The sequence below is a fragment of the Actinomyces sp. oral taxon 169 genome, assembly GCF_013394715.1.
In the GTDB taxonomy this organism is placed as follows: Bacteria; Actinomycetota; Actinomycetes; order Actinomycetales; family Actinomycetaceae; genus Actinomyces.
On sequence record NZ_CP058259.1, the window covers coordinates 748,679 to 979,364 of the forward strand.

At 67.7% G+C, this 230,686-nt stretch carries 194 protein-coding genes, 3 rRNA genes, 1 pseudogene and 1 riboswitch (1 of these 199 only partly in view); of the genes and pseudogenes, 122 read left to right on the forward strand and 76 right to left on the reverse strand.

Annotated features, from left to right (window positions below; genetic code table 11):
- Positions 1-81: 81 nt before the first annotated feature.
- Both HW274_RS03205 and HW274_RS03210 read left to right on the forward strand, forming a co-directional pair.
- Positions 82-648: a ribonuclease H gene (locus tag HW274_RS03205; protein ID WP_060958104.1), complete on the forward strand. Its 567-nt coding sequence runs from the start codon at positions 82-84 to the stop codon at positions 646-648.
- A 121-nt stretch (positions 649-769) separates the two neighbouring features.
- A complete protein-coding gene (locus tag HW274_RS03210) occupies positions 770-1,252 on the forward strand; it encodes a GtrA family protein (protein ID WP_185989157.1) in 483 nt (160 codons plus the stop codon).
- Positions 1,253-1,269: 17 nt separating this feature from the next.
- Here the strand turns inward: HW274_RS03210 and HW274_RS03215 are convergent, their stop codons facing one another.
- From HW274_RS03215 to HW274_RS03280, 14 genes are all read right to left on the reverse strand, one after another.
- Positions 1,270-1,995 (reverse strand): response regulator transcription factor, encoded by a 726-nt coding sequence (locus HW274_RS03215; RefSeq protein ID WP_185989158.1) that lies wholly within the window; start codon positions 1,993-1,995, stop codon positions 1,270-1,272.
- Positions 1,992-3,317, reverse strand: coding sequence for a sensor histidine kinase (locus HW274_RS03220; RefSeq protein WP_060956628.1), 1,326 nt, complete (start codon positions 3,315-3,317; stop codon positions 1,992-1,994). The genes HW274_RS03215 and HW274_RS03220 overlap by 4 nt, the downstream gene beginning before the upstream one ends.
- Entirely contained in the window at positions 3,314-4,207 is an 894-nt protein-coding gene (locus tag HW274_RS03225; RefSeq protein WP_060956627.1) for an ABC transporter permease, read from the reverse strand. Before HW274_RS03225 ends, HW274_RS03220 begins: the two co-directional genes overlap by 4 nt.
- Positions 4,204-5,115 carry an ABC transporter permease gene (locus HW274_RS03230; protein WP_185989159.1) on the reverse strand — a complete coding sequence of 304 codons (912 nt, stop codon included), beginning with the start codon at positions 5,113-5,115 and terminating at the stop codon, positions 4,204-4,206. The genes HW274_RS03225 and HW274_RS03230 overlap by 4 nt, the downstream gene beginning before the upstream one ends.
- Positions 5,112-6,188 (reverse strand): ABC transporter ATP-binding protein, encoded by a 1,077-nt coding sequence (locus tag HW274_RS03235; protein WP_260679167.1) that lies wholly within the window; start codon positions 6,186-6,188, stop codon positions 5,112-5,114. Before HW274_RS03235 ends, HW274_RS03230 begins: the two co-directional genes overlap by 4 nt.
- A 250-nt stretch (positions 6,189-6,438) precedes the next feature.
- Positions 6,439-7,623 (reverse strand): acetate/propionate family kinase, encoded by a 1,185-nt coding sequence (locus HW274_RS03240; protein ID WP_141407332.1) that lies wholly within the window; start codon positions 7,621-7,623, stop codon positions 6,439-6,441.
- A gap of 117 nt (positions 7,624-7,740) precedes the next feature.
- The gene (gene pta / locus HW274_RS03245) at positions 7,741-9,795 is read right to left on the reverse strand and encodes a phosphate acetyltransferase (protein WP_003789431.1); all 2,055 of its coding nucleotides are present in this window, start codon (positions 9,793-9,795) and stop codon (positions 7,741-7,743) included.
- A gap of 173 nt (positions 9,796-9,968) precedes the next feature.
- On the reverse strand, positions 9,969-11,015 hold the full coding sequence (locus HW274_RS03250; protein ID WP_185989160.1) for a PepSY domain-containing protein: 1,047 nt from the start codon (positions 11,013-11,015) through the stop codon (positions 9,969-9,971).
- Between the two features lie 21 nt (positions 11,016-11,036).
- Positions 11,037-11,438, reverse strand: a complete 402-nt coding sequence (locus HW274_RS03255; protein WP_185989161.1) for a hypothetical protein — start codon at positions 11,436-11,438, stop codon at positions 11,037-11,039.
- 178 nt (positions 11,439-11,616) lie between these two features.
- Positions 11,617-12,390: a sulfite exporter TauE/SafE family protein gene (locus HW274_RS03260; RefSeq protein WP_185989162.1), complete on the reverse strand. Its 774-nt coding sequence runs from the start codon at positions 12,388-12,390 to the stop codon at positions 11,617-11,619.
- 133 nt (positions 12,391-12,523) lie between these two features.
- Complete coding sequence (locus HW274_RS03265) at positions 12,524-12,997, reverse strand: pre-mRNA-splicing factor (RefSeq protein ID WP_185989163.1); 474 nt, start codon at positions 12,995-12,997, stop codon at positions 12,524-12,526.
- A 244-nt stretch (positions 12,998-13,241) separates the two neighbouring features.
- Positions 13,242-14,168: a myo-inosose-2 dehydratase gene (gene iolE / locus HW274_RS03270; RefSeq protein WP_185989164.1), complete on the reverse strand. Its 927-nt coding sequence runs from the start codon at positions 14,166-14,168 to the stop codon at positions 13,242-13,244.
- A gap of 242 nt (positions 14,169-14,410) precedes the next feature.
- Positions 14,411-16,066 carry an MFS transporter gene (locus HW274_RS03275; protein WP_075404601.1) on the reverse strand — a complete coding sequence of 552 codons (1,656 nt, stop codon included), beginning with the start codon at positions 16,064-16,066 and terminating at the stop codon, positions 14,411-14,413.
- Between the two features lie 95 nt (positions 16,067-16,161).
- Positions 16,162-17,358, reverse strand: a complete 1,197-nt coding sequence (locus tag HW274_RS03280) for a Gfo/Idh/MocA family protein (protein ID WP_075254212.1) — start codon at positions 17,356-17,358, stop codon at positions 16,162-16,164.
- Positions 17,359-17,637: 279 nt separating this feature from the next.
- Here HW274_RS03280 and HW274_RS03285 point away from each other — a divergent pair, with 279 nt between their 5' ends.
- Positions 17,638-18,717, forward strand: coding sequence for a LacI family DNA-binding transcriptional regulator (locus HW274_RS03285; protein ID WP_075254237.1), 1,080 nt, complete (start codon positions 17,638-17,640; stop codon positions 18,715-18,717).
- 79 nt (positions 18,718-18,796) lie between these two features.
- The gene (locus HW274_RS03290; protein ID WP_075254211.1) at positions 18,797-19,759 is read left to right on the forward strand and encodes an aldose 1-epimerase family protein; all 963 of its coding nucleotides are present in this window, start codon (positions 18,797-18,799) and stop codon (positions 19,757-19,759) included.
- Between the two features lie 117 nt (positions 19,760-19,876).
- Here HW274_RS03290 and iolG read toward each other — a convergent pair whose 3' ends face one another.
- The 3 genes from iolG to HW274_RS03305 all read right to left on the reverse strand — a co-directional run bounded on the left by iolG (position 19,877) and on the right by HW274_RS03305 (position 23,039).
- Positions 19,877-20,866 (reverse strand): inositol 2-dehydrogenase, encoded by a 990-nt coding sequence (gene iolG, locus HW274_RS03295; RefSeq protein ID WP_075254210.1) that lies wholly within the window; start codon positions 20,864-20,866, stop codon positions 19,877-19,879.
- A 190-nt stretch (positions 20,867-21,056) separates the two neighbouring features.
- Entirely contained in the window at positions 21,057-22,133 is a 1,077-nt protein-coding gene (locus HW274_RS03300) for a transaldolase family protein (protein ID WP_075254209.1), read from the reverse strand.
- A 153-nt stretch (positions 22,134-22,286) separates the two neighbouring features.
- Positions 22,287-23,039, reverse strand: coding sequence for a GntR family transcriptional regulator (locus HW274_RS03305; protein ID WP_075254208.1), 753 nt, complete (start codon positions 23,037-23,039; stop codon positions 22,287-22,289).
- Between the two features lie 228 nt (positions 23,040-23,267).
- On the opposite strand from HW274_RS03305, the gene iolC reads away from it, so the two are divergent.
- The 12 genes from iolC (at position 23,268) to HW274_RS03365 (ending at position 39,282) form a co-directional block, all read left to right on the forward strand.
- Positions 23,268-24,320 (forward strand): 5-dehydro-2-deoxygluconokinase, encoded by a 1,053-nt coding sequence (iolC, locus tag HW274_RS03310; RefSeq protein WP_185989165.1) that lies wholly within the window; start codon positions 23,268-23,270, stop codon positions 24,318-24,320.
- A gap of 10 nt (positions 24,321-24,330) precedes the next feature.
- Positions 24,331-25,245 carry a deoxyribose-phosphate aldolase gene (locus tag HW274_RS03315; protein WP_075254206.1) on the forward strand — a complete coding sequence of 305 codons (915 nt, stop codon included), beginning with the start codon at positions 24,331-24,333 and terminating at the stop codon, positions 25,243-25,245.
- A 153-nt stretch (positions 25,246-25,398) separates the two neighbouring features.
- Entirely contained in the window at positions 25,399-26,313 is a 915-nt protein-coding gene (gene iolB / locus HW274_RS03320) for a 5-deoxy-glucuronate isomerase (protein WP_185989166.1), read from the forward strand.
- A 52-nt stretch (positions 26,314-26,365) separates the two neighbouring features.
- Positions 26,366-28,273, forward strand: a complete 1,908-nt coding sequence (gene iolD / locus HW274_RS03325; RefSeq protein ID WP_185989167.1) for a 3D-(3,5/4)-trihydroxycyclohexane-1,2-dione acylhydrolase (decyclizing) — start codon at positions 26,366-26,368, stop codon at positions 28,271-28,273.
- A gap of 369 nt (positions 28,274-28,642) precedes the next feature.
- Complete coding sequence (locus tag HW274_RS03330) at positions 28,643-30,136, forward strand: CoA-acylating methylmalonate-semialdehyde dehydrogenase (protein ID WP_075254203.1); 1,494 nt, start codon at positions 28,643-28,645, stop codon at positions 30,134-30,136.
- Between the two features lie 655 nt (positions 30,137-30,791).
- The gene (locus HW274_RS03335) at positions 30,792-31,721 is read left to right on the forward strand and encodes a sugar phosphate isomerase/epimerase (RefSeq protein WP_075254202.1); all 930 of its coding nucleotides are present in this window, start codon (positions 30,792-30,794) and stop codon (positions 31,719-31,721) included.
- 60 nt (positions 31,722-31,781) lie between these two features.
- Entirely contained in the window at positions 31,782-32,792 is a 1,011-nt protein-coding gene (locus HW274_RS03340) for a Gfo/Idh/MocA family protein (RefSeq protein WP_185989168.1), read from the forward strand.
- A 300-nt stretch (positions 32,793-33,092) separates the two neighbouring features.
- The gene (locus HW274_RS03345) at positions 33,093-33,962 is read left to right on the forward strand and encodes a sugar phosphate isomerase/epimerase (RefSeq protein ID WP_075254236.1); all 870 of its coding nucleotides are present in this window, start codon (positions 33,093-33,095) and stop codon (positions 33,960-33,962) included.
- Positions 33,963-34,122: 160 nt separating this feature from the next.
- Positions 34,123-35,739 carry an MFS transporter gene (locus tag HW274_RS03350; RefSeq protein ID WP_185989169.1) on the forward strand — a complete coding sequence of 539 codons (1,617 nt, stop codon included), beginning with the start codon at positions 34,123-34,125 and terminating at the stop codon, positions 35,737-35,739.
- A 185-nt stretch (positions 35,740-35,924) separates the two neighbouring features.
- Entirely contained in the window at positions 35,925-37,205 is a 1,281-nt protein-coding gene (locus tag HW274_RS03355; RefSeq protein WP_075254199.1) for an MFS transporter, read from the forward strand.
- A gap of 156 nt (positions 37,206-37,361) precedes the next feature.
- A complete protein-coding gene (locus HW274_RS03360; RefSeq protein WP_075254198.1) occupies positions 37,362-38,540 on the forward strand; it encodes a zinc-binding dehydrogenase in 1,179 nt (392 codons plus the stop codon).
- A 343-nt stretch (positions 38,541-38,883) separates the two neighbouring features.
- Positions 38,884-39,282, forward strand: a complete 399-nt coding sequence (locus HW274_RS03365) for a nuclear transport factor 2 family protein (protein WP_075254197.1) — start codon at positions 38,884-38,886, stop codon at positions 39,280-39,282.
- A 248-nt stretch (positions 39,283-39,530) separates the two neighbouring features.
- Here the strand turns inward: HW274_RS03365 and HW274_RS03370 are convergent, their stop codons facing one another.
- Positions 39,531-39,794, reverse strand: a complete 264-nt coding sequence (locus HW274_RS03370) for a hypothetical protein (protein ID WP_075254196.1) — start codon at positions 39,792-39,794, stop codon at positions 39,531-39,533.
- 449 nt (positions 39,795-40,243) lie between these two features.
- On the opposite strand from HW274_RS03370, the gene guaA reads away from it, so the two are divergent.
- Positions 40,244-41,830: a glutamine-hydrolyzing GMP synthase gene (gene guaA / locus HW274_RS03375; protein WP_075254195.1), complete on the forward strand. Its 1,587-nt coding sequence runs from the start codon at positions 40,244-40,246 to the stop codon at positions 41,828-41,830.
- Between the two features lie 364 nt (positions 41,831-42,194).
- Here the strand turns inward: guaA and HW274_RS03380 are convergent, their stop codons facing one another.
- The 3 genes from HW274_RS03380 to HW274_RS03390 are packed head-to-tail and all read right to left on the reverse strand — an operon-like array spanning position 42,195 to position 45,493.
- A complete protein-coding gene (locus HW274_RS03380) occupies positions 42,195-43,379 on the reverse strand; it encodes an ABC transporter permease (RefSeq protein ID WP_256692472.1) in 1,185 nt (394 codons plus the stop codon).
- The gene (locus tag HW274_RS03385) at positions 43,366-44,508 is read right to left on the reverse strand and encodes an ABC transporter permease (protein ID WP_075254193.1); all 1,143 of its coding nucleotides are present in this window, start codon (positions 44,506-44,508) and stop codon (positions 43,366-43,368) included. Before HW274_RS03385 ends, HW274_RS03380 begins: the two co-directional genes overlap by 14 nt.
- Before the next feature lies 1 nt (position 44,509).
- The gene (locus HW274_RS03390; RefSeq protein WP_075254192.1) at positions 44,510-45,493 is read right to left on the reverse strand and encodes an ABC transporter ATP-binding protein; all 984 of its coding nucleotides are present in this window, start codon (positions 45,491-45,493) and stop codon (positions 44,510-44,512) included.
- A 195-nt stretch (positions 45,494-45,688) separates the two neighbouring features.
- Here HW274_RS03390 and HW274_RS03395 point away from each other — a divergent pair, with 195 nt between their 5' ends.
- The 3 genes from HW274_RS03395 to HW274_RS03405 all read left to right on the forward strand — a co-directional run bounded on the left by HW274_RS03395 (position 45,689) and on the right by HW274_RS03405 (position 48,982).
- On the forward strand, positions 45,689-46,825 hold the full coding sequence (locus HW274_RS03395; RefSeq protein ID WP_075254191.1) for a sensor histidine kinase: 1,137 nt from the start codon (positions 45,689-45,691) through the stop codon (positions 46,823-46,825).
- Positions 46,822-47,502, forward strand: coding sequence for a response regulator transcription factor (locus HW274_RS03400; protein ID WP_075254190.1), 681 nt, complete (start codon positions 46,822-46,824; stop codon positions 47,500-47,502). The genes HW274_RS03395 and HW274_RS03400 overlap by 4 nt, the downstream gene beginning before the upstream one ends.
- A gap of 217 nt (positions 47,503-47,719) precedes the next feature.
- Positions 47,720-48,982, forward strand: coding sequence for an ATP-binding protein (locus HW274_RS03405; protein ID WP_075254189.1), 1,263 nt, complete (start codon positions 47,720-47,722; stop codon positions 48,980-48,982).
- Between the two features lie 77 nt (positions 48,983-49,059).
- On the opposite strand, the gene HW274_RS03410 is transcribed toward HW274_RS03405, so the two are convergent.
- Entirely contained in the window at positions 49,060-50,064 is a 1,005-nt protein-coding gene (locus tag HW274_RS03410; protein ID WP_075254188.1) for an alpha/beta hydrolase fold domain-containing protein, read from the reverse strand.
- 174 nt (positions 50,065-50,238) lie between these two features.
- Between HW274_RS03410 and HW274_RS03415 the strand changes: the two genes are divergently transcribed.
- The 8 genes from HW274_RS03415 to HW274_RS03450 all read left to right on the forward strand — a co-directional run bounded on the left by HW274_RS03415 (position 50,239) and on the right by HW274_RS03450 (position 61,506).
- Entirely contained in the window at positions 50,239-52,749 is a 2,511-nt protein-coding gene (locus HW274_RS03415; protein ID WP_178385004.1) for a glycoside hydrolase family 3 protein, read from the forward strand.
- 181 nt (positions 52,750-52,930) lie between these two features.
- The gene (locus HW274_RS03420; RefSeq protein ID WP_075254187.1) at positions 52,931-53,710 is read left to right on the forward strand and encodes a carboxymuconolactone decarboxylase family protein; all 780 of its coding nucleotides are present in this window, start codon (positions 52,931-52,933) and stop codon (positions 53,708-53,710) included.
- Positions 53,711-53,798: 88 nt separating this feature from the next.
- Complete coding sequence (locus HW274_RS03425) at positions 53,799-54,578, forward strand: S9 family peptidase (protein WP_256692471.1); 780 nt, start codon at positions 53,799-53,801, stop codon at positions 54,576-54,578.
- Between the two features lie 99 nt (positions 54,579-54,677).
- Positions 54,678-55,487, forward strand: coding sequence for a class I SAM-dependent methyltransferase (locus HW274_RS03430; RefSeq protein ID WP_075254185.1), 810 nt, complete (start codon positions 54,678-54,680; stop codon positions 55,485-55,487).
- A 429-nt stretch (positions 55,488-55,916) separates the two neighbouring features.
- Positions 55,917-57,365, forward strand: coding sequence for an McrB family protein (locus HW274_RS03435; RefSeq protein ID WP_185989170.1), 1,449 nt, complete (start codon positions 55,917-55,919; stop codon positions 57,363-57,365).
- Positions 57,362-58,477, forward strand: coding sequence for a 5-methylcytosine restriction system specificity protein McrC (locus tag HW274_RS03440; RefSeq protein WP_185989171.1), 1,116 nt, complete (start codon positions 57,362-57,364; stop codon positions 58,475-58,477). The genes HW274_RS03435 and HW274_RS03440 overlap by 4 nt, the downstream gene beginning before the upstream one ends.
- Positions 58,478-59,269: 792 nt before the next feature.
- A complete protein-coding gene (locus HW274_RS03445; protein WP_185989172.1) occupies positions 59,270-60,802 on the forward strand; it encodes an alpha-amylase in 1,533 nt (510 codons plus the stop codon).
- 110 nt (positions 60,803-60,912) lie between these two features.
- Entirely contained in the window at positions 60,913-61,506 is a 594-nt protein-coding gene (locus HW274_RS03450) for a DJ-1 family glyoxalase III (RefSeq protein WP_185989173.1), read from the forward strand.
- An 88-nt stretch (positions 61,507-61,594) separates the two neighbouring features.
- On the opposite strand, the gene HW274_RS03455 is transcribed toward HW274_RS03450, so the two are convergent.
- From HW274_RS03455 to HW274_RS03465, 3 genes are all read right to left on the reverse strand, one after another.
- Entirely contained in the window at positions 61,595-61,957 is a 363-nt protein-coding gene (locus HW274_RS03455; protein ID WP_185989174.1) for an SdpI family protein, read from the reverse strand.
- A gap of 176 nt (positions 61,958-62,133) precedes the next feature.
- Positions 62,134-62,628, reverse strand: a complete 495-nt coding sequence (locus tag HW274_RS03460; protein WP_185989175.1) for a hypothetical protein — start codon at positions 62,626-62,628, stop codon at positions 62,134-62,136.
- Between the two features lie 73 nt (positions 62,629-62,701).
- Complete coding sequence (locus HW274_RS03465) at positions 62,702-64,813, reverse strand: PspC domain-containing protein (RefSeq protein ID WP_185989176.1); 2,112 nt, start codon at positions 64,811-64,813, stop codon at positions 62,702-62,704.
- 125 nt (positions 64,814-64,938) lie between these two features.
- Between HW274_RS03465 and HW274_RS03470 the strand changes: the two genes are divergently transcribed.
- The 17 genes from HW274_RS03470 to HW274_RS03550 all read left to right on the forward strand — a co-directional run bounded on the left by HW274_RS03470 (position 64,939) and on the right by HW274_RS03550 (position 80,874).
- Positions 64,939-66,306: a PspC domain-containing protein gene (locus tag HW274_RS03470; protein WP_396027385.1), complete on the forward strand. Its 1,368-nt coding sequence runs from the start codon at positions 64,939-64,941 to the stop codon at positions 66,304-66,306.
- An 84-nt stretch (positions 66,307-66,390) separates the two neighbouring features.
- Positions 66,391-67,104, forward strand: coding sequence for a response regulator transcription factor (locus HW274_RS03475; RefSeq protein WP_185989177.1), 714 nt, complete (start codon positions 66,391-66,393; stop codon positions 67,102-67,104).
- Between the two features lie 141 nt (positions 67,105-67,245).
- Positions 67,246-68,016, forward strand: coding sequence for an L-threonylcarbamoyladenylate synthase (locus HW274_RS03480; RefSeq protein WP_185989178.1), 771 nt, complete (start codon positions 67,246-67,248; stop codon positions 68,014-68,016).
- A complete protein-coding gene (locus HW274_RS03485; RefSeq protein ID WP_075404660.1) occupies positions 68,013-69,263 on the forward strand; it encodes an MraY family glycosyltransferase in 1,251 nt (416 codons plus the stop codon). Before HW274_RS03480 ends, HW274_RS03485 begins: the two co-directional genes overlap by 4 nt.
- Entirely contained in the window at positions 69,260-69,721 is a 462-nt protein-coding gene (locus HW274_RS03490) for a pseudouridine synthase (RefSeq protein ID WP_185989179.1), read from the forward strand. The genes HW274_RS03485 and HW274_RS03490 overlap by 4 nt, the downstream gene beginning before the upstream one ends.
- Positions 69,722-69,930: 209 nt before the next feature.
- Positions 69,931-70,812 (forward strand): F0F1 ATP synthase subunit A, encoded by an 882-nt coding sequence (gene atpB, locus HW274_RS03495; RefSeq protein WP_185989180.1) that lies wholly within the window; start codon positions 69,931-69,933, stop codon positions 70,810-70,812.
- 81 nt (positions 70,813-70,893) lie between these two features.
- Positions 70,894-71,103 (forward strand): ATP synthase F0 subunit C, encoded by a 210-nt coding sequence (atpE, locus tag HW274_RS03500; RefSeq protein WP_009395854.1) that lies wholly within the window; start codon positions 70,894-70,896, stop codon positions 71,101-71,103.
- Positions 71,103-71,690, forward strand: a complete 588-nt coding sequence (locus tag HW274_RS03505) for a F0F1 ATP synthase subunit B (RefSeq protein WP_185989554.1) — start codon at positions 71,103-71,105, stop codon at positions 71,688-71,690. Before atpE ends, HW274_RS03505 begins: the two co-directional genes overlap by 1 nt.
- Positions 71,687-72,502 (forward strand): F0F1 ATP synthase subunit delta, encoded by an 816-nt coding sequence (locus tag HW274_RS03510; RefSeq protein WP_185989181.1) that lies wholly within the window; start codon positions 71,687-71,689, stop codon positions 72,500-72,502. Before HW274_RS03505 ends, HW274_RS03510 begins: the two co-directional genes overlap by 4 nt.
- Before the next feature lie 105 nt (positions 72,503-72,607).
- Entirely contained in the window at positions 72,608-74,239 is a 1,632-nt protein-coding gene (gene atpA / locus HW274_RS03515) for a F0F1 ATP synthase subunit alpha (protein WP_185989182.1), read from the forward strand.
- 1 nt (position 74,240) lies between these two features.
- Positions 74,241-75,185: a F0F1 ATP synthase subunit gamma gene (locus HW274_RS03520; RefSeq protein WP_185989183.1), complete on the forward strand. Its 945-nt coding sequence runs from the start codon at positions 74,241-74,243 to the stop codon at positions 75,183-75,185.
- Positions 75,186-75,277: 92 nt separating this feature from the next.
- Positions 75,278-76,714, forward strand: a complete 1,437-nt coding sequence (gene atpD, locus HW274_RS03525; RefSeq protein WP_185989184.1) for a F0F1 ATP synthase subunit beta — start codon at positions 75,278-75,280, stop codon at positions 76,712-76,714.
- Between the two features lie 45 nt (positions 76,715-76,759).
- On the forward strand, positions 76,760-77,026 hold the full coding sequence (locus tag HW274_RS03530; RefSeq protein WP_185989185.1) for a F0F1 ATP synthase subunit epsilon: 267 nt from the start codon (positions 76,760-76,762) through the stop codon (positions 77,024-77,026).
- A 3-nt stretch (positions 77,027-77,029) separates the two neighbouring features.
- The gene (locus tag HW274_RS03535; RefSeq protein WP_003789544.1) at positions 77,030-77,446 is read left to right on the forward strand and encodes a DUF2550 family protein; all 417 of its coding nucleotides are present in this window, start codon (positions 77,030-77,032) and stop codon (positions 77,444-77,446) included.
- Positions 77,447-77,566: 120 nt separating this feature from the next.
- Positions 77,567-78,262: an endonuclease NucS gene (gene nucS / locus HW274_RS03540; protein ID WP_185989186.1), complete on the forward strand. Its 696-nt coding sequence runs from the start codon at positions 77,567-77,569 to the stop codon at positions 78,260-78,262.
- A gap of 10 nt (positions 78,263-78,272) precedes the next feature.
- Positions 78,273-79,529: a DNA glycosylase AlkZ-like family protein gene (locus tag HW274_RS03545; RefSeq protein ID WP_185989187.1), complete on the forward strand. Its 1,257-nt coding sequence runs from the start codon at positions 78,273-78,275 to the stop codon at positions 79,527-79,529.
- Positions 79,530-79,638: 109 nt separating this feature from the next.
- Positions 79,639-80,874, forward strand: coding sequence for an N-acetylglucosamine-6-phosphate deacetylase (locus HW274_RS03550; protein ID WP_185989555.1), 1,236 nt, complete (start codon positions 79,639-79,641; stop codon positions 80,872-80,874).
- A 137-nt stretch (positions 80,875-81,011) separates the two neighbouring features.
- Here the strand turns inward: HW274_RS03550 and HW274_RS03555 are convergent, their stop codons facing one another.
- From HW274_RS03555 to HW274_RS12975, 3 genes are read right to left on the reverse strand one after another with little or no spacing between them, the layout of a single operon-like run.
- Positions 81,012-81,299, reverse strand: a complete 288-nt coding sequence (locus HW274_RS03555; RefSeq protein ID WP_185989188.1) for a hypothetical protein — start codon at positions 81,297-81,299, stop codon at positions 81,012-81,014.
- On the reverse strand, positions 81,296-82,132 hold the full coding sequence (locus HW274_RS12970; RefSeq protein ID WP_390882782.1) for a DDE-type integrase/transposase/recombinase: 837 nt from the start codon (positions 82,130-82,132) through the stop codon (positions 81,296-81,298). Before HW274_RS12970 ends, HW274_RS03555 begins: the two co-directional genes overlap by 4 nt.
- Positions 82,044-82,856 (reverse strand): transposase, encoded by an 813-nt coding sequence (locus HW274_RS12975; protein ID WP_396027386.1) that lies wholly within the window; start codon positions 82,854-82,856, stop codon positions 82,044-82,046. The genes HW274_RS12970 and HW274_RS12975 overlap by 89 nt, the downstream gene beginning before the upstream one ends.
- 244 nt (positions 82,857-83,100) lie before the next feature.
- Between HW274_RS12975 and HW274_RS03570 the strand changes: the two are divergent.
- From HW274_RS03570 to HW274_RS03620, 11 genes and pseudogenes are all read left to right on the forward strand, one after another.
- A pseudogene (locus HW274_RS03570) lies at positions 83,101-84,325 on the forward strand (IS110 family transposase).
- 400 nt (positions 84,326-84,725) lie between these two features.
- A complete protein-coding gene (locus HW274_RS03575; RefSeq protein WP_185989191.1) occupies positions 84,726-94,223 on the forward strand; it encodes a type I polyketide synthase in 9,498 nt (3,165 codons plus the stop codon).
- Positions 94,224-94,229: 6 nt separating this feature from the next.
- Positions 94,230-95,918: a polyketide synthase gene (locus HW274_RS03580; protein ID WP_185989192.1), complete on the forward strand. Its 1,689-nt coding sequence runs from the start codon at positions 94,230-94,232 to the stop codon at positions 95,916-95,918.
- 12 nt (positions 95,919-95,930) lie between these two features.
- On the forward strand, positions 95,931-96,776 hold the full coding sequence (locus HW274_RS03585; RefSeq protein ID WP_221935781.1) for a 3-hydroxyacyl-CoA dehydrogenase family protein: 846 nt from the start codon (positions 95,931-95,933) through the stop codon (positions 96,774-96,776).
- Between the two features lie 78 nt (positions 96,777-96,854).
- Positions 96,855-97,130: an acyl carrier protein gene (locus HW274_RS03590; protein WP_185989193.1), complete on the forward strand. Its 276-nt coding sequence runs from the start codon at positions 96,855-96,857 to the stop codon at positions 97,128-97,130.
- Positions 97,131-97,132: 2 nt separating this feature from the next.
- Complete coding sequence (locus HW274_RS12980) at positions 97,133-98,299, forward strand: acyl-CoA dehydrogenase family protein (protein ID WP_390882755.1); 1,167 nt, start codon at positions 97,133-97,135, stop codon at positions 98,297-98,299.
- 38 nt (positions 98,300-98,337) lie between these two features.
- The gene (locus tag HW274_RS03600; RefSeq protein WP_185989195.1) at positions 98,338-99,393 is read left to right on the forward strand and encodes an HAD family hydrolase; all 1,056 of its coding nucleotides are present in this window, start codon (positions 98,338-98,340) and stop codon (positions 99,391-99,393) included.
- The gene (locus tag HW274_RS03605; protein ID WP_185989196.1) at positions 99,390-100,232 is read left to right on the forward strand and encodes a thioesterase II family protein; all 843 of its coding nucleotides are present in this window, start codon (positions 99,390-99,392) and stop codon (positions 100,230-100,232) included. The genes HW274_RS03600 and HW274_RS03605 overlap by 4 nt, the downstream gene beginning before the upstream one ends.
- Positions 100,229-100,954 (forward strand): 4'-phosphopantetheinyl transferase superfamily protein, encoded by a 726-nt coding sequence (locus HW274_RS03610; protein ID WP_185989197.1) that lies wholly within the window; start codon positions 100,229-100,231, stop codon positions 100,952-100,954. Before HW274_RS03605 ends, HW274_RS03610 begins: the two co-directional genes overlap by 4 nt.
- Positions 100,955-101,008: 54 nt before the next feature.
- Positions 101,009-102,766, forward strand: coding sequence for an AMP-binding protein (locus tag HW274_RS03615; protein ID WP_185989198.1), 1,758 nt, complete (start codon positions 101,009-101,011; stop codon positions 102,764-102,766).
- An 11-nt stretch (positions 102,767-102,777) separates the two neighbouring features.
- On the forward strand, positions 102,778-104,367 hold the full coding sequence (locus HW274_RS03620; RefSeq protein WP_185989199.1) for an MFS transporter: 1,590 nt from the start codon (positions 102,778-102,780) through the stop codon (positions 104,365-104,367).
- Between the two features lie 114 nt (positions 104,368-104,481).
- Here the strand turns inward: HW274_RS03620 and purU are convergent, their stop codons facing one another.
- The 14 genes from purU to rpmB form a co-directional block, all read right to left on the reverse strand.
- Complete coding sequence (gene purU / locus HW274_RS03625) at positions 104,482-105,354, reverse strand: formyltetrahydrofolate deformylase (protein WP_185989200.1); 873 nt, start codon at positions 105,352-105,354, stop codon at positions 104,482-104,484.
- A gap of 4 nt (positions 105,355-105,358) precedes the next feature.
- The gene (locus HW274_RS03630) at positions 105,359-106,294 is read right to left on the reverse strand and encodes an urea transporter (RefSeq protein WP_185989201.1); all 936 of its coding nucleotides are present in this window, start codon (positions 106,292-106,294) and stop codon (positions 105,359-105,361) included.
- Between the two features lie 61 nt (positions 106,295-106,355).
- Positions 106,356-107,171 (reverse strand): urease accessory protein UreD, encoded by an 816-nt coding sequence (locus HW274_RS03635; RefSeq protein WP_185989202.1) that lies wholly within the window; start codon positions 107,169-107,171, stop codon positions 106,356-106,358.
- Positions 107,168-107,845: an urease accessory protein UreG gene (ureG, locus tag HW274_RS03640; protein ID WP_185989203.1), complete on the reverse strand. Its 678-nt coding sequence runs from the start codon at positions 107,843-107,845 to the stop codon at positions 107,168-107,170. Before ureG ends, HW274_RS03635 begins: the two co-directional genes overlap by 4 nt.
- A gap of 34 nt (positions 107,846-107,879) precedes the next feature.
- The gene (locus tag HW274_RS03645; RefSeq protein ID WP_185989204.1) at positions 107,880-108,668 is read right to left on the reverse strand and encodes an urease accessory protein UreF; all 789 of its coding nucleotides are present in this window, start codon (positions 108,666-108,668) and stop codon (positions 107,880-107,882) included.
- Positions 108,649-109,140 (reverse strand): urease accessory protein UreE, encoded by a 492-nt coding sequence (ureE, locus tag HW274_RS03650; protein ID WP_185989205.1) that lies wholly within the window; start codon positions 109,138-109,140, stop codon positions 108,649-108,651. The genes HW274_RS03645 and ureE overlap by 20 nt, the downstream gene beginning before the upstream one ends.
- A gap of 21 nt (positions 109,141-109,161) precedes the next feature.
- Positions 109,162-110,874, reverse strand: a complete 1,713-nt coding sequence (gene ureC / locus HW274_RS03655) for an urease subunit alpha (RefSeq protein ID WP_185989206.1) — start codon at positions 110,872-110,874, stop codon at positions 109,162-109,164.
- 17 nt (positions 110,875-110,891) lie between these two features.
- On the reverse strand, positions 110,892-111,203 hold the full coding sequence (locus HW274_RS03660) for an urease subunit beta (RefSeq protein ID WP_185989207.1): 312 nt from the start codon (positions 111,201-111,203) through the stop codon (positions 110,892-110,894).
- Entirely contained in the window at positions 111,200-111,514 is a 315-nt protein-coding gene (locus HW274_RS03665) for an urease subunit gamma (protein WP_009406366.1), read from the reverse strand. The genes HW274_RS03660 and HW274_RS03665 overlap by 4 nt, the downstream gene beginning before the upstream one ends.
- A 287-nt stretch (positions 111,515-111,801) precedes the next feature.
- Positions 111,802-111,924 (reverse strand): type B 50S ribosomal protein L36, encoded by a 123-nt coding sequence (ykgO, locus tag HW274_RS03670; protein WP_003782012.1) that lies wholly within the window; start codon positions 111,922-111,924, stop codon positions 111,802-111,804.
- 78 nt (positions 111,925-112,002) lie between these two features.
- Entirely contained in the window at positions 112,003-112,254 is a 252-nt protein-coding gene (locus HW274_RS03675) for a type B 50S ribosomal protein L31 (RefSeq protein WP_009395619.1), read from the reverse strand.
- Positions 112,255-112,398: 144 nt separating this feature from the next.
- A complete protein-coding gene (gene rpsN / locus HW274_RS03680; protein ID WP_185989208.1) occupies positions 112,399-112,704 on the reverse strand; it encodes a 30S ribosomal protein S14 in 306 nt (101 codons plus the stop codon).
- Entirely contained in the window at positions 112,704-112,877 is a 174-nt protein-coding gene (gene rpmG / locus HW274_RS03685) for a 50S ribosomal protein L33 (protein ID WP_003789591.1), read from the reverse strand. Before rpmG ends, rpsN begins: the two co-directional genes overlap by 1 nt.
- The gene (gene rpmB / locus HW274_RS03690; protein WP_003789593.1) at positions 112,874-113,113 is read right to left on the reverse strand and encodes a 50S ribosomal protein L28; all 240 of its coding nucleotides are present in this window, start codon (positions 113,111-113,113) and stop codon (positions 112,874-112,876) included. The genes rpmG and rpmB overlap by 4 nt, the downstream gene beginning before the upstream one ends.
- 55 nt (positions 113,114-113,168) lie before the next feature.
- On the opposite strand from rpmB, the gene HW274_RS03695 reads away from it, so the two are divergent.
- From HW274_RS03695 to HW274_RS03710, 4 genes are all read left to right on the forward strand, one after another.
- Positions 113,169-114,374 (forward strand): GTP-binding protein, encoded by a 1,206-nt coding sequence (locus HW274_RS03695; RefSeq protein ID WP_185989209.1) that lies wholly within the window; start codon positions 113,169-113,171, stop codon positions 114,372-114,374.
- A gap of 149 nt (positions 114,375-114,523) precedes the next feature.
- Positions 114,524-114,609, forward strand: a riboswitch (ZMP/ZTP riboswitch).
- A gap of 65 nt (positions 114,610-114,674) precedes the next feature.
- Positions 114,675-115,985 (forward strand): serine hydroxymethyltransferase, encoded by a 1,311-nt coding sequence (gene glyA, locus HW274_RS03700; RefSeq protein WP_221935782.1) that lies wholly within the window; start codon positions 114,675-114,677, stop codon positions 115,983-115,985.
- Entirely contained in the window at positions 115,982-116,878 is an 897-nt protein-coding gene (locus HW274_RS03705; protein WP_185989210.1) for a bifunctional methylenetetrahydrofolate dehydrogenase/methenyltetrahydrofolate cyclohydrolase, read from the forward strand. The genes glyA and HW274_RS03705 overlap by 4 nt, the downstream gene beginning before the upstream one ends.
- Before the next feature lie 44 nt (positions 116,879-116,922).
- Positions 116,923-118,665 carry a glycoside hydrolase family 32 protein gene (locus tag HW274_RS03710; protein ID WP_185989211.1) on the forward strand — a complete coding sequence of 581 codons (1,743 nt, stop codon included), beginning with the start codon at positions 116,923-116,925 and terminating at the stop codon, positions 118,663-118,665.
- Between the two features lie 102 nt (positions 118,666-118,767).
- Here the strand turns inward: HW274_RS03710 and HW274_RS03715 are convergent, their stop codons facing one another.
- A complete protein-coding gene (locus HW274_RS03715) occupies positions 118,768-120,678 on the reverse strand; it encodes a glycoside hydrolase family 68 protein (RefSeq protein WP_185989212.1) in 1,911 nt (636 codons plus the stop codon).
- Positions 120,679-121,011: 333 nt separating this feature from the next.
- Between HW274_RS03715 and HW274_RS03720 the strand changes: the two genes are divergently transcribed.
- On the forward strand, positions 121,012-122,205 hold the full coding sequence (locus HW274_RS03720) for a choice-of-anchor L domain-containing protein (protein WP_185989213.1): 1,194 nt from the start codon (positions 121,012-121,014) through the stop codon (positions 122,203-122,205).
- Between the two features lie 94 nt (positions 122,206-122,299).
- On the opposite strand, the gene HW274_RS03725 is transcribed toward HW274_RS03720, so the two are convergent.
- Complete coding sequence (locus tag HW274_RS03725) at positions 122,300-122,524, reverse strand: hypothetical protein (RefSeq protein ID WP_185989214.1); 225 nt, start codon at positions 122,522-122,524, stop codon at positions 122,300-122,302.
- Between the two features lie 12 nt (positions 122,525-122,536).
- Positions 122,537-122,812 carry an acylphosphatase gene (locus HW274_RS03730; protein WP_009405739.1) on the reverse strand — a complete coding sequence of 92 codons (276 nt, stop codon included), beginning with the start codon at positions 122,810-122,812 and terminating at the stop codon, positions 122,537-122,539.
- Between the two features lie 76 nt (positions 122,813-122,888).
- On the opposite strand from HW274_RS03730, the gene HW274_RS03735 reads away from it, so the two are divergent.
- Positions 122,889-123,722 carry an exodeoxyribonuclease III gene (locus HW274_RS03735; protein ID WP_185989215.1) on the forward strand — a complete coding sequence of 278 codons (834 nt, stop codon included), beginning with the start codon at positions 122,889-122,891 and terminating at the stop codon, positions 123,720-123,722.
- 69 nt (positions 123,723-123,791) lie between these two features.
- Here HW274_RS03735 and HW274_RS03740 read toward each other — a convergent pair whose 3' ends face one another.
- The 5 genes from HW274_RS03740 to HW274_RS03760 all read right to left on the reverse strand — a co-directional run bounded on the left by HW274_RS03740 (position 123,792) and on the right by HW274_RS03760 (position 129,384).
- The gene (locus HW274_RS03740; protein ID WP_185989216.1) at positions 123,792-125,207 is read right to left on the reverse strand and encodes an ABC transporter permease; all 1,416 of its coding nucleotides are present in this window, start codon (positions 125,205-125,207) and stop codon (positions 123,792-123,794) included.
- A complete protein-coding gene (locus tag HW274_RS03745; protein ID WP_185989217.1) occupies positions 125,204-125,995 on the reverse strand; it encodes an ABC transporter ATP-binding protein in 792 nt (263 codons plus the stop codon). The genes HW274_RS03740 and HW274_RS03745 overlap by 4 nt, the downstream gene beginning before the upstream one ends.
- Complete coding sequence (locus HW274_RS03750; protein WP_003789614.1) at positions 125,992-127,059, reverse strand: biotin/lipoyl-binding protein; 1,068 nt, start codon at positions 127,057-127,059, stop codon at positions 125,992-125,994. The genes HW274_RS03745 and HW274_RS03750 overlap by 4 nt, the downstream gene beginning before the upstream one ends.
- A gap of 181 nt (positions 127,060-127,240) precedes the next feature.
- The gene (galK, locus tag HW274_RS03755) at positions 127,241-128,518 is read right to left on the reverse strand and encodes a galactokinase (protein WP_185989218.1); all 1,278 of its coding nucleotides are present in this window, start codon (positions 128,516-128,518) and stop codon (positions 127,241-127,243) included.
- A 68-nt stretch (positions 128,519-128,586) separates the two neighbouring features.
- Positions 128,587-129,384 carry a DeoR/GlpR family DNA-binding transcription regulator gene (locus HW274_RS03760; protein ID WP_185989558.1) on the reverse strand — a complete coding sequence of 266 codons (798 nt, stop codon included), beginning with the start codon at positions 129,382-129,384 and terminating at the stop codon, positions 128,587-128,589.
- A gap of 313 nt (positions 129,385-129,697) precedes the next feature.
- Between HW274_RS03760 and HW274_RS03765 the strand changes: the two genes are divergently transcribed.
- The 16 genes from HW274_RS03765 to HW274_RS03840 all read left to right on the forward strand — a co-directional run bounded on the left by HW274_RS03765 (position 129,698) and on the right by HW274_RS03840 (position 146,516).
- Positions 129,698-130,360 (forward strand): 2'-5' RNA ligase family protein, encoded by a 663-nt coding sequence (locus HW274_RS03765; protein ID WP_185989219.1) that lies wholly within the window; start codon positions 129,698-129,700, stop codon positions 130,358-130,360.
- Positions 130,357-131,379, forward strand: coding sequence for a YihY/virulence factor BrkB family protein (locus HW274_RS03770; protein ID WP_185989220.1), 1,023 nt, complete (start codon positions 130,357-130,359; stop codon positions 131,377-131,379). Before HW274_RS03765 ends, HW274_RS03770 begins: the two co-directional genes overlap by 4 nt.
- Before the next feature lie 638 nt (positions 131,380-132,017).
- The gene (locus HW274_RS03775; protein WP_185989221.1) at positions 132,018-133,241 is read left to right on the forward strand and encodes a mannose-1-phosphate guanylyltransferase; all 1,224 of its coding nucleotides are present in this window, start codon (positions 132,018-132,020) and stop codon (positions 133,239-133,241) included.
- Positions 133,242-133,479: 238 nt separating this feature from the next.
- Entirely contained in the window at positions 133,480-134,580 is a 1,101-nt protein-coding gene (locus HW274_RS03780; RefSeq protein ID WP_185989222.1) for a BMP family protein, read from the forward strand.
- A gap of 57 nt (positions 134,581-134,637) precedes the next feature.
- Positions 134,638-136,167 carry an ABC transporter ATP-binding protein gene (locus tag HW274_RS03785; protein WP_185989223.1) on the forward strand — a complete coding sequence of 510 codons (1,530 nt, stop codon included), beginning with the start codon at positions 134,638-134,640 and terminating at the stop codon, positions 136,165-136,167.
- Positions 136,164-137,471 carry an ABC transporter permease gene (locus tag HW274_RS03790; RefSeq protein WP_185989224.1) on the forward strand — a complete coding sequence of 436 codons (1,308 nt, stop codon included), beginning with the start codon at positions 136,164-136,166 and terminating at the stop codon, positions 137,469-137,471. Before HW274_RS03785 ends, HW274_RS03790 begins: the two co-directional genes overlap by 4 nt.
- Positions 137,472-137,474: 3 nt before the next feature.
- Positions 137,475-138,767: an ABC transporter permease gene (locus HW274_RS03795; protein ID WP_185989225.1), complete on the forward strand. Its 1,293-nt coding sequence runs from the start codon at positions 137,475-137,477 to the stop codon at positions 138,765-138,767.
- On the forward strand, positions 138,764-139,198 hold the full coding sequence (locus HW274_RS03800; RefSeq protein ID WP_185989226.1) for a cytidine deaminase: 435 nt from the start codon (positions 138,764-138,766) through the stop codon (positions 139,196-139,198). Before HW274_RS03795 ends, HW274_RS03800 begins: the two co-directional genes overlap by 4 nt.
- A 24-nt stretch (positions 139,199-139,222) precedes the next feature.
- On the forward strand, positions 139,223-140,581 hold the full coding sequence (locus HW274_RS03805) for a thymidine phosphorylase (protein WP_221935783.1): 1,359 nt from the start codon (positions 139,223-139,225) through the stop codon (positions 140,579-140,581).
- Positions 140,578-141,381, forward strand: coding sequence for a hypothetical protein (locus tag HW274_RS03810; protein WP_185989228.1), 804 nt, complete (start codon positions 140,578-140,580; stop codon positions 141,379-141,381). The genes HW274_RS03805 and HW274_RS03810 overlap by 4 nt, the downstream gene beginning before the upstream one ends.
- 77 nt (positions 141,382-141,458) lie before the next feature.
- Entirely contained in the window at positions 141,459-141,689 is a 231-nt protein-coding gene (locus tag HW274_RS03815; protein WP_185989229.1) for a hypothetical protein, read from the forward strand.
- Positions 141,690-141,736: 47 nt separating this feature from the next.
- A complete protein-coding gene (gene deoC, locus HW274_RS03820; RefSeq protein WP_185989230.1) occupies positions 141,737-142,390 on the forward strand; it encodes a deoxyribose-phosphate aldolase in 654 nt (217 codons plus the stop codon).
- 163 nt (positions 142,391-142,553) lie between these two features.
- Positions 142,554-143,738, forward strand: coding sequence for a metal ABC transporter substrate-binding protein (locus HW274_RS03825; RefSeq protein WP_185989559.1), 1,185 nt, complete (start codon positions 142,554-142,556; stop codon positions 143,736-143,738).
- Positions 143,739-143,746: 8 nt separating this feature from the next.
- Positions 143,747-144,574 (forward strand): metal ABC transporter ATP-binding protein, encoded by an 828-nt coding sequence (locus HW274_RS03830; protein ID WP_396027387.1) that lies wholly within the window; start codon positions 143,747-143,749, stop codon positions 144,572-144,574.
- Positions 144,571-145,629 carry a metal ABC transporter permease gene (locus tag HW274_RS03835; RefSeq protein WP_185989232.1) on the forward strand — a complete coding sequence of 353 codons (1,059 nt, stop codon included), beginning with the start codon at positions 144,571-144,573 and terminating at the stop codon, positions 145,627-145,629. Before HW274_RS03830 ends, HW274_RS03835 begins: the two co-directional genes overlap by 4 nt.
- Entirely contained in the window at positions 145,626-146,516 is an 891-nt protein-coding gene (locus HW274_RS03840; RefSeq protein WP_185989233.1) for a metal ABC transporter permease, read from the forward strand. Before HW274_RS03835 ends, HW274_RS03840 begins: the two co-directional genes overlap by 4 nt.
- Positions 146,517-146,580: 64 nt before the next feature.
- Here the strand turns inward: HW274_RS03840 and HW274_RS03845 are convergent, their stop codons facing one another.
- Complete coding sequence (locus tag HW274_RS03845; RefSeq protein ID WP_185989234.1) at positions 146,581-148,320, reverse strand: phospho-sugar mutase; 1,740 nt, start codon at positions 148,318-148,320, stop codon at positions 146,581-146,583.
- A gap of 299 nt (positions 148,321-148,619) precedes the next feature.
- On the opposite strand from HW274_RS03845, the gene HW274_RS03850 reads away from it, so the two are divergent.
- Both HW274_RS03850 and HW274_RS03855 read left to right on the forward strand, forming a co-directional pair.
- Entirely contained in the window at positions 148,620-149,375 is a 756-nt protein-coding gene (locus tag HW274_RS03850; RefSeq protein ID WP_185989235.1) for a TIGR00730 family Rossman fold protein, read from the forward strand.
- Between the two features lie 105 nt (positions 149,376-149,480).
- Positions 149,481-149,648 (forward strand): DUF3117 domain-containing protein, encoded by a 168-nt coding sequence (locus HW274_RS03855; RefSeq protein WP_009396029.1) that lies wholly within the window; start codon positions 149,481-149,483, stop codon positions 149,646-149,648.
- 148 nt (positions 149,649-149,796) lie between these two features.
- Here the strand turns inward: HW274_RS03855 and HW274_RS03860 are convergent, their stop codons facing one another.
- On the reverse strand, positions 149,797-150,432 hold the full coding sequence (locus tag HW274_RS03860) for an O-methyltransferase (protein WP_009406302.1): 636 nt from the start codon (positions 150,430-150,432) through the stop codon (positions 149,797-149,799).
- A gap of 159 nt (positions 150,433-150,591) precedes the next feature.
- On the opposite strand from HW274_RS03860, the gene HW274_RS03865 reads away from it, so the two are divergent.
- Complete coding sequence (locus HW274_RS03865) at positions 150,592-151,491, forward strand: twin-arginine translocase TatA/TatE family subunit (RefSeq protein ID WP_185989236.1); 900 nt, start codon at positions 150,592-150,594, stop codon at positions 151,489-151,491.
- A gap of 26 nt (positions 151,492-151,517) precedes the next feature.
- Here HW274_RS03865 and HW274_RS03870 read toward each other — a convergent pair whose 3' ends face one another.
- From HW274_RS03870 to HW274_RS03880, 3 genes are all read right to left on the reverse strand, one after another.
- Positions 151,518-152,660 (reverse strand): Mrp/NBP35 family ATP-binding protein, encoded by a 1,143-nt coding sequence (locus HW274_RS03870; RefSeq protein ID WP_060956540.1) that lies wholly within the window; start codon positions 152,658-152,660, stop codon positions 151,518-151,520.
- A 70-nt stretch (positions 152,661-152,730) separates the two neighbouring features.
- The gene (locus tag HW274_RS03875; protein ID WP_185989237.1) at positions 152,731-153,303 is read right to left on the reverse strand and encodes a DUF1003 domain-containing protein; all 573 of its coding nucleotides are present in this window, start codon (positions 153,301-153,303) and stop codon (positions 152,731-152,733) included.
- Positions 153,296-154,588, reverse strand: a complete 1,293-nt coding sequence (locus HW274_RS03880; RefSeq protein ID WP_029316613.1) for a magnesium transporter MgtE N-terminal domain-containing protein — start codon at positions 154,586-154,588, stop codon at positions 153,296-153,298. Before HW274_RS03880 ends, HW274_RS03875 begins: the two co-directional genes overlap by 8 nt.
- Before the next feature lie 80 nt (positions 154,589-154,668).
- Between HW274_RS03880 and HW274_RS03885 the strand changes: the two genes are divergently transcribed.
- Together HW274_RS03885 and HW274_RS03890 are read left to right on the forward strand one after the other, a co-directional pair.
- On the forward strand, positions 154,669-155,475 hold the full coding sequence (locus HW274_RS03885) for a general stress protein (protein ID WP_185989238.1): 807 nt from the start codon (positions 154,669-154,671) through the stop codon (positions 155,473-155,475).
- A 29-nt stretch (positions 155,476-155,504) separates the two neighbouring features.
- Positions 155,505-156,353 carry a sugar phosphate isomerase/epimerase gene (locus HW274_RS03890; RefSeq protein WP_070511819.1) on the forward strand — a complete coding sequence of 283 codons (849 nt, stop codon included), beginning with the start codon at positions 155,505-155,507 and terminating at the stop codon, positions 156,351-156,353.
- 6 nt (positions 156,354-156,359) lie between these two features.
- Here HW274_RS03890 and HW274_RS03895 read toward each other — a convergent pair whose 3' ends face one another.
- The 4 genes from HW274_RS03895 to HW274_RS03910 form a co-directional block, all read right to left on the reverse strand.
- Positions 156,360-157,334 (reverse strand): cation diffusion facilitator family transporter, encoded by a 975-nt coding sequence (locus tag HW274_RS03895; RefSeq protein ID WP_185989239.1) that lies wholly within the window; start codon positions 157,332-157,334, stop codon positions 156,360-156,362.
- On the reverse strand, positions 157,331-157,702 hold the full coding sequence (locus HW274_RS03900) for a helix-turn-helix transcriptional regulator (protein ID WP_185989240.1): 372 nt from the start codon (positions 157,700-157,702) through the stop codon (positions 157,331-157,333). The genes HW274_RS03895 and HW274_RS03900 overlap by 4 nt, the downstream gene beginning before the upstream one ends.
- Positions 157,703-157,759: 57 nt before the next feature.
- Positions 157,760-159,385, reverse strand: a complete 1,626-nt coding sequence (locus tag HW274_RS03905) for an aminopeptidase P family protein (protein WP_185989241.1) — start codon at positions 159,383-159,385, stop codon at positions 157,760-157,762.
- Positions 159,386-159,452: 67 nt separating this feature from the next.
- On the reverse strand, positions 159,453-160,571 hold the full coding sequence (locus tag HW274_RS03910) for a Gfo/Idh/MocA family protein (protein ID WP_185989242.1): 1,119 nt from the start codon (positions 160,569-160,571) through the stop codon (positions 159,453-159,455).
- A 48-nt stretch (positions 160,572-160,619) separates the two neighbouring features.
- On the opposite strand from HW274_RS03910, the gene HW274_RS03915 reads away from it, so the two are divergent.
- Complete coding sequence (locus HW274_RS03915) at positions 160,620-161,465, forward strand: PHP domain-containing protein (protein WP_185989243.1); 846 nt, start codon at positions 160,620-160,622, stop codon at positions 161,463-161,465.
- A 56-nt stretch (positions 161,466-161,521) separates the two neighbouring features.
- Positions 161,522-162,151: a MarC family protein gene (locus HW274_RS03920; protein WP_075404352.1), complete on the forward strand. Its 630-nt coding sequence runs from the start codon at positions 161,522-161,524 to the stop codon at positions 162,149-162,151.
- Positions 162,152-162,228: 77 nt separating this feature from the next.
- Here the strand turns inward: HW274_RS03920 and HW274_RS03925 are convergent, their stop codons facing one another.
- A complete protein-coding gene (locus HW274_RS03925; RefSeq protein WP_185989244.1) occupies positions 162,229-163,893 on the reverse strand; it encodes a DEAD/DEAH box helicase in 1,665 nt (554 codons plus the stop codon).
- A 379-nt stretch (positions 163,894-164,272) separates the two neighbouring features.
- Here HW274_RS03925 and HW274_RS03930 point away from each other — a divergent pair, with 379 nt between their 5' ends.
- From HW274_RS03930 to HW274_RS03940, 3 genes are all read left to right on the forward strand, one after another.
- Positions 164,273-164,950, forward strand: coding sequence for a ferritin-like fold-containing protein (locus HW274_RS03930; RefSeq protein WP_185989245.1), 678 nt, complete (start codon positions 164,273-164,275; stop codon positions 164,948-164,950).
- Positions 164,951-165,117: 167 nt separating this feature from the next.
- Positions 165,118-165,768 (forward strand): peptidase, encoded by a 651-nt coding sequence (locus tag HW274_RS03935; protein WP_185989246.1) that lies wholly within the window; start codon positions 165,118-165,120, stop codon positions 165,766-165,768.
- A 38-nt stretch (positions 165,769-165,806) separates the two neighbouring features.
- Positions 165,807-167,018, forward strand: coding sequence for a hypothetical protein (locus HW274_RS03940; protein WP_185989247.1), 1,212 nt, complete (start codon positions 165,807-165,809; stop codon positions 167,016-167,018).
- Positions 167,019-167,092: 74 nt separating this feature from the next.
- Here the strand turns inward: HW274_RS03940 and HW274_RS03945 are convergent, their stop codons facing one another.
- Positions 167,093-167,281, reverse strand: a complete 189-nt coding sequence (locus tag HW274_RS03945) for a CsbD family protein (protein WP_075254120.1) — start codon at positions 167,279-167,281, stop codon at positions 167,093-167,095.
- Between the two features lie 262 nt (positions 167,282-167,543).
- Here HW274_RS03945 and HW274_RS03950 point away from each other — a divergent pair, with 262 nt between their 5' ends.
- Together HW274_RS03950 and HW274_RS03955 are read left to right on the forward strand one after the other, a co-directional pair.
- Positions 167,544-168,992 carry a cytosine permease gene (locus HW274_RS03950; RefSeq protein WP_185989248.1) on the forward strand — a complete coding sequence of 483 codons (1,449 nt, stop codon included), beginning with the start codon at positions 167,544-167,546 and terminating at the stop codon, positions 168,990-168,992.
- Positions 168,989-169,873, forward strand: a complete 885-nt coding sequence (locus tag HW274_RS03955) for a purine-nucleoside phosphorylase (protein WP_185989249.1) — start codon at positions 168,989-168,991, stop codon at positions 169,871-169,873. Before HW274_RS03950 ends, HW274_RS03955 begins: the two co-directional genes overlap by 4 nt.
- Before the next feature lie 39 nt (positions 169,874-169,912).
- Here the strand turns inward: HW274_RS03955 and HW274_RS03960 are convergent, their stop codons facing one another.
- On the reverse strand, positions 169,913-170,293 hold the full coding sequence (locus HW274_RS03960; RefSeq protein ID WP_185989250.1) for a nuclear transport factor 2 family protein: 381 nt from the start codon (positions 170,291-170,293) through the stop codon (positions 169,913-169,915).
- Positions 170,294-170,377: 84 nt separating this feature from the next.
- On the opposite strand from HW274_RS03960, the gene HW274_RS03965 reads away from it, so the two are divergent.
- The 4 genes from HW274_RS03965 to HW274_RS03980 all read left to right on the forward strand — a co-directional run bounded on the left by HW274_RS03965 (position 170,378) and on the right by HW274_RS03980 (position 175,061).
- Positions 170,378-170,971 carry a TetR/AcrR family transcriptional regulator gene (locus HW274_RS03965; RefSeq protein WP_075390695.1) on the forward strand — a complete coding sequence of 198 codons (594 nt, stop codon included), beginning with the start codon at positions 170,378-170,380 and terminating at the stop codon, positions 170,969-170,971.
- Positions 170,972-171,066: 95 nt separating this feature from the next.
- Positions 171,067-172,503 (forward strand): class II fumarate hydratase, encoded by a 1,437-nt coding sequence (gene fumC / locus HW274_RS03970; protein ID WP_185989251.1) that lies wholly within the window; start codon positions 171,067-171,069, stop codon positions 172,501-172,503.
- 230 nt (positions 172,504-172,733) lie between these two features.
- On the forward strand, positions 172,734-174,563 hold the full coding sequence (locus HW274_RS03975) for a subtype A tannase (RefSeq protein WP_185989252.1): 1,830 nt from the start codon (positions 172,734-172,736) through the stop codon (positions 174,561-174,563).
- 111 nt (positions 174,564-174,674) lie between these two features.
- Entirely contained in the window at positions 174,675-175,061 is a 387-nt protein-coding gene (locus tag HW274_RS03980; protein WP_185989560.1) for a DUF1304 domain-containing protein, read from the forward strand.
- A gap of 30 nt (positions 175,062-175,091) precedes the next feature.
- On the opposite strand, the gene HW274_RS03985 is transcribed toward HW274_RS03980, so the two are convergent.
- Positions 175,092-175,859 carry a DeoR/GlpR family DNA-binding transcription regulator gene (locus HW274_RS03985; protein ID WP_075415505.1) on the reverse strand — a complete coding sequence of 256 codons (768 nt, stop codon included), beginning with the start codon at positions 175,857-175,859 and terminating at the stop codon, positions 175,092-175,094.
- A 209-nt stretch (positions 175,860-176,068) separates the two neighbouring features.
- Between HW274_RS03985 and HW274_RS03990 the strand changes: the two genes are divergently transcribed.
- The 7 genes from HW274_RS03990 to HW274_RS04020 all read left to right on the forward strand — a co-directional run bounded on the left by HW274_RS03990 (position 176,069) and on the right by HW274_RS04020 (position 181,337).
- Entirely contained in the window at positions 176,069-176,509 is a 441-nt protein-coding gene (locus HW274_RS03990) for a VOC family protein (RefSeq protein WP_260679178.1), read from the forward strand.
- Positions 176,510-176,780: 271 nt separating this feature from the next.
- Complete coding sequence (locus HW274_RS03995) at positions 176,781-177,650, forward strand: ABC transporter ATP-binding protein (RefSeq protein WP_185989254.1); 870 nt, start codon at positions 176,781-176,783, stop codon at positions 177,648-177,650.
- The gene (locus tag HW274_RS04000) at positions 177,647-178,351 is read left to right on the forward strand and encodes an ABC transporter permease (protein WP_185989255.1); all 705 of its coding nucleotides are present in this window, start codon (positions 177,647-177,649) and stop codon (positions 178,349-178,351) included. The genes HW274_RS03995 and HW274_RS04000 overlap by 4 nt, the downstream gene beginning before the upstream one ends.
- The gene (locus tag HW274_RS04005; protein WP_185989256.1) at positions 178,348-179,028 is read left to right on the forward strand and encodes an ABC transporter permease; all 681 of its coding nucleotides are present in this window, start codon (positions 178,348-178,350) and stop codon (positions 179,026-179,028) included. The genes HW274_RS04000 and HW274_RS04005 overlap by 4 nt, the downstream gene beginning before the upstream one ends.
- Complete coding sequence (locus HW274_RS04010) at positions 179,025-180,023, forward strand: ABC transporter substrate-binding protein (protein WP_185989257.1); 999 nt, start codon at positions 179,025-179,027, stop codon at positions 180,021-180,023. Before HW274_RS04005 ends, HW274_RS04010 begins: the two co-directional genes overlap by 4 nt.
- A 157-nt stretch (positions 180,024-180,180) precedes the next feature.
- The gene (locus tag HW274_RS04015) at positions 180,181-180,804 is read left to right on the forward strand and encodes an NADPH-dependent F420 reductase (protein WP_185989258.1); all 624 of its coding nucleotides are present in this window, start codon (positions 180,181-180,183) and stop codon (positions 180,802-180,804) included.
- Positions 180,805-180,929: 125 nt separating this feature from the next.
- The gene (locus HW274_RS04020; protein ID WP_081384963.1) at positions 180,930-181,337 is read left to right on the forward strand and encodes a helix-turn-helix domain-containing protein; all 408 of its coding nucleotides are present in this window, start codon (positions 180,930-180,932) and stop codon (positions 181,335-181,337) included.
- A 40-nt stretch (positions 181,338-181,377) separates the two neighbouring features.
- On the opposite strand, the gene HW274_RS04025 is transcribed toward HW274_RS04020, so the two are convergent.
- From HW274_RS04025 to HW274_RS04045, 5 genes are all read right to left on the reverse strand, one after another.
- Positions 181,378-181,968, reverse strand: coding sequence for a dihydrofolate reductase (locus tag HW274_RS04025; protein ID WP_185989259.1), 591 nt, complete (start codon positions 181,966-181,968; stop codon positions 181,378-181,380).
- A complete protein-coding gene (locus tag HW274_RS04030) occupies positions 181,965-182,858 on the reverse strand; it encodes a thymidylate synthase (protein ID WP_313902166.1) in 894 nt (297 codons plus the stop codon). The genes HW274_RS04025 and HW274_RS04030 overlap by 4 nt, the downstream gene beginning before the upstream one ends.
- Positions 182,855-183,553 (reverse strand): hypothetical protein, encoded by a 699-nt coding sequence (locus tag HW274_RS04035; RefSeq protein ID WP_075404372.1) that lies wholly within the window; start codon positions 183,551-183,553, stop codon positions 182,855-182,857. Before HW274_RS04035 ends, HW274_RS04030 begins: the two co-directional genes overlap by 4 nt.
- A 67-nt stretch (positions 183,554-183,620) precedes the next feature.
- Positions 183,621-184,061 (reverse strand): OsmC family protein, encoded by a 441-nt coding sequence (locus HW274_RS04040; protein ID WP_075404373.1) that lies wholly within the window; start codon positions 184,059-184,061, stop codon positions 183,621-183,623.
- A gap of 169 nt (positions 184,062-184,230) precedes the next feature.
- Complete coding sequence (locus tag HW274_RS04045; protein WP_185989260.1) at positions 184,231-184,737, reverse strand: DUF2505 domain-containing protein; 507 nt, start codon at positions 184,735-184,737, stop codon at positions 184,231-184,233.
- Between the two features lie 176 nt (positions 184,738-184,913).
- Here HW274_RS04045 and HW274_RS04050 point away from each other — a divergent pair, with 176 nt between their 5' ends.
- Positions 184,914-186,389 carry a sensor histidine kinase gene (locus HW274_RS04050; RefSeq protein WP_075404375.1) on the forward strand — a complete coding sequence of 492 codons (1,476 nt, stop codon included), beginning with the start codon at positions 184,914-184,916 and terminating at the stop codon, positions 186,387-186,389.
- A 98-nt stretch (positions 186,390-186,487) separates the two neighbouring features.
- Here the strand turns inward: HW274_RS04050 and HW274_RS04055 are convergent, their stop codons facing one another.
- Entirely contained in the window at positions 186,488-186,736 is a 249-nt protein-coding gene (locus tag HW274_RS04055) for a WhiB family transcriptional regulator (protein WP_003779481.1), read from the reverse strand.
- 207 nt (positions 186,737-186,943) lie between these two features.
- A complete protein-coding gene (locus HW274_RS04060) occupies positions 186,944-190,567 on the reverse strand; it encodes an FtsK/SpoIIIE domain-containing protein (protein WP_260679180.1) in 3,624 nt (1,207 codons plus the stop codon).
- Between the two features lie 141 nt (positions 190,568-190,708).
- Between HW274_RS04060 and ligA the strand changes: the two genes are divergently transcribed.
- A complete protein-coding gene (gene ligA, locus HW274_RS04065; RefSeq protein WP_185989262.1) occupies positions 190,709-193,165 on the forward strand; it encodes an NAD-dependent DNA ligase LigA in 2,457 nt (818 codons plus the stop codon).
- An 86-nt stretch (positions 193,166-193,251) separates the two neighbouring features.
- Here the strand turns inward: ligA and HW274_RS04070 are convergent, their stop codons facing one another.
- Positions 193,252-195,081 (reverse strand): L,D-transpeptidase, encoded by a 1,830-nt coding sequence (locus tag HW274_RS04070; RefSeq protein ID WP_185989263.1) that lies wholly within the window; start codon positions 195,079-195,081, stop codon positions 193,252-193,254.
- Positions 195,082-195,488: 407 nt separating this feature from the next.
- On the opposite strand from HW274_RS04070, the gene gatC reads away from it, so the two are divergent.
- The 4 genes from gatC to HW274_RS04090 all read left to right on the forward strand — a co-directional run bounded on the left by gatC (position 195,489) and on the right by HW274_RS04090 (position 200,541).
- The gene (gatC, locus tag HW274_RS04075) at positions 195,489-195,794 is read left to right on the forward strand and encodes an Asp-tRNA(Asn)/Glu-tRNA(Gln) amidotransferase subunit GatC (protein WP_003789737.1); all 306 of its coding nucleotides are present in this window, start codon (positions 195,489-195,491) and stop codon (positions 195,792-195,794) included.
- On the forward strand, positions 195,791-197,332 hold the full coding sequence (gatA, locus tag HW274_RS04080; protein WP_185989264.1) for an Asp-tRNA(Asn)/Glu-tRNA(Gln) amidotransferase subunit GatA: 1,542 nt from the start codon (positions 195,791-195,793) through the stop codon (positions 197,330-197,332). The genes gatC and gatA overlap by 4 nt, the downstream gene beginning before the upstream one ends.
- The gene (gene gatB / locus HW274_RS04085; protein ID WP_075254099.1) at positions 197,329-198,825 is read left to right on the forward strand and encodes an Asp-tRNA(Asn)/Glu-tRNA(Gln) amidotransferase subunit GatB; all 1,497 of its coding nucleotides are present in this window, start codon (positions 197,329-197,331) and stop codon (positions 198,823-198,825) included. Before gatA ends, gatB begins: the two co-directional genes overlap by 4 nt.
- Positions 198,826-199,152: 327 nt before the next feature.
- A complete protein-coding gene (locus HW274_RS04090) occupies positions 199,153-200,541 on the forward strand; it encodes an NADP-dependent malic enzyme (protein ID WP_185989265.1) in 1,389 nt (462 codons plus the stop codon).
- A 120-nt stretch (positions 200,542-200,661) separates the two neighbouring features.
- Here HW274_RS04090 and HW274_RS04095 read toward each other — a convergent pair whose 3' ends face one another.
- Positions 200,662-201,219 (reverse strand): DoxX family protein, encoded by a 558-nt coding sequence (locus HW274_RS04095; RefSeq protein ID WP_075254097.1) that lies wholly within the window; start codon positions 201,217-201,219, stop codon positions 200,662-200,664.
- Between the two features lie 652 nt (positions 201,220-201,871).
- Between HW274_RS04095 and HW274_RS04100 the strand changes: the two genes are divergently transcribed.
- From HW274_RS04100 to HW274_RS04115, 4 genes are all read left to right on the forward strand, one after another.
- Positions 201,872-203,423: ribosomal RNA gene (locus tag HW274_RS04100) — 16S ribosomal RNA — on the forward strand.
- Between the two features lie 425 nt (positions 203,424-203,848).
- Positions 203,849-207,030: ribosomal RNA gene (locus tag HW274_RS04105) — 23S ribosomal RNA — on the forward strand.
- Between the two features lie 191 nt (positions 207,031-207,221).
- Positions 207,222-207,338 (forward strand): 5S ribosomal RNA (rrf, locus tag HW274_RS04110).
- Together the 16S, 23S and 5S rRNA genes form the textbook arrangement of a ribosomal RNA operon.
- A gap of 310 nt (positions 207,339-207,648) precedes the next feature.
- Positions 207,649-208,962: a threonine/serine exporter ThrE family protein gene (locus tag HW274_RS04115; protein ID WP_260679181.1), complete on the forward strand. Its 1,314-nt coding sequence runs from the start codon at positions 207,649-207,651 to the stop codon at positions 208,960-208,962.
- A gap of 103 nt (positions 208,963-209,065) precedes the next feature.
- Here HW274_RS04115 and HW274_RS04120 read toward each other — a convergent pair whose 3' ends face one another.
- Entirely contained in the window at positions 209,066-210,832 is a 1,767-nt protein-coding gene (locus HW274_RS04120; RefSeq protein WP_260679182.1) for an aspartate:alanine exchanger family transporter, read from the reverse strand.
- 294 nt (positions 210,833-211,126) lie between these two features.
- On the opposite strand from HW274_RS04120, the gene HW274_RS04125 reads away from it, so the two are divergent.
- Genes HW274_RS04125 through ilvC form a run of 3 tightly spaced genes read left to right on the forward strand, consistent with a single transcriptional unit; the run spans position 211,127 to position 214,470 of the window.
- Entirely contained in the window at positions 211,127-212,911 is a 1,785-nt protein-coding gene (locus HW274_RS04125; protein ID WP_185989268.1) for an acetolactate synthase large subunit, read from the forward strand.
- 5 nt (positions 212,912-212,916) lie between these two features.
- On the forward strand, positions 212,917-213,429 hold the full coding sequence (gene ilvN / locus HW274_RS04130) for an acetolactate synthase small subunit (RefSeq protein ID WP_003784785.1): 513 nt from the start codon (positions 212,917-212,919) through the stop codon (positions 213,427-213,429).
- Positions 213,430-213,438: 9 nt separating this feature from the next.
- The gene (ilvC, locus tag HW274_RS04135) at positions 213,439-214,470 is read left to right on the forward strand and encodes a ketol-acid reductoisomerase (protein ID WP_075255194.1); all 1,032 of its coding nucleotides are present in this window, start codon (positions 213,439-213,441) and stop codon (positions 214,468-214,470) included.
- Positions 214,471-214,549: 79 nt separating this feature from the next.
- Here ilvC and HW274_RS04140 read toward each other — a convergent pair whose 3' ends face one another.
- Together HW274_RS04140 and HW274_RS04145 are read right to left on the reverse strand one after the other, a co-directional pair.
- A complete protein-coding gene (locus tag HW274_RS04140; protein ID WP_075255195.1) occupies positions 214,550-215,809 on the reverse strand; it encodes an MFS transporter in 1,260 nt (419 codons plus the stop codon).
- Positions 215,806-216,426 carry a TetR/AcrR family transcriptional regulator gene (locus HW274_RS04145; RefSeq protein WP_185989269.1) on the reverse strand — a complete coding sequence of 207 codons (621 nt, stop codon included), beginning with the start codon at positions 216,424-216,426 and terminating at the stop codon, positions 215,806-215,808. The genes HW274_RS04140 and HW274_RS04145 overlap by 4 nt, the downstream gene beginning before the upstream one ends.
- Before the next feature lie 116 nt (positions 216,427-216,542).
- On the opposite strand from HW274_RS04145, the gene HW274_RS04150 reads away from it, so the two are divergent.
- Together HW274_RS04150 and HW274_RS04155 are read left to right on the forward strand one after the other, a co-directional pair.
- Positions 216,543-217,610 carry a 3-isopropylmalate dehydrogenase gene (locus HW274_RS04150; protein WP_185989270.1) on the forward strand — a complete coding sequence of 356 codons (1,068 nt, stop codon included), beginning with the start codon at positions 216,543-216,545 and terminating at the stop codon, positions 217,608-217,610.
- Positions 217,611-217,677: 67 nt separating this feature from the next.
- Positions 217,678-218,337 (forward strand): hypothetical protein, encoded by a 660-nt coding sequence (locus HW274_RS04155; RefSeq protein WP_185989271.1) that lies wholly within the window; start codon positions 217,678-217,680, stop codon positions 218,335-218,337.
- Positions 218,338-218,371: 34 nt separating this feature from the next.
- Here the strand turns inward: HW274_RS04155 and HW274_RS04160 are convergent, their stop codons facing one another.
- A complete protein-coding gene (locus tag HW274_RS04160) occupies positions 218,372-219,199 on the reverse strand; it encodes a gametogenetin (protein WP_185989272.1) in 828 nt (275 codons plus the stop codon).
- A gap of 86 nt (positions 219,200-219,285) precedes the next feature.
- Here HW274_RS04160 and HW274_RS04165 point away from each other — a divergent pair, with 86 nt between their 5' ends.
- From HW274_RS04165 to HW274_RS04190, 6 genes are all read left to right on the forward strand, one after another.
- On the forward strand, positions 219,286-220,461 hold the full coding sequence (locus HW274_RS04165) for a branched-chain amino acid aminotransferase (protein WP_185989273.1): 1,176 nt from the start codon (positions 219,286-219,288) through the stop codon (positions 220,459-220,461).
- Positions 220,462-220,640: 179 nt separating this feature from the next.
- Complete coding sequence (locus HW274_RS04170) at positions 220,641-221,777, forward strand: LCP family protein (RefSeq protein WP_075255201.1); 1,137 nt, start codon at positions 220,641-220,643, stop codon at positions 221,775-221,777.
- Positions 221,778-221,852: 75 nt separating this feature from the next.
- On the forward strand, positions 221,853-223,136 hold the full coding sequence (gene wecC / locus HW274_RS04175; RefSeq protein WP_185989274.1) for a UDP-N-acetyl-D-mannosamine dehydrogenase: 1,284 nt from the start codon (positions 221,853-221,855) through the stop codon (positions 223,134-223,136).
- Positions 223,137-223,142: 6 nt separating this feature from the next.
- Complete coding sequence (locus HW274_RS04180; protein WP_185989275.1) at positions 223,143-226,355, forward strand: CDP-glycerol glycerophosphotransferase family protein; 3,213 nt, start codon at positions 223,143-223,145, stop codon at positions 226,353-226,355.
- A 264-nt stretch (positions 226,356-226,619) separates the two neighbouring features.
- Positions 226,620-227,012 (forward strand): glycerol-3-phosphate cytidylyltransferase, encoded by a 393-nt coding sequence (tagD, locus tag HW274_RS04185; protein ID WP_075255204.1) that lies wholly within the window; start codon positions 226,620-226,622, stop codon positions 227,010-227,012.
- 140 nt (positions 227,013-227,152) lie between these two features.
- On the forward strand, positions 227,153-230,686 hold the 5' portion of the coding sequence (locus tag HW274_RS04190) for a CDP-glycerol glycerophosphotransferase family protein (protein ID WP_075255205.1). The gene runs 456 nt beyond the window's last position; 3,534 of the gene's 3,990 nt are visible here — the first part of the coding sequence; the start codon lies at positions 227,153-227,155; the stop codon falls past the right edge of the window.

Below are 230,686 nucleotides of genomic sequence, written 5' to 3' on the forward strand. Positions count from 1 at the left end.
AGCCAGGCGCACCGGGACGTGAGCACGGCGGACGAGGACGGGTGACCGGCTGGTGGGCCCGCGGTGGGTAGAGTGCCCTCCATGACGCTGACTGCTGCTGCCGACGGCTCCTCCCTGGGCAACCCGGGACCGGCCGGCTGGGCCTGGTACGTGGACGATGACTGCTGGGCCGCTGGAGGCTGGGAGAGCTCGACCAACAACCGCGGCGAGCTCACCGCCGTCCTGGAGCTCCTGCGGGCCACCGAGGCCGCCGGGCTCGCCGGCGAGGAGCTCCTCATCCAGTGCGACTCCCAGTACGTCATCAACTCCCTGACCAAGTGGCGCCACGGCTGGAAGAAGCGCGGCTGGCGCAAGGCCGACGGCAAGCCCGTCCTCAACGCCGACCTCGTCAAGGACCTCGACGCCGCGCTCGCGGGCCGCACCGTGCGCTTCGAGTGGGTGCGCGGGCACGTCGGCCACCCCATGAACGAGGCCGCCGACTCCCGGGCCCGCGGCGCTGCCACCGCCTTCCAGCAGGGCCGCCCGGTGCCCGCGGGGCCGGGCTGGACCCGGGGCGGTCGGGCACCGGGGAATCGGGAGGCGCAGCCGGCGCCTGGTGCGACGTCGTCGAGCGCCCCCGCCGCGCCGCAGGCCGACGCCCTGTTCTGAGAGCTGAGGAAAGGCTGAGGATCGGGGCGCAGCATCCGCAGGACCCCGGTGAGCGTCTCTCACAGAAACGGCACAGGTCCGTCAAACACGTGGCATAAGGCCTCCCGCGAGGCTTACTGCCATGACGACGACGAGCCCCGCCCTCCCCGCTTCCCACCCGACGATCCTGAGCCGCCTGGCCGGCCTGCGCCGCCGCATCCCCACGGTCATCCTCTTCGCCGCCGTGTCCTTCACCGGTTGGAGCGTCGACTACGCGCTGGTCCTCATCCTCAACTCGCTGACCGACTCGGTCCTCTACGCCGTCGTCGGAGCGCGGATCGTCTCCTGCACCCTGGGCTTCCTGCTCAACCGGCGCCTGTTCGGGGCGGGCCCGGAGACCTTCTGGCGCTCGGCCGGCGGCTACACGGCGGTCCAGGGCGGGGTCACGGTGACGTCCTACACCGGCATCGCGGTCCTCACCGGCGCCGGCGCGCCCCTGTGGCTGGCCAAGGTGCTGGTGGACTCCACGCTCTTCATCGTCAATTACCTGGCCCAGTCCCGCCTCGTCTATCGCGTCCCGGCGCAGCAGCCGGTCCCGGCCCCGGCCCTGGCCACCGCGGCCTGAGGGGACGGGGCGGAGGCTCAGGACTGGGCGTCGCGCATGAGGATGACGAGCTGGACCCGGTCGCGCAGGTCCAGCTTGGTCAGGATCCGGGTGACGTTCTTCTTGACCGAGTCCGGGGCCAGGACGAGGCGCTGAGCGATCTCCGCGTTCGTCAGCCCCTGGGCTACCAGGTCGGCCACCTCGCGCTCGCGGGGGCTGAGATTGTCGAGGCGCTGGCGTGCCGCGCGCTGACGGGGTGAGGCCACGGGGCTGAGCATGTGCCGGTTGAGCAGCTCGCGGGTGATGCGCGGAGTGAGGATCGCGTCCCCGGAGCTGACCGCCCGCAGCGCCTGGTGGAGGTCGGCTGTGCGGGTGTCTTTGAGCAGGAACCCTGAGGCGCCGGCCGACAGCGCCCCGAAGGCGAACTCGTCCTGGTCGTAGGTGGTCAGCACCAGGACCCGGATTGAGGGGTAGAGCTGGGAGATGCGGGCCGTGGCATCGATCCCGTTGAGTACCGGCATGCGCACGTCCATGAGGACGACGTCGGGAAGCGGCCGGCGCTCCTCAAGCAGGGCGGCGAGCTGGTCGAGGGCGTCCTGGCCGTGGACGGCCTCGGCCGTGACCTGCAGGTCGTCGGCCCGGTTGATGATGAGGGACAGGCCCATGCGGGTGGCTCGCTGGTCATCGACGATCATCACCGTGATCGGCCTGAGGTCGCTCGACGAGCTCTCGGTGCCTGACCCGGAGGGGGCGGATGGACTCACCGTGATGCACCTTCCGGGAAGGGGACGAGGGCGCGCAGCACCCAGCCGGATGCGCCCTCATCGGCTGTGGGGCCGGCCGACAGCGTGCCGCCGTGCTCACCGACCGCGGCGGCCAGGTTCGCCAGCCCGTGGCCGGCCGCTGCCGGTGCCTGAGACGAGCCCGGGAAGCCGTCTGCGTGGCCTGGCTGCGCGGCGCGACCGTCGTCGGACACGGTGATCCGCGTGGAGGCCTGGTCATGGTCCAGGGAGACAACGACGCGCGTGGCGCCCTCTGCGTGGCGCATGACATTGGTCAGGGCCTCCCGGATGACGACATAGACGACCTCCCCGAGGGCCTGACTGCAAGATGCGTCGAGAGGGCGCCTGCCGGTCTCGGTGAGAGCCGCACTGATACCGGTGGCCCTCACTGTGGTCAGCAGGTCGTTGAGCCGGTCCCAGCCGGCTGCGCCCGAGGGGGACTGCGGGCCCTCCAAGACCCGGCCGGTGAGGGGATCGGTGGTCTCAGCGGCGTCGTCGGGGGAGGGGCCTGGTGCTGCCTGGAGCGAGGCGACGGCGCGCCGGGTGTCCGCCAGACCCTCGCGGGCCAGGGCGTTCATCATGTCAATGGCCTCGTCTGTCTGTGGGCTGCCGCCGGCCCCCTGCATCCCCTCGGACAGGGCGATGATCGCGGTCAGGGCGTGGCCCACGGAGTCGTGGAGCTCGGCCGCCACCCGGGCCTGGTGGCGGGCGGCGTCGCGCTGGGCGACCAGCCGCTGCTCGGCGGACTGCGCCGCCAACTGGGCGTCCCCGTGCTCCAGGGCCTCCCGGCGGGAGCGGGAGATCGAGGCCACCGCGAGCACGAGCACCAGGGCGATGAAGTCAGGGCTCAACGCGCTCACCTGCGGCCACTTGGCCAGAGCCGTGGGGACGAGGGTGCACGGCGCGCAGATGCCGAAGCCGATGAGTCGGTCACGGGTGGGGGCGGCCACGAGCAGGGCGTAGAGAGCCAGCATGGACAGCAGGTTGAGTCCACCGCGCGGCCCCCACAGGTCGGCGGCGGCCGAGGCCAGGCTCGTGGCGGTGACGACGGCGAGGGGCCAGCAGCGTCGGGCCAGCAGCGATCCGGCGAGCAGCAGGGAGACGATGACCCAGCCCCGCATGGGCAGGTGCGGGTAGGTGTACGAGGCCACGTTCAGCACCATCAGCTGGAAGAGGCACGCGGCTCCGGCCACCGCCCACAGGGTCAGGGTGCTGGTGCGCCACCACTGAGCCACCCGGTCCAGGAGGGTCCGCGGGACCCGTGAGACGTGTGCCGCCTCGGGCACTGTGGGAACGTGGCTCATGACTGGCGCCTGACTGCTCGGCGCAGAGCCAGGGTCAGCAGGACCACCCACACCAGGCAGATGACTCCTTCGAATGCCGCGGCGCCCAGTGAGGTCACGTAGCCCGGGCTCATGGCCGAGGTGGTTCGGGTCAGTGAGGCTGCGGGGTTGAGGACGCTCAGCGGTCGAGCCACGAGAAGCATCGCCAGCCCCGCAATGATGCTCAGCAGGACCGTGGACATCGTGGTGGCGAAGGACGTCATGACTGCGCCCAGCCAGGTGACGAAGGTGAGGATGACCCACATTCCCAACGCGACGACGGCGAAGCGCGGCAGGAAGGCGACCAGGCCCACCAGGCTGAAGCCCGAGGCGAGTCCCGTCACCGCGGTGGTCAGGACCAGGACCGCGGTGGTGAGGACCGCGACCTGGAGCCCGTGCAGCAGCTTGCCCGCGACCATGGTGGTCTCCAGGCCGGTGGCGCTCATCCGCTGCCAGTTCCTTCCCTGGTGCTCACTGCTGGCGATCTGCGCGGCGAAGGCACCCAGCGCGAGCGGCAGGAACACCATTGAGAGCAGGAGCGTGGACTGGGACCACGTGATCTCCCAGGTGACGCCCTGGGCCTCGAACTCGCTCCGGTAGGTGCGGTACTGAATGTAGCCGGACAGGGAGCCCAGGGAGCACAGGGCGGTGACGGCGACCCAGTACCACCGGTTGGGGGACTTGCGGTTCTCCCAGTACCAGGCGGCTCGTACTGACGGGCGGGACTGGGGAGAGGGCGGGGCAGTCCGGCCCAGACCGGTCGGCTGCGGCGTCGTGGACGGGCCGGAGGGACCGGGGAGCGCTGACGGGTGCTGAGCAGGTCGGAGGGGCCGGCCTGCCGTGTAACGTGTGACTGGTGCGGTGGTGCTCATCGGTGATTCTCCTGGTGGACGATAACGAGGTGGGCGGCGACGGTCCACCCGACCGCGACCAGTGCGGCGAGGGCCGCCAGGGTCCACGGGTGGGACACGAGCGTCATGTCGCCGCTTTCCCGCATGGACGTGCGGGAGGCGACCGTGTCAATGGGGGTGGCTGCGGGAACGATGCCCCAGGGCAGCAGCCATGAGAACTTCCCGAGGTAGGCGTAGGGCAGGCTCTCGGCGATGAGACCGCCGATGGCCGCCGCACCCAGGCTGACGCCCTGCTTGTCGAAGCAGGTGGACAGCGTCAGCTGGACCGCGGAGATGGCCAGCGTTGAGCACGCCGCCACCGCGAGGGCGGGAGGCAGTGTGCTCCAGTAGGAGCCGGTGACGGTCAGTCCGATCGGGCCGGCCAGCACGGTGACAAGTGTGAAGAGGGTCATCTCTATGCACAGGACCGTGAGGATCACGATGACCAGCTTGCCTCGGTAGCGGGTCAGGGGGCTCTGCCCCAGCGCCGTCATCAGCTGGCCCATGCGCTCCTCGGTGTCCACGGTGACGATGCGCGAGGCCAGGATCGCGGTGATGAGGGGCATGAGGAAGGCGATGATCTGGATGAACTCGTCCAGGGCAAGCGTGGCGTGGCGTGCGCCAACCGGGCCGCTCGCCCGATGGGTGATGAGCATGCCGCTCCATACCAGGCACACGGCGTCGGCGCTGGCGGCAATGAGCCAGTAGCGCTTGCGGCGCAGCTTGCCCAGCTCGAGGGCCAGGGTGGTCCACGCCCGGCTCAGCGGGGAGAGGGGGAGTGCGCGCGGCGCCGCCGGTCGCGTCGGGGGCTGTGTCAGGTGCTGTGTCGGTGGTGTTGGCTGCGCGGCCATGGTGGCTGCCGGGCCCGCTGTACTCACTGGGGTGCTCATCGATTCATCTCCTGAGAGGCGAGGGGAGGCTGGGCGGCCAGGACCGGCTCGGTCAGCTCCAGGAAGGCCTGCTCGAGGGTCTTGCGCACGGTCTGGACCCGGTAGACGGTCGTCCCGGAGGAGACGATGCGGGTGATGAGCTCGCCGACGACGTCGTCGGGCATCATGGGGGTGCGCACGGCGCCGTCCCGCACCTCGTGGGTCACCCCGAGGGAGGTCAGGAGCGCGGCGACGGCCGTGGGCGAGGAGACGAGCAGCTCGATGACCCCCTCGTCGCGCAGCCCGGCCAGGGTGCCCTGATAGCGCAGCCGTCCGGCGCAGATGATGCCGACGGTGTCGGCCATCTGCTCGATCTCCGACAGGATGTGGGAGGAGACGATGATCGTCACGCCCTCCTGGCGGGCCAGGGTGACGATGAGCTGGCGGATCTCGGCCACCCCGGCGGGGTCGAGCCCGTTGGTCGGCTCGTCCAGGAGCATGAGGGCCGGGTTCGACAGCAGCGCCATGGCCAGTCCCAGGCGCTGCTTCATGCCCATGGAGTAGTGCTTGACCTGCTTGTTCTCCTGCCCGACGAGGTTGACGGTGGCCAGGGCGTGCTGGACTCGGTTGGAGGCCAGCCCCAGGTAGGAGGCCACCATGGCCAGGTTCTCCTTGCCGGTCAGGCTCGGGTAGTAGGAGGGGCCCTCGATGAGGGAGCCGATGGTTCCCGGCGGCAGGGGGTGGCGCTGGCTGACCGGGCGTCCCAGGACACTCATGCTGCCCGACGTCGGGCGGGTCAGTCCTAGCAGGAGCTTCATCGTGGTGGACTTGCCGGCGCCGTTGGGGCCCAGGAAGCCGTAGATGCCGCCGGCGGGCACGGACAGGTTCAAGCCGTCGACGGCGTTGACACCGTTATAGGTGCGGGTCAGTCCCTCAGTGACCACGACGAGTCCCTCGGAGGGAGAGGGGACGGCCGGGGCGGGCACGGCGCCGGGTGCTGCTGGGACGGGCACGGCGCCGGGGGCGGTCGGGGCTGGAACGAAGGGCGCGGCCGGTTGCGGAGCCGGTGCAGGGACAGGTGTGCCCCCGTTCATGGCTGCGGTCTGGTGCAGGGGCGTTGTTGGAGGGGCGGGGGGTCTTGGTGTGCTGGTGACAGGTGCGTTGCTCATGACTCCATGGAAGCCCTCAGGGCCTCGCGCGCGCACCGCCGTCGGCCGGTTTGTCCCCCCTGGGGGACGACGACGGTGCCGCAGCCTCCCCTGGTGGGGCGGCTGCGGCACCGCGTGATTGTCCGGGCCCGGCAGTGCTGGGCGTCAGATTCCTGTGCGCACTTCCGGGAGCGGCTCAGATGAGGGTGAGCGCCTGGCGTGCGATGGCGAGCTCCTCGTTGGTGGGCACCACGAGCACGGTGACCTTCGAGTCCGGGGTGGAGATGACGCGCGGCTCGTCGGAGCGGGTCTCGTTGACCCCCTGGTCGATCTTGACACCCATGAAGCCCAGGCGCTCGCCGAGCTCACGGCGCAGGTTCGCGTCGTTCTCGCCGATACCGGCGGTGAAGGTCAGGGCGTCCAGGCCGCCCATGACGGCGGTGTAGGCGCCCACGTACTTCACGAGCCGGTGCAGGTAGATGTCCATGGCCTCGCGGGCCTCCTGCTCACCGGCGCCGATGCGCTTCCACACCTCGCGCATGTCGTTGTCCCCGGCCAGGCCCTTCATGCCCGAGCCGCGGTTGAACAGGTGGTCGATCTCGTCGATGGACATGCCGGCCACGCGTGCCAGGTGGAAGACGGCGGCCGGGTCGATGTCGCCGGTGCGCCCGCCCATGACCAGGCCCTCCAGCGGGGTCAGACCCATGGAGGTGTCCACGGCGTGCCCGGCCACGACCGCCGAGGCCGAGGCCCCGTTGCCCAGGTGCAGGACGACCTGCTTGAGGTCGTCGCGCCCCAGGAACTCGGAGACCGCCCCGGAGACGAACTGGTGGCTGGTGCCGTGAGCCCCGTAGCGGCGGATGGAGTAGGTGTCGGCGACCTCGCGGTCCAGGGCGTAGCGGGCGGCCTCCTCGGGCAGGTCCTGGAAGAAGGCGGTGTCGAAGACGGCCACGTGCGGCACGTCGGACAGGAGGCGGCGCCCCACCTCGATGCCCTTGAGGTGGGCGGGGTTGTGCAGCGGGCCCAGCGGCACGAGCTGCTCGATCCGGGCCACGACGTCGTCGTCGATGAGAGCCGGGCCGGAGAAGTAGCGCCCGCCCTGGACGACCCGGTGGCCCACGGCCACGATGTGGGCGTCGGCCAGTGAGGGGCCCTGCTCCTCGAACAGGCGCAGCACCTCGGACAGGCCGAAGCCGTGGTCGGGGACCGGCTCGGTGATCTCGGTGCGCTCCTCGCCGTGCTTGTGGGTGATGGCGCCGGTCTCCTCACCGATGCGCTCCACCAGGCCCGAGGCGAGCGAGGCGCCCGAGTCGGGGTCGACCAGCTGGTACTTGATGGAGGAGGAGCCGGAGTTGATAACGAGGACGGTGCGCTGAGTCACGGGGTGCCTTTCAAGAACGGTCGGGGATGAACGCGGGGATGACTGGATGACTGATGCGGGTCCCGGGTGGGCCTCAGCGGCGTGGGGCCGGGACCCGGCCCCACGCCGCTGAAGGGCTCAGCCCTGGGCCTGGACGGCGGTGATGGCGACGGTGTTGATGATGTCCTCCACCAGGGCGCCGCGCGAGAGGTCGTTGACCGGCTTGTTGAGGCCCTGTAGGACTGGGCCGATGGCGATGGCGCCCGAGGAGCGCTGGACCGCCTTGTAGCCGATGTTGCCGCTGGACAGGTCCGGGAAGATGAAGACGTTGGCCCGCCCGGCCACGAGCGAGTCCGGGGCCTTCTTGGCGGCCACGGTCGGGTCGATGGCGGCGTCGTACTGGATGGGGCCCTCGACGGCGAGGTCGGGCTCCTTGGCCCGCACCAGCTCGGTGGCCTCACGAACCTTGTCCACGTCCGCGCCCTTGCCGGAGGTCCCGGTGGAGAAGGACAGCATCGCCACGCGCGGCTCGACGCCGAACTGGCGGGCGGTGGCGGCCGAGGAGATGGCGATGTCGGCCAGCTCGGCGGCGTTGGGCTCGGGGTTGACGGCGCAGTCGCCGTAGACGAGCACCCGGTCCTGCAGGAGCATGAGGAAGACCGAGGAGACGATGGAGGTCCCCGGCTTGGTCTTGATGATCTGGAAGGAGGGGACGATCGTGTGGGCGGTGGTGTGGGCGGCGCCCGAGACCATGCCGTCAGCGTCTCCCATGTGGACCATCATCGTGCCGAAGTAGGACACGTCCTGGACCTTCTCGCGGGCCTGCTCGAGGGTGACGCCCTTCTTGGCGCGCAGGCGGGCGAACTCCTCGGCGTACTTCTCCAGGAGCTCGGGGTCGTCCGTGGCGACGACTCGGGCAGCGGCGATGTCCAGGCCCAGCTCGGTGGCGCGGGCCCGCACCGTGGTCTCGTCACCCAGCAGCACCAGGTCGGCGATGCCGCGGCGCAGGATGGCGTCGGCGGCGCGCAGGACCCGGTCGTCGTCGGGCTCGGGCAGGACGATCGTCTTGCGGTTGGTGCGCGAGCGCTCCACCAGCTCGGCCTGGAACATGATGGGGGTGACGACCTCGGACGGCTCGACCTCCAGGGCCGACAGGAGGGCCTCGACGTCGGCCTCCTGCTCGAAGGTGGTCACGGCGACGTCGATCTTGCGCTCGGAGCCGTGGGCGAGCAGACCCTGCAGGGAGCCGGCCGCGGAGGCGGCGGCGAAGGTGTCCAGCGGGGAGGTGATGACCGGGATGTTGACGTCCAGCCCCTCCAGGAGGCGCAGCGCGTGGGGCGCCACCTCGAAGCCGCCGTTGAGGACGAGACCCGACAGGATCGGGAAGCTCGAGGAGGCCTGGGCCGCCATGAGGGAGATGAGCATGGCGGAGCGGTCGGCCGGGACGATGGCGAGCTGTCCCGCCGTCAGGCGCTCCAGGACGTGGGAGACGTCCATGGCGCACACGAGGACGGACTCGGCCTCGCGGTCGAGCAGCGTCTCGTCACCGGCGATGAGGGTGCCCTCGACGGCGTCGAGCACCTCGCGCACCACCGGGGCCGCCAGCAGCGGCACCTCGGGCAGCGTGGTGGAGGTGATGCCCTCGATGGCGGTCAGTGCCTCGCCGACGGCCTGGCGGGTCTCGGGCAGGCACTTGTTGGCCACGACTGCGACGGTACGGGCGTGGTTGTCGGCGATCTCGGCCATGGAGACCTCCACGGAGGCGACGACGTCCTCCACGTCATTCTGTCCGGAGACCACCAGCAGCACCGGGACGCCGATGTTGGCGGCCACCCGGGCGTTGAGGGCCAGCTCTGGGTTGCCGGCGACGTCGGTGAAGTCCGAGCCGTCGATGATGACGACATCGTGCTCGCGCGCCATGGCCCGGTAGGCGTCGACGATGCGTGCCAGGGCCTCCTCGGGGTCGGCGTGGAACTCGTCCCAGGTCGCGCCGACGCACTGCTCGGGGGGTGTGGTGGAGCCGGCACGGTTCAGCAGGAGGCTGAGGAAGGCATCGCCCTCACGGCTCTCCACGAAGGGGCGGAAGACGCCGACCTTGGCGACCACCTTGGTCAGACAGGAGACCAGCCCGAGGGCCACCGTTGACTTCCCGGTTCCGGCGTTGGGTGAGGCGATGTAGATACTGCGCGCCACGTTAGGTCCTTCTCGCGTTGTCTTGGAGTCAGGGGCGCCGGCTCATTCCGGTGCCGTACGGGTCCGATTGTGCCCCCACCCGAGGGTCGTCTGCGACCAAAGGCCCGATCTCCGCCTGTCTTGTGATGTGGGAACGGGCACATACTCGGGGGCCGGCACAGGTGTCATAGGCGCTAGTCCGCCCGCGTGGTCGGCCGGTGGCCGGGCGTGGAGGGGAGCGTGGTCCGCCCGGTTCCGGGGTCGACATTCACTGCGATGCTCACCGCGACGTCGTCGGGGGACTGCCCCGGGGTGAGCCGTTCTCCGTGAGCGACCCAGACCGTGTACGTCGACGACGGGTCGCTCGGCTGAGGCAGGAACAGGGCGACCGCCTGTCCGCCGCCGGCCTCCTGAGCGGCGGCGACGGCGCGATGAGGCCCGATGTCCTGGGCCGGGCCCGTGCTGGTTGATCCTGTCGGGGACTGGCGAGCGGTCATGGAGACCGGTGCGGCCGGTTGGGTGGGGCGGATGCTGAACGCGCTGGCGTAGTAGCCCCACAGGAACAGCAGGGGGAGGAGAACCAGTCCGGCTGCCTTGAGCAGGTCGGTGTCCCGGGAGAGGCGCTGCGTGCGCCGGCGGGCGGACAGGGCAGTGCGTCGATGGCGCTGCAGCGGCCACCACGTGCGCAGCCCACTGACGGTCAGGACCGCGAGGACCAGTCCCAGGGTGGCCACGACCAGCCCCCCGACGGTCAGTCCCCGGTGACCGTCACGCCAACCGGTGTGGGGGATCTCCTGGGACATCCAGCTCACGTGGCCGGGCCCCCGGCAGGACAGCAGACACCGGTGCAGGTTGTCCAGGACTGAGATCCAGACCGGGGTTGCCGAGGCCCTACTGGTCTCGTTCCCGGTGGCGGGGTTGACCGTGTAGGTGGCCTGCTCGGTCCGCACCTCGACGACGTCGGTGTCCCACCTCGCCGACAAGACGGGCTCGTCGGGATGGGCGTTCTTGATCGTCTCGACCGCCTGAGGCAAGGAGTCCTGGCCGGAGCCGGCGTCGCGGGTGGAGACGGTCGGGTTCAATACGTGCAGGATCTCCCCCTGGTGGGGCAGGAGCATGCCGCTGACAGTGATGATGAGCATCCCGAGGCCGGCCGCCGCCGACAGCCAGCGGCGCACGAAGGCCATCGCCCGGCGGGTGCGGGAGGGCGGGGAGGGGAGGGGGGCGACCGTGGGATCCATGGCAGTGCTTATCGGCGCGGGTTAGGACCCGGCGGGGGTCAGCAGAGCGGCCACGGCACACAGACAGGTCAGGGCCGCAATGAGGGCGTAGACGCAGTAGCCGCGCTCGCGCCGCCGCCACAGGGAGAAGGCGCCACTGACGCTGATCGCGGTGCCGGCGACCTGGATGACCAGGGCGGCGCCGATGGCCAGGGGGCCCGCGGCGCCGATGACGGGAGCCAGGGCGTAGACGATGACGCACCTCAGGCCCGAGGCCCACAGTCCCAGCATGACGGCATGGATATCGGCGCTGACCAGGAAGGGGGCTGCCGCCTCGTCCTGCGTGACGGGGGAGGTGATCGGGGATGCGACAGCGTCGACGTCGTCGCCGGCCACCTCGCCGGGCGAAACGTCAAGATAATCAATACTGGCCGAACTCTTCATACTGATGAATACGGTAACGGTCAGGATAAATCGCGTCAACGCTCCGCCATGAGCTGGCGATGTGATGTCAGACAGGCGTGTTTGAGGGAAATAACCGCTGGTAGGGGCCTGTTTTGTCGGCCGGAGAAATAGGGGCTGCGCAGCTGCGTGCCGGACGCGGCCCGGCAGTCGGACCGCGCTAGCGCAGCAGGGGCAGTGCGGAGACGACGGTCAGGACGACGATAATCGGCTCGAAGACCCGCTGATCCATGTGCTCGGCGAGGCGTCGACCGGCCAGGGCCGAGGCGATGACGACCGGAGCGGCGACCGCCGCCAGCGACAGGGTCGTGGGATTGACCAGGCCGGCCGAGACGGAGAAGGGCAGCTTGACCAGGTTGACCAGGAAGAAGAACCAGGCCGTCGTCCCCAGGAAGGCCTTGACCGGATAGCGGCAGGCCAGGAAGTACATGGAGGTCACCGGTCCGCCGGCGTTGGCGACCATCGTGGTGAAGCCGGCCAGGCTGCCGTAGACAAGTCGGGACAGGCGGCTGCCGGCCGGGGCCGGGAGGGTGGCCTCGGGCACGTCGTCGGACCTATTCCTGGTGGCCGAGCGGCGCTGGTACAGCGTGACGGCGACCAGGATCAGCAGGATGGCGCCGATGAGGCGGCGGGTGGAGTCGTTGGAGGCCAGGTGCAGGAACAGGGCGCCGGCAGCGACGCCGGCCAGGACCGCCGGGACGAGCCTGCGCAGCATGCGGAAGTCCGCGTCGCCGCGATAGCTCCACACGGCCAGCAGGTCGCCGGTCATGAGCATGAGCAGGATGGCACCGGTGGACTCCTTGGCGGGCAGGGCCGCGGTGCACAGGGCCACGGCGATGGTCGCCGTCCCGGGCAGGGCGGTCTTGGCGATACCGCAAAGGGCCGCCACGACCACGAGCAGGATCCAGGCGGTGGTGGTCAAGGTGGGGAGCACGGGACCTCTCAGCGGTGAGAAGAGTCGGAGTCTGGTCTGAACTTTGTCCAGACTAATGCATGGCCGTCGACGGCGAGGACCGATAGGGACCTCGCCGTCGACAGTGGTCTGCGTGAGTGCTGTTGGGGCTGCGTCAACGGGGCGCCGCGGCGGTGCGCAGCAGCGTGACGATTCCGGAGACACCCAGGAAGATGAGTGCCGTTGCGGGCAGGGTTGCGCTGAGCAGGTGGTCCCAAAGAGCAGTGTGCTGGGTTGTCAGTCCGATTCCGTGAAGCAGGCCGAGAGAGGCTGCTCCTGCACCGATCGAGAGGATCGAGACCGTGGATCGCAGCGCTCGTCTGGCAGCCGGCCAAGGGGTGATGAGCTGCAGCAGGGGCAAGGCCGCCCAGGCCGTGATCCCGGTGATGCCGCAGACAAGTGCGCTCGAGGCGGGCGAGTCGTCATGGAGGAGGTGTTCAGTCATCCCCTGGCCCGCGACGACCCAGAAGAGGACGCAGTAGGCGACCAGCAGGCCGTCGCCCCAGGTGAGGCGGTGGTCCGTGCGCTCCCAGCGGCGGACATCGGAGAAGAACCCACTCACTGTGCCTGGAACCTGTGTCGAGGACATGACCCTTCCTCCGGTGCGTCTTCGCGGTCAAGAGTGCCCTTTCCAGAATAAACCCGCCGGTGCGCCGGAGCGAAGGGTGACGGTCGTCGGGCCCCAGCGGGGCGGGCAGCTCGCACCGGGCGGTTGCCTGTGGTGCCCCGGGAACGACGACGCTCCCAACCATCACTGGTCGGGAGCGTCGAGGTGAGGTGTCAGCCGGTGGGATCCGCTCGGAGGGGGGAGTCCGCGCCAGCCCCGTGACGTCTCAGGCCTTGAAGAGGGTTCCCTCAAGGTAGGCGCGTGCCTTGCGGGCGTACTCCAGGGGGTTGGCGATGGCTGGGTCCTGCTCGGCCTCCACCAGAATCCACTCGGAGTAGCCGTGGTCCACGAGGAACTTGTAGGGGACGGTGAAGTCGATCGTGCCGTCGCCGGGGACGGTGAACATGCCGGCCAGGAAGGAGTCGAGGAAGGAGCGCTCGGCGGCCTTGGACTCCTCCATCTTCTCGGGACGCACGTCCTTGAAGTGGACGTGCTTGACGCGGTCGATGGTGGCCTCCAGCAGGCCCATGACGTCTCCGTCACCCACGTAGGCGTGGCCGGTGTCGAACAGGAGAGAGACCTTGGCCGGGTCGGTCAGCTCCATGAGGCGGATGGTCTCCTCCTTGGTCTGGATGACCGTGCCCAGGTGGTGGTGGTAGACGAGCTCCAGGCCGTGGGCGTGGGCGACGTCGCCCAGGCGGTTCAGGCCCTCGGCCAGCACCGGCCACTGCTCCTCGGTGAGCACCGGCTTGTTGGTGAAGATGCAGACGTCGCGGATGCCCTGGACCGAGCCGGTCTGCTCGGAGACGACGACGCGGGTGGCGCCCAGGTACTCCAGGTAGGCGCAGGTGGCCTCGAAGTCGGGGATGACGGCCTCGACGCCGTCGCGCAGGATGAAGGAGGAGAACCACTGGGCGACGATCTTGATGCCGCGGGCCTCAGCGGCGACCTTGACCTCCTCCTTGGGCGGGAAGAAGCCGGCGCACTCAGTGCCCGCGTAGCCGGTGTCGGCCAGGTCCAGGAGCATGTCCTCCAGGGTGTTGAAGGCGCCGACCTCGGGGATGTCGTCATTGCGCCAGGTGATCGGGTGCATGCCCCAGGAGATGCCGTGGGGGTCGGAGATAGCGGTTGCAGGGTCGAGGGTGAAGGACATCGTTGCTCCGTGTTCTCGCTCGGGTGGTGATGGGGGGTGGTCAGTGGGTGCGTGCGGTGAGGTGGCGGTGAGGTGCGGGCGGCTGCTGCGCCGTCGGCTCGGGGCCGCCAGCGGTGCGCTCCCGGGAGGAGGGTGCCGGCGTCGGTGCCGGGCGGTGGGCCCGTGCCTCGAACCTAGCAACAGGACTTTGTCCTGACAAGCCCTTTTCGGGTCCTCCCGGGAGCGCGTGTGCTGGGGGTGGGTCAGGAGTAGAGCTTCTCCATCTCGACCTCGATCTCCTCCAGGGACTTGTCCTTGGTCTCCGGCATGATCTTGAACAGGACGACGGCGACGACCAGGTTGAGCACGCCGTAGATGGTGTAGGTGATGCCGCCGCCCAGGGTCTCCATCATGGGCGGGAAGGTCCAGGTGATGATGGCGTTGGCGGTCCACATGCAGAAGATCGCCGTGCCGTTCATGATGCCGCGGACATTGGCCGGGAAGATCTCACCCATCATCGTCCACACGATCGTGCCGTTGGAGGACTGCACGATGAGCATGAAGACGGACATGAGCCCCAGGATGAGGTAGGCGGCCCAGGTGGGCGGAGTGGTGTGGTTGGCCATGTGCGGGGCGATGAAGAACTGGAAGGTCGCCGCGATGCCCAGCAGGGTGATGCCCACGCCGATGACGTCGCCGATGAGGACCTGGCGGCGCCGGAACTTCAGGATGAGCCAGATGCCGATGGCGGAGCCGATGACCGACATGACGCCGTTGGCCACCTGCGCGGTGATGGAGGCCGAGGTGGACATGCCGGCGTACTCCAGCACCTTGGGGGCGTAGTACATGACGGTGTTGACGCCGGTGGTCTGGTTGACCACGGCCAGGAAGATGCCGACCAGCAGCAGCTTGCGCAGCCAGGGCGTGGCCATGACGTGGCTGAAGCCCTTGCGCTGGGTCTCCTCGTCCTTCTCGTGCTGGCGGGCCTCGACCATCTCCATGATCTCGTCCTCGATGGAGCCGTCCTTCTCCGGGACGCGCACGCGCTTGAGGGCGCCGATGGCGTCGTAGAGGCGCTCCTTGGCCAGGTACCAGCGCGAGGACTCGGGCATGAGGCGGATGCCGATCCACAGGGCCACGGCCGGGATGGAGCACAGGACCAGCATGTAGCGCCAGGCCTCGCCGTTACCGGCGCTGATGCTGAGCTGGTCGAGGAAGGCGTGGTACTGCTCGGCGTTCATCGGGCCGCCCTTGGAGGACTGGAGCTTGGCGATCTCGTCGAAGACGTACTGGCCCGGGGCGAAGTGCCCGCTGGGGTCCTCGGCGATGGTGATCCTCGGGCCGCCCTGGAGGGAGTTGATGATGGCGTTCATCGAGAAGGCGAGCAGCTGGCCGGTGACGATCATGAGCTGGTCGATGGCCACGATGGAGCCGCGGATGCGTTTGGGTGCCGTCTCCGCCAGGTAGACGGGGACCGTCGCGGAGGCGGCGCCGACGGCGAAGCCCAGGACGACGCGGAAGGGGTACATGACCCAGACGTTGGGGGCGATGGTGGTGCCGATCGCGCCGATGAAGAACAGGAAGGCCAGGAAGGTGATGTTGTGGCGCCGGCCCCATCGGTCCGACATGAGGCCGCCCAGCAGTGCGCCCAGCGCTGCGCCGACCAGCAGGGTACCGCCGATGGCGCCCTCCTCGAAGGAGGTCAGCTGGAGGCCCTTGGCGTCGAAGGGCATGTACATGTACGGCAGGGCGCCGGAGATGACGCCGGTGTCGTAGCCGAAGAGCAGTGAGCCGAGCGTGGCCACGGCGGCGATGGCGATGACGCCGCGGTGCTTGCCCGAAGGCGGCGTCTCGGCCACCGCCTTGTTGAGCTCTTCCCTGGTGAGTCCACGCAGGGACGTCGTGACTCCCTGAGACATAGGGGGTCTCCTCTCAGTCCTGTGGCGGCGATGCCACAGGGGTTGTTGTGATGGGTGGGTGGTGGAGTGAAGAGAAAGGTACGGATCGGCGCGGCTCAGGCGTCGAAGGTGGTGCGTCCCTCGACACGGGGGACCTCGTGCCACTGGCCGTCGGCCGCCGAGGCGACAACGGCCTCGTCGACCTCCGCGGCGCACCAGGCGTCGGCAGCCGAGGGGGCCACCTGCTTGCCGGTGAGGATGGACTCGATGAACTGCGCGGCCTCAATGGCCTTCATGTCGTCAAAGCCCATGGAGGTGCCGATGGCGGGCTGGAAGCGCTGCCACTGACCCCACTGGGGTCCGGCCATGGCGCGGGTGTAGCCGTGGGAGGCCCCGCCGTCGAGCACGGGGCAGATCTCCAGCTCGTTGAGGCGCTCGAAGTTCCAGCGGGCCGAGCCCTTCGTGCCGTATACCTCGACGACGTACTCGGCGCGTGGTCCCACGCTGACGCGGGAGGACTCCATGGTGCCCACGGTGCCGTTCTCGAAGCGCACCAGCATGGAGACGTAGTCCTCGTTCTCCACCGGGCCCACCTCGTCGCCGATCTCGAAGCCGGAGTGGCCGATGCCCATCTTGGTGGGGATGGGGCGCTCGGTGATGAAGGTGTCGGTGATCGCGGTGACCGAGGCGATGCGACCCACGATGTACTGGGCCAGGTCCGCCCCGTGGCTCATGAGGTCGGGCACGACGCCGGCCCCGGCCTTCTCCTTCGAGGCCCGCCAGGTCAGGGGGCCCATGGGGGAGGAGTTGTAGTCGGCGATGAACCACACGCGCACATTCGTGATCCGGCCCAGCTCGCCGCCGCGCACCAGGGAGCGCAGGTACTCGATGGCCGGGGTGTGGCGGTAGTTGAAGCCGACGGCGGTCATCAGCCCCGCCTTCTCGGCGGCCTGGGCGATCTGCCGGGACTGCTCGGCACTGACCCCCATGGGCTTCTCGATCCAGAAGGGCTTGCCGGCCTCGACGGCCGCCAGGGCCATCTCGTGGTGGAGGAAGTTGGGGGCGCAGATGGAGACGGCCTTCACCTCAGGATCTGCCAGCAGATCGCGGTAGTCGGCGTAGGCGCGCTCGAAGCCCAGGTTGTCCACCGCCTCCTGGCGCACCTCGTCCACGGGGTCCGCGGCGGCGACCAGCCGTGGGGTCACCCCCAGCTCGGGGAAGCGCTCGGCGATGGCGCGGTAGCTGCGGGAGTGAAGCCGTCCCATCCAGCCTAGGGAGATGACTCCGATGCCCAGTGTTGACTTGTTGGCCATGAGGGTCCTTTCCGACAACGTTGTCGGCTGCTGCGTGTGTGAGGTGTGTCCGGAAGTCCCAGGAGACACCCGTCGTTAATGACGTCACAGGAAGATATCAGAGCAACTTTGTCCTGACAAGAGGGAAGTATGAGGTCTGATGACCTCTCTGAGCAGGGCCTCGTGCTCACCGATGTTGTCGGATAGGATGTGCTCAACCGGTGTCCAAGGATGGACCCCGGATCCCGCGGATCGTGCCGGTCCGTGAGGCACAACGGCGTGGAAGGGGAGACGTCTGCCGTGGAAGGACCTCGAGGACGAGGCGGGCGGGTCACGATCAGGACCGTCGCCGAGCGCGCCGGCCGTTCCATCTCCACCGTCTCGGCGGCTCTCAACGGCTCCGACGGCGTCGCCGAGAAGACCCGTGGCGAGATCCTGAGCATCGCCGCCGAGCTCGGCTACCAGGCCGACCCGCGCGCCCAGTTCCTGCGCCGCAGCCACACCGGGCTCATCGGCGCCAGCTTCGCCATCGGGCAGGCCTACCAGGGGCTCATCGTGGACGGGCTCTTCCAGGCGGCCTCCGCCCTGGAGCACGCGCTGGTGCTGGCCACCTCCACCCCGCACCGCGATGTGGCCGACGGGCTGCGCTCGCTGCTGCTCCAGCGTTGCGAGGGCCTCATCCTGGTCGACCCCGACCTCTCCGTGGACGCCCTGGCCGGCATCGTGGACCGGACCCCGACGGTCCTCATCGGCACCAGTGCCGAGCTGGAGGATGTTGACGAGGTCCACTCCCGCGACGACGTCGGCATCCAGATGCTCGTCGATCACCTGGTCGACACCGGGAGGCGCTGCATCACCCACGTGGACGGCGGGCAGGAGACCGCCGCGGGGCGACGTATCCAGAGATTCGGTCAGGCCGTGGAGAGCCGGGGCCTGGGGCGAGGCGCACGGGTGGTGCCCGGGGGAGGCGATGAGGACAGCGGCGCCAGGGCGGTCCACCACCTCATCGAGGCCGGCGAGCTGCCCGAGGCGCTCCTGTGCTTCAACGACCACTGCGCCGTCGGGGCTCTCATGGAGCTGCGTCGTCAAGGCGTGCGGGTGCCGCAGGACCTGGCCGTCACCGGCTACGACGGCATCCCGGTCACAGCGGCCTCGGCCTTCTCCCTGACCACGGTGCGCCAGGACGCCCGCCTCATCGCCGAGGTGGCGGTACGGGCGCTGCTGGCCCGGATGCACCCGGGCCAGGACGGCCGGATCCCGGCGGAAGTGGCCGGTGAGGACCGGCCTCTGGGCGGCCGCCTCTACCGGGTGGTCCCCGAGCTTGTTGTCCGCGACACGACGGCCCTGCCGTGCGAGCGTCGGGACGAGGCCTGTGCCTGATGCGGCACGCGGCTACGGTAAACCTCACCGAGGAAGCCACCACCGAGGGGCGCACGCCCCGCACACTGGGACAGGAACCATGATTAACGGAGAACTCATCGACCTGGTCGCCGGCGACTACGAGGCGCGTATCGCCTCATCGGGTGCCATGCTCGTCCACCTGCGCCGCCAGGGGCGCGACCTCATCATGCCCTTCGACGCCGAGGCCACACTGCCCGCCGGCTGGCAGGGCAAGACCCTGTTGCCGTGGGCCAACCGCATCGCCGGGTCCCGCTACGACTACGCGGGCACCGAGTTCCTCGTGGGCTGCAACGAGCCGGCCAGTGGCTCTGCCCTCCACGGCCTGGCCGGCTGGATGGACTGGCAGGTCGCCGACGACGACCCCTCCGGCCCCGATGACGGCGCCCCCCGCAGCCGCGTCGTCCTGGAGCTGAGCCTGCTGGCCTCCTACGGCTACCCCTGGAGCCTGGAGGCCAGTGCCTGCTTCGAGCTCGACGCCGAGCGCGGACTGAGCGTGACCGTGACCGCCACCAACGTCGGTGCGGCCCGTCCCTCTCCGCCGGTCCCCGGCGCGCCGGAGGTCGAAGGTGAGCCCGCCCCCGCTCCCTACGGCGTGTCCTGCCACCCCTACCTGACGCGCTCGGTGCCCCTGGACGACTGCGTCCTGACGATCCCGGCTGCCGAGGTCCTCGACGTTGATGAGCACATGGCCCCCACGCACCGGCGTGGCGTGGAGGGCACCGACTGGGACTGGCGGGGCGGCCGGCTCGTCGGGGCCACCCAGACGGACAACGCCTACACCGCCCTGCCCGAGGGTACCTGGGAGGTGAGCCTGCGCGGCGGGCAGGGGAACCGCGCCGTCGTCATGAGCTCGGACGTCCCCTGGGTGCAGGCCTACACCGCCGACGAGCTCTCCCGGCCCGGCGTGGCCATCGAGCCCATGACCTGCCCGCCCAACGCCTTCAACAGCGGGGAGGACCTCATCTCCCTGAAGGTGGGGCAGACCCACTCCTTCACTTACCGCCTCCACGAGGAGGACTGAGCGCGCACGCGGCTTTGGCTGAGCCCGCAACGGCCCCGCAGGCGCTGAGAACGCGCGGTGGGCGTCGTCGAGACGGAATGCTCGACGACGCCCACCGCGCGTCAGAGGGGGCGGTGCTCAGCTCAGACGCACCGGCTGCCCGGAGTGAGCCGACTCCGTGGCGGCCTCGGCCAGGCGCAGGGCGGCGATGGCGTCCTCGATGCCGGTGGGAGGCGTGGTGCCGGCCTCGACGGCCTCGATGAAGGCGCTCAGCTCGATGCGGTAGGCATCGGCGTAGCGCTCCAGGAAGAAGTCAAGGTAGGGCTCCTGGGCGTCGGTGACCTCGCCGTTGGACAGGCGCACCGTGGTGGCGCGGATGTTCTCGGCGAACAGGGCGCCCTCGCGGCCCGAGGCCTCGAGTCGCTGGTCGTAGCCGGAGGAGCAGTGGCGGTTGTTGATGATCGTGGCCACGGCGCCCGAGGCTGCCTTGAGGGTGACGACGGCGGCGTCGAAGTCGCCGGTGTCCTTCAGGGTCGGGTCGAGGTTCTGGCCGGCGGCATAGACCTCCTCGATCTCACCCAGGAAGAAGCGGGCGGTGTCGAAGTCGTGGATGGTCATGTCGCGGAAGATGCCGCCGGAGACCTTGATGTACTCCGCCGGCGGGGCGGCCGGGTCGCGGCTGATGATGGTCAGCTGCTCGATGTCGCCGATCCTGCCGGCCTCGACCGCGGCGCGCGCGGCGGCGAAGCTGGGGTCGAAGCGGCGGTTGAAGCCGAACATGACGGGGACCGTGACGGCATCGAGCTCGGCCTGGGCGGCCTCGACGTCCTTCATGTCCAGGGCGATCGGCTTCTCGCACAGCACCGCCTTGCCCGCCTTGGCGGCGGCCAGCAGGTGGGGGATGTGCAGCGGCGTGGGGGAGCCGACGATGACGGCGTCGATCTCGGGGTCGGCGAAGACCTCCTCGGCGTCCTTGCAGGACCGGGCCCCGTAGGTGGCGGCGAGCTTCTCGGCCGCGTCCTCGAAGGGGTCGCAGACCAGGGCGAGCTCGGCCTGGGGGTGGGCGGCGATGGTCTTGGTGTGGACGTGGCCGATGCGGCCGGCGCCGATGACGGCGATGGAGAGCATCCTTGCTCCTTCTGCGTGTGAGTGGGTGCGTGGGTTGGTGGCTGAACTGCGGAACGTGGTGGGGTGGGCGCATCGACGGCGCGGAACGTGCGGACGTGTCCGAACATGCCGTGGACCCGCCCGGTGCGGCGGGTGCCGCTGTGGTCGTCCGGGCCCCCACCGGGACCCGGACGATCCCGGCTGGAGCCGATCAGGGCTGGGGCATGATGACGTCGCGCACCAGGGCGTCCAGGTCGGCGTCGGCCTGGAGGAAGCCGCGCAGGGTGCGGCGGGTCGCGCCGAAGGTGTCGAACTCCTCAGGCGTCATGCCGTCGGGCTCGTAGGCGCGCACGAACTCGGGGATCGACAGGAGCGTCTCCATGATCTCGGGGGCCACCGGCTCGTTGATGCGCTCGACGACCTTGTAGTCGGAGTCGTTGATGAGCTTCTGCCAGGCGAAGGGCGGGGAGACGACCAGGTCGCCGCCGACCAGCTCGGACCACTGCAGCACGTTGCGGAAGGCGGCCGACAGCACGCGGGCGCGCAGGCCACGGGCCTGGAACTCCTGGTAGGCGCGCTTGAGGGCGGCCACGCCGCCCCACTCCAGGTGACCGGGGTCGATGAAGAGCTTGTCCCGCTTGGCCACGATCTTGAGCCAGTCGTCCAGGCGGCCACCCATGAGGGTGACGACCGGACCCATGGTGGAGACGTCCTTGCCCTCGGCCTCGCGGCGCTTGAGGCCGCGCTCGATGGCCTCACCGGTGGCCACGGCCTGGGGCACGGAGAAGGAGACGGTGACGTTGACCGACACGCCCCGGTAGGTGGCGTCCTCAATGGCCTTGACGCCCACGGAGGTGGCGGGGATCTTGACGATGATGTTCTTGGCCAGGTTGGAGAACTCCTCGGCCTGGTCGGCCAGGGCCTTGGCGCTGCGGGCCAGGCGCGGGTCGGTCTGCATCGACAGGCGGCCGTTGCGGCCCTTGTGCTCCTCGAAGATGGGCTCGAGCAGCGTGGCGGCCTCGATGCTCATCTCGCGCACGACTTGCCAGCCGATCTCGGACTCGGTGGCCTCGGGCATCTCCTCGGCCAGCTCGGCGATGCGGGGGAGCCACACCTCCTTGCGCTGGTTGATGCAGGTGTAGGCGATGGTGGGGTTGCAGGTGGCGCCGACGCCACCGAAGGAGATGGACTGGCGCAGCTCGTCGGGGTCGGCCGAGTCGTTCCACAGGGCGGTGGGCGTGTTGCGGGCGGCGTCGAGAAGGGGTCCGGGGGTGTAGTCGATGCTCATCGGTTCTGTGCTCTCTTTCGGGTTCATCCGCGCAGGCGTCCTTGCAGCCGCGGTCCGGTAGCCCCTATTGAAGTGTGCTCGACGGTATCTGTCAATAAAATGTCAGGACAAAGATTCCTGGGAGTGGTGGTGACTCCTGTGTCGGGGTGAGAGCTAGCTGGAGAACAGCGAGGTCTCGAAGGTGTAGCGCGAGGCCCGATAGATGTGCTGCCCGTACTCGATGATGCGGCCCGACTGGTCGTAGGTGATGCGGGTGGCGGTCATGAGGGCGGCGCGGCGTCGCTCGTGGAGGAGGTCGGCCTCGCGGGCGGTGGCGTTGCGGGCCCCGATGATCTGCTTGGCCGTGGTGGGGGTGACGTCCTGGGCGCGCAGCAGGTCGTAGAGGCCTCCGGCCTCCAGCTCCTCGCGGGTGGGGGCGATGGCCGCCGGCATGAGATTGGACAGCACCGCGATCGGCTCGCCGTCGGCGCAGCGGATGCGGGTGCAGGTCACGACGGCGGTGCCCTCCTCGACCTCGAGGTGCTCGGCGGCCTCGGCGTCGGCCTCGTGCTCGACGTAGTCCAGCACGCTCGTGGAGGTCGTGTGGCCGGCAGCGGACAGGTCTGACAGCAGGCTCGTCAGCTGCATGGGGCGGTGGACGTGCATGGGGGAGACGATCGTGCCCACGCCCCGACGACGCTTGACCAGGCCGCGGTCCACCAGGTGCTGAAGGGCCTGACGTGCCGTGGGGCGGGAGACCTTCAGTCGCTTGGCCATCGAGAGCTCGTCCTCCAGGCGGCTGCCGGCCGGCAGTGTGCCGTCAAGGATGAGCGCGGCCAAGGGCTCAGAAATTTGTGTGTGCAGCGGCGTCTTGGACTCGCGGTCGATCGTGATGTCGAGGGCGAAAGGGGATGTTGAATCGGGCATGAGATGAGCCTGTGTCAGACGTGATAATGCCTCGAGCATACGGATGCTGTGTGCTGATGTCACGCACTGTCGTCATCCTGCGGCCGCAGTTCGGGGCGATGGGCCTCCAAATGTTCTGACAAATGCTTGACCTGGAACGGTCCAGTGGGGCAGGCTTCGCAGTGACGCCCGACGCAGCCCTCCGTTCCGCAGGTCTGCAGGCCCCAAGGATGTGGAGACGCGATCACCGTGACGACAGCAACGACGGCAACGACCCAGGTGACCGAGGCGGTCGCGCCCGAGAGCTCGCCCGCAGGTGCCGGAGGCCCCGACCGGCTCGACGTGCTCACCATTGGGCGCTGCGGCATCGACATCTACCCCCTCCAGGTCGGCGTCGGGCTGGAGGACGTGGAGAGCTTCGGCAAGTTCCTGGGCGGGAGCCCCACCAACGTGGCGGTGGCCGCCGCCCGCTACGGGCACCGCTCCGCCGTCGTCACCGGCGTGGGAAACGACCCCTTCGGGCGCTTCGTGCGCACCGAGATGCGCCGTCTGGGGGTCGACGACCGCCACGTCGTCACCAAGGCCGCCTACAACACCCCGGTCACCTTCTGCGAGATCTTCCCACCGGATGACTTCCCCCTCTACTTCTACCGCGAGCCCTCGGCCCCCGACCTGGAGCTGACCTGGGAGGACCTGCCACTGGAGGCCATTCGCGACGCCTCGATCTTCTGGATCTCGGTGACCGGCCTGAGCAAGGAGCCCTCGCGCTCGGCCCACCATGCTGCCCTGGGCACGCGCGACCGGCGGCGCTTCACGATCGCCGACCTCGACTACCGACCCATGTTCTGGAAGGACAAGGAGACGGCCCACCGGGAGGTCTCCCGGATCCTTCCCAAGGTCACCGTCGCCATCGGCAACCGGGAGGAGTGCGAGGTCGCCGTCGGCGAGCGCGACCCCGAGCGGGCGGCCGACGCCCTCCTGGAGGCCGGCGTCGAGCTGGCCATCGTCAAGCAGGGCCTGGAGGGGACACTGGCCAAGACCCGCACCGAGCGGGTGGAGATGCCCGTGACCTCGGTGGAGACGAAGAACGGCCTGGGAGCCGGCGACGCCTTCGGAGGGGCCATCTGCCACGGGCTGCTCTCGGGCTGGTCCCTGGAGAAGACCATCTTCGCCGCCTCCACCGCAGGAGCGATCGTCTCCTCGCGCCTGGAGTGCTCCACCGCCATGCCCACCGAGCCCGAGCTGCTCGAGCTCATGCGCGCCCGCCGCGACGAGGTCGCCCCGGGGCTGACGGACCTGTGAGGAGTCCCCGATGAACGCATCACCCGCGCCTGCCGCCTCCGCCTCGGGGCCGCGGCCGCTGACCGACGCCGTTACCGAGATCCGGGCCACCGACCCCGGCCGCATCGGCCGGGCCCTGGCCCAGCGCCCCCGTGCCGACCTGGCCGGGGCCGGGCGCCTCATGGTCATCGCCTGCGACCACCCGGCCCGCGGGGCCCTGGGAGCCGGCGAGCGGCCCCTGGCGATGGCCGACCGTGAGGACCTCCTGCGGCGCTGCATGACGGCCCTGTCCCGACCCGGCGTCAACGGGTTCCTGGGAACCGCCGAGATCATTGAGGACCTGACCCTCCTGGGTGCCCTGGACGGCAAGCTCGTGTGGGGCTCGATGAACCGGATCGGCCTCCAGGGGGCCTCCTTCGAGATGGACGACCGCTTCGGCGCCTACGACGCCGACGGCATCGAGGCCTCCCACCTCGACGGCGGCAAGATGCTTACCCGCATCAACGGCGCCGACCCCGCCAGCGCCGCGACCCTCGAGGCCAGCGCCAAGGCCATCGACTCCCTGTCCGAGCGCGGCCTGAACGCCATGATCGAGCCCTTCATCTCGCGGTGGGAGGACGGCCGGATCGTCAACGACCTCAGCGAGGAGGCCGTCATCCGCTCGATCTGCATCGCCCAGGCGCTGGGGCGCAGCTCGGCGCACACCTGGCTCAAGCTGCCCTGCGTCAGCGATCCAGACTCGATGCGGCGCGTCATGGCCTCCACCTCCCTGCCCAGCCTCATCCTGGGCGGCGAGGTCTCCACCGACCCCGAGGCCACCCGCGCCTCCTGGGCGGCGGCCCTGGAGCTGCCCAACGTCAGGGGACTGGTCGTGGGCCGCTCCCTGCTCTACCCGGGCAATGACGACGTCGAGGCCGCCGTCGACGCCGCCGTCGCCCTGCTATGAGCACCTGATACGTCCCGCCAACGGACCCACCGCCACGGCACGTACGTACCGCAACCGCCGCAACCGCTGCAAACACCGTCAATCGGCCCCGGCCGGGCCACCCCATACGAGACAATCCCCACGAGTACCCCCAGGAGCTGAAGGAGCACCACCATGGGCCACACCGACCGCACCGCCCAGTCCGAGACGTCGGACCAGTCCCGCTACGTCATCCGCGCCGGCGGGCTCGCCCACGACAGCTACGAGCTGGACCTCACCCCGGAGCGGGCCGGCTGGGAGTGGTCCTCCCTGCGCGTGGTGGCGCTCGCCCCTGGGAAGCCCCTGACCGTGTCCGCCGGCGAGCACGAGTACCTCGTCCTGCCCCTGTCGGGAGGCTGCACCGTCCAGGCCGGCGGTGAGCGCCTCGAGGTGGCCGGCCGCGAGTCGGTCTTCACCGACATCACCGACTACGTCTACGTCCCCCGCCACACCGAGGTGACCCTCACCAGCGCCGACGGCGCCCGCATCGCCCTGCCCGGCTCCAAGGCCACCACCGACAAGCCGCTGCGCTACTGCCCACGCTCCGAGGTCGGCACCGGCCTGCGGGGGGCCGGCCCCTCCTCGCGCCAGGTCAACAACTACGCCCTGGGCAACGACGTCGAGACCTCCCACCTGCTGGCCTGCGAGGTCCTGACCCCCGGAGGCAACTGGTCTTCCTACCCGCCCCACAAGCACGACGAGCACACCGAGGTCGAGCGGGTCCTGGAGGAGATCTACTACTACCAGGTCCGCGCCGGAGAGGGCGACGCAGAGGGCTTCGCGCTTCAGCGCATCTACCCCTCGCCCGGCCACGACATCGACGTGTGCACCGAGGTGCGCGGCGGCGACGTCGTCGTCATGCCCTACGGCTACCACGGCCCCTCCGTGGCCGCCCCCGGCTACGACCTCTACTACCTCAACGTCATGGCCGGCCCCGCCGAGGACTCCGTGTGGCTCATGACCGACGACCCCCACCACACCTGGGTGCGTCAGACCTGGGAGGGCCAGGAGGTCGACCCGCGCCTGCCCATGACCCCCATGAACGACTAGCGATCCGCCTTTCGACCGCCCCACCACCTGAGAAGAGCAGAGAAGAACCACGATGAGCAACGAAGCCTACGCCGGCACGATCCGCCTGACGGTCGCCCAGGCCACCATCCGTTTCCTGTCCAACCAGTACTCCGAGCGCGACGGCGTCGAACAGCGCCTCATCGCCGGGGCCTTCGGCATCTTCGGTCACGGCAACGTGGCCGGCATCGGCCAGGCCCTCCTGCAGAACGAGATCGCCCGCGCCGACGGCGAGCAGGAGATGCCCTACATCATGCCCCGCAACGAGCAGGGGCAGGTGCACGCGGCAGCAGCCTTCGCCAAGACCACCAACCGCCTCCAGACCTACATGTGCACGGCCTCCATCGGCCCGGGCTCCCTCAACATGGTCACCGGGGCCGCCCTGGCCACCACCAACCGCCTGCCGGTGCTGCTCTTCCCCTCCGACCAGTTCGCCACCCGCGTCCCCGACCCCGTGCTCCAGCAGCTGGAGGACCCCACCAGCCTGGATGTCAGCGTCAATGACGCCTTCCGCCCCGTCTCGCGCTTCTTCGACCGCATCAACCGGCCCGAGCAGCTCATCCCCTCACTGCTCAACGCCATGCGCGTGCTCACCGACCCCGCCGAGACCGGCGCGGTCACCATCGCCATGCCCCAGGACGTCCAGGCCGAGGTCTTCGACTGGCCCGTGGAGCTGTTCCGCAAGCGCGTGTGGCACGTGCGCCGCCCGGTACCCGAGCCCGCCGCCCTGGAGCGCGCCGTCGCCCTCATCAAGGCCGCCAAGCGCCCCCTCATCATCGCCGGCGGCGGCACCATCTACGCCGGAGCCAGCGAGGAGCTGCGCGCCCTGGCCACCGCCACCGGCATCCCGGTGGGCGACACCCAGGCCGGCAAGGGCGCCATCAACTTCGACCACCCCAGCGCCGTGGGCGGCGTGGGCTCCACCGGATGCGACTCCGGCAACCACATCGCCGACAAGGCCGACCTCATCATCGGCGTGGGTACCCGGTACTCCGACTTCACCACGGCCTCCAAGACCCAGTTCAAGAACCCCGACGTGAAGTTCGTGAACATCAACGTCACCCCCTTCGACGCCGCCAAGGAGAGCGCCGAGATGGTGGTGGCCGACGCCCGTGAGGCCCTGGCGGCCCTGACAGAGGCGCTCGCGGACTACCGCGTCGAGGCGGCCTACTCCGAGGAGATCACCGCGGAGAAGGAGGCCTGGCTCAAGGCCACCGAGCGCTGCTACCACCTGGACCACGGGCCCCTGCCCGCCCAGACCGAGGTCTTCGGCGCCCTCAACGAGCTCATGGGGGAGGAGGACGTGGTCATCAACGCCGCCGGCTCCATGCCCGGCGACCTCCAGGCCCTGTGGCAGGCCCGCAGCCCGCTGCAGTACCACGTGGAGTACGCCTTCTCCTGCATGGGCTACGAGGTGCCCGCCGCCATGGGCGTCAAGCTCGCCCGCCCCGAGGCCGAGGTGGTCGCCATCGTGGGCGACGGCACCTACCAGATGCTCCCCATGGAGCTGGCCACCGTGGTCCAGGAGAACATCAAGGTCATCTACGTCCTGCTGCAGAACTACGGCTTCTGCTCCATCGGCGCTCTGTCGGAGTCCCGCGGCTCCCAGCGCTTCGGCACCAAGTACCGCCGCCGCGGCGAGGGCAGCCACCTGGCCGACGAGCAGATCATCGACGGCGTCGACATCGCCGCCAACGCCCGATCCTGGGGCCTGGACGTCCTCGAGGTCCACACCATCGCGGAGTTCAAGGAGGCCTACCGCAAGGCCGAGGCCTCCGACCGTCCCACGATGATCCACATCGAGACCGACCTCTACGGTCCCAACCCGCCCGGCTCGAGCTGGTGGGACGTGCCGGTGTCGGGGGTCTCCGAGCTGGAGTCCACGCAGCGCGCCTACGAGGAGTACCTGCGTGACCGCAAGCCTCAGCGTCACTACCTGTAAGGCCTCTACCTGAAGGGATCGCAGGTAGGACGCGGATGACGGCGCGCTTCTGCGCCGGCCGCGACGGTGGGGGTCCACGGCTGATGGTGCCGTGGGCCCCCGCCGTGCGCGTGCCCCCGTCCGGTGAGGGCGTCGCCGGTCGCTGTGCCGGTGGCGCCGCGGAGGGGACGCCAAGATCACGATGTGGTCAACGCCCCGATTATGTTCTGACAAAATGGCGCCATTCGCCGTCTGGGACGTTAGGCTGGGGGCACATGCAAGGCGCTGGGCGCCCGGCCGGTCCGCCAGTGAGACCTTGGTCTGAGTCCGGCCCTACCCACCCCATAGGCGGGGTGGGTCCGCGAAACCGACAATCAGGAGTCGATAACGATGAGAACCATTGCGCACTGGGTTGACGGACAGTACTACGAGGGAAACCCGATCGGGCGCTTCGCCGTCGAGAACCCGGGAACCGGTGAGGTCGAGGCCGAGCTGCTCCAGGCCTCCGACGCCGACCTCGATCACACTGTCGAGGTGGCCTGCCGTGCCCAGAAGGAGTGGGCGAAGGTCTCACTGGCCAAGCGCACGGAGATCATGTTCCGCATGCGCCAGCTGGTCCTGGACCACCAGGACGAGATGGCCAAGATGATCGTGGCCGAGCACGGCAAGAACTACTCCGACGCCATTGGCGAGATCCAGCGCGGGCGCGAGACCCTCGACTTCGCCACCGCCATCAACGTGGCGCTCAAGGGCGAGTTCTCCTCGGGCATCTCCACCGGCGTGGACATCCACACCCTGCGTCAGCCGGTCGGCGTCGTCGCCGGCATCTGCCCCTTCAACTTCCCGGCCATGGTGCCCATGTGGATGCATCCCATCGCCATCGCCACCGGTAACGCCTTCATCCTCAAACCGGCCTCGGCCACGCCGTCTGCGGCCCTGCTGACGGCCGAGCTCTACAAGGAGGCCGGTCTGCCCGACGGCGTCTTCAACGTCGTCTCCGGCAACCGCACCATGGTCTCCAAGGTCCTCGAGCACCCCGGCATCGATGCGATCTCCTTCGTGGGCTCCACCCCGGTGGCCCACATCGTCCAGAACACCGGCGTCACCCACGGCAAGCGCGTCCAGGCCCTGGGCGGGGCGAACAACCACGCCATCGTCATGCCCGACTCCGACCTGGACTTCGCCGCCCAGCACATCTCCGCCGCTGCCTTCGGCGCGGCCGGCGAGCGCTGCATGGCCCTGCCCGTCGTCGTGGCCGTGGGCGGCTGCGGCCCGGACCTGGCCCGCCGCGTCAAGGCCCACGCCGAGAAGATCAAGGTCGGCTACGGCATGGACGAGGGCGTCGAGATGGGCCCGGTCATCGACGCCAAGTCCAAGGAGTTCATCACCGGACTCATCGACGACGCCGAGGCCAAGGGCGCCGAGGTCGTCCTCGACGGCCGCCCCCTGGTCATCCCCGGACACGAGAAGGGCCACTTCCTCGGCCCGACCATCGTCGACAACGTCCCCCTGGAGTCCTCGCTCTACACCGAGGAGGTCTTCGGGCCGGTGCTCGCGATCGTCCACGCCGACACCTACGAGGAGGCCATCAAGCAGGTCAACTCCTCGCCCTTCGGCAACGGCGCGGCCATCTTCACCAACGACGGCGGCGTGGCCCGCCGCTTCGAGCTCGACGTCGAGGCAGGCATGGTGGGCATCAACGTGCCGATCCCGACGCCGGTGGCCTACTACTCCTTCGGCGGCTGGAAGGAGTCGCTCCTGGGCGACACCCACATCCACGGCCCCGAGGGCGTGCGGTTCTACACCCGTGCCAAGGCCGTGACCACCCGCTGGCCCTCGGAGAAGACCTACGCCGCGACCATGTCCTTCCAGCGCGAGGAGTAGGCCCGGCTGCTCCGCAACCCAGCAACGCGGACGCACCATAGACCTTGAGGACCGATCCTTCAGGATGAGTCCGCGAGCCCTATGGTGCGTCCGCGCCTTTGTCGGGATGGGAGGGCGACCCCTACTTCGTAGGTCGGCCACAGGGCTCCACAGACGCGCGTCCGCAGGAGAGAAAAGCGTCAGGACCCGGTGGCGCAGCGCGACCAGATCGCCGACACCGCCCCAGACGAAGCACGCTCGGTGCGCCAGCCGGGGACATTCCGCGCGGCCGGGTGCGGGTGTCTCCGACCGGGGACCTTCGACGCCGTCGGGGACAGGATTCCTGTCCCCCTACGCGCAGGATGTCCCCGGCCGCGAGATAGTGCACCCCTACGCGCAGGATGTCCCCGGCCGCGAGATAGTGTACCCCCACGCGCAGGATGTCCCCGCTGGCGAGCGGCCGACTCGTGGCGCAGAGCCAGGGCTGGGGTCGGGGCTCGGGGCTGAGGGTGCCTTCTCGCGGAACGGGGGAGGACTCGGTGGCATGGGCGAGTGGAGGAACATTAAAGATCTGACCTCTTTGTTCGTACAAAGTCCTAGATTCTTGGCCGGTGGGAGCGTAGAGTGGATGTTGCGTCCGAAACGATTCGGATTTCGCCCCACGAAGGAGACAATGATGTCCAAAGCCGTCAACACCAACGATCCCAAGTACTCCAAGCTCACCATCGGTGTCTGCCCCGACCAGTGGGGCGTCTGGTTCCCGGAGGACCCCAAGCAGATGGACCCCCGTCAGGCCTGGGAGGAGATGGCCGAGGCCGGCTTCGAGGTCATTGAGACCGGCCCCTTCGGCTACTTCCCGACCGACCCCAAGGAGCTCCAGAAGTGGTGCGACGAGTTCGGCATGAGGGTGGTGGCCGGCACCGGCTGGGGCGTCCTGCACAAGCAGGAGGCCTGGGAGACCACGCTCAAGACCTTCCGCGCCATCGCCGAGACCCATGCCGCCGTCGGCGCCGAGTACATCGTCCACCTGCCCCCGCTCTACCGCGATGACAAGACCTGGGAGTGGACCGACGACCGCGTCCTGTCCGACGACGCCTGGAAGCTCTACGTCGAGCACGCCAACGCCCTGGGGCAGATGCTCCTGGACGAGTACGGCCTCAAGATGGTCCTCCACCCCCACGGCGACTCCCACATCGAGACCCCCGAGGAGATCGCCCGTATCTTCGACGCCACCGACCCCACCTACGTCAACCTGTGTCTGGACTCCGGGCACGTCGTCTACGGCGGTGGTGACCCGGTCGAGCTGTGCCGGAAGTACCCCGAGCGCATCACCTACGTCCACATCAAGGCCTTCGACGAGGACATCACCCGCGAGGCCCACGAGAAGGACTGGCCCTTCGGTGAGGCCGTCACCAAGGGCGCCTCGGTCTGCCCGCCCGCCGGCCTGCCCGAGATGCACGAGTTCGTCGACGCCCTGGCCGCCCTGGACAAGCCGATCTACGCGATCTGCGAGCAGGACTGCTACCCCTGCGAGCCCACCTTCCCCAAGCAGAACGCCATCAACATGCGCACATACCTGGCCGAGTGCGGCCTGGGACTGGCCTGAGGCCCCTGCCGCATCACACAGCCGACCTACCACTGACACCACCTCAACGAGGAGACACGCATGACTGTACGCATCGGACTCATCGGCGCTGGCGGCATGGGCCGCGCCCACCTGGCCCGCATCGCGGGCGTCCTGTCCGGCGGCGAGATCGTCGCCGTGGCCGACATCAACCACGAGGCCGCGGTCTCGGCCGCGCAGCCCTACGGCGCCAAGGCCTACGACAGCGCCGACGAGCTCATCAACGACCCGGACGTCGACGCCGTCCTCATCGCCACCTTCGGCAAGGTCCACGCCCCCGACGTCATCAAGGCCATCGAGGCCGGCAAGTACGTCCTGTGCGAGAAGCCCCTGGCCACCACCGCCGAGGACTGCATCGCCATCATGGAGGCCGAGCAGAAGGCCGGCAAGAAGCTCGTCACCGTGGGCTTCATGCGCCGCTTCGACGCCGCCTACAACGAGATGAAGAAGATCCTCGACGACAGCGACAACGGCCAGGCCCTCCTGGTCGACAACCGCCACCGCAACCCCGCCGTGCCGGAGTCCTACACCTCGCGCATGGCCATCGACGACACGGCGATCCACGAGATCGACACGATGCGCTGGCTCCTGGGCGAGGAGATCGTCAAGGTGCGTGTCGAGCGCCCCAGGTCCACCACTCATCGCTTCGACCACCTCATCGACCCGGTCGTCGTCGTCATGTACACCGAGTCCGGCGTGCGCATCGACGACGAGGTCAACGTCAATCTGCAGTACGCCTACTCCATCGAGTGCGAGCTCGTGCTGGAGACCGCCGCGGTGAGGCTGGGAGACCAGGAGCGGATCCACATCCGCGACATCCACGGCAACCGCAACGCCATGTGCCAGTCGCACATCGACCGCTTCGAGGACGCCTTCAACCGCGAGGTGCAGGAGTGGATCCACGCCGTCGCCCGCGACGAGCACACCGGCTCGACGTCCTGGGACGGCTATGTGGCCACCTCTGTGGTCGACGCGGCGGTCGCCTCGCTGGAGGACGAGTCCTCCCCGTTGGTCGACGTCACGCTCATCGACAAGCCCGCCTTCTACGCCTGAAGCCTCCCGTCATCGTCCTCGCCGATGCGGCCGCCTTCCGGAGCGTTCGCGATTGCTGCGTGTTCGCGAGCGCACCGGGGTCACCCTCGGTGGGACGGTGACGGGTCACATCCGCCGTATTCGTCCCGGGAGGCCTGAGCCCCGCCTCCCGGGACGAGGACTTTTCGGTGGCGAGACAGGGATCTTCTGTCTCGCCGTCGAGGGATCTGAAAATACCCGCCCCGACCACTTCCCCAGACGCTATTGTCATGACATTATGGGGGTGTCGACATGGATGTCGGCACCCGAGAGGAGACCTCCTTGGTAGACATCGCCCTTGACCCGAACATGTACTACCGCACCATGTCCACGGTGCGCACGCTCTACAAGGCCGCCGAGCTGGGCTTCGAGCACGTCGAGCTCTCACCCAACGCGGACTTCCACTTCTGGCACCACCGCCCCGCCGCAGACGACGCCTTCGTCGCCGAGCTCAACAAGGCCCAGAAGGAGACGGGCGTCAAGGTGCGCACCCTCAACCCGGTCTTCAACTGGTCCTCGCCCGACGAGGAGGAGCGGCGCGCCCAGGTGTCCAACTGGCGCCGCCTGCTCGAGCTCGCCGACCAGATCGACGTCCGGGAGATCACCTCCGAGTTCTCCGGAGACCGCAACCAGGCCCGCCGCAGTGAGGAGCAGTGGTTCCGCTCCATCGAGGAGCTCATCCCCGACTTCGAGCGCTACGGCATCCGCCTCAACATGGAGGCCCACCCCTACGACTTCGTCGAGCTGCACGACCCCGCCCTGAATCTCGTGCGCGCGGTCAACAAGGACTGGATCGGCTACGAGTTCTGCTGCCCCCACGCCTTCCACCTCTCCGACGGCGCCGGCGACGTCGAGCGCATGATCCGCACCGCCCACGAGGCCGGCAAGCTGCGCGAGGTCCACATCGCCGACGGCTTCAACCACCGAGCCAACGACGGTAACCGCTACATCGTCAACCCGCCCGGCGCCGACGTCACCGTCCACCAGCACAACGAGGTCGGCAACGGCGAGGTCGACTGGGACGCCGTCTTCTCCACGCTGCGCGACATCAGCTTCGACGGCGTGCTCTCCGTATGCGTCTTCGGCTGGCACGAGCGCGCCGATGACATCAACCGCCGAGTGCTGGCCCGGCTCCGCGAGGAGCTCGGCTGACCCTCGTCGGCCCTCGCCGCTGGTGGTGAGGGCCGCCCATGCTGCCGGATCCCGCTCCTGCGCTGCGGGGCGGTCACCGGCGGACCGGGCCATCCGGTCCACCCAGCAGCGCTCTCTTTCGCCTCCGCCAATGATGGCGGACGACCCAAGGAGTTCCTTCATGTCCACAACACCCAGTTCTGCGGTGCACTACACGCCGGAGAAGATCCGGGAGCTGGTCGACCATACCCCCGCCTCAGGGCCGAAGCGCTCGCTCGGACTCATCGCCCTGGTCGCCACCCTCGGCTCGCTGCTCTTCGGGTACGACACCGGTGTCATCTCCGGTGCCCTGCCCTACATGTACCTGCCGCACGGCGCCGACGGCCTGCAGATCACCTCCTGGGAGGAGGGCTGGATCGGCGGCCTGCTCTGCATCGGCGCCGCGCTCGGCGCCTCGGTCGGAGGCAAGCTCTCCGACAAGTACGGGCGCCGGCACAACATCATGCTCCTGGCCGTCGTCTTCTTCATTGGGGCGCTGGGCTGCACGATCTCGCCCAACATCTGGGTCCTCTACTTCTTCCGGATCGTGCTGGGCTTCGCCGTCGGTGGTGCCTCGGCGATCGTTCCCGTCTTCCTCGGTGAGACGGCCCCCAAGCGCATTCGCGGCACCCTGGTGGCCGTGGACCAGATGATGATCGTCTTCGGCCAGTTCCTCGCCTTCTCCATGAACGCCGTCCTGGCCCGCATGCACGGCGGCCCTGAGGTCACCCTGGCCAACGACGTCGTCAACAAGTCCGGTGAGGTCGTCGCCAAGGTCGGCGACAAGGTCGCCTGGGAGACCGTGCAGCACTTCAGTAACGTCGTGGTCGAGTCCGGCAACGGCATGACCTGGCGCTACATGCTCGTCCTGGCCACCCTGCCCGCCGTGGCCCTGTGGTTCGGCATCCGCCTCATGCCGGAGTCCTCGCGCTGGTACGTCGCCAACCTGCGCATCGCCGAGGCCATCGGCTCCCTCAAGCGGGTGCGCGACGAGTCCAAGGACGGCTCCATCGCCGAAGAGGTCGACGAGATGCTGGAGATCCAGCGCAAGGAGGCCAACCAGGAGAAGTGGGGGCTGGCGCAGATCATGGGCGTCAAGTGGACCCGTCACCTGCTCTTCATCGGCATCATCCTGGGTCTGGCCGACCAGGTCACCGGCATCAACACAGCCATGTACTACACGCCCAAGGTGCTCTCCGCGGCCGGCCTGCCCATGAGTGACGCGATCTCCCTCAACGTCGTCTCCGGATTCGTCTCCTTCGTGGGCTCCGCCATCGGCCTGTGGCTGGTCACCAAGTTCGCCCGCCGCCACGTCGGCATCTACCAGGAGGCCAGCATCGTGGTCTCCCTCGGGCTGTTGGCAGCGGTCTTCTACTTCCTCATCCAGCCCTACCAGGACGCCGACGGCAACATCGCGGGAGCCCCCGCCTTTGCCCCCTACCTGGTGCTGCTCATCGTCTCGTTGTTCGTGTTCGCCAAGCAGTCCGGGACAGTCACCTGGGTCCTCATCGCTGAGATCTACCCCGCCAAGGTGCGCGGTACGGCGATGGGGCTGGCTGTGGGCACTCTGTGGATCGGCAACGCGATCGTCGCCGCGGTCTTCCCCGTCATGATGGAGAAGCTCGGAGGGGCGGGGACCTACCTCATCTTCTGCCTGCTCAACGTCCTGTCACTCATCTTCTACATGAAGTTCGTGCCCGAGACGAAGTACCACTCCTTGGAGGAGCTCGAGGTGCGCTTCGAGAAGGAGTTCAGCTGAGGCCAAGGGGAGAGGGACTGCGGCAGTGGCTAGTGGAGCTGGGCTGAGACGGTCGGATTGAAGCAACCGTCAGGCTCTGAGAAACTGCCGCAGTTCCCCTCCCGACCTCTCCTTGTTCAGACAGCACTCCTCCCAACTGAGCTCATCACATATCTGCCGCCTATGACGTACACGGTGACTGGTCCATGAACCCGCATCCGCCGCGCAGCGCGCCACCTGCTCCGCTCCGCCTCCGCCTGTACGCATGGGCGGCAGGTCTGTTCCTCGGCGCCTTGGAAGGGGCGCTGGCTATCGAGGTCGCCGGCGCGCGCGGCGCCGCTCTGCCCCTACTCGGTATCGTCGCTGCGGCGATGGTGCTGGGAACCTTCACCGGCCGCCCCCTCGCCCGGTACCTGGGGCGACGGAGAATGGGCCTGCTCATGGGGGCTCTGGCAGTGCTGGGCGCCGGGGTCGCAGCCGGGCTCGGTGGCGTCGTCGGCCTGATCGGGGCCGGCCTGGTGGGCCTTGCCGTGGGTGGGGTGCTCGTTGTGGCGCCACTGGTGTGCCACGAGCTCTCCCTGCGCGGCCACAAGCGGCTCATGCCGCAGGCCATGGCTCTTGGCCCGGCCGCGGCCGGCGTCGTGGTCCTGGCGGCCTGGTGTAGTCCCCCGCGGCTCCTCATCGTCTGGGCGATGGTCGCCCTCGCTGCGCTGGCGTACCTGGCCTGCGCCCTGCTCCTGCCCGAGAGCCCGGTCTGGCTGGTGCGGCAGGGGCGCGACGTCGAGGCCTTCGAGGCGCTGCGCCGCCTGCACGGGACCCTGGAGGCCTCCGTGGCCATCGACTGGACCCGGCTGGACGCGGAGATGATGGCCGAGCAGCAGGCCATGTCTCCCGCTGAGCTGCGAGTGCCCGAGGTGCGTGCCGCCGTGCTCACCGGCGCCGTCCTCATCATCGCCCAGGAAGCGCCCCTGGGGGCGGCGGCCCTGGTCCTGGCTCCGCTGATCGCCACCGAGCTCGGCCTCGCATCCTTAGCGATTGCTGCAAGCGCCGCGACCTGGATGGGACTGGCGCTCCTCGCTCTGGCGCTGGTGACCCGGGTCGGGCGGTTGCGCTTCCTGCGGGTGGTGCTGGGAACGGTCGTCGCCGTCCTGGGGTCCACCTTCCTGGTGACCGGCATGACCCTGGGGGGCGTGGGCGGCGCCTGGACGATCACCATCTCCCTGACGATCCTGGTCGCCAGCCAGTCCGTCCTGGTCCTGCCCGCCTGCCAGGGGGCGATCGACCCGCGGATCCCGCCCTGGCTGGTTGAGGCGCAGCGGCGCGCCTCGGCGACCGGGGGAGTCCTGGCGCGTGCCGGAGTCCTCCTGGCCTCACTGCTCATCGTGAGTTACCTCGGAACCCACGCCCTGTTCTGGGCGGCCTTCGCGCTGTCGGTACTCAGTGTCGCCGTCGTGCTCCTGCGCCTGCCGCGCGAGCTGAAGATCTAGGGGATTGGTGCGCGGGGCATCTTTGAGGATCGCGCCCTGAGCATCCGACTTCAAGCCTATGATTTGTAAGGACAAATGTCGTATGGTGGAGGTGTGGCCACAAGGAGCCACTCGGCGGCCCGACGTCGTCGACACCTGACAGAGAGGCACCTGAGCATGACGAGCAACGAGGCAGTCCAGGCCTCAGAGACGACCGCGTCCATCCCCGAGACCATTCCTGAAACCATGAAGGCCGCGGTCCTGCGGGACCATGAGGCCGGCCTGCAGATCGAGACCCTGCGCACGCCCCGACCCAAGGCCGGCGAGGTCCTCATCAAGGTGGCCGCCTGCGGGCTGTGCCACTCCGACCTCCACGTCATCGGCGGCGCCATCGCCTTCCCGCTGCCGGCGGTGCTCGGCCACGAGGTCTCCGGCACCATCGTGGAGCTCGGCCCCGGCAACGAGCACACTGGCCTGACGATCGGGCAGAAGGTGGCCGGCGGTTTCCTCATGCCCTGTGGTCAGTGCGACGCCTGCGCCTCGGGGCGCGACGAGCTGTGCGGCCCCTTCTTCGACCTCAACCGCCTCAAGGGCGTCCTCTACGACGGCACCACCCGCCTGGCGACCCCCGACGGCGAGCCGGTGGCCATGTACTCCATGGGCGGCCTGGCCGAGTACGCGGTCGTTCCCTCCACCGCGGTGGCCCCCGTGCCGGACACCATCGACATGGTGCCGGCGGCCATCCTGGGCTGCGCGGCCATGACCGGTTACGGGGCCGTGCGCCGCGGTGCCGACCTGCGCTACGGGGAGACCGTCGCCGTGGTCGCCACCGGCGGCGTGGGCACCAACATCGTCCAGATCGCCCGGGCCTTCGGTGCCAGCCAGGTCATCGCCATCGACGTTGATGACGAGAAGCTGGCCCCCATGCTCGACTACGGGGCCACGGCCGTGGTCAACTCCGTCACCCAGGACGCCCGCGAGGAGGTCTTCCGGCTCACTGGCGGCAAGGGCGTCGACGTTTCCTTCGAGGCCCTGGGCATCCCCGCTACCTGGGCCACCGCTCTGGACGTGCTGGCCGACGGTGGCCGTATGGTGCCGATCGGCCTGGGGGCCGGCGTGCAGACTGCCGGGGTGGAGATCAACCGCACCGTGCGCCGCTCGCAGTCGATTCTCGGCTCCTACGGGGCGCGCACCCGCCAGGACCTGCCGGCTGTCGTCGACCTGGCTGACAAGGGTGTCATCAACTACCGCGATGTCGTCTCGCGCCGCCTACCGCTGGAGGAGGCCGGTGCCGGCTACACCGCGCTGCGCAACCGCGAGATTCAGGGGCGCGCCGTCGTCGACATGTCGCTGTGATCCCAGGCGGTCGAGCCCCGGTCGCCGGGGCATGACCGCGCTCGCTCTCTCGTCCTCGCGCCTCCTGCTCGGGCCCTGCCGGTCTGAGTGAGAGGCGCGATGCTCGATCCGAGACCGAGGTGGCGGGCGCTCGGTGTCCACATCGGAGACAAAGGAGTCTGTGACTCGATCAGGTTGCTTATGAAACCGCGGAATCATGCGGTTTCTTATCGGTGGTGTGAACCTGGATCCCGCCTTTGTGTCCGATGTGGACATCTCGGGTGTCGCGGTGGTGTGCCACAGGCCGTAGAGGGCCGCTGACCGACTAGTGTGACCATCGCAAGGAGCGAAGGAGGAGCCCCGCATGTCCACTGAGCTGGAGCGCACTTTGGAGCGCAACAAGGAGAACGTCAAGGCCTTCTACGACCTGATGTTCAATCAGTGTCGGCCGAGGCAGGCGCTGGAGCGCTACGCCGGCGAGGAGTACCGGCAGCACAACACTCATGTGGCCGACGGCAAGGAGGCCTTCGTCGAGTACTTCGAGCGGATGGCTCGCGACTACCCTGGCAAGAGCGTGGAGTTCGTGCGCGCATTCGCCGAGGGGGACTACGTCATCCTGCACTGCCACCAGCGGTGGCCGGGGTCGGATGACTACGCGGGCATCGACATCTTCCGCCTTGATGAGCGCGGCCGGATCGTCGAGCACTGGGACGTGCTCCAGGTGATCCCGGAGACTTCCGCCAACGACAACGGCATGTTCTGACTCCTGCGTGAGTGCCGGTGCATTGGTTCGGCGCCGCTCTGCGTTCCGCTCCTGGTACTGGTTTGAGTATGAGAAGAGGGACGCCGCCTGTGCGGTGCCCCTCGGGTTGCCATGGCTGCGCGGGCTTCCTTGGCCGCGCAGCCTCGTTGTTCTGCGCCCTTGTCGGGCTGGGTCCGGGTCCTGCGTTGCTTGTGATGCGTGGTCCGGATCCGGTGGAGCTCCAGTGAGCCCGTTGGAGTCGTCTACGCTCAGCGGGCCTCGAGGAGGTTGACGCCGGTGTAGATGCCCACGCCCATGGTGATCGCGGCCAGGACGGAGGAGGCGAACATGAGGGTCGGGATGCCGGTGACGGCGCCGACAACGGCCATGACCATGACGGCGAACATGACGGCAATCATGGCGACGGCGAAGGTGAGGCGGTTGGCGTCGGTCTGCGTGTCGGTGGTCGCCTGGGTGGCGGTGGCGGTGGTCTCGGCGGTCTGGGTGGGGCGCTCGGTAATGGTGGCGGTCATGTGAGTGTTCCTCTCGGTGTGTATCGAGCAGGTCCGCCTGACCATGAGTCGTGCGTCCCTGCACGACTGTGTGCAGCCCGTGGGCCGGACGGAGGTTTCTCCGTCACGTAGAACTCTAGGAACGCTCCATCCGATTGTCTAGACAAAGGATCGTGACGTGCGTTGCGTCGGTGGTTCGTCGATCACAGGGGTCACAAGGAGAGGGGTGGCTCACCCTCGGAGGTGCGTGCCCGATCGTGGCGTCATTGAGGGGAATCCTGGTCTCAGAAGAACATTGAGGGGACTGGCGTCTCGGTGGTTTTGATACGGAGACGTGACCTGTGCGGCAGGAGTGCGACGTCAACCACTGGTCTAGTCATCCTGTGGTGGTGGGCAACGCTGAGAGGTGGCGGCGTCGTCGGCCGGCAGGGCGGAAGGCGGCCGGTTGCCGCCCCGGCTATTCTGTTCCGGTGACGACCAGCCAGACTTCTTCCAGCGCCGTCGGCCCCGTCCTCGTGGTGGACTTCGGCGCCCAGTACGCCCAGCTCATCGCCCGCCGCGTGCGCGAGGCCGGTGTCTACTCCGAGATCGTGCCCCACTCCATGGATGCCGCTGCCATGCTGGACAAGCAGCCGTCGGCCATCATCCTCTCCGGCGGCCCCTCCTCGGTCTACGCCGACGGCGCCCCCTCCGTTGATCCGGCCCTCTTCGACGCCGGAGTGCCGGTCCTGGGCATCTGCTACGGATTCCAGGCCATGGCCCAGGCCCTGGGCGGAACGGTCGGGCGCACCGGCACCCGCGAGTACGGGCACACCCCCGCCCGTGTGGAGGAGGGCTCCTGCCTGTTCGACGGCACCCCGGATGACCAGGTGGTGTGGATGAGTCACGGTGACGCGGTCCAGGCCGCCCCCGAGGGCTTCACCGTCACCGCCTCCACCTCCCAGACGCCGGTGGCCGCCTTCGAGAACCCGGGCCGCCGCCTCTACGGACTGCAGTGGCACCCCGAGGTCCTCCACTCCGAGCACGGACAGGCCGCCCTGGTCAACTTCCTGCACAAGGAGGCGGGACTGTCGGCCACCTGGACGCCGGACAACATCATTGACGAGCAGGTGGCCCGCATCCGCGAGCAGGTGGGCGACGCCCACGTCATCTGCGGCCTGAGCGGGGGAGTGGACTCCTCCGTGGCCGCTGCCCTCGTCCACCGCGCCATCGGCGACCAGCTCACCTGCATCTTCGTCGACCACGGCCTGCTGCGCGCCGGCGAGCGCGAGCAGGTCGAGCACGACTACGCCGAGGGCATGGGCATCCGCGTCATCACGGTCGACGAGACCGAGCGCTTCCTGAACGCCCTGGCCGGCGTCACCGAGCCGGAGGCCAAGCGCAAGATCATCGGCCGGGAGTTCATCCGCTCCTTCGAGGCTGCCCAGCGTCGGGTCATTGAGGCTGTCGGGGCTGAGGGCGGCGAGATCCGCTTCCTGGTCCAGGGGACTCTGTATCCCGACGTCGTCGAGTCCGGCGGGGGAGAGGGCGCCGCCAACATCAAGAGCCACCACAACGTGGGCGGCCTGCCTGAGGACCTCGACTTCGAGCTCATCGAGCCGTTGCGCGAGCTGTTCAAGGACGAGGTGCGCGCCATCGGCCGCGAGCTGGGTGTGCCGGAGAAGATCGTCGCCCGTCAGCCCTTCCCCGGGCCAGGGCTGGGCATCCGTGTCATCGGCGAGGTGACGGCCGAGAATCTGCGTGTGCTGCGGGCCGCTGACGCCATCGCCCGCGAGGAGCTCACCGCCGCCGGGCTCGACGAGGAGATCTGGCAGTGCCCGGTGGTGCTGCTGGCCGACGTGCGCTCCGTAGGGGTGCAGGGTGACGGGCGCACCTACGGCCACCCCATCGTTCTGCGGCCGGTCAGCAGTGAGGACGCCATGACCGCGGACTGGACCCGCCTGCCCTACGACGTCCTGGCACGCATCTCCAACCGGATCACCAACTCCGTGCCGGAGGTCAACCGGGTAGTGCTCGACTGCACGAGCAAGCCCCCGGGCACCATCGAGTGGGAGTGACGGGAGAGTCGGAACGATAGCCCGCCGCCTGCTGGGCTCCGCCGGTGCGATGCGCCGGCGGGGCCTTGTTGTGCTCGTGGTGAGCGCGATCCGACGTGCCTACTGGCCCGGGTGGGGGCGGGGTTGACTACTGGATGGGGTGGTGGGCCGGATCTGCGGATCGAGGACTGCGATTCTCGCCGAGGACGTCCTTCTCCTCCAGATCGCTAGGATTTCCCCGCAGTGGTCTGGAGGAAAAGTCAGTCCTTGTGCAGGAAGGACGTTCCCGATCCTGTGAGGCACCGCGCAACGTGACGTTGGGGCCGGCCACCAGGTGGTGACCGGCCCCAACGTCGTATTGGCGGGTGCTCCGCGCCCCTGTGTCCTACAGCGCTGACCGGGCTCGGGCGCGCCCCACGGCCACGGCGACGGAGAAGACCGCGACGGCGAACAGGGCGCAGATCCCGCAGTCCACCAGCAGGCGCCCAATGACGGCGGCGGACATGGAGGTCGCCTCGTACGCCCCGGAGATCGCTCGGTCCGCCCAGTAGCCGGGCGTGAGCCTCGCCGCCCGGGCGAGCGAGTCGGGCAACCCCTCGATGGGCACCCACGCCCCACCCAGGAAGGACAGGGCCATGCCGCCGATGTTGGCGACCGCGTTGGCCGCGTGCTGTCCCAGACCTATCTGCCCCATGAGGAATCCGATCGAGACCGCCACGAGCGTGTAGCTGCCCACGGCCGCAGCGACCACCCCCAGAAGCGGAGCCGACGTCGCCACGCTGCCCAGGCCGAAGGTCGCCACTCCCAGCCCGAAGACCCACAGCCACCCGGCGAGCCCCACCACGAGGCACGCGCCCAGCAGCCCAAGGCTGCGGGAAGTGCCGCTGACCGGGGTGGCCTCGAGGCGTGCGCGCACCGCCCGGCGCCCCAGCGCCGCCATCAGCGTGGAGATCGTGACGACCGCGAAGGCCATGAGCGGGTAGAAGGAGAACCTGGCGTAGGTGACGAAGCTGTGGGACAGGGGCGTGGCGTCCGGGGTGATCCGTTTCGCGGGGGCGGAGTGGTTCATCGTCTCCTTGGCAAGTGCCACGGCCCGGGCCGGGTCGTCCGTGGTGGTCGACAGGTAGTCGCTGACCTGCCCCACGTAGGAGTCGGTGCGCACATTCATGAGCGCGCCGGACGCCGACTCATACCCGATGACCGTGTCCATGCGGGGCGGCTCGGTGCCCTCGCGAGCCGCCTGCTGCAGCCTCTGCCCGTAACCGGCGGGAATGATGAGGATGTAGCTGATGCGGTTCTGCGCGGTGGCGTCCTGGAGGGCCTGCCTGGAGTCCTCAAGCGGCTGAGCCTCACCGACGGACTCGACATAGCCCTTGACCCCGCGGGAGATCGTGGAGCCGTCGCGGTCGATGACGGCCACACTCGCCGTGGCGACCGTGACCTCGTCTGAGCTGTCCTCGGACTTGGCCATCCCGGTGAACAGACCGAACAGGCTCAGCACCACCAGGTAGATGAGGATGTACAGCCGGTGAGCGGCCACAACTCTCACACATGTCTTAAAGGTGCTCATGGGTCATCCTCCTGGCGCGGATCAGGGCGATGGTCAGGAACAGGCACGTCATGCCCAGCAGGACTGCGCAGCTGCGGGCGAAGGGCGCCAGAGAGTCGTAGTACAGGAGCCCGTAGAAGCAGCGGGCCGTCTGCCACAGGGGATTGGCCTGCGCCAGCAGCGGTGCGTGCTGCTCGACGGAGCGGGCCAGGGACTGGGATGCGGGCCCGTACAGGCCGGTGAACAAGGACAGCAGAGACGTGAAGCCCGAGATCATCCCGATTTCCAGGCGGGCCAGCGTCCCCAGGGCGGCGCCCACCGCGCTCGCCATGAGGCTGCACACCCCGATCGCCACGAGGCACAGCAGCACATGGGGCCCGAAGTCCATACCCACGACCGAGGCCATGAAGGCGAAAGCGACGAGCAGGCAGACGAACACGCACACCCAGGAGGCCGCGAGCGTGGCCGTCAGGACCTTCCAGCGGTGCAGGCCCGCCAGGGTCTGCCGGGCGCCCACCGGTGAGACGGCCATGATTCCCTTCACGGCCACCGTGGCCACGGTCGTCCCCATGCCGCAGGCGAAGGCCAGCAGCGCGAAGTAGTAGTGGGTCTGGGGCTTGACCGGGGAGGGCGTCACCGAGATCGAGCGGGTGAAGGCCTGATCGGTCTCCAGCGCGGCCAGCTTCTCGGGAGCCGCCCCCGCCTTGGCCAGGGCCACGTACTCGGCCCGCCTCTGGGTGTAGGAGTCCATGACTACTCGCAGCACCCGAGTCGTCTCGGCCTCGTTGCCCTGCTGAGTCACGTGCAGCACGGGCTGGTCGCCCTCGACGGCGAGGTACCCGTTGGTCTCTCCCCGCTTCGCGGCGGTCTCGGCCTGCGCGGTCGTGGAGTGGGTGACCTTCGTGATGAGGTGATGATCGGCGTCGTCGGCGGAGATGCGCTCCACGACGGCGTCCAGCCCCGGAGCGGCCCGGTAGGCCTCGTCCTGGACGACGCCGAAGCTCATGGGGGTGGCCTCGTAGACCTTGTCCAGGTTGGAGAACATCGCCATGAAGATGAGGGACAGGACGACGGGGAAGCCGAGCGTCCACACGAGCAGGACCCGGTCTCGCAAGAGCCTGAGTACTTGATACAGGAAGACGGTCAACATCTCAGGCCGCCTCGTCTCGCAGGGCCCGCCCGGTGATCTCCAGGAAGACGTCGTTGAGGGTCGGGGGCTCGGAGGTCACCCGGCCGCAGGTCGCCCCCGCGGCATCCAGCGCCCTCATGACATCGGTGAGGTTGTGAGCCCCGGGGGAGCACTCGATGAGCACCTCACCGTCCAGGTAGGCGGCCGTGCGCACATGCTCCAGGCGGCGCAGGCCCTCCAGGGCCTCCTCGCCCAGCGGGGCGGGGTCGACGACCTCCACCCGGATGCGCTCACCGGTGCCGATCATGGCCTTGAGCTCGTCGGAGGTACCGGAGGCCACCTGACGGCCGCGGTCCATAATGACGATCCGGTCGCACAGCTGCTCCACCTCCTCCATGTAGTGGCTCGTGTAGATGACGGTGGCACCGCGCTCGTTGAGACGCTTGATGCCCTCGAGGATGGCGCCCCGGCTCTGCGGGTCGACGGCGACTGTGGGCTCATCGAGGAAGATGAGGTCGGGGCCGTGGGCGATGCCGCAGGCGATGTTGAGGCGTCGCAGCAGGCCGCCGGAGAGCTTCTTGGGCTTGAACCTCACGAACTTCTCCAGGCCGACGAAGGCGATCGCCTCGGCCACCAGGCGGCGCCTCTCGGCGCGGTCGCGCACGTAGAGGGCGCAGAAGGCGTTGACGTTCTCCGCCACCGTGAGCTCATCGAAGACGGCGACATCCTGAGGCACCACGCCGATGCGACGCTTGAGACCGTAGGAGGTGGGCGTCATCGGCTCACCGAAGACGCGGATCGAGCCCTTGTCGTAGGTGAGCAGCTGAAGGATGCAGCTGATCGTCGTCGTCTTGCCCGAGCCGTTGGGGCCGAGCAGCCCCAGCACCTGACCGCGCGGGATCGTCAGAGACAGTCCGTCCACCGCGACCAGCTCCCCATAGCGCTTGACCAGGGAGTCGACCTCCACCGCCAAGCTCGCCTCGTGGTTCTCATCCTCGCCGTCCATCTCGGCTCCTTCCTTTGTTCCGCCGGTGGTCCCCGGCTCATGGCATCCATGGTCCCGGGGCGCGAGGACGGCCAGAAGTGCCTGGTGTCATGACTGCGGCCGGGCCCCCATGACTTCTGTCATTGAGAAGCCGCAGCGCGTCCGCCAACGGCATGCCGGGCCCACGAGCGCCGGCCATCGACCGATAATCGAGGGGTGAAGGTTCTGGTCGACAAGGGCGTGCTGCTGTGCGGTTGCCTCCTGCTGGTCCTGCTCGTGGGGCAGGTGAAGACGGCGGCCGTGATCTGGCTGATCGCGGCCGTGACCATCGCCGGCCTGAGCATGAGCGCCGACCAGCGACAGTGGGGGATCGCCGCGCCGGCCGCCTATCTCCTGGTGGGAGCCCTCTCGACGGACTCCGTGACCGGGGCGCCGCTGGTCGTCTACGTCCTGGCCCGCCTCGGTGCGCTCGGAACCCGGCGTGCGCGAATGGCGGCGGCAGCCGCCTGCATTCCCTTCGTGGCCGCCGTTGCCGCCCGGGTTCGGGACACTCCCGTGCTGGCCCTGGCCCTGGTGTTCTGTGCGCTCGCGGTCCTCCTGGCGCTGCGCACCGTCCAGGAGGAGGCGGCGCGGAGGAGCCTGCACGTGGTGCGCGACGACCTGCGCGAGAAGGTCCTCACCCTGCAGGACACGAACGCTCAGCTGCTTCAGGCCCAGGACTACGAGCTGCGCGCTGCCGCCCTGGCCGAGCGCACCCGCATCGCCCGCGAGATCCACGACGGCGTCGGCCACCTCCTCACCCGCCTCCTGCTGCAGGTCAAGGCCCTCCAGGTCGTCCACCGCGAGGAGCCCGATGTCGTCGCCGACCTGGACACGCTGGACGGTGGCCTCGATGAGGCCCTGGACTCCATGCGCCGCTCCGTCCACGCCCTGTCCGACGACGGCGAGGAGCTGGCCACCTCCCTCAACCTGCTGGGCTCGCGCTGCGGCATCGACTCGGTGAGCGTGGACTGCTCCACCGAGGTCGAGCCGCCTGCGACGGTGGCGCGCTGCGTCGTCGCCGTGGTGCGCGAGGCCCTGACCAACGCCGCCCGCCACGGTGGGGCCCGCTCGGCCCGCGTGGCCGTCACCGACTACCCTGCGTTCTGGCAGGTGACTGTTGACAATGACGGCATCGTCCCCGCCGAGGGAGAGCCGGTCGCCGTTGGCCGCGGCGGCTCGGGCCTGGGCCTGCGCTCCATGACGGAGCGGGTCGAGGCCCTGGGCGGCCGGGTGCGGATCACCTCGCGGCCACGGTTCACGGTCTTCGCCACGATTCCCAAGGACGGACAAGGCACACAAGGAGCATCATGAGAGTCCTCATCGTCGACGACGACGCACTCGTCGCCCAGTCCCTGTCCACGATCCTGTCGGTCGAGGACGACGTCGAGGTCGTCGGCCTGGGCTGCTCAGGGCCCGAGGCCACCGAGCGCTACCGGGAGCTGACCCCCGACATCCTCCTCATGGACATCCAGATGCCCGGCGGGGACGGGCTCAGTGCGGCCGAGCGGATCCTGGCCGAGGACGCCGGGGCGCGCATCGTCTTCCTGACCACCTTCTCCGACGACGAGTACATCGTGCGGGCCCTCAGGATGGGGGCGCGCGGCTACCTCATCAAGCAGGACGTCGCCCAGGTCGCCCCGGCGCTGCGCTCCGTCATGGCCGGGGTCTGCGTCCTGGAGGGGGAGGTGCTCGAACGCAGCACCACCATGGGCCTCGGCGGACCCGCCGGAGGGCGGGGGCCGGCCGAGGAGGGCCCGGCGGCTTCCGCCAAGGACCTGCGGAGCACGGCTTTCGCGGCCCTGACCGACCGCGAGTACGAGGTCGTCGAGGCCGTGGCCGAGGGACTGGACAACGCCGAGGCCGCGACGCGGCTGTTCATGAGCGAGGGCACGGTGCGCAACCACATCAGCGCGATCCTGGCCAAGCTCGGCCTGCGCAACCGCACCCAGGTCGCGGTCATGTACTACCGCTCCGCACAGGCCGGGTGAGACGGGCCAAGACGCGCGGTCTTGACCTGGATGAGTTCTTCACCGTCGGTGACGTGTCTCCGGTGAGCGAGCCAGTTCGTGTTCACCTGGTCAGTAAACGCCACATGCCGGATCGAAACGGCGCCACATGCCGGACTGGATGGGCACCACATGGGGGATTAGAATGGCGCCAACATCCGGATCGAGGCCGGATCCTGCAAGAGAGGCTGAAGAACTGGTGGGTCAGAACGGCTATCTGCCGCGGGTTGTCGACCACGTCGTCCAGGACTCGCTCGGCTACTCGGGAGGCGTCCTCCTCGAGGGAGTGCGGGCCTGTGGCAAGACCATGACCGGTCGCCGGCACGCCTCCTCCGAGGTGGCCCTCGACTCAGGGCTGCCGCAGCTGCGCGCGGCCCTGGAGGTCGATCCGTCCCTGATTCTGGCCGGGGAGGCCCCGCGTCTTATTGATGAGTGGCAGATCGAGCCCTCCTTGTGGAATCTGGTGCGTCGAGAGATCGACTCACGTCAGCGTCCGGGTCAGTTCCTCCTGACCGGATCCTCCGTCCCGGTTGAGGATGCTGCCCGCCACTCAGGCGCACATCGGGTATCACGAATCCGTATGCGTCCGATGACCCTGTTTGAGCGCGGTCTCGGCGATGGAAGCGTCTCGCTTGCGGGACTGTTCGATGGTCAGGCTCCCGAACCTGTGCTGGTCTCGGGAACAAGCGTGGCCGAGGTCCTTGACGAGCTGGTCCACGGAGGGTGGCCCGGGGATCGTGATCTGACGACTTCTCAGGCACAACGTCATCTGCGGGACTATATCGACGACATCATCAGTATCGACATCGGCCGTCTCGATGGTGAGCCGCGCCGGGACCCCTTGAGGATGCGTGCCCTCATACGGTCTCTCGCCCGGCATATTTCGACGGAAGCCTCTTTCGCCACCATCGCGAAGGATGTCTCCGGACAATCGTTGTCCGGAGAGACGGCGATTGCTTACGTGAACGCCCTCAAGCGCCTGTTCGTCGTCGAGGAGCAGCCGGCCTGGGCTCCTCATGTGAGGTCTCGCTATGCGGTGCGGACGTCGTCGAAACTGCACTTCGTTGATCCCGCGCTGGCTGCGGCAGTGACCGCGACCTCGCCGGAGCGTTTGATGCAGGATCTGGAGACTGCCGGGTTATGGTTCGAGTCGTTGGTGGTGCAGCACCTGAGGGTCTTCGCTGAGGTACTGGGTGGTCGCATCTATCATTTCCGGGATAAGTCAGGCAGAGAGGCGGACGTTGTTGTCGAGCTCGATGACGGACGGTGGGCCGCCTTCGAGGTCAAGCTAGGACAGAGGCAGATTCCTGCGGCTCAGTCCTCGTTGGCGGCGTTCGTGGGAAATGTCGACACGGCGCGGACGCCTCTCCCACAGTTCAGGGCTGTTGTTACTGCGGATGGTCCCACGATGATGCTTCCCGATGGCGCTGTGACCTTCCCTCTCAAGGCGTTGAGTCCCTGATCGCCGCACTGTCATGTGACGACGATTGCCGCCGTACTTTTTACCGCCAGCGGCGGTTATGAGGGGGCATGGATGGGTCAGGCGAGCTCGCCGGTGACGAGGCGGACGAGGTCGCGGCGTGCCCGGCGGCCCTCGGGAGTGGGGAACATCGGATAGGCGTGGTTGAGGTTCTCGCCGACGTGCAGCGTCGAGTCAACGCCCGCCTCCAGGAGCTTGGCATGGAAGAGCGCATTGTCCGGCAAGAAGATCTCCCTTGTCCCCACGAAGGTCGTCACCTTCTTCAGGCCCGACAGGTCGCCGTAGATGGGTGAGAGGTGCCAATCGGTCAATGGGGTATCGCCTGCCCAGGAGCGACCGATCTCGGCGAGAGGCTCGGGAACCATGAGCGGGTCGGCGTCGACGTAGTCGGCGATATCCGGGTTGGTGTTGGTGATGTCGACCCAGGGCGAGATGAGAACGAGCTCGTCGGGCTGGGTGTCGCCGGCCTCGGCCAGGGAAAGGGCGATGACCGCCGCCAGGCCCCCGCCCGCGCTGTCCCCCATGAGGATGATCCGCTTACCCGGGTTCTCCGCGACCGTGCGCCGATAGAGGTCCAGCACCAGCCGGTGCGCCTCCTGCCAGGTGTGGTGGGGCGTCAGCGGGTAGAGCGGCATGACGACGTCGGCCCCCGTCCTGCGGGCCAGATGGTCGAGCAGCCAGGCGTGCGCCGAGACCGCCGTCGCGATGTAGCCGCCGCCGTGAAGATGGACGATGACGGTATTCGACGGCGTCCGCGGGCGGACGTGATAGACCGGCATGCCGGAGTCCTCGCGCCGCTCCAGGTCGTAGAAGAAGCGCCCCCAGGCCGGGAAGGTGACGGTGCGGGCAGGCTCGGGGCGGTCGGCCAGACGCGCGATCCGCTCGGTCATCGGAATGCGGGCCGCCAGCGCCTTGGCCGGCCGGGTGCCGTACTCCGCCAGGCTCGCCGCGGCTGAGCGGCCATAGCGCTTGCGGGAGTACAGGCTGAAGGCCCCTACCGTCAGGCCGACGCTGGCCACGCCGACGGCGATCCTGCTCCCGCTGAGTCTTTTGGGTGCCTTCATGATTCCTCCACTCCGCAGGGCCCCGAGCGCTCTCCGACAACATCTCCGGATCCGTGTCTGCTCCGTTATCGTAGGCATCAGAACGCCGCGATGATGGGGTGAATCCAGATCGTTCACTCAGTGCGGAGGCCGGCACGTGGCGCTGCCGTCGGCATGACAAGAGGAGATTGCGATATGGAAGCCTACGAGACCGACCACCTGGCCGCCGTCCGCGCTCTCGCCCCTGAGTGCATGGTGCTGCTGCGCTCCAATGGCGCCTTCCCTCTGACCGAGCCGGGCGAGATCGCCCTGTTCGGCTCCGGTGCGCGGCACACCGTCAAGGGCGGAACCGGCAGCGGAGACGTCAACTCCCGCCACGTCACCACCATCGAGGAGGGCCTGGAAGCAGCCGGCTTCACCATCGTCACCCGGCCCTGGCTGGAGGCCTACGACCGTATCCGTCTGCGGGCCCATGAGGACTTCATCGCCGACATCAGGGCCGAGGCCGCCGAGCGCGGCCTCCCCGCCATCATGGTCGGCATGGGCTCGGTCATGCCCGAGCCGGAGTACGCGATCCCCCTCGATATCCCGGCCGGTACAGACCCGCACGCGGCCGTCTACGTCCTGTCCCGAACCTCCGGGGAAGGCAGCGACCGCACCCCCGAGGCCGGAGACCTCAGTCTCACCAACACAGAGATCCGTGACATCCTCGCCCTCAACGAGCGCTTCGAGCGCTTCCTCCTCGTGCTCAACGTGGGCGGCGTCGTCGACCTCAGGCCGCTCGACGACGTTGCCAACATTCTCCTGCTCTCCCAGCTTGGCGCGACCGTCGGCGACGCCTTCGCCGACGTCCTCCTGGGGCGGACCTACCCCTCCGGGAAGCTCGCCACCACCTGGGCCGCCTGGGACGAGGACGACCAGATCGGCGACTTCGGCGACCCGGACGACACCCACTACCGCGAGGGCATCTACGTCGGCTACCGCTTCTACGACTCGACCGGCAAGGAACCGCTCCTCCCCTTCGGATTCGGCCTGGGCTACACGACCTTCGACGTCCAGACCCGCCAGGCGAGCCTCGACGGCGCCCGCGTGAGCATCGACGTCGACGTCACCAACACCGGCGGCTACCCGGGCAAGGAGATCATTCAGGTCTACGCCAGCGTGCCGGCCGGACGCCTCGACCAGCCCCTCCAGGCGCTGGCCGGCTTCACCAAGACCAACGAGATCGCCCCCGGCGCCACGGCACGGATCACCGTCGACGTCGACCTGACTGACCTGGCCTCCTACGACGAGGCTTCCCATGCCACGATCCTGGAGGCCGGCCGCTACCTGTTGCGGGCGGGGACCTCCAGCCGGCAGCTGAGCCCCGTCGCCGTCGTCGAGCTCTCCCAGGATGCAACCGTGCGACATCTGGCCGGTGACCTGGGGGAGCCCGGCTTCACCGACTGGAAGCCCGAGGCTCCGGCGTCCTTCGACATCCCGGCCGGCCTGCCGGTGCTCACCGTCAACCCGGCCGACCTGCGTCTGCCGGACCACGCCGAGACCGATGAGGGTTCCGTGCCGGAGGACCTCAGTGAGGCCCTCGCCCTGGCCCAGGAGTTGTCCGACGACGAGCTCATCTACACCGTCCTGGGCGACTACCGCCGCGGCGAGGAGTCCGGCTCCATCGTCGGGGCCGCCTCCACCACCGTCGTCGGCGCGGCGGGCCAGACCACCACCCGGATCCCCGGCCTGCCCAGCATCATCATGGCCGACGGGCCCGCCGGCTTGCGCCTGGCCCCCACCTACGGCGTCGACGCCGAGGGCCCCTTCTCCCTGGGCGACTCCAGCCTGCCCGCCACCTTCCTCGAGCTCATGGACGACGCCGGACGTGAGGCCCTCGGCATCGCCGATGAGCCACAGCCCCGCGAACTCACCGAGATCCGCGAGCAGTACACCACCGCCATTCCCATCGGCACCGCGCTCGCCCAGTCCTGGAACCCGGCGCTGGCCGAGCGGCTCGGCGACGTCGTCGGGGCCGAGATGGAGCGCTTCGGCATCCACCTCTGGCTCGCCCCCGCCTTCAACCTGCACCGCAGCGTCCTGTGCGGACGCAACTTCGAGTACCTCTCCGAGGACCCGCTGCTGGCCGGACGCCTCGCCGCCGCCATCACCCGCGGGGTCCAGTCCCACCCGGGGCGGGGCGTCACCATCAAGCACCTGGCCTGCAACAACCAGGAGACCAACCGCCTCAACTCCAACAGCCGGGTCAGCCCCAGAGCCCTGCGCGACCTCTACCTGCGCGCCTTCGAGATCTGCGTGCGCCAGGCCCGCCCCGCCGCCGTCATGACCTCCTACAACCTCATCAACGGCGTCCACACCTCCGAGTCGGCCCAGCTGCTCGAGGTGATTCTGCGCCGGGAGTGGGGCTTCGATGGACTGGTCATGACTGACTGGGTCGTCGACGGCATGACCCACAGCGACATGAAGCACCCGCGTGCCTCTGCGGCCGCCACCATCAAGGCAGGCAACGAGCTCTTCATGCCCGGAGGTGAGGCGGACCGGGAGGATCTACTGGTGGCCCTGGAGCGGGGGAGTGCAGGCCATGGGGCGGGTGACCGGACCGCGCCGGAAGACGGGGGCGCGTTCCTGACGCGGAGCGAGCTCGAGAAGCAGGCCGCTCGCGTCATCCGTGCGGCCTGGAGACTCGCAGGCTCCGAGCAGTGACTGCTCGCGGGTGTTGAGGCCGGCCGGCGCTCCGGCGAGGAGCCGGGCGGGATCGGTGCAGTCGGCATCCGTGGGCACGGCGCGTCGAAAGCCGATGGGGGTGAGTGAAAGAACCTATCGTTCGGGCGGTGGACGTGACATGCTCGGGTTGAGCCGCCCGCACTGAATAAGGAGCCCCTCCATGGCGCTGACACCTCAAGCACGTGAGACCTTCACCAGGCTGTTCGGGGTGGAGCCCCAGCCCCACCCCACGGACCCCGAGCTGTTCGACATCCTCCAGAACGGGATCTTCGACGAGGCCTTCTCCACGGGTGTCCTCACCGACGTCGAGCGCGAGCTGCTCACCATCACCGCCCTGACCGCCATGCAGACCCTCCCACAGCTGCAGGCCCACGTGGGAGCCGCCCTCAACATCGGAGCCAGCCCGCTCCAGCTGCGCGAGACCATCTATCAGTGCGCCCCCTACATCGGCTTCCCCAAGACCCTCAACGCCATCGACATCGCCAACGGGGTCTTCGAGGCCAATGGCATCTCTCTGCCCCTGGAGAACGCCGGCACCGTGGATGCCACCGACCCCAGCGCCCGCGAGCAGGCCGGCGCCGTCATCCAAGCCCCGCTGTACGGTAACGAAGTCAAGGAGGTCTTCTCCGCCCTGCCCGAGCCCTTCGACGAGTTCGTACCCCATCTGCTGACCTCCTCCGCCTTCGGCGACTTCGCCACCCGCGGCGGCCTCGACGTCGCCCAGCGCGAGCTCATCAGCCTTGTCGCCATCGCCGCCATCGGCGCCTCCACCCAGCTGCGCCCGCATGTGGCTGGGGCGATCCGGGCCGGCTCCTCCCGCCAGAAGGTGGCCGCCGCCCTGGTGCAGGTCATGCCCTATATCGGAGGCCCCTACGCCCTGTCCGGCCTGGTCCTCGTGGCTCGCTACGACGAGAGCGCCTCCGCAGAGGCCTACCGCTGAGGCTGCGCGTCCTCACCGGCCCCGCGGCCCGTCTACGATGGCCGCCGGGCCGGTTCTCGTTGCCGGCCCCGCACAGCAAGGAGAACACGTGACGACGCAGCCCTACCTCTCACGGCAGGTCACCCTCACCGTCCAGGGGCAGAGGCTCGGGGGACTGGCCTACGTCCCGCGCACGGCGTCGTCGACCCCCGCGCCCCTGGTCATCTGCTGCCATGGCATGGAGGGCTCCCACACCCGCGTCGCCCCCATGGCCCGGCGCTTCGCCGCGGCCGGGGCCGTGGCCATCTGCTTCGACTTCCGCGGGGGCGGCGGCAGCGCCAGCCAGGGCGAGACCACCGCGATGTCGGCCCTCACCGAGCTGGCTGACCTTGAAGCCGTCCTCACTGCCGCCTGCGCCTGGCCGGAGGTCGACGCCTCCCGGGTCGCCCTGTTCGGGCTGAGCCTGGGTGGGGCGGTCGCAGCACTCGCGGCCGCCCGTCACCCGCAGCGGATCACTGCCCTGGCCCTGTGGTACCCGGCTCTGCGGCTGGGGGAGAACCTGCGCACCGCCTTCCGCACGCTGGCGGCCGTGCCCGAGGAGTTCGACTGGGCGGGCACCCGCCTGGGGCGCGCCTACGCCGTCGACGGCTGGAACCTGGAGGTCGGGGCCGAGCTGGCCACCTACCGCCGCCCCGTCCTCATCGTCCACGGGGACCAGGACCGCGCCGTGCCCATCGAGGTCTCCCGAGCCGCCGCGAGCGCCACCCCCGACGCAGAGCTCGTCACCATCCCCGGCGCCGCCCACGGCTTCGGCGACGCCAACTGGGAGGAGGCCATGCGCCGCACGATCGGCTTCCTGGCCTGGAACGGGGTCCTCGAGGAGGACTGAGAGGACTGAGCCGCGCGGCGGACAGCGGGAACGGGCGGCGCAGTCCGTTTTTCTGACAGGGGTGGTTCCTTGAGCCGCAGGCGTCGCAGAATTGACCGCGTGAGCGCACACGAGACAGCAGACCTGACCAGTGTCAGCAAGACGATGCTGTTGACCCTCCACGCCAGGGCTGAGCACACGCTCTCCGAGCGGCCGCGCTTCACCGACCCCGCCGCCGTCGAGCTCGTCTCCCGGCTCGACTACGACTTCACCATGGCCAAGCAGGACCGGCTCATGGCCGACGGCGTCGTGCTGCGCACCCTCACACTCGATCCGCTCGTGGCCGGGTACCTGGACACCCACCCCGGCTGCACGGTGGTCAACATCGCCTGTGGGCTCGACACCCGCTTCCAGCGCCTCGACGATGAGCGCGTCACCTGGTACGACCTCGACCTGCCCGACGTCATCGCGCTGCGACGCCGGCTGCTCGAGGGCGGCGAGCGTCACCGCACCATTGCCGCCTCCGCCCTCGACCCTTCCTGGCCCGACCAGCTGGAGGACATGAGCCGCGACGTGCTTGTCATCATCGAGGGACTGAGCATGTACCTCGAGCAGGAGGAGGTGCGCGCGCTCCTGGACATCATCGCTGCGCGCCTGCCCGGGGCGACCGTCCTCATCGAGGTCATGCCCCGCCTGTTCCAGAAGTACGGCCGGGAGCGCTCAGTGGAGGACGCAGGTGCGCGCTACACCTACGGATGCTCCAGCGCCGCCGAGTTCCGCCGGACGGTGGCCCCCGGCTACACGCTGCTCCACGACGTCCCCTTCACCCGCACCATCGCGCGCTACCACCCCCTGCTCGCGCCCCTGACGCGGCTGCCGCTGGTGGGCAGACTCTCCGAGCGCATCGTGGTACTGCGGGAGCCGGCCTGAGCGCTGGATGGACGCTGGGCCGGTGCTGGGCCGGGCGTTGGGTAAGGACCTGGCTGGTGCCGGTCTGGCACTGATCTGCGCTGGACCGGCGCTGGCCTGGCACTGGTCGGCACTGGACCGACACGAGGACTGGGCGGCCGATCTCGACGGGGACATCCTGCGCGCGGGGGTGCATTCCCTCCCGGTCGGGGACACCCTGCGCGTTGGGGGACAGGAATCCGGTCCCCGACGGCGTCGAACGCCCCCGGCCGCACGGAAACGTCCCCGGCCGGAAGGACACGCACCCGGCCGTGTGGAATGTCCCCGACGGCATCGGATGTCCAGACCCGGAGGTGCACGTACCCGGCTGGTACCGATGGGGTGAGCCGGCACTACTATTCCCCCTGGACGTGCCCGCAGCGCTGCGGGCACGGGCGACGAGGAGGAATCATGAGTGAGCCGATGACGGCGTCGGATAAGGATGCTCAGACGGCCGAGGAGCAGGAGCGCGGCTACTGGCTCTACGTCCCGGGCGAGGGCGCCGGGAAGTGGGAGGAGTTTCGAACGGCCGGGATCATGGCGCTCAACTGGGATCGGATCGGCGACCCCACCAGCTACCCGAACGAGGAAGCCGTCATCGAGGCGCTGGAGGCCGGCTACGGGGACTGGGGAGGCAGGCCGACAGGCGCGGCGGGCATGATCCGGGACATCACCCGCACGATGCGTCCCGGCGACGTCGTCTATGCCCGGCGCAGTCCCACCGAGATCATCGGGCGCGGCATCGTCCGCTCGCAGTTCCGTTACGACGGCGCCCGGCCCGCCTACCGCTGCGTGCGCGACATCGAGTGGACGTATGTCGGTTCCTGGCCGCTCGAGCAGCGGATCGGCAGACTGATGCTGCAACGCCTCACAGAGAACACGAAGTACACACCGGACCAGCTTAACGCACTGATCGGAATCGAGGACTCGCACTCTCCCTCGTCCGTGGACGAGCGGTCCGGGAACAACGATCTCGATGAGGCGGATGAGCATTACACCAGTGCCGACTTCCTGGACGAGGTCTTTCTCAGGCCCGAGGACCTGGAGCAGATGCTCGGGCTACTGCGCCGCAAGAAGAACCTCATCCTCCAGGGCGCTCCGGGCACGGGGAAGACCTTCGCGGCCAAGCGCCTGGCCTACGCTCTCATGGGACAGACGGATGACTCGCGGGTGGAGGTGGTGCAGTTCCACCAGTCGACCGCCTATGAGGATGTCGTCGTCGGGCTGCGCCCTACGGTCGAGGGCGGGTTCGCGGCCGCCGAGGGCGTCTTCGCCAGGTTCTGCCGGCGTGCCGCCGCCGACCCGGGACGGGACTACGTGTTCATCATCGACGAGATCAACCGGGCCAACATCTCCAAGGCCTTCGGCGAGCTGCTCATGCTCATCGAGGCCGAGCACCGTGGGGAGACGCTGCGCCTGCCCGTGTCCGGGGAGCTGCTGTCCGTCCCGAAGCGGCTCCACATCATCGGCATGATGAACACTGCCGACCGGGGACTGGCCCTCATCGACTACGCGCTACGGCGCCGTTTCGCCTTCTTCGAGATGAGGCCAGCCCTCGACCACCCCGGGTTCCTCAGGCACGTTGAGGCCGTGGGCAGCGCGAGGCTGGAGGCGCTGGTCGACGTCGTACGCCGCCTCAACCAGCGGATCGCCGAGGACGAGGCCCTCGGGCCGGGGTTCCAGATCGGACACTCCTACCTGTGCCTGCCTGCGGCCGGCCCTGAGAACCCTGTGGGCACGGATGCTGATGTGACCTCGGTGGTGCGCTACGAGCTGGAGCCACTGGTGCGTGAGTACTGGTTCGACAATCCCGCAGCGATGGATGAGAGCATTCACGAGTTGGAGAGCGTCCTGGTATGACAGCCGCCCTGCCTGGCTGGGCGCGGGACGGGGCTCCCGGCCGACCGCACCAGCGTGGTCCCAGTACCGTCCTGCTCAGGAACATCTACTACATGCTCGCCTACGCCTTCAAGGCGCTGGATACTGGCGAGCATCGGCGCCTGGCGGCCGAGGACTTCGAGCATGTCCACGACATGCTCGCCGCCATCCTGGCCGGTGGGCTGGACAACCAGCGCCGACGCGGTTTCGAGCGGGACTATCAGCCCTTCAGCGAGGACCTGACGGTGGTGCGGGGACGCATCGACCCGGCCGCCACGATGCGCCTGAGGGCGCGTCGCAGGAGCCTGGTGCGCTGCGGCTACGACGAGCGCACCGAGAACACCCTCATGAACCGGCTCCTCAAGACCGCCGCCCTGCGCCTGATCCTGCACGGCGACATCGCCCCGGCCCGTCGGAAGCGCCTGAAGTCCACACTGCTCGTCATGGGTGACGTCGAGGTGATGAGCGCTGGGGACCTGCGCCAGCTGCACTGGGACAGCCTGCGCTTCCACCGCGGTCACCGCTCCTACCGGCTGCTCATGGGCGTGTGCCGACTCGTCCTGAACGAGCGGCTGCTCAGCGGCGCAGACGGCGCAGTCAGCCTCGCCGACTTCCTCGACCCCCAGGAGCTGAGCGCCCTGTACGAGCGCTTCGTCCTGGCCTACTTCCGCCGCCACCACCCCCACTTGCGCCCCGGTGCTCCCTGGGTGAGCGGCGGCATCGAGGACGCCCCGGTCTTCCTCCCGGGGCTGCACACCGATATTGTCCTGACCGGGCCGGAGCGGACCCTCATCATCGACACCAAGTGCTACGGGCGCATCCTCGGCTCCCGCTACGACAGGTCGATCCTGTCCCCGGCCAACCGCAACCAGATCTACAGCTACGTCATGCACGAGGCCAGCGACCCCCGGCAGTCCGGGCGTGAGGTTGCCGGCATGCTGCTCTATGCCCAGACCGCCGTCGATCCGCCGATGCGCGAGACCTGGATCGAGACCGGGCACCGCTTCCACGTGCGCACCCTCGACCTGGACCAGGACTTCACCGAGATCGCCGCACAGCTCGACGACGTCGCCGCCCTGTTCGCGCCAACCTGACCACTCGCGAGTCGCGAGCGCGCCGTTCCGCACTGTCCACATCGCATCCTTCCCTCGGCCGGGGACATCCTGCCCGTGGGGGTGCACTTTTTCCCGGCCGGGGACAAGCTGCGCGTAGGGGGACAGGAATCCGGTCCCCGACGGCGTCGAACGTCCCCGGCCGCGTGGAATGCCCCCGGCCGTCACCGCGTGTTGGCGACTGAAAGGCACGGGATGGGTACCGACGACGCCGGTGTCCACAAGGGCGACTGTCTTGCCGCGGAATCCCCGTGTTGTGGAGTCCGAGAAGGGCTGCTGGCGCCCGTTGGCATGATGGGTGATGCCTCCCATGGCATCTTCTCCCGGAACAGTCATGTCCTTGCCGGGGAGGAAGGAGCCGGGAGGAGATGAGGGCCGTGTCCAAGCCGACAGGACGACGCGCAGAAGTCCGCAAGGGCAAGGTAACGGCCCGGAAGGTGAGCGAAGTCTTGACCGCTGTCGCTCGCCTGATCCGGGCCGTCGGTGTCCTTGTGGATGCCCTCAGCACGTGGATCGGCTAGGCCGTTCCCTTGCGAGGGGAGTCGCCCGGCTAGCACCCGGGTGGCTCCCCACCATTATGAGGCCGCCCATCCGCACTGTCCACATCGCATCCTTCCTTCGGCCGGGGACATCCTGCGCGTGGGGGTGCACTTTCTCCCGGCCGGGGACGAGCTGCGCGTAGGGGGACAGGAATCCGGTCCCCGACGGCGTCGAACGCCCCCGGCCGCACAGAAATGTCCCCGCCCGCGGGGGAGGACTGGCAGCATCGGAACCGTGACCGAGAACCACGCCCAGCCCAGCCCCGCCAATCCGGACGACGTCGTCAACCCCCTCCTGCTCCAGGCCTTCGCCTGGGACCTTCCCGCCGACTCCACCCACTGGCGCCTCCTGGCGGACAACGCCGCCCTCCTGGCCGACTGCGGAGTGAGCTCGGTGTGGCTGCCGCCCGCCTACAAGGGACAGGCCGGCGTGGAGGACGTCGGCTACGGCGTCTACGACACCTACGACCTGGGCGAGTTCGACCAGAAGGGCACCGTCCCCACCAAGTACGGCACCAAGGAGGACTACCTCGCCGCCATCGAGGCCCTGCACGCGGCCGGAATCAGCGTCGTGGCGGACATCGTCCTCAACCACCGCATGGGCGGGGACACCACCGAGGTCGTGCGCGCCACGCCCGTCGACCCCCACGACCGCACGCGCACCATCGGTGAGGCCGAGGAGATCACCGCCTGGACCCGCTACACCTTCCCGGGGCGCGCCGGCGCCCACTCGGACTTCACCTGGGACTGGACCTGCTTCCACGGCACCGACTGGGATGAGGCCCGCCACCAGCAGGGCGTCTGGCTCTTCGAGGGCAAGCAGTGGAACGAGAACGTCAACGACGAGCTCGGCAACTACGACTACCTCATGGGTTCGGACGTCCACGTCATCGACCCCGCCGTCAGCGCCGAGATGGACCGCTGGGGGCGCTGGTACGTGGAGACCACCGGCGTCGACGGCCTGCGCCTGGACGCCCTCAAGCATGTCGGCGCCGACTTCTTCGCCCGTTGGCTGCCTGAGCTGCGCCGCGCCACCGGCCGCACCCTGCCGGCCGTGGGCGAGTACTGGTCCCGCGACGTCGCCGAGCTGGAGGGCTACCTGGAGGCCGTGCCCTTCATGAGCCTGTTCGACGTCCCCCTCCACTTCCACCTGCACGCCGCCTCCACCTCCAACGGCGACGTCGACCTGACCCGCCTCTTCGAGGGCACTCTCGTGGCCGCCGACCCCACTCGCGCCGTGACCTTCGTGGAGAACCATGACACCCAGCCGGGCCAGTCCCTGGCCTCCACCATCGAGTCCTGGTTCAAGCCCTCGGCCTACGCCCTCATCCTGCTGTGCGAGGCTGGAACCCCCTGCGTCTTCTGGGGCGACCTGTTCGGCACCCCCGAGACCGGCGACCTGCCGGCCGTCACCGAGCTGCCGCTGCTCATGACCATGCGACGCGCCCTGGCCCACGGCCCCCAGCACGATGCTCTCGACGACCCCGACGTCGTCGGCTTCGCGCGCGAGGGCGACGAGGCCCACCCCGGCTCCGGGCTCGCCGTCGTCCTGTCCGACCGCAGGGCCGCCACCAAGCGTCTCCATGTCGGGGCGCGGCACGCCGGCGAGCAGTGGATCTGCGTCCTGGGCGGGCACGAGCTGGTCACCATTGCCGACGACGGCAACGTGGAACTGCCCGTCTCCGACGGCGGCCTGAGCGTCTACGCCCCCGAGGCGGCCCGGCCGATCCTGGACAGCGCCGAGCAGCACCTCCTGCGCCAGCGCTGAGGATCGCCCCAAGGGCCGGGGAGCTGCGGTGTCCTTCACGCCCGGCGTCACGGGCGCGTAGGGTGGTGGCGCCAGCCGCACTGACCTGAGCCGACCTTCCTGGAGGAGACATGCCCGCTTTCCACGCGCCCACCGACCAGAGGACCGACAAGGCCGTCGCCGTGTTCATCGCCCCCGGGCTGGAGGAGGTCGAGGCGCTGGCGACCGTGGACATCCTCTTCCGCGCCGGCATCCCCACGACGATGATCTCCGTGACCCCCGAGCCGGCCGTCGTCTCCTCCCACAACATCGTCGTCACCTGCGACCTCGCCCTGTCCGAGGCGAACCTGGATGACTACGACATGCTCGTCCTGCCCGGTGGCATTCCCGGCACCCCCAACCTCAAGGCCATCGATCCCCTCATGGCCGCGGTCACCGAGCGGGTGCGCGCCGGCCGGCCCGTGGCCGCCATCTGCGCCGCCCCCTCGATCCTGGCCGAGCTGGGCCTGCTCGAGGGCCGCCAGGCGACGTCGAACCCCGGCTTCATGAGTGTGCTCGCCGAGCACGGTGCGCAGGTCAGCCAGGCCGCCGTTGTGGCCGACGGCCCCGTCATCACCTCCCGCGGCATGGGTACCGCCATCGACTTCGGGCTGGAGATCGTGCGCCACTACCTGGGCGAGGAGGCCGTCGACGACGTCAAGGCCAAGATCGTCTACCAGGGCTGAGCACTCGCCCCGGACTCCGACCGGCTCCGACCACCCCCGACCGGCTCCCTCACCAACGTCGCTGAGTGGGGGAGCCGACCTATGCGCTCTACGTCAGCTCCGCGGCGCACCTGCGGGCCTGAACGTGAAGGAACGCGATACCGGCAGCCGTCTGAACCAGCATGATGGCCATGGGGACCAGGATCGAGATCGTGTCATGCAGGACCGCCTGAATGGCGAAGAGGACAGCCGAGTCGAGGAGGACCACGCCCAGTCCCATAGTTGCCGCCGCGCACCGGGCCTGCATCGTGTACCAGTTCTCCTCCGAGCGCAGCGCGATCTCGTTGCGCACTCCCGCCCACGAGTTCGGCGGAAGCCTGCGCTGCGCCATCCGGCGCCCCAACACTACGAGCAGAATGCCGGTCACGCTCAGGATCAGGCTCATGAGTACGGAGCATGCTGTCTCAACCATCGATGTCCCTCGTCATCCGTCGCAGTGGTGGAGGTTCTCGGTCCCGGTGAGTTCTCTTCGAATAGTACGCCGCGAGGACGCACGGTGATGCTCGCGGACTCACCATGGAGGTGCAGTCGGCGGGCCCTGAGGTGCGTCCTCGCGGCTCGATGTGGCGAATATGTGGTGAATGCGGATCAGGACTTCTTGCTGCTGCGGCGCCCCTTGGGGATGAGAGCGACGACCACGAGCAGACCTCCTAGGCCCGCCAGGCAGGCGATGGCCGTCGTCGTGAAGTCGAAGCGCAGCCCCAGGCCCGCCGCGATGAGCAGCCCACCCACCAGGAGCAGGAAGGCCCCCCACAGGAGAGTCGAGCCCTTGATGTCCTGGGGTGCCTGCGGGCGGTCCCGGTCAGTGACCGTCCCGGCGCTCCACACCGGACTCGACGACGACGTGGGCGGCGAGCCCGCGGAGGCATTCTCCGCGCCGGCGTCCTGAGAGGCGGGCAGTGGCATGGTGACCGGCTGAGTCTCCGGCTCAGCTGCTGGCTCCGCCGCGGGCTGGGTCGCCGGTGGGGTTAACGGCTGGGTGTCTCCGGCGGCCGGGAAGGGCCTGGTGGCGTCCTCGCCGGTCGCCTCGGTGCTGGTGCTGCCGACGTCGTCGGGCGACGTCGTGGAAGAGGTGCTGTTCATGAGAGTCTCCTTGGGTGGGCCCGGGACGTGCCGGGGAAGAGTTCTGGTGGCTGAGGCCGGTGTGCCGGCGCGATCAGCCGGCTGTTGGACTGGCCGTGGCGGACTGCTTGGTGGGAGTCGGGGACGGTGTCGGTGTTGCTGATCCGGAGGGACTCGGGCTCGCACTGGGCTGCGCGGCGCCCTGCCCAGACAGGGTCCTTTGCACGCAAGAGTCGTAGGAGGCGCGCTCCTTGGAAGTCAGGTCGGACAGGTTGTCCCAGCCGGCGCCCTCGCTGCGGTCGCCCTCGTCCACGCTCTCGTGGGCCGTGCGGATGCAGGTCTCAGCGTCCTTGGCTGTGATGGCCTGGTGGTTCATACCCGGAACCGGCAGGTCGTCGCCGTGGGCATCGCCCTTCTCGTCGAACCACATGCTGACGATCCACACGGGCTCCTCGACGTTGCCGTACCAGGAGACGGTGTTGCTGCGCTCCTCGATGTTGATCGTCCCGGTGTCCACCGAGGCGTTGATGGTGATCCGCGGCCGCCCGTCATCGCTGTTGGGGGAGGCCAGGGTGCGTTTGATGTTCAGGCCGCCGCTGGAGCTGCTGTAAGCGGGGATGGTCTTGCCAGTCACGTCATAGGTGCGTGGGCCGTCGTCGTCCTGATCCATCTGGCGGCCGTTGACGGTCCAGGCCCGGGCGACTTGTGAGTCGATCGCTCCCATGTCGACGTCGGTCCTGACCTCCACCCGCTGGTCGGTGTCGGTCTTGATGCGGAGGGTCCCGACGTCGAGGTGGGCGGTGATGGTGGAGAGCTTGCCGGCCTCCGTGGCGGGCATGCCGCGCAGATCCAGGGTGAGGTCACCAATGTCCTTGTTGCGGGTGACGCTGCCACCGCTGGCCGACGCCGTCAGCTCCTGCCAGGTCACCGTGCTTGAGGAGGCGGTGGTCGCGTTCCTGAGGGTCTCGAAGGGCATGCGGGCCAGGCTCGTGGGGACGATCGAGGCGGTGGCCAGAGCGGGGATCGCAACGACGAACAGGACCGGCCAGCCCAGCACCGTCATCCATCCTCCGTGCCGACGACGCAGGCCACTGACGACGATGCCCGCTCCCAGGAGGGCGACCAGGATGCCGATGAGGATGAACTGGCCCTGGAGCAGACCCAGGTGGTGGGTCGCCGTCGCGTACCAGACGCCCGCCGCGGTCAGGAGTCCCAGGCCCAGGACCGCCAGCGACAGCGAGGAGCCGGGGCCGGGACGGCGCGGGCGCCGCGCCGGGCGGGTCGGTACGGGCGGCTGCTGGTAGGACGGGTACTGCCGGTAGGAGCGGCTCTGCCAGCTCGGGCCGCCGGCCGGCTGGTTGAAGGCCGGGGCGCCGGAGCCGGGCGTCGAGGAGTCCCAGGCCGATGCGGAGCCCGCCGCCGGGGTGAAGCCCCCGGCCTGACCCGCCGGACCGGCCTGGCTGCCGGGGCGGCTCCCCGGTGCCTGCGCGGCGCCGGCAGGGTAGGTCTGCCAGGGCTGGGGTCCCCGATGGCCTCGAGCGGCCTTCCGGTTCGCGCTCCGGTTCTGGGCGCTGCGGATGAGGAAGACGATGGCCAGGACGATCAGCCCCAACCAGAACAGGGGCCACAGGGCGGCGGCGATCCCCGCGGTGCCCGCCTCATGGACGTACCAGTTGGGGATGAAACCGCTACCGAATGTCGACATACCGATGATCGTCATCCCGATGGCGCCCGCCAGGCCCGCGTTGAAACGGCCGGAGAGGGCCTCCTCCAGATGGATGCGACCATCGGACTCCTCGGGCAGGAGGGCCCAGGCCAGGCCGTAAAGGACCAGCCCGACACCGGCGAAGAGCGAGAGCACCACCCACACGCAACGCACCAGGGTGGGGTCCAGGTCAAAGCGGTGGGCCACGCCACCGGCCACGCCCGCGATCCAGCGCTCGTTGGTGCGCATGAGGCCCGAGCCGCGCAGGGAGTCGAAGAAGCGGTGAGTCGAACCGCCCTGAGGCCCGGGCTGGGGGCCGCCGTACTGCTGGAAGGAGGGCTCGGGGCCCGGCTGCGAGCCGTACGGCGGACTCTGCCGGGAATCGCGCTGGGCGCCGTCAGCATCCTGTGTGTTGGAAGAGGGGAAGGATGCGGAGGAGTCAGAGGAATCGGAACCGGTGGGGGAACCACCGTCAGACGGGGAGGCGGGCTTGTCGTTCATGTCAACAATTCTTCGCGTCCGTGGCCTGCGGCACGATCAGGGGAACCCCTGAATGATCCCGGATTGTCCCCCCAATCCCCCGGGGGACCATCGGATCGGCGACCCCGACGTGCCACGATGGTGCCATGACGACAGCTCAGCAGCGGGGTACGCAGCCCGGGCCGACCGCCGGCGGGCCCGCGTACTCCTGGAGCCCCCCGCGCCAGCTGCGGCGACGCCCCCCTCTGCGCCGCCTGCCCCACCAGCTGGGGCCGGCACCGGCCGACCTGTCCGTCGAGGCCGCCCGTATGCGCCGCCCCGCCCGCATCGCCGGCGTCTGCGCGGGACTGAGTCTCCACCTGGGCATCCCCGTGCGATACATCCGCGCGCTCATGGTCGTCCTGGCCCTCGGCGGCGGTGCAGGAGCCCTGCTTTACGCCCTGCTGTGGGTGACCCTCCCCGGGGAGAACGGGCCATCAGGTGAGACTCCCGTCTCGGTGGTCTCCCGTGCCCGTCTGGCGGCTCGCCTCAGGAGTGGGAGAGGTACCGCAGGGTCTCGGGCCGACGGTGGAGCCCCCCTGGGCCTGTCGCAGACGGTCCTCGACGGCGGCGCACTCCTCCTGGCGGCCCTGTTCCTGGCCGCCTGGCGTTTCGGGCTGCTGGACCGGATCGGTGCGGTGGGAGTCATCGTCGTCGTCATCGCCGGGGCGGCCCTGGCCTGGTCGCAGATGGACAACCTGGTCGGCCCGGACCGCAACCTGAGCGCTGTCCTGCGGGTGGCGGGCGGGGTGTGCCTGGCCGTCGTCGGCATCCTGGTGTGGGTGGCCGCCGACAGCACCCCCTACAAGCTCATCTCCGGGCTCCTCACCGGAGGGGCGCTCGTGGTGGGCATCGGCGTGGTCCTGGCGCCCCTGTGGTTGCGGACCAACCGGGCCCTGGCCGATACCCGCGCCGCCGAGATCCGTGAGGCCGAGCGGGCCGACATCGCCGCCCACCTGCACGACTCCGTCCTCCAGACCCTCACCCTCATCCGCAAGCGCGCCGACGAGCCCGAGACAGTGGCCCGCCTGGCCCGCTCCCAGGAGCGCGAGCTGCGCGCCTGGCTCTACACCGACCGCCCCGCACCGGGCACCTCCGTGGCCGACGCCTTCACCGACCTGGCCGGCGAGATCGAGGACCGCTACGGCGTGGCCGTCGACGCCGTGTGCGTCGGCGACCGGGCCCCCGACCGCGACACCGAGGTCATCGTCGCCGCCGCCCGCGAGGCCCTGTCCAACGCGGTGCGCCACGGCGCCCCGCCGGTCTCCCTCTACGTCGAGGCCGGCGAGGAGGGGCTGGAGGTGTTCGTGCGCGATCACGGCCCCGGCTTCGACCTCGACGCCATCGCCGAGGACCGCCACGGCGTGCGCGAGTCCATCATCGCCCGCATGGAGCGCCACGGCGGCAGCGCCCGGGTGCGCCGCATGTCCACCGGCACCGAGGTGGCGCTGACTCTCCCCGTGCGCGCCCACTGAGCCGTCTATCGTTGCTGTGTCTCCTTGGGCCGCGCCCGGCCCCTCGCTCCTCGACCACCCCACGTCACCACCAGGAAGACCCTCATGGCTGACACAACCGCCGGTACCACCACAGACCACCACCAGCCCGCCGATGCGAGCGCGTCCCTGCGGGTCCTGGTCGTCGACGACCACGCCCTGGTCCGCTCCGGGGTGCGCTCCGAGCTGACCGCCCACGCCCCCGACCTGGACGTCATCGCCGAGGCCGACGACGTCGAGGGCGCCATCGCCGCCGTCCACGCCCTGCGGCCCGACGTCGTTCTGCTCGACGTCCACCTGCCCGGCGGCAACGGCGGGGGAGGGGCCGAGGTTGTCGCCTCCTGCCACGACGTCCCCGAGACGCGCTTCTTGGCCCTGAGCGTCTCGGACGCCAGCGACGACGTCGTCGGCGTCATCCGGGCCGGCGCCCGCGGCTACGTCACCAAGGCGATCTCCACCGAGGACCTGGCCCAGGCCGTGCGGCGCGTGGCCGCCGGAGACGCCGCCTTCTCCCCGCGCCTGGCCGGATTCGTCCTGGACGCCTTCGGTGCCGGAGCGGGCGAGGTGGCCGTGGCCGACACCGAGCTCGACCGCCTCTCAGCGCGCGAGCGGGAGGTTATGCGGCTCATCGCCCGCGGCTACACCTACAAGGAGTGCGCCTCCGAGCTGTTCATCTCGGTCAAGACCGTCGAGACCCACGTCTCCGCGGTCCTGCGCAAGCTCCAGCTGTCCAACCGCAACGAGCTCACCCGCTGGGCCGTGGCCCGCCGCATCGTGTAGGGACCGACGTCGTCCCGGGCCCGTCCCGGGAGCGGACCGGGGGATACGCAGGTGAGGGGAGACCCGCTCAGATGACGGTCCGGCATCGCGTCCGGGCCCACACCTCCGCACTGTCCCGTCACCGGCCCGATCCGTGGCAGGATGCGGGACGTGAGCCACCCCCCGCAGCCCTCCGCGAGCACCGCTCATCCCCACCCCGCCCCCCTCCAACCGGCCTGCGAGCACCTGCGCGCAGGCGGGCTCGTCATCCTGCCCACGGACACCGTCTACGGCATCGGCTGCAACGCCGCCGACGCCGGGGCCGTCGAGCGGCTGCTGGCCGCCAAGGGACGCGGACGCCAGATGCCCCCTCCGGTCCTCGTGGCCGACCCCGCCGACCTGACCGGGCTCGTCGCCCAGGTTCCCGAGGCCGCCCGAGCCCTCATGGAGGCCTTCTGGCCCGGTGCGCTGACCCTCATCCTGGAGGCCGACGAGACCCTGACCTGGGACCTGGGGGAGACCGGCGGCACCCTCGCCGTGCGCATGCCCGCCCACGAGCTCGCCCTGAACCTCCTGCGCCGCAGCGGCCCGCTGGCCGTCACCTCCGCCAACCCCACCGGCGCCCCGCCCGCCACCGACGCGGCCTCCGCCAGGGCCGCCTTCCCCGGCCGGGTCCGGGGCACCGAAGAGCTCGTGCTGGGTAGTGCAGGCGCAGGCGCCGTCCGGCGTGAGGACATTCTGCTGCTCGACGGCGGAGCCACCCCCGGACCGGTTCCCTCCACCATCGTCACCCTCGCCGGGGAGCACGCCCGCGCCCCCAGGATCCTGCGCCAGGGGGTCCTGGCGCCCGCGGACCTGGAACGAGTGGCCGGCGTCGCCCTGTACGAGGGGACGGCAGAGGCCGTGCGCGGCAGGACGGAGGCGGGCGCGTGAAGGTCTACCTCCTGGTCATGGCCATTGCTGCGGCGACCACCTACGTGGCCGTGCCGATCATCCGGCACGTCGCCCTGGTGGGTAACGCGTTGACCCCCGTGCGAGCCCGCGACGTCCACTCCACGCCCATCCCGCGCCTGGGCGGCGTGGCCATGTTCTTCGGCCTGTTCTCCGCGATCTCCGTGGCCTCCACCATCCCCTACCTCTCCGATGTCATCGACTCCAGTGCCTGGGCGGTGGTCCTGGGGGCGGGACTGGTGTGCCTGCTCGGCGTCGTCGACGACCTGTGGGAGCTGGACTGGATGACCAAGCTCGCCGGCCAGATCCTGGCTGCCGGCGTCATGGCCTGGCAGGGCGTCCAGCTCCTCACCTTCCCCGTGGCGGGGCTGACGATCGGCTCCTCGCGCCTGTCCCTCATCTCCACCGTCATCGTCGTGGTGGCCGCCATCAACGCCGTCAACTTCGTCGACGGGCTCGACGGGCTGGCGGCCGGCATCATCGGGATCGGCTCGACCGCCTTCTTCCTGTACACCTACGTCCTGACCCGCGCCACGAGCCCGGGCTCCTACAGCTCCCTGGCCGCCACCATCGTCGCCGCGCTCATCGGCGTGTGCGTGGGCTTCCTGCCCCACAACTTCAACCCCGCCACCATCTTCATGGGCGACTCCGGGGCGATGCAGCTGGGACTGGTCTCGGCCGCCTCCACCATCATCGTCACCGGGCAGATCGACCCCGGCAGCTTCGACGGCTCGCGCGCCCTGCCCGCCTTCATGCCGATCCTCCTGCCGCTGGCAGTCCTCCTGCTGCCCCTGACCGACATGATGATGGCGATCGTGCGCCGCACCCGGAAGGGGCTGAGCCCCACCCACCCCGACCGCATGCACATGCACCACCGGCTCCTGGCCGCCGGGCACTCCCACCGCCGCGCGGTGCTGGTCATGTACCTGTGGGCGGCGGTCGCCTCCTTCCCCGTGGCCGCCATGGCCTTCTTCCCCCTGCCCTGGGTGCTGGCGGGACTCGCCCTCGCAGTGCTGTTCGCCTTCGTCGTCACCGTCGACCTCATGCCCGGGGTGCGCCACGGCCTGCGCTCGGCGCTGCGCCGTCGCCAGGACCGCCAGGAGCAGCGGATCGTCATCTCCCGCAATGTCTCGGGAACCGGCGAGGTGACGCGCCCGGCCGAGGGGCAGGCGCCGCAGGGGAACGCCCTGCAGGCATCGCCCGGCCCCTCTGAAAGGACTCGGCAGTGAGCCAGACGCCTCCCACGAACGCCCGCACACTGTGCCAGGCCTCTGCGAGGCTGCGCCGGATCCTCGTCGTGGCCGCCGTGCTTCTGGTGGTCGGTGAGGCCCTGTGGTGCCTCATCGGCGGAGCCCGCGGTGCCGTGGACCGGCCGCTGGGCACGCTGCCGGCCGCAGCGGCGGCCACGACGCTGCTCCTGGCGGCGACCTGGTGGTTTCTGGACCGCATGGTCCACTCCGATACGGGGGGCCTGGTGGTCTGGGTGGCCGGCGGATACCTGGGGAAGATCGCGCTCCTGGCGGTTGGGCTCCTGGGAGGCAGAGCCCTGGGATGCGATATGAGAGTGATTGGGGTCTCACTCATTGTGGCGATCCTGGTGGGCATGTTCGCCGAGGCGACCGTCCTGGCACAGGCGCGAATCCTTGCGGTGGAGCCGAAGAGCAGGGATTCAGTGGGCCGTACATAGTCAGCGGGTGGGGCTGGTTGTTGGGGCGGGTGGCTGCAATAGGCCACCACGAGGTGTCCCGTTGGCTTCGTGAGGTCCCTGTGAGGCGCTAGCATGGCCCGTGATTAGTAGGCCTGTGCGGACAGGCCTCGAAGCGTGAGAGACATTGGGAGGATCTCCTGTCCACCAACACCGTCACCGAGAACGGCACGGCAGCCGGCGACGTCGCCGTGCCGCGGACGGCTGACGCCAAGCCGTTCACCAAACCGCTGTGGTACTGGGTGCTCCTGGTCGTCCTGGTCGCTGTCATCGCACTGACTGCGGTGCCCGCCTTCACTGTCACGGGGGGGCACAAGCTTCAGCAGCCCGGTGCTGAGGACTTCTTCCCCGGGGCGATCTTCGGTGAGGGAACTCTCCTGGAGTTCAACCGGCTCACTCTCGTCCGCGTCGTTATGGGGGTTGCTCTTTGCCTGATGGTGGGCGTGGTCGCCAGCCGGATCAAGATCGTCCCCGGGCGCGGCCAGGCCCTGCTGGAGATCGTCGCCGACTTCGTGCGCAGCAATGTGGCCTTCACGCTTCTGGGCAACAAGAACGGCCGCCGCTTCGCCCCGCTGCTGGGAACCCTCTTCCTGGGCGTGCTCGCCATGAACCTCGCCGGCGTCATCCCCGGCCTCAACATCGCCGCCTCCTCGGTGGTGGCCGTCCCCATGGTGTTCGCCGCCCTGACCTATGTCACTTTCATCGGCGCCGGCATCAGGGAACAGGGGGTCGGGCACTTCTTCGCCTCCCAGCTCATGCCGCCGGGCCTGCCCAAGGTGATGTACCTGCTCATCACCCCCATCGAGTTCCTCTCGAACTTCATTGTGCGGCCGGTGACGCTCACCCTGCGTCTGCTGTGCAACATGGTCTCCGGGCACATGCTGCTCGGCATGACCTTCTTCGGCACTACCAGCCTGCTCCTGCACCTCCAGGCATCCTCAACGATCAGCCTCCTGACCGGCGCGTCCATGATCGTGATGACCTTGTTCGAGGTCTTCGTCGCGGTCCTGCAGGCCTACATCTTCACCATCCTCAGTGCCGTCTACATCAAGCTCTCCATCGAGGCTCACTAGACGTCACGGTGCGTCGCCTCAAGCCTCTTTCCATCGCCCCCCCCACCTGCGCCATCCGGCGCCAGAAAGAAGGAACCACATATGACCTCCGCTGCTCTCGCATACGTCGGCTACGGCCTGGCCACGCTCGGCCCGGGCATCGGCATCGGCATCATGGTTGGCAAGACCCAGGAGGGTACGGCCCGTCAGCCCGAGGTGGCCGGGCGCCTGTTCACCAACATGATCATCGGTGCGGGCATGGTCGAGGCCCTGGCCCTCATCGGCTTCGTTATCCCGTTCGTTGTCAAGTGATGCTTCCCCTGGCTACCGAGGAAGGGCAGAGCGGAGGCACGGCCTTCATCCTGCCCCACGCCCATGAGATCTTCTGGTCGGCGATCGTCCTCCTGCTCATCCTCCTGGTGGTGGGCCGCTACGCCCTGCCCCGGCTCTACGCCGTGCTGGACGAGCGCGCCCAGCGCATCCAGGAGGGCCTCGACCTGGCCGACAAGGCCAAGCAGGAGCAGGCCGGCGCCGAGAAGCGCGCCACCCGGCTCGTGGACGAGGCCCGTCGCGAGGCCGCCCGCATCCGCGACAACGCCCAGGGTGAGGCCAAGGAGATCATCGCCAAGGCCCGCACCGATGCCCAGGCGGAGGCCGCCGGCATCATTGAGGGCGCCCAGCGTCAGATCCTGGCTGAGAAGCAGGCCGCGCAGATCTCGCTGCGCACCGACGTCGGCATGCTCGCCTCCACCCTGGCCGAGCGCATCGTCGGTGAGCAGCTGAGCGACACCGCCCTGTCCGAGCGGGTCATTGACCGCTTCCTCGACGAGCTCGAGACCATGGAGCCGGTCGAGGGACTCGACACCGGCGCCTCCTCCTCTGCGGAGGCGACGCGGTGAGAACAGGAACTGCCGCCACCCGGCAGACCGTGAGCCAGGCCTGGAGCCCGGTGCTCACGGCTGCGGGCGTCGAGGGCCAGGAGCTGGGTCGCCAGATCCTCGCCCTGGCCCACCAGGTCGCCGTCAACTCGCTGCCCGCTCCGCTGACCGACCCGGGCCGCGAGCCCGAGGACAAGGTGGCCCTGGCCCGCCGGCTCTTCACCGGCACCGTGGACGAGCGCGTCGTCGACCTGCTCAGCGCCATGGTCCGCGGCCGTTGGTCCAAGGCAGTCGACCTGGTCTCCGCCCTCCACGACCTGGGCATCGAGGCGATCCTCGCCGGCGCCCACGCGGGCGGCTCGGCGGAGGAGATCGAGCAGCAGCTCTTCGAGGTCCACGAGCAGATCGCCGACAACCGCGAGCTGCGCGAGGCCCTGACGCCCTCACGCCGTACCAGCACCGAGGCCCGGGTCCGCCTGGCCGAGTCCGTCTTCGCCCCCCACATCAGCGCCCCCGCCATGAGCCTGGTGAACTGGTGCGTGCGGCACCACGCCGAGGGCGGACCGCTGCGCAACCTGCGCCGCGTCGTCGAGCTGGCCGCCGAGATGCGCCGGCGCACCATCGTCGACGTCGTCACCGCCATCCCCATGACCTCCGCCCAGGAGGAGCGCCTGCGCACCATCCTGGAGCGCCGCCTGGGCACCAGGATCGACCTCAACTGCGAGGTCGACTCCGCGGTCATCGGCGGAGCCCGCATCTCGACGCGGAACTACGTCATGGACCGCACCGTGCGCAGCGCCGTCGCCGAGCTGCGCACCCGCCTGGCGGGCTAACCCGCTCATCGCACGCCGACCCACAACTTCACCACCCCACCCCGCGCCGTCGTCGCTCACGCCCAGCGCCGCCGGCCCCCAGAACGCAACCAGCAAGGAGACGAGATGGCAGAGCTGACCATCAGGCCCGAGGAGATCCGCTCGGCCCTGAACGAGTTCGCCGAGTCCTACAAGCCCGCCGAGGTCGCGGCCGAGGAGGTCGGGCATGTCGTCTTCGCCGCTGACGGCATCGCGCACGTCGAGGGCCTGCCCGGCGTCATGGCCAACGAGCTGCTCACCTTCGAGGACGGCACCGCCGGCCTGGCCATGAACCTCGAGGAGCGTCGGATCGGCGTCGTCGTCCTGGGCTCCTTCGACGGCATCGACGAGGGCCAGGTCGTGCGCCGCACCGGCGAGGTCCTCTCCGTGCCCGTGGGTGACGCCTACCTGGGCCGCGTCGTCGACCCGCTGGGCCGACCCATTGACGGCCTGGGCGAGATCGAGGCCGAAGGACGCCGCGCCCTGGAGCTCCAGGCCCCTGGCGTCATGGCCCGCAAGTCCGTCCACGAGCCCCTGCAGACCGGGCTCAAGGCCATCGACTCGATGATCCCGATCGGCCGCGGCCAGCGCCAGCTCATCATCGGCGACCGCCAGACCGGCAAGACCGTCATCGCCCTGGACACCATCCTCAACCAGAAGGAGGCCTGGGAGTCCGGCGACCCGAACAAGCAGGTGCGCTGCATCTACGTGGCCACCGGCCAGAAGGGCTCCACCATCGCCGCCGTGCGTGCCACCCTGGAGGAGCGCGGCGCCCTGGAGTACACCACCATCGTGGCCTCGCCGGCCTCCGACCCGGCCGGCTTCAAGTACCTGTCGCCCTACACGGGCTCGGCCATCGGCCAGCACTGGATGTACCAGGGCAAGCACGTCCTCATCGTCTTCGACGACCTGTCCAAGCAGGCCGAGGCCTACCGTGCCGTCTCCCTGCTGCTGCGCCGTCCGCCGGGCCGCGAGGCCTACCCCGGTGACGTCTTCTACCTCCACTCGCGCCTGCTGGAGCGCTGCTCCAAGCTCTCCGACGAGCTGGGGGCGGGCTCCATGACCGGGCTGCCGATCATCGAGACCAAGGCCAATGACGTCTCGGCCTACATCCCCACCAACGTCATCTCCATCACCGACGGGCAGATCTTCCTCCAGTCCGACCTGTTCAACGCCGACCAGCGCCCCGCCGTCGACGTCGGCATCTCCGTGTCCCGCGTGGGCGGCGCCGCCCAGGTCAAGGCCATGAAGAAGGTCGCCGGAACCCTCAAGATCACGCTGGCGCAGTACCGCTCCATGCAGGCCTTCGCCATGTTCGCCTCCGATCTGGACGCCGCCACCCGCGCCCAGCTCACCCGCGGCGAGCGCCTCATGGAGCTGCTCAAGCAGCCCCAGTACACGCCCTACCCGGTGGCCGAGCAGGTCGCCAGCGTCTGGGCCGGCACCAAGGGATACCTCGATGACATCGACGTCTCCGACGTCCTGCCCTTCGAGGCCGCCTTCCTGGACCACCTGCGGCGCAACACCGACATCCTCGACACCATCGAGTCCACCGGTCAGCTCACCGACGAGACCGAGGAGGCCCTGGTCAAGGCCGTCGAGGCCTTCCGGCGCACCTTCGCCTCCGGTGAGCAGATGCTGGGCGCCCAGGTCGCCGAGCCCGAGGAGGAGCCCGCCGCCGAGAGGACCACCGAGCAGCTCGTGGTCAAGAGGGGCTGACGTGGCAGGAAACCAGCGCGTCTACAAGCAGCGCATTCGATCGACCCAGACCCTCCAGAAGGTGTTCCGGGCGATGGAGCTCATCGCCTCGTCCCGGATCGGGCAGGCGCGCCGCAACGCGCAGGAGGCCTCGCCCTACGATCACGCCCTGAGCCAGGCGGTGGCCGCGCTGGGAACCTACTCCCGCTTCGAGCACCCCATCACCCAGGAGCGCACCGACACCAAGCGCGTGGCGATCCTCGTGGTCACCTCCGACCGCGGCATGGCCGGCGCCTACTCGGCCACCATCCTGCGCGAGACCGGCCGTCTCATCGAGGAGCTGGTCAAGGACGGTAAGGAGCCGGTGATCTTCACCTTCGGCCGGCGCGCCCAGAGCTACTTCAGCTTCCGGGGCACGCCGATCGAGTTCTCCTGGACCGGGCAGTCGGACCGCCCCAGCGACGAGGCCATCGAGGAGGTGGCCACCACCCTGTTGGACTACTTCCTCCAGCCGGCCGAGGCCGGCGGCGTCGCCGAGGTCCACATCGTCTTCACCCGCTACGTCTCGATGGTCTCCCAGGTCCCCGAGGTGCGTCGCATGCTGCCGCTCAAGGTGGTCGACGTCGAAGGGGCCGGTGAGCTCGACGACGCCGGCAACGAGGCCCTGGAGAAGGAGCTGGCGGCCAAGCACGGCAGCTCCATGCCGCTGTACGAGTTCGAGCCCGGGCCCTCCGAGGTGCTCGACGCCCTCCTGACCCGCTACATGGGCTCGCGCATCCGCAACGCCCTGCTGCAGTCGGCCGCCTCCGAGCTGGCCAGCCGCCAGCAGGCCATGCACACGGCCACGGACAACGCCGAGGACCTCATCATCACCTACACCCGCCTGGCCAACGCGGCCCGCCAGGGCGACATCACCCAGGAGATCACGGAGATCGTCTCGGGTGCCGACGCCCTGGGGACCGAATAGGCCGGGCAGCCCCCGACGTCGTCGAGAACCCACACAGACTCACCTCACCGAGCAGGACCCCTCTCAGCTCTGGAAGATACGGAAGAACGCACATGGCTGACACCACCACCCCCGGGACGGGACGCATCACCCGCATCATCGGCGCCGTCGTCGACGTCGAGTTCCCGCCAGATGCGATCCCGGCGATGTACAACGCCCTCAAGGTGACCGTCCAGGCCACCAGCGCCGGCGAGGAGCCCCACGAGATCACCCTGGAGGTCGCCCAGCACCTGGGTGACAACATCGTGCGCACGATCTCCCTCAAGCCCACCGACGGCCTCGTGCGCGGCACGCAGGTGCGCGACACCGGCGCGCCGATCTCCGTGCCCGTGGGCGACGTGACCAAGGGTCACGTCTTCAATGTCACCGGCGACGTCCTCAACCTCGAGCCCGGCGAGCAGCTGGAGATCACCGAGCGCTGGCCCATTCACCGCCAGCCCCCGGCCTTCGACCAGCTCGAGTCCAAGGAGCAGATGTTCGAGACCGGCATCAAGGTCATCGACCTGCTCACCCCCTACGTGCAGGGCGGCAAGATCGGCCTGTTCGGCGGCGCCGGCGTGGGCAAGACCGTCCTCATCCAGGAGATGATCCAGCGCGTGGCCCAGAACCACGGTGGTGTCTCCGTGTTCGCCGGCGTGGGGGAGCGCACCCGTGAGGGCAACGACCTCATCGTCGAGATGGACGAGGCCGGCGTCTTCGACAAGACCGCCCTGGTCTTCGGCCAGATGGATGAGCCGCCGGGCACGCGTCTGCGCGTGGCCCTGTCCGCTCTGACGATGGCCGAGTACTTCCGCGACGTCCAGCACCAGGACGTGCTGCTGTTCATCGACAACATCTTCCGCTTCACCCAGGCCGGCTCCGAGGTCTCCACGCTGTTGGGCCGCATGCCCTCGGCCGTGGGCTACCAGCCCAACCTGGCTGACGAGATGGGCCAGCTCCAGGAGCGCATCACCTCCGCCGGTGGCCACTCCATCACCTCCCTGCAGGCGATCTACGTGCCCGCCGACGACTACACCGACCCGGCGCCGGCGACGACCTTCGCCCACCTGGACGCCACCACCGAGCTCAGCCGTGAGATCGCCTCGCGAGGCATCTACCCGGCCGTGGACCCGCTGACCTCCACCTCGCGCCTGCTGGCCCCCGGATACGTGGGCCAGGAGCACTACGATGTCGCCACCCGCGTGAAGTCCATCCTCCAGAAGAACAAGGAGCTCCAGGACATCATCGCGATCCTCGGTGTCGACGAGCTCGGCGAGGAGGATAAGGTGACGGTGGCCCGCGCCCGCCGCATCGAGCAGTTCCTGTCCCAGAACACCTACATGGCGGAGAAGTTCACCGGCGTGGCCGGCTCCACCGTGCCGCTGTCGGAGACCATCGAGGCCTTCCGCCGCATCTGCGACGGTGACTACGACCACCTGCCGGAGCAGGCCTTCTTCAACATCGGTGGCATCGAGGACCTCGAGCGTCGCGCCGCCGAGCTCAACGCCTGAGTCGTTAGGATCCGGGTAGAACCGGGCACAGGAAAGGAGGGGGACATGGCCTTACGTGTTGAGGTGGTCTCGCCGGCGGGCGAGGCCTGGACCGGTGAGGCGACGCAGGTCTCCGTGCCCCTGATTAACGGGGAGATGGGGATCCTGCCGGGTCGTCAGCCCCTCGTGGCGGTCCTGGGGGCCGGCCTGGTGCGACTGAGTCCCACCGACGGCGAGACGTGCAGCATCGAGGTGTCCGGCGGCTTCTGCTCCGTGGACCACGACGTCATCACGATCGCCGCCGACCACGTGAAGCAGGGCGCGGAGGCCTGAGTCATGGGGCAGCACGTGTGGATGGTCGTGGCGATTGCCGTCACCGTCCTCGTGCTGCTGGCAGGCGGGTTCCTGCTGCGTCTGCGCTACCTGGCCGGGCAGGTCGGCTCCTTCGAGTGCGCCCTGCGTCCACGCGGGGCGCAGCGTTGGCTGAGCGGGGTCGCCTCCTTCCAGCTCGACTCCCTGGAGTGGTACCGACTCGTGTCCTTCTCAACCAGGCCGTCGCGCTCATGGAGCCGCTTGAACCTGGAGCTCTCCGAGGCACGGCGCCGCCGGGAGCAGGGGCGCGTCGTCGAGGTGCACTGCGTGGACGCCACCCGCAGCCCTGAGGGCTTCGACCTGGCCATGATGGAGGAGTCCCACTCGGCGCTGGTCGCCTGGGTGGAGTCCGCCGCCCCCGAGCAGCCCAGGCTGTTCTGACTCATCCGCGCTCGGACGAGATGATGATCGCGGCCGATGGTTCCCATGGGTGACACGATGCTCAGGCCCGCCGGCCCCGGTGTCGCGCCGAGGTCGGGCCCGCCCCGCTAGGGTGGGCGGGTGCGCCTCGTTATTGCCTCCTGCTCCGTCGACTACTCCGGCCGCCTGGACGCCCATCTGCCCCGGGCCACCCGCGTGCTCATGCTCAAGGCCGACGGCTCGGTCCTCATCCACTCCGACGGCGGCTCCTACAAGCCCCTGAACTGGATGAGCGCCCCGGCCCGCCTCGCGGTCACCGAGCCGGACGAGGAGGCCGCCACCGACGGCGTGCGCGAGGTCTGGGAGGTCAGCGCCACCAAGACCGACGACCGCCTCGTCATCCGCCTTTTCGAGACCATCTCCGACGTCAGCCACGAGCTGGGCGTGGACCCCGGGCTCACCAAGGACGGCGTCGAGGCCCACCTCCAGGAGCTCCTGGCCGAGCAGATCGAGGTCCTGGGCGCCGGCTACCGCCTGGTGCGTCGCGAGTTCCCCACCGCCATCGGCCCGGTCGACATCATGGCCAAGGACGCCGAGGGCCGCTCCGTGGCCGTGGAGATCAAGCGCGTCGGCGGGATCGACGGCGTCGAGCAGCTCACCCGCTACCTCGAGCTCCTCGACCGCGACCCGCTGCTGACCCCCGTCCAGGGCGTCTTCGCCGCCCAGACCATCAAGCCCCAGGCCCGCGTCCTGGCCGAGGACCGCGGCATCCGCTGCGTCACCCTCGACTACGACGCCATGCGCGGCATGGACGACCCGAGCTCCCGCCTGTTCTGAGGAGACTGCCGTGCCCGCCACCCGCGCCTCCTCCGCGCCGCTGCCGACCGAGGTGAGCCTGGCCCGCATCATCTCCCAGGGCCTCATCCCGGCCACCGTCGCGCCCGACGTCGTCGCGGCAGTGTCCCGCCAGCTCGCCATCCAGGGCCAGCAGGTCTCCGCCGTCCCGCACGCCCTGCTCGTGCGCGCCCCGGCCGCCACCCCGGCCGACGTCGAGGCCGCCTTCGCGCGAGGCGACCTGGTGCGCTCCTGGCCCATGCGCGGCACCGTCCACATCACCGCCGCCGCCGATCACCACTGGCTGCGGGCCGCCCTCATGCACCGCACCGACGCCTGGGTGCGGCGCAGCGAGGCCGACTACGGCGTCGATACCGCCCTGTGCGAGCGCGCCGCCGAGGTGGCCCTGGGCCTCATCGAGGACCAGGGCCCGCTGATGCGCTCGGTGCTGCTGGCGGCCTGGCAGGAAGCGGGCCTCATGGAGGCCTTCCGCGGCGAGGATGTCTCCTCCTACCGGCGCCGCCACCTCCTAGTGCGCCTCCAGCGCGAGGGGATCCTCGTCCAGGGGCCGCGGTCCGGCAACGAGCACCTCGTCATGGACGCACGCGACCTGCCCGACGCCGACTCCGGGCCCGCAGGGGCCGACGTCGCCCACGGCGGGACCGGCCACCGCGCCGCCTGCGCGCACATCGCCTACCGCTACGCGGCCAGCCACGGCCCGGTCAGCGCCGAGGACCTGGCCCGCTGGACCACACTGCCCAAGACGCAGGCCGCCCGCGCCCTGGAGGACGCCGTCGAGCTGGGGGAGGAGCCGGCCACGGCCGGGCCTGAGGGTGCCGGCGAGCCGGCCGGGAGCCGTGTCCCGCTCGTGCGCGCGGTCGCCGAGGGCGGGGCCCGCGGAGGCCTGCGCCCGCTCGGCCCCGGTGAGTCGGCCCCGAAGGCCGGCCTGCTCTACATGCGCGCCGACCTGCCCGACCTCCTGTCCGCCCACCGCAGCGCAGCGCAGGCCACCCACTTCCTGGGCTCCTTCGACGAGCTGCACGTGGGCTACAAGGACCGCTCCTGCCTCACCGATGAGGACGGCGAACGCCTCATCTGCCCGGCGAGCAACGGCATGTTCCGCCCGATCCTGGTGGACCGCGGCCGCCTCGTCGCCGTGCGGCCGGTCGGGGAGGGCCTGCTGTGGAAGGGCGGGGCGGCGCCGTCGGCCCGCGTGGAGCGCGACGTCAACCGGGCCGTGTCCCGCATGGAGCAGCGCCTGGCCGGTTGAGTGGAGCGTAGCCGGATCGCACCCGCGCAGTGTGGGGGAGGAGACGCCCCGAAGGAGGTTGTCTGATGTCTGAAGTGGTGACAGAATCCGACTCATGAGCAACGAAGCCATGCAGGTCCGCGCACTGCGGGGACGCGTCGTCACCCCCGACCACATTATCGACGACGGGGCGGTGGTTCTGTCCGGAGCCCACATCGCGTGGGTCGGGCCCGCTGACCAGGCCGCTCGGGCCGGCTTCGCAGACGCCGTCGAGCAGGCGCAGGCCGCACCCGAGGGCGGCTACCTCCTGCCGGGACTGGTGGACGTCCACTGCCACGGCGGGGGCGGCGAGTCCTTCCCCAACGCCGAGACCGCCGAGCAGGCGATGGTCTCCGTGCTCGAGCACCGCCGCTTCGGCACCACCTCGCTCGTGGCCTCCTGCGTGACGGCCGCCCCCGAGGTCCTGCGCGCACGCACCCGGGTCTTGGCGGGGCTGTGCGAGGCCGGAGAGCTCGCCGGCATCCACTTCGAGGGGCCCTTCGTCTCGGTGGAGCGCTGCGGCGCCCAGGACCCCACCTACATCATCGACCCCGACGCCGACCTGACCCGTGAGCTCATCGAGCTCGGCGGCGGGCACGTCGTCACCATGACGATCGCCCCGGAGAAGCCCGGCATCACCGGTGACGACGGCGTCAACGCGGCCCTCATCGAAGGAGGGGCGCTGCCCTCCTTCGGGCACACCGATTCCGAGGCCGCCCCCGTGCGCGCCGCCCTGGCCGATGCCGCCGCCCGCATCGCCGAGCGCCTCGAGGCCGGCAAGCCGGTCCGCGCCCCGCGCTCGACCGCCACCCACCTGTTCAACGGCATGCGCCCCATGCACCACCGCACGCCCGGGCCCGTGCCCGAGTTCCTGGCGGCCGCCCAGCGCGGCGAGTGCGTCCTGGAGATGATCGGCGACGGCGTGCATCTCAGCCCCGCCATCGTCCTGGACATGTTCGAGACCCTGGGGCGCGACAACGTCGTCCTGGTCACCGACGCCATGGCGGCGGCCGGTATGGCCGACGGCGACTACGTGCTCGGCTCCCAGCCGGTCACCGTGGCCGACGGCGTTGCCCGCCTCGCCGAGGGCGGCGCGATCGCCGGGGGGACCGCCCACCTCATCGACGTCGTGCGCACCACCTGGCAGGGGGGAGTCGACCTGGTCGACGCCGTCTACGCCGCCAGCGTCCAGGGCGCGCAGATCCTCGGCGACCCAACCGTGGGGGCGCTGCGGGCGGGCCTGTGGGCCGACGTCGTCGTCACCGACGCGGAGCTGCGGCCCGTCACCGTGCTGCGTCGCGGCGAGGTGGTGGAGCCCGCCGCCTGATCCTCCCGCACCACCGGCCCCCGCGGGCACCAGCAGACTCTTGTCATGTGGGAGCCGTTCGCCCCGACCTGAACCGCCAGGTCGGGGCGTGTGGGTTATCGGCGTGAACGTGGTGCTTTAGGCGGCGTGTCGTGGGGTTAGTGGGTGTGTCCGGCCCAGCCTTTGCGTGGCCATAGTCCTTCTTGTGGTGTGGGGGTGGTGCCCCAGTCGGCGGGGTGGGTGGTGCTGGTGATGGTTGGGGTTGTGGGGATGCGTTGGCGTGGGGGTCGTCCTTGGGTGTGCCAAGTGGTGAGGATCTGCTCGGGGGTGGCTGGTTGATGGGTGTAGGTGTGTAGTGTCCACTCGGCGATGGCTGCCTGGTGGTCGGGAGTGGCTCCGCGGTGGTGGCGCAGGGCGTCGCGGATGCGGGCGTTGATGGACTTCACGGGGTTGGTGATGCGTTCCAGGGCAATGTCGCCGCAGGTGTGTCAAGCCCCGGGTTTTGTGGAGGCTGGTTTATCTGGTGCCGGCGGTTGCCGGTTGTGATCGTTCGTGGCGGTGGGTGTCGGGTGCCCAGGCGGCTTCGTGCTCGGCTGGGTTTCGCATACCGATGGCGGAGTGAGGGCGAATGGTGCCCGCCCAGTGGACCCACTCGGCGGTGGCGAGCACGGGCGGCGTCGATGTCCTCCCAAGGGCCCTGGTTGCGGATCAGCTCGGCCTTGTGCAAGGAGTTCAGAGCCTCGGCCAGAGTAAAGCCGAAAGGAGGTCGCCCTTCGACCCCACCGAGGTGACCGCCTCGCACTCGGCCAGGGCAGCCCCGTAGCGAGTAGACCTGTACTGCACGCCGCGGTCGCAGGTGGTGCACCAGGCCCGTCAGGTCGGCCCCCTGACGTTTTCGTTGCCAGACGGCCATCTCCAGGGCGTCCAGAGCCAGGTCTGTGTACAGGCTCGTGGAGGTTTGCCAGCCGATGATCCTCCGCGAGTACACGTCGGTCACGAAAGCCACATAGACCCACCCAGAGAAGGCGCGTACATAGGAGGGGGCACCTCCCGCTTGCGGGGGAATGTCGGCGACCCACAGCCCACCCGGGGCAAACGCCTCGAAGTGGCGCCTGACCAGGTCGGCCGGGCACTGCTCTCGCGGCGCGCTGCACGTGGACTTGGCGCGTCTGACGCCGCGCAGGCCCAGGTCACCCATGAGGCGTTCGACGGTGCACCGGGCCACGTGACCAGCACCGTGACGCTCGGCAATTTCGGGCCGGCCCCGTATCGCGTGCATCTTGCGGGCCCCCAGAACCGAGTAGCTGGTTCTTGTGGCCCTTGGATATCTCGGCCTTGAGGGCCTCGTCGCGCAGACTCCTGACGCTAGGAGGCCGGCTACGGCGGGCGTAAGTCACGTGCTCGGGGCGATCTTGACTCCGGCACCAGTGAGCACCTTGCAGATCGGCCAGGCCCCAAACTCCTCCTTCTTGGTCTCGACGTACCGGCAGATCAACGGGACGGGCGCTCCGCTCACACTCCGCAGCGACAGACAAGCCGACTGTGCTCTTCAGGATCGCGTTGGCTCTTCGCAGCTCTCGGACCTCTTTGTCCAGCTCCTTGATCCGCTGTGCCTGGTCAGTGGTGGTGCCGGGCCGGGTACCCTGGTTGATCTGGGCCTTCTTGACCCAGGTGCGCAGAGCCTCGGGGTGGACACCCAGCTCGTCGGCGATCCTGCGGATCGCGCCCTTGGCCCGCGCCGGGTCAGCCAGTGCCTCCAACGTCATCCTCGTGGCTCGCTCGCGCAGCTCATCGGGGTACTTCCTTGAGTCCCATGACAGTGATCCTTCTGTGTCATCACTGCCTCCATCAAACCCGGGGCGATTCACTCTGTGGGGTCCAGGTCCCGCAGGACCCGGCGGATGGTCGGCTCCGACGCCCGTCTCCAGCCTCAGGGCTTCCAGGTCGGCTCCGGCCAGGTCGGTGGCGTGTTCCCATAGCGTCGTCAGGTAACGACAGCCCATGGGCGCCCGTTACCTTGTTGGTGGTCCCGGGTGGTCCGGGGCTGGGCCAGTTGTTGTGGGCACGGTTGTCTTGCCCCTGTCCTTAGATGATCCGGGGGCGAAAGTCACCTGCGGCAGCCGGGCACTGGTGACCGCTGATAAGGGGAACGGCCCGCAGTGTGTGAGGTCTAACGCATACGTGGGTGCGGGGGCCAGCCTGTCCACCGGCTGGCCCCGCACCCATACAGCGAGAGGCGGCACGAAGATGAATATCGAGGACATCGAGGTCTTCATCGGCACCGGGCGTCGGCAAGGAGCGAGCACTGGGCCACGGCCCTGAGCCGGGACGGGCGGAAGGTCTTCGACAAGGCCCTGCCCAACGATGAGGAGCGCCTGCGTGCTCTCTACGAGAAGCTGGCCGATCACGGGAACCTGCTGGTGGTAGTAGACCAGCCCGCAACCATCGGGGCCCTGGCCGTGGCAGTGGCCCAGGACATGGGCATCACCGTGGGCTACCTGCCCGGACTGTCGATGCGACGCATCGCCGACCTGACACCGGGCAGCGCCAAGACCGACGCCAAGGACGCTGCCGTCATCGCCGGCGCGGCCAGGAGCATGCCCCACACCCTGAGAGCCATCAACGCCTCAGACGAGGAGGCCGCGGCGCTGAGCATGCTGACTGGCTTCGACCTGGACCTGGCCCGCCAGGTCAACCAGAGCGCTAACCGGATCCGGGGCCAGTCGTTCACCCAAGACCCCGCCCAGCCCTCGAGGCCGTAGTGAGGCCCTGGCTAGAGCACGACGCCGTCCTGGAGGCCCGTCGCCGCCTGGCCCACCCCAGCCGACCTGAAACACGCAGGCAAGGCAAGGATCGACGCCAGGCTCAAGAAGCACGGGTGCAGACGCCACACAACCTGGGCCGGCCAGATCGTCTCGGCCTTGGAGCACCAGAGCGTGGTGGTCGCCGGCACCGACGCCGCAGCAGTGGTGCTGCCCCACCTGGCCAGGCAGCTCATCGCCCTGCACGCTCAGCGGGCCGATGTCGCCGCCCAGGTCGAGGCCCTAGTGGAGGCCCACCCTCCTTACCAGGTCCTGACCACACGTGCCCGGGATCATGGGTCCCGGCCGCCGCCGTCCTTGCTGGCCGAGACCCTGGGCAAGGACCTCCAGGCACCGGCGCCCAGCTGGCCTCCTACGCCGGTCTGGCACCAGTGACCAGGAGATCGGGCTCATCGATCCGTGGCGAGGCGCGTCTCCCACGGCGGCAACAAGAGGCTCAAGCGCGCCATGTTCCCCTCCGCCTTCGCCTCCCTGCGCTCCGACCCCGTCTCCCGGGCCTACTACCAGCGCAAACGCGACCAAGGCAAACCGCCTTGGGCCAGGCCGTTCTCGCCCTGGCCCACCGCCGCATCCTGACCCTGCACGCCATGATCCGAGATGGAGCCCTCTACGACCCACAACCAGCCACGAAACTACCCGCCGCCGCTTGACACACCACATAAGGGCACCCCCCCGGTAGCCGCAAGGGACCGGACCGTAAACAGGCTGTGACAGGCGCCGCTTCTGTCACAAGGGTCAGTCACGTTCCTAAGGACACTGCTCAGAGACCGACGCGAAGGGCAGACGCGGTGGAGGACGACATCGACGCAAGCTCCCAGGCCGAAAGGATGACTAGACAACACTCATCCTCTCCACGGGACTCGCGCCCCGTCTCAACGACACGCCACACCTGTCAACGCTCGGCCGTCTTCACCGACCGACTCTGCGACTCCCGGCCACATCTCGTCAACAACGGTGGGGCTGAGATGAAGTGGGATGACCTATGTCAGGATCCGAAACAAATCTACCAGTCCATTGACTAGACGCAACCTCAGCGCTAGTATCAATCGCATGCATAAACATCAGCAATGGCGGCAGCCCAATGGGAATCCCCAGTCTAAAGTGTGGTTGGTGCAAAGGGTTGCGAAGCAACTCAACTGCGCCGAAGAAGAAATCGACAGTCTGGCTCCGCTCAGCGATCTCGGTCTCGAATCGACCGAGATGATGCAGATCATGGGAGAGATTGAAGACATATGGTCGATCGAGATTCCGACCTCTCTTTTGTATGACATCCGAACTATCGAGGGGCTAGCGGATTACATCGACACAGGAGAGTGTAACAATGATGAAAGGATAGACGCGTTACCTGCAAAGAAAAGACTGCATATCAGACAAAATGCCATAAATGATGAAGATCCCGTATGTATTACTGGGATGTCTGCGCGCTTCCCGGGAGCAGACGGCGTAAAAGCTTTCTGGGATCTCCTAATCAAGGGTGAGACGATTTCCCAGCCGGTGCCAAGTGAGCGGTGGGACAGTATTAGACTTGTTCACACGGACTCGAGTCATCCTGGAACGTCCTACACAAATAAGATTGCTCCAGTCGAGAGGATGACTAGCTTCGACCGAAAATATTTTGGGCTGTCTTATCGCGAAGCACTTTTTATGGATCCGCAGCAAAGGATTGCGCTGCAGATAGCAAGACAGGCCCTCGACGACGCGGGCGTCGTGCGGGATCAACATGAAGTTTTAAATACGGGCGTATTTATTGGAATGATGGCCTTATCGCAATATGCGACGGTGCTGAGAGAAAAGCTTGGTGAAGATGCACTAGATGACCCATATTTTTCACTAGGGACGTCAGCTAGTGTTACAGCCGGTAGAATCTCATATCTCCTTAACTTGCAGGGCCCCAGTCTGGTGGTGGATACAGCCTGCTCGTCGTCGCTTGTCGCCCTAGATATTGCCATCAAGAATCTTAAGCAAGGTTCTTGTCGCAATGCTCTCGTCGTGGGTGTGAACGCTGTGCTTCACCCAGACTCACTCCGGCAGGGTAGTAAAATGCGGATGCTTTCGCCCAGCGGACGGTGCTGGACGTTCGACGCCAAGGCCGATGGGTTTCTTTTAGGCGAGGGCTGTGGGGCTGTCTATTTGGAAAGAATGTCGGACGCCGTAAGGAACGGGCACCGAATCGATGCCGTCATTCTGGGGTCAGCCGTGAATCAGGACGGGCGCAGCAATGGAATTACTGCACCGAATAGGTCAGCGCAGGTTGCTGTGATCAACAGTGCGTTAACCTCAGCAGGTGTTGACCCATGGGAGGTCGACTATGTTGAGGCTCATGGGACTGGAACTGTGCTTGGTGACACTATAGAAATAGATGCGCTTTCTGAGGCTTATGGTATCAATCGAAAGTCACCTTTGTATATAGGTGCAGTGAAAACGAATATTGGACATTTGGCTGGCGCTGCCGGGATGGCAGGGCTCATTAAAACCGTCCTTGCAATGAAACAGGGTGTGATTCCCTCAAATCGAAACTATGAAACACCCAATCCGCGAATTCACTGGGACTCTCGCGACTTTGCTCTACCGCTGAACGCCGTTCCCTGGGACACCGTGAGTGAATCTGGACGTGTTGCTGGCATCAGTTCTTTCGGGTGGTCCGGAACTAACAGCCACGTTCTTCTGTGTAATGTTGACGCTTTTGTCACGAGAATGAGTAGGGGGGGTGATGGCGGCAAGACGTCTGCTCTTACGGAACTACGCGATAAATCTCCCGTTTGCCGGTCGGGTGATACCGTTATTCCTTTATCGGCAGCTACTTCTTCTAGTCTAGTTGACTATGCAAAAGTGCTAGCTACAGAAATAGAAAATAATGATGATCAGATTTCGGCGATAAGTCAGACGCTCAAGGCGTATCGTGAGTCGTTAAGTCACAGAGCAGTTGTCGCTGGTCGCCGTGCGGATGAGCTTGTCCAGGCGCTCCACGAGCTTACCGATGCCGATGTGATGGACACTCGGGCCTCGAGACAGAGAACGCCTTACGGCGTATTCGTGTTTCCTGGATCCGGACATGACAATCAACAGTCCATAAAAATACTGTATGAAGCACATCCAGGTTTCAGACAGGCCATTGACCAGTGCGTTGAAGCTGGGCGTATCCTAGAACCCGAAGTCGATATTGCTGCGATTCTGGGGATTAGAGAGTCTGAGAAGGACTCGCCACAGTCTACTCTAGCCACACACCTGCTGGCGTTCTGTGCCGGATATGCGTCGGCGAAAATGTGGGAGTATGATGGGATAACCCCAGATGCGGTCATCGGCTATAGCATTGGCGAACTTAGTGCGGCTGCATGGGCGGGCGTCTTCTCGATCGAGGACGGTGTCCGTTTGGTATGCGAGAGAGCCAGGGTTCTAGAGACCGCATCTGATGGATACATGCTTGTTGCGGCGGCCGACTATAATCGTTTGAGCAGGATTGTCAGCTATCCAGTGGGGGAAGTGGTTATCAAGGCGGGTCCGCACGCAACTGTGGTCGCGGGATCTGAAAAAATGGCTGACGAAGCGGAATCGCTTATTCGAAAAGCTGGCATCGCTGTTTCCCGAATCCCGACTCATTTACCTATGCATTCAAGTATCATTGGAAGTGAAGTTGGTTCGGAATTGCGTCAGGCGTGTGCGAAAGTTTCCTACCAGGATTCTCGTGTACCTATCTTTGCTGGACTTTCAGGGGAATGTCTGAAATCGAAGAAGGCTCTCGGTGAGACATACTGGACTGAACACGCATGCAAGCCTGTAGATTTTGCGAGAAGTGTGCAGAATGCAGCCGAAGCAGCTAGTCTTTCAGAAAGGACTTTGTGTTTCTTCGACATGGGAACTGGCGAGATTGGCAGCATGGCGATGCAGGTTGTCTTCAGTCGGCAAGAGAAAGCAACATGCTTTCGAACGATGCGTACCCAGATGGACAAGATTACCGAAGACGACGGTATCTATGAGGAATCCTTGTGGCGTGCATGGATGAAGGGGTTCGACGTTGACGTGACGGAAAGAATAGATGTTACTCCGTACTCGTTGCCCCAATACCGATTTGATGAGGAACGACTGTGGCCTTCTGGAGATTCCGGGCCAGCGAGCGTTCAGAGCGATAGTGCGTCCATGGACGGCGGCCGGATCGCCGGTCCTGACGTCGAGCTGTTGGTTCCGGGATGGACACAATCAGATTCCGTCGAAATAGAATCGAATCGGGGGCCAGAGGCGGTAGTCCTAGTGGGTGCCGACAACGAGTTTGGCGAGTTAGTAGCGGTAATGTTGGCAGACATGCTTCCGTCGCGAAGCGTTGTTGAACGTTATATGGACTTGTCCGATCGTGAGGACTCGTTGAGCGACGTGATCGAAGGTGCCAAAATGCGCGTGGCAACGAATTTTGAAGCCGGGTACGCATCGACTGCTAGGTCAACTGTTGTGGACATACGGGCATTGCAGCACCCCACTAGTGGCCGAACGAGCCAGGACTTTGAGGCGAATTATCTGGATGTACGGAATCTTTGCAGAAATGTACTGAATTGCGCCCCGCTGGAGCTATTGGTCCTGACGCCTGATGCGTTTTCAAGCCGGACGGGAAAGCCCGTCCGCCCATCGTCTCGTGCCGCGTTAGGCCCACTCCTTTGCACGCATCAGGAGCATCCAGATGTGATCTGCCGACTCGTTGACCTTGAGCAGGCAGCTGTTGATGGCGTACCGTTGGAAATGGCCGCACGCTACGTGGCGCAACTTGTTGCTAAAGAAATAGAGTTACCTTCGGTCGGGGATGTGTCTCCGTGCGTGCGTTACGAAGGGAATCGACGCTTTGTCCGTCACTTGGACCCTCTTGGCATGGGACGGGCGGCTCGAGGTTGTGACACACCGGATGTAAGGCAGTATCGGAATATTGCTATCGTAGGAGGTCTCGGCCGCGTAGGGCGGGCGCTGGCAGGTGAGATGCTCAGAAGACACGCTCCGCAGTGCCGAGTAGCCGTAATCGGAAGGTTAGGTGGCCGACCAGGTCAATTGTGGACGGAGGTAGAACGGCAAGGAGCGACGCATGCCGAAAGACTACGCTGGCTCGATACGACAAATCAGCAGTACCCCGGACTATGTGGAATAGAAGGCGACGTTCTGGATGTTGCCTCGATTCGGGCTGCGCTTCTGCGGGCGAGGTCTGAACTGGGTTCTGTCGATCTTGTAATCCAGGCCGCTGGCAGCACGGAAACCTCGGAGTTCTTCCTGATCAGTTCTGATCAACGAAATGCACGAAAGAATAGTGAAGCAAAGGTATCTGGCACGAATTGTCTGCTGTCAATACTTAAGGATGATCTGCCAGGCTGTCCAGTTGTGCTGATGTCTTCCATCTCTACGTTATTAGGTGGGCTAGGATTCAGCGGATATATTGCTGCGAATGCGTATCTCGAAGCACTGGCCGAGTCTGAGCCCACTGGCAACAGAGTCCTAGCTATTGGGTGGGATACGTGGAGAGATACTCTTAAGCCTGAGTTTCCCCAAAACGATGCGTCAGCTAACATTAGACGGCAGCATGCATTGGGCAGTCCCGAGGCCGTGGAGGCTCTGTTCGTTGCGTTGGCCTCCGAGCATCGAGTTGTGATGGTGTCGGCAGGTGACATGACGAGTCGGCTTCATGGCAGCGTCAGGCTGGGCGCTATCTCTAACGCCAGGCAGAGTGTGGTACAACCTGGTGTATCGGATCACCGCAGTGGTCCTCGCAATACGGTTCTGTCTACTTCATCGATACGCAACACAGTTCGGCGAGCATGGAGCGAGGCGCTGGGAGAAGATTCTCCCAGCGACGACGTGAATTTTTTTGATGCCGGAGGAAATTCCCTTGTGGGCGTCCAGTTAGTCGAGACGATTTCACGAGATTTTAATATCTCTGTGCCGATCGCGTCGCTATACGAATCCCCGACTATCTCTCGAATGACAAAAATGGTAGAAGAAAGGCTCGGTAAGAGTCCGGATATGTCAACTGGAGTCGAGGGGCGGTATTCGGGAAACCAGATATTGAGCGATCTGAGTTCGGAGAAGGTGGCTCGGGGCTTGGATACTTCTACGTCTGATTATCGTGAAGAATTGGACAGTGAGTTAACGCCTAGAAGGACGATTCCGAATGAGCAGCAGTGTGTAGCTATCATTGGCATGTCGTGTAGGTTTCCTGGCGCGGATTCGGTGGACGAGTACTGGAAGAATCTTATTGAAGGCGTCGAATCCTTCAGTGAGTTCCCCGAAGACGGCAGCCAGGGTGGTTCGACACGTTCTTCGGTAGACAAGGCGAGAGGACGCTATATAAATAGGCGGCCAATTTTGCGTGATATTCGGCAATGGGATGCGGAAGCGTTCGGGGTATCACCGTTTGAAGCCTCAATTACTGACCCTCAGCAGCGAATTTTCCTGGAACTGGCATGGGAGGCTCTCGAAAGTGCGGGGTATCCAGCGCACGGCACGGACTGTGTTACAGGTGTGTTTGCTGGATCGAATATTAGTACGTACTTGCTCAATAATTTGATGCCAAATAGTGGCGTTCGCAATAAAATGAACGACTATCAGGTGGAGCTTACAAACGATAAGGATGCTTTGCCGTTAAAGGTGTCCTATAGACTCAATTTGACAGGGCCGAGTGTTGCGGTTCAGACGTTCTGTTCGACCGGCTTGGTGGCAGCACATCAGGCAATACGTAGTTTACGTGACCGGGAGTGCGACATGGCGCTGGCTGGCGGCATGTCTATTAGAGTACCGGACCATGTCGGATATATTTATCAGAATGGAAGTATGGAGAGTGCCGACGGCAAGGTCTGTGCATTCGACAGGCGGGCATCGGGAACAGTGTTCGGTGACGGTGGGGGAATTGTACTCCTCAAGCGGTACGAAGATGCTGTAAAAGATCACGACAATATTCTTGCGGTGATACGAGGTAGCGCTGTAAATAATGACGGCGCTGTGAAGGCAGGCTTCACAGCGCCCAGTGTTCAGGGGCAAGTTGAGGCGATCCAGAAAGCTCTGAAAGATGCTCAGTGCACTGCGGACGAGGTGGGATATATAGAAGCACACGGAACTGGGACGGCGATCGGAGATCCGATCGAGTATGAGGCGTTATCACGGATATATGGTAGTGGAAGAACGGGTAGGCTCTGCATTTTGGGGAGTGTAAAACCCAATATTGGTCACCTAGATCGAGCATCGGGTATTGCTAGTCTTATCAAGGCCGTGCAGATGGTCCGCGACAGGATCATTCCTCCTTTGATTAACTTTTCGGCCCCAAATCCGCATTTGGATAGTCAGACAGTATGTTTTGATTTCATGGTAGAGAAAAGTGCGTGGGTGGGCGCGGGAGAACCTATGCGAATTGCGATCAATTCGCTCGGTATGGGGGGCACTAATGCGCATATGCTCATCGAAGAGGCTCCTAAGATGCAACGGCAGCCTGAGATAGATTCTCCCCATATCGTTACGGTGTCTGCAACTACTTCGGACGGCCTCCAGTTGCTCTTAGCACAGCTTGAAAATACCTTGAGTTCGAGCCAAGCACGTCTGGACGATATAGCGTTCACGTTGAATCATGGTCGTGATCACTGGTCTTTGAGAGCAGGATGGGTAGTTTCGTCAACCAGCGAGTTGCTGGAAGAGCTCAAGGTAGCGGTTGAAGCTCCACAAAGTAGGAAGGATCCTGCCTCAGACATAGATAAGGTCGTCTTGGTGCTCGATGGAGGCTTAGGCAGGGTGACAGCTGCATTAGAGGAAGCTCTTACTCCCCCGTTTGTCGATGCCTCGGGCCTGGCTGCGGCTGTACAAGAGGCGGATCGACGGGGCATGACCGATGCGCCGGAGCTGATTAGGGAACTCCTGGATGACCCGAGAGGTCATCGCGTTGAATCACGACCTCTGGGCCGCGCGGAGCAGTATATCTTGAGTGTTCTGATTGACTACATGGTTCTGGACATGCTGGTAGATGCAGGCGTTCCGCTGTGTACTGTGCTTGCTGCAGGGCCGGGAAATTTGGCTGCGTCCATTTATTTTGGTGAGATGGAGTGGGAGGATGCCTTTGCATATGTTCTGGATCGCCACCCTGATGTTTCCGTGGACCAGACAGACTGCGGAACCGACCGGCCTGACGGCTGGAGGCGTTGGACACATAATGGCGACAGCGGGTGGTGCCAGGATAGAATCAACAGTTATAGCGAAGCTGTTGACGTATGCACTGGTTGTGCTACTTACGAATCCGATGACGCTGATAACACGGCTAGAGTCAGCAGCACTGCAAGTCCAGATGTGCATCAAGGTGATAGTACGATCCTAACCGTCTTCCCTAGCAGGGACTGGATCGGGTACAAACGGTATCCGCTTCGTAGCGGACTGCTGGCGGTGTGGCTCCGTGGAACGGACATTGCGTCGTCTCGCCTACTTAGTTGTGACGGACACCGGATCGCACTGCCAACGTTCCCTTTCAATCGTGCGCCGCATTGGATCGATGCGCCTGCGTTCGATGTGGAGATGGGGCATGCGGATATTGCAAATTCTAATGTAGAAGATCCTCTGAACGAGATAGAGCAGATCGTCCGGAGACCTTGGCCGCGGTGGTTTTATGAGCCCAGATGGGATCGTGTAGCGATGCTTCGTTCTACCTCGTGCCGGACCTTAGAAGGAAGACGAGTACTACTTCTCCTGCCGCAGGATCGTACGGTGGCGCAGCAGATCGTCGAGGACTGCCAGCGCCTTTCAGGGCTACGCCCCTGCACTGTTATGGTTGGCGATTCTACGCGCAGTTTAAGTGCGACGGATTTCGAAGTTGATCGAAACGACGTGGTAATTGGGCTCACCACGACGTTGCGTTCATTGACTGTAGCTGGCATCGAGATTGATGACATTCTGCATTGTTGGTCGTACGGTGATGCCCATCCACACGACGAGGAACTTGCACAGGGGCCTTATTCGTTAACCGCGATTGCTGCGTGGCTAGCGACTCGACGGGCGAAGGGGGACATTCGAGTCACAGTATTGGCCACCGACGGACTGAGCCAAGATGGAGATGCAGGAGGACGCGTCCCCGTACGCGCCATGCTTGCAGGCCTACTCAAAGGTATGTCTTTCGAACTAGAAGGCTGCGCCACGAGGTATATCGACCTGGACAGATATCAGGGAGATCTAGATGCTTTCATGACGACGGCCTGGCTGGAAAACGAAACATCCAAATCAACGCATTTGGTTGTCCGCTGCTCAGAGGCATGGAGCCGTTCGTGGAAGGAAACTGCGATTACAGGTAGTGGTGCTGAATGTAATGTAAATGGAGGTGACGCTAGGATTGAGTGCGACGGGGGCGTGTACCTAGTAACAGGAGGCACTGGAGGGCTTGGAATCGAGATGGCGATCAGACTGGCTGAGGGAGGAGCCAGGAAAATAGTTCTCGTGGGACGAGATTCTGCAAACATCATTGAGCGTCCAGACGGAACCTGGGCGTCGTGCGACGAGATACAGAGCAGTCGCATCGACCGGATTGGCGCGGCCATCCAGACAATGAGAGCATACGGAGCGGATGTCGAAGTCGTGTCGTGCGACATCAGGGACAAGGACGCCGTGGCCCGTCTCTTCAGTTCAGGGAGTCTCGAAAATCTCTGCGGTATTGTTCATGCAGCAGGCGTTCCTGGAGGTGCTCTAGTGCATGCGTCCGGACAGGAGGAATATGGCAGGGTTATGGCGGCAAAGGTGCTCGGAACGCTGAACTTGCTCAATGCGGTACGTGGCTTGGAGAACTCAGACTCCGTTCAGTGGATCGTACAGTTTGCTTCGCTTGCCTGCATAACTGGTGGGGGTCCTGGACAAGCGATTTACGCTGCCGCTAATTCGTGCATGGCCGCCATTGGGGAGACCTATACAGATCTTCCTGTGAAAACGATCTTCTGGGACGAGTGGAAGTGGGATGCATGGCTTGCCGCTGACGTCAATGTAGCGGACAGTGCTGTTGGGCGCCGTTTAAGCGAAATTCGACGTAGAATGGGTTTGTCGTTCGATGAAGGATGGGCTGCAATGGTTATGGCATTGAAGCTTGAGGCAAGAAGTGTCATTGTATCGACGAGGCCGCTACAGCAGTTGATCGACGCCAGCTCACGAATGACGTTGTCTCAGCTGCTTAATAATAGCCTCGAACAGGGGGGTGGCCGATGCAACAAGTTCTCAAATGTAGATTCGGCAGACTTAGATAACACCGTGTTAGAGGTATTAAGGTCAATCCTGGGCGTACCCAGCTTGGGCTTTAATGACGACTTTTTTGATATGGGAGGCAATTCTCTTCTCGCTATTCAGGTTGCGGCAGACCTAAGCGACTCATATGGTATTGAACTGAATCCGGGTGATATGTACTCGTATCGAACTGCTCGTGACATAACTGAGTGGGCGAAAAAGAACGGTTCAAACATCCATGGCAACATCCCAAGTGTGAAGGAGGGCTCCCGAAGAGGCAGTGCTCGACGCGCAGCTCGCTCGACGCGTCTGGCTCAGATGCGGGCAGATGCAGAATGGAAGGAAGACTGAAGAAGAATGGACAGTGTACTGATCACAGGTATGGCGTTTAGGCTTCCAGGAGCACAGACGTACAATGAGTTGTATGCCATGCTACATTCTGCTAGGGTAAACATACGTAGTCAGCCTCGGGATACCCAGGCGGACGACGTCACAGGACTTCCTTGGGCAGACGTGCCGTCGGCACCAGCGGCGGCCATCCTGACTGACATCGATAGATTTGAGAACGAAATGTTCGACATCGACGGTCACGAGGCAGAGCTCTTGGACCCGCAGCAGCGCGTGCTCATGGAAATTGTATGGAACGCGCTTGAATCTTCTAACACCGATCCCTCCAGAGGCGTACCCGGCGCGGGCTTGTTCGTCGGATCCACCCCGTCCACTTATGTTTTCGGCCTCATGAGTTCACATACAGTTGGGAGTGATCGGCTCGCGGAACTCCTTAACATTCACAGTTGGAGCGGCTTCGTAGCACGACTATCGCACGCCCTGGGAATCGATGGACCAGGACTGGCACTTGAGTCATTCTCATCCAGCGGGCTCGTCGCCTTTCACCTCGGAGTGGAGTCCTTGCTTAACCACGAGTGTGATAAGGCTATCGTATGCGGGGCCTCTATCAAGATACCGCAGTTCCCCCTTTATAAGGAGGCTTCACGTTCGGGACGCTGCCTCCCATTTGATAGGCGGGCAGACGGTACTGTGGTGGGCAATGGTGCAGTATGTTTCATACTAGAGAGAGAGTCTGATGCAAAGACACGTGGGGCTCCACACCGCGCGAGAATACTTGGCACGGCAACCAATATGGATGGGCGAAGTTATCCGGGAATCCGGTCATTCGAACGCTCAGCTAAAGAACGCGTGATGGTTGAAGCCATGATGGCGGGTGGCGTTGACCGCGAGTCGATCGATTATGTAGAGGCCCACGCTTGTGGTGTCGAACTGGCTGACCGTATCGAGCTAGCGGCTATATCGAGAGCCTATCAGAGTATGGGGCGATCCAACGAACTCAGAGTCGGTTCTCTCGCTGGTAACATCGGACACTTGGATTCAATTGCCGGCCTTGCCGGACTTCTCAAATGCGTCTTGATGGTGGAGCAGCGTATATGCTTTCCCCAGGTGATGGGAGAGTCTCCACTTATCACGGGGGAAGGGCTGCCAACGGGCATTGTTATCAGTCCTGAGCCTCGGGAGCAACCAGGCAAGAACGATCTAAGGGTTGCAGTAAACTCTTTTGGTTTGGGTGGCGTTAATGCCAACGTAATACTGGAACATGCATCTAATACATATCCTGCTCAGAAGACGAGTTCCCGCTCTTCGCCAGTCGAACTGCGCCTTAGTCAACGATCGGGTGCGATGCTAAAGGTTTACGAAAGACGGCTGCTTGACGCGATTCGTTCCACTCCTGGTCTTCCTATTGGCTACCTGCGGAGTGTGATGGCTGATGGGAGGCCGAGGTGGCGTGTTGGTGCAGACTACCTTGTGTCTTCTAGCGACGAACTGGCTGATCAACTTCGGAATTCAATCAATGACGGAACGCAGGAGGCACACGAGAGCGAAGGTTGTGATGTCACAGAAGGGCTTGAGTCGTCTCGTTGTCCGGAGCCAGTGCCGCGTCTGGGTACTGGAGAGATTCCAGGAACCGTGATGAGCGGAAAACGCTGGTGGCACAAGTCCATCGACAGGTCAAGGTCCATTTTTCGTGAGTGAGGAGCGACAAAAGTGAATGAGTTGAGAGTTGGCGTCATTGGTGCTGGTACTATGGGGACGGGGCTGGCGGAGCGCTTCGCCGGACATGGTTTAACCGTCACGCTTATTGACACAGATCCTGAACAGCTAGATAGTGCCAGGCGCAACGTAGAGACGTTTGAAAGGACATCGCCTTTGCTCGGGCTTGCGTACACCCCGTCTAGCAACGTTAGCGAATTGGTGACATACTCTGACCAAATGGCGGACCTTTGTGGGGTGGATTATGTTATCGAGAATGTTACCGAGGATTTTTCGGTCAAAAGGGATGTGTATTCTACCATCGATGACGTGTGCGGGAGCCAGATGGTCGTGGCTGCAAACACCTCATGTATACCGATTACAAGGCTTGCTGGGGTGCGGTCCTGTCCTGAGAATACTATAGGTATTCATTTCATGAATCCTGTCCCGAAGAAAGACACTGTCGAGCTCATCCGCGGGCGCCAGACAGGAGAGCGTGCCGTAGAGCAGACGCTAGGCCTGCTGAAGCGGACAGGTATACGTCCGATCGGAGTGAACGATTCCGCCGGCTTTGTCACGAACCGAGTACTGATGATGACGATCAACGAGGCAGCCTTTCTGGTGCACGAAGGAGTGGCTCAGGCTGAGCATATAGACGACATCTTCAGGTCGTGTTTTGGGCACGCGTCGGGACCGCTCGAAACAGCCGATTTAATTGGAATTGACGTCATTCTCGCAAGCATCGACGAGCTCTACAAGGAGTACGGCGATCCGAAGTACCGGGCGTGCCCGTTGCTCAGAATGATGGTGGACTCGGGAGACACCGGGCGTAAGAAGGGAGTGGGTTTCTATCAATATTGATGTCATACAACTACAATTAGTCTGAGTCGTGTAGACGATGGGATATTCGAGTCCCTCTGAATATTAGGAAGGTAGCACATGTACTCACAAGAACAGGTTCGGGACGAGCTCAAGACGTTTCTTGCTCGCAGAATTCCTGAAGACATCCTCGATGACGACCTGAATATTTTTGAATCTGGATACATTAACTCGATGTTTGCAATGGAAATCGTGATGCATATTGAAGAGATCCTGGGTTTTCGTATTCCTGCAAATAGGCTGGATATGAAGAGCTTCCGGACGCTGGGTAGCATCACACAACTGGTCTGTTCACTACGTGACGAGGCAGGTAACTTGGAGGGCGAGGAACGGTGAGTGTGCTGCATGCAAGAGAAGACAAGGAATGCTCTGAGAAGACCGAGGTCAGAGATAGGTGGTGTGCATGGGTCAATGAGCGGCTCCTGCCCCAGGCCGCGTCGATTGATCAACATGGGATCACTCCCAGGTCTTTGCTTGCCGAAATTGGCTCTATCGGTGGGTTCTCCGTTGGACTCGGAGAAGTGGAGGGCGAAGAATTTGGTTCCTTGAGGGACATGGCGATAGTACACGAGGAGGTGGGACGTGGATCTGCTGCCGTCAGGAGTTTTCTTACGGTGCACTGCATGCTTCTTCAGGCAGTGTGTCGATGGGGTCGTCTACCTGTAGGAGACAACAGGTTGCACGACCTACTCAAGGGGACGCGTCTGGGCGGGCTGGCATTCTCGGAAATGGGAATTGGCAGCGACCTCGCTGGTGTGAAGGCTACTGCTAGCCGTACAGCGAGCGGCCGCTATGAGCTTTGCGGGATCAAACGCTGGGTCACAGGAGGACAGGTTCTTGACAGTGCGCTAGTCCTAGCTGTCGCGGATGGGGGCCCAACTGTGTTCTTGGTGGACTGCCACTCTACGGGCGTACGTCGCGAGGCCTTGTGCGACGTAATTGGTGCGCGGGGAAGTATGATGGCCGACATCCATTTTGAGGATGTGACTGTTGGCGATGACGCGATCATAGGTGGAGAGGGGATGGGGCTGGCGATAGCCACCGGTATTCTTGATTACGGTCGTTTGAGCGTTGCTGCGGGATCGGTTGGCATAGTGCAAGCTTGTCTTGACTGTTCGGTAGACTACGCGTGGCCCTGCTCTAAGGATGGACGCCAGATCGGTGATTTCCAGTTGATTCAGGAACTTATCTCAAAAATGTCTGTTGCGGCTTCTGCCGGTCGAGCTCTTGTAGCTGAAGCCGCACTGTCTAAAGAGCTTGGACTTTCTTCGACTCTGCTCAAGACGTGCATAGCCAAGCAGTTTGCGGCTACTTCTGCAGTGCAGGCGGCGAACGATGCGGTGCAATTGCATGGCGCTGCTGGATTGACGACTAGATATCCTGTAGAAAGATTGCTTCGGGATGCAAAGGTGATGGAGATAATTGAGGGCAGTACGCAGATCCAGCATGGCATTATCGCAGAAGCTACACGTGACGCCTTACGGCAAGTTGGTGGAGTGAGATAGTACAGACATAACTGTCGGAGGAGCAACAAGTCATCAATATGAGTACAACAGCGAACAATAAGGTGAAGTGTCTCATATGGGACCTAGACGAGACACTATGGGAAGGTACCTTATCGGAAGGAGGTGGTCATGTTCTGTGTTCAGGGGTGTTGGATACGATAGTCGAACTGGATCGCCGGGGCGTACTGCACTCGATCGCAAGTAGGAACTCGTACGATATTGCAATTCAGCGATTGAGGGAATTGGGAATTGACGAATACTTTCTTGTTCCGCAGATAGGTTGGTTCGACAAGGCGGAAATGGTCGCTCGAATCCAGAGAGATCTTAATATTGGAGTCGACTCGTTGGCTTTTATTGATGATCAATTATTTGAGCGCGATGCTGTACGGCACAGGTTTCCCGATGTACGAACATATTCGGCGGAGCAGGTTACTGAAATTACGAGCCTTGCTGAGTTTGCTCCGACGGTTTTGACTTCTGACTCAGGGAGGCGTAGGGAATTCTATAGGGCTGCGCTGAAGCGGAATGCTGACGAAACGGAGTTTGGCGGAACTGAAAAGGAGTTTCTCGAGTCACTGAAGATGCGGTTCCTTGTGAGAGACGCTCGCGTCGAAGATCTTGGCCGGGCTGAGGAACTGGTCGTCCGAGCGAATCAACTGAATTCGACGGGCGTTACGTATTCCTTCGATGACCTTCATGCCATGGTTGAGTCCAATGAGAACATTGTGCTGGTAGCCGAGTTGGAGGATCGGTATGGGTCATATGGTCAAATTGGCATAGCTGTAATCGAGGTCGGTGCGGCGGAGTGGACGATTATGTTGTTCCTCATGTCCTGCAGAGTGATGTCGCGCGGAGTCGGAAGTCTTTTTCTTGGCTTGATAGCAGAGCGGGCAGCCCTGAAGGGTGTCCGGTTGCAGGCTAGATTTAGGGATACCGGAAGAAATCGTCCAATGTATGTGACGTACAGACTCGCGGGATTTACCGAGGCATCATCGTTGGATGATCGGACCCAGTTGATGATGCTGTCCGAGGGGTTCCAGTACTCAAAGCCTGCCTACGTAGAGGTCATTGAGGAGTGGAGTAATTGTGAGTGAAAGCCGACGATGTACGGTATGGTGTTGTGATGGTACGCGATTTCCTTGTGAGTGAGCTATTTCCGTACTCTCGGTTTGACCGGGAGAAGGCTGTCCATCTGGTTGTCTTTCCTTGGGCGGGAGCTAGCGCGCTCTCCTGCCTGCGGCTGTGCTCAGTGGTCGGTGAGGCTGTTGGGGTGCTTGCGGTTGAGATGGCCGGTCGTGGGACGCGGAGTGATGAGCCGGCAGTTCGGACCGTTGAGGATGTTGCCGCAGAGGTAACTTCGGCGCTGGTGGACATCACGGACACCTCTGCGTTGATCGTCATGGCGGGCCACAGTTTGGGCGCGGCCTTGGCATATGAGACAGCGTGCCAAATGTCCGTGGCGGGACTGACTCCTGCAGGCGTGATCCTCTCGGGCCGGGCGCCGTATCGGGTCCCTGGTGGTTCGTCGAAGCCTTGGAAGTGCGGAGGCTGCCCAGAGCGACCTGACGACGTGTACCTAATGGACTTCTTAAGGAGTACCGGTAGTGCTGACGAGATTGCGAGCCTCAACGAGTATCGGCGGCGCGAGGTACTCGATCGCCTGCGTTCGGATTTGCTGATGAACATGGACTACGTCCCGGAACTGCGACCAGTCAGGTTCCCGATGTTCTGCTTGACAGGCCGTGAGGATATGATTGCTACGCCTGAGGCGTGCCAAGCGTGGCGCAACTATACGGCTGGCTACTTCGAACTCGTAACGTTGGCGGGTGGGCACTTCTATTTCAGGAACTACGGAGCTGAGACGTTCTACTCGACGTTCAATAGGATTGTTCATTTGATCATGGACTGGTGCGTGAAAGGTGTAAGCCCGTGAGTGAATATGGTGGTCTTTATATCGTAAGGCCGTCAGGTTTCACAAATGTCGAATGGCTTGGACTCTATGCTCTTAGCGCGGTTGAGGTAGACCAAGCGATGCGTCTGCGGTCCGTCCGTGCCCGGGCAGCCTATGTGGCCTGCCGTTCACTACTGCGAGCACTCGTCTCCACCTATGCGCATGTACCTGTTGATCAGATCGAAATTGGCCAAGGTGAATATGGCAAACCGGTCGTGACCTATCCCACCGGGGTGTGCGTGGAGTTCAACATCTCGCATTCACGTCAGGTGTCGGTACTGGCTATGGCGCCGGCTGTGCCAATCGGAGTAGACGTCGTGGAGGTGGCGGAGGTGCCCGAAGGTCAGGGATTTGCTCGGCGAGTTCTGACTGACCGGGAACTCGGCGTCTGGTCTGCATTGCAGCACAACAGGAGGGCAGAATGGCTGGGGCGGGTGTGGGCGGCAAAAGAGTCGTATTTGAAGTGGATAGGTGTGGGTCTGAAAGTCGATCCAAGGACTGTGGATGTGTCCTGGTTGAGCGGTATGAGTTTTAGGGTCGCAGGAGAGAAAGGATCATTCCCGGCAGCGTACGGTTGCTGGCGTGCGTACGAAGGCTGTCAGATTGCTTTTGTGCCTGGAGACTTGGACTTGTCGGTGGTCTCGACGCCTTGGAGGACGGTATTGGATAAACTTACTTGTCAAGGGTTTTCGGAACTGACGTAAAAGGAAGAGTGTGGAGGACGACTTGTTGTCATGTTCTCGAATGGAGGTATAGTCGTGTCGGAAGTCGAGGCTAGCGTTAATGGTTTGATGGGAGTGCTACGATGGCGTGCGCAAACCGAAGGTGATAGAGATGTCTTTCGCTGGTTGTCTGCATTTGGAGAAGTTGAGGATTCTGAGACATTTCGTGGGCTCTATGAAAAGGCTCGAACTGTTTCGGCGACGCTCGGGGCCATTTCAGATAGTGGAACCGTCGCTGTGGCAGTGAGGCGGTCGCTGTGGTTTCAACGAGTGTTCGCAGGTTGTCTGTTAGCTGGCCGGGTTGTTGTTCCCTTGCCTCCTATTATAGAGGCTTCAGGGTACTCGGTTTCGGAGCGTTTCGTCGCGATTCTGTTGCACTGTCTTCCGAAAATTTTGGTAGTTTCAGAGTGTGATAAGGGGCTAGCGCTGAGACTTTTGCAGGAGCGTGGCTTGAGTGCTGACTGCAAGGTAGTTGCCGCCGAGGAGCTAGTTAACGGAAGTGCTTCAAATGAGAGGTATGTTCCGAATGATCTGGATAGTGTTGCGTATTTACAGTACTCATCCGGTACTACTGGTAGCCCGAAGGCGATCGAGATCTCCAATCGTAATCTCGTGGCTAACATGAGGGCAGTTCGGCAGTATGCTGAACTATTTTCGGATGCGGTTGGCGTGAGTTGGCTTCCAATGGAACACGATATGGGACTCGTTGCAGGTATGATGATCGCAATATATAGCGGTTGTCTCATTTACGGTATGAGTCCCGATGACTTCGCGAAGCATCCGGAGAGGTGGATGAAATGGATGTCGGAGAGACGGGCAACGCACTCGATCGCACCTAATTTTGCTTACGGCATTGCGGCGGCTCGGTGTAGTGAGCAGTTGGCGGTAAGTCTTGATCTATCTCATCTTCGAGTGGTGCTGTGTGGTGCTGAACCGATTGACTCGATGACATTGGAAACCTTTGGGGCGCGTTTCGCTCGCTCCGGGTTACGGCAGACGGCTCTGTTCCCTTGTTATGGTTTGGCTGAGGCCACATTGTTTGTCACCGGCGGCCCGGTGGGTGCTGGCGTCCGCAAAATTGCGGTTGATTGTGATAAATTAGCTGAGGGCGAGTTGGTGGAGGCGGCCAGTGAAGGGGGTACTGAGGTCGTTTCCTCAGGGGCTGTTGAAGCTGGCTCAACGGTGCGAATCGCCCGATTTGAGAAAGGTGGGCAGGGTGTGGCGTTAGACGAGGGAGGTATTGGCGAGATCTGCGTAGCGGGGGATAATGTCTCTCGGGGCTATTGGGGTGATCATGTTAGTACGTTGAATACATTTGGTTGGGAGATCGAAGGTGATCATGAGAGGTTCCTGAGGACGGGGGATGTTGGCGCTGTTAAAGATGGGCAACTGTATGTGACTGGGCGCATCAAAGATATGATGATTGTGAGGGGCAGGAACTATTTTCCAGACGATATTGAGAAGTCTTTGCGAAGGGATTTGCCAATCCTGCGTGGGCGGAGGTTGGTCGTTTTTCAGAATGCGGAGAACCTTATCTGTTGCTTCGTGGAGGAAGTGATTGAGACTGACGGTAGTGCGGATGTTCCAGGTCCAGCTCCGGATGGCGATGATGAGGCTGGCAGCATGTTGCGGTCCGGAATCGAGCGTAGCGTGGCGCAAAGATATGGTTTGCATGTTGCTGACGTGCGGGTGATTCCAGCGGGCAGCTTGCCGACGACTGTCTCTGGAAAAGTTATCCGGACAGGTTTGGAGGACCGAATCAGTCGGTTAGGCGTTGGAGAGAACGACGAGTGAGTTGATGGGATATGGGAGCTGCAGCAGAGTCCGGTAGTCGCGAAATAGCAGATTTAAGGGATAGTCGCGTTTTGGCGCTTGTGCTCGTCTGCACGGTGAGTTTCATGAACGTCCTGGATATCACGGTGGTGTCGGTGGCACTGGGGGATGTCGGGCAGAGTCTAGGTGCGTCGCAGAGTGAGTTGCAGTGGGTAGTGGATGCCTACACGCTGCCGTTGGGGGCGTTGCTGATGTCAGCGGCGACTTTGAGTGGAAGTCTGGGTCGACTGCGATTGTTCCGATGGGGGCTGGTCCTGTTTACGGTGGGGTCGGCTGTGTGCGCATTGGCCCCTTCGATGCTCGTACTCAACGTTTTCCGGGCTCTTCAGGCGGTCGGTGGGGCGATCTTCCTGGGCGTCGGCGTTCCGATGATCTCTGATCGCTACGCTGCCGGACGCGAGCGGGCACGAGCTACCGGGATCTACGGGCTCATCTCAGGGGTCGCTATAGCAGTGGGACCACTGGCAGGCGGGGGCCTGGTCCTAGTCGCCGGGTGGCGCTCCATCTTTTGGATCAACGTCCCTGTGGGAGTGGTGTCCTGGCTGGCGTCGTGGTACGTGAAGGATGGCGGCGCGGATCGCAGAGGTTCAGAAGTGGATTGGCCCGGAACGCTGCTGGCAGTCGTTGCCACCGGGGGTGTGACGGTCGTCCTACTGGAGGGGGCCGCCTGGGGGTGGACTAGTGCACGCACGCTTGGTGCCGTCGCCGTCGGACTGGCCGCGATGGGGCTGTTCATGGCCGTCGAGCGGCGCTCGGACTCACCTATGGTTCCGGGACGCCTGCTGACTGACCGGCTCTATGCGGTGAGTATCCTGACCGGCTTTGCCGTCCAGGCCGGTCTGGTGGGGCAGATGCCCTGGCTGTCGCTGTATGCGCAGAATATCTACCTGTTTTCACCCCTGCAGGCCGGACTCTGCTTCCTCCCGTTCAGTCTCTGTGCCATCGCGGGGGCGTGGCTGTTTCGTGGCGGTAGTGGGCGCTGGGCGCCGTCGGCCAGGCTGCTGGGGATCCTTGTCATCGGGTGCGCGGCGCTGATGTCATGGGTGCTGTTGTACGGCTCATCGACCTGGGTGGTGCTCCTGCCGGGCCTGATCCTGGCAGGCATCGCGGTTGGCGCTGCCGGGACCGTGGTCAACGAGCTGGCGGTTGCCTCCTTCGAGGGTGATGAGGCAGGTGCGGCCTCTGGGCTATCCGCTGCGATGAGGCAGATCGGCGTGGTGCTCGGCGTGGCTGTCTCCGGTGTGGGGTTCGGTGGTGCGAGCGAGCACGTGGTGCGTCATCAGTGGCCGGTGGGTGCGCAGGAGCTTGTCAGCAGCGTGCGCTCAGGACAGGGACTGCGTACGACGGCTAGTGCTCCCGGTGCCGGGCGCAGCCTTCTTGCCGACGTCGTGCACCGTGCCACCGACTGGGGGATGGTGACCAGTTTCGCGATCGGGCTGTTCATCATGCTAATGGTGCTGGTGACCGGTGTCCTGTGGCTACGACGAGGAGGCGTCAACATGTCGAGTCCGGGGAAGAAGAATCCCCCGGCCCGAGAAACACCACGCACCCCACACCGCTGAGCGCGACATCCTCAGAATCTGCACCAGATCCGCTTGCATGACGTCGACTTGCCGCTCGAGTCGTCCACGTTGCTGTCCGGCTCTTATCCGGACGGCAGCGGGTCGGTGGTGCGCTCAGGCGAAGACGACGGTGCGGTGTCCGTTGAGCAGCACCCGATGCTCGGTGTGCCAGCGCACCGCCTGCGCCAGCACCCGGCGCTCGACGTCCTGCCCCTTGGCCTGCAGCATGGACACCGAGTCCTCGTGCCCGGCCCGCGTCACGTCCTGCTCGATGATCGGCCCCTCATCGAGGTCCGCCGTCACGTAGTGCGCCGTCGCCCCGATGAGCTTGACCCCGCGCTCGTGCGCCTGAGCGTAAGGACGCGCCCCCTTGAATGACGGCAGGAACGAGTGGTGAATGTTGATGACGCCCCCGTGCAGCCGCTCGCACAGGGCGGGGGAGAGGATCTGCATGTAGCGGGCCAGCACCACCAGCTCGACGTCGAGGGAGTCCACCAGCCCCAGCAGCTCGGCCTCGGCGGCCTCCTTGGTGTCCTTGGTGACCGGGATGTGGTGGAAGGGCACCCCGTAGAACTCGGCGACGTCCCGCAGCGTCTCGTGGTTGCCCACCACGCCGACGACGTCGACCGGCAGCCCCTGACTGCGGGCTCGGAAGAGCAGGTCGGTCAGGCAGTGCCCCTCCTTGGAGACCATGATGAGGGTGCGCATCGCGCGCCCCACCTCGTCGAGGCTCCACTCCATCTCATACTCGCCGGCCAGCTCGGCCAGGTCCTTCTCCAGCTCCACGCGCGGCACGGTGGTGAGCACCTGGACCCGCATGAAGAACAGCCCGGTGGAGGAGTCCCCGAACTGCTTGGACTCGGTGATGTTCCCGCCGCGGCGCGCCAGCGTACCGGTGACCGCGTGGACGATCCCCGGGCGGTCGGGGCAGGACAGGGACAGGACCAGGTGGGCGGCGGAGTCGGTGTGCACCGTGGAATGAGCCATGGCCTCAGCCTAGTCGGCGCTCGCGCCACTTGACGACGGCGAGCATCAGCCAGGTGGTCACGATGAAGGGCCAGGTGTAGGTCGGCACCGGGATCTCCGTGAACACCCGGTCCACGACGACGGTCAGCACCGATCCCACCACCGCCAGCACCCAGGCCCGCCTCCCGGGAGGCAGGAGGACGACGCCGATCGCGATCGCCGTCAGGCACGGCGAGTATCCGCCCAGTCCGTGCGCCGCCTGGCCGGCGGGAACGAGCGCCAGCGTTGCTGCCGTCCCGACGACGCTGCCCAGCAGCGCCGCCGCCCCGACTCTCCACCCGGCGATGAACAGCCCAGCCAGGATCAGCGCCCCGCCGACCCAGGAATCGACGAGCACCACCTGGGACTCTCCCGTCAGCACCGCCTCCGGGACCAGCCAGGCCGTCGCCCCACTGACCGGCGCCGGATCCGGCACCATCGGCGCATCGATCGCCCTGAGCAGAGCGGTCAGCAGGCCGGAGACGATGCAGAAAGGAGCCGTGAGCGCCGGGAGCCCGACCGGGGCGAGTGCGCGCTCCAGCGCGCGGTGGACCGCGGGGCAGGCCGCCGCACCGACCACGGTGACCAGCGTCGCCGGCCAGAAAACCCCCATAGCGGCCCAGGCCGCCGCTCCCACCAACGCTCCGTTGTAGCCCTGGAGACCGTCACGCACACGTAGATCCAGCAGCCTGGCCGCCACCGTCGACACCGTCGTCCCGAGGACCACCTGAAAGGCCATGAGCGGTGAGTAGACGGCGATGCCGGCCACGATGAGCAGTCCGGTGAGCGCCCGGGGCTGGAGGAAGATCTGCCCCACCCCGCGCCCCAGTGCGCCCACGCCGGACGAGACGATCGACGGGACGGCCGAGGCGCCCGGTTTGTCAGCCGGGCGGTGGGACTGATGAACAGATGACTCAGGCATGAGGGGCTCCGATCGATAGAAGCATCGGGAGGTGCCCGCCGCCCAGGCGAGCGGGCTGTTGCTAGTACTTGCGCAGGTTGAGCCTCGGCGCGCAGAACCACCGGCTGCGCAGAAGCTCGCTGATGTCGAGCATGAGATCGGTCAGACGGGTCGTGTCATCGCCCAGCGCCCGGGCGATGAAGCCGGGTCCCTGCACCCGCGTCACTGCCCCGCGCACGCCGTCGACCTCCAGCATCTGGGCCACCTCATTGACGAGGGCGTCATCGACCCGGGCGTCGAGCACCGTGAAGGAGGCCAGGTGGCTGTGCCCCTCCAGGCCTCCTAGCCCCGCCAGCCCGGCCTCACCGGGGACCAGGCGCAGGTTGTCGACGACGGCGCACCGCCCACCGACACGGATGTCAGTGCGCATCCGCACACAGTCGTAGCCGAAGGCCGAACCGTCCGGGGCCCAGCCGGGGGTGAGGACCTCCAGGGACATGAAGGTCGCCGTCGGGTCCATCTCAACCAGGGTGGTCTGCCGGTAGGAGGACTCCCGGTAGGCGATGACCTGGTCGGGAACGAGCTCCAGCACGGCCCGGGGCCCCAGGCTCACCCGGGTGTCCTGGCGGACCGGGCAGGTGGGGGTGCGGTAGATCTTCGTGGCCGCCTGGGTCGTCAGCACCGCCGAGGCCCCCTGGAGGACCTCGACCTCGGTGAGATAGGAGTCGCCGTCCAGGTACCCGCCTCCGGGATTGACCACGTAGTAGGTCACCTGCCCGCTCTCATCGAGGTACAGCGGGCGGAAAACCCTCAGTGCTCCCCGGTGGTACTGCTCGACGGCGACGCTCCGGTCCCCGCCCCGGGCGATCCGCAGGTGCAGCTCGCCGGTGGTGCTCACGACTCCAGGTCCGTCATGAGCACGTCATGGTGGATCCACTCGATGACCTGCTCCAGGCCCTCGTCGGTCTTGAGGTTGGTGAAGCAGAAGGGCTTGTCACCCCGGAACACCTTGGAGTCGGCCTCCATGACCGCCAGGTCGGCGCCGACATGAGGGGCCAGGTCCGTCTTGTTGATGACGAACAGGTCGGACTTAATCATCCCCTGACCGGCCTTGCGAGGAATCTTCTCGCCCTGGGCGACGTCGATGACGTAGATGGAGAAGTCGACCAGCTCGGGGGAGAAGGTGGCCGAGAGGTTGTCGCCTCCCGACTCCACGAACACCACCTCCAGGTCCGGGTGGCGCTCCACCAGCTCGGCGATCGCCGCCTCGTTCATGGAGGTGTCCTCACGGATGGCCGTGTGCGGGCAGCCCCCGGTCTCCAGCCCGACGATGCGGTCCACCGGCAGGACCCCCTGCGCAGCGAGGATCTTGGCGTCCTCGATCGTGTAGATGTCGTTGGTGACGGCGGCCATGGAGACCTCCCGGCTCATGGCCCGGGTGATGCGCTCGATGAGCTGGGTCTTGCCAGCCCCCACCGGGCCGCCCACCCCGATCCGGACCGGGCCGGGGTGGGAACGGCCCGCTGGCTGCTCGGGCGCGTCCGCGTGCTGCTGGCTGGTTGCTGCTGACATGAGAATCTCCTCACTAGCTCTTCAGGAAGGTCTTTCAGGACATGAACATGCGGGCCCGCTGGCGCTCGTGCCGCATCTGGCTGATCTCGATCCCGGGCGCGGCTGCCCCCAGATCCATCTCGTCAAGGCCCCCGATCCGCCTGACCGCGGCGCGGACGTCGCCGCGCACCGAGGCGATGGCGCGCTGACCGGCGTCCTGCCCCAGGGGGATGGCCCGAACGGCGTTCTGCGTCAGTGAGATGACGCTGGACTGGAGGTAGGCCGCCGCGACCGCCGCCGCCGGCGCCTCCAGCGCGTAGCCGGCGATCGCCAGCACGATGGCGGGGTGGGAACGGCAGCCCCCGCTGCCCTTGGTGCCTCCGGTGCCCCCGGCGTTCCCGCTGCCCCCGGTGTCCACGAGCGCCGCGTATCGGCTCAGCAGCCTGCCGCCGTCGGTGCCCTCCAGGGCCAGGCGGGCGATGGTGAGCATCCTCCGCCCCATCGTCACCCCGGCCCGGCGCACCTGGATCGGCACCGCCTGAGCCACGAGGAGCGCGTCGAGGTGCGCGATCGCCTCCCAGTCATCGGCCGCCACCGCCTCGAAGGCCAGCCGCAGCCCCAGCCCCTCGGAGAAGGTCAGCTGGGTGGACACGAGCGCGCGCAGCCAGGACACGAAGGAGGCCTCACCGTCCACGACGCCCTCGCAGATGTAGGTCTCCAGCCCGAAGGAGTGGGAGAAGGCACCCGTGGGCAGCGCGGAGTCGCACAGCTGGGCCAGCGGCAGCTGCCAGCCGGCGGGCTCGCCCCACTGTGGGGCGGGAGTGTCAGTGAGTGTGCTCGGCATGACGGAAGGGGACGGGCAGGGACCGCTCCATCCGCGCGTGACGCACACCCAGGTGCTCCAGGTAGTGCTCGGCGGTGTGGTCGTACTGGATGACCATGACGCCGTCATGCCCCTCAAGGCCCGGGAAGGGCTCCTCCGGCCCGAAGAACTGGGCGGGCAGGTGCCGGTTGCCCAGGTTGTGGGCGACGACCCCCATCTCGCGCACCGTGGCGGGCGCGATGACCAGGACGTCGGTGGGCTCCAGGCGCACGACGACGATCCCGCGCTCGTTGCGAAGCAGGATGTCGCCCTCGCGCAGGTCCGGTGCGCCCGGCGCGAGCCGGATGCCGAGCTCGGTGCCGTGGTCGGAGCGCACTCGTTGGATGCGTTTCGTGAGGTCGGCCAGGGGGAGGACCACGTTCTCCACGTGCATGCCCTCCAGCTCCTCGCCGGGCAGGTCGTGGATATTGCCTGAGATGGACTCGATAATCATGAAGGCTCCAGGGGTGAGGGTTCAGAAGAGGAAGTAGCGCTGGGCCATGGCCAGGACGTGGGCGGGCTCGCAGGTGACCTTCTCGCCGTCGACGGTGACCTCGTAGGTCTCGGGATCGACTGTGAGCGCCGGAGTGGCGTCGTTGAAGGCCATGTCCGCCTTCGTCAGCCGCCTGACCCCGCGGGCCGGGCAGATCCTCTTGCGCAGCCCCAGGCTCTGGGGCACTCCCGCATCGATGGCCGCCTGGGACATGAAGGTGATCGAGTTCGACGCCGGCGCCGCCCCGTAGCCGCCGAACATGGTGCGCATGAGCGTGGGCTCGGGGGTGGGGATCGAGGCGTTGGCGTCGCCCATGACCGCCGAGGCGATCTGGCCGCCCTTGAGGATCAGGGACGGCTTGACCCCGAAGAAGGCGGGGTCCCACAGCACCAGGTCGGCCCACTTGCCCTCCTCCACGCTGCCCACGACCTCGGCGATCCCGTTGGTGCGGGCCGGGTTGATGGTGTACTTCGACACGTAGCGCTTGATGCGCAGGTTGTCGCCGCCCTCCGGGTCCCCGGCGAGCCTGCCGCGAGCCTTCTTCATCTGGTCGGCCACCTGCCAGGTGCGGATGACGACCTCGCCGACGCGCCCCATGGCCTGGGAGTCCGACGACGTCATCGAGAACACGCCCAGGTCGTGCAACACGTCCTCGGCCGCGATCGTCTCCGGACGGATGCGCGAGTCGGCGAAGGCGACGTCCTCCGGGATGGCGGGGTTGAGGTGGTGGCACACCATGAGCATGTCGAGATGCTCCTCAGCGGTGTTGCGCGTGAAGGGCAGCGTCGGGTTGGTCGAGGACGGCAGGATGTTGGGGTCCTGCGCCAGGGTGATGATGTCGGGGGCGTGACCGCCGCCGGCGCCCTCGGTGTGGAAGGTGTGGATGACCCTCCCGCCGATCGCGCGGCGGGTGTCCTCGACGAAGCCGCACTCGTTGAGCGTGTCGGTGTGGATGGCGACCTGCACGTCGAACTCGTCGGCGACCTTGAGGGCCTCGTTGATGACGGCGTGCGTGGCGCCCCAGTCCTCATGGATCTTGAAGCCGACCGCGCCGGCACGCAGCTGCTCGGCCAGAGGCTCCCGGGTCGAGGCGTGTCCCTTGCCCAGCAGGCCGATATTCATGGGGAAGTCCTCGACGGCCTGAAGCATGCGGGCCAGGTGCCAGGCCCCGGGAGTGATCGTGGTGGCGTTGGTGCCGTCGGCCGGTCCCGTCCCTCCTCCGATCATGGTGGTCACCCCCGAGGCCAGGGCGGTGGCGACCTGGGTGGGGGAGATGAAGTGAATGTGGGAGTCGATGCCCCCGGCCGTCAGGATGCGGTGCTCGCCGGCGATCACCTCCGTGGAGGCGCCGATGACGATGTCGACGTCGTCCATGATGTCCGGGTTGCCCGCGGCGCCGATAGCGCTGATGACGCCGTCGCGGATGGCGACGTCGGCCTTGTAGATGCCGGTGTAGTCGATGATGATCGCGTTGGTGATGACGGTGTCGGGGATGCCCTCGTCCCGCGTGCGCTGGCCGTTGTGGCCCATACCGTCGCGGATGACTTTGCCGCCTCCGAAGACGGCCTCGTCGCCACGGTGGGTCAGGTCCCGCTCGATCTGGGCGAACAGGTCGGTGTCGGCCAGGCGGACGGCGTCCCCGGTGGTGGGGCCGTACAAGGCGGCATGCTCCCGGCGGCTGAGTTCCTTGCTCATGATGTGCTCCTGTGCTCTCAGCCCTCGACCGGGCCGTTCGTCTCGCCTGCCAGACCGAAGACCCGTCGAGCTCCCGCCAGCGCCACCAGGTGGACTGGTCGGGAGTCGCCCGGCTCGAAGCGAACCGCGGTTCCGGCCGGAATGTCGAGGCGGAAGCCACGAGCGGCCCGCCGGTCGAAGGACAGCGCGGGGTTGACCTCGGCGAAGTGGAAGTGCGAACCGACCTGAATGGGACGGTCCCCGGTGTTGAGGACGTTGAGACGGAGGGTGGGGCGGCCCTCGTTGATGGTGATGGTGTCGTTCACGAGTCGGTACTCGCCGGGGATCATGGCAGGCTCCTGCGAATCGGGTCGTGAACGGAGACGAGCTTGGTTCCGTCGGGGAAGGTCGCCTCCACCTGGACCGCGCGGATCATCTCGGGGACTCCCTCCATGACGTCGTCGTAGGTCAGCAGGGTGGTGCCGTAGGCCATGAGATCCGTGACCGTGCGCCCTTCGCGGGCCCCCTCGAGGATCTCCGCGGTGATGTAGGCGACTGCCTCAGGATGATTGAGCCGGATACCCCTGTCCTTGCGTCTTCGTGCCAGGTCTGCGGCGACGACGATGAGTAGCTTCTCCTGCTCACGAGGGGTGAGGTGCATGGGGGCTCTCCCAGAGATGGATCCGGAGCGGGCGCATAGGCGCGAGCTTGTCCGCGCACGACGGACGCCTATAGGCAATGCCTGACATGTTGCAGAAATATTTCCGACTGTTGAGCGGCAAGGATCAGGGTGCTCCTGACCCCCTTGGTTTTCCGCGTCATGGTGGGAGAGAACTGAATATGGTTGACGTGCTATCAATCGTCGGCGACTGATGTCGATACTGAGGAAAAGAAGGGCCGGGATGCGTGCTGAGACGCATCCCGGCCCTGCGTGGGCGGTGGTGACCCTCAGCCCTGACGGGCCTTGAGGCGGGGGTTCTTCTTGTTGATGACGTAGGTGTGGCCGCGGCGTCGGACCACCTTGGACCCCGGCTGCTTGGCCAGGGACCGGATCGAGGCACGAACCTTCATGTCGGCTCCTTTCCTTCTTCGTGTCCAGTGAGGGCGGTGAGAAATTGAAACGAGGGGCGGTGCGCCCCGCCTGAGCGACTACCGCTTGCGCTTGCCGTAGCGGCGCTCGAACTTCTCCACCCGGCCGGCCGTGTCCAGGATCTTGCCCTGGCCGGTCCAGAACGGGTGCGAGGCACTGGAGACCTCGACGTCGTAGACCGGGTAGGTGTTGCCGTCCTCCCACTCGATGGTCTCCGACGACGTCAGGGTCGAACGGGTCAGGAAGGCGAAGCCTGCGGACTTGTCGCGAAAGACAATGGGCTGGTAGCTGGGGTGGATCCCAGGGCGCATACGAGCTCCTTGGAAGGGGTGAATATGAGAACTGACGTGGTGAACGAGTACCGGCAGCGGTGCTGAGAGGGGAGCGGCTGCGAGCGTGCTGCGCCGTGGGCCCCGGCGGGTGCGGGCCCGCAGACCCACCCCGCCCGCACTCGCCTACCAGGAGGACTTGACGATGCCCGGCAGCTCGCCGCGCAGCGCCATCTCGCGGAAGCGCACTCGGGAGGTGCCGGTGACGCGCAGGTGTCCGCGCGGGCGACCGTCCACCACGTCACGCCGACGCAGACGAGTGGGGGAGGCGTCTCGCGGCAGCGCGTGCAGCGCCGCCATCGCCTCATCGCGCTCCTCCTGGCTCAGGTGAGGGTTGACCGAGGCCCGCTTGAGCTCGGCACGGCGCTCGGCGTAGCGCTCCACCACCTGCTGGCGCCGCAGCTCGGCGGCGATCTTGGACTTCTTGGCCATCAGCGCGACTCCTTGTACTCCACGTGCCGGCGCACCACCGGATCGAACTTGCGCAGCACTAGCCGGTCGGGGGTGTTGCGGCGGTTCTTGCGGGTCACGTAGGTGTGGCCCGTCCCTGCGGTGGAGACCATCTTGATGATCGGCCGCAGGTCCTTGCCCTTGGCTCCGCTCATGACAGCTTCTCCCCTCGGGCGAGCATCTGAGCCACGACGACGTCGATGCCCAGCTTGTCGATGGTGCGGATGCCCTTGGCGGACACCGTCAGGCGCACGGTGCGCCCCAGGGACGGCACCCAGTAGCGCTTGCGCTGCAGGTTAGGGTCCCAGCGCCGGGGCGTGCGCTTGTGGGAGTGGGAGACGGACCGGCCGAAGACAGGCCGGGCCCCCGTGACTTGGCAGTAGGTGGTCATGACGAGCATGATATAAGAATGATTCTCAGTTTCGTCAACTCTGCTGGAGGACCTCGTGAGTGATCCCTCGGATGACTTTGCCGGCAACCTCGCTGACATCCCCGGCTCCCCGGCCGACGGCCGGCACACCCTGGCCGTCATCGGCGCCGTCGACCCCGCCCTGCTGGACCTGGTCGACCTCGCCCTGGCCGGTCAGGACGCCGTCGTCATCCGCGCCGGGCTCCACTTCGGCGCCGACGACGAGGCTGGGAGCGCGGACGCCGACGACGACCTGGTCCGGCTCGTCAGCCACAGCTCGGCCGAGGGCTTCGACGACGAGCCGGTCAGGCTCGACGTCCCCATGCCCTCCACCTGCCCCACCTGTTCCCTGCGGGAGGTCCTGGCCGCCGTCGCCCAGGACCGTGCCGCCCAGGACTCGCGCGGCACCACCGTCATCCTCCTGCCGGCGGCCATCGAGCTCGCCCACCTCCTGCCCGGCATGGCCGAGGAGCTCGCCGGCACCGGCGTGAGACTGGCCGGGGCCGCCCACGTCCTGGACGCCACCACCGCCCTGGACGAGCTCCTCGAGCACCGCCAGCTGAGCGCCTTCCCCGGTGACTCCCGCTGCACGGGCGCCGTTCACCTGACCAACCTCGGATACGCCGACCTCGTCCTGGCCCTGGGGCGCGACGAGGACCCGGCCGGGGCAGACCTCATCGAGCACCTGCGCCCCCACGACGCCCTCATGCTCCCGGGACTCGACGCACCCCTCCTGGAGACCCTCACCACCCTCACCCACGACGTCGCCGCCTCCTTGAGCCGCATCCACCCCGCCACCACCAGCGCCTGGGGCGGCCCCGATGAGCACGGCGTGTGGACCCTCGACCTCAGCGCCTCCCTGCCCTTCCACCCCGAGCGTCTGCGCTCCCTCGTCGTTGAGCTCGCCGGTCAGGGCCTGTGCGCTCGCGGCTGCTTCTGGCTGCCCAGCCGTCCCGGCCGGGTCTGTACCTGGGAGGTCGCCGGAGGTGCCGTGAGCGTCGGTGACGCCGGTACCTGGGCGGAGGTCCCGGCCGCCCCCTCCGATGCCGATGACGACGTGGCCGGCGAGCCCCGCTGCCACCTCGTGGTCACCGGCGTCGGGGACGAGGAGATGCGCGAGCAGGTGCGCCGCGCCTTCTCCCGGATCCTCCTGCGCCCCGAGGAGATGGCCCAGGCCCTGGCCTGGATCGGCGCCGACGACGGCCTGGGAGACTGGTTCGGGCAGGAGGACCCGGAGGGCTGAGCGCCCGCTGCCTCTATGTAAGCCGCACCACCCGGTGACACATGACGGCGCCGGGTGGTGCCGCGTGGTCGGTGTGGCGCGACTGCGCCCCGGCGCTGGGCTGCGCTGTGCGCTAGGGGACGGCACGGCTGTGCTCCGGCACGGTAGGGTGTTCCCGTCGCGACTGGCGCCGGGTGGATCACCACCGGGGAGCGGCACGAACACGACTCCGGGGTCGCCCGCCTGGGCCACGGATCGCCCACCAGTGCGCGCACAGCCGCCGGCCACGGCGCAGCGTGCGCCCCACACCTGAGGAGAGACATGACCGCGCAAGCCGTCACCCCGTCCCTGAACCAGCCGCTGGCCGAGCTCGACCCGGACATCGCCGAGGTACTCACCGGCGAGCTCGCCCGTCAGCGCGAGACCCTGGAGATGATCGCCTCGGAGAACTTCGTTCCCCGGGCCGTCCTGGAGTGCCAGGGCTCGGTCCTGACAAACAAGTACGCGGAGGGCTACCCGGGCCGCCGCTACTACGGTGGCTGCGAGGTCGTCGACGTCGCCGAGTCCCTGGCCATCGAGCGCGCCAAGGCCGTCTTCGACGCCGAGTGGGCCAACGTCCAGCCCCACTCCGGGGCCCAGGCCAACGCCGCCGTCCTCCACGCCCTGGCCACCCCCGGTGACACCCTCCTGGGCCTGTCCCTGGCCCATGGCGGCCACCTCACCCACGGCATGAAGATCAACTTCTCCGGCAAGAACTACAACGCCACCGCCTACGGCGTGGACGAGACCACCATGCGCATCGAGATGGACCAGGTACGCGAGGCCGCCCTGCGCGAGCGCCCCTCGGTCATCATCGCCGGCTGGTCCGCCTACCCCCGCCACCTCGACTTCGCCGCCTTCCGCTCCATCGCCGACGAGGTCGGCGCCACCCTGTGGGTGGACATGGCCCACTTCGCCGGGCTCGTCGCCGCCGGCCTGCACCCCAACCCCGTCCCGCACGCCGACGTCGTGTCCACCACCGTTCACAAGACCCTGGGCGGCCCCCGCTCCGGCATGCTCCTGTCCAGCCGCGCCGAGCAGTGGGGCAAGAAGCTCAACTCCGCCGTCTTCCCCGGCCAGCAGGGCGGCCCCCTCATGCACGTCATCGCCGCCAAGGCCGTGGCCATGAAGATCGCCGGCACCGAGGAGTTCCGCGAGCGCCAGGAGCGCACCGTGCGCGGCGCCGCCATCATCGCCGAGCGCCTGGGGGCCGACGACGTCAAGGCCGCTGGCGTCAGCCTGGTCACCGGTGGCACCGACGTCCACCTGGTGCTGGTGGACCTGCGCGACTCCTCCCTGGACGGCCAGCAGGCCGAGGACCTCCTGCACACCGCCGGCATCACGGTCAACCGCAACGCCGTCCCCTTCGACCCGCGTCCCCCGCGCGTCACCTCCGGCCTGCGCATCGGCACCCCCGCCCTGGCCACCCGCGGCTTCGGTGACGCCGAGTTCACCGAGGTCGCCGACATCATCGCCGCCACCCTCGTCCACGGCGCCGCCGGCACCGCCGACGACGAGACCCTGGCGGCCCTGCGCGGTCGCGTGCGCGCCCTGACCGACGCCTTCCCCCTCTACCCGGGGCTGGCCCAGTGAGGGCTCCCTGGAACGGAGCGGCCCGGGTCCTGGACGGCAAGGCCACGGCCGCCGCCCTCAAGGCCGAGCTCAAGGAACGCGTGACGGCACTGCGCGAGCGCGGCGTCACCCCCGGCCTGGGCACGGTCCTGGTGGGGGAGGACCCCGGCAGCGTCAAGTACGTCGCCGGCAAGCACGCCGACTGCGCCGAGGTCGGCATCCTCTCCATCCGTGAGGACCTGCCGGCCACCGCCACCCAGGCCGAGGTGGCCGCCGCCGTCGACCGCCTCAATGCGGATGACGCCTGTACCGGCTACATCGTCCAGCTCCCGCTGCCGGCGGGCGTGGACACCAACGCGATCCTGGAGCGCGTCGACCCGGACAAGGACGCCGACGGCCTGCACCCCACCAACCTGGGGCGCCTGGTGCTGCGGGCCTCGGGGCCCATCGACTCGCCCCTGCCCTGCACGCCGCGCGGCTGCATCGAGCTCATGGAGCGTCACGGCATCGACCTGGCCGGCCGCAACGTGTGCGTCGTCGGCCGCGGGGTCACGGTGGGCCGCTCCATCGGCCTGCTCCTGGGCCGCAAGGACGTCAACGCCACCGTGGACATCTGCCACACCGGCACCACGGATCTGGCCGAGCACGTGCGGCGGGCCGATGTCGTCATCTCGGCGGCCGGCAGCCCCGGCATCATCACCCCGGAGATGGTCGCCCCCGGCGCGGTCGTCCTGGACGTGGGTGTCTCGCGCGTCGTCGACCCGGCCACCGGCAAGGGCCGCATCGCCGGTGACGTCGCCGACGGCGTCGACGAGGTGGCCTCCTGGCTCTCACCCAACCCCGGCGGCGTGGGGCCGATGACCCGCGCCCTGCTGCTGGCCAACGTGGTTGAGACCGCGGAGCGCTCGCTCTAGGGGGGGCGTCGCCGCTCGCCCGACCGGCCGATAACCTTAAGGCCATGACGGACGAGTCCCACGGCGCCCATCCCTCGGATCCTCACCACCCCACCCATCCGGCTGAGTCGGCAGGCTCCCCGAGCTCCTCGGGACCTGAGCCGACTCAGCCGGAGGTGTGTCCGCCGGCCCCTGCGGGCACGGCGCCTGAGTCGCCCTCGCCGGAGGCGACCGACCCCCAGCATCCGCAGCCGCGCAGGACCGGCCTGCGGCGTCGGACCCTCATCCTCGGCGCGGCCGGCGCCGGCGCCCTCATCGTGGGCGGAGCCATCCTGGTGCGCTGCACCACGGGGCATTGGAGCTCGCCGACGCCCACGGCCACCGACTCGCCGGCCTCGGCCGCCTACCGCCCCGCCTACCACTACAGCCCCGCCACGGGGAATCTCGCCGACCCCAACGGCCTGGTCCTCTACGAGGGCGAGTACCACCTCTTCCACCAGCAGGACGGCACCTGGGGCCACGCGATCAGCTCGGACATGGTGCACTGGAAGCGACAGGGAACGGCCCTGGAGCATGACGCGCAGGGCCTGGCCATGTCCGGCAGCTGCGTCGTCGACGGAGCCAACACCTCCGGCCTGGTCGCCGGCGGCGGCCTGGTCGCCGTCTACACCTCCACCGAGGGCGGCGAGGCCCAGTCCCTGGCCTACTCCACCGACCGGGGGAGGAGCTGGCAGCGCTTCTCCGGCAACCCCGTCATCCCCAACGACGGGCGCAAGGACTTCCGCGACCCCAAGGTCTTCTGGCACGAGGACTCCAAGGCCTGGATCATGATCGTCTCCGCCGGGGACCACGTCTCCCTGTTCCGCTCCACCGACCTCAAGGCCTGGAGCCACGCCAGTGACTTCGGCCAGGGCATCGGCTCGCACGCCGCCGTGTGGGAGTGCCCCGACCTCTTCCCCCTGACCGACTCCAGTGACGGGCGCACCCGGTGGGTCATGACCCTCTCGGTGGGCGCCAACGAGGAGACGGCCGGCTCCACCGCCCAGTACTTCATCGGCGACTTCGACGGTTCCGTCTTCTTCCCCGAGGACCGCGACACCCGCTTCACCGACGTCGGCCAGGACTTCTACGCCGCCCAGAGCTTCGAGCACGTCGAGGGCCGCCGCGTGTGGATGGCCTGGCTGGGCAACTGGAACTACCCTTACTCGCTTCCCACCGGGGACTGGCGCGGTGAGATGAGCATCCCGCGCGAGCTGTCCCTGACCACTGTTGGCGGCAAGCGCACCCTCGTGCAGAAACCCGTCCCCGAGCTCGACGCCCTGCGCGGGCGGGCCACCGACCTATCCGGCCGCCAGGCCACCGACACGGTGACGGCTCTGGGTACGGGACGCACAGTCGAGATCAACCTGACGCTGGACGTCTCCCACGCCTCCGAGGCCTGGCTGGGACTGGCCCGCGGCACGGTCGACGGCAAGACCCAGGAGGTGCGCGTCGGCGTCGACATCTCGGCCGGCACTCTCTACCTCGACCGCACCGACGGCGGGCTCACACAAGTCGACGGCAAGGACGAGGGGACCACCACCGACTTCGCCCTGCGCCGCCAGACGCAGTACCGCCCCACCGGCTCCACAGTGCGTCTGCACCTCTACCTGGACCGCTCCAGCCTCGAGGTCTTCGTCGACGACGGCGCCACCGTCGGCAGCCTCCTGGTCTTCACCGCCCCCTCCTGCCAGGAGATCGTCCTAGGGGCCAAGGGCACGGCCACCATCACGTCGGGAAGCCTCACCCCCCTGGCCGCGGCCCTGTAAGGGCGCCGCAGGACACGTCGACGACGAGGAGGCGGGGCCGCCGGAACTTCTGTTCCGACGGCCCCGCCTCCTGTTCGAGCAGTGATGCCCTGAGTGCGGCGTCTACTTCAGCCGCTGCGGGCGGGTGTCACCGCCGTTGGAGCGGGCCCGGTCCGAGGGGATGTCCGCGAAGCCTCCCAAGCCGTTGGTGCCGTAGGTGCGGTCCACCGAGGTGGTGTCCCCGGAGATGTTCAGCTTCACCGTCGGGGCCAGCGAGCCCCCGCGCACCGGGTTGCCGTCCTTGTTGCCGCCGATGGAGTCGATGAAGGACTCCACCAGGCCGCCGGGCATGACGTAGTGCGAGTAGGACTGGAAGGTGTACGGGCTCTGGTTGAAGTCCGGCGAGTAGGGCTTGCCCGGGTTGTAGTTGAGATTGATGGGGTTGCCCAGCGCGATCCCCGTGTTCTGGTTGAGCGGCTTGTAGTCGCTTCGCAGCCCGTCGCCCACGAAGCCGTAGACGCCCTCGGGGCCCTGGAGCCCGTCGGCATAGGTCTCCCGGTGCGAGATCGTGAACAGGTAGTACTTGCCGTCCTGGAAGTAGATCTGGGGCCGCTCGGTCTGGTCATTGACGCAGTTGCCGCTCAGCAGCGGAGGCAGGTACTCCCACTGGGTCATCGCCTTGTTCTTGGCCCGGGCCAGGCCCACGTTGGCCAGCTGGTAGTAGCCGCCGCGCTGGTTGACCGCCTCGACCGTCTCCGCCTTGGGATCGCCCTGCTCGTAGCCCAGATCCTCCGCGGTGCAGGTGGCCACAGCGGTGTTCTGACCGGCCTTGGCCGCGGCGTCGACGTACTGCTGCTCACGGACGAAGGCCGAATTGCCCTCGAAGACCATGTACTCGGTGGGGTCCGAGGGGTTGTTCTGGTCGCGGAAGGTGAAGGGGTCGCGGAAGTTCACGCCCGGGTTCTGCTCGCGGGTCTGGTAGTACTTGCCGTCCGGCACGAGCAGCTGGTGCTGGGTGCGGAACCCGGTGAGCCACACGCCGTTCTCGTCAGCGTAGATGCGTCCCTCGGACTGCACGATCCGCGGGTCGTAGGGCTTGGAGGCCGCGTTGTTGCCGTCCTGACCGTAGCCCCCGTCGCCACTGCCGCCGGTGGTGGTGTTGTAGAAGGCCACCGAGGTGTAGAACATGCGGATCTTGTTGCCCTCCATGAGGCGGGCCGAGCCGGACCACTCGGTCTGGGCCGTGAAGCTCTGGTCCTCGAAGATCGAGCCTGAGGCGCCGTCGGGGAAGACGTGCCCCCCGTAGATCCACCCGCCGTTGGAGCTGCCTGCGCCGTCGGCCGAGGAGGTCTGCGTGCCGGCCTTGCGGTAGAAGAAGCCCAGGCGCGCGTGGGTGTGGCGGTCGTCGAAGGTGTAGCCGGCGTGCCGGTCGGCCACCAGGGAGAAGGCGATCTCCCATCCGTTGTAGGAGATCTGGTGGGCGGCCTCATCGGTCAGCGTCCAGGTGTCCCACACCCATACGTCCTCGCTCGTGGCCGGGAAACCGTTGGAGATCTCCGGCATCGTGAACTGCTCGGGCATCGAGTTGGTGCCCGACGGCGCATTGGGGTTGGAGACGCGCTGGATCTGCATGGCGTCGGCGCGGGTCCACTTGGCGGTGTAGTTCTCCTCGACCCCGTGCGCCGCACCGGTGTGCTTGGTCGCATTGGCCCAGCCGGGGTTGTCGGCCTTGAAGCCCTTCGCGTCCTGGGCCGCGGCCCCACCGGCGGCCTGCTGGTCGCTCTGGCCCGCCTGGCCCTGCTCCGCGGGGCTCTGGCTCGCCTGCGCCTGGCCGGCAGGGGGCTGGTCGTTCTTCTGGGCCGCTCCCGCCTCGGGTGAGGCCTCGGCAGTAGCGGTGGCGGTGGGGGAGGCGCTGGGGGAGGGCGCCTCATCGGCGAGCGCGGTGGTGCCGGACCCGGCCACCAGGAGTCCGAGCGTCAGCGCCACGGCCAGTCGTCTGCGACGGGCGCGGAACGAAGTGTGTGTCACGGTCATTGTCCGTACTGTCCTTACTCATGAGGGATGAGGGTGTCAGTGCGCCGTGAGCCGCTGTTATGTGATCTCCCAGGTCCAACCTTAGGAGAACCTGGAGGCGGAGGGACAGGTCTTTGGACCGCTCTGTCAATATCGGGACACCGCCACCAAAGACGTAGGCCCTGTGTTCTCAGGGTTTCTTGAGGTTCTTGGTAATTTGGTGACATAGACCACAAGCCAAGGGCTTATTGTCCGGTTAGTCTGAGCGCGTTCTCCGTGAGCTGTCTGGTCTCCCAGCCTGTCGGTTCAGGTGGTCGTCCGCTGCCGGGCGGCCCCGTGTCTAACGGAGATCCTGTGAATACTCTTCCCATCCGTCTGCGACGGTTATCCGCTTCAACAATCGCTTTGCTGGCTGCGCTCGCCCTGAGTGCGGCCGGCCCGGCGGTGGCCGCTACAGCGCCGAATACGGCGGGGCAGTCCACCACCTCCCTGCGCAACACCTCCACGGTGAGCGCCCAGTCCCTGGCCCAGATGGTCGCTGGTCCGAAGGCGACAGTCTCCAACGCATCCGTCTCCGGCAAGGACGTCCAGATCGGCACGGTCAAGGGACTGCCCGGTGACGGCAACGCCATCACCGAGGGTGTCGCCCTGTCCACCGGCTCCCTCGTCGACCCCGATCCCACCGCCGACTCCGACACCGACATCACCCGCTCCGCCGTCCTGGGACCCAATGACGCCCTGGACACCACCGGTGACTTCGGCGTCGTCGAGGACCCGGCGGGACTGGCCAAGGTGGCCGGCACCGACGTCTACGACGAGGCCGTCCTGGAGTTCGACGTCACCGCCACCAGCTCAAACATCGTCCTCTACTACAGCCTCGGTTCCGAGGAGTACGCCGGCGCCACCGAGGGCACCCCGGCCTCTTGGCAGTCGCGCGGATACAAGGACCCGCTGAGCATCCAGGTCAACGGCACCGAGTGCGCCCACGTCCCCGGCACGCAGACGGCCGTGAGCGCCGCCTCGATCAACGAGTCCTCCAACGCCGCCTACTACACGGCTAATGTCTCGGGACACACGCCGGGGCAGATCCCCGTGGAGTTCAACGGCTACACCTCCGCCCTGCCCTGCCAGGCCTCCGTCACCCCGGGGCAGAAGGTGCACGTGCGCGTGGCCATCGCCGACGCCCAGGACGGCCAGCTCGACTCCACGGTTCTCCTGCGCACCCAGGGACTGGGCTTCACCGACAAGCCGATCACCGACCCCTGCAACGCCAAGGCCGGCAGCTGTGACATCCCCGGCAACAGCAACGGCTCCAACGGGGCGAAGAACGGCAAGGACTCCGCCACTCCGCCCGGTCAGGGCAAGCCGGGCGTGACCGACTACAGCGCCGCCTCGCCCACCGCGAGCCCCAAGAAGACTGTGGCCGGTCTGCCCCTGACCGGAACCCAGGCGCTCTTCCTGGGAGGCATCGCCCTGCTGCTCCTGGCCGGCGGTGGTGTCGCGCTCATGCTGCGTCGTCGTCGCCTGACCGGCTCTGAGGCCGGCTGACTCAGACTACGGCCAGTAGACGGCTGACGGGGCGGATGAGGCTCTCCTCATCCGCCCCGTCAGTCTGTGTCTGCGGCTCATCGTTGCTGGGCGCTCAGTCCTCCTCTTGCCGGGAGGCGCGACGCGCCGCCAGCTCCTTGGCCAGCATCGCGCAGCCCAGGATGCACAGCGGCATGGAGGCCAGCCACAACAGGGTGCTGATACGGGACAGCAGCGAGGTCTGAGCCAGCACGGGCAGGACGGCGGCGATGACGATGACCGCCATCCACACGCCGACTCGCTGTGCGCCGCGCGGTGCTCGGGCGTCGTCGGGTTCCATGACCCGATCCTCTCACCCGGTGATCTCGAACCTGCGCTCATCCAGGCAGCCGGCGCGCAGGTCGGTGACGGTGAGCCGGCGCACCGAGGCCCACCGCGGGCCGTGCCGCAGCCACGCGATCAGCCGGCCCACGGCCTCAGGCTCGCCCTGGGCCGTGACCTCGACGTCGCCGTCGGGCAGGTTGCGGACCTGCCCCACCACCCCCAGCTCCTGGGCGGTGTAGGCGCAGTGGTAGCGGAATCCCACTCCCTGGACCGTGCCCTGGACCAGGACGTGAACGGTTCTCACGGTGCTGGCACTCCTACCGGCGTCGCTCATGGCCCTATCGTCTCAGGCTCAGGGCCGAGCGCGTAGGCTTGCCGCCATGCGTATCGCCACTGTCAACGTCAACGGCATCCGGGCCGCCGCCCGCAAGGGCATGGGGGAGTGGCTCGCCGCCTCCGCCCCCGACATCCTCCTGCTCCAAGAGGTCCGGGCCGACGAGCAGATCGCCGTCGACCTCCTGCCCGGCTACGAGGCCGCCATCTGGCCCTGCCGCATCAAGGGACGTGCGGGCGTGGGCGTCGCCGTGCGTGAGGGCGGCCCCGCCACCCTCGGCGAGCTGCGCTACGGCGTGGCCGCGCCCGGCACCGAGGAGCCCGACGTCGACTCCGGCCGCTGGCTCGAGGCCGACCTGAGCCTCACCGGCTTCGACGGTCTCGAGCGGCTCACCGTCATCTCCGCCTACCTGCACTCGGGCCAGCTGGGCACCGAGAAGATGGACCAGAAGTACGCCCACCTCGAGCTCGTCGACGCCCGCATGGCCGAGCTCCTGGCCGCCGCCCGTGATGGAGGGCCCCAGGTCGTCATGGCCGGGGACCTCAACGTGGTGCGCTCCGAGCGTGACATCAAGAACTGGAAGCCCAACCACAACAAGATCGCCGGCGTCATGGACGAGGAGATCGCCCACCTGGAGGGATGGTTCGCCTCCGGCTGGGTGGACGCCTCGCGTCACCTCGTGGGGGACGAGGAGCAGGGGCCCTACACGTGGTGGTCCCAACGCGGCAAGGCCTTCGACAACAACACCGGCTGGCGGATCGACTACCAGGTCCTCACCCCCGCCCTGGCCGAGCGGGCCCACAGCGTCACCGTGGACCGGGCGCCCGACTACGCCTCACGCTGGTCCGACCACGCCCCGCTCGTCGTCGAGTACCGCTGAAGACGCGGCTGACCTTGTCGGAGAACACGTCGGGGTCGGGCACCTGAACGGCCCGACCCCGACGGCCTCTCAGTAGCGGATCGCGTCGATCGGCCGGATGCGGGTGGCCACGATCGCCGGAATGATGCCCGCCAGCGCGCCCACGGCGGTGGCCGCGACCAGGCCGATGACAGCCGCCACCATGGGGAAGGGCGGGGTCGTGGTCACCGGGATGCCGAGGAAGGCGCTCAGCGGCATGACGCGCATCCCCACGATGGCGATCCCGATGCCGACGACGCCGGCGACCACGGTGGCCACCACCGACTCCAGCATGATGGAGAAGAAGATGCGTCGGCTCGTCGCCCCGAAGGAGCGCCGCACCCCGATCTCGTGGATGCGTTGACGCACGGTCACCAGTGAGATGTTGACCAGGCTCAGGGCCCCCAGCAGCATGACGAACACGCCGGCGGCCGTGACCACCTGGGTGAAGGTGTTCGCGCTGGAGCTGAAGCCGCCGCCCTGGAGGTTGTCCTCGGCCTGGGTCGAGCCCTGACCGAAGCGCGCGTCCAGGTCCTTCTTGGCCAGGCTGGCGACCTCCTTCGCGCCGTCCTGACCGGCCCAGATCTCCAGCGTGGGGGCGGGGCGGGCGGCGTCCTTGGGCAGCCAGTGCTCATAGGGCGTGTTGAGGGCGAAGGCGGTCACGGGCTGGGTGCACGGCAGGCCCGCGTCCCGCTCGGGGTCGCCGCTGCAGCCCATGAGGGAGAGGTCCTCCGCCTCCAGGACGCCGACGATCGTGAAGGAGGTCTGCACCGGGGAGAAGGAGGTGATGGTGACCGGCTCGGTGAGCTGCTGGATTCCCAGTGCGTCGAGGAAGCCCTGGGTGACGACCAAGCTCGGGGAGAGGTCGTCCTCGTCCTGCGCGGTGAACCAGCGCCCCTGGGAGACGGTCTTGTGGTGCAGGAGCCCGTAGCTCAGGCTCACGGTCTGGGTGGGCACGCTCCGAGCGCCGTCGGGGAAGGAGAAGCGCACGTTGGAGGTGTAGGTCGTCGCCCAGGACTTGACCTCGTAGCGCTCGACGAAGCTGTTCATCGCCCCTGAGATCTTCGCCGCGGTCGCAGCACTGGTCGTGGAGCCTCCGCCCGCGCCCCCTGCAGCGCCCGCACTGCCTGCGCCACTGGTACCGCCCGCACCATCGCTGCTACCGCCGCTGGCCCCTGAGTCTGCGCCGGTGCTCGACTCGGGGGCGTCGTCGGCCTGGAGGGCCTGGTCCAGGCCCTTGCCGGTGGGGCTGACGTTGATCGTCACCGTGCCCGGGCGGCCGGTGTACTTCTCGCTGACCTTGTTGATGGCGTCGACGGAGACCTGACCCAGGGCGATGACGAAGGTCATGGCCGCCACCGCCGCCGCCACGCCCACCAGCGACAGCAGGACCCTCAGCTTGCCGATGCGCAGCTGGGCCCAGGCCTCGACGATGGCGCCGAAGAATCCTGTGAGAATGCCGTTCATGAGGCTCCTTCTTGGCTGGTGGGCGCAGACGGGGAGGGGGATGCCGGAGGTGCGGTGACGACCTCACCGAACTCCTCCAGGCTGCCGACCTTGCGACGCATGACGGAGATCGGGGTGAGGGTGCCGTGATCGAGCCGGTACTGGGTGTGAGCGCGGCCGGCCACAGCCAGGTCGTGCGTGATGATGATGAGGGCGGCGCCGTTCTCGGCGCACTGACGCTCCAGGAGCGTCATGACTGAGTTGCCGGTGTCGACGTCGAGAGCGCCGGTGGGCTCGTCGGCCAGGATGACGCTGGGGCGGCGCGACAGCGCCCTGGCGATGGCCACCCGCTGCTGCTCGCCTCCCGACAGCCGCGAGATGGGCGAGCCCACCTTGTCACCCAGGCCCACGGCCTCCAACAGCTCGGCGGCCCGCGCGCTGCGGGTCCAGAAGGCCCTGCCGGTGTCGTACAGGAGAGGTGCCGCCACGTTCTCGGTGGTGGTCAGTCCCGGGATGAGGTTGAAGGACTGGAAGACGAAGCCGAAGGTCTGTCCCCGCAGGTGGGCGCGGCGACTCTCCCCGAGCCGGGAGGTGTCGGTGCCCGAGAGCGTGTAGTGGCCCGATGTCGGCTTGTCGATGAGACCCAGGATGTTGAGCAGAGTCGACTTTCCCGTTCCCGAGCGCCCCACGATGGCCACATGCTCACCGGGGGAGACGCTCAGGTTGACTCCCGTGAGGATGTGCAGGGGCTCGGAGTCTGGAACGGTGAAGGTGCGGGTGATCTCCCGCAGCTCCAGCAGCCCGCTCACAGGATCTCCTTGCCTTCGGAGTCGTAGCAGGCGGAGTTGTCCGGCTCGCAGGTGTCCGGTGTCCCGGTGCGGCGCGTGTCCTTGTTGGGGACGAACTGCAGGACCTGCTGGTCGGCCTTGAGGCCGGCGGTGATCTGGATGTTCGTGCCGTCCGTGATCCCCAGCTTCACAGCGGTCTTGACCGCCTTGGAGGCGTCCCCGGACTCGGGCACCAGCCACACGAAGCCCGAGCCGACCTTGCCCTCCACGGCGGTGACCGGAACCATCAGGGCCTCTGAGGCGCTGCCGGCGTCAACGCTGATGGTCACCGGCATGCCCGCGAAGACCTTCTGGTCGCCGGGAACCGCGCAGCGCATCTCCACGCTGGTGCCGTCACCGGAGGTGGTCGTCGTCGAGCCGTCCCCACCGGTGGTCGTGGAGGTGGAGGCCTTGGTACCGACCTTGAGGTTGTTGCACTGGAAGGGCGCCGGGCCCCCTTCCAGGGTCAGGGTCGCGGCAGTGGGCGCGTTGGTGAGCCGGTACTGCTGCGCGGCGCTGACGGTCCCGGTGGCCGAGTAGGTCGCGGGGGTGATGGTGGCCACGACGACGCCGACGCCGGTCTCCTGCTGCTTGAGGACCTTGGGGGTCACGGTGCCGCTGACGGGGGCGTAGATCGTGGACCAGGTGACCTTGTCCTCGGTCGGGGTCTGGGTGACGTTGCCGCTCTCATCGGTCTTGGTCACCGGGGGCTGGGACTCGGAGTGCTTGATGTAGAGCAGCGGGTCGCCGGCACTGACCTGGGTGTCCTTCTCCACGGCGACCGAGTCCACCACGCCGGCCAGGTCGGCCTGAACCTCGACCGTGGCGTCCTGAACGATGTGACCCTTGACCGAGACCGTGTTGGAGATGCTGCCTTTGGTTACGGGGACGGTTTTGACGTCGGCGGCGTAACCCGGGGAGATGTCAGCGGTCGTACCGTCGCCCTGCGAGGGGAAGAAAGCGATCTTCACCAGGGCGACGGCGACGATCACCGCGATGAGGGTCTTGAGGGCGGGCCAGACGAAGCGCTTCACGGCGTCCTCCATGGAAGGCGGCGGGATCAGAACCGGGTAGGGATCCCGGGTTCCTGATTAATACGCGCAGAGACTACGGCACAGGCGGTTGTCAGACCTCATCCTGAAGGAGGAACGCTGATGGTCTTGTCCAACCATGGTTGGACAAGACCATCAGCGTCAGGCGCGGGGGCTCAGCGGTGCCTCGGTCCGTTCAGGCGAGCCTGCCGGCAGGGGCGGCGGGAACCGCATCGAGGAAGGCCGGTGGGTTGAAGCCCTCGCGCTGGTAGGCCTCGGCCACGGCGCGGGCCACGTCGTGGACGGCGTCGGCGTCCACCAGGGCGATCGCCGAGCCGCCGAATCCGCCGCCGGTCATGCGCGCCCCGTGGGCGCCGGCGGCGCGGGCCGCCTCCACGGCCACGTCCAGCTCGGGGCAGGTGCACTCGTAGTCCACGCGCAGTGACTCGTGCGAGGCGTCCATGAGCCTGCCCGCCTCGGCGAGCTTCTCGCCGCGCAGGGGCTGCCCGTCCTGCAGGAGCGCCACGAGCCGACGGGTGCGGTCGATCTCGGTGACGACGTGGCGGGTGCGCTTGACCAGCTCGTCGGCGTCGTCGCCGTCGGTGGCCGCCAGGCACTCCAGGGCACCGGGCAGGTCCTCGATCGCGATGTCCGCCAGGAGCTCCACCCCGAGGAGCTCGGCGGCCCGCTCGCAGGCCGCTCGCCTGGCCCCGTACTGGCCGTCGTCCAGGGAGTGCTTGGCCTTGGTGTCGATGACCAGGAGGGCCAGGCCCTCGGCGGCCAGGTCGAAGGGCACGTGGGTCACCGAGCCGTTGCGGCAGTCCAGCTCCAGGGCGTGACCCTCGCGGCAGCGCAGGGAGGCCGACTGGTCCATGCCGCCGGTGGGGGCCCCGGCCATCTCGTTCTCCGTGCGCACGCAGTTGGTCACCAGGCGGGCGCGCCCGGCGTCGTCGGGCTCCTGCGCAGTCCCGGCCAGGCCCAGGTGCGCGACCTCGTCAATGGCGACGGCGGCCGAGCACTCCAGGGCCGCCGAGGAGGACAGTCCGCCTCCCAGGGGCACGCAGGAGACGAGGGCGGCGTCGAAGCCGGGCAGGTTCTCGAAGCCGTCGCGCTCCAGGGACCAGGCGACGCCGGCGATGTAGGAGGCCCAGTGCGCCACTTCCCCGGGGGTTCCCTTCGGGCCGATCGTGTCGAGGTCCATGACGTCGACCTTCTCCCGGGTCTGGGGGGAGACCAGGCGCATGACGCGGTCCTCGCGGCGCCGCAGTGCCAGGTGAGCCCGGTGGGGCAGGGCGATGGGCAGGGCCAGGCCGCCGTTGTAGTCGGTGTGCTCGCCAATGATGTTGACGCGCCCGGGGGCGTACCACACGCCGTCGGGCTCGGCCTCGAAGACCTCCCGGAACAGGGCGGTGGCGGCCTCAGCGCCCTCCTGGGGGCTCAGTGCAGGGGCGAAGACGGGAGCATCGTTGGTCATCGTGTTCTCCTGTGGTGGGTTGTTGTGAGTGAGCGGACAGGCTGAGGAAGGGGTAGGGTCGGGCCGGGTCACGTGGCGATGGTCAGGCGGGTACCGGCCTGCGTGAGCGCGTCGACGACGTCGGCGTCGGGCTCGGCCTCGGTCACCAGGACCCCGATGTCCCGGGTGGCGCAGAAGGAGCGCAGCCCCAGCACCCCCCACTTGGAGGAGTCCAGCGTGGCCACCACCGTGCGCCCGGCGGCGACCAGTGCCTGGTTGGCGGAGGCCTCCTGCAGGTTGGGGGTCATGAGCCCGGCCTCGGGAGTGAAGCCGTGGGCGCCCAGGAAGACCCACTCCACGCGCATCGTGCTCAGTGCGTCGATGGCCACCAGCCCCACCAGGGCGTTCGACGGCGTGCGCTCGCCGCCGGTGATGACCACCGTGGGGGCGTCGCGGTTCTCGGCGCGGGCGGCGTCGGCGGCGTCGAAGAGCACCTGCGCGGCGGGAAGCGAGTTCGTGATGACGGTCAGGGTGGGGAAGTACTCCAGCTCGGTCAGGGCCTGGGCGAGCGCGAGCGTGGTGGTCCCGGCCGACAGCGCCAGGGAGTCACCGGGGCGGACCATGGCGGCCGCGGCCTGGCCGATGCGGCGCTTGGCCTCCAGGTTGAGGGTCGACTTGGCGGTGAATCGCGGCTCGAGGGTGGTGGGGCCGGCGGCCACCGCCCCGCCGTGGACGCGCTCGACCAGCCCCTGGGTGACCAGCTCGGTGATGTCGCGGCGCACGGTCATCTCGGAGATGCCCAGCTCCTCGACGACGTCGGCCACCCGGACCCCGCCGGTGGCCGCGACCCGTTCCAGGATGTGCTCCTGGCGCTGGCGGGCGAGCATCGGGGCCGGACGGGGCGATCCGACGGCGGAGGCTGAGGGGCCGGGTTGCATGGGCCCAGTCTGCCAGACCTCGGCGCCGAAAACGCCATGTCCGCACGTTCCCGCACAGAGTCGCACAGGCGGCGGTGAGGGCGGCCGTTCCACCCGTTCGGTCGGTCATGGCACACTTATCCCGCTCGTGCCGCGCCCCCGGCTGGGATAACAGGGGCGTGACACGGTAATGTGTTCGGGTCGCCCTCAGGGCATCCGTTCGTCCAGACGCCGACACCTCATCAGCCCGGTCAACCAGTCATCCCGTAGGAGCCCAGGAGTCATGCAGATCCCCGCACCAGGCGCGCACCAGTGCGTCATCGGTGTGGCCATCGCCCTGCCCTCCCACTACGCCGCCCAGGTGCGTGCGGTGCGGGAGGCCGCCGGGGATCCTCTGGCCGAGGTCGTGCCGCCCCACATCACGCTGCTGCCGCCCACGGCCGTCGACCTCGACTCCCTCGACGAGGTCATGCGCCACCTGCGCAACGTGGCCGCCGGGACGAGCCCCTTCGAGGTGCGGCTCGACGAGGTCGGCACTTTCCGGCCCGTCAGCCCCGTGGTCTACCTCGGGCTGCGCAGCGGCGCCGAGGAGTGCGACCGTCTTCAGGTGCGGGTGCGCGACCGCCGAGGGCCCCTGGCCCGTTCGCTCAGCTTCCCCTTCCATCCTCACGTGACCCTGGCTCACGAGGTTGCCGAGGACGGTCTCGACACCGCGGCGAGGAAGGGTGCGGACCTGACCATGAACTTCACCGTCACCGAGCTTCATCTCTACCGACACCGCAGCCGGCCCGCCGGCCACGGCGATAGCCAGTGCCCGGCTTCGGAAGGGGGCTGGGACGTGGTGGCCGCCTTCGCCTTCGGAGGCTCCCTGGCCCCTGACGCCTCCGCTGACACCGCGGCGACCGCACTGCCGGTACCCCCGACGACTCCGGTGGTCTCGGTGTGATCGAGCGCGTCAAGGAGCTGTTGGCGGTCGGGCGGCGCTTGCGGGTCGGCCGGGCCCTGATCCGCTACGGCACGGCGCGCGGCGCGCTCATGGCCGGGGGAATCGCCTACACGGGCATGTTCTCGGTCTTCGCCGTCCTCGTCATTGGCGTGAGCATGCTCATGGCGATGCTCGGTCAGCACCCCACCATCCGGGTCGCCGTCGTGGACTCCATCAACTCGCTGCTGCCCGGTGTCATCGACAAAGGCAACGGCCAGGGGTTGGTCTCGGTCGAGCAGCTGACGCTCCCCTCAGCGCTCAACCTGGGATCGGTGCTGGCGGCCGGGGCCTTCATCTACTCCGTCATCAGCCTCATGGGCACTCTCAAGATCGCCTTGCGGGCCATGTTCGGACTGGTCAATCCCGTCATGAGGCCGGTGATCGGGCAGCTGGCGAATATCGCGGGGTTCCTCGTCATCGTGGCCGGAGTGCTGGTGACGGCCGTGGCCTCGGTGGTCACCACGACGCTGTCGGGCAGTGTCGGTCGCTCCCTGGGCCTGCCGCAGTCGCTGACCGGAACCGGGGCGTGGGTGATGACGCTCTTGCTCTCCTTCCTCATCGACACCGGCGTCCTGGTGCTCCTCATCACCGTGTGCGGCATCCGCCCGCCCCGACGCGACCTGCTGCAGGGCTGCATGCTGGGCGCCTTCGCCCTGGGTGTGCTGCGCCAGGTGGGGACCGGGGCGGTCGGCTCGGTGACGCGCAACCCGCTTCTGGCCTCCTTCGCGGCCATCGCCGTCCTCATCCTGTGGCTGCACCTGACCAGCCGTGTCGTGCTGCTCGTGGCGGCCTGGATGGCCAACCCGCCGCTGCCCCGCGACGTCGACCACCCCGACGAGGTCCACGCCCACGAGCGCCCCAACTACGTGACGCTCTCCGTGCCCGAGACCCTGGCCTGGCCCCGCCAGTCCATCACCGGCAGTCTCGAGGCGGACCCGACGGCGCACCCCGACTACGTCCCCCCGGTGCCGATCCCGTGAGTGCATGGAAGCACTTATGGGAGAGGCGGTGAATGGTGGTGCTGACGCCCGACGGCGAGTTTTTCACGAGTCAAACGATGAGGATGATGTGTTCTTGAGGCCTCGGGTGCCTACCGAATCGATAGGGGATATATACGTCGGTGGTTCGTGAATCCTGGGTTGAGATTCTCGTCCACACGGGTAATACTGCGTATCGAACACATTCCTTGTTCTCTTCCCCTGAAAGGAGTCGTTGTGTCGGCGTCTAAACGAGTGCTCATCTTTGCGTTGGTTCTGCTGGTAGTGGGTGCGGGAGCCATTGGGGTCAGTCTTATTCCTGCGAGCGGAGAGGCCCCCAAGTACGAATGTGTCACCGATGGGTCCGTCAGTTCCGGGTTCAGCGATCCGGACCAGGGGGACTGTCCCATCACCATTGAGAGCTATCAGGCTCGTGCCCAGTGGAAGAGTCAAGGATGGCTTGGTGAGAGCGCCTATACGGTTCGCAAAGCAGCGGCAGGTGGAGTGGTACTCGGCATTATTGGTTTGATTGCCGCAGGTGTCATGAAAACGACTCAGCGGAAGAAGGTCTCTCGGCCCGGGATGTAGATGCTGAGACTGGGGCGGTAGTGTGTGCGAGGTTGCGGTCCGAGCGCTAGCCTGTGCCGGTGACTGAGATTTCTGGCAACCCTGGCACGTCCGATCGCGCCGTACAGCCCGACGGGTCGGCGCCGGCCATTCACGCCATCATTCCCGCAGGCGGTGCGGGCACCCGGCTGTGGCCGCTCAGCCGGCGCCGGCGCCCCAAGTTCCTCCTCGACCTCACCGGGGCCGGCCGCAGCCTTCTGCAGGACACGGTGGAGCGACTGGCCCCGGTGACCGCGACGACGACGGTCGTCACCGGCGTCGCCCACATCGCCGCCGTGGCCGACCAGCTCCCGAGCATCCCGCGCGACAACCTCCTGGCTGAGCCCTCCCCGCGCGACTCCATGGCGGCCATTGGCCTGGCCGCCGCCGTCATCGCCCACCGACACGGACGAGACGCCGTCGTCGGCTCCTTCGCCGCCGACCACACCGTGGCCGACCGGGCCGCCTTCGCCGACGCCGTCCGCCAGGCCGCCCGCCTGGCCGAGCAGGGCTGGGTGGTCACCATCGGGATCGAGGCCACCGGCCCCTCGACCGCCTTCGGCTACATCCACGCCGGCGACCCCACCGACGTGCCCGGGGCCCCCGACGGACGTCGGGTCCTGGGCTTCACCGAGAAGCCCGACGCCGACACCGCCGCCGCCTACCTGGCCACCGGCGACTACCGCTGGAACGCCGGCATGTTCGTGGTCCGCGCCGGCGTCCTCCTGGACCACCTCGCCGAGCTCAGACCCCAGCTGGCCCAGGGCATCGAGGCCATCGCCGCCGTCTGGGACGCCCCCGAGCGCGAGGAGGTCCTGGCCGAGCGCTGGCCCGCCCTGGAGAAGATCGCCATCGACCACGCCATCGCCGAGCCGGTGGCCGCAGCCGGGGGAGTGGCCACCGTGCCGGTCTCCATGGGCTGGAACGACGTCGGCGGATTCGACGCCCTGACCGACCTCGTCCCTCCGCGCACCGAGGGGCCGGCCACCGGTGCCGGAGTGCTCGACGACAGCGACGACACTGACGGGTCTACCGGCGCCGCCGGCGACGCCGCCCCGCGCGCGGAGATCCGGGCCCTCGACTCCGACGGGGCCCTCATCGCCTCCACCTCCGGACGCACGGTGGTGCTCTTGGGAGTGCCGGGCACCGTCGTCGTCGATACGCCCGACGCCCTCCTGGTCACCACCCCCGAGCACGCCCAGGACGTCAAGAGCGTCGTCGACGCCCTCAAGGCGGCCGGCCGAGAGGACCTGCTCTAGCCGGACCACTGCACCGCGGGCGCAGCAGCCGTCGAAGTCGCTGGGACCGCTGGAACCGCTGAGGTCTTGAGGGGCCCGGCTCGGAAGAAGACAGTCCTCCGGCGCCGGGTCCCTCATCGAAACCACGACGATCGCGAGCTCATCCCGGAGGAAAGGGTGGTGTGAGAATGAGGGATTCTCGCCTATCCTTGACATTCGAATGTGTCCCCCGTCGCACGGGAGAACCACGGAGGTTTCCATGAAGAAGGCCTGCTCCGCGATGACGCTCGGCGCGGCTGTGGCCCTGGCCCTGGCCGCCTGCGGGACGCCACCGGCCCAGCGGCCCACCCGCAACCTGGAGGGAGCCAAGAACTTCACCGCCTGCATGCTCTCCGACGAGGGCGGATTCGACGACCATTCCTTCAACGAGTCCGGCAAGAAGGGCCTGGACCGGGCCGGCAAGGAGCTGGGAGTCAAGACCATCGCAGTGCAGTCGGAGAGCTCGGCCGACTACGCCACCAACATCTACGCGCTCATCCAGCAGAACTGCAAGCTCGTCATCGGCGTCGGCTTCAACATCGCCGCCGACCTGACCGAGTCGGCCAAGGCCAACCCCGACATCCAGTTCGCCCTCATCGACGCCTCCTTCATCGGCGCCGACGGCAAGCCCGCCGCCCTGCCCAACACCAAGCCTCTGTTGTTCAAGACGGCCGAGGCCGCCTACCTGGCCGGGTACGCCGCCGCCGGCACCTCCCGCACCGGGGTCGTGGGCACCTACGGCGGCAAGCCTCTGCCCACCGTCCAGATCTTCATGGACGGCTTCGCCAAGGGAGTGGCCCGCTACAACCAGGACACCGGCGCCCAGGTCCAGGTCAAGGGCTGGGACACCACCACCGGAAAGGGCGGCTCCTTCGTCGGCAACTTCACCGATGCCGCCAAGGGCCAGGCCATCACCGAGCAGTTCATCTCCCAGGGAGCGGACATCATCATGCCGGTGGCCGGCCCCGTCGGCCAGGGCACGCTGTCCTCCGTGCGCCAGAAGAACGACGCCGGGGGCACCAACGCCGTCATCTGGGTCGACTCCGACGGCTACACCTCCTCCGGTGACGGCAGCATCATCATGACCTCTGTGGTCAAGGAGATCGGCAACTCGGTCTTCGACACCGTCAAGAACGCCTCCGAGGGCAGATTCTCCTCCGAGCCCTACATCGGAACCCTCAAGAACAGCGGGGTGGCCGCCGCACCCTTCCACGACTTTGACTCCCGGGTGCCGGCGCCGGTCAAGGCCAGGCTCGAGGAGCTGCGAGGCCAGATCATCGACGGGTCCCTCGACGTCTCCACCCCCTACGACCCCTCCTGACCGCCCGGCCGGGGCCGGCGCCCCGAGCCTCCACCGCCACCCGGAAGCGAGCCTGTTGTGAAGCTTGAGCTGCGCGGGATCACGAAGGCCTTCGGGCCGCTCGTGGCCAACGACCACATCGACGTAACCGTCGAACCCGGCCAGATCCACGCCCTCCTGGGCGAGAACGGCGCGGGCAAGTCCACGCTCATGAACGTCCTCTACGGCCTCCACCAGCCCGACGCCGGAGAGATCCTCATCGACGACGAGCCCGTCACCTTCTCCGGTCCGGGCGACGCCGTGGCCGCCGGCATCGGCATGGTCCACCAGCACTTCATGCTCGTGCCCGTCTTCACTGTGGCCGAGTCCGTCGCCCTGGGCTACGAGCCGGTCGGGTCGCTGGGGCTCATCAACACCGGCGCCGCCGCCGCCAAGGTCACCGAGATCTCCCGCCGCTTCGGCTTCGACGTCGACCCCGACGCCCTCATCGAGGACCTGCCCGTGGGCGTCCAGCAGCGCGTGGAGATCATCAAGGCCCTGGCCAGGGACGCCAGGATCCTCATCCTCGACGAGCCCACCGCCGTGCTCACCCCGCAGGAGACCGACGAGCTCATCACCATCATGCGCGAGCTCAAGGCGTCGGGCACCTCCATCGTCTTCATCACCCACAAGCTGCGCGAGATCCGCGAGGTCGCCGACACCATCACCGTCATCCGTCGCGGCCGCGTCGTCGGCACCGCTGAGCCCACCGCCTCGGCCGCCGAGCTCGCCGGTCTCATGGTCGGCCACGACGTCTCCTTGACCGTCGACAAGCCCCCGGCCGACCCCGGGGACGACGGGCTCGCCCTGGAGGGCATCAGCCTCATCGAGGACGGCACCGCCCTGCTTGAGGACATCGACCTGCACGTGCGCGCCGGCGAGATCCTTGCCATCGCCGGCGTCCAGGGCAACGGCCAGACCGAGCTGAGCGAGGTCATCCTGGGACTGCGAGCGCCCACCACCGGCTCCATCGCCTTCGACGGCCAGGAGGTCACCCGCCACACGGTGCGCCGCCGCCTGCGAGCCGGACTGGGCTTCGTGCCCGAGGACCGCGCCACCGACGGCATGGTCGCCGAGTTGTCCGTCGCCGAGAACATGGTCCTGGACCGCTACGACGACCCCTCCCTGGGGCGGGGCCCGTCACTGTCCCCGACGCGCGTGCGCCACGCCGCCCACCGGATGCGCGAGGAGTTCGACGTGCGCGTCACCGACGTCGACGACGCCATCTCCACCCTCTCGGGAGGCAACCAGCAGAAGGCCATCCTCGCCCGCGAGCTCTCCCGGCCCCTCAAGGTCCTCGTCGCCTCCCAGCCCACCCGCGGCCTGGACGTGGGCTCCATCGAGTTCGTCCACCAGCGCATCGTCGCCGAGCGGGACACCGGCACCGCCGTCCTCATCATCTCCTCCGAGCTCGATGAGATCTACGCCCTGGCCGACCGGATCGCCGTCATGTACCGCGGACGGATCGTCGGCACCGTCCCGGCTGACACCGCCCGTGACGCCCTGGGCCTCATGATGGCCGGCACCCCCGCCGAGCAGGCCCTCGACCCTCAGGAGCAGACACGATGAGCACCTCCACGACCGGCTCCAGCACCGAAGCGACCCCGAAGCCCCCGTCCGAGGACCACGCTGAGCACGGCCCGAGCGGCCAGGCCGCCCTGCTGCGGCAGATCGCCTCCTCACCGGCCGTCGTCGGGCTGCTCGCGGTCCTGACCGCCCTGATCCTCAGCTCGATCCTCATCCTCGCGGCCGACTCCGAGGTGCGCTACACCGCCACCTACCTGCTCAACCGCCCCGGCGACTTCCTCCACGCCACCGCCTCCACCCTGAGCGAGGCCTACAGCTCCCTGCTGCGCGGCGCCGTCTTCGACTGGCGCGCCACCACGGGCGTGCGCATGATCCGCCCCATCACCGACACCCTGACCAACGCCACCCCACTCATCATCGCCGGGCTCGGCATGGCGGTGGCCTTCCGAGCCGGCCTGTTCAACATTGGCGGCCAGGGGCAGATGATCCTCGGGGCGATCACCGCCTGCTACGTGGGCATCGCCTGGAACCTGCCCCCGGTGGCCCACCTGCTGCTGGCCGTCGTCGGGGCGGCCCTGGGAGGACTGGTGTGGGGCGGTATCGCTGGCGTCCTCAAGGCCCGCACCGGCGCCAACGAGGTGATCGTGACGATCATGCTCAACTCCATCGCCGCCCACCTGCTGTCCCAGGTGCTCAGCCTCAAGGACTTCAACGGGGAGGGGGAGACCGGCAACCGCAAGTCCCTGACCGTGGCGGATACCGCCCAGTACCCCTCACTGGCCGGCGACTCCTTCCGCCTCCACACCGGCTTCCTCCTGGCCCTGCTGGTCGCCGTGGCCGTGTGGTGGCTCATGGAGCGCTCCCGCCTCGGCTTCCAGCTGCGGGCCACCGGCCTCAACGCCGACGCCGCCCGCACCGCAGGCATGAGCGTTCCCTGGGTGACGAGCCTGGTCATGATGATCTCCGGCGCCCTGTGCGGGCTGGCCGCCACCGCGCCGGTCCTGGGCACCCAGAAGAGCATGGACGAGTCCGTCGTGGGCACCATCGGCTTCGACGCCATCACGGTGGCACTCCTGGGCCGCTCCCGCCCCCTGGGGACCGTGCTGGCCGGCCTGCTCTTCGGGGCGCTGCGCGCCGGGGGCACCGCCATGCAGGCCGCCCCGGGCACCCACATCAAGATCGTCCTGGTCCTGCAGTCCACGATCGTGCTGTTCATCGCCGCGCCGCCCCTGATCCGGGCCATCTTCCGGCTCCCGGAGCGCCGAGAGCCACTCGGTGGCACCGATCCGTCCCCCGCCTCAGTGCCGGCCGCAGCCCCGGCCGCTCCCGCCGCGAAGGAGGCCTGAGCCATGAGCGCATCAACTGCTTCCGCCGACTCTCACGCCGCGACCGCACCGGATGCCTCCGCGCCCGCGACGGCGGCGCCCATGGATCTGAAGATCCCGATCACTGGCGTCGTCGTGCTCCTCCTGCAGGGGCTCATGGCTCTGGGGGCCCGCGGCTCGACGACCTTCGACCTGACCGCCTCCTCCGACCTCTTCCGGCTCGGGGCCCCCGAGCTCAACGCGCGCCTGGTCATCCTCACCGCCGCAGGGATCGTCGTGGCGGCCACCGCCGTCGCCTTCGACCGCTCCCGGCGCCGCCGCAGGATTCCGACCTGGGTCGCCGTCCTCATCGGCATCGGATTCGTCCTGGCCTTCCTGGCCTGGGCAGGGGCCGGAAGCCGCGGCGTCATCCCCCTGGTGACCATCCTGTCCTCCGCGCTGGGACTGAGCGTCCCCCTCGTCTACGGCTCACTGGCCGGGATCATCGGGGAGCGCTCGGGCACCATCAACATCGCCATCGAGGGCCAGCTCCTGGGCGGGGCCTTCCTGGGTGCCGTCGTCGCCTCGGCCTGCTCCAACCCCTGGGTGGGGATCCTGGCCGCCCCCGTGGCCGGAGTCCTCGTGGCCCTCCTCCTGGCCCTGTTCGGCCTGCGCTACCGGGTCAACCAGATCGTCGTCGGCGTCGTCCTCAACGTCCTGGTCTCCGGGCTCACCGGCTTCCTGTTCTCCACCTTCCTGTCCTCCAGCCCCAGCCTCAACCGGGCCCTGCGCCTGCCCACCCTGGCGGTGCCGCTGCTGTCCCGGATCCCGATCATCGGGCCGGTCCTCTTCCGCCAGACGATCCTCGTCTACCTGATGTACGCGGCCGTGGCGGTCCTGTCCGTCATGCTCTTCCGCTCCCGGTGGGGACTGAGGCTGCGGGCCTGCGGTGAGCACCCCAAGGCCGCCGACACCGTCGGCATCAACGTCATGCGCACCCGCGTGGCCAACCTGGCCCTGGCCGGGGCGCTCGCGGGACTGGGTGGGGCCTTCTTCACCGTCGGCTCGGGCCTGTCCTTCGAGAACGACATGACCGCCGGCAACGGCTACATCGCGCTGGCCGCCATGATCCTGGGCGCCTGGCGGCCCCTGGGCTCCCTGGGGGCGGCCCTGCTCTTCGGCTTCGCCACCTCCGTGGCCCAGACCCTGCCGGTCATCGGCAGCTCGGTCTCACCGGACATCATCTCCATGATCCCCTACATCGTCACGATCCTGGCGGTGGCCGGATTCGTGGGCAAGGTGCGTGCGCCGGCCGCCGAGGGGGTGCCCTACCCGTGAGCAGCATCGTGCCCACCGATCTGACCGACGCCCACTGGCGGGCCCTGCACGAGCTCGCTGTGGAGGCCATGACCCACGCCTACGCCCCCTACTCCCGCTTCAAGGTCGGCGCCGCCGCCCTGGTCGACGACGGCCGACTCGTCTCGGGATGCAACGTGGAGAACGCCGGCTACGGCGTCACCCTGTGCGCCGAGTGCGGCCTCGTCTCCGAGCTCACCCGCACCGGGGGAGGCCGCCTGGTCGCCTTCGCCTGCGTGGACGCCCACGGCCGGGCCCTCGCGCCGTGCGGGCGCTGCCGCCAGCTCCTGAGCGAGCACGCCGCCGACGGTATGGTGCTGGCCATGCCCTCGGGGATGATGAGCATCGACGAGGTCCTGCCCGACCGCTTCTGCGCCGACGACGTCGAACGCGTCGTCGGCCCGCAGAGCTGAGGGCCGGCTGACCAGCAGCCACAGATGAAGGAGAACCCCGTGACCGTCCCCGCCACGCCCTCCGTCGAGCCCTTCGACGCCGTCGACGTCATCGCCGCCAAGCGCGACGGCGCCGCCCTGACCGACGCCCAGATCGACTGGGTCGTGGATGCCTACACCCGTGGCGCCGTTGCCGAGGAGCAGATGAGCGCCCTGGCCATGGCCATCTACCTGCGCGGCATGAGCCGGGCCGAGATCGCCCGCTGGACCGACGCCATGATCGCCTCCGGTGAGCGCATGGACTTCTCCGGCCTGACACGCCCCACGGCGGACAAGCACTCCACCGGGGGAGTGGGGGACAAGATCACCCTGCCGCTGGCGCCGCTCGTGGCCGTCTTCGGAGTGAGCGTCCCCCAGCTGTCCGGACGCGGGCTCGGGCACACCGGCGGGACCCTGGACAAGCTGGAGTCCATCCCGGGCTGGCGGGCCGACCTCACGGGCGAAGAGATCCTGGCGATGCTCGACGCCGACGGCCCCGGCGCCGTCATCTGCGCCGCCGGGGCGGGACTGGCCCCCGCCGACAAGCGCCTCTACGCCCTGCGCGACACCACCGCCACCGTCTCCTGCGTCCCCCTCATCGCATCCTCGATCATGTCCAAGAAGATCGCCGAGGGCACCGGCGCCCTCGTCCTGGACGTCAAGGTCGGCTCGGGCGCATTCATGAAGGAGATCGGCCAGGCCCGCGAGCTCGCCTCCACCATGGTGGCCCTGGGCACCGACGCCGGCGTGACCACCCGCGCCCTGCTCACCGACATGTCCACCCCACTCGGGCGCACCGCCGGCAACGCCCTCGAGGTCGCCGAGTCCCTCGAGGTGCTCGCCGGCGGGGGACCGGCCGACGTCGTCGACCTCACCGTGGCCCTGGCCCTGGAGATGTGCGCCGCCGCCGGCAGACCCGTGGAGGAGCACGAGGCCCGTGCCGCCCTGGCCGACGGACGGGCCATGGACATCTGGCGCGACATGATCTCCCGCCAGGGAGGAGACCCGGACGCACCTCTGCCCGTCGCCCCGGAGACCGAGACCGTCACCGCCCCGGCCGACGGGGTCCTCACCACCTTGGACGCCCTCGCCGTCGGGGTGGCCGCCTGGCGCCTCGGGGCCGGGCGGGCCCGCAAGGAGGACCCGGTCCAGGCCGTCGCCGGCGTCACCATGCACGCCAAGCCTGGCGACGAGGTGCGCGCCGGCCAACCGCTGCTCACCCTGCACACCGCCACCCCCGAGCGCTTCACCCGCGCCCGGGAGGCGCTCGCCGGCGGCATCGTCATCTCCGAGGCCGGATCGCCGGAGGCGGCCGACGCCGTGGCCCGCCGTCAGCGCGGCGTCATCCTGGAGCGCATCGGATGACCACGCCCCGGCAGATGGAGCCCGCCATCGTCGCCCGAGCCGTCAACTCCCGGCTGCGAGTGGGCCGCCTCACCCAGGCGGGCCAGGCCATCACCCTGACCCAGACCGACGCCACGACCTGCGGGCCCACCTGCCTCCTGGCCGCACGCCTGCTCCTGGCGCCCGGCGAGCGCGCAGCCGTGACAGGCGACCTTGCCCAGGAGATGACCGCCTCGCTACCCGGCCGGGAGGGCAAGCAGCTGATCTCCGTCCTGTCCCGCCAGCAGCTGCGTCTCCAGCGGGCCATGAATGTCCGCGGCCTGGGGGTCCTGCCCTGGCCGAAGGCGCTGGGCTCCACGCCCTGGTCCGTGGCCCGGCAGATGACCGAGATCGCGAGCACCTGCACTCTGGGCGGCGGGCGCCGTCGTTACACGGTGAGGTGGGTGAGCGACCACGGCCCCGCCTGGGGCAGTGAGGTCGCCTCGATCCGTGAGGTGCTGGCAGGCGGACTCCCGGTCATCCTGGTCACCGGCGGCCCGCTCGTCCTCGACGCCGACGCCGACGGCGAGCCCACGGCGAGGGCGAGGCTGCGCGCGTCCCTGGCGCGCACGCCGGCCGTGCCCCGCCACTACGTCCTGGCCCTGCCCTGGCGGACCATCGGGCAGGAGGACCCCGGTGAGGGGCGCGCACACATCTACGAGCCCTCCAGCGGCGCCGTGCGCCCCCTCGACCTGACTGCCCCGCGCGATCCGCGCCGTCCCGGCCCCCGCGAGCTCGGCAACTGGCCCCGCGTCCTCGCCGTCATCGCGCCCGAGAACTGACCATGGCGAGTATTCTTATGGCCCGAGAGGTTGAGAACCGGATACGCGAATCTACGTTCCGCTAAGGGTGGTGTCTGATGTCGACTGTCAGCCATGATGCGAGTCTCCGGGATATTCAGCGAGCCCTGGCGATCATGATCTTCACCGTCGGAGTCCTCGGGGCGGTGGCGATCCTGTCGGTTCCCTTCGCCATCGGCCTGTACGGTCTACGCGGACTATGGATCCCGGCAGTTCTCCTCATTCCGCTCGTCCTGCAGGCGTGGGCGCTTCGCGTCCTCCGCCGGGCAGAGTCGACGTTGCCCCGATGAAATCGGTCGGGACATGATGTCGTGACTGCCCACCAGGAAGGACCCCCATGACCACGCGCGCCCGGATCGCCCGCCTCATCGACCACACCCTCCTCAAGCCCGAGGCCACCACCGCCCAGGTCAATGCGCTCATCGCCGAGGCTGCGGACCTGGGCACCCACAGCGTGTGCGTCTCCCCGAGCCTCCTGCCGGTGGACGTACCCGACGACCTGCACGTGGCCACCGTCAGCGGCTTCCCCTCCGGTGCCCACGCCACCGCCGTCAAAGCCGCCGAGGCCGCCGACGCCCTGGCCAAGGGCGCCGAGGAGATCGACATGGTCGTCAACCTCCGCCTCGTCAAGGAGGGTGACGCCGACGCCGTCGAGGCCGACATCCGCGGCGTGCGCGAGGCCTGCCGGGGCGCCGTCCTCAAGGTCATCATCGAGTCCGCCGCCCTCACCGATGAGGAGATCGTCTCCACCTGCCGCGCCGCCGAGGCCGCCGGGGCCGACTTCGTCAAGACCTCCACCGGCTTCCACCCCGCCGGCGGAGCTTCCACCCACGCCGTCGCCCTCATGCGCGCCACCGTGGGAGAGCGCCTCGGCGTCAAGGCCTCCGGCGGCATTCGCACCGCCGCCGACGCCCTGGCCATGGTCGAGGCCGGCGCCAACCGCCTGGGCCTGTCCGCCAGCGCCGCCGTCCTGGAGGGGCTGGAGGACTGAAAGGAACCGCGCGTCACCGCACATCACCGCACCTCACGGACGGGCCCGGCACAGCAGCCGGGCCCGTCGTGTCCCCTTCGGTATGCAGCAGGAAGGATCGCCTCAACTTGCCAAGTTTCGGGTCCCCGAAACTATACTCGGCTCTATGAGAACCATCCCCAGTATGAGTCGCCGCAGCGTCGCGGCGCTCGCCTGCCTCGCCCTGTCCGCTCCCGCCCTGGCTGCCTGTGGTCACAGCTCGACCTCGGCCGACGCCGCGGGAACGGTCAAGGCGGTCGCCTCCACCACGCAGATCTGCGACTACATCACTCAGCTCGCCAGCGGCGACGCCTCCAGTGACCTCTCCTTCGACCGCACCGGCGCGGACGGCAAGACCCAGCACTTCGGAGCCGACGCCGCCAAGGCCACCTCCCACCTCAAGCTCACCTGCCTGCTGGCCCCCAACGCCTCAGCGCACGAGCACGACATGACCACAGCCCAGTCCAAGGCCCTGTCCGAGGCGGATCTCTTCTTCGTCTCCGGCGTCGACCTCGAGCACTTCCTGGACTCCGCCGTCGACTCCACCGGCTTCAAGGGCACCATGGTGGTGACCTCCGGGGTCGCCGGGGCCGCCGACGTCGACGACCTGGCCGCCCAGAAGAAGAAGGAGGAGGCCAAGCCCTACAAGGTCGACCGGGGCAGCGCCAAGGTCGAGGTCGCCAAGTGGCCCTTCCCGCCGGAGGAGGGGGAGAGCGAGCCCGAGTTCCGCTTCGACCCGCACGTGTGGACCTCACCGAAGAACGCCATCGTCCAGGTCACCAACATCGGTGCCGCCCTGGAGAAGGCCGCCCCCGACCAGGCCGGCGTCTTCCGCAGCCACGTGGACGCCTACGTCGCCAAGCTCAAGAAGCTCGACGAATGGGCCGCCGGCTCCCTTAACTCGGTACCCCAGGACAAGCGGGTCCTGTTCACCAGCCACGACGCCTTCGGCTACTTCAGCAAGGAGTTCGGCGTGAAGTTCGAGGGGGCCGCCCTGTCCGACTTCAACGCCCAGCAGGACGCCACCGCCGACAAGATCCAGCAGACCGCGGACAAGGTCAAGTCCTCCGGGGCCGTGGCCATCTTCGCTGAGAACTCCAACAACCCCAAGTCCATCCAAAAGGTCGCCGAGGTCGCCGGAGTCAAGGCGGTCATCGGTGATGAGGCCCTCTACGGCGACTCCCTGGGGACCCCCGGATCCGACGGCGAGACCTACATCGGCTCCATCCTCCACAACGTCTCCAACCTCACCAAGGCCTGGGGCGGTACGGTCACCGAGATCCCCGCCGACCTCGCCCAGTGGAGCCCCAAGGCCTCCGACGTCAAGTGAGGAACCGTATGACAGACCCCCGTGATCGCACTCCCTCGATGACCTCCCCAACCACCCGGACCGCTGCTGCCGAACCGGTCGTCACCCTGGAGGACGCCTCCTTCTCCTACGGCTCCTCCACCGTGCTCACCGGTGTCACCGGTCGGGTCCCGGCCGGGCAGGCCCTCGCCCTCGTGGGCCCCAACGGCTCGGGCAAGACGACACTCATGCGGGCACTGCTCGGCATGGTGACCGTCAGCAGGGGCCGGGTGCGTGTCAACGGGGCGGCACCGGGCAGAGCGCCACGGGGGTCCGTCGGATACGTTCCTCAGCTCAGCGACCTCGACCCCACCTTCCCCGTCACCGTGCGGGAGGTGGTCCAGATGGGCATGTACTCCCAGCTCGGCATCCTGCGGCGCCCCGGCGCCGAGGCCCGTCGTCGGGCGCTGGAGGCCCTTGAGAGCGTGGGGTTGGCCGACCGTGCCGACAGGCGCTTCGGCACCCTGTCCGGCGGCCAGCAGCAGCGCGTCCTCGTGGCGCGCTGCGTGGCCGCCCGGCCCCGCCTCATCCTCCTCGATGAGCCCTTCAACGGCTTGGACCAGCCCAACCGGGACGCCCTGCTGTCCATCATCACTGACCTCAAGGACCAGGGCATCTCCCTGGTCATCTCCACCCACGACCTCGTTCTGGCCCAGGAGACCTGCGAGCAGGCGGCCCTCCTGGCCGGACGGCAGATCGCCTTCGGCCCGCGCGACGAGGTGCTCGTGGCCCGCTATATCGACGAGGCCTACGGCGGCCACGGCACCACCCGGCTGCTGGGGCTCCGTTCCGGCGCGGGCACGCAGGAGCCGTCATGAGTGAGGCGATGACGCTCTTCAGCCAGGCCCTCGAGCAGCTGCGCCTGGCGGCCCTCAACATCCCCGGGCTCATAGGGCTGGCGACGTACCCCTTCCTCTTCCGCCCCCTGGTGATGGTGGTGCTTCTGGGCGTCGTCGCCGGCGTCATCGGTGTCATCGTCAACCTGCGCAGCGCCGAGTTCAGCGCCGAGGCCATGGTCCACGCAGTCTTCCCCGGGATCGTCGCCGGCGCCGTCTACTGGGGGATCGACGCAATCATCCCGGCGGCCTCCGTCGTCGCCGTCGCCGCGGCCGTGGTGCTGACCATCGTCTCGCACCGCTCGCATCGGGGGGAGGCCTCCGAGGCCGGCACCGCCGTCGTCCTCACCAGCTTCTTCTCCGTCGGGCTCATCCTGTCCCTGGCCAAGGGCGACATGTCCGGCCAACTCGAGGCCCTCATGTTCGGCCGCCTCCTGGAGGTCACCGATGAGCGCCTCGCCCAGGCGCTCATCGTGTGCGCCGTCGCACTGCTGCTCATTGCGGCGACCTGGAAGGAGCAGGTGGCCTACGCCTTCGACCGCACCGGCGCCCGCGCCTCCGGGCTGAGACTCCTCGCACTGGACCTGGTCCTCAACACCGCCATCGCTGCAGCGGTGGTCTCCGCCTCGACGGCGGTGGGGATCCTCCTGGTCATCGGCTACCTCGTCATCCCCGGTGCGACGGCGCGCGTCCTCGCCTCCCGGGTACGCACCATGGTCCTGGTCGCCATCGCCGTGGGTGTGGGCGGGGGATACCTGGGCATGCTGCTCATGGCCCTGCCCGAGACCTCCGACAAGCCCATCTCCCCGCAGGCCACCGTGGCCCTGGTGATGACCGGGATCCTCCTGATCGCCGTCGGCGTCTCAACCGCGCGCGAAAGGCTGCGCGGGCCGGCTCGGTGGGCCGGCTCGGCGCAGTCCGCAACAGCTGGGGTGACCTCGACGACGGTGGGCGCGGAGGCCAGTACCGATCCCATCGGGGGACCGGAGGGCTCGGCGAGTACCGTGACCCCGGCGACCGAGAGGAGCCGGGTATGAGAATCGGCTTCGACATCCTCCTGCTGCCCATCGTCGAGGTCCTTCTCATGGGGCTCCTGGCCGGGCTCGTGGGGGCGCTTGCACTGGTTCACCGCCGGATCTTCTTCACCGAGTCACTCACTCACGCGACCTTCCCCGGAGCGATCGTCGGCGTGGTCACCGCCGCCTGGTTCTCGCGGGCGGTCCTCGGTCAGCGCGCCGACTTCACCCTCCTGTCGGCGCTGGTGCTGGTGGGAGCCGCCGTCATGTGCCTGCCGATGATCTGGCTCATGCGGCGCCTCTCCCAGGTCCCCGGAATCTCCTCGCAGTCGGCCGCCGGCGTTGTCCTCACCTTCGGATTCGCTCTGGGCTACTTCCTCAACAAGTGGTTCGCCCCGCTGCCGATCAAGGTGGACTCCTTCCTGGCCGGATCCGTGCTCAACGTCAATCGCGTCGATGTCATTGCCGTCGGCACCGTCCTGGCGCTGACGGTCCTCGTGCTCGCGGTGGCCGGGCGGTTCCTCACCTTCTACAGCTTTGACCCGCTGGGATACCGCGCCAGCGGGCTGAAGCCCGCCTGGGCCGAGGGAACCGTCATGGTCATGATTACCCTGACCATCGTGATGCTCGTTCCCGCCGTCGGCACGATTCTGCCCATCGCGCTCATCGCCGCGCCCGCGGCCGCGCTGGCGCCGTGGACGCGCACCATGAGCCGGCTGCTGATCGGCGCCCCGATTCTCGGTGCGGTGACGTCCCTGGCCGGGTTGTTGATCGCAGTGCAGCTGAACCTGTCGGCAGGCGGAGTCATCGCCGTGGCCTGTGGAGTGGTCTACCTGGTCTCAGCCCTGCTCCACTGGGCCGCGACGCGCGGTGCCTGGGTGCGAGTGCCGCTGCTACGCCGGGGCTGAGCCTGCGCCGATCCTGCGCGGGCGCTCCCGGCGACGCCGGAGCCAGGCATGCAATGGGGGTTGTTCAGGCAGCGATCCCCAGAATGCCGCGCAGGTCGGCCTTGATGGCCTCCAGACGCTCGGCGGCCGCCTCCCGCACCTGCGCCACCGGAGCGTCATTCGTCGGCAGAATCACCTCGCAGTAGCACTTGAGCTTGGGCTCGGTCCCTGAGGGTCGCACGACCACCCGGTCATCCGAGGCCGTCACCCACACCAGGCCGTTCGTGGGGGGAAGGGTGCCGCCGTTGCCGTCCGAGATGCCGTCGAGCAGATCCACCGTCTTGGTGATCGGGGAACCGGCGAGCTTGGCCGGTGCCCCGCCCGAACGCAGACGCTCCATGGTGCTGGTGATGATGTCAAGGTCCTCGACCCGCATGCTCAACGGGCTCGTGGCGTGCAGCCCGTGCTCCCGCGCGAGCCGGTCGAGCAGATCCTGCAAGGTCCGGCCCTGCTGCTTGAGCACGGAGGTCAGCACCGCCAACCGCACGGAGGCGGAGATGCCGTCCTTGTCCCGCACCGCGGCAGGATCGACGCAGTAGCCCAGGGCCTCCTCGTAGCCGAAGACCAGGCCCGGCTCACGGCTGATCCACTTGAAGCCCGTCAGGGTGCGGCGGAAGCCCAAGCCGTGGGACTGGGCGATCCGGCGCAGCAGGCGGGAGGAGACCACGGAACAGGCCAGGACCCCGTTGCCGGCGAAAGCGGCCAGCTCGGCGGCCTGCTCACCCAGGAGCGCGCCGACCTCATCGCCCGTCAGCTGACGCCAGCCGCCGGGAGCGTTCTCGTCCGGGATCGCCGCCGAGCAACGATCCGCATCGGGATCGTTGGCGATCACCAGGTCCGCATCGACCTGACGGGCCTTGTCCAGCGCCAGGTCCAGCGCCCCAGGCTCCTCCGGGTTGGGGAAGGCCACCGTCGGGAAGTCTGGATCCGGCTCGAACTGCTCGGCCACCTCGACGACGTCGGTGAACCCGGCTCGCGCGAGCACCTCACGGCACGTGGCCCCACCCACGCCGTGCATCGCCGTCAACACGATCTTCACCGGGGCGGGGGCCGTCATCCGAGCCGCCTGAGCGGCCCGCTCGATGTACTCCTCCCGGATCTCCGGGTCGACCGTCTCCCAGCCCGACTGCGGGCGGGGTACGGAGCTGACCGGGCCGACGGCGTCGATCGCCGCAGCGATCTGGCTGTCATAGGGGGGAACGATCTGGGCCCCCTGACCCGAGTCGGTCACGGCCCGCCCGCCCAGGTAGACCTTGTAGCCGTTGTCCTGCGGAGGGTTGTGCGAGGCCGTCACCATGACGCCGGCGTCGGCCTCCAGGCGCCGCAGCGCGAAGGCGAGTACCGGGGTCGGGCAGTGCGACTCGAAGAGAATGGCCCGACCGCCCGCACCGGTGACGACCGCGGCCGTATCGAGGGCGAACCGCTTGGAGTTGTGGCGGGCGTCGTAACCGATGACGACGCTGAAGCCCTCACCGAGACGGTCCTTGAGGTAAGCGGACAACCCCGCCGCGGCGCGGATGACGACGACCCGGTTCATCCGGTTGGGGCCCCCGCCCAGGCGGCCTCGCAGGCCGGCCGTGCCGAAGGCGAGGGTGCCGCTGAAGGCGTCGCTGAGTGCCCTGCGAGCCGCCTGGGCCTGCTCGCCATGAGAACGGGCGGCGCTCAGCAGCTCAGTGAGCTCGGCGCGGGTGACGGGATCCGGATCGTCCTGGATCCACGCGTCCACGGCCACGTCGTCGTACACATCTTCAGGGCCTCGGGTCATATCTGTGACGGTACCTCGCGATAACTTCTGGAAACGCTCACAATGACGCTCCTCACTGGTGTTTCCAAACACAAGGAGAATTCAGTCACCAGGGTGACGGAGAGCCCCTGAAGATAAGATGTCTTGAATTAAATTGGCGGTATAATTCGGGTTTGTTTTGAGAGTTCTGAGAGATGAGATGCTGGTGAGAAAGATGTGGGTGGCGGGAGTGAATTTCTGGGACTTCTGTCCTTCGTGTGTCCTCTGCTCCTGCCTTCGAACACATCGCCGCCTCGACAGGAATAGGGGATCATGGCCGCATGAGTACACGCGAGTCCTACCGCAAGGGGCCAGTGGTGCTGCGCGGCACCCAGATCCCCACCCAGACCACCGACGCGCGACTGCTGAGCAGTGACGCCGACGCCGACTGGCTCCACGCCGACCCGTGGCGGGTCATGCGCATCCAGGCGGAGTTCGTCGAGGGCTTCGGAGCCTTGGCGGAGCTGGGGCCGGCCATCAGCGTCTTCGGCTCGGCACGCACCAAACCCGAGGACCCTACCTATCGCATGGCCATGGAGGTCGGCGCCGGGCTGGCACGCGCCGGCTACGCCGTCATCACCGGAGGCGGCCCGGGCATGATGGAGGCCGCCAACCGTGGGTGCCATGAGGCCGGCGGGACCTCAGTGGGCCTGGGCATCGAGCTGCCCCACGAGCAGGGCATGAACGAGTATGTCGATCTCGGGGTCAACTTCCGCTACTTCTTCGCCCGCAAGACCATGTTCGTCAAGTACTCCGACGGATTCGTCGTCATGCCCGGCGGGATGGGGACCCTCGACGAGCTCTTCGAGGCCCTCACTCTGGTTCAGACTCAGAAGATCTCCTCCTTCCCCATCGTCCTGGTGGACAGCGGTTACTGGGGTGGGCTGCTGGAGTGGCTGCGCACCACGATGATCGAGCGCGGCATGATCTCTACGAGCGACCCCGACCTGCTGCACGTCGTCGACGATGCCGAGGAGGCTGTGGACTACGTGGTCAGCGCGGCCCGCCGGCTGCGCGACGGCCGGGCGGGGGCGTGAGTCGCGTCATGGCGGGCCCATCCTCGAACGTTGCACCTTGAATGTCGTAGAATATGACAGGTCGCGCGGCGATGTGCCCGCGCAGCACTGACGAAAGGTGAGCACATGGCTGCCATGAAGCCCCGGACCGGAGACGGCCCCCTCGAAGTCGTCAAGGAAGGCCGCGCCATCATCATGCGGGTTCCGCTTGAGGGTGGTGGTCGACTCGTCCTCGAGATCACGGCCGATGAGGTCAAGGCACTCGGAGAGGCCCTGGCCAACGCCAAGATCTGACCGATCCTGGCGCCCGGGGGCAGCCGGGTACCACTGGGACCTCGGCGTCGAGGAGCCGGTGGCCGAGTCATCCAGCCTCGCGAGAGAGGGCCGGACCCAATGCGGGTCCGGCCCTCTTCGTCGTTCCGGCCGGTTGGGCGGTGAACAGTCAGGTCTGGCGCACGGAGACGAGCAGGCCGTCTCCGACGGGCAGCAGTGTGGTCAGTAGCGCCCGGGAAGCGCGCAGCGCCTTGCCGAGCTCGCGGGCTGCCACAGTGGTGACGTCGCGGCGGGCCGGGTCGGCCACGTGGTCGTTCCACAGGGCCCGAGTGACGGCCAGGACCCCGCCGGGGCGCAGCATCCGCAGGGCGTTGGAGGCCAGGAGGATCGCCTCCTCCGGGGCGACGTCGAGCACCACCATGTCGTAGGAGCGGGCCGCCATCCGGGGCATGACGTCCGAGGCCCGACCCTGGATGATGCGGGTGCGCGAGGAGGGGTAGCCGGCCCCGTCGAAGGCGCGACGCGCCTCGCGCTGGAGCTCGGGCTCGACGTCGATCGTGGTGAGGACCCCGTCAGTGCCCATGCCGCCCAGCAGCCACAGACCCGAGACACCGGTGCCGGTGCCGACCTCGGCCACGGACTTGGCTCCCACTGAGGCGGCCAACATCCGCAGCGCCGCTCCGGTCCCCGAGGACACCGGGGTGATGCCGAGCTCGAGCCCGCGTATGCGGGCCTGGGCGGTGGCCTCGTCCTCCGCGGTGAAGTCCTCCGTGTAGGACCAGCTCAGCGTCTTGTCCGCACTCACTGTGAGCCTTTCTTCTGCTGCGGGGTGCCAGGCGCACCCCTCAAGCCACATTGTTCCAGGTGTTCGGCCCGATAGGCGGAAGGGCGCTCGCCCGGGTGAGTCCGCCGGTAGGCGAACCGAGGCGGATTCGGACCGGTGGGACTCCCTATACTGAGCGGCGTGTTCGGCATCAACGGAAATGAGTTCCTCGTCATCATCCTGGTGGCGGTGATCGTGGTGGGGCCGCAGCGCTTGCCCGAGTACACCCGCAAGCTCACGCAGCTGGTGCGCCAGCTCAGGGTGTTCCTGGACAACGCGCGCAGCCAGATCGCCGAGGAAGTCGGCCCCGAGATGGCCGACCTGGACCTGTCCAGCCTCGATCCGCGCCAGTACGACCCGCGCAAGATCGTGCGCGATGCCCTGGGGGAGGACATCGACGCCATCCGCGAGGACCTCGCCCACCCCTTCCGCTCCGTCGGCTCAGCCGCCAAGGAGATGTCCGACGACGCCGCACAGGCAGTCAACGACGTGGTCAAGAAGGATCGGGCCTCGTCGCTGAGCAAGCAGATCGAGGCCAAGCGTGACGAGCGGCTGGCCGAGAAGGACACCGAGAAGGCTGAGAACACCGAGAGCACTGAGGGCGCCGAGAACGCTGAGGGCCCGCAGAGTGCTGAGCAGCCCCCCGCCACTGCGCCGCGGGGAGTGCTCCAGCAGGCCGACGACGTCGAGCATGCCGTCGACGCCGAGGCCGAGACTGATGCTGGGTCGGTCGAGTCGGCTGAAGGGGCTGAGCCGGAGAAGACAGAGCCCGAGCAGTCCGGGGAGGCCGAGGTCGCCGAGGACGCGGAGAGCACTGAGCAGCCGGAGCAGTCCGACCGTCCGGCCGAGCCGGTGGAGGTCCCGACAAGCCTGGTCGAGCCGCAGGCCGCTGCCGCCGGTGAGGATGCAGGGGACGCCACCGCGGCGGGTGATGACTCCCGTAATCGCGTGCACCCTCTATCGCCGCGTGACATCGTGCGAGCCGCCAACGCCGCCGCCCGCACCCGCGCCGAGGCCGCGCGTATCGCCGTCGACTTCTGATTCGTCGAGAACCGGCGGGGCCGGTATTAGGCCGGGGTGACCCCCAGGCTCTTGCCGGCCAGGCCGCGGGAGCGGTGAGTCAGGCGCTGGGCCACAGCGGACAGTTCCAGGGCTGCGGGGGCGTCGGCGGCCGGCTTGCCGTCCTGGGCCACGGTGGCCGGCAGACCGGTGTCAGAGCCCTCGCGCAGACGGATGTCCAGCGGCAGCTGGGCCAGCAGCGGCACCTCGTAGCCGAGGGTCTCGCTCAAGGAGGCGCTGACGATCTCGCCCCCGCCGGAGCCGAAGATCTCCAGGCGTGAGCCGTCGGGCTGGGGCATGTAGGACATGTTCTCGATGACGCCCACCACCTTCTGGTGCGTCTGGGTGGCGATGAGGCCGGTGCGCTCTGCGACCTCGGCGGCGGCCGTCTGCGGGGTGGTGACCACGAGAATCTCGGCGTTCGGGAGCAGCTGGGCCACGGAGATCGTCACGTCGCCGGTGCCAGGCGGCAGGTCCAGCAGCAGGACGTCCAGGTCGCCCCAGAACACATCGGACAGGAACTGCTGGACGGCGCGGTGCAGCATGGGGCCGCGCCACACAACCGGCTGCTTATCCTCAACGAACATGCCGATGGAGATGACCTTCACCCCGTGGGCCACCGGCGGCACGATCATGCCGTCGAGCTGGGTGGGCACCCGGTCCACCCCCAGCATGCGGGGGATGGAGAAGCCGTAGATGTCGGCGTCTACCACGCCCACGCTCAGGCCCTGGGCGGCCATGGCGGCGGCCAGGTTCGCAGTCACCGAGGACTTGCCGACCCCTCCCTTGCCGGAGGTGACGGCGTAGACCCGGGTGAGGTTGCCCGGCTGAGTGAAGGGAACCACCGGTTCGGCGGCCCCTCCGCGCAGGCGGCGCCGCAGCTCGGCCTTCTGCTCGTCGTTCATGACGCCCAGGCTCACCTGCACCTCGGTGACACCCTCGACGGTGTTGACCTCGCGCCGGGTGTCGGCGGTGATCGTGTCCTTCAAGGGGCACCCGGCCACGGTCAGGAGCACCTCGACGCTGACCACGCCGTCCTCGGCGATGTCAACGGTGGAGACCATTCCCAGGTCGGTGATGGGGCGGTGCAGCTCGGGGTCGATGACCCTGGCCAGCGCCTCCATGACGGCGTCATGAGTCGGTTGCGTCATGGGCCCATCCTAGGGGTGCCGTCGAACGCCACGACAGGTGGCGAGTCCCACGTGAGGGCCGGGTGCTCCCTCACTGGGCGGTGCGCTGTCCAGGAGTGGTGCTGGGCTCGTCGTCGCCGCTGTCCTGGAACTCGGCGATCTCTTCACGGGTGAGGCGCTCCTCGGCGAGGATCTCGCTGAGCATGTCGCGAAGTTCGCTGCGCACGAAGTCGCGGGTGGCGACGTCGTTCATGGCCAGGCGCAGGGCGGCGATCTCCCGGGTGAGGAACTCGGTGTCCTCCAGGTTGCGCTGGGCGCGCTGGCGGTCCTGCTCGGCGGTGACGCGGTCGCGGTCGTCCTGCCGGTTCTGGGCCAGCATGATGAGAGGGGCTGAGTAGGAGGCCTGGGTGGAGAAGGCCAGGTTGAGCAGGATGAAGGGGTAGGGGTCCCAGGCCCGCTGCATCTTGGCCAGGATGAGGTTCGCCACGATCCACACAGCGACGAAGATCGACATGTAGAGCACGAACTTGGGCGAGCCCATGAAGCGGGCGGTGGCCTCGGCGAAGCGGCCGAAGCCGTCCGAGCGCGAGGCGTGGGCCGGATGCGTCCTGCGCAGCCACCGCAGGCGACTGTCGGGCAAGGGCTGGTCGAGCTGGTCAGGCATTGGCGCCCCTCTCGATCGTCTCGTCGGTGACGGCCTCGTCGGCCACGCGCCAGTCGTCGGGCATGAGGTGGTCCAGGACGTCGTCGACACTGACGGCGCCCAGCAGGCGTCCGGCGTCGTCGAGGACCGGCAGGGCCGTCAGGTTGTAGGTGGCCAGCAGGCGGGTGACGGTACCGATGGAGTCCTCGGGGCGCACGGAGTCGACGTCGGTGTCCACGATGGAGCCGACCATGCGCTGGGGGCGCTCGCGCAGCGCCCTCTGGAAGTGGATCATGCCCACGAACTTGCCGGTGGGGGACTCCAGGGGCGGGCGGCACACGAAGCCGATGGCGGCCAGGGCGGGAGGAACCTCGGCCTTGCGGGACTGGGCCAGGAAGGTCGCCACCGTCGACTCGGGGGGCAGGATGATCGGCTCGGTGGTCATCAGGCCGCCGGCGGTGTAGTCGTCGTAGGCCATGAGGCGGCGCACGTCCTCGGCCTCCTCGGGCTCCATGAGGCCCAGCAGCTCGGTGGCCTTGAGCTGGGGCAGATCGGCGACCAGGTCGGCGGCGTCGTCGGGCTGCATGGCGTCCAGGACGTGGGCGGCGCGCCCGGCCTCCAGGCGGGACAGGAGGGCGACGGCGTCCTCGTTGCCGAGCTCCTCCAGGACGTCGGCCAGGCGCTCATCGGTCAGCTCTGCGGCCACGCGCATCTGGCTGTCCTGGGGCAGGTCGCGCATGACGTCGGCCAGGTCGGCGGGCTTGAGGTCCTCCAGGGTGGCCAGTAGTGCGGTGGCGCCCTGCTGGTCGGCGCTGGCGGCCAGGCCGCTGACCTCGTCGGGGCGCACCGTGAAGGTCTCCCCGCGGCGCAGGCCCAGAGGGCCTGAGGAGGCCCGCTGGACGAACAGGCGGGTCACCTTCCAGTCCATGCCGCGGTCGCGCTCGATGGCCACGTCGCGCACCGTGACGTTGCCCGAGCCGTCGCGCATGGTGACCACCCGGTCCAGCAGCTCGCCGACGACCAGGGTCTCCACGTGGCGCTGGGTGAAGCGGCGGATGTTCATCAGGCCCGTGGTGATGACGGCTCCGGGCTCGATGGCGGTGATCCTCGACAGGGGCAGGAAGACGCGGCGCCGGCTGGAGACCTCGATGACGAAGCCGACGGCTCTGGGTTCTCCGCGCATCTGCAGCAGGACGACGACGTCATGGACCTTGCCCACCTCATCGCCCAAGGGATCGAAGACGGAGGTGCCGATGAGGCGGGCCACAAAAACCCTGCTGGTCGTGCGCGTCCTGGTGTTCTCCACAAGCCAAGCCTATGCGCCTGAGGCGTGATTGCCTCCCGATGGGTCCGTACCGCGTGCCCGCGCGTGCGACGATAGCCCCCATGAACGCCAATCCGAGCTCGTTGTCCTCCCTGACCTCGTCCAGTGGTGGTGTCATGCCCCAGGGGGAGGAGGTGGCCTCCTTCGCGACCTACCCCGAGGCGCAGGGAGCAGTGGACGCCCTGTCGGATCAGGGCTTCCCGGTGCAGCACCTGGCGATCATCGGCACCGACCTGCGTCAGGTCGAACGCATCACCGGGCGCATGAGCTGGGGGAGGGCGGCGATGTCGGGGGCTCTCAACGGCCTGTGGATCGGGGTGTTCTTCGGCATCATCATGTCGGTGGCCGGCAGCAGCGGTCCCAGACTCAACTTCTGGGCCTGCGTCCTGCTGGGGGTGCTGTGGGGCATCGTCTTCCAGCTCTTCAGCTACGCCCTGACCCGGGGACGGCGCGACTTCACCTCCATCAGTCAGGTCGTGGCCTCGCGCTACTCCATCATCGCCGCCCGAGAGATTCACGAGGCCAGCCAGGCCCTGGCCGATATCCCGGGCAACCTCGCGCGTGGGGCGGGCACGCTGCGGCGCTCCCAGGAGCGGCGTCGTGCGCGGCAGGAGGCCCCCGGGCCGACCGCCTTCGGGTCGCGCCCCGACGAGCAGCCCCGTTTCGGGGTGCGCCTGCCGCAGCCCGGCAGCGACACTGCTCAGCGGACCCCCACCGCCTCGGCCGGCCCCGCCTCCGGCGCCCCGGCAGCTGCCGAGGACTACGACCCCTTCCTGCGTCCCTCGCGATCGGAGGATCGCAAGGAGCCGGGGGCCCCGGCGTCGTCGCAGGAGCCCGGCGATGAGACCGGCTCCGGTGACGAGGGCTGAGCGGCACTGAGGGACGAGGGAGCGCGACAATGAGCATTCCGGTGGGGCTGTCGACAGCCTGCGTGGTTCCCGGCAGTGTTCCCGACACCTTCGCCATCGCCCAGGAGCTGGGCTACGACGGCGTCGAGATCATGGTCTGGAGCGAGAAGGCATCCCAGGACGCCACCCGGCTGGCGGCCCTGGTGGAGAAGCACGACCAGCCGGTGCTGGCGGTCCATGCCCCCACGCTGCTGGTGACCCGTGGGGTCTTCGGCGCCGATCCGTGGGACAAGGTGGACCGCTCCATCGAGCTGGCCCACTACCTCGAGGCGCCCACGGTGGTGCTGCACCCGCCCTTCTTCTGGCAGACCCGCTACGCGCGCTCCTTCATCGCCGGGGTCGCGCAGCGCGAGGCGACCACGGGCATCCACCTGGCGGTGGAGAACATGTTCACCTGGCGGCCCCGCCACGCCCACTCCACGCGCGACTTCCAGGCCTACTCGCCCACTTGGGATCCGGTGGGGCAGGGCTACAAGTCAGTGACGCTGGACATCTCCCACGCCGCCACCTCCGGCTCCGACGCCCTGGCCATGGCTCGGGCGCTGGGGCCCACGCTGCGTCACCTGCACCTGACCGACGGCGTGCCCGGGCCCCTGGACGACCATCTGCTGCCCGGGCAGGGCAACCAGGACTGCGCCGGGGTCCTCAAGCACCTGGTGGCCACCGGCTTCGAGGCCGGTGGGGGACAGGTCGTCGTCGAGGTGACCACCCGGTCCATGACGGCCGCCCAGCGTCTCGAGGGCCTCGCCAGCGCGCTGGCCTTCGCCCGTGAGCACCTGGAGGGTGGGGAGCCGGCTCACATTCCCGAGCCGACCCGCAAACGCTACCGCCGTTCCTGACCCGACCTAGCAGTAGGCGGCCTCGTGCTCGAGGTGCGAGACGGGCTCGAGCTGGAGGGTCGCATGCTGGATCCTGACCGGGAAGTGCTCGGCCACGCAGTTCTGGAGCCGGTCGAGGATCTCCTCGGTGTGACCGTCGCGCAGGCACTCGTCGCGCACGACGACGTGCGCGGTCAGCACCGGCATGCCCGAGGCGACGGTCCAGGCATGCAGGTCGTGGACCTCCTCGACGTGGTCGATGCCGAGCATGTGCGAGCGCACCTGCGCCAGGTCCAGCTCCCGGGGAGTGAAGTCCATGAGCACGGCCAGGGCCGAGCGCAGCAGCGTCACCGCCCGGGGCAGGATGAGGACGGCGATGAGCAAGGAGGCCACGGCGTCGGCCCGGGTCCAGCCGGTGCGGGCCACGACGGCGGCAGCGATGATGACGCCCACTGATCCCAGGGCGTCATTGAGGACCTCCAGCAGGGCGGCCCTCATGTTGAGGTTCTCGCCGTGTCCGTCATGCCCCCTGCCGCCGGAGAGAACCAGTAGCGCGATGACGTTGGCGGCCAGGCCGATGACACCCATGACGAGCATGCCCGAGGCCTCGACCTGCGGGGCCACCAGCAGGTTGTGAACCGCCTTGAAGGCCACGAAGAGCCCGACGACGGCGAGCATGCCCGCCTGGAGCGCGGCCCCGATGACCTCGGCGCGACGCATGCCCCAGGTGGAGCGGTCCGTGGCCGGACGCGTGGACAGGTGGGCGGCCGTCAGGGCCATGGCCAGGCCGGCGACGTCGGTGAGCATATGCCCGGCGTCGGCCAGCAGCGCCAGCGATCCGGTGACAAGAGCGGTGACGATCTCGGCCACCAGAACCGTGGCCGACAGGCACAGGGCGACCAGGAGCCGACCGCGCGAGGCCCCGGCGCCGTGGTTGTGCGAGTGACCGTGGGAGTGGTGGTGGGAATGGGCGTCGGGCTCGTGGCCGCCTGGGGTGCTCACTGCGGCTCCCTGCTCCGGCTCGCTCCGTCCCCGGAGATGATGGCGGCCAGGGACTCGGCGGCGGCCAGGACCTGCTCGATGGCCTCGGGGTTCTCGATCCGGCTGACGTTGGCCCGCCCGTGGGAGTGGCTGGAGATGAGACCGGCGCTGCGCAGGATCGCCAGGTGCTGGGAGACGGTCGACTGGGCCAGACCCAGGTGCTCGGTCAGCTCCACCACCCGGTGCTCGCCGCCGTGGAGGTGGCGCAGGATCGCCAGGCGGGTGGCGTCCCCCAGGACGTCGAGCAAGGAGGCCACGGTGGAGGCCTCGCGTACGGCTCCGTGGTCCTGGGGGCGGTCCTCGGGCAGCAACCCATGTTTCATCGTCATACGGCGATGCTATCTACGAATAACGATGAGCAGCAAGGGAAGTGACCGAGCAGTCAGTCAGTCGGCGATGAGCCAGCTCACCCAGGCCTCGACCTCCTCCACGGTGCGGGGCACGTCCTGAGTGAGGCGCTCCACGCTGCCGTCCTCGCGCACCACGACGTCGTCCTCGATGCGCACGCCCGTGCCGCGCATCTCGGCGGGCACCAGCAGGTCGTCCTCGCGGAAGTACAGTCCCGGCTCGATGGTGAAGCACATGCCCGGCTTGAGCTCGGCCTCCATGTACATCTCGCGGCGTGCCTGGGCGCAGTCGTGGACATCCAGGCCCAGGTGGTGGCTGGTGCCGTGCACCATCCAGCGCCGGTGGTACTGGCCCTCGGGGGCCAGGGAGTCGGCGGCGCTGACGCCCTCGGGCAGCATCCCCCATTCCTCGAGGCGGGCGGCGATCACCTCCATGGCGGCGGCGTGGACGTCCTTGAAGCGGCAGCCCGGCGTGCCCGCACGGGCGAAGGCGGCGTCGGCGGCGTCGAGAACCGCCTGGTAGATCCGGCGCTGAGCCTCGGTGAAGCGACCATCGACCGGGATCGTGCGAGTGACGTCAGCGGTGTAGAGGGAGTCGACCTCAACGCCGGCATCCACCAGGACCAGCTGGCCGGGCTCGACGGCGCCGTCATTGTTGATCCAGTGCAGGGTGTTGGCGTGGTTGCCGGCCGCGGCGATCGTGTCATAGCCCAGGCCGTTGCCCTCCTCGCGGGCCTTGGCCCCGAAGGCCCCCTCCAGGACCCGCTCGCCGCGCCAGTGGCCGCGGGCCCGGGGGATGGAGCGGATGAGGTCGTCGAAGCCGGCCTTGGTGGCGGCGACGGCGGCACGCAGCTGGTCGATCTCCCAGGGGTCCTTGACCAGGCGCAGCTCGCTGGCGGCCTCGGCCAGACCTGCGTCCACCTCCGCGGCGCCCTGGCCGGTCTGCAGCCCGACCTTCTCCCGCGTGGTGGTCACCAGTGCGGTGACGGACTCGTCGGCCTCGGAGACGACGCGCAGCCGCACCGCGTCGGGGCCGGCATCCTTGGCCAGCGCGTCGGGCAGGGAGTCGATGTGGGCGCAGCGCATACCGGTGGAGGCCTCGACCTCCTCCAGGGAGGGCCGCACCCCCACCCACAGCTCGCCGTAGCGGGGGTCGCCGTAGAACTCCTGGCTGGATCGTGAGGCCCGGGGCCGGAAGTAGAGGACCGCCTCATGCGTAGGGGAGGCATCATCGCCACCATCGGAGCCGTCCGGGGAACCCGCGCCCTGTCCCGGCGCGGTGAGGGGGTCCAGGACGAGCACGGCATCCGGCTCGAAGTCCGTGCCGGTTCCGGCCAGGTGGGCGAAGGCGCTGTGGGGCCTGAACCGGTAGTCGCAGTCGTTGTTGCGCACCTTGAGCGCACCGGCGGGCAGGACCAGGCGCTCACCGGGGAAGAGTCTGCCAAGAGCCTCACGGCGGGCGGCCGCCCAGGGCGCCGCCTCGCTGCGGACGGGCAGACCCTCGGGACGTGGGCCCCACCCCGAGCCGATGAAGTCGCGGAAGGCCTGGTTGTCGGGCTGGCGGGACCGGTTGGAGCCTCGCGCCGCCAAGGACTGGGGGGCCTCCTGCGAGGAGGCGGGGGTCTCGTCGGACGGGCGGTTGTCTGCGGGAGAAGTCGGTGCCATAGGGGCATCATTCCACTGTTGGGCCCCAACCGGTGCTCGGTGGGGTACTCAGGAATGCGGGGGCGGCTCAGCCCTGCTCGTCAGCTGGGAAACGCACCCCCACCTGGCGGCGGGCCTCCTGCAGGACCCCGACCGCCGCCACGGAGCGGCTCAACGGGTGCAGATCGGACTGGCGCGCTCCGGCGCGTACCAGGCGGCACACCTCGGCCAGCTCGTAGGCGAGCTGGTGACCGGGCGCCTCAGCGTCGCGCTCGACCGACAGGTCCTCGTGGGCCTGCGCCCCCTGAGCCTGATCCCCGTTCGCCGCCGGGCCGCGCAGCTCAATGCGCCGGGGCCACTGGCAGTCGTCAATGCTCAGCACGTCGTGGTCACCGGCGAAGCTCGACTCTATTCCCGGGGAGGTCTTGGAGTGCAGGCAGACGACCTCCAGCCCGGCGTGCTCACCGCAGTCGTAGGACAGGACCACCGTGCCCCGTGCGTCGACACCGCACTCCAGCAGCGTCCCCGTGGCCGTCACCCGGTCCGGCTCGCCGAAGAGGTGAATGGCCAGGCTGACCGGGTAGATGCCCAGATCCATGAGGGAGCCACCGCCCAGAGCCGGATCGAAGGCCGGTGGCAGGCCACCGGAGCGGTAGACCTCCATCCGCGAGGAGAACTGCTCCTTGGACAGCACCACCCGGTGCAGCCGCCCCAGCCGCGGCAGATGCTCACGCAGCCGAGCCACCCCGGGCTCGAAGGCGGACAGCCACCCCTCCATGAGGAAGCGGTCGGCCGCCCGTGCCGCCTCCACCATCGCCTCGGCCTGCGAGCGTGTCAGGGCGAAGGGCTTCTCCACCACCACGTGAAAACCGGCCTCCAGGGCCGCGATCGCGTGCTGCGCGTGCAAGGAGTTGGGGGAGCCCACATGGATGACGTCGATCGGGGCCTTGGAGCCCGGGCCGTGGGCGGCGAACATCTCCTCAAGCGAGGCATAGGCATGCGCAATCCCGTGCTCGGTGGCGAAGGCGGCGGCGCGCTCGCGGCGGGCGGAGGTGACCGCCACGATCTGCGCGCCCGGCTCGCGGGCGACGGCCTGGGCGAACCAGCGGGCGATGAAACCGGCGCCGATCACCCCAAAACGGATCGGGGCGTCGTCGGTGCGCCGCGTTGTGGGCACGGTATTGCTCATACGGCTCGGCTCGCTCATGCCGTCCAGTCTTCCACGCCTCCCTGCCCTCCTACCTACACTGTCTCGGTGCGCATCGACCCCCACACCCACTCGGCCTGCTCCGACGGCACCGACTCGCCCGCCGAGCTCATGGCGAAGGCGGCCGGGGCCGGTCTCGACGTCGTCGGGCTGACCGACCACGACACGATGGCCGGCTGGCAGGAGGCGGCCCGGGCCGTCCCGTTCACCGGTGTCGCTCTGCTGCGCGGCACCGAGATCTCCTGTGCTGCGGACGGGGTCACCCTCCACCTGCTGTCCTACCTGCACCGGGCAGACGACGCCGGGCTGGAGGCCGCCTTCGCCCGCGCCCGCCGCTCGCGCGACAGCCGGGCCCAACGGATGGTCGAGCGTCTTAGCGAGGACTACCCGGTCACCTGGGAGGACGTCCTGACCCAGTCGGCCGACTCCCACACGATCGGTCGGCCCCATATCGCCGACGCCCTCGTGGCGACCGGCTCCTTCCCCGATCGCAACGCCGCCTTCGCCGGGCCGCTGGCCACCTCCTCGCCCTACTACGTCCACCACTGGGCGCTGGACCCGGTGGAGGCCTGCCGCCTGGTGCGCGCCGCCGGTGGGGTCCCGGTGGCGGCCCACCCGCGTGCCGCCTCCCGCCAGCGCCGCCTCGTGCCCGATGAGACCTTCGCCCGGATGGCCGAGGCCGGCCTGGCGGCCCTGGAGATGAACCATCGCGACCAGGACCCCGAGCAGCGCGAGCAGGTTCGCCTCCTGGCCCAGCGCCTGGGCCTGGGGCTGTCGGGGGCCTCGGACTACCACGGCACCGGTAAGCCCAACCGCTTGGGGGAGAACCTCATGCCGCCCGAGCTGCTGGAACAGATCCTCGACGAAGGCACCCTCGACCTCGTCCGCACCTGAGGGCCGACCGGCCACGGCACCCGACTTCCGCCGAGCGGCGGTGATAGAAACGCCCCATGCTGCAGTCCGTCTTCGACACTACGGTCTTCGCCACGACCTTCACCACGCTCCTGGTCATCCAGGACCCCCTGGGCGCCATCCCGATCTTCCTGTCCCTGACCTCGCGGCAGACGCCCCCGGAGCGCGCCGCCTCCGCGCGCCAGGCCACGGTCGTCTCCTTCGCTGTCATCGTGCTGTTCGCGGTCTTCGGACGCTACATCCTGAAGTTCCTGGGCATCTCGGTGCCCTCCCTTCAGGTGGCCGGCGGACTGCTGCTGCTCCTGGTGGCCCTGGAGCTGCTGACCGACAAGGTCGATGAGAGCCCCGACCCCGAGGCCGTCACCGCCAACGCCGCCCTCGTGCCCCTGGGCACGCCCCTGCTGGCCGGGCCCGGAGCCATCGTCGCGGCGATGGTCGCCGTGGACACCACTGGAGGCGGGGTGGCCGGGTGGGTCTCCGTGACGGCCGCGATCATCGGCACGCACATCGCCATCTGGGCCGCACTGCGCTTCTCCCTGGGGCTCAACCGGGTGCTGGGCACCTCCGGCATCCGGATCCTCACCCGGGTCATGGGACTGCTCCTGGCGGCCATCGCCGTCCAGATCATGGCCGACGGCGTCTTCGCCTTCCTGGCGACCCGCCTGTGACTCGGCTCCGCCCGAAGTCGGACAGCGGCTGAGACCCAGGTGAGTCTCAGCCGCTCCTTCTCAGTCCTATTTCAGTCCTACTCGCCGGTCGCACCGTCAACCGGGCGGCCGCCGCGCGTGCGCTTACGGGTGCGCTTGCGCCGGGGCTTGGCCTCGCCGTCGGCGGAGCGCCGGGAGCGCTCACCGCGCTTGGAGTCCTTGGCGCCCCTGCCGCCACGGCCCCGGCCGCGCTCCGAGCGCCCGCCCTGCCGACCGGGCTGCTTGCGCCCACGCTTGCCGGTCTCACCCAGGTCCTCGATCTCCTCGGCGTCCAGTCCCTCCAGGGTGCGCTTGTGGCGGGGCAGGCGTCCGGTGACCTTCTCGGGGATCGACAGGTCGGAGAACAGGTGCTCGCTGGTGTGGTAGGTCTCCACCGGCTCCTCGATGGGCAGGCCCAGGGCCTTGGCGATGATCCGCCAGCGCGGCACGTCGTCCCAGTCCACGAAGGTGACCGCCGTGCCGGAGTTGCCGGCGCGTCCGGTGCGCCCGATGCGGTGGACGTAGATCTTCTCGTCCTCGGGGCACTGGTAGTTGATGACGTGGGTGACGTCGTCGACGTCGATGCCGCGGGCGGCCACGTCGGTAGCCACCAGGACGTCCACCTTGTTGTTGCGGAAGGCGCGCAGGGCCTGCTCGCGGGCCCCCTGGCCGAGGTCGCCGTGCAGGGCCCCGGTGGCGAAACCGCGGGCGCGCAGGTCGTCGGCCACCCGGGCCGCCGTGCGCTTGGTGCGCGCGAAGATGATGGTGCGTCCGCGTCCCTCGGCCTGGAGGATCCGGGAGACGACCTCCACCTTGTTCATCGAGTGGGTGCGGTAAACGACCTGCTGGACCGTCTGAACGGTCATACCCTCGTCGCCCGGGTCCTGGGCGCGGATGTGGGTCGGCCGGGTCATGTAGCGGCGCGCCAGGGCGACCACGGCCCCGGGCATGGTGGCGCTGAAGAGCATTGTGTGCCTGTCGGCGCGGGTGCGGGCCAGGATCTTCTCCACGTCCGGCAGGAAGCCCAGGTCCAGCATCTCGTCGGCCTCGTCCAGGACGACGGTGGTGACGTGAGCCAGGTCCAGCACGCCGCGCTCCATGAGGTCGATGAGGCGGCCAGGCGTGCCCACGACGACCTCGGCTCCCCGCTCGAGGTCCTCGATCTGGGGCTCGTAGGCGCGCCCACCGTAGACCTGAACGATGCGCACGGTGCGCTTGGCGGCCGCCGTGGACAGCTCCTCGGCGACCTGCTTGGCCAGCTCACGGGTGGGCAGGATGACCAGGGCCTGGGGGCTGCCGGAGGCGGGATCCTCGTCCCAGCCCTCCTCCCCGGGGCCCAGGGTGTCCATGAGCAGGGGGATGCCGAAGCCTAGGGTCTTGCCGGTGCCGGTCTTGGCCTGACCGATGATGTCCTGACCCTCCAGGGCCACCGGCAGGGTGAGGGCCTGGATGGGGAAGGGGTGGGTGATGCCCTTGGCGGCCAGGGCCTCGCAGATCTCCGGCTCGACGCCGAAGTCGGCGAAGGTCTTGCGGCTCAGGTCGGTCTGGGCGCCCTCGTCGGTGATGTCGGGAGTGGCCTCGTCCAGGACGGGGGCGTGGGCGCCGGCCGTCTCAATGATTCCGGACGGGGCGGTAGCGGCGTCGGCGCCCTCGATGATGGTCTGGTCGTCTGTGGAGTTGTGGTCGGGCTCGACGGCGTCGGCCCCGTGCTGCTCGTTGCTCACGAGGTTCCTTGTCTTCTGATCGGGTTGAACCGCTCCGGCGCGGCTGTCGCTCGCGCGCACAGTCGGGTGCGCTGCGTGGGCGTTGGCGCCGTCGGATCTGGCAGCCGATCGCGAGTCATATCTGAGTCCATCTGACGACCGGGCAACCGTGGACGCCGTCAGCGTAGCGGCTTTCCAACGTATTCGCGTCGGTGGGTGTCACCATGGCGGCTTGAGTGTGGGTGATGTCACGACTGGTGTGGGAGTGGCTGCGCAGATGTGGAAGGGCTGCAATGAGAAGACCGGTGTGGCGATCCTCGGGGGTCCCGTCGCTACAGGGAAGACGACGACTGATACCAGCGCTACGGCAAGGCTGCTCGGTGAGGGAGGGCTGACTACGATGGTGGCCATGTCCCAGATGCCGACTCCGTCACCTCAGCCCAGCGCCTCCACTCCGATACAGGTCGGTCCACACGAGCTGTCCGTCGTCGGCGTCGTCGCGATCTCCCGGACGGCCGCCTGCACCCGCTACGCAAAGGATGCCGACCGGGCTCCGCGGATGACGGCCCGGGTCGACCTGCTGCGTATGAGCGCCTGGGAGGTCGCCTCCTTCGATCGGGTGGTGGAGCTGGCCGCGACCCACGGCATCGACGCCCTGGGGGCGGCCGAGCGATTCACCGACGTCCTGGGCGACTTCGACGAGCGGCTGCGGCCACTGGACTGGGCCGAGCGCCTGCTCAAGACCTACATCACCTTCGGGCTGCTCATCGACTTCGGGATGGCGCTGAGCGAGTCGTTGGAGGATCCCTTGCGCAGGGGGCTCGTCCACGAGCTCAGCCAGGACCCGATCAGCACCTACGCCATCGCCGAGCTGGAGGAGGTCATCGCGGCCGACCCGCAGCTGGCCGCCCGGCTGGGGCTGTGGGGGCGGCGCGTCATCGGTGAGGAGATCGGAACCTTCCAGAGGCTCCTGGGGCAGTTCCCCGAGCTCCTCGGACAGATGGCGCAGGAGCAGCTCCACTCAGTGCTGAGCCAGGGGGCGGTCTCGCGCATGAGAGGGCTGGGCCTGAGGGTCTGATCGTCTTCCACCACCCCCGCGCGGCGGAGATGTGAAGTGCCCAACAGTGGAGTAGTGCCCGTGTCGGTGGCGTGACAGGACCCGGGCTGCGTTGGGTAAGGTGTCCGCATCCACATCCTCATCACCCGATGTGAGAGTTGTCGCTTTCACATCCTGAAGGAGTTCCCATGAAGCGAAGCGTATGGATGGCCGCGTCCGCGGCCGTGGCCCTGTCCGTCGTCCCGGTCGGCGCGGCTGCTGCCGAGACGGACCCCGCTCCCGCCGCCGAGCAGGTGGCACCGCAGGCCGGTGGCGCGAAGGCCGACGCTCCCCAGCCCGACACCCCCTCCCCGGCCGCCCCCAAGCCCGATGGCGACAAGCCTGCCCCCGCCCCGGAGCCTGCTCCGGCCCCCGCCGAGGACGCGGGTAAGGCGGCACCCCAGGCTCCGGCTGCCAACAACACCGCGGCGCAGCAGCAGGAGAACAAGCCGGAGGCTCCGGCTGAGCAGCCCCAGCCGAACCAGGGAGACCAGCAGCAGGGTGATCCTGCCGGTTCTCAGGCCGCTCCCGAGCAGCAGGCCCCGGCCCCCGAGCAGTCCTCTGAGGGCGGCGCCCCTGCGGCTGCCGAGGAGAGCGCCCCCCAGGGCGCCGCGGAGGCTCCCGGTGAGCAGGCCGCTGCGCCCCGCGAGCAGGCTGCCTCTGGCCAGCAGGGCACCGCCACCGCAGGTCGCTCCACCCTCGCCCAGACCGGGGCGGGAACGACCGCGGCTTGGATGGTGCTGGGCACCGGTGCGGCAGGCGCCGCCATGCTCATGGCTCGCCGTAGGCTGACCTACTGACACACATCGGTCCTTGACGTTGAGGAGAGGTCTGGCCCATGGATGACCGGATGCTCGACGGGGACAGGGTGCTGTGGTTCATCGGCGGCAGTCCTGAGCGTGCTCAGGAGGCCCTTGCCGCCGGACACGCCTGGACGCCCGAGCAGCGTGCGCAGCTAGAACAGATCGCAGCATCTGCCGGATATTCCCCTCAGCAGCCTGCCGGGTACCCGCCTGCTCAGCAGCAGGTGCCCGTTCAGGAGTCCGCGCCCATGTACGGGGCGCCCACACAGCCCGCGGCCTTTGACGGCGTATTCAGGGGCGACGGCGCTCGTGGCGACACTGTGGACTACGGAGCGGCTCAGCCGACTCAGCCTGCTCAGCAGCCGGCTGCGGTCGCGCCGCCCCAGCCGCAGATGGCGACACCGACGCAGCCTCAGCCGCAGGGCTACAGGCTTCAGCCGTTGCCCGCGGTGACAGAGATGGAGGCGCCGCAGAGCGATGTCTCCCAGTACCCGAGTAGTGCTCCACGTCGCGGTTGGGTCCTCCCGGTCGTAGCGGTCAGTGTGCTCGCCCTCGGGTTGGTCGGGGGTGCCCTGGGAGGGCACTGGCTGTGGCCCGGCAAGGACGCGGCGGCTCCGTCGTCCTCCGCTGCGGCGGCCCCTGCTGCCAGCAAGCCTACGACCCTGCGCGCCGGCAGCGGTTCCTTCGTCTGCTCCTCCGGTGGCACCGGAGTCTCCTGCTGGGGCGCTGACGCCCAGGCCAACACTCAGGGCGCACGTGTCTCGCCGACGGCGGTGCCCGGCCTGGAGAAGGTCAAAGTGTCTGCGCTGAGCGTGGGCAAGGGCTTCGCCGTGGCCGTGGATGACTCGGGCAAGGTCTATGCCTGGGGCGCCAATGAGGTCGGCCAGCTCGGCAAGAAGACTGATGAGGCGCTGGTCAACCAGGCCGTGGAGGTCGGCAAGCTGCCGGCCGCTCCCACCGCGCTCGTCTCCGGTTACGAGCACACCTGTGCGCTCGCCAAGGGCACAGTCTGGTGCTTCGGCTCCAACCGCTACGGGCAGGTCAACGGAACTGTCTCCGACACCCCGTCAGGGTTGGTGCAGGTGGACAAGATCGACGGGGCCACCCAGATCGGCACCTCCGGCTATGACACGTGGGCCACGGTTGACAAGGGGACCTGGACCTGGGGGAACAACTCCTGGGGGCAGGCCGACCCCTCGCAGAGCGTGGTCAACGTGGCTCCGACCCTGATCCCTGCGAGTAGCTGACGCCGGTCTCGGCAACGCAGTAGCGCCCAGCCTCTTGAAGGAGGCTGGGCGCTCGACGTATGTCGCGACGACGCTTACTTGTCGCCCTTGAGGTGGTTGACCGCACCCTTGATGGCGTCCTTGGCGTCCTCGGCGACCTCCTTGATCTTGCCCTCGGCCTGCTGGAGCTTGCCCTCGGTCTCGGTGTCCTTGTTGCCAGTGACCTTGCCCGCGGCCTCCTTGGCCTTGCCGGCGATCCTGTCGAAGGTTCCGTTGTCGCTCATGAGAGCTCCTTTCCGTAGTGAGTCTCCGCGAGGTGGAGACGGGGGGATGGTTCGACTATACATGTGTGCATCTGAGACACAGCCCGATATCCAGTGAGAGTTTCTATAGAAATCACTTCAAATGTGTGATATATCCTATTTCTTTGAGGGTGCGGTCGCTCGATTCCTCTCTCCGGCGTCGTTCGCCGCATCTCCAAGCCCGTAGACTTCAGGCATCTCTCCTTCGAGAGCCTCCTGATACCGACACCGAGGTCGATCGCCCATGAGCAGTGCACCCGCGGACGTTCCCGCCGCCACCCGCGTCGAGAACGCCGGTCTTGACGTCATCTCCGAGTCCGATCGCAAGGGACGACCGAGCGATCTCTTCATGCCCTGGTTCGCGGCCAACATCTCCGTGCTGGGACTGTCCTGGGGCGCCTGGGTCCTCGGATTCGGACTGTCCTTCTGGCAGGCGGTCGTTGCCGGCAGCGTCGGTGTCATCGTCTCCTTCCTCCTGTGCGGCGTCGTGGCCGTCCTGGGCAAACGAGGCAGCGCCCCCACCCTGGCGCTGTCCCGAGCTGCCTTCGGCTACAACGGCAACCGCCTGTCCGCGGCCCTGTCCTGGATCCTCACGGTCGGCTGGGAGACCGTCCTGTGCGTTTCCGCCACCCTGGCCTCGGCCACGGTGTTCCAGGCTCTGGGCTGGCACAACCAGGTCGGTGCCCAGATCCTGGGCTTCCTGCTCACCGTCGGCCTGGCCGCCAGCGCCGGCATCCTCGGCTTCGAGGCGATCATGAGGGTCCAGACCTGGATCACCTGGGCCACCGGTGTCCTCACCATCATCTACCTCGTCCTCGTCGCTCCCCAGATCAGCTTCCGCACGCTCCTGGCCCTGCCGTCGGGCGGCCCCGCGGCCTTCATCGGAGCCCTGGTCATGGTGGCCACCGGCTTCGGCCTCGGTTGGGTCAATGCCGCCGCCGACTACTCCCGCTACCTGCCCCGCAAGGCCTCGACAGCCGGCGTCATCGGCTGGACCACGCTGGGATCGGCGCTGCCCTGCGTGGTGCTCGTCTTCTTCGGCATCCTCCTGGTGGGCTCCGACGCCGAGCTCGGCCAGGCCATCAACACCGACCCCATTGGTGCTCTGACCACGATCCTGCCCACGTGGTTCCTCATCCCCTTCGCGATCGTCGCCATCCTCGGGCTGGCCGGCGGCATCATCATGGACCTGTACTCATCGGGCCTGTCGCTCCTGGCGACCGGCCTGCCCGTGCGCCGGCACGTGGCCACCTCCATCGACGCCACCATCATGACCGTGGGCACCATCGCCGTCATCTTCGGTGCCGATGACTTCCTCGGCGCCTTCCAGGGGTTCCTCACCACCCTGGGAGTGGTCATCGCCGCCTGGGCCGGAGTCATGGTCGCCGAGGTCATTCTGCGCAGGCGCGACTACGACGAGGAGGCCCTCTTCACTCCCGACGGCGTCTACGGCTCGGTCAACTGGGAGGCCATCACCCTCGTGGCTGTCGGTTCCGTCGTCGGCTGGGGGCTGGTCGTCAACTCGGCCGCCTCCTGGTTGTCCTGGCAGGGCTACCTGCTCGGGCCTCTCGGGGGTCGCGACGGGGCCTGGGCCGGAGCCAACCTCGGTGTGCTGGTCTCCCTGCTCATCGGTGTGCTCGGGCACCTCGCCCTCGGCCGAGGCCGGGTGGCCCGCCAGGAGGCGCGTTCGTGAACGACCATGCAGCTGTCCTCTCCCTTGAGCCTGAGCGTCTGGAGGCCCTGAGCGCCTCTGCCGGCGCAGAAGGTCCGGGCCCGGCCGTGGAGGGCGCCCATCAGATCGCCCGTCGTACCGGCGCGCCTGGCCACGACCTGCTGGTGGTCCTGGGGTCCGGCGCCGCCGACGCCCTGGTCTCCTGGGGTGAGCCGGCGGCGAGCCTGCACCTGTCCGACCTGCCCGAGGTCATGGTCCCGGTCGCGCCGGGACATGAGGATCGCCTCGACTCCTATGCCGTCGCTCGTGGCCGGAAGGCGGGCGCCCAGGAGGATGGGGGAGAGCGGCGCGTCCTCGTGGCTCGCGGACGGACCCACCTCTACGAGGGGCACGGGCCCGGACTCGTGGTCGCCCTGTCCCGTATCGCGGCCGCTGCCGGCGTACGCGGGGCCGTCCTGGTCAACGCCGGCGGGTGCCTGCGCAGCTGGCACATCGGCGAGGTCATGACGATCACCGACCACCTCAACCTCACCGGCTCCTCACCCTTCGACGGCCCGGTCTTCACTGACGTTCGCAGCGTGTGGGACGACGAGCTCGCTGACGTCCTGCGCGGTGTCACAGAGAGGTCAGGCGTCTATGCCGCTGTGCGCGGGCCGGAGTATCAGACCATGGCGGAGACGCGAATGCTGGAGTCCGCCGGTGCCGACTGCGTGGGCATGTCCACCGTCCTGGAGGCCATCGCCCTGCACCAGCTCGGGGTGCGCGTGGCCGGCATGAGCGTCGTCTCCGACCTGTCCTTCGCGCAGGCGCCCACCGATCCCGACGAGGTCGTCCGCCTCGCGGCCGGCGCGCACACGACGATCGCCGCCGGCATCGAGGCGGTGCTGGCGGCGATGTCCTGAGCTGCCGACGTCGAGGCGAGTCGCAGGGGCTCGCTCGGGTCAGTTCACGCCCATGAACATGTAGGCGCGCGTCACCTTGCCGTCGACGTCGCGGAAGACGGTGTCGACTCCGCGCCCGACGATGTCGCCGCTTGGGGCGGTCATCGACCAGCGCAGCAAAAGTGCGTCGCCGGACTCCATGCGCTGGTCATAGCTGAAGATCAGGCCCTGACCTGCAATGCGGTCGTTGTGGACGCGGTTGATGTGCTCAGCGATGTCGGCTGTTCCTGTAACGGTCAAGGCGGGTGAGGAGATGTGCAGCGACCCGTGCGGGGCCCACATCTGCTCGATGAGTGCACGGCGCTGACCGGCGTCGGGCTCAGTCCAGGTACGCAGGTAGCTCGCGTCGAAGTTGGCATCGGTTCGGGTGGTGTCGGTCATGAGTCGTTCCTCTTCTCAGGTTAAGTTGACAATGTCAGCATAACTGGAAAGTTGACTGTGTCAACATGTGAGTAGGCTTGGGTCATGAGCCCTCGTGATCCAGGTCCGACGCGCGCCGCCATCCTCGACGCCGCTGCAACGCTGCTCGAGGACAAGGGACCCGAGGCGGTGACGCTGCGTGCCGTTGGTGAGGCTGCCGGCGTGTCCCGCTCGGCGCCCTATCGTCACTACGCGGACAAGGCTGCGCTCATGCGTGCCTTGGCGGGCCGGACACTGCGGCAGATCGCAGAGCGGATTCGTCACGGTGCGGAGCGGCACCGGGGGGCGCGACAGCGGCTGCGCGCCGGTTGCTGGGCCTACATCGACTACGCAGTCGAGTGCCCCCACCACTACCAGCTGGTCTTCGGGGACGCTCCGATTGCGGAGCCGGACCCCGGGCTGGAGGAGGCCGCTGACGACGCCATGGCCGCCGTCGGCGAGCTCGTTGCCCAGGCTCAGGGGGCCGGGCAGCTACGACCCGGCCCCACCCGTGAGATCGCCACCGTCATCTGGGTTCTGCTTCATGGGCTCGCCGCCCTGCAGATCACCGGTCATCTCCATGAGCCCCGGACCATTGACGGCAATGACCATCTTGCGGATCTGCTGGACCTGGCCCTGGAGCAGCTGCGACCCGTGTGACGCGCCTTCGGCGGTGTTGGCCGGTAGCGATCTGAGACGTGTCTGGGACGCCCGTCCCCGCACGGCGGCGAGCACGAGCGCCTAACCTTGCATCTATGACAACTGATGCAAAGACGCCCAACCAGGCTGTCACGACCCGCACCGAATCCGACTCCATGGGCACCATCGAGGTGGACGCCAACCGCTACTGGGGGGCCCAGACCGAGCGGAGCCTGCACAACTTCGACATCGGCCGCGAGACCTTCGTGTGGGGCCGCCCCATGATTAAGGCCCTGGGGATTCTCAAGAAGTCCGCCGCCCTGGCCAACGCCGAGCTCGGCGAGCTGCCCGCCGACATCGCCGAGCTCATCGCCAAGGCCGGCGACGAGGTCATCGCCGGTGACCTCGACACCGAGTTCCCGCTCGTGGTCTTCCAGACCGGCTCGGGCACCCAGTCCAACATGAACTCCAACGAGGTCATCTCCAACCGCGCTATCGAGCTGGCCGGCGGCGAGCGCGGCTCCAAGACCCCGGTCCACCCCAACGACCACGTCAACCGCGGCCAGTCCTCCAACGACACCTTCCCCACGGCCATGCACATCGCCGTCGTCAACGAGCTGGCCGTCATGTACCCGCGCGTCCAGCAGCTGCGCGACACCCTGGACGCCAAGGCCAAGGCCTACGCCGACGTCGTCATGGTGGGCCGCACCCACCTGCAGGACGCCACCCCCATCACCCTGGGGCAGGTCATCAGCGGCTGGGTCGCCCAGATCGACTTCGCCCTCGACGGCATCCGCTACGCCGACTCCCGCGCCCGTGAGCTGGCCATCGGCGGGACCGCCGTCGGCACCGGCCTCAATGCCCACCCGAAGTTCGGGGCCCTGTGCGCCAAGAAGATCTCCGAGGAGACCGGCATCGAGTTCACCCAGGCGGACAACCTCTTCGCCGCCCTGGGCGCCCACGACGCCCTGGTTCAGGTCTCCGGCGCCCTGCGCGTCCTGGGCGATGCCCTCATGAAGATTGCCAACGACGTGCGCTGGTACGCCTCCGGCCCCCGCAACGGCATCGGCGAGCTCATCATCCCCGAGAACGAGCCCGGCAGCTCGATCATGCCCGGCAAGGTCAACCCCACCCAGTGCGAGGCCATGACCATGGTGGCCACGAAGGTCTTCGGCAACGACGCCACAGTCGGCTTCGCCGGATCCCAGGGCAACTTCCAGCTCAACGTCTTCAAGCCGGTTATGGCCTGGTGCGTCCTGGAGTCCATCCAGCTCCTGGGTGACGCCTGCGTCTCCTTCGACACCAACTGCGCCTACGGTATTGAGCCCAACACTGAGCGGATCAAGGCCAACCTGGAGACCAACCTCATGCAGGTCACCGCCCTCAACCGCCACATCGGCTACGACAAGGCCTCCAAGATCGCCAAGAACGCGCACCACAAGGGCCTGTCCCTGCGCGAGTCCGCCCTCGAGCTCGGCTTCGTCACCGCTGAGGAGTTCGACAAGTGGGTCGTCCCCATGGACATGACCCACCCCAGTGCCGCTGAGGACTGATCCTCAGGACTGTCCCTCATAGCCGACGACGGCGCCACCCTTCACGCGAGGGCGGCGCCGTCGTCGTACGAGCCGAGCCCGCATTCTGGCTTGCGCGCCAGCACGCGGATGCCGACTCACAGAAGCGGCACACCACGTCCTGGGATCGTCCGTGCCTTAAGGTGATGTGCTAGCCACGTACGCAGACACCCGAGCGAGGCACGCGACTGACTGAGCCGGAGGGAACCACGATGAACCTGCCACGACGCACCATCCTTGCCGCCCTGCCCGCCACGGCGGGACTCCTGGGCCTGGGAGCCTGCTCCACCGGAGGGGCCACCGCGCAGGCCTCCTCCGCAGCCTCGTCTCAGGCACCCACCGATGCCAAGCTCGCCCTGGACTCCGCCGCCTGGCGCTACGACGCGGACCACAAGGTCTACTACCAGCTGGGTCTGCGCTACGTGGCCACGCCCCAGGCCTCGGACTACGAGACCCTGGGCATCTACGTGCCCGGGCCCTACTTCACCGGGAAGGACAACGGCAACGGCACCTACACGGTCACCGTCAACGCCTCGGGCGCCGTCGGCAGCTTCACCGCCGCCACCGCACCCACCGTCTTCCCGGTCAACACCCCGGGATACTCCGCCCAGAAGCCGCCCACCGAGTACTCCTACGACACCATCAAGGCCTACATGGAGGCCGGCTTCATCTACGTCCACGCCGGTCTGCGCGGCAAGGACTCCAACTCCCAGACCTACTCCGGCAATGCGCCCTGGGGCGTCACCGACCTCAAGGCCGCCGTGCGCTACCGGCGCTACAACTCCGCCGCCGTTCCCGGCGACGCCGCGAAGGTCTACGTCTTCGGGCACAGCGGGGGAGGGGCGCAGAGCGCCGTCGCGGGAGCCTCCGGGGACAGTGAGTTGTTCGCCCCCTACCTGGCCGTCCTAGGGGCCGCCACCACTGACACCAGTGGCAAGGCCCTGTCCGACGCCGTCGCCGGAGCCATGTGCTGGTGCCCGATCACCAGCCTGGACAGCGTCAACGCCGCCTACGAGTGGAACATGGGGCAGTTCGCCTCCTCCGGCACCCGGGCCGAGGGCACCTGGACGAGGGCCTACTCCCAGGACCTTGCGGCCGCCTTCCCCACCTACCTCAACGGGCTGAAGCTCACCGACTCCCAGGGCAAGCCGCTGACCCTGGAGCCCTCCTCCCAGGGCACCTACCTGTCGGGCTCCTACTACAACCACCTCGTGTCGGTCATCCAGAAGTCCCTCAACGACTTCCTGGCGGCCACCACCTTCCCCTACACGCCCTCCTCCACCGAGATGGCCGGGATGGAGCCCAGTGGGGGCGGCGGGGCGCCGTCGGGAACCCCGCCCAGCGACGGTGGCGGCACGCCCCCCAAGGGCGGTACACCCGGAGGCGGCGGTCAGGACAGTGGTGAGTCCACCACCTACAAGACGGTGGAGGAGTACATCGCCTTCCTCAACTCCTCCTCGCAGTGGGTCACCTACGACGCCTCCAAGAAGACCGCGACGGTCACCGGCCTGCAGGGCTTCGTCACCTCCCAGAAGAACGCCTCCAAGGACGTGGGGGCCTTCGATGGTGTGGGGCGTGCCCAGACCGAGAATCTCGTCATGGGCTCAGGGGAGAACAAGCAGCACTTCTCCTCCTTGAGTCGCGAGGTCATCTCCAAGGGGCAGTCCAGGTACTCGGGGCTGTCGGGCTGGAACAAGGACTACGGCGTCGCCGCCTACGAGAAGGACCTGGCCGCCAAGGACTCGGTCGGCACCGACATGGTCACGCGTGTGGCGATGTACGACCCCCTGTACTACCTCACCCAGGACTCCAAGGGCCGGGGCACCTCCACCATCGCCCCGGCCTGGCGCATCCGCACCGGCATTACCCAGGGCGACACGGCCTCCACCGTCGAGGTGAACCTCGCCCTGGCACTCCAGCAGGCCGGAGCCGGCAACGTCGACTTCGCCACCATCTGGGGTCAGGGGCACACGATGGCCGAGCTGACCGGCACCGGCGAGGAGAACTTCATCGCCTGGGTGACCAAGCAGGCGGCCTCCTGACCTCAGGAGGCGCCGGCGACGTCCTGGTGAGCCTCGGGAATCCCGGGGAATAACGACGGCGTCGGGGTGGTTGAGGGGCCGGTTTCCATCCGTCTCATGAATCGAGTGCCCATGCTGACTGCCGCAATGGTCCTCGCCGTCCTGGCCGCTGCTCTCCATGTCCTCATCTTCTACATGGAGTCCATCGCCTGGGAGGGGCCCCTGGCCCGCAAGACCTTCGGAGGTACGCCCGAGGAGGCCAGGCCACACGCCTTCTACGCCTTCAACCAGGGCTTCTACAACCTCTTCCTGGCCCTCCAGACGCTGACCGGAGTCACCCTGGCGGCCCTGGGACACGTGGAGCTCGGCGCCGCCCTCATCCTGGCCGGGACCGGGGCCATGCTGGCCGCCGCCGTGGTCCTGGCCCTGGCCTCGGCACCCCACCGCGGCGCAGCTGCCAAGCAAGGCATCCTCCCGCTGCTGGCGGTCTCCTGCACCATCGCAGCACTGCTGGGCTGAGCTGCTCCGCTGCGACCCGGTCGTTCGCCGTTAGTCGCACAGGACGACGTCAACCCCGGCGCCCCGCAGCTCCTCGAGGGCCTCGGGGTCGATCTGGCTTGTTGTCAGCAGCGTGTCGAGGTCCTCGATACGCCCGAACCGGTAGGTGTTGGTCTGGGTGATCTTGCTCGGTGCGGTCGGCAGAACGCGTCGGGTGGAGGAGGCCATGATGGCGCGCTTGACCATCGCGTCGTCGGACTCCATGACGGTCAGGCCCTCACGGGTGGACACGGCGCAGGTGGACAGGACCGCGACGTCGGCGCGGAACGCGTGCACCGCCTCGACCGCCTCAGCGGAGAACAGGGAGAGGGACTCCGGATCCACCGGGCCACCCGCGATGGTCACCGCGGCTCCACGCACGGAGGCCACTGCAGCCCCGGCTCCCAGCGACAGGCACAGAACCCGGATGTCGCGGCCGGCCAGCTGCTCGGCCACCATCTCGCAGGTGGTCCCCGAGTCGATGATGACCGCCTCCCCGTCCTCAATGAGCTCGGCAGTGGCCTGCGCCAGACGGCGCTTGATCTCCACATCCTGCCTGCGACGCATGGAGGCCGGTCGGGCGGCCCCACGGCGCGGTGCACGCAGAGCCCCGCCGTGGACCCGGGTCACCAGGCCCTCATGGGCCAGCTCGGCCAGGTCCCGGCGGATGGTGATGACCGAGACCCCGGTCAGCCGGGACAGCGCCTGCACACTGTGGACCGTGGTGGGGCTCAGGGCACGCAGTATCGTGCGGCGCCTGTCGTGGGGACTGTCGCGCATGCTTCCTCCGCATCGGTAGCAACGAGGTGATCGTTTTGCTGGAGAACGAGCAATGACAATGATCGTATGGTCTTCTACTGTTGGTGTCAACGGATCGGAGTTCCGAGAATCCGTTGATTCAGTAAAGAAAAATCGCTGCCTGGAAGAGTGATCGTACGATCATCTCTGGTTGTCGGCAGTGATTCTTCACCGTCAGGAAAGGAATGACCATGCCGTACCTCGACCACGTCGCCATCTGGGTCGCCGACCTCGACAGCGCCCGCGACTTCTACTCCCACTGGTTTGACGGGCATGCCAACGGTCTCTACGAGAACCCCAGGACCGGCCTGCGCACCCATATCCTCCACTTCGCCGAGACGCCCGCGGACGAGCGGGGGACCCGTCTGGAGATCATGACCCGTCCGGAGCTGGCCGAGGGGCGCGAGGCCGCCGGGCTGGGGTGGGCTCACGTCTCTTTTGGTCTGCCGGGGCGCGAAGACGTCGACCACCTGGCCTCCTACATGTCGGAGGCCGGTGTGCCGGTCGTCGACGGACCCCGTGAGACCGGCGACGGATACTACGAGGCCACCGTGCTTGACCCCGAGGGCAACCGCGTCGAGCTCGTTGCCTCCGACTACTCCGACGACGTCGCCCTGCGCCCGGCCTTCTGATCCGGACCTTCTGATCCGGAAAGCCCGCCCGGGGGCGCAGCCTGGGCATGCAGTGCGGGAATGGTGCGCACTGCTGCGGTGTTGAGAGGGAGCAGCGCGTCGATATCTTCGACGTGTCGATGGTGAGCACCTGGGTGTTTGCTTTCAATCCTGCACCAATCGCCTTGGGAAAGGCCGTCACCTGGCAGATCGGCAGGTGACGGCTGGTACTGTTGCGATACGCCATCGGGCCGCGCCGCCTAAGGCCATGAGAGGACACCCGGCACCCGCAATGAGCAGCACCATTACCTTCGATACCGTTACCAAGTCGTACCCGGCCGGGAGGGGTGCCGAATCAGGTTCCCCCGCCGTCGACTCCTTTACCGCCCGTATCGAGGCCGGCACCACCACCGTCCTGCTGGGATCGTCCGGCTGTGGCAAGACGACCCTGCTGCGCATGGTCAACCGCATGGTGGAGCCCTCCAGCGGACGGGTCCTCATCGATGATGAGGACGTCGCCACCCGCGATGCCGTGGCCCTGCGTCGCTCCATCGGCTACGTCATGCAGAACGCGGGGCTGCTGCCGCACCGGCGCGTCATCGACAACATCACCCTCGTACCCCGCCTCCAGGGCGCCGACCGCCACGACGCCCGGTGCCGGGCCCTCGAGCTCATGGACATGCTCGACCTCGACCGCGACCTGGCCGGGCGCTACCCCCACCAGCTCTCCGGCGGCCAGGCCCAGCGGGTCGGTGTGGCCCGGGCACTGGCCGCCGACCCCGAGGTGCTCCTCATGGACGAGCCCTTCGGCGCCGTCGACCCGCTCGTGCGCCGCGACCTCCAGCGCGAGATGGCGCGCATCCAGGCCGAGCTGGGGAAGACCATCATCTTCGTCACCCACGACGTCGATGAGGCCCTGGCCCTGGGCGACGAGATCATCCTCCTGCGCGAAGGCGCCCAGGTCGCCCAGCGAGGCAGCGGCCCCCAGCTGCTGGCCGACCCGGCCGATGACTTCGTCGCCCGCTTCCTCGGCCTCGATGACGCCGCCCGCCAGCTTCAGCTCACGGACGTCGCCGAGTCCCGGATCGTCCTGGACCGGGCTGGCCGCGCCGTCGGGCGCCTGGCCGACGAGTCCTCCACGGAGGCGGAGGAACGGGCATGAGCTGGGTCCTGGCCAACCTGCCCACCATCGCCGGGCACCTCCTGGCCCACCTCCTCCAGGCGGTTCCCGCGATCATCGCCTCCTTCGTCCTGGCGATCCCCATCGCCCGGCTGGCCCGCGTGGCCCCGCCGTTGCGAGCCGTGCTGGTGACCGGCTCCTCGCTGCTCTACGCCGTCCCCTCCCTGGCCCTGTTCGTCATCCTCCCCATCATCCTGGCCACCGGCATCCGCGACCCGCTCAACGTCATCGTGGCCCTGACCCTCTACGGGCTGGCGCTCCTGGTGCCGGCCACCGCCGACGCACTCGACGCCGTTGACGCCCGCGTCCTGGACGCCGCCACCGCCATGGGCATGGGGCGCCTGCGCTGCTTCCTCACCGTCGAGCTGCCGCTGGCGGGCCCGGCCATCCTCACTGGCCTGCGCGTGGTGACGGTCTCGACGATCTCACTGACCACTGTCGGGGCGGTCCTCGGTGTGCGCAGCCTCGGCTGGCTGTTCACCGACGGCTTCCAGCGCGGCATCACGGCGGAGATCGTCACCGGGCTGGTCGCCACCGCGGCCCTGGCCCTCGTCCTGGACGGGCTCGTCCTCGCGCTGGGGCGGCTGTGCCTGCCCTGGACCTGGAAGCGCGCCGGCGACGCCGGGGCAGTCGCTGCCGGAGCCTGCGCAGCCGCCTCGAACAGTCAGGAGGGCAAGGCGTGAGGTTCGTCCTGGCCGCACTGGCCTACATCGCCGATCCCGCTCACTGGAGCGGGGCCATGGGGATCGGCCCACTGCTGGTCCAGCACGTCCTCTACTCCCTGGCCGGTGTCCTCATCGCCGCACTCATCGGGGTCCCCGCCGGCTGGTGGGTGGGGCACACCGGACGCGGGCGCACCTGGGTGCAACCGCTCAGCGGCACGGCCCGCTCCCTGCCCACCCTCGGCCTCATTACGCTGTTCGGCCTCGTTCTCGGGGTCGGCCTGAGCGCCCCCATGATCGCCTTCGTCATCCTGGCCCTACCCAGTGTCCTGGCCGGAGCCATGAGCGGTGTGCGGGCGGCCTCAGTCATGGCTGTCGACGGCGCCCGGGCCAGCGGCATGAGCGAGCTCCAGGTACTGAGCCGGGTCGAGATCCCCCTGGGAGCGCCGCTGCTCGTCGGCGGGTTGCGCTCGGCCAGCCTCCAGGTCATCTCCACCGCCACACTGGCCGCCTATACCGGCGCCGGCGGGCTCGGCCGACTCATGTTCCTGGGCCTCAAGACCCAGGACTACGTCATGATGCTCTCCTCGGCGCTCCTGGTCATCGCTCTGGCCCTGGCCTCCGAGGCTATCTTCGCTCTCATCCAATGGGGGGTCACGCCCCCGGGCGCCCGGCAGTACCGGAAGGAATCAGCATGACTGCACCGTCCCACTCGCGCCCCGGCAAGCAGCTGACGCGACGCGGCCTGCTGGCCGGTGTCGGCGCAACCACCGGTCTGCTCGCCCTGAGCGCCTGCTCCGACACCGACCCCTTCGCCGTCGACCAATCCTCGGGAGGTTACTCCGGCGGCCCGATCATCATCGGCAGCCAGCAGTACTACTCCAACGAGATCATCGCCGAGCTCTACGCCCAGATGATGGAGAAGACGGGCCTGACCGTTACCCGCCAGTACCAGATCGGCCAGCGGGAGGTCTACCTGCCCGAGCTCGAGGCCGGCAAGATCCACGTCATCCCCGAATACGGCGGCAACCTGCTGGAGTACTACAGCAAGACCTCCGCCTCAGGCGGCCCCACCGCTGCGACCGCCACCGCAACCTCCTCCCGCGCCGCCGGCGATACCGCCTCCATCCAGGACGCCCTGCTGAGGACCCTGCCGCACTCGCTGACCGTCCTGAACCTGGCCGAGGCGACGGATCAAGACTCCCTGACCGTCACCAAGGCCACCGCCCAGGCCCACTCCCTGACCTCCATCGGCGACCTGGCCTCGCTGGGGCGGTCCGTCACGATCGCCGCGAACTCGGAGTTCGCCACCCGCCCCTACGGCCCCAAGGGCCTCAAGGCCGTCTACGGGGTCGACGCCTCCGTCACGCCGGTGGAGGACTCCGGCGGGCCCCTGACCGTCAAGGCCCTCACTGACGGCACCGTCGACGTCGCCGACATCTACTCCTCCGATCCCGCCATCGGGGTCAAGGATCTCGTCATCCTGTCCGACCCCCAGATGCTCATCCTCCCGCAGAACGTCACCCCGCTGGTCTCTGCCTCACTGCCAGCCATCGCGGCCACCGCCATCAACCGGGTCTCGGCCCTGCTGACCCCCGATGAGCTGCGCTCCCTCAACCAGCGCTCTACCGGCGAGAAGCTCAGCTCCAAGACCATCGCCACCGACTGGCTCACCTCCAAGAAGCTGCTCTGAGCGGCGAGAGCCCCGCGGTGCTCGGCATGTCAGCGATGGCGGAGAGCGTGTGGACAACAGCCTGTGATCTCTTTCATACAGTCACTCTCTTCTGGAAAGTGATTGCGTGTGAGAGAGTTTAGTTGTTCGTTCAACAACTAACGCTCAAGGAGTTCTCATGTCCGTCCCCTCCATCTCCATCATCGGCGCCGGCAACATCGGATCGGCGGTCGCAGGTCTGGCGGTCAAGGCCGGTGCCACTACTCAGGTCCTGGTGCGCGACGCCTCCAAGGCCACCGACCTGCCGGGCGTCGACGTCGCCCAGATCGGTTCACCCCTGACCGGTGACATCGTCGTCCTCGCCCTGCCCTACGCCGCCATCGACGAGGTCATCGCCACCTACGGCGCACAGGCCTTCGCCGGCAAGATCGTCGTCGACCCGACCAACCCCCTGGACTTCACCACTCTCGACTCTCTCGTCCCGGCCGGTAGCTCCGCGACCGCCGAGCTCGCAGCGAACCTCCCGGACGCGCAGGTGGTCAAGGCCTTCAACACCGTCTTCGCCGCCGTCCTGGCGAGCGGCACCATCGGCGCTCGCCCGGCCACTGTCCTGGCCGCCTCCGACTCCGCAGGGGCCAAGGCGAGCCTGCGCTCGTTCGTCGAGGCCGCCGGACTGGTGTGGGCCGACGCCGGAGAGCTCAAGCGGGCAGAGCGTATGGAGGCGCTCGGGGCGCTGAACATCGCCCTGGGTGTCACGGAGCAGGTTGGTTGGACTGGCGGCCTCGCCGTCGTGTCTGAGTGAGCCCCGAGTAAGGCTCGAGTAAGGCTTCCGATTCGCAGGTAACCTATCGCCTATGCCCGTCGTCGGCCGCCCACACGCGTGGGCGGCCGACGACGGATCAGCGACCAAGCACACGAGGAGACGATGTGGCCGACACTGAGTCGCCGACCGGCACGCAGCAGGCGGGGGAGATGGCGCCCGACCCCTATAGCCGTAGCTGCCCCTCACGCGGTCTGCTCAAGTCGCTCGGCGACCTGTGGACCGTGCTCGTCGTCGGGGCGCTTCACGAAGCGGACCAGCCGCAACGATTCAAGGAGATATCGACCCGCGTCGATGGTATCTCCACCAAGATGCTCACCCAGACCCTCAGGGGCCTTGAGCGCGATGGTCTCATCGAGCGCCATCAGTACCCTGAGATCCCACCGCGAGTGACCTACGAGCTCACCGACTCGGGCAAGGGTCTGGCGGAGGCGCTGGCTCACGTCGAGGCCTGGGCCACTGAGCACCTCGGCGCTGTCAGCCAGGCCCGGGCGCGCTACGACGCCGACCACTGAGCCTCCGCTGAAACGCTCACCGAGGGCGTTTCGAGCGCGTCTATAGGTGCCGCCAGGTCTCCACGCGCCAGCGCGCGTCCCCGGATGCGGGGCGCCACTGCCCCCGCGGGTCGGAGAGGGCCGGGTCGATGGCCCACTCGTGAGTGCTGATCCCCGGCGCGCGCACCAGCGTCGAGTCGGGCAGGCCGCGCTCGCGGGCCCGCTGCGAGGCATCCAGGTCCAGGACGCTGACGACGAGCACATCGGGCAGGCCGTCAGCCAGCGCCTGCTCGTAGACGCTCCCACCACCGATGACCCACAGACGGGGCAGCCCGGCAGCATCCCCCTCGCGGGGGTCGCGGCCCAGCTCAGCGGCCAGGCCCCGCGCCGCCAGCGAGAGCCCCTCGCGCAGTGAGCCGGCGCGGACCGCCCCCTCGGCCCGCCAGGAGCGGTCACGGGTGAGGACCACGTTGCGCCGCCCGGGCAGGGGCCCTCCCAGTGAGTCCCAGGTGGTGCGCCCCATGACCAGCCCGCAGCCCATGGTCGTGGCCTTGAAGTGGGCGAAGTCCGCCGGCACGCGCCACAGCATGCCACCGTCGGCACCCAAGACGCCGGTGACGTCCTGGGCCCAGATCATCCCCAGGCCGCTCATACCGCGACCGGGGCCTTGATCGTGGGGTGGTGCTCGTAGCCCTGGGAGGCGTCGATGTCGTCCATGTCGTAGGAGTCGATGGACTCGGCCCGCTCCAGGCGCAACGTGGGGAAGGGGTGGGCGCTGGGCACCCGGGAGAGCTGGGTGCGGACCTGCTCGACGTGGTTGTCATAGATGTGGCAGTCCCCGCCGGTCCAGATGAGCTCTCCGGGCTCCAGGTCCGCCTGCTGGGCGAGCATGTGGGCCAGCAGCGCGTAGGAGGCGATGTTGAAGGGCACCCCCAGGAACAGGTCGGAGCTGCGCTGGTAGATCTGCAGGCTCAGGCGGCCGTCGGCCACGTAGCACTGGAAGAAGGCGTGGCACGGGGCCAGTGCCATGGACCCCAGCTCGGAGACGTTCCAGGCCGACACCAGCATGCGCCGTGAGTCCGGGTCGGTGCGCAGCGTGTCGATGAGCCCGGCGATCTGGTCGATCGCGCTCCCGTCCCGGGTGGGCCACGAGCGCCACTGCGAGCCGTAGACCGGCCCCAGCTCACCGGAGTCATTGGCCCACTCGTCCCAGATCGTGATGCCCCGCTCCTGGAGCCAGCGCACATTCGTCTCCCCGCTCAAGAACCACAGCAGCTCACCCTTGACGGCCTTCATGGCCACGAACTTCGTGGTGATGCGCGGAAAGCCGCGGCGCAGGTCGTAGCGCAGCTGGCGGGCGAAGAGCGACCGTGTCCCGGTGCCGGTGCGGTCGGACTTCGCGGTCCCGTTGGTCAGGACATCAGCCAGGAGGTTCTCGTAGGCGACGTCGACGCCTGGCGGGGGGATGAGCCCCATCTGCGCCAGCGCCGGGTACTGAGCGGCCGACGGTGAGGGCTCGCTGGCGCTGCCGATACCGCTCACGCTTCGATCACCTCGACGTGGGAGCTGTCGACGTAGTCGCTCAGAGCGAGCTGGGGCCCCAGCGCCGCCTGCGCACCCTCGATGACCTGGTTGGCCAGTGCTCGGCCCCCCTTCCAGCCGATGGCGGCGCCGATCCCGAAGGGGAGGAGGCGCCCCAGCGCCAGCGCCCCGCCCTTGGCGGCCGAGCGCTTGGCCACCCGCTTGATGAGGTGGGCGTTGATCGACTTCACCGACGGCAGGGGCATCTGCATGAGCAGCTGAGCCGCCCAGAACATCGAGGACAGACCCAGCTGGCCCTGAACCGCCTCGGAACCCTCCTTGCCCAGAAGGGCGGAGAGGACCAGGGCCCGACGGCGCTCGGTGTCGACGACGTGGACCCCCTGGATCTCCGCGACAGTCAGAACGTAGGTGACGGCCGAGGCGATGAAGGCGGCGCTCTGGCCGACCGTCAGGGCAGCGGCCGCGCCCGTACTGATGGCTGGGATGGCCGCCGAGGCCCCGACTGCTCCCGATGACAGCCCTGCATCCCGCCGGAAGCGGGCGCCGGCCATCTCGACGAGCTCGGCGGCGTCGGCCCCGGGGCGGTCCCGACGCATCCGTGCGACACGCTCCTCGATGCGGGAGGCCGGGATGGCGATGGCCTTGTCGAGGGCGCGTTCCAGCGCTGTGGGGCGCCCGGAGCGGGAGGTGTTCACAGTGGTCTCCTTACCTGAGTGACGCAGGGGGCCTCGGGGAGAGCGGCCGGTTCAAGGGCCGGGGTGCTCAGTCCTCGTTGGGGTCGACGATCGTCGTGGTGTAGGAAGCGCCGTGCTCGATGGTGTGGCCCACGGTGCAGTGACGGTCGACGGCGCTGGCGACTCGCTGGCTGAGCAGCTCGCGCTGCTCGGCGTCGAGGGAGGACAGGTCAGTGACGATCTCGACCTGGAAGGACTCGTAGCGCTCCTCGGCGTCGTTCTTGACGGTCGAGCAGCCCACGGTGGCCTCGAAGTCCTCGCCCAGGGCCTTGGCCAGACGGTGGTCGGCGGACAGGGTGTTGCAGGTGGCAAGGGCGATCTTCATCAGCTCACCGGGGGAGAACTCGCCCGGGCCCATGCCGATGCGGACCTCAGCCCCCGAGGAGTTGCGACCGATGTACTGGCGGGTGCCTGCGCGCTCGGCCCACACGGCGTTGGGGGCGGAGGCGGCTGCGTTAGAAGTACTCATGGCCTGATCGTGCCATGAAACCGGGCGAGACCCGGCGGTGGAACCGGCGCACAGCCCCGTGATGCGCCACTGGCGGACAGGGACGCATCACGGGAATAACGCCGCTGGGCGACGCAGCGCACAGTCCGTGATCGATGCGGGTGATCGAGGTGAGCGATGGAGGGGCGGCTCAGTGCTCGGCGAGCCAGGCGGCGGCCCGGCGCTCCTCGTCCGCCACGACTCGGCCCACCATGCCCATTGCCTTCTCCTCGATGGTCTTGCCGACCAACGGCACGGTGACCTTGAGGTCGACGTCGACGGTGACGGTGGTGGCCTCACCGGCGGCATCCGCGGCGGGAGACATGGTGGAGGTGGCACTGACTTTGACCGGGGCGTTCTTGATCGTCACGTCGTAGCCGCCGGAGCGTGAACCGTCATCCTTCGGCTCGCCCCAGGACTCGGCCACGGAGAAGGACACCGCCGAGCGCACGAACCTCGAGGCGACCGAGGGCAGCTGGGAAGGCTGGATGCTCCCGGCGATGGTGGCCACGAAGCCCTGGCCTCGCTGGGCGACGTCCACCGAGGCGTTGTCGAGCCCGGCCCGCGAGACCCGCGCCTCCTGATAGGCGGGGTCGGCGAGCATCTGCGCGGTGCGTGCCGGAGTGGCGGGATAGGTGATGGTGATGGTCTTCCTCATGGTGCGATCCTGTCATGTTTCGCCGGGGTAGGGCATGCTCCGACCGCCGCGGGGTCGGCAGTCAGGGCGCACTCGTGCGGTTGAATGCGGGATCATTCAGATCCCGAACATGTGTCCTGCTTGGCAAATAGCCGGCTCAACGAGCCGGTTCCGCTGACTGCCGATAACCTTGAGAGGTGCCTAATCTTCTGCCTAGCGCCCTGAGAGACGCAGTCGACCTCGCCGAGGCCGACCTCGACTGGATCCACCAGCTGGTGGCTGACTGGCAGTTGATTGCGGACCTATCCACCTCCGACCTGGTCCTGTGGGTGCGTACCCGTGCGGGGCGCTTCATTGCCGCGGGCCACACCCGCCCCTCGGGGGGAACCACCGTCCACCTCGAGGACGTTGTCGGGCGGCGCATGCCGGCCTCACGTGAGGCCATGGCCATGGAGTCACTGTCCACCGCCCAGATCCAGGACGCCGCCGAGCCCTACTGGACCGGTACCGCCGCGGTCCAGGAGGAGTACATCCCGGTCGTTCACGCCGGTACGCCGATCGCCGTCGTGACTCGGGAGACCTCGGTGGGTGTTATCCGGGGCGGGCGCATCGTTGAGCGGGAGATGGAGGAGATCGCCGAGGTCCTGTGCCAGATGACCGCCTCGGGCGAGTTCCCCATCCAGGGCGCCGGCACCACGATCCGTCACGGCACGCCGCGAGTGGCCGACGGCGTCCTGCGCCTGGACGAGGAGGGACGGATCGTCTACGTCAGCCCTAACGGGCGCTCCTGCTTCCACCGCCTGGGCATCGAGGGTGAGCTGGAGGGGATCCTGCTGGCCGAGGCCGTCACCTCGATCATTCCCGCCCGTACCCCCGTCGATGAGACGCTGGCCGTGGTTCTCATGGGCAGGCAGGCCTGGCTCACCGAAGTCGAGGTCGGGGGAGTGTTCCTGTCTGTGCGCTCCATCCCGCTGACGCTCAAGGGACGCCGATCCGGGGCAGTGCTCCTGGTTCGTGACGTCACCGAGGTGCGTCGGCGTGAGCAGGTCCTGCTCAACAAGGACGCCACCATCCGGGAGGTCCACCACCGGGTCAAGAACAACTTGCAGACCGTCTCGGCGCTGCTGCGCATGCAGGCCCGCCGCGCCTCGAACGAGGAGACCCGTCAGGCCCTGTCCGAGGCCGAGCGCCGGGTGACCACCATCGCCACTGTCCACGACGCCTTGAGCCACAACGTCAACGAGCACGTGGACTTCGACGAGGTCTTCTCCTCCATCCTACGCATGGCCGCGGTTGTGGCCACGCCCACGGGCGAGGTCAGCACCAAGCTGGAGGGCTCCTTCGGAGTGGTCGACGCTGACACGGCGCAGGCACTGGCCACGGTGCTGGCCGAGCTGGTGACCAACGCCGTCGAGCACGGCCTCGATGGCCGTGACGGCCGCGTGACGGTCACGGCCCACCGTGACGAGGACCGGCTCGAGGTTCATGTGATGGACAACGGTGCAGGCCTGGCGCCGGATACCCTTATGACCGGTCTGGGAACGCGGATCGTCACCACGCTCGTGCGCGGCGAGCTACGTGGGGTCATTGACTGGGAGCCTCTGAGCGGAGGGGGCACCGACGTCGTCATTCACGCCCGCCTTAATCAGCGGGCTGCCAGGGCTGAAGTCTGACCCTCCCTTTTTCTGCGGCTGAAAACCCCTGGATCAACAAAACGGTGTTCGCACGATTAACCGTGCGAACACCGCAGTGTCAAGAACTCGATCAGTTTTCAGGAGGACCGGCGGGCCCTGGCCGCCCTGCGCTTGAGAGAACGGCGCTCGTCCTCGCTCATGCCTCCCCAGACGCCTGCGTCCTGACCGTTCTCCAGTGCCCACTTCAGGCAGGTGTCCACCACCTCGCAGCGGCCGCACACCTCTTTCGCCTTGGCGATCTGGGCAATGGCAGGACCGGTGTTCCCCACGGGGAAGAAGAGCTCCGGGTCAACGGTGAGACATGCGGCTTGGCTGCGCCAGTCCATAAGGGCCCCCTACAAGGTCATCGGTCATGCGGTTGGCGCCGACCCAGCTTGTCAGGGAAGGGACGGCCGCGTCCGAGAACAACTTTCACACGACGGGGGGCGGCGAGCAAGACCTCGATCATGAGACCTGTGCCGATACCCTGTCGTGATCCTCACAGGATGCTGAGCTGTTGAGATAACACCACTTTCCTTCATTGAGAATGCCTGTTAAACAGGGTGTTCAATAGGACGATCATTGTCATCGGGCTGGGGTTGCACGATCTGAATGGGAAGGCACGTTCCGCGATAGACGAGTGCCCCACGACCAGGCAACGTCATCGCTCTGGGGTCAGTGACCGACCGCAGGGACATGCCTGCGGCCTGATCGGCAGGGCGCATACCGGGCCACAGCACGACGAGTGCCTCACGCTCACGCATCGTGGAGATCGCGCCGCGGAAGGTCGTGGCGACCTTCTCCGTCGAGGCGGAGGCCAGGACCACCTCGGAGCGCGCCAGCGCGGCCTCCACCCGAGTGACGGTGGCGATGTCCGCCAGGTCCAGGTCGTCAACGACGAGGGGGTCGGAGGCCATCGCCTGGGCCAGAGCCCGCAGTGCCGTGGAGCGACCCGAACCAGGAGGCCCGGCGACCAGGACGCTGGTGTGAGCCGGAAGCGTGACCGGTGCTGCCGCGTCCCCTCCCACGGCCCAGGTGCCCTCCGGGACGTCCTCCCAGGTGAGCCGGGTCGGCAGCGGCTCGAGCCGCAGCGCGCGGGCGCCGTCGCGCTCGGAGCCGGATACCGGGCAGTCCTCACGGAGCACGATCTGGCAGGCGGTCGTCGTCGCTCCGTCCAGGATGACGCCGCGCCCCGGAGTGCCGCCGGTGACCACCCCGCGCGGAAGACCTGCCAGAGCGGCCTGTGTGCCGGTGGCCGCACCGAGAACCAGCCTGAGGCCCATCGATCCGGCCCACCGGGCGGTGGAGGCGACCAAGGGCGCGGTCAGCAGCAGGGGAGTGCCTGCTGCTGACGTGGTGCGGATGACGGCCTCCAGCAGGGCGTTGCCCTGGCCGGGGCCCAGCACCTCATCGATGGTTGCGATGAGTGCGTCGACGTTATCGAGGCACAGGAGGTCCGTGCCGAGGTGCCCGCTGGCGGCGAGTCCCCACAGTCGGGCCAGGCGTCGCGGGTCCTCCGTGCCGACCACCGTGCCCACCCCGGGGTGGGTGAGGAGCTCGCGCATGGGTGAGGCCTCGTCCGGGGCCCGGCCGGAGGCGTCTAAGGTCGGGGAAGCGAAGCCGCACAGGTGTACTCCTCGGCCCGCGCCCAGTGCTGCCGTCGCGGCTGAGACGATGACTGTGGACCGCCCTGACCTCGGGGCCCCGAGGACCAGCAGCGGGCGTGTGACCCGCCAGTGCCACAGCCCCAGGCTCTGCTGGCGAGGAAGATCGGTCACGGCCAGGAGAAGATGGTCGTCTTCGCACCCGGACAGTCCTGCGTGGTCAGCAGGCTCCGTGGGGGCGAGCGCCCCGTCGGCTCCCTGCTCCTCACGATCACCCGGTGCCCGGGGGCCCCGGAGCCGAACCAGCTCGAGCGCCTCGGCCGCGCTGATCGAGGCGGGCAGGGCCGGCGCCCAGGGGCGCCACGGGGAGGCGTGCCCCTGGGCTGCGCGTGAGATGAGGTCGACGATCCTCTGGACCTCACGTGTCGAGCCGCACCAGGGGGCCTGAAGCACCTGACTGCCAGGGCTGGGAGCACCACTGACTCCGTTGCCGAGGCCTTGCCGGTCAGGGGCGCTCTCCTGAACGCTGCCGGCTCCACTGACCAGGACCCGTCCGGGATGATGACCGATCCGGGCGGCCCCGTCATGCCCCAGGACGTCCCGGGAGTCAGCGGCGTCGAGCACCCGCAGGCACACTCGCAAGGAGGTGTTGGCCCGAATCGCTGGGGACACGGCCCCCTGAGGGCGCTGTGTGGCCAAAATGAGGTGGATGCCCAGACTGCGCCCCTGGGCGGCGATACGCACCAGTGACTCCAGGACCTCGGCGTGCTCGCCGGCCAAGGTGGCGAACTCGTCCACCGCCACCACCAGATCGGGGACGACGACCCGTGGCGGCAGGCAGGAGAGGTCCTTGGCGCCGTGGGCGGCCAGGATCCGCTCGCGGCGGCGCACCTCGGCCTCCAAGGAGGACAGGGCGCGCTGGGTGCCGGCGGGATCCAGATCCGTCAGCACCCCAGCCGTGTGCGGCAGGTTGGCGAGGGGGCCGAAGGCGGCACCGCCCTTGTAGTCGACCAGGACCAGGGTGAGGCGATCCGGCGCTCGGCTCAGCGCCAGCTGCACCAGCCACGAGATGAGCAGCTCGGACTTCCCCGAACCCGTTGTCCCGGCCAACAGGGCGTGCGGGCCGTCCGCCACCAGGTCGGCACGTACCGGCCCCTGTGCTCCCACGCCGAGCACTGCTGACAGCGCCGGCGCGCCCCGGGCCGGCGAGCGCGTCTGCTCCTCCCACCGTGCCCGCAGCTCGTGGGCGTCGAGGTCGTCCATGACCGCCTTGAGGGGGACCACGTCGGGGACGCCATCGACCCGGGACGACGACCCGGGAGGTTCCGTGATCCGGGAGCGGCTCAGGTGTCGAACCGCCTCCCACCAGGCCGGCGAGTACGACGGCGCCCCGGCCGGAGCGGGCCGTGTGCTCAGCGCCTGGGGCGGGACCTCATCGTGGGAGCAGGTCACTATCTGCGCGCTGCGAGGGTGGGCCTGCGGGCCCCAGGCGAGGCGCAGCCCCAGCCGGTCGTCCGCCGCCTTCCATCCCTCACTCTGCGCACTGTCCCGATGGCCCGCGCGCTCATGCTGCGGCACTCCTGGTGGGTCATCCAGCACAGTCACCCGGACCTCGTTGCGGGCCAGAAGCTGGGCGCACCACCAGCGCAGCGCATTGCCGGAGCCCTTGCCCAGCAGGGCCAGGCTCTCGCCGTCGCAGAGCGTCAGGACGCAGCGTCGTCGGCGAGCGGCACTCCACGCGGCCAGGACCTCCTGAGCGGCGGAGGCGGGCGTTGAGCCCTCGGACGGGGAGTCCCGGACGGACTGAGACATGCTGGAGCGCGCCGCGACGGCCATCAGCATCGTGGCAGGGTCCGGCTCATGACGCCTCCAACCCGGTCGGTGTCCCCGGCGGCGCCGGCGAGCGCGCCATCGGGCCCCACCGGCACGCCCGGTGCGCCCGGCGCGCTGGGCTCGCCGTTGTTGCAGGAAGGGCACCAGACGCATGAGCGTCATCGTGACCATCGGCGCCACCATGACCATGCCCATCGCACCGCGGCTGCCCGTCCTGAGCGCGATCACCGTCGAGCCGGCCATGACCAGGACGCAGACCAGTGAGCCCACCATCAACCATGCCGTTGACGAGGCCTGCGTCGCAGGGGCCGCCACTACCAGGTCGCAGGGGCGCCTGCGCAGCTCGAGCACGCTGTCTCCCAGCCGCAGGAGCGCCCCCTCCTTCATACTCGTCTCCCGGCGCACACGCAGCCACAGGCCCAGGTGCCAGTAGCGGTAGGAGCCGTTGGCCGATCCGCAGTCCTGCGCCAGGACCCGGCCACCGTAAAACCTCAGGCGCAGATGGCGGCGGGAGACCAAGGGATCACTGAGAACCTCTCCCCGGCCCAGAAAGGCGCCGTCCCTGACGGCCATCACCAGGCCGCGGTCAGGACCGTCCAGGACCGCGAGGTGCCACGGACCGGCCAGGGCGGCCAGAGCCGCCTCAGCGGCCGCCTCACCCGCCGAGTGACGGCGCAACGAGGACGAGGCCTCTGCCCGCAGAAGCCAGTGGCGGTCTGGGACGGCGGTGGTAGTGCTCATTGCTCCAGAATCGTCGCTGGGGGTCGTCACGTCGCCGTCGGACAGCCCTGGGTGTGGACAACCTCGCCGTTCGGGGATGCTCCCGGTCACTGTGGACACGGGCGGATCCCGGTGTGAACCCGGTTGGGGGAAGATGGCCCCATGACTGACACCGACGCGCCCCGCGGATCCGCTCCCGCCCCGGCCCCCTCCTCGGCACGCCCCGATCAGCGCGGCTCCGAGGATCTGAGCGCCATCCCTGCTGCCGCCCGGGAGCGCTGGAGCGAGCTGGTGCGTGACATCGAGGCCGCCCGCGATGCCTACTACAACGCGATCGATGCCGAGAGCCCTCTGTCCGACGCCGACTACGACACCCTCTACCGGGAGCTGGAGGGACTGGAGGCGGCTCACCCTCTTCTAGCCCGAGCCGGGTCACCGACCCGCTCCGTGGGCGGGCGCGCCGTCACCGACTTCGCCCCCGCCCCGCACCATGAGCGCATGTACTCCCTTCAGGACGTCTTCTCCCTCGACGAGGTCCAGGAATGGGCCGAGCGCATGGTCTCCGAGACCGGGGTCGGTGACGACGAGCTCGCCATGACCGCCGAGGTCAAGATCGACGGCCTGGCCGTGGCCCTGACCTACGAGGACGGCATCCTCACCCGGGCCGCGACCCGCGGCGACGGCACCACCGGTGAGGACGTCACCGGCAACGTGCGCACCATCGCCTCGGTCCCCCTGGTCCTGGCCGGTGACGCCCACCCCTCCCTGCTCGAGGTGCGCGGCGAGGTCTACTTCCCCACCCAGGACTTCGAGGCCTTCAACGAGGAGCGCCGCACCCTCAACCTGCAGCGGCAGGCCGACGGCGCCCCCCTCCTGCAGGTCTTCGCCAACCCCCGCAACGCGGCCGCCGGCTCGCTGCGCCAGAAGAACCCCGCCGTCACCGCCTCCCGGCCCCTGGCGATGATCGCCCACGGGGTCGGCGCGATCACCCCCGCACCGGGGGAGAGGCTCCCCACCCGGCAGCACGAGTGGTACGAGATGCTGGCCGGCTGGGGGCTGCCGGTGTCCCCCTACAACGCCGTGGTGAGGGGACGCGCCGAGCGCGAGGCCTACATCGAGCGCTACGCCACCCACCGCCACGACCTCATCCACGAGATCGACGGCATCGTCTTCAAGCTCGACGACCACTCCCTCCAGCGCCGTCTGGGCCACACCTCCCGAGTGCCTCGCTGGGCCACCGCCTACAAGTACCCGCCCGAGGAGGTACGCACCCGGCTGCTGGACATCGCCGTCCAGGTCGGACGCACCGGCCGCGTCACGCCCTTCGGCATGATGGAGCCGGTCCTCGTCGCCGGCTCGACGGTGGCCCGCGCCACTCTCCACAACGCCACCGAGGTGGCCCGCAAGGGCGTGCGCATCGGGGACATGGTCATCGTGCGCAAGGCCGGCGACGTCATCCCTGAGATCCTGGGGCCGGTCGCCGACCTGCGTGACGGCAGCGAGCGAGACTTCGTCATGCCGACGCACTGCCCCTCCTGCGGCACTGAGCTGGCGCCGGCCAAGGATGGCGACGTCGACCTGCGCTGCCCCAACACCCGGTCCTGCCCCGCCCAGCTCACCGAGCGGATCGCTCATATCGGCTCTCGGGGCGCCCTGGATGTCGAAGGGCTGGGAGACGAGGCCGCCGGCGCCCTGACCCGACCCGATGCCGGACGCCGCGAGGCCCTGACGGCGCTCGCGGCAGGGCGGAGCCTGGAGACCGAAGGCGGACGGCTCAGCCTCCCGTCCGGCGAACTCGACTCCCTCCACGTCTCCCAGCGGGTGGAGGCCGTCGAGGAGCTCCTGAGGCAGGCGGGGATCACAGAGCAGATGCCGGTGCTCACCGGCGAGGCCACTCTGTTCGACCTGACCGAGGACGACCTGCGCGAGGTCTTCGTCTGGCGTCCCGTCTCCCGTCGGGGCGTGCCCACCGGGGACTGGCGTCTGAGCCGGTTCTTCTGGACCAAGCAGACTTACGACGCCGACGGTCGGGTCAAGAAGGCGACAGCGCCGGGGAAGAACGCCACCGCCATGCTCTCCCAGCTCCGCCAGGCTCGCAGCCGCCCGCTGTGGCGCATCCTGGTGGCCCTGTCCGTGCGCCACGTCGGTCCGACCGCAGCCCGGGCACTGGCGGCGCGCTTCAGGTCCCTGGAGGCCCTGTGCCAGGCCGATGTCGCCGAGCTGGCCGAGGTCGACGGCGTCGGCCCCACCATCGCCGAGTCCTGGGCCAGGTGGCGTGAGGTCGACTGGCACCGTGAAATCCTCAGCCGCTGGGAGGCCGCCGGGGTCCGTACCCGGGAGGAGGACTCGGAGGAGCAGGAGGAGCCCGCGCGCACCCTGGAGGGCCTGACCGTCGTCGTCACCGGCTCCCTGGAGGGATTCACCCGGGACAGCGCCAAGGAGGCCATCGTCTCGCGCGGCGGCAAGGCCTCGGGCAGCGTTTCGAAGAAGACGAGCTTCGTCGTCGTGGGGGACAAAGCGGGTTCCAAGGAGACCAAGGCCCGCGAGCTGGGGCTGACGATCCTTGACGAGGAGGGCTTCGTGGCGCTCCTGGAGGGCGGACCTCGGGCGGTCTCCTGAGGACGCACGAACGGGGCGGGGCACCTCCTGACAGGAGGCGCCCCGCCCCGTTCGCGAGTCGGCCGATACTGGCGCTGATACCGGGCTCAGTAGTGGCTCTGGACCACCGTGTTCGTGTCGACCCAGTTGTAGATCCACTGCGCCTCGGGGACCGGCATGTTGACGCAGCCGTGGGAGCCGGAGTACCCGAAGCTGGAGCGCCAACCCGCGCCGTGGAAGGCGTAGCCCTCGTAGAAGTAGCTCACCCACGGGACGTTCTCCGCAACGTACTCATCGCCATTGGGCTCCAGACCACGCATGGTCTGGGACTCGTACTGCAGGTAGACCTTGTAGGTACCGGTGACTGTCGGCGTCGCGGCTCCACCATCGACGATGGAGACCGGGCCGTGCACGACGGTCGCCCCCTCGTAGGCGGTCACCGTCTTGTTCGACAGGTTGAGGTCGACCCACTTCTCACCCGGGGCGGCCTGGTAGGGCAGCTTCTCCGCACCATTGGCGATGGTGCGCTCCTTCCACTCCGCCTTGACCGTCGTCGCCTCGAAGGAGCCGGAGTAGGCCTTGTTGCTGCCCAGGGACTGCGTGATCGCAGTGGTCACCGCGTCGGCGTTGTTGACGGTCTTGCCGTCCTTGGCCTCAGTCGGGGTGGAGACCACCTGGCCACTGGCATTGACGTTGCGCTCGCCGGTGACGGGCTCGGAGCTGGCCTCCTCAGCCTTGGCCTTGACCCACTGGGAGACCTTTGAGGAGTCCACGGCGATGGTCGGGGCGGACTCGGTCGAGTTGGTGATCTTGATCCACGAGGCCTTGTCCGTGTTCTCCGCCGTGTAGGAGTCTTCGCCCATGGTGATGGTGACGTCCTGGGATACCCAGCCGTTGGCCTTGTCAGCGACCTTCTGGGCGTCGGAGTCGGAGACCTTCGGGGCGGCGTCCGTGATCGTCAGGGAGATCGACGAGGAGTCCAGGGACGTGGCGGCCTTCTGCGCGGCCTGGGCCAGGGTGTTGGCGTCCAGGGAGGATCCCTTGGCCGAGCTCGTGGTGGTGAAGGTGGTGCCGTCCTCGCCCAGGACCACGGTGGCGTTGCGTGCCTTGGCGCGGTCCTCGGGGATCAGGGAGGTGGCGTAGCTGCTCACCTTGGTCTTGTCGGTGGTGGAGACCACCGGGACCTCGCTCTTGCCCTGGGAGACCAGGGCGCGGAGCTTCTCGCCGAGCGTGTCGCCCCGGGCCATGACGGCGTCAGCGGTGGCCTGGGCGTCCACGGTGGTCCCCAGGTCCGTCAGGGAGGCGCTGGCGGTGACGTCTCCGGAGATGTCGACCTTGGTGCTCTTGGCGCGCTCCTCGATGGCGGCCACCACCTCCTGCCGGCTCTTGCCGGAGACGTCGGTGCCGGCCACAGTGGTCCCCGGGACAGCCCGGCCGTCGTAGTGCGCGGCGTAGGCGTAGCCTCCGGCACCGGCGACACCCAGCAGGAGGAGCGCTGCGGCCGCGACCCCCAGGGGCCAACGGCGACGCCGCCGCGGCTCGTTCGGGGACGGCTCCGCAGCGGTGGGCGTCAGCGCCGGGAAGGCGTTCGTCCCCGGGACAGCTGCAGCGGGATCACCGGTGCTTACAGTGCCCTCGGTTCCTGACGCGACCTCGAGCATCGGCTGATCGCCGGGCTCGCTGCCGGAGCCCGGTTCCGAGGTCGCTGGCGGGGCGATGGCCTCGATCTCCTCAGTACTGCTCTGCTCGGCACTCGTACCGCTTGAGGTGGTATTGGCGGAATGGGCCTGCGGTGCCGTGGCTCTCGCAGCCGCCTGGAAGACGGACTGACGACGCACGCCTTCGGGCTGCCCGTAGGGCGTGCTAAGCACAGTGGTCTCGCTCTGTGAGGCTTCTCCCTGGTGTTGCGTACCAGTGGGGGAAGTGTTGCTGCTCATGCATCCTCGTCCCTCGGCCACGGGTCCCGTGTGGGGAGGGGGTGGCCGAATTCAGTGGTCCATCCGACCTCCTGTGGTCCAAGGTGGTGGATGGAGGTCTGACCCAAGGGCTGTTCCTGGTCCGACCTGCGCCGACGCGGCAGCGCCGTCGCCGGCGGGGCGGTCCTCACCCTGGTGATTACCATGACATCTGTGAAACGAGACGATGTCAATCATCCTTGCGGAGGAGGCTCTGTGAGATCGCACGAATTCGGTATCGGTTCAGTTTCGTAGGAACCCGCAGGGCTTGGCGCCCATGCACCACCGGTGGGCAGAGGGGCGCCTATGCGGGCCGGGCCTGCCGGTCGAGCCTGCGATGTCGACGCGGTGGGGCCGCAGCTCGGCTCGACCCGGCTAGACTCCACACCATGTCTGCAATTTCCACTGATGAGGTCGCACGGGTTGCGGCGCTGGCTCGGGTCGCCCTGAGCGATGAGGAGGTGTCGCGCCTGGCCGGAGAGCTGGACGCGGTTGCCTCCTCCTTCGCCCGGGTCACGAGCGTGGTCACGCCCGACCTGCCGGCGACCTCCCACCCCGTGCCCCTGACCAACGTGCTGCGTGAGGACGTTCCGGCCCCCACGCTCGACGTCGACGAGCTCCTGGCCGGCGCGCCGGCCAGCGAGGACTCCATGTTCCTCGTTCCGCAGATCCTGGGGGAGGACTCCGCCTCATGAGCGCTCACAGCACCAACGCCCTGGCCGACCTCATCAGGAGCAGCGCCGCCGAGCAGGCCGCGGCCCTGTCGGCGGGGGAGGTCTCCTCACGCGAGCTCACCCAGGCCCACCTTGACCGTATCGCCGCCGTCGACGGCGCCGTCGGGGCCTTCCTCAACGTCGATGCCGAGTGCGCCCTGAGTCAGGCCGACGCCGCTGACGCCGCCCGCAAGGAGGGTCAGGCGACCAGCGAGCTGACCGGTGTGCCGGTGGCCGTCAAGGACCTCATCGTCACCCGTGGCCAGGTCACGACCGCCGCCTCACGGATCCTCGAGGGCTGGGTGCCGCCCTATGACGCCACCCTCGTGCGCAACCTGCGCGCCGCCCGCACCCCGATCCTGGGCAAGACCAATCTCGACGAGTTCGCCATGGGCGGCTCCACCGAGCACTCGGCCTTCGGCCGCACCGCCAACCCCTGGGACCTGGGCCGCATCCCGGGAGGATCCTCGGGTGGCTCGGCCGCGGCCGTGGGCGCCTACGAGGCCCCTGTGGCCGTGGGCACCGACACCGGGGGCTCGATCCGCCAGCCCGCGGCCGTCACCGGCACGGTCGGTGTCAAGCCGACCTACGGCACGGTCTCGCGCTTCGGCGTCATCGCCATGGCCTCCTCCCTCGACACGCCGGGCCCCATGGCCCGCACGGTGCTGGACACCGCTCTGCTGCACGACGTCATCGCCTCTCACGACCCGCTGGACTCGACCTCGCTGCCGGACGCCCCGCGCGACATGGCCGCCGTGGTCCGGGCCGCCCAGGAGGGGAGGGATCTGACCGGACTGCGAGTCGGCGTCATCTCCGAGCTCGACGGCGGAGAGGGCTACCACGACGGCGTCGTGGCCTCCTTCCACGCCGCCCTGGAGCTGCTCGAGGCGGCCGGCGCGCAGGTGGAGACCGTCTCCCTGCCGCACCTGGAGTACGCGCTGGACGCCTACTACCTCATCATGCCCGCCGAGGCCTCCTCCAACCTGGCCCGCTACGACGGGATGCGCTACGGCCTGCGGGTCGAGCCGACGTCGGGACCCGTCACTGCCGAGACCGTCATGGCGGCCACCCGCGGGGCGGGCTTCGGCGACGAGGTCAAGCGCCGCATCATCCTGGGCACCCACGTGCTGTCGGCCGGCTACTACGACGCCTACTACGGCTCGGCCCAGAAGGTACGCACTCTCGTGCAGCGCGACTTCGCCGCCGCCTGGGACAAGGCGGACATCCTCGTCTCGCCCACCGCTCCGGTGACGGCCTACCGTTTCGGGGAGAAGGACGACCCGCTGGCGATGTACAAGCTGGACGTGACCACGATCCCGGCCAACCTCGCGGGGGTCCCCGGCATGAGCCTGCCCTCGGGCCTGAGCGATGACGGGCTTCCGGTGGGCTTCCAGATCCTGGCGCCGCAGAGGGCCGATGACCGCCTGTACCGCGTGGGTGCCGTCCTGGAGGCCGCGCTGGAGGAGACATGGGGGGCGCCGCTGCTGTCGCGTGCGCCCGAGCTGGAGGAGACACGATGAGTGACACGCTGATGGACTTCGACGAGGCTGTTCGTCGCTACGACCCGGTCCTGGGACTCGAGGTGCACGTCGAGCTGGGGACCGCCACCAAGATGTTCGACGCCGCCCCCAACGTCTTCGGTGCTCAGCCCAACACGATGGTGACCCCCACGTCGGTGGGACTGCCCGGTGCGCTGCCGGTGGTCAACGCCCGCGGCGTGGAGTACGCCATCCGCATCGGCCTGGCGCTGGGATGCGAGATCGCGCAGTCCTGCCGCTTCGCCCGGAAGAACTACTTCTACCCGGATCTGGCCAAGGACTTCCAGACCTCCCAGTCCGATGAGCCCATCGCCTACGACGGCGCCCTGGAGATCGAGATGGAGGACGGCTCCTTCTTCACCATCCCGATCGAGCGGGCCCACATGGAGGAGGACGCCGGCAAGAACACCCACATCGGGGGTGCCGACGGCCGTATCGAGGGCGCCAGCCACTCCCTGGTGGACTACAACCGCGCCGGCGTGCCGCTGGTGGAGATCGTCACCCGACCCATCGAGGGCACCGGCGCCAGGGCGCCTCAGGTCGCCGCCGCCTACGTGCGCACCCTGCGCGACATCTTCCGGGCCCTGGGCGTCTCCGAGGCGCGTATGGAGCGCGGCAACGTGCGCGCGGACGTCAACGTCTCCCTGCGCGAGTCGCCCGACGCGCCGCTGGGCACCCGCACCGAGACCAAGAACGTCAACACCTTCCGTGGGATCGAGCAGGTCGTCCGCTACGAGATTCAGCGTCAGGCCGCCATCCTGGCCGCCGGGGGAGAAGTGCTTCAGGAGACCCGTCACGGCCAGGCCGACGGCACCACCCGCGCCGGTCGCGTCAAGTCCGACGCCGACGACTATCGCTACTTCCCCGAGCCGGACCTGGTTCCGGTGGCGCCCAGCCGCGAATGGGTCGAGGAGATCCGTGCGGGGCTGCCCGAGATGCCCGCGGCCAAGCGTCGTCGCCTCAAGGCCGAGTGGGGCCTGAGCGATACCGAGATGCGCGACGTCGTCAACGCCGGGGCGCTCGAGCTCATCGAGGCCACCGCGGCAGCGGGGATCACCGGCCAGGCCGCCCGCAAGTGGTGGATGGGTGAGCTCTCCCGCACAGCCAAGGAGCAGGAGACGGCCCTGGAGGACATGGCCGTCACGCCTGAGCAGATCGCCGAGCTGCAAGGGCTGGTGGACTCCGGTCGCCTGACCGACAAGCTCGCCCGCCAGGTTCTCGAAGGGGTCCTGGCCGGCGAAGGTGATCCTGAGGCCGTGGCCGCCGCTCGCGGGCTCGAGGTCGTCTCCGACGACTCCGCGCTGCTGGTCGCCGTGGACGAGGCCCTGGCCGCCAACCCGGACGTGGCGGACAAGATCCGCGGCGGTAAGGTCCAGGCGGCCGGCGCCATCGTCGGAGCCGTCATGAAGGCGACCCGCGGCCAGGCCGATGCCAAGCGCGTGCGTGAGCTCGTCATGGAGCGCGTGCAGGGCTGAGGCGGGTCTCACCACTCGTCTCCTGAAGCCTCCCTCCGTACAGCTGCCCTCTTGCGTCGAGGCCGGCTCGGAGTACTCCGGCCCGTCACCGCTGCATCCAGCCAGTGGTGTCGGGCCGGACTGTCCGTTGTCGGCGGTTTCCCTCAGCTTCTCCGGTGGCTCGCGTCGGTGATGGAGAGGTTGCGCGCAGGGTGAGATTGCTTGCGGAAGCCACTCGGAATCTCAGCATCCGGTCCTAATAGGACCGTCATCCGAGTGGCTGGCGGTCGGTGGGAGATAGGCTCGGAGTACTGACGTCAAGTCCCGCCCATCCCACGAGGAGTGCCCATGGTTCAGCCCAGTCCCAGTTACACCGTCGCCCTGTACCTCGAGGTGCCCGCCTCCCAGAAGGCGGTGGCCCGCCTGGTCGACACTGCCACTGCGACTGGTGCCATCGTCACCGGCGTCGACGTGGCCGATTCCGACGGCGACAGGCTCACTGTCAATCTCACGGCCGACACCCGGGACTCCAAGCACCGCAACGAGCTGGTTGCCAAGTTGGAGGAGATTGACGGCGTCGTCGTCCGCAACGTCGGCGACTCGACCTTCCTGACTCACGTCGGAGGCAAGATCGAGATCGCTAGCAAGTACCCGATTCACAACCGTCGTGACCTGGCCCGCGTCTACACCCCCGGAGTGGCCCGCGTCTGCAAGGCCATCTACGACCACCCCGAGCGCGCCCGGATGCTCACCATCAAGAAGAACACCGTCGCCGTCGTCACCGACGGGACCGCGGTCTTGGGGATGGGGGACATCGGCCCGTCCGCCGCCATGCCCGTCATGGAGGGTAAGGCCGTTCTGTTCAAGCAGTTCGGCAACGTGGATGCCTGGCCGGTGGCCCTGGACACGAAGGACCCCGAGGAGATCATCTCCATCGTCAAGGCCATCGCCCCGGCCTACGGCGGCATCAACCTGGAGGACATCGCCGCCCCCAAGTGCTTCGACATCGAGGCCCGCCTGCGCGAGGAGCTCGACATCCCGGTCTTCCACGATGACCAGCACGGTACCGCCATCGTGACCCTGGCGGCCCTCATCAACGCTCTGAAGATCGTGGGTAAGAAGATCGAGGACGTGCGCATCGTCCTGTCCGGTGTCGGTGCGGCCGGCAGCGCCATCGCCAAGCTGCTCATGGCGCACGGCGCCACAGACATCGTCGGCTACGGGCGCACCGGGGCCCTGTCCGCGGCGGACACCGAGGGTATGAACGAGCACCGCAAGTGGCTGGCTGAGAACACCAACCGGCGTCAGGTGACCGGCTCCCTCAAGGAGGGGCTCAAGGGGGCCGACGTTTTCATCGGCGTCTCGTCGGGCAACCTGCTCGAGCCCGAGGACCTGGAGGTCATGAACGACGGCGCCATCGTCTTCGCCATGGCCAACCCGATCCCGGAGGTCGACCCGATCCGTGCTGCCGACTACGCCGCCGTGGTGGCGACCGGACGCTCGGACTTCCCCAACCAGATCAACAATGTGCTGGCCTTCCCCGGGCTCTTCCGCGGCCTGCTGGACACTGGCATCACCGACATCTCCACCGAGCTGCTGCGGGCCGCGTCCACCGGCATCGCCTCGGTGATCGCCGACGACGAGATCAGCCCGGTGTACATCATCCCCGGCGCCTTCGATACCCGGGTCGCCGACGCTGTGGCCAAGGCGGTCCGCAAGTTCGCCGAGGCGGAGTGAGACGCGTAGGTTCCATGTGACATGGCCAGGGGCGTGAAACACCTTCGGGTGTTTCACGCCCCTGGCGGTACTCAGGACGCGGCCTGAGCTCGCTCGTCGGTCACGACGACGTCGGAGACATCAGCGCAGCCAGGAGTCGCCGACCAAACGAGACCACCAGGTGCCCAGCCCCAGGGTGTCGCCGGCCCGAGTCAGGGCGAAGAGGATGGCGGACAGGGTCAGAACCCAGTGGAGATCGACCAGGGGGTTGGTCGCCGCGTTCTCGGTACCTCCGGTTCCGATGGGCCACAGGGCCAGATACAACGGCACCATGAGTGCTGAGGCCGCGAAGGCGCTCACCTTGAGTCCGATGCCCAGAGTCAGGGCGACGCCGACTCCGAGCATCCCGGCCATGAACAGCCAGTCGCTCACCGGGTTGGCCAGCAGCTCGAAGGCGCTCCCGAAGGGGCTGTGGACCGCCACGCCCTTGATGAAGCCCTGGGCGGGCTGACCTCCGTTGATCCAGGCCATCTGACGAGGGGTAGAGAATCCGAGGCCGAAAGTCTTGTCCAGGAAGGTCCACAGGAAGATGAAGCCGACGACGATCCGCAGGACGGCCAGCACGATGCGAGCTGACGGGCTGGTCACGATCTCGGATCCGGAACGAGGGCGCTTGGCGCCGCGGGTGGAAGCAGGCACGGGAGGTGCTCCTTGATGGTCGCTGGGGTCCGATGCCGGACACCAGTAGTTGAATGGTAAACTGACTGGCCGATTGTAGGCATATGAAGTGCTTGGTGGATACTGACGAACGACGGGGTGTCGCCAACACGTATCGATGCGTTCGTTGAAACGGTTGGAATGACAAGGGAAAGTCGATGTGTCCTGGATCATGGGAGATCGGTTTGACGTCCGTGGGGTGGACCTGCCTAAAGTACAGCCCGCTGCCGAACGGCCCGGGCCTTGCTCGGAAGCTTCCGGCGGCAAGCTCACTACAACAGAACGGCGATCGGTGTGACCGGGAACAATGCTTCTGAGGTTGACGTCGAACCAGCAAATGTTCTAGAGTAGCGGAGTTGCTCGCCAGAGCGAAGTCAAGTCGGAAGGCTTGATCGAGTTCCGGCTGGGTGTGTTGTTTGAGAACTCGATAGTGTGTCATGTTTTTTATGCCATGGCCCTGGGGCTGCGCATGATTTTGTTTGTGTGTGGTTTTTTGGGGTCTTGTTTTGTTTTGGTTTGCCTGGCTCTTTTTTTTGGGGTTGGGTTGGGCCTGGTCTGGTTTTCTGGACTGTTGTACTGACTGTGGGTTCTGGCTGGCTGTTTGTGGTTGGTTGGGGCTTGTTTTTGTTGGTTTTGTTTGGAGAGTTTGATCCTGGCTCAGGACGAACGCTGGCGGCGTGCTTAACACATGCAAGTCGAACGGTGAAGGGATCAGCTTGCTGGTTCTGGATGAGTGGCGAACGGGTGAGTAACACGTGAGTAACCTGCCCCCTTCTTCTGGATAACCGCATGAAAGTGTGGCTAATACGGGATATTCTGGGTCTGTCGCATGATGGGCCCGGGAAAGATGCGCCTTTGGGTGTTTTTGGTGGGGGATGGGCTCGCGGCCTATCAGCTTGTTGGTGGGGTGATGGCCTACCAAGGCGGTGACGGGTAGCCGGCCTGAGAGGGTGGACGGTCACACTGGGACTGAGACACGGCCCAGACTCCTACGGGAGGCAGCAGTGGGGAATATTGCACAATGGGCGCAAGCCTGATGCAGCGACGCCGCGTGAGGGATGGAGGCCTTCGGGTTGTAAACCTCTTTCGCCAGTGAAGCAGGCCTGCTCCTTGTGGGTGGGTTGACGGTAGCTGGATAAGAAGCGCCGGCTAACTACGTGCCAGCAGCCGCGGTAATACGTAGGGCGCGAGCGTTGTCCGGAATTATTGGGCGTAAAGAGCTCGTAGGCGGCTGGTCGCGTCTGTCGTGAAATCCTCTGGCTTAACTGGGGGCTTGCGGTGGGTACGGGCCGGCTTGAGTGCGGTAGGGGAGACTGGAACTCCTGGTGTAGCGGTGGAATGCGCAGATATCAGGAAGAACACCGGTGGCGAAGGCGGGTCTCTGGGCCGTTACTGACGCTGAGGAGCGAAAGCGTGGGGAGCGAACAGGATTAGATACCCTGGTAGTCCACGCCGTAAACGTTGGGCACTAGGTGTGGGGGGCCTTTTCCGGGTCTTCCGCGCCGTAGCTAACGCATTAAGTGCCCCGCCTGGGGAGTACGGCCGCAAGGCTAAAACTCAAAGGAATTGACGGGGGCCCGCACAAGCGGCGGAGCATGCGGATTAATTCGATGCAACGCGAAGAACCTTACCAAGGCTTGACATGTGCCGGTCGGCTCCGGAGACGGGGCTTCCTCCTTGTGGGGCCGGTTCACAGGTGGTGCATGGTTGTCGTCAGCTCGTGTCGTGAGATGTTGGGTTAAGTCCCGCAACGAGCGCAACCCTTGTCCCGTGTTGCCAGCACGTTGTGGTGGGGACTCGCGGGAGACTGCCGGGGTCAACTCGGAGGAAGGTGGGGATGACGTCAAATCATCATGCCCCTTATGTCTTGGGCTTCACGCATGCTACAATGGCCGGTACAGAGGGCTGCGATACCGTGAGGTGGAGCGAATCCCTTAAAGCCGGTCTCAGTTCGGATCGGTGTCTGCAACTCGACACCGTGAAGTTGGAGTCGCTAGTAATCGCAGATCAGCAACGCTGCGGTGAATACGTTCTCGGGCCTTGTACACACCGCCCGTCACGTCATGAAAGTCGGCAACACCCGAAGCCCGTGGCCCTACGGGGAGCGGTCGAAGGTGGGGCTGGTGATTGGGACGAAGTCGTAACAAGGTAGCCGTACCGGAAGGTGCGGCTGGATCACCTCCTTTCTAAGGATTGATGTTGTGTGGGGGTGGCTTCCTGGTCGTTGTTGTCTGGGCCGTTGTATGGGTCTGGGCCGGCCGGGGGCTGCTCCTCGCGGAAGGCCGGGCGGCTGGTGCTCTGGTTTCCTGCCTGTGTGGTGGGGGCTGGGGTGGTTGGTTGTCTGGTTCTTGGTGTAGGAAACACGCCCGTCGTGCTTCTGCTTCCTGCTTGTGTGGGGAGTTGGGGTGTGGTGGGTGCCCCTGCGTGTGTGGGGGTGGCATGCTGTCGGGGTTCTGGGGCAGTGCGCCCTGGTTGCCTGGCCTGTCTGGGGCTCCTGGTTGTTGGGGGTTTTGGGTGGGTGTGGGTGGGTTGGTTGTGAACTGTATAGTGGACGCGAGCATCTTACTGTAAGATTTCTGCGACAAATGTTTTTGTTTTGTTCGTGTGTCTTTGTTGTTTGTTTTTTTGAGCGTTCGGTGGATGCCTTGGCATCAGGGGCCGATGAAGGACGTGGTGGCCTGCGATATTCCTCGGGGAGCCGGCTGGCGGGCTGTGATCCGAGGGTTTCCGAATGGGGGGACCCGGCACGAGTTATGTCGTGTCACCTGCATCTGAATTGTATAGGGTGTGGGGGGTGACGCGGGGAAGTGAAACATCTCAGTACCCGTAGGAGAAGATATTCCGTGAGTAGTGGCGAGCGAAAGCGGATGATGGTTAAACCGTGTGCGTGTGATACTCGGCAGGGGTTGCGTGTGCGGGGTTGTGGGGCTGTTCTGTTCCTCTTCTGCCGGAGAGGGGGCGCGTGTGCTGGCTGGTAGCTGAATCGTCTGGGAAGGCGTGGCGTAGTGGGTGATACCCCCGTAGGCGGAACTGGTTGGTGCGTGTCTGGGATGGTGCCCGAGTAGCACGGGGCTCGTGGAATCCTGTGTGAATCTGCCAAGACCACTTGGCTGCCTGAATACCTCCTGATGACCGATAGTGGATAGTACCGTGAGGGAATGGTGAAAAGTACCCCGGGAGGGGAGTGAAATAGTACCTGAAACCGGGCGCTTACAAGCCGTCAGAGCCTTCATGCTTTTGGTGTGGGGGTGGTGGCGTGCCTTTTGAAGAATGAGCCTGCGAGTCAGTGGCGTGTCGCGAGGTTAACCCGTGTGGGGTAGCCGTAGCGAGAGCGAGTCCGAATAGGGCGATGTGTAGTGGCGCGTTCTGGACCCGAAGCGGGGTGATCTACCCATGGCCAGGTTGAAGCACGTGTAAGAGCGTGTGGAGGACCGAACCCACCTAGGTTGAAAACTGGGGGGATGAGCTGTGGGTAGGGGTGAAAGGCCAATCAAACTCCGTGATAGCTGGTTCTCCCCGAAATGCATTTAGGTGCAGCGTCGCGTGTTGCCCGGCGGAGGTAGAGCTACTGGGTGGCTGATGGGCCCCACAGGGTTACTGACGTCAACCAAACTCCGAATGCCGTCGGGTTGTAGCGTGGCAGTGAGACCGCGGGGGATAAGCTCCGTGGTCGAGAGGGAAACAGCCCAGATCGCCGGCTAAGGCCCCTAAGCGTGTGCTAAGTGGGAAAGGATGTGCGGTCGCGCAGACAACCAGGAGGTTGGCTTAGAAGCAGCCATCCTTGAAAGAGTGCGTAATAGCTCACTGGTCAAGTGATCGTGCGCCGACAATGTAGCGGGGCTCAAGCACACCGCCGAAGCCGCGGACCCATGACGTGTTCCCTTCATCGTGCGCCTTGTGCGTGTGGTGGCAGGGGTTGTGGGTGGTAGGGGAGCGTCCTGCACCGGGGGAAGCCTGTGGGTGACTGTTGGTGGACGGTGCGGGAGTGAGAATGCAGGCATGAGTAGCGATACTAGGGTGAGAAGCCCTAGCGCCGAATGACCAAGGGTTCCAGGGCCAGGCTAGTCCGCCCTGGGTGAGTCGGGACCTAAGGCGAGGCCGACAGGCGTAGTCGATGGATGACGGGTTGATATTCCCGTACCGGCGAAGCACCGCCCATGCTGACGCGCGGGTGCTAACCCACGCCCAGCCACCAAATTCAGCCGCGCCTACTCCTTTCGGGGGGTGGTGTGGTTGTGGTGGTGGGGTCTGGGGATCCTCCGTGCAGGTAGGCAAGCGTGTTAACAGGGGTGACGCACAGTGGTAGCCCGGCGGACCTGATGGCTTGGTCCGTTCAAGCGCGCAGCCCGTCCTCCAGGTAAATCCGGAGTGACTGCCTCCTTGAGAGGTGAGGGTGAGGCGTGATGGTGACCCTACTTTGGTGGGGGATAACAGGGTGATCCTGGGGTGCCGAGAAAAGCCTCGACGCGATGGTGCCAGCCGCCCGTACCCTAAACCGACACAGGTGGTCGGGCAGAGTATGCCTAGGCGCACGAGTGAATCATGGTTAAGGAACTCGGCAAAATGCCCCCGTAACTTCGGGAGAAGGGGGGCCTGATCCCTGAAGCCCCGTTTGCGGGCTAGGGGGGAGGGTCGCAGAGGCCAGGGGGAAGCGACTGTTTACTAAAAACACAGGTCCGTGCGAAGCCGTAAGGCGATGTATACGGACTGACGCCTGCCCGGTGCTGGAAGGTTAAGAGGAACCATCAACCCTCGGGTGAAGTGGTGAATTTAAGCCCCAGTAAACGGCGGTGGTAACTATAACCATCCTAAGGTAGCGAAATTCCTTGTCGGGTAAGTTCCGACCTGCACGAATGGCGTAACGACTTCCCCGCTGTCTCAACCATGAGCTCGGCGAAATTGCAGTACGAGTAAAGATGCTCGTTTCGCGCAGAAGGACGGAAAGACCCCGGGACCTTTACTACAGCTTGGTATTGGCGCCCGCTATAGCTTGTGCAGGATAGGTGGGAGACTGTGAAGCCGTTACGCCAGTGGCGGTGGAGTCGTCCTTGAAATACCACTCTGGTTATGGCGTGCGCCTGAACCTGGGCCCGTGATCCGGGTTAGGGACAGTGCCTGGTGGGTAGTTTAACTGGGGCGGTTGCCTCCTAAAGTGTAACGGAGGCGCTCAAAGGTTCCCTCAGCCTGGTCGGCAACCAGGTGTTGAGTGCAAGTGCACAAGGGAGCTTGACTGTGAGACCGACGGGTCGAGCAGGTACGAAAGTAGGAACTAGTGATCCGGCGATCCCGTGTGGGTGGGTCGTCGCTCAACGGATAAAAGGTACCCCGGGGATAACAGGCTGATCCTGCCCAAGAGTCCATATCGACGGCATGGTTTGGCACCTCGATGTCGGCTCGTCGCATCCTGGGGCTGGAGCAGGTCCCAAGGGTTGGGCTGTTCGCCCATTAAAGCGGTACGCGAGCTGGGTTTAGAACGTCGTGAGACAGTTCGGTCCCTATCCTCTGCGCGCGCAGGAGACTTGAGAAGGCCTGTCCCTAGTACGAGAGGACCGGGACGGACGAACCTCTGGTGTGCCAGTTGTCCCGCCCGGGGCACGGCTGGTTGGCTACGTTCGGGAAGGGTAACCGCTGAAAGCATCTAAGCGGGAAACCATCTTCAAGATAAGGTCTCCACAAGAAGGACTTGTCCTTTTTGGTAGGCCCCCAGCAGACTACTGGGTTGATAGGCCAGAAGTGGAAGACCGGCAACGGTTTAGAGCTGACTGGTACTAATAGGCCAACACAAACAACAACACCCCCAAACACACACCACACACCTAGCGTGCGTGGGAGTACCGGGGGGTGAGCGATACGGTAAGAGCGAAGCGTCCACTATACGGTCCACACCCAACCCAGTCCACCAACCACACACCACCAGCGCGTGTGTCGGCAGGCAGCCTGATAACAGAATCACAGGAACACTGACGCACTGCCCATGTAGTCGTCTCGGTGGTCACAGCGACAGGGAAACGCCCGGCCCCATCCCGAACCCGGAAGCTAAGCCTGACAGCGCCGATGGTACTGCACCCGCCAGGGTGCGGGAGAGTAGGACACCACCGAGCACACACCACACAGTCGGCCCCCGGGGGGCTCCACAAAGGAGCACCCGGGGGCCGAACCAGTTGCGGCCCTTAAGACAACTCCACCACGAAGAAACCCCTCTCGGGGGCCGGATCGTTCCAGCCTGCACCAGGAACCACCCCCAACATCCCCAACCAGATGGCACACTTCAGCATCTGAGACTGAGAGGTGCCCGGACCGAACTGACAGCGGGATACGAAACGGTGCACCATTGTCTTTGTGACTCATAGCGACCTCCCTACCGCTCCATCGGGCAACGGCCACGAACCGAGTCTCGATGCCGATCGGCTCATGCAACAGTCCGACGTCGTGCTGCACCTGGGACGGCTCATGCTCGCCGCCGGTGCCGGCTCCTACCGCATCAAGTCCTCCATGGCCAGGGCCGCCTCGGCTGTCGGCCTCGACCGGCATGAGGCGACCGTGACGATGACCGAGATCGTCACCTCCTCCTACGTCGGCAACCGTTTCCGCACCGAGGCCTGCGAAGTGCGTCGGGTCGGTGTCAACGTCGGTCGCTTGGAGGCACTGCGCCGCATCGTCCACGACCTGCGCGCCCACGAGACCGTCGAGCACCTCGAGGCCAAGCTTGAACAGGTCGAGAAGATGCACGCCCGCTACAACGCCTTCACCAACGCGGCGGCCTCGGGCGTGGCCTGTGCCGGATTCTGCTTTCTTAACAAAGGCGGTTGGGTGGAGTGTCTGACGGTCCTCGTCGCGGCATTCCTCGGACAGTTCGTTCGCCGACAGATGCTGGAGCGCCACTATCAGCACTTCTTCACCTGGCTCGTCTGCGGAGTTGCGGCTTCCGGCACCTACATGGGCATTGTGACATTGCTGAACGCTACTGGCGCGGTGGCGGGAAACCACCAGGGCGGTATTATCTCGGCGATCCTCTTCCTCATCCCTGGTTTCCCAATGGTCACCGCCATGCTGGACCTGTTCCGACAGGACTTCTCCTCGGCGCTCTCCCGCAGCGCGTACGTGCTCATGGTCATGGCGGCGGCCGGCGTTGCTGTGTGGACTGTCACCTTCATCTTCCGCTGGGATGTTGCTGCGGCCAGCGGTAGCACTCTCGACGGTCCTGTACTCTACGTTCTGCGCTGCTTCTGCTCCTTCATCGCCGCGTACGGATTCGCCATGCTGTTCAATGCAGGTGTGAAGGCCAGCATGCTGGCTGCAGTGGTCGGGGCTCTTGCCAATACCGGCAGACTGCTTCTCATTGACGTCTTCCACGTGCCATGGCAGCTCGCAGTGGGCCTGGCCGCGGTCACGATTGGCCTGCTCGCCCAGCTCTTCGTCTCCCGCGCCTCCCTGTCCCGGGTGGCTCTTTCCGTTCCCGCCGTCGTCATCATGATCCCCGGGGTTCCCTTCTATCGGGCCATTTCCGCGCTCAACACGCTCTCCGTGGACAAGCTCGGCGTCGACGTCGGCGAAGCGGCCACGAACCTGGCTGAGGTCTTCTTCGTCATCACCGCCATCGGTGTAGGGCTGGCCCTGGCGCGCATCATCACCGACCACAACTGGCGTCACGACGTGGCCACCTCCGGGCACATCACGCTGCCTCGCACACACGTTGAAACCGTGGAGCAGCCTCTGGAGGACTGAGTTTCGGCCCGCACTCGCTTGAGACGGATGATGGTGGCCCGCCGCTGACACGCAGCGACGGGCCACCATCAATGATGCGAGACCGGTGAGCCTGCGGCGCGGGTCACAGCCCGCCGAGGACCTGTGCAATGAAGATCTTGACGATCATCGCTACGGGGTAGACCATCGCGTACCCCAGCGCCACCCGCGGGTCGGCGCCGGTGCGCTCGTTGGCGAAGGCCAGAATCGCGGGCTGGGTCTGTGCGCCACCGATGAGGCCGGACAGGCGAGTCCCACCCATCTTGACGATCCAGCGCATGGAGGCGTAGATCCCCAGTCCCACAATGGTGGTGACGACGAAACCGGTGACGAAGATCCTCCACCAGTCACCACCGGTGAAGGCGTGCGCGATCTCCCCACCGGCCTTGGTGCCCGCCTGGGCCAGGAAGACCAGGAGCCCGAACTCCGAGAGCACCGCCGTGGCAGTGAAGGGCATGGCGGTCACGAACTTCCCGATGCGGCCGATGCGCCCGAAGATGAGGCCGATCAAGAGCGTGCCGGCAGCCGATCCGATGGAGAAGGTCGCTCCAGTGGGCGTGAGGAACTTCCACTCACCGATGAAGATGCCCAGTGCCATCCCCAGGCCCAGTGCCACCGGGTTGATGGAGGACAGCCCCCGCGAGGAGTCGCCGAAGTATGTGGAGATCTCCTTCATGCGTCCGGTCGGGCCGACGACGCGCACCCGGTCTCCCTGTTGAAGCACCAGATCCGGGGTGCCCACCATATCGACGTCGCCGCGGCGTACCCGCGAGATCGTTGCCCCGAAACGGCTGTCGATGTCCAGCTCACCGATGGTACGGCCGGCCAGCTTCGGGTCCGAGACCGTGATCCTGCGGAAGTCGAGGTACTTGCGGTCCTCGATGAGTGAGTGCGAGGAGCCGTGGCCCACCGCCTTGATCGCCTGGTTGACGGCGTCCTGAGTGCCGACGACGGTGATGAGATCGTCCTTGTGCAGCCGGTCGTCGTTCTTAGGCCGGGTGATCGGACCCTTCTCACCCCGGCGCAGACGAGAGAACCGCAGCTGTCCCGAGATGGTCTCGACGATGTTGCCCAGGAGCGGGCCGTCCTCGCGCTCCACCCGGATGGTGCGGTTGATGAGCGGGGAGGGAGTGTCCTTGTCGCTGCGCCGGTAGCGCAGCGCCAGCAGACAGAAGAACAGCATGCCGATGACACCGTAGAGGTAGGTGACGGCATAGGCGACGGTGGCGTCACCCGGTCCGGCCTTGTCTCCGGCCATGGCGGCGGCGTTACCGGCTGCGGCCAGGGCGGGTGTGTTCGTGACGGCACCGGCGAAGGCCCCGGCGATCATCGCTGCCTTGAGTCCGAGGAGACGTCCCACGCCCACGGCGGCCAGGGTCGCCACACCCAGAATGCCCAGGAGGAGGGCCAGCGGCCCGCCGGCGGTTCGGATGACGTGGAAGAAGTTCGGCCCGGACTGGATGCCGATGGCGAAGGTGAAGATCGCCAGCCCCAGGGTTCCCAGCTCCTTGGGAACCTCAATGGGGGTGGCGGCTGCCGCCCCCCAGGCCGCCAGCGCAATGCCGCAGAACAGCACCGCCGCTGCTCCGAGGCTGACTCCCTTGATCTTGACGTGCCCGAGCAGCATCCCGGTGCCGACCAGGACGAACAGGACGAGCACCACGTTCCCGGCCAGGTGGTGGAGGATGTTGGCGTGAGCCACCTTCCAGATCAGCAGGGCGGTACTGCCGATCAGGAGGGCCGCTGCCGGGACGCGTATGTTCCCGCGCCTGGCGCGCCAGAGCAGCATTCCGGAGCCGACCATGAGCAGGACGATGACAACCGGGTTGTCTAACAGATAGTCCAGGACCATAGCCACGTCGCTAGTTCCGCCTTCCGAATCGCTGCTGAAAGTGACGCAGCGGATGTTTTGTCAGGAGTAATAGCAGCATTGTGTCATCTCCGCAGGCGCTGATGACCTACCAAGGTCCGTGATTCACCGGGGGAGTGGATCGGCCCTCGCGCGTCGGGATCCTCCACGCCACCGAGCCCGTGATTCCACGATGTGAGATCGCCGCCGTCTCATTATGACTCTGTGCGGAGACTGATCTAACGTTCATTACCCGGCAGGTCGCCGGACAGTAGGCACGGAGAAGGAGAGCGAGCGATGACACGCGAAGACGCTCCCGCACGTCAGGACCAGCAGGTCATGACAGGCGCCCAGGCTCTGGTGCGCGCGCTGGAGGAGCTAGGCGTCACAGACATCTTCGGGATGCCGGGCGGCGCCATCCTGCCCTTCTATGACCCCCTGCTCGCCTCGACGAAGATCCGCCACGTCCTGGTGCGCCACGAGCAGGGCGCTGGTCATGCCGCCGAGGGATACGCCATGGTCACTGGTCGCCCCGGGGTGTGCGTCGCCACCTCCGGCCCCGGAGCCACCAACCTCATCACCCCCATCGGTGACGCCCACATGGACTCAGTGCCCATGCTGGCCATCACCGGGCAGGTCGGAAGCCGCGGAATCGGGACGGACGCCTTCCAGGAGGCCGACATCGTCGGGGCCACGATGCCCTTCGTCAAGCACTCCTTCCTCATCACCCGTGCCGAGGACATCGTCCCGTGCGTGGCTGAGGCATTCCACATCGCCTCCACCGGACGTCCCGGTCCTGTCCTCATCGACATCTCCAAGGATGCCCAGGAGGGGCTCACCGAGTTCGTGTGGCCCCCGGCCCGCGACCTGCCCGGCTACCGCCTGCCGGGCAAGCCCAACCAGCGGCGCCTGGCTCAGGCCGCCGAGGTGATCTCCGCTGCCGAGCGCCCCGTCCTCTACCTGGGCGGTGGCCTGAACCGGGCGCAGGTTCCCACCGAGGACCTCACCGAGCTCATCGAGCTCATCGGAGCGCCCTTCGTCACAACTCTGACCGCCCTGGATGTCATGCCCAGTGAGCACCCGCTCAACCTGGGGATGCCCGGCATGCACGGCACCGTGGCCGCCGTCGGGGCCCTGCAACGGGCCGACGTCGTCGTTTGCCTGGGAGCCCGCTTCGACGACCGGGTCACCGGCAAGCCGGACACCTTCGCCACCAAGGCCTCGGTGATCCACGTCGACGTCGACCCCGCCGAGATCTCCAAGATCCGCACCGCCGACGTCCCGATCGTCGGGGACCTGGCCGACGTCGTTCCCGCGCTGAGCGCTGAGTTCCGCGACCACGTCGCCGCCGAGGGGCGGGTGGACATCGCCCCGTGGCGCCAGGAGATCGAGCGCATCCAGGCCACCTACCCCACGGGCTGGACCGACACCGATGACGGACTGCTTCAGCCCCAGGAGGTCATCACCCATCTTGATCGGGCGGCCTCCGAGGACACCATCTGGGTCACGGGCGTGGGGCAGCACCAGATGTGGGCGGCGCACTACCTCACCTTCCGCCGTCCTCACACCTGGCTCAACTCGGCCGGCGCCGGCACCATGGGCTACGGCCTGCCCGCAGCCATGGGTGCCAAGGAGGCCTGCCCCGACCGGCCGGTGTGGCTCATCGACGGGGACGGCTGCTTCCAGATGACCAACCAGGAGCTGGCCACCTGCACCCTCAACAACATCCCCATCAAGGTCGCCATTATCAACAACTCCTCGCTGGGGATGGTGCGGCAGTGGCAGACGCTGTTCTACGGGCAGCGCTACTCCAACACCGACCTGCACACCGGTGCCGGAACGAAGCGGATTCCCGACTTCGTCAAGATGGCCGAGGCCTACGGGGCCGTCGGGCTGCGGTGTGAGCGCCTGGAGGACCTGGACGACGTCATCGCCCAGGCCAATGCCATCAACGACCGCCCCGTCGTTGTCGACTTCATCGTCTCCGCGGACGCGCAGGTGTGGCCCATGGTCGCGGCCGGGGTGTCCAACGACGAGATCCAGCACGCCCGCGGCATGAGCCCGGTGTGGGAAGAGGAGTGAGCGCCGTGAGCGAGAAGCACACGCTGTCCGTCCTGGTGGAGAACAAGCCCGGCGTCCTGACCCGGGTCTCGGCGCTGTTCACGCGCCGGGGCTTCAACATCCACTCCCTGGCCGTGGGGCCCACCGAGCACGAGGACATCTCGCGCATCACGGTGATCGCCGACGCCGAGGGACTGGCCATGGAGCAGGTCACCAAGCAGCTCAACAAGCTGGTCAACGTCCTCAAGATCGTCGAGCTCGACCCCGACACCTCGGTCGAGCGCGAGCTCTACCTCATCAAGGTGCACGCCGATGACGCCAACCGCACGGCGGTGCTCCAGGTCGTCGACCTGTTCCGCGCCCACGTCGTGGACGTCGCCCCCACGTCGGTGGTCATTGAGACCATCGGCTCAGAATCCAAGGTCAAGGCTCTACTGACGGCTCTCCAGCCGTACGGTGTCAAAGAGATTGTCCAGTCCGGTGCCGTGGCGATCACGCGCGGCCCACGATCCATCACCGATCAACTCAAGGAGAAGTGAGAAGCAATCATGGCAGCTGAGAAGTTCTACGACGACGACGCCGACCTGTCCGTCATCCAGTCCAAGAAGGTCGCCGTCATCGGCTACGGTTCCCAGGGGCACGCTCACGCTCTGAACCTGCGCGACTCCGGCGTGGAGGTCGTTGTCGGCCTGCGTGAGGGCTCCTCCTCCGTGGCTAAGGCGGAGGAGGCGGGCCTGCCCGTCAAGCCGATCGCCGAGGCCGTGGCGTGGGCCGACGTCGTCACCGTCCTGGCCCCCGACCAGGTGCAGGCCACCCTCTACCGCGAGGAGATCGAGCCGAACATCAAGGCCGGCTCCGCCCTGCTGTTCTCCCACGGCTTCAACATCCACTTCGGCTACATCAAGCCGTCCGCGGACATCGACGTCGTCATGGTGGCCCCCAAGGGGCCCGGCCACACCGTGCGCCGCGAGTTCGAGTCCGGCCGAGGCGTGCCCGTGCTCGTCTGCGTGGAGCAGGACGCCACCGGCACCGCCTGGGACCTCGTCCTGTCCTACGCGAAGGCCATCGGCGGTACCCGCGCTGGCGCCATCAAGACCACCTTCCGCGAGGAGACCGAGACCGACCTCTTCGGTGAGCAGTCGGTCCTGTGCGGCGGTGTCTCCAAGCTCATCCAGTATGGTTTCGAGACCCTGGTCGAGGCCGGCTACCAGCCCGAGATGGCCTACTTCGAGGTCTGCCACGAGATGAAGCTCATCGTGGACCTCATCAACGAGGGTGGTATCTCCAAGCAGCGCTGGTCCTGCTCCGACACCGCCGAGTACGGCGACTACGTCTCCGGCCCGCGCGTCATCACCCCCGAGGTCAAGGAGCACATGAAGGAGGTCCTGTCCGACATCCAGGACGGCACCTTTGCCAAGCGCTTCATGGACGACCAGGCCGCCGGTGCTCCGGAGTTCAAGAAGCTCCGGGCCGAGGGCGAGGCGCACCCCATCGAGGCCACCGGCCGCGAGGTGCGTTCCATGTTCGCCTGGCGCGCCGACGTCGACAAGGACTACACCGAGGGCTCCGTGGCCCGCTGAGGACTTGTGATCCGTTGACAATGGGCGGTGCCCTGATGACCTGACGTCATCGGGGCACCGCCCATGTCGTGCGACGGCACTACTGGGGCGACGTGAGCCGGCGTCGCTGGAGACGAACGGTGAGGGCCACCAGGGCCATGACCGCGCCCATAAGGCCCACGAGCAGCGCGGCGCCGCGTCCTGGGCCGATGCCGACGACGGCTCCCACACTGGTGGACAGTGACCGTCCGGGCTCCAGCAGGGGCTGGAGCACATGGTCCACCAGGACTCCGGAGCACAGGTAGGCCACCAGGTAGCCCATCTGGGTGACCAGGCTGATCGTGCCCCAGGTGCGTGCCTGCCGAGTGTTGTCGACCTGCGTGCGCACCAGGACCTCCGCGCCTGCCTGGGACAGGGGCAGGCAGGCGAAGGTGAGGAAGCCGCAGGCGGCCACCCACCAGGCGCCCGGCCCCAGGGGGACCAGTGCCATGGCGGCGCCGGTTCCGGCCAGCCCTGCGGCAAGCAGCGTCGTGGGCCGGGCACTCTTCCAGGCCGTGACCAGGGCGGCGCCCACGAGCATGCCGGTGGCGGCCACTGTCTCGACCACCCCCATCTCGGCGGTGCTCACGGTGGGCAGGAGAATCGGCTTGATGAGAACCTGGATGACTCCGATGGCGAGGGTCGCCAGCGTCATGAGGACTACGAGGGCGCGCAGGCCGGGGGAGGCGATGATGGTCCTCCAGCCCGCCATGACGTCGCGGTCGTCACCTGGCTGGGATGCTGCGCGTTGCGAGGCACCGGCTGCCAGAGCCTGGCGCACTGTCATGGTGCATGCCACCGTGACCAGGCAGGTGCTGGCGTCCAGCAGGACGAGACCCCGGGGGCCGACAAGAGGCATGAGGAACCCCGCCGCGGCCGGCGCCAGCAGGTACTTGGCGGCAGAGGCGAGCTGGAGCAGACCGGAGGAGCGCACGTAGTCCTCCTCGGTCACCAGGTCGGTGACGCTGGCCCGCAGCGCCGGCTCGGTCAGGGCCGCCAGGCAGGAGGAGATGACGGCTCCTGCGCAGATCCAGCCCAAGGAGGGCCGGGGCGAGGACAGGGCCGCCAGGATGACGCCCAGCCCGAGAATCGAGCCGGCGTCACCGATCATCATCATCAGGCGGCGGTCGTAGCGGTCTGCGAGGACCCCGGCCAGGGGTGCCAGAAGAACAATGGGGGCGAAGGCGCTCATCTGGACGGCTGCCACCGAGGAGGCCGTCCCGTAGGCGCGCAGTATGACGACGGCCAGGCCGAAGGCGCTCAGACCCGTTCCCAGCGAGTTGATGAAGGAGCCCAGGACCAGCAGCCCGACGTGCTTCATGGCTCCGCCTTCGTCAGGAAGTCGAGGCTGCCGGGCTCGGCACCTAGGAGGGTCTCACTGGCCCAGATGAGAGTCTCCTGGCGGCGGGCGAGCTCAGCGGGGCTGGACTTCATGATGTCCTGGTCCAGGAGGATGCCCGAGGCGCTCAGCAGCAGCTCGATGACGTCATGGGGGCGCTCGGTGGTGAAGGTCCCCTCGGCCACCCCCTGGGTGATGACCTCGGCCAGGACCGGGGTGAGGTGCTCGATCATCGCTGTGATGGACAGCAGGTGGAACTCCGCGTTGCCCGGCGCGTGGAACTGGTCGACGAGCTCGGTCTCGGTGTCCACCAGCCTCATCGCGCTCATGATCGCTGCGAGCTTGTCGGCCGCCGGGGCCGGTGAGGCGGCGATCGCGCGGGCCTGCTGCTCGACCTGGTGGACGATGCGCAGGACCAGGGCCTTGAGGATCTGCTCCTTGCTGGGGAAGTGGTAGTAGAGCGTCCCCTTGGCGATGCCCACGATCCTCAGGATGTCCTCCATGGTCGTGGGTTGAAAGCCCTTGGTGGTGAACAGGGTGTGGGCGGCGTCGAGAATCTCCTCGCGACGTTGCGCGGCAGGGCGGTGGATGCGCGGCATGGCTCCTCCTTGGTACGTCGGAAACAGACTAACCGACCGATGGTCGAGACGCGAGTGTGCACTTCCGTCATGCGGACTCTTTGTCTCGCATCCTGATCCTGCCCTAAGGTGGCCTCATGACGCAGACCATCAAGCTGGCAGTAATCCCGGGTGACGGCATCGGTAAGGAGGTCGTCCCCGAAGGTCTCAAGGTCCTCGAGCGAGCGCTGGAGGGAACCGGGGTCGCGGTCCGTCCCACCACCTTCGACCTGGGGGCCGAGCGCTGGCACCGCACCGGCCAGACCCTCACCGACGAGGATCTTGAGGCCATCAAGACCCATGACGCCATCCTGCTGGGAGCCGTCGGCGATCCCTCCGTCCCCTCCGGCGTGCTCGAGCGCGGTCTGCTTCTGCGCCTGCGCTTCGCCCTGGACCACTACGTCAACCTGCGTCCCTCGGTGTACTACCCGGGCGTGCCGACGCCGTTGGCCGATCCCGGCGACATCGACTTCGTCGTCGTGCGTGAGGGCACCGAGGGCCTCTACTGCGGTAACGGCGGCGTCGTGCGCCAGGGCACGGCGCACGAGATCGCCACCGAGGTCAGCGTCAACACGGCCTACGGTGTGGAGCGCCTGGTCCGCTACGCCTTCGCCAAGGCCCGGGCCAGGGCGGCCAAGCACCTCACCCTCGTCCACAAGCACAACGTGCTCGTCCACGCCGGCGACCTGTGGCGGCGCACCGTGGAGGCCGTCGGCACCGAGTACCCCGAAGTCGCCGTCGACTACTGCCACGTGGACGCCGCCACCATCTACATGGTGACCGACCCCGGCCGCTTCGACGTCATCGTCACCGACAACCTCTTCGGCGACATCCTCACCGATGAGGCCGGCGCCGTGACCGGCGGCATCGGACTGTCGGCCTCGGGCAACATCAATCCCGAGAGGGCCTTCCCCTCCATGTTCGAGCCCGTCCACGGCTCGGCCCCGGACATCGCCGGTCAGGGCAAGGCGGACCCGACCGCCACGATCAGCGCGGTGGCCCTCATGCTCGACCACCTTGGGCTGCCCGAGGCCGCGGCGAAGGTCGAGGCCGGAGTCACTGCGGACATGGCCACTCGGCGCGGTGGCGCCCAGCGCTCCACCAGCCAGATCGGTGACGCCATCGCCGAGGCAGTGGCGGCCGGGGCCGATACGTCATCGCTTTGAGACCCCACGGCCCTCTTCGTGTCCGGAGCGTGATCGCAGTACGCGAGCGGGTCGTTACATTCCGAGTATGTCGTTACTCGGTCCCCGACGTCAGACAGCCGCATGCCTCCTGCTCGCCGGCCTCGCCGGCCTGTGCGGGTGCGAGGTCCTGACCGACGCCCCACTGACCGACTCCGAGATGTCCGCCTTCCTGGCTGAGGCGGACTCGTACGCCACCCGATCGCGGGGACGGGCCTTCCAGGCGACCGCGGTGGCGGCAGCGGATCAACGCTCCGCCATCACGGGAGCCCAGTCGGTCTCCCGGGTCCGGAGTGATGCCGCCGCGGAGGCCGCGACGCTGGCCACCAGGGTCGGAGCAGTGGCGAGCGACCTGAGCCAGGCCGAGTCCACCGGCCTCGAGGTCGCGAGATCAGCGCTCGACCAGGCAATGCAGGGCGAGGACGTCGAGGCGATCACGACGGCGCTCTCCAACCTTCGTCACGCCGTGGCTGCGGCCGAGTCCGCGGTCTCGGCCCGGCGCTCCTCAACCGGCCAGGACCAGGTGCCTGCGGCCGGGGAGGAGAGGCCGACAGGAGCTCCAAGCGGGAGAGGGGACGGCGAGTCTGCAGAGGTGGATCGGCCGGGGGAGGGGGAGCCCGAGTCCCCCGCTCAGGTCGGCGCCCCGTCCGACGCCGAGCCATCGGATCCCCAGGACTTCGCTGAACCGGCCCAGGGACCGCCTTCTTGAGGGGGGCAGTCTCAGGAACTGTGATGAGGCGGGCTCATCCGGTGGCGGAGGCGGTCGGGGTCTCAGAACCGGGTACCACCTTCGTGGGCCAGCGGGACTGACCCGACAGGCCGTCCACGGCGACGCCGCGAAGGACGGCGTCCCACGGCGCCTCGTCGAAGACCCCCTGCTGACAGACCTGGGTCACTGACACGGCTGCGCCGTCGGCCGACCACACCCGCACGAAGGACCTCCCCGCGACCCGGGAACCGCGGAGGCTGGCGCTGAAGGCGGTGGCGATACCGGCATAGGGGGTCGAGCGGTTCGTCGCCGTGAGCTCCTCTTGGCTGGTTTGCCGGTAGTCCGGGTAGGTCCCCGCCAAGGAGGCGGACCAGTGCTCGGACAGAGCGCGGTCGTCGCCACCGGCGACGAGCAGCGCCGCTGCGCTGGTCACCTCGGCGCTCACCTGGCATCCGGAGGAGGCCGAGGCATAGGAGCGCGACCAGGATGCCTCTGGGGTTGACGACGTCGCGGGTCCGGTAGGGGCGGTGCTCCCGTGCGCGGCGCTCGTGGAGGGCGGGGCCGTGGTGGAGGCGGTGTATCCGGGAAGGTCCGGGAAGCTGACCGTGAGTGCGGCCGCAGCCGTGGCCTGGGTGGTCGGCAGCGAGGTGGGCATCACCATCCGGGGTGGAGCCGTTGAGGACTGTGGTGCCGCGGACGGAGAGGCGGGCCCCGACACCGACCCGGCGAGCTGATCCAGGTCCACCTGCGCGCATCCGTTCACCCCGGTCAGGAGGACTGTGCCGGCCACCGCCGCCCGGGTGAACCGGACTCGTGCGCCCATTCGGCGAGTACTGACCGAGGGGCGCTGAACGGAAGTCATGGCCGGAACCTAGCTCTGCGGCCGCCCGCCCGCCAGCATATGGGAAGGCCGTGTCCGAGTTGTGGCCTCGGCGGTAGGGTGGACCTATGCCCGAGACAGACGCCACCTCAACCGACTTCGCATCCACCTCCTTGGCTCGCGCCGCCGAGGTCCCCGTCCCGCAGGCCGATGCGCTCGCCGGTCGATTCCCCTTGACCGCCAACCCCTCACCTGTCGCCGAGGACGAACGGGCAGCGGTCCTGAGGAGTCTCCACTTCGGTAACGCCTTCACCGACCATATGGCTCACGCCCGCTGGAGGCAGGGCGAGGGGTGGGGCGACTATGGCGTCATTCCCTATGGCAGCCTCAGCCTGTCCCCGGCCGCCGCTGTGCTCCACTACGGCCAGGAGGTCTTCGAGGGCATCAAGGCCTACCGGCACGAGGACGGATCGGTGTGGACCTTCCGCCCCCGCTACAACGCGGCGCGCCTCAACGCCTCCGCCCGGCGCATGGCTCTGCCTGAGCTGGCGGAGGAGGACTTCGTGGCCTCCCTGGTGGATCTGGTGCGCGCCGACGCCGCCTGGGTGCCCTCAGGTGAGGGTGAGTCCCTCTACCTGCGTCCCTTCGCCTTCGCCTCCGAGGCCTTCCTGGGCGTGCGCCCCGCCGCTGTGGTGGACTACTACGTCATCGCCTCTCCCGCCGGCTCCTACTTCCCTCACGGCTTGGAGCCCGTCTCCATCTGGGTGACCACCGAGTACCACCGTGCCGGGCGTGGAGGGACCGGGGCGGCCAAGACCGGAGGCAACTACGCCTCCTCCCTGCTTCCCCAGCAGGAGGCCTACGCGCAGGGCTGCGACCAGGTCTGCTTCCTCGACGACGTCTCGCAGGAGAACATCGAGGAGCTCGGCGGCATGAACCTCATGGTCGTCGACGCCGACGGGACCGTGCGCACACCGCGCCTGACCGGGACGATCCTCGAGGGCTGCACTCGCAGCGCCATCATCCGCCTGCTGCGCGAATCCGGGCGCAACGTCGTGGAGGAGACCATCAGCCTGCAGGGACTGCTTGCAGACATCGAGTCGGGCCGAGTCAGTGAGGTCTTCGCCTGTGGGACCGCCGCCGTCGTCGTGCCTCTGGGGCATCTCAAGGGCGAGGGCTTCGACGCCCGCATCGAGGGCAGTGAGGTCACCCGGCAGATTCACGACCGGCTCACCGCCATTCAGACCGGCCGCGCCGAGGACCCCTACGGGTGGATGTATCAGCTTGTGCCTCCTCGTTCATAAAACCACTGACGATATTCATTCTGAACGTCCAGAAAGATATTGTTTATGTGATGTGAAATGATGACAGGGAGATTGCGGCGGTCTCAGTTGCATCTCATTTCATGAGCATTTTGCCCGGAATTCCTAACACAAGGAGGTTCCGGGCAAAACGCTCGAGAAATATGTGGTGCCATTGGCCCATGACGCAGTCCCTCCTACCAGAACCCGAAAGCAGTCCGATTGAAAAGGGTGATGCTGAAGCAGCCTCGTCAGGGGCCGACACGACCTCGGCGCGCAGCGCAGGTAGCGCTCTGCGCCGTCCCGGACGAGGATGGAGGATCGCCCTTCTCAGTGTCCTGGCGATCTTCCTGGTTCTGACCCTGGCCACAGGAGGCCTGGCCCTGTGGGTGCGACACTCCATCGCCTCCGGCATGGAGTTCATCGCCGATCCCTTCGCGGGCATTCCCACGCGGGCCCCGCAGCAGAAGGTGGCCGCGGGCGAGGAGCCGGCCGTCAACATCCTGGTCCTGGGGACCGACTCACGCACCTCCGCCTCCGACCCCTCCCAGTGGAAGGAGGGGGCCCAGCGCACGGACGCGATCATGATCGTTCAGGTCAGCGGAGACCGGAAGACGGTCTCAGTCATGTCGATCCCCCGTGACTCATGGGTGGAGATTCCTGGTCACGGCCAGGGCAAGATCAACGCCGCCTACTCCTACGGGGGGCCCTCGCTGACGATCCACACCGTGGAGAACCTCACCGGCATCCACATCGACCACTTCGCGGTGGCGAACTTCGAGTCCTTCGTCGCGCTGACCGACGAGATCGGTGGAGTGCGAGTCAATCTCAAGACGCCTCAGACACTCGCCGGCAAGGAGCTTGGTGCAGGGGCTCAGGTACTCAACGGGCAACAGGCCCTGGCCTACACCCGCGAGCGCTCCTCTCTGCCCAACGGGGACTTCGACCGTGTCAAGCGCCAGCAGACCTGGATGCGCTCCATCGTGAGCAGGGTCCTGACCAACGGCACCCTGAGCAGTCCCACGGCGCTGTACTCCTTCCTCAAGACCGCATCGCGGACAGTCGCCGTGGACGAGTCCTTCACGCTCAACCAGATGCAGTCCCTGGCCCTGGAGACGCGCCACCTCCACAGCAACGACATCGCCTTCATGACCGTGCCGACCGCCGGTACGGGAACCTCCGCGGACGGGCAGTCCATCGTCACGCTCGACGCCGACGCGGACGCCCCCTTGTTCAAGGCCTTCGCCGAGGACCGGGTGAGCGCCTACCTCACCGAGCACCCCGACGCCGTCGAGCTGCTTCCCGCCACGGTGAACTAGAGGTACGGACACGTGGCTCACGGAGCGGCGTCCCCGGGGAGCTCCTCGGGGACGCGAACAGATGCATGGAGACTTATGACTGACACTGTTGAAGTAGCCGACGTCGCAGTCATCGGGCTGGGGTACATCGGCCTGCCCACGGCAGCGGTCCTGGCCCGCGCCGGGCTCGACGTCGTCGGCGTGGACCGGGTCCGGGAACGTGTCGAGGCCGTCAACCGCGGAGAGCTTCCCTTTCTCGAGGAGGGACTGGCCACCGTCCTGGCCGAACAGGTCGAGGCCGGCCGCCTGCGCGCCCAGATGGAGACGCCCTCGGCGCGGACCTACATCATCGCGGTGCCGACCCCCTCGATGGGCCCGGACCATGTGGCCGATCTGTCCCTGGTGGAGGCCGCCACCAGGCAGATCGCACCCCGTCTGACAGGCGGAGAGCTCATCGTCCTGGAGTCGACCTGCCCGCCCGGCACCACTCGGGCCCTGGCTGAGGCGATCGGCTCGATGCGCCCGGACCTGTCAACGGACGGCAGCGGCTCTCGGCCCCAGGTGCATCTGTCCTACTGCCCCGAACGCGTGCTGCCCGGGCGCATCATGACGGAGATGGTGACCAACTCCCGGGTCATCGGCGGCCTGACCCCCCAGGCCTCACACCTGGCCAGAGACCTGTACGCCACCTTCTGCGCCGGCGAGCTGGTCCTGACCGACGCCACCACCGCCGAGATGACCAAGCTGACGGAGAACTCCTTCCGCGACCTCAACATCGCCTTCGCCAACGAGCTGGCCCTCGTCTGCGAGCGGGTCGGGGTGGATGTCTGGGAGCTCGTCGACCTGGCCAACCGCCACCCGCGGGTGAGCATTCTGCAGCCGGGCCCCGGCGTGGGCGGCCACTGCATCGCCGTGGACCCCTGGTTCCTGGTGTCCAGCGCTCCGGAGGAGACCAGGCTCATCCGCACCGCCCGCCAGGTCAATGACTCCCGGCCGGCCCACTACATCGGACGCATCCTTGAGGCGATGGAGCCCGTGTCCTCGCCGACCGTGGCGGTGCTCGGCCTGACCTTCAAGGCCGATGTCGATGATCTGCGCCAGTCGCCGGCGCTTGCGATCACCGAGCAGGTGGCCGCCGCCGCGCCCCATGCCCGGGTCCTGGTGGCCGAACCGCACGCCACGGAGCTCCCGGCGTCCTTGGCACGGTGGGACAACGTGCGGCTGACCGGGTGGCGGCAGGCCGTCGAGCAGGCTGATGTCGTGGCAGTGCTGGTTGCCCACCAGGAGTTCGCCGACCTCGATCCGCATCTGCTCGAGGGGCGCAGCGTCATCGACGCCACGGGGCTCTGGCGCGCCCGAGCTCCCGAGCTGACAGGGTAGAAGGACATGGGCGGCAGGCGTCTAAGACGTCTCATCGGTGCCGCTGTGCGCGGCGTGCACCGGCCCCGACTCAGCGTCATCGTCCGGGCGGCCGGGACCGGTCCTCACGTGGAAGGGGCCATCCGCTCCGTACTCAACCAGACCTTCAGGGACCTGGAGGTCCTGGTCGTCGTCGGGCCGGGGGCCGATGCGCTGAGCTCCGGTGAGCAGGTGGCCACCGGCCTGTCCGCCAGGGACCGGCGCGTCCGGGTCGTGTCCTGCGGCCGGGACGATCACCGGGGCGCTGGCCCGAATGGCTGGCTGGATACCGCCCTGAAACGAGCCAAGGGGAGCCTGGTCACCGTTGTTGACGGCGGGGACGGACTTGTCGGCGGTGCCTGCCAGTCGATGATTGAGTGCCTGGAGCAGTCGGGCTCCGACGTCGTCGTCGCGCGCTCGCGGTCCTTGACACCGGCAACCGGGGCCGGGCCGGGGCCGGTACCTCCCCGCGCGCCTCGCCTCGCGCAGCCGCTGGCTCGGGTGCCCGAGGCGGCTGAGGAGCTGGTGGCCGGCGCCGTCATGGCACGCCGAAGCCTGTGGGTATCGCAGAGACGGCCCGGTGCACTCCGCGCCCCCACTGTGTCACTGCCCGCCAGGACTCTCGCGGTGCTTCTGGCCGCAACCCGGATGGACATCCTGGATGAGGAGGTCTACACCTGGCGCGCGGGCTCCGCGGCCCGTGGCCTCAGCGCGGACACGGATCCCGGCGGCCTCCTGGCGGAGGTGGACGCCTTGGCGCAGCTGGCCGCCGACGCTCCGGAGGCGGTGCGTCGGCGCCTGGTCGTCGGACGCCTGAGTCAGGACCTGGTTCGTCTGGCTGAGGTTGCGCACCGGGAGGGGCCCGACCTCGCCGGCAGGCTGCGCCGCACCGCGAGAAGGGCGCTCGCCGACGCCGACGACCTCGTGTGGGAGGCGATCGGGCTGCTCGACCGACTCGTGCTGTGGCTCCTCATCCAGGACGAGCCTGCCGGTGCCGTGGAGCTCGAGGAGCTGATCGGCAGACGCTGTGAGGACCTGGGCCACCTTCCCCTGACCATCGAGGCGGACACCGTGCGCCCCGAGCATGCCCTTCTGGAAGGAATCACGGCGCCCCGCCGACTCGCCGAGATCCGAGACGTCGACTTAAGACTGCACATCGGTGTCGACATGGTGCGCTGGCTGGGCCCCAGGACCCTGGAGGTACGCGGATGCGCCTGGGTCTGGGGGCTCGACCCAGGCATGACCGACCGCCCGACCGTCGAGGTGGTCGATGAGACCGGACGAGTTCGAGGCCGCGCCCAGGCTGATCGCTGTGAGGCGCCCCGAGCCGACCTGGAGGCCGGCGACCCGTGGCGCTCCTACCTCACCTCGGGGATCGTGGTGCGTCTACAGGTCGAAACGGGTCGCCGCCCCTCCTGGTTCCGGGTGGTGACCCGCGTTGCCGGGCGAGAGGTGCGGGCATGGATGCCGCAACCGGCCGGCTCCAGCAGGAGGTGCCCGGCGCCGCCGGAGACCGGGCAGCATCTGGAGGCGCGCGGTCAGCGGGGGCTGCTCCAGGTCGCTCCGGCGCCGAGCGGGATCCGGGGGAGCGAGGCTCGGCCCGGCGGGGAGATCGACGTCGTGCTCCTCTGCGCGCGCCTGGGCACTGACGCAACGCTGGAGCTGAGCGGAACGGTGGCGCCGGCCCCGGATGGGCTGGATATCGTCCTGGGCGGCAGGGCCGCCGAGGCTCAGGCGATGACGGTGCCGGCCGTCCTGGGTCCTGGTGATGGCTGGTCGGCGTGCATCGATCTGGCTGATCCCGGCGTCGAGCTGGCGACTTACCCGCTGAGCTGGAGTGCCGTATCGCAGGACGAGCCCGATCGTAAGGTCGAGGGGGCCTGCCTGGCCGGGGAGGGGATCGACGGTCCGGCCACAGAGGTCCCCATCGCCGCGGCGGCCACTAGCTGCGTGGCGGAACCCGATGGCGATGTCACCGGGGCGGATGCCGGGCGCCCGGCGCGCCGCGCGAGAATCCTCACCCGCACGGACGGCTCCGTGGCCGTCGCTGTCATCCCCCCGCTGACTCCTGGCGAACGCTCACGACGGGGCCACCGGCTCCTCATCGAGAGCGAGGCGGGCCCCCTGAGACCGGGAGTGTTCCTGGAGTCCTTCGGTGGCCGCAGCGGGGGAGACAACCCGGCCGCCATCTGCGAGGACCTGGCGACCCACGGCGTGGGGGCGCCCCTGTGGTGGTCGGTTGTCGACGGGACGGTTCGCGTGCCGACGGGCGCACGCCCCGTCGTCGTCGGATCCCCGCAGTGGGTGGAGGCGCTGCGCACCTCACGTGTCATCGTCACCAACGACCACCTCCCCTCCTGGTTCTCCAAGCGTGAGGGCCAGCACCTGCTCCAGACCTGGCACGGCACTCCGATCAAGAAGCTGCTGCACGACGCGCCGAAAGCCGTCACCCTGAGATACCGGCGACTCATGGACCGCCAGGTCCCCCAGTGGGACCTGCTGCTCGCCCAGAGCCCGCAGGCCGCTCGGCGCCTTCAGCAGGCACTGGGATACCGCGGGCCTGTTCGGGTGGGGGAGTACCCCCGCAACGTGAGGCTGCTCGGAGGCGCTGAAGTACGGCGACGGGTGCGCCACGAGCTCGGTATCGCTCCGGTAAAGCCGGTCATTCTCTACGCCCCGACCTGGCGCGAGAGCCTGCGGCCCTCGACGGGTGCAGCCGGCTGCGCCACCGTGCACGGGCCGGGGCCTGTGGGGGAGCTGGACGGGCCTCGTCTGGCTGAGCTCCTCGATGCGGTGGTCCTCATGCGCAGCCACCACATGAACCGGGGCGGATGCGTCCCAGGGATGATCGATGTCAGTGGGTACCCGAGTGTCGAGGAGCTCATGCTGGCGGCCGACATCCTGGTCTCGGACTACTCGAGCATCTTCTTCGACTTCGCTCTGACCGGGAAACCTGCAGTGGTCTATACACCCGACCTGGCCTCCTACCGAGATGTCGAAAGGGGCCTGTACGGTGACTGGCCCCTGGGCTCGGGACTGCCGGTCGCCGTCGACCACGATGAGCTCACATCCCACCTGCAGCGGCTCCTCGGCAGTATCGACGCCGCTGAGGGGCGCTGCTCCCCACGGGAGGTGGATCCCGCGCCGATCCTGGACAACCTCACGTGGATCCGGGGATGGATCGCTCGTTTCCTGAGTTGATAAGTGACCGGAAGGGCGGATGAACACCGCCTCTCAAAAGAACTGGAAAGAATAATTGTGGCGAGAGTGTGAGGCGGAGAGAAAGGTGAGGCGGAACTCTCTGTGATATTCGACGGCGAACATCGGGTATTTCGGCGGCATATCGGTATCGCATCGATTCTATGACATCTTCGATATTGGTTCTCGGGGTGGGGAATAATCACGGTGGTTTGTCCGGAGTGTTGTTGAGGGCGAGCCTCGAACGTCCAATCAGGAAGTGACCCCATGAAGCGCGTGATTACCTATGGCACATATGACCTGCTCCACTATGGTCATATTGCGTTGCTGAAGCGTGCGCGAGCGCTGGGGGACTTCCTGATGGTGGCGCTGTCCAGTGATGAGTTCAATGCCGGAAAGGGTAAGCAGGCCTACTTCTCCTACGAGGAGCGCAAGGTGATGCTCGAGGCCATCCGGTATGTCGATCTCGTGGTGCCCGAGCTGACCTGGGGGCAGAAGACCGAGGATATCGCCAAATACGGTATTGATGTCTTCGTCATGGGGGACGACTGGAACGGCGAGTTCGACGACCAGCTCAAGGGTCTGTGTGAGGTCGTCTACCTCCCGCGGACTCCCGAGGTCTCAACGACTCGGATCAAGAGTGATATGCGCCTGGGCTGAGTGGTGCGCTGAGCGGCGACTCGCTGTGCGGGCTGTATCCAGGGCCGGGCGGAGGTCCGGGTCGAGGCTCGCTGCATGCTGTGTCAACTGGCGCAGGATTAAATACGCGTAATGTTCATACTGAAATAAGGGCGACCATCATGAGTAAGGATGCTGTTCTCAGAAAAATGGGGCGTGCTGTTTCCGGCCGCCTGCAGCTGCCGGCCACCACCCGGCTGGTGCGCTATGCCGCCGCCAGGGAGTACGAGGACGGTAACCTGGCCGAGGCCAAGCGTCTGTATGAAAAGCTCTCTGAGAGCGGCCACGACACGGCCAGCCGGTTGCGGCTGGGGGTCATCGCAGAGCGTCAGGAACGGTTCGAGGCGGCCTTGAGAACCTATACCGAGGTGGCCGACCGCGACCCCTCCTGTGGAGAGGCCTTCTACCGTGCCGGCTGCCTCCTCAAGCGACAGGATGACCCAGAAGGGGCCTCCGTCTTCTTCTCACGCGCCCTCTCCTCGGGGGTGCGGGACCGGCGCTACTCGGAGAACCTGCTCGCCTGCCTGCCCGCGAGCACCCCGCAGTGGCAGCGCCTGGAGGTTCTGCTCTCCGGACTGCCGGAGCACGAGAACGACGCCGCCTGGCTGCGCAAGCTCCTTCAGGCTCAGCTTCACCTGGGGCTCAACGGGCCGGCCAGGTGCACCCTGGACGCCCTGGCCGACATCGATGAGCTCAGCGCGCAGGAGCTCTTCGAGCAGGGGGTCATCGCCCACCGTGAGGGTGATCGGGCCTCCGCCGCCGCCAGCTTCGCCGCCGCCTGCAAGGCCGCCGGAGGAAAGGCCTGCAGCAAGGGGCCGGCCCAGTTCGCGTGCTCCCGGGGCGACTGGAGGCTGGCGGCCGAGCTCTTCGAGATCTACCCGGGCGAGGGGATGTCGAGGGTGGAGCGGGCCTACGAGCTGGCCTACTGCCTGGACCGTCTGCGCGAGCACGAGCGGGCACAAGGACAGTACGCCCTGGCCGCCTCACTGGACACCGGCAACGGGAACACTCTTTACAAGCTGGGACTCGCCTCGGAACGTGTCGGCGACCTCGCCACCGCGGAGCGCTCGTACCAGGAGGCCCTGCGGACGCTCAAGAAGCCCGCACGCAGCTGGTGGAACTATCGCCGTGGGGTCTGCCTGGCAAGGCTGGGACGCTACGACGAGGCGCTGGCCTCCTTCTGGGCCTACCTGGGGCCGGCTCCGCGCGGGCTGGCATCGGTGTCCAAGCAGCTGGCCAGCACGGGCTTCCTCGACCTGGTCCGCGCGAAGAGCACACCCCCGCCTCGGCAGCGGCCGGAGGATCTGGTCGAGTCCACCATCGGCGATGTCATGCTCGGCCTTCACGAGGCTCTCAGCTCCCATAACCCCGCGGGTGATCCCGGCGCCGGTGAGGTGATCCCGCCCGCCGCAGCGCAGGCTGCCGCTCAGTCCATCCGGCATATCCTCCCGCTGGTTCTCAAGGGGGACCGGAACCACCGCCTGGTCCTGGCCCAGCTGGCCCAGGACGCCGGGCAGGTGGAGCTCGCCTGCGAGATCCTCGAGCAGGCCGAGGAGTTCGGCTGCAAGGACGGGCTGGACCCGCGGGCCTATGGACGCACCGCGACAGCCGCCCGCAACATCCGCTACGCCGAGGCCCTGGAGGTCCTTCCCGTCAGCCCCCACCTGGTGCTGTGGGAGTCCAACCACGGCGCCTCGATCGGCTGTCACCCCCTGGCCATCTTCCGGTGGATGGTGGACCGGCCGGAGTACTCCCACCTATTGCACGTGTGGGCCGTCAATGACCTCGGTGCCATCCCCGCGGATCTGCTGGGGCGTCGCAACGTCGTCTTCGTCCCCCTGCACAGCACCGAGTACATGCAGTACCTCGCCACCGCCGGGTACCTCGTCAACAACGTCTCCTTCGCCCCCTACTTTGTGCGCCGCCGCGAGCAGCGCTACCTCAACACCTGGCACGGCACTCCCTTCAAGACCCTGGGGCGGTCCATGCGGGGAGGTCTGCTCGACTACGAGAACCTGCAACGCAACTTCCAGCTGAGCACCACGCTCATGGCGCCCAATGAGCTCACCCGATGGGCGCTGGTCGAGGACCATGATCTGCTCGACGTCTACCGGGGCCGCACCATCGTCGCCGGCTCCCCCCGACTGGACACCTCGCTGACGATGAGCGCCCAGGAGCGCACGGCGCTGCGAGGTCGCCTGGGACTGGCTGAGGACGATGAGCGCCGTCTGGTCCTGTTCGCCCCCACCTGGCGCGGCGGGGTCAGCAAGCGGGAGCTGGACCGTGAGGCCCTGGTCGCCGACCTGACCGCCATGGCCTCCCGTGACGACGTGCTCGTGGTCTACCGCGCCCACCGTCTGTCCGAGAAGCTGCTGGCCGGCGTCGATCTGCCGGTGAGCGTCGTCCCCAAGGACATCGACACCAATGAGCTGCTGGCCGCCGTTGACGTCCTGGTGACTGACTACTCCTCGATCCTCTTCGACTTCCTGCCCCAGAAGCGCCCCATCGTGCTCTACATGCACGACATCGAGGAGTACCGGGCCGAGCGGGGCCTGTACCTCGATCCCGAGGAGGTCCCCGGGCTGGCCTGCTATGACCGCGCTGAGCTGGCCTCAGCCATCGGGCGTGCCCTGGCTGGGGAGGGGATCGCGCCCCAGAAGGCCCTCGACCGGTACTGCCCCTACGAGGACGGACAGGCCTCGTCGCGCCTGGCCCGAGCCTTCTTCGACGACGACCTCGACCACGGACGTCGGGCCATCATCAGGGACCACGCCCTTGAGCCCGCGTCCGGCGACGATTCCCGCAGGCGCCGCACCCTCCTGTTCCACGCCTCCATGATCCCCAATGGGATCGCCTCCGCCCTCCTGGCCCTCCTGGAGGCGCTCGATCCGGACCTCTACTCGGTCAACCTCATCGTTGAGCCCTCCGTCCTGCGCAACAACGAGGACCGTCAGGAGATCTTCCGATGCCTGCCCCGCCACGTCCACGTCATCTGCAAGCCCGGGGCCGCTCCCTGGCGCATCCACGAACGGGCCTGCGTCAACGACTTCGCCCGGCACCCCGAGGCCTTCACCTCGCAGAGCTTCTGGGACTGCTACTGGGCCTACTACGAGCGCGAGACGCGCCGCATCCTGGGCGACTTCGTGCCCGATGCCGCCATCGAGTACGACGGCTACGCCGAGACCTGGGTCTCGCTCATCGCGGCCTGGGGTCGTCGCGGATCGCGCACCTCCTGCTACCAGCACAACCAGATGGACAACGAGTACCGGGACAAGTACCCGGGCCTCAAGCGCGTCTTCACCCTCTACAGCGCCGTCGACGCCGTCGTCGCCGTCAGCCCGGGACTGGCCCGCCACAACCGCAGCGGGCTGGCCGGCCTGGGCATCGACCTCACCCAGCACCAGCTCTCTGCCCGCAATCTCCTTAACGTCGAGCGGGTCCGCCTCGGGGCGCAGGCACCCGCCCCCGAGGCCTTCACCGCGCTGAAGGACGAGCACGACATCGTCCTTGCCACCATGGGGCGGATGTCGATGGAGAAGAACCAGGCGGCTCTCATCGAGGCGCTCGCCCTTCTGCGCAAGCAGGACGGCACCGAGGACGGCGGCGCTCAGGGACTGAACGTCGGCCTGGCGATCGTCGGCTCCGGGGTGCTCGAG

Excerpts from the sequence above, each read along its gene's own strand:
- HW274_RS03590 (WP_185989193.1), top strand. The coding sequence starts at position 96,855 with ATGTACTCACAAGAACAGGTTCGGGACGAGCTCAAGACGTTTCTTGCT.
- HW274_RS12975 (WP_396027386.1), bottom strand. The coding sequence starts at position 82,856 with ATGGGCTGTCGTTACCTGACGACGCTATGGGAACACGCCACCGACCTG.
- HW274_RS03265 (WP_185989163.1), bottom strand. The coding sequence starts at position 12,997 with ATGTCCTCGACACAGGTTCCAGGCACAGTGAGTGGGTTCTTCTCCGAT.
- HW274_RS03715 (WP_185989212.1), bottom strand. The coding sequence starts at position 120,678 with ATGACCGTGACACACACTTCGTTCCGCGCCCGTCGCAGACGACTGGCC.
- HW274_RS04090 (WP_185989265.1), top strand. The coding sequence starts at position 199,153 with ATGGTTCAGCCCAGTCCCAGTTACACCGTCGCCCTGTACCTCGAGGTG.
- HW274_RS03440 (WP_185989171.1), top strand. The coding sequence starts at position 57,362 with ATGACAGCCGCCCTGCCTGGCTGGGCGCGGGACGGGGCTCCCGGCCGA.
- HW274_RS03945 (WP_075254120.1), bottom strand. The coding sequence starts at position 167,281 with ATGAGCGACAACGGAACCTTCGACAGGATCGCCGGCAAGGCCAAGGAG.
- HW274_RS03255 (WP_185989161.1), bottom strand. The coding sequence starts at position 11,438 with ATGAAGAGTTCGGCCAGTATTGATTATCTTGACGTTTCGCCCGGCGAG.
- HW274_RS03530 (WP_185989185.1), top strand. The coding sequence starts at position 76,760 with ATGGCCTTACGTGTTGAGGTGGTCTCGCCGGCGGGCGAGGCCTGGACC.
- HW274_RS03275 (WP_075404601.1), bottom strand. The coding sequence starts at position 16,066 with ATGTCTCAGGGAGTCACGACGTCCCTGCGTGGACTCACCAGGGAAGAG.
- HW274_RS03505 (WP_185989554.1), top strand. The coding sequence starts at position 71,103 with ATGCTTCCCCTGGCTACCGAGGAAGGGCAGAGCGGAGGCACGGCCTTC.
- HW274_RS03365 (WP_075254197.1), top strand. The coding sequence starts at position 38,884 with ATGTCCACTGAGCTGGAGCGCACTTTGGAGCGCAACAAGGAGAACGTC.
- HW274_RS03935 (WP_185989246.1), top strand. The coding sequence starts at position 165,118 with ATGAAGCGAAGCGTATGGATGGCCGCGTCCGCGGCCGTGGCCCTGTCC.
- HW274_RS03815 (WP_185989229.1), top strand. The coding sequence starts at position 141,459 with ATGTCGACTGTCAGCCATGATGCGAGTCTCCGGGATATTCAGCGAGCC.
- ykgO (WP_003782012.1), bottom strand. The coding sequence starts at position 111,924 with ATGAAGGTTCGTGCCTCGATCCGGTCCCTGGCCAAGCAGCCGGGGTCC.
- HW274_RS03905 (WP_185989241.1), bottom strand. The coding sequence starts at position 159,385 with ATGGCACCGACTTCTCCCGCAGACAACCGCCCGTCCGACGAGACCCCC.
- HW274_RS03355 (WP_075254199.1), top strand. The coding sequence starts at position 35,925 with ATGAACCCGCATCCGCCGCGCAGCGCGCCACCTGCTCCGCTCCGCCTC.
- deoC (WP_185989230.1), top strand. The coding sequence starts at position 141,737 with ATGACCACGCGCGCCCGGATCGCCCGCCTCATCGACCACACCCTCCTC.
- HW274_RS04180 (WP_185989275.1), top strand. The coding sequence starts at position 223,143 with ATGGGCGGCAGGCGTCTAAGACGTCTCATCGGTGCCGCTGTGCGCGGC.
- wecC (WP_185989274.1), top strand. The coding sequence starts at position 221,853 with ATGACTGACACTGTTGAAGTAGCCGACGTCGCAGTCATCGGGCTGGGG.
- HW274_RS04125 (WP_185989268.1), top strand. The coding sequence starts at position 211,127 with ATGACACGCGAAGACGCTCCCGCACGTCAGGACCAGCAGGTCATGACA.
- HW274_RS03855 (WP_009396029.1), top strand. The coding sequence starts at position 149,481 with ATGGCTGCCATGAAGCCCCGGACCGGAGACGGCCCCCTCGAAGTCGTC.
- HW274_RS03370 (WP_075254196.1), bottom strand. The coding sequence starts at position 39,794 with ATGACCGCCACCATTACCGAGCGCCCCACCCAGACCGCCGAGACCACC.
- HW274_RS03975 (WP_185989252.1), top strand. The coding sequence starts at position 172,734 with ATGAACCTGCCACGACGCACCATCCTTGCCGCCCTGCCCGCCACGGCG.
- HW274_RS12970 (WP_390882782.1), bottom strand. The coding sequence starts at position 82,132 with ATGCACGCGATACGGGGCCGGCCCGAAATTGCCGAGCGTCACGGTGCT.
- HW274_RS03205 (WP_060958104.1), top strand. The coding sequence starts at position 82 with ATGACGCTGACTGCTGCTGCCGACGGCTCCTCCCTGGGCAACCCGGGA.
- HW274_RS03875 (WP_185989237.1), bottom strand. The coding sequence starts at position 153,303 with ATGCCTGACCAGCTCGACCAGCCCTTGCCCGACAGTCGCCTGCGGTGG.
- HW274_RS03965 (WP_075390695.1), top strand. The coding sequence starts at position 170,378 with ATGAGCCCTCGTGATCCAGGTCCGACGCGCGCCGCCATCCTCGACGCC.
- HW274_RS03360 (WP_075254198.1), top strand. The coding sequence starts at position 37,362 with ATGACGAGCAACGAGGCAGTCCAGGCCTCAGAGACGACCGCGTCCATC.
- HW274_RS03305 (WP_075254208.1), bottom strand. The coding sequence starts at position 23,039 with ATGCCCGATTCAACATCCCCTTTCGCCCTCGACATCACGATCGACCGC.
- HW274_RS03845 (WP_185989234.1), bottom strand. The coding sequence starts at position 148,320 with ATGACCCGAGGCCCTGAAGATGTGTACGACGACGTGGCCGTGGACGCG.
- HW274_RS03230 (WP_185989159.1), bottom strand. The coding sequence starts at position 5,115 with ATGAGCACCCCAGTGAGTACAGCGGGCCCGGCAGCCACCATGGCCGCG.
- HW274_RS04155 (WP_185989271.1), top strand. The coding sequence starts at position 217,678 with ATGTCGTTACTCGGTCCCCGACGTCAGACAGCCGCATGCCTCCTGCTC.
- HW274_RS03765 (WP_185989219.1), top strand. The coding sequence starts at position 129,698 with ATGCAGATCCCCGCACCAGGCGCGCACCAGTGCGTCATCGGTGTGGCC.
- HW274_RS03795 (WP_185989225.1), top strand. The coding sequence starts at position 137,475 with ATGAGCGCATCAACTGCTTCCGCCGACTCTCACGCCGCGACCGCACCG.
- HW274_RS03315 (WP_075254206.1), top strand. The coding sequence starts at position 24,331 with ATGAACGCATCACCCGCGCCTGCCGCCTCCGCCTCGGGGCCGCGGCCG.
- HW274_RS04060 (WP_260679180.1), bottom strand. The coding sequence starts at position 190,567 with ATGAGCACTACCACCGCCGTCCCAGACCGCCACTGGCTTCTGCGGGCA.
- atpA (WP_185989182.1), top strand. The coding sequence starts at position 72,608 with ATGGCAGAGCTGACCATCAGGCCCGAGGAGATCCGCTCGGCCCTGAAC.
- ligA (WP_185989262.1), top strand. The coding sequence starts at position 190,709 with ATGACTGACACCGACGCGCCCCGCGGATCCGCTCCCGCCCCGGCCCCC.
- HW274_RS03335 (WP_075254202.1), top strand. The coding sequence starts at position 30,792 with ATGTCCAAAGCCGTCAACACCAACGATCCCAAGTACTCCAAGCTCACC.
- HW274_RS03985 (WP_075415505.1), bottom strand. The coding sequence starts at position 175,859 with ATGCGCGACAGTCCCCACGACAGGCGCCGCACGATACTGCGTGCCCTG.
- HW274_RS03550 (WP_185989555.1), top strand. The coding sequence starts at position 79,639 with ATGCAGGTCCGCGCACTGCGGGGACGCGTCGTCACCCCCGACCACATT.
- rpmG (WP_003789591.1), bottom strand. The coding sequence starts at position 112,877 with ATGAGCGGAGCCAAGGGCAAGGACCTGCGGCCGATCATCAAGATGGTC.
- HW274_RS03870 (WP_060956540.1), bottom strand. The coding sequence starts at position 152,660 with ATGACGCAACCGACTCATGACGCCGTCATGGAGGCGCTGGCCAGGGTC.
- HW274_RS03850 (WP_185989235.1), top strand. The coding sequence starts at position 148,620 with ATGAGTACACGCGAGTCCTACCGCAAGGGGCCAGTGGTGCTGCGCGGC.
- HW274_RS03620 (WP_185989199.1), top strand. The coding sequence starts at position 102,778 with ATGGGAGCTGCAGCAGAGTCCGGTAGTCGCGAAATAGCAGATTTAAGG.
- ilvC (WP_075255194.1), top strand. The coding sequence starts at position 213,439 with ATGGCAGCTGAGAAGTTCTACGACGACGACGCCGACCTGTCCGTCATC.
- HW274_RS03780 (WP_185989222.1), top strand. The coding sequence starts at position 133,480 with ATGAAGAAGGCCTGCTCCGCGATGACGCTCGGCGCGGCTGTGGCCCTG.
- atpE (WP_009395854.1), top strand. The coding sequence starts at position 70,894 with ATGACCTCCGCTGCTCTCGCATACGTCGGCTACGGCCTGGCCACGCTC.
- HW274_RS03290 (WP_075254211.1), top strand. The coding sequence starts at position 18,797 with ATGATTAACGGAGAACTCATCGACCTGGTCGCCGGCGACTACGAGGCG.
- HW274_RS03900 (WP_185989240.1), bottom strand. The coding sequence starts at position 157,702 with ATGACGATGAAACATGGGTTGCTGCCCGAGGACCGCCCCCAGGACCAC.
- HW274_RS03330 (WP_075254203.1), top strand. The coding sequence starts at position 28,643 with ATGAGAACCATTGCGCACTGGGTTGACGGACAGTACTACGAGGGAAAC.
- HW274_RS03890 (WP_070511819.1), top strand. The coding sequence starts at position 155,505 with ATGAGCATTCCGGTGGGGCTGTCGACAGCCTGCGTGGTTCCCGGCAGT.
- rpsN (WP_185989208.1), bottom strand. The coding sequence starts at position 112,704 with ATGGCCAAGAAGTCCAAGATCGCCGCCGAGCTGCGGCGCCAGCAGGTG.
- HW274_RS04070 (WP_185989263.1), bottom strand. The coding sequence starts at position 195,081 with ATGAGCAGCAACACTTCCCCCACTGGTACGCAACACCAGGGAGAAGCC.
- HW274_RS03920 (WP_075404352.1), top strand. The coding sequence starts at position 161,522 with ATGCTGCAGTCCGTCTTCGACACTACGGTCTTCGCCACGACCTTCACC.
- galK (WP_185989218.1), bottom strand. The coding sequence starts at position 128,518 with ATGACCAACGATGCTCCCGTCTTCGCCCCTGCACTGAGCCCCCAGGAG.
- HW274_RS03930 (WP_185989245.1), top strand. The coding sequence starts at position 164,273 with ATGGTGGCCATGTCCCAGATGCCGACTCCGTCACCTCAGCCCAGCGCC.
- HW274_RS03235 (WP_260679167.1), bottom strand. The coding sequence starts at position 6,188 with ATGAACGGGGGCACACCTGTCCCTGCACCGGCTCCGCAACCGGCCGCG.
- atpD (WP_185989184.1), top strand. The coding sequence starts at position 75,278 with ATGGCTGACACCACCACCCCCGGGACGGGACGCATCACCCGCATCATC.
- gatA (WP_185989264.1), top strand. The coding sequence starts at position 195,791 with ATGAGCGCTCACAGCACCAACGCCCTGGCCGACCTCATCAGGAGCAGC.
- HW274_RS03300 (WP_075254209.1), bottom strand. The coding sequence starts at position 22,133 with ATGAGCATCGACTACACCCCCGGACCCCTTCTCGACGCCGCCCGCAAC.
- HW274_RS03455 (WP_185989174.1), bottom strand. The coding sequence starts at position 61,957 with ATGGTTGAGACAGCATGCTCCGTACTCATGAGCCTGATCCTGAGCGTG.
- HW274_RS03660 (WP_185989207.1), bottom strand. The coding sequence starts at position 111,203 with ATGATCCCCGGCGAGTACCGACTCGTGAACGACACCATCACCATCAAC.
- HW274_RS03830 (WP_396027387.1), top strand. The coding sequence starts at position 143,747 with ATGACAGACCCCCGTGATCGCACTCCCTCGATGACCTCCCCAACCACC.
- HW274_RS04025 (WP_185989259.1), bottom strand. The coding sequence starts at position 181,968 with ATGAGCGGCCTGGGGATGATCTGGGCCCAGGACGTCACCGGCGTCTTG.
- HW274_RS03760 (WP_185989558.1), bottom strand. The coding sequence starts at position 129,384 with ATGCTCGCCCGCCAGCGCCAGGAGCACATCCTGGAACGGGTCGCGGCC.
- HW274_RS04160 (WP_185989272.1), bottom strand. The coding sequence starts at position 219,199 with ATGACTTCCGTTCAGCGCCCCTCGGTCAGTACTCGCCGAATGGGCGCA.
- HW274_RS03810 (WP_185989228.1), top strand. The coding sequence starts at position 140,578 with ATGACCACGCCCCGGCAGATGGAGCCCGCCATCGTCGCCCGAGCCGTC.
- fumC (WP_185989251.1), top strand. The coding sequence starts at position 171,067 with ATGACAACTGATGCAAAGACGCCCAACCAGGCTGTCACGACCCGCACC.
- HW274_RS03675 (WP_009395619.1), bottom strand. The coding sequence starts at position 112,254 with ATGCGCCCTGGGATCCACCCCAGCTACCAGCCCATTGTCTTTCGCGAC.
- HW274_RS03600 (WP_185989195.1), top strand. The coding sequence starts at position 98,338 with ATGAGTACAACAGCGAACAATAAGGTGAAGTGTCTCATATGGGACCTA.
- HW274_RS03885 (WP_185989238.1), top strand. The coding sequence starts at position 154,669 with ATGAACGCCAATCCGAGCTCGTTGTCCTCCCTGACCTCGTCCAGTGGT.
- gatB (WP_075254099.1), top strand. The coding sequence starts at position 197,329 with ATGAGTGACACGCTGATGGACTTCGACGAGGCTGTTCGTCGCTACGAC.
- rpmB (WP_003789593.1), bottom strand. The coding sequence starts at position 113,113 with ATGACCACCTACTGCCAAGTCACGGGGGCCCGGCCTGTCTTCGGCCGG.
- iolG (WP_075254210.1), bottom strand. The coding sequence starts at position 20,866 with ATGCTCTCCATCGCCGTCATCGGCGCCGGCCGCATCGGCCACGTCCAC.
- HW274_RS03470 (WP_396027385.1), top strand. The coding sequence starts at position 64,939 with ATGACGACAGCTCAGCAGCGGGGTACGCAGCCCGGGCCGACCGCCGGC.
- HW274_RS03280 (WP_075254212.1), bottom strand. The coding sequence starts at position 17,358 with ATGGCCAACAAGTCAACACTGGGCATCGGAGTCATCTCCCTAGGCTGG.
- purU (WP_185989200.1), bottom strand. The coding sequence starts at position 105,354 with ATGGCTCATTCCACGGTGCACACCGACTCCGCCGCCCACCTGGTCCTG.
- HW274_RS03725 (WP_185989214.1), bottom strand. The coding sequence starts at position 122,524 with ATGGAACCCGACGACGCCCGAGCACCGCGCGGCGCACAGCGAGTCGGC.
- HW274_RS03380 (WP_256692472.1), bottom strand. The coding sequence starts at position 43,379 with ATGAGCACCTTTAAGACATGTGTGAGAGTTGTGGCCGCTCACCGGCTG.
- HW274_RS04055 (WP_003779481.1), bottom strand. The coding sequence starts at position 186,736 with ATGGACTGGCGCAGCCAAGCCGCATGTCTCACCGTTGACCCGGAGCTC.
- HW274_RS03410 (WP_075254188.1), bottom strand. The coding sequence starts at position 50,064 with ATGAAGGCACCCAAAAGACTCAGCGGGAGCAGGATCGCCGTCGGCGTG.
- HW274_RS03220 (WP_060956628.1), bottom strand. The coding sequence starts at position 3,317 with ATGAGCCACGTTCCCACAGTGCCCGAGGCGGCACACGTCTCACGGGTC.
- HW274_RS03825 (WP_185989559.1), top strand. The coding sequence starts at position 142,554 with ATGAGTCGCCGCAGCGTCGCGGCGCTCGCCTGCCTCGCCCTGTCCGCT.
- ureG (WP_185989203.1), bottom strand. The coding sequence starts at position 107,845 with ATGTCAGCAGCAACCAGCCAGCAGCACGCGGACGCGCCCGAGCAGCCA.
- HW274_RS03465 (WP_185989176.1), bottom strand. The coding sequence starts at position 64,813 with ATGAACGACAAGCCCGCCTCCCCGTCTGACGGTGGTTCCCCCACCGGT.
- HW274_RS03950 (WP_185989248.1), top strand. The coding sequence starts at position 167,544 with ATGAGCAGTGCACCCGCGGACGTTCCCGCCGCCACCCGCGTCGAGAAC.
- HW274_RS03210 (WP_185989157.1), top strand. The coding sequence starts at position 770 with ATGACGACGACGAGCCCCGCCCTCCCCGCTTCCCACCCGACGATCCTG.
- HW274_RS03390 (WP_075254192.1), bottom strand. The coding sequence starts at position 45,493 with ATGGACGGCGAGGATGAGAACCACGAGGCGAGCTTGGCGGTGGAGGTC.
- HW274_RS03940 (WP_185989247.1), top strand. The coding sequence starts at position 165,807 with ATGGATGACCGGATGCTCGACGGGGACAGGGTGCTGTGGTTCATCGGC.
- HW274_RS03910 (WP_185989242.1), bottom strand. The coding sequence starts at position 160,571 with ATGAGCGAGCCGAGCCGTATGAGCAATACCGTGCCCACAACGCGGCGC.
- ureE (WP_185989205.1), bottom strand. The coding sequence starts at position 109,140 with ATGATTATCGAGTCCATCTCAGGCAATATCCACGACCTGCCCGGCGAG.
- HW274_RS03630 (WP_185989201.1), bottom strand. The coding sequence starts at position 106,294 with ATGCCTGAGTCATCTGTTCATCAGTCCCACCGCCCGGCTGACAAACCG.
- HW274_RS04165 (WP_185989273.1), top strand. The coding sequence starts at position 219,286 with ATGCCCGAGACAGACGCCACCTCAACCGACTTCGCATCCACCTCCTTG.
- HW274_RS04115 (WP_260679181.1), top strand. The coding sequence starts at position 207,649 with ATGCAACAGTCCGACGTCGTGCTGCACCTGGGACGGCTCATGCTCGCC.
- HW274_RS03450 (WP_185989173.1), top strand. The coding sequence starts at position 60,913 with ATGCCCGCTTTCCACGCGCCCACCGACCAGAGGACCGACAAGGCCGTC.
- HW274_RS04000 (WP_185989255.1), top strand. The coding sequence starts at position 177,647 with ATGAGCTGGGTCCTGGCCAACCTGCCCACCATCGCCGGGCACCTCCTG.
- HW274_RS04140 (WP_075255195.1), bottom strand. The coding sequence starts at position 215,809 with ATGAAGCACGTCGGGCTGCTGGTCCTGGGCTCCTTCATCAACTCGCTG.
- HW274_RS03980 (WP_185989560.1), top strand. The coding sequence starts at position 174,675 with ATGCTGACTGCCGCAATGGTCCTCGCCGTCCTGGCCGCTGCTCTCCAT.
- HW274_RS03960 (WP_185989250.1), bottom strand. The coding sequence starts at position 170,293 with ATGACCGACACCACCCGAACCGATGCCAACTTCGACGCGAGCTACCTG.
- iolD (WP_185989167.1), top strand. The coding sequence starts at position 26,366 with ATGAGCAACGAAGCCTACGCCGGCACGATCCGCCTGACGGTCGCCCAG.
- HW274_RS03990 (WP_260679178.1), top strand. The coding sequence starts at position 176,069 with ATGCCGTACCTCGACCACGTCGCCATCTGGGTCGCCGACCTCGACAGC.
- HW274_RS04145 (WP_185989269.1), bottom strand. The coding sequence starts at position 216,426 with ATGCCGCGCATCCACCGCCCTGCCGCGCAACGTCGCGAGGAGATTCTC.
- HW274_RS03350 (WP_185989169.1), top strand. The coding sequence starts at position 34,123 with ATGTCCACAACACCCAGTTCTGCGGTGCACTACACGCCGGAGAAGATC.
- HW274_RS03420 (WP_075254187.1), top strand. The coding sequence starts at position 52,931 with ATGGCGCTGACACCTCAAGCACGTGAGACCTTCACCAGGCTGTTCGGG.
- HW274_RS03435 (WP_185989170.1), top strand. The coding sequence starts at position 55,917 with ATGAGTGAGCCGATGACGGCGTCGGATAAGGATGCTCAGACGGCCGAG.
- HW274_RS03750 (WP_003789614.1), bottom strand. The coding sequence starts at position 127,059 with ATGGAGGACGCCGTGAAGCGCTTCGTCTGGCCCGCCCTCAAGACCCTC.
- HW274_RS03475 (WP_185989177.1), top strand. The coding sequence starts at position 66,391 with ATGGCTGACACAACCGCCGGTACCACCACAGACCACCACCAGCCCGCC.
- HW274_RS03665 (WP_009406366.1), bottom strand. The coding sequence starts at position 111,514 with ATGCACCTCACCCCTCGTGAGCAGGAGAAGCTACTCATCGTCGTCGCC.
- iolB (WP_185989166.1), top strand. The coding sequence starts at position 25,399 with ATGGGCCACACCGACCGCACCGCCCAGTCCGAGACGTCGGACCAGTCC.
- HW274_RS04150 (WP_185989270.1), top strand. The coding sequence starts at position 216,543 with ATGACGCAGACCATCAAGCTGGCAGTAATCCCGGGTGACGGCATCGGT.
- HW274_RS03740 (WP_185989216.1), bottom strand. The coding sequence starts at position 125,207 with ATGAACGGCATTCTCACAGGATTCTTCGGCGCCATCGTCGAGGCCTGG.
- HW274_RS03840 (WP_185989233.1), top strand. The coding sequence starts at position 145,626 with ATGAGAATCGGCTTCGACATCCTCCTGCTGCCCATCGTCGAGGTCCTT.
- HW274_RS03415 (WP_178385004.1), top strand. The coding sequence starts at position 50,239 with ATGGAAGCCTACGAGACCGACCACCTGGCCGCCGTCCGCGCTCTCGCC.
- HW274_RS03340 (WP_185989168.1), top strand. The coding sequence starts at position 31,782 with ATGACTGTACGCATCGGACTCATCGGCGCTGGCGGCATGGGCCGCGCC.
- HW274_RS04040 (WP_075404373.1), bottom strand. The coding sequence starts at position 184,061 with ATGAGTACTTCTAACGCAGCCGCCTCCGCCCCCAACGCCGTGTGGGCC.
- HW274_RS03995 (WP_185989254.1), top strand. The coding sequence starts at position 176,781 with ATGAGCAGCACCATTACCTTCGATACCGTTACCAAGTCGTACCCGGCC.
- HW274_RS03835 (WP_185989232.1), top strand. The coding sequence starts at position 144,571 with ATGAGTGAGGCGATGACGCTCTTCAGCCAGGCCCTCGAGCAGCTGCGC.
- glyA (WP_221935782.1), top strand. The coding sequence starts at position 114,675 with ATGACCGCGCAAGCCGTCACCCCGTCCCTGAACCAGCCGCTGGCCGAG.
- HW274_RS03645 (WP_185989204.1), bottom strand. The coding sequence starts at position 108,668 with ATGCCGAGCACACTCACTGACACTCCCGCCCCACAGTGGGGCGAGCCC.
- HW274_RS03400 (WP_075254190.1), top strand. The coding sequence starts at position 46,822 with ATGAGAGTCCTCATCGTCGACGACGACGCACTCGTCGCCCAGTCCCTG.
- HW274_RS03790 (WP_185989224.1), top strand. The coding sequence starts at position 136,164 with ATGAGCACCTCCACGACCGGCTCCAGCACCGAAGCGACCCCGAAGCCC.
- iolE (WP_185989164.1), bottom strand. The coding sequence starts at position 14,168 with ATGTCCTTCACCCTCGACCCTGCAACCGCTATCTCCGACCCCCACGGC.
- HW274_RS03735 (WP_185989215.1), top strand. The coding sequence starts at position 122,889 with ATGCGTATCGCCACTGTCAACGTCAACGGCATCCGGGCCGCCGCCCGC.
- gatC (WP_003789737.1), top strand. The coding sequence starts at position 195,489 with ATGTCTGCAATTTCCACTGATGAGGTCGCACGGGTTGCGGCGCTGGCT.
- HW274_RS03535 (WP_003789544.1), top strand. The coding sequence starts at position 77,030 with ATGGGGCAGCACGTGTGGATGGTCGTGGCGATTGCCGTCACCGTCCTC.
- HW274_RS03385 (WP_075254193.1), bottom strand. The coding sequence starts at position 44,508 with ATGTTGACCGTCTTCCTGTATCAAGTACTCAGGCTCTTGCGAGACCGG.
- tagD (WP_075255204.1), top strand. The coding sequence starts at position 226,620 with ATGAAGCGCGTGATTACCTATGGCACATATGACCTGCTCCACTATGGT.
- HW274_RS04120 (WP_260679182.1), bottom strand. The coding sequence starts at position 210,832 with ATGGTCCTGGACTATCTGTTAGACAACCCGGTTGTCATCGTCCTGCTC.
- HW274_RS03575 (WP_185989191.1), top strand. The coding sequence starts at position 84,726 with ATGCATAAACATCAGCAATGGCGGCAGCCCAATGGGAATCCCCAGTCT.
- HW274_RS03580 (WP_185989192.1), top strand. The coding sequence starts at position 94,230 with ATGGACAGTGTACTGATCACAGGTATGGCGTTTAGGCTTCCAGGAGCA.
- HW274_RS03710 (WP_185989211.1), top strand. The coding sequence starts at position 116,923 with ATGACGGACGAGTCCCACGGCGCCCATCCCTCGGATCCTCACCACCCC.
- HW274_RS03225 (WP_060956627.1), bottom strand. The coding sequence starts at position 4,207 with ATGAGCACCACCGCACCAGTCACACGTTACACGGCAGGCCGGCCCCTC.
- HW274_RS04045 (WP_185989260.1), bottom strand. The coding sequence starts at position 184,737 with ATGAGGAAGACCATCACCATCACCTATCCCGCCACTCCGGCACGCACC.
- HW274_RS03805 (WP_221935783.1), top strand. The coding sequence starts at position 139,223 with ATGAAGGAGAACCCCGTGACCGTCCCCGCCACGCCCTCCGTCGAGCCC.
- HW274_RS04010 (WP_185989257.1), top strand. The coding sequence starts at position 179,025 with ATGACTGCACCGTCCCACTCGCGCCCCGGCAAGCAGCTGACGCGACGC.
- HW274_RS03250 (WP_185989160.1), bottom strand. The coding sequence starts at position 11,015 with ATGGATCCCACGGTCGCCCCCCTCCCCTCCCCGCCCTCCCGCACCCGC.
- HW274_RS03480 (WP_185989178.1), top strand. The coding sequence starts at position 67,246 with ATGCGGGACGTGAGCCACCCCCCGCAGCCCTCCGCGAGCACCGCTCAT.
- HW274_RS04170 (WP_075255201.1), top strand. The coding sequence starts at position 220,641 with ATGACGCAGTCCCTCCTACCAGAACCCGAAAGCAGTCCGATTGAAAAG.
- HW274_RS03460 (WP_185989175.1), bottom strand. The coding sequence starts at position 62,628 with ATGAACAGCACCTCTTCCACGACGTCGCCCGACGACGTCGGCAGCACC.
- HW274_RS04015 (WP_185989258.1), top strand. The coding sequence starts at position 180,181 with ATGTCCGTCCCCTCCATCTCCATCATCGGCGCCGGCAACATCGGATCG.
- ureC (WP_185989206.1), bottom strand. The coding sequence starts at position 110,874 with ATGAGCAAGGAACTCAGCCGCCGGGAGCATGCCGCCTTGTACGGCCCC.